The following is a 230,686-nucleotide window of genomic DNA, read 5'->3' as shown; positions in this document are numbered from 1 at the left end:
CAGCTCCGGGGAACGGACCTTGCCGCTGCCCTCCTGGGCAGTGGAGATGCTTCGACAGCGCAAAGCTGAGCGAGGCACTTCCGGCGAGCCCGTTTTCCCGGACAGCTTGGGCGGCTTACGTGACCCCTCGAACACTCGTCGGGACCTTCGGAAAGCACGTGGTTCCGAGGAGTTCGGCTGGGTAACCTCGCACGTGTTCCGCAAGACCGCGGCCACGATCCTGGACGAGGCGGGCTTGTCGGCGCGAGTGGTCGCTGATCAGCTCGGTCACTCGCGGCCCTCGCTGACACAGGACGTGTACATGGGCCGTAAGGCGGTCACCGAGGATGCGGCCACGGCGCTGGAAACGGTCTTCGATAGAAAGTCAGAGTAGTTTTGTGTGGGTAAAGTGTGGCTGTGATCTTGGAGAGATCACCCTGCAACCCTCTGACCAGGTATTTCGGTGGGCCGCCAGGGACTCGAACCCTGAACCCGTGGATTAAAAGTCCACTGCTCTGCCCGTTGAGCTAACGGCCCGCGTGTTACAGCCTACAACCCGACTCCGATCTTGTGCATCGCCGGGCGGGACGTCGCCCGCCCGGCGATCCCCTCAATCTCGCACGACCACCGGCTCGGTCCCGACGGCCTTGCTGGTGCCGCTGCGCTCGTTCCAGCCCAACGCGCTGATCATCGCAACGATCAGCGCGAAGCCGATCCACTGCGTGACGGTGAGCGTCTCGCCCAGCACCCCCACCCCGACCACGGCGGCCGTGGCGGGGAAGGACAGCTCGGCCACGGTGGCCCGCGCCGCGGCGGTGGTGCGCATCCCGAGGTAGTACAGGCTCAGCGCCAGCAGTCCCGGGATCAGGGCGAGCAGCAACAGCCCACCGATGTTCCCCCACCCGACGGCCAGGGCGTCACCGATGTTCGACGGCCCCCGCACCGGGGAACCGTCCCGGAAGAAGACCACCAGCGCGGCGGTGGGCAGACCGACCGAGTACCGCAGGGTCGTGACTTCCATGGCGCTGAGCTCCCGGCTGAGCATCCGCCCGAACACGGTCCCCGCCGCCCAGAGGATCGCCGCCCCCAGCGCCAGCAACGCGGGCATCATGCGCGAAACGCTGACCTGGAGCGGGTCCGGGAAGGCCAGCATCCAGGCTCCCAACACCGCGGGCACCGCGAAGAACGGATATCCGCCGCCCATGCGCTCCCGCAGCAGCAGGAACGAGGCCAGCCCGGCGAAGACGGGCTGCAGCTTCTGCAGCACAACCGGGGTCACCGGGTCGCCGTAGGTGAACGCGGCCGTGAACAGCAGGGTGGCCAGCGCGGACGTCCCCGCTCCCACCACCAGCACGCCGAGACGTTCCCGCAGGTCGCAGTCCCGGAAAGCTCGCCAGGCGCGCGGCAGCAGCGGCACGAGCAGCAGGGTCACGATCAGGTGCTCGCACAGCACCACCGTCGTCGTCGGCAGGCTGGTGGCCAGCGGCATCCGCCACAGCGCGTCGGTCCCCCACATGGCGGTGGCGATCGCGACCAGCCACGTTCGGTCACGTCCCGAATCGGTCATCCGATCAACCTAGCGCGCCGCCCCCGGCGCACGCCGCCGCACGACCACGGGATCCTGCTCACAGTCCTCGCTCCGGAGCGGTCGAGCACCGGGACACGCCGACCCCACCCGTTCCGGTGAAAGTCCAGCACCGCGCGGAACCTCTCGGGTACGAATTGGACATATGCGACGCATCTCGACACTGAGCGCCCTGGTGCTCGCCGTGCTGACCGCGGCCGCTCCGACCGCGGCCGCTGCCCAACCGGCGGAAAAGACCGACCTGCCCGCTTCCGCGCACTCGTACGGCTCCTTCGACCACTACGAGAGCGGAACCACCGCGGTCACCTACGACCCCTCCGCGGTGCCCGTCGGGGCCACCGCCGGATTCCTCTCCCGCGAGCTCCCCGGTGAGCACACCGGGGTCACGGCCGCCCTGCGGGGGCTGCGTCCGGACCGGGACTACGGTGCGCACGTGCACACCGAACCCTGCGGGAGGACGGGGTCCGCCGCCGGACCGCACTTCCAGCAGGAGGAGGCCCCCGAAGGTGTTTCCGGCGATCCCGCCTACGCGAACCCGCACAACGAGGTGTGGCTGGACTTCCACACCGACGAGGCGGGCAACGCGGTCACCGCGTCCTTCGGCGACTGGAACCTGGAGCGGGCAGGCAAGGCCTCGATGGTGATCCACGAGCACCACACCCGCACCGCCCCCGGGGAGGCCGGTGAGGCCGGGGACAGGCTGGGCTGCCTGACCGTCGAGTTCTGATCCGCGCCCCCGGCGAGGCGGCCCGCGAATTCCGGGCGGCGGGTCGAGCACGCGCACGGGTGGAACACGGCACCGGCACTCCGGTGCCCGGTGCCGACACCGCTCGAAGGTCCTCGATAATGGAGGTATGTCGCTCGCACCCGCCACCGCACCGCTGCGGATCGGCCCGTACGAGGTCGACCCGCCAGTGGTGCTCGCCCCGATGGCCGGGATCACCAACGTCGCCTTCCGCAGGCTGTGCCGCGAATACGGCGCAGGCCTCTACGTCTGCGAGATGATCACCTCGCGCGCGTTGGTGGAACGGCACCCGACCACGCTGCAGATGGTTTCCTTCGACGCGGACGAGTCACCGCGGTCCATGCAGCTGTACGGCGTCGACCCGGCGACCATGTACGACGCGGTCCGCATGGTCGTCGACGAGAACCTCGCCGACCACGTCGACATGAACTTCGGCTGCCCCGTCCCGAAGGTCACTCGCAAGGGCGGCGGCTCGGCGCTGCCCTACAAGCGCAGGCTTTTCGGCCGGATAGTGCAGGCGGCCGTGCGCGCGGCCGAACCGGCAGGCATCCCGGTCACGGTCAAGTTCCGAGTCGGCATCGACGACGAGCACGTCACTCATCTGGACGCGGGCCGCATCGCCGAGGACACGGGAGCGGCCGCAGTGGCGCTGCACGGACGCACCGCCGCGCAGCGCTACTCCGGCACGGCGGACTGGGACCAGATCGCCCGGCTGAAGGAAACCGTGCGCAGCATCCCCGTGCTCGGCAACGGGGACATCTTCAGCGCCGACGACGCGCTGAAGATGATGTCTTCCACCGGTTGTGACGGCGTGGTCGTCGGAAGGGGCTGCCTGGGGCGCCCCTGGCTCTTCCGGGATCTGCAGGCCGCCTTCGCCGGGGAGCCCGTACCGGAGGGCCCCAGCCTCGGGGAGGTCTCACGCGTGCTGCGCAGGCACGCGGAGCTGCTGACCGAGCACATGGGCGAGGACAAGGGCGTGCGCGACCTGCGCAAGCACATGGCCCAGTACCTGCGCGGGTTCCCCGTCGGACCCGAGCTCAGGAAGCGGTTCGGCCTGGTCTCCACCCTGGCCGAACTGGACGACCTGCTGGCCGGTCTGGACCCGGACGTCCCGTTCCCGGCCGAGGCCGAGGGCCCGCGGGGCAGGCAGGGCTCGGCGGGCAAGGTGGTGTTGCCGGAAGGTTGGCTGGACGACCCGGAGGACTCCTCCGTTCCGGAGGGCGCGGAACTGGACCACAACGGGGGGTGAGCATCCCCGCGCTCGGACGTTGGAGTGCCCGCTGGCTGTTGCTGCTCGGCATGCCGATCTGCCTGCTCTCGGGTGGTTCGGCTCCTCCGGAGGAGGGGGCCTTCCCCACTGATCCGCGGAACGCGGTCAACGACTACTTCGCGGCCAACAACGCGGCGGCGCGCCACGGCCCGGACGCCCAGCGGGCGTTCCTCCGGCGCACCCAGCACCCGGATTTCCGGGAGAACACCTGCTCGCTGGCGGGGCGAACCGTCACCATCGACCCGGCGCCCCGCACTCTCCGCCGGGACCCCGGCTTCACGGTGCGCGGCCTGCGCCCCTCGGGAAGCGTCTGGGTGGTCGCGGTGGAGGTCACCGTCCGCCGCTCCGGTGAGGTCGTCGGCAGGCAGATCGGCTCGAAGCACCTGGTCTCGCTGGACGGGAGGATCTACGGGTTCGCCCCGTGCCCGACCTGACTCCACCCCACCGCGCGGAGCAGGCACGTCCCCCCAACCGGTGAAAACGCAGCGAATTCGAAATCGAACGCTGCGTAATCGCGCGCAAGCCTGTTCAATGAGCGGCACGCGGGGTTCGGTCGGCCGTGCACTTCCCTCCCGCTCGCGCTCGGGACGAGTACGCCGGTTGAGCGAATTCACGCGCAGCTGAGCGCAACCGGCTCAAGCCGAGCACACCGTTCGACGAAACCAGGATGGGAGGTGAGTGCGATGTCCGGACTTCGCGATGGCATTGCCAGGTCGGGCACCTGGCAGGACGAGGCCGCTCGGGCACGCCTGCACGACCTTCCGTGTACCGAACATTCGACGGGCAGGCACTACGCCACCGACCCGACCACGGCGGTCGGCCTCGCCCAGCTGCACGAGGCCATAGCCGAGCTGCTCGCTACGCGTGAAAGGTGGCAACAGGCGTACCGGCACTTGCGCGCTGCCCTGGACCTGCGGGACAGCGAGCTGACTCCGCGCGTTCCCGAGCAGCTGCGTCACGAGGTGAACTGGCTGCGCAGGGAGCACGCCAGAGCGCGGGAGCAGAGCCTGCGCGACACGCTGACCAGCAGCTACAACCGTCGTTACCTGGATGAACGCCTCAGAAGGCTGACCGAGGAGACCATCGGGGGGATCGGCATAGCTCTGGTGGACCTGGACTGGTTCAAGCAGATCAACGACACCCACGGTCACGTGCTCGGCGACCGCGTGCTCCAGAACGTGGTGGAGTTACTGCAGGAAGAACTTCCCTCACGGGGATTCTGCGCCAGATACGGAGGCGAGGAATTCGTACTGGTACTGCCCGAAGTGGACGTGGGCACCGCTGTCGCCGTGTGCGAACGCGCACGCGCCCGAATCGAGAGTTTTCCGTGGATGCGAATGGCCAGCGGGCTGCGCATAACGGTCAGCATCGGATTGAGTTACGACACCGGGCACACCAGCGCACCGACCCCGACGACCACGGAGCAAAAAATACTCGGCGCCGATGTGTTGCTGTACGCGGCCAAACAATCCGGGCGCAATAAGGTGGCATACCGCACCGACGGGGAAGTGCAATTGACCGGAACGGACGAACATTCCGAATAGTCACCGGAATACTACCGAGCGCGGCCGCGCTCCGGTGTGGACACAACGTCCACCACTCCCCCACACGGGGGAGCACAGCTTGTGATTTGCCCGACAGCACCCCGCGCTGCAGTGCACATATTGTGAAGAATCCGGTGCCACTGTCGTCAGTCCGAACGATCGGCCGTAGCATCTTGGCCGAGTATGGCGATACAGCATCGGGGGTGGGGATCGCCAAACATCGGGATGAACGCCAATGGCTGTAAGGTGGGAGGGAACACGGGTGCCGGAAAAACCCCGCGAAGGCAGTTCGGGGCACCAGAGTTCCCACTCGGAGTGGGCTTCCTCCGCCGCGGAGGAGGCAGGGAACGAAACCGGCGAGCGGTCCAAGTCACGTAGGCGCAGGCGCGCACTGGGGGACGACGGCACCGGGGGAACGCGAGTCGGGGACCTGCTGTCCAAGCACGGCAAACGTCAGACGCAGTCCACCGGGTCACACCGCAGGATCGAGGAGAACGAGCAGGACGCGTCTCAGGATCCACCGCAGTCACCTCAGCCCCCGGCCGAGGGCCGTCGAGCAGCCGAGCACGCCGAGCAGCCCGCTCCCCGGGCCGACGCGGCGGAGACCTCCGCCCGACAACCGGCCCCGGAGACACCGAACGCGCGCCCCGGGCGCTCCCGTCGCGCGCGGCGACGTGCCCGACACTCCTCCGAGCAGGAGGACGCAACACCTCCGCAGAACCAGCCGCAGAACCCGCCGCAGGGACCCCCGCAGAACCCACCGCGGAGTTCGGCGCAGAGTCCACCTCAGGGTCCCCCTTCCGGGCAGTGGCGGGCTCCGACGGGTGAGGAGCAGCAGCCCCCCGCTCCGGGGCCGCAGGCGTCCGCCCCGCCCAACGAGGCCGACGACACCACGCAGATCCCGCCGTTCCGGGGAGCGCCGCGGAGGCCGAACGGCCCGCGCAACCGCCCCAACGAACAGCGCCCCAACGAACAGCGCCCCAACGAGCAGCGCCCCAACGAACAGCGCTCCGCGTCCGAAGGACGACCGCGCTCCTCCGCCTCCGGGGCAGCTGCTCCGGAGGAGGCGCCCACGGGTGTGAATCCCGCCCCCGGGGCCGGGGCTCCACCTGCCTTCACACCACCCGCTCCGGCTGCGCCGCAGCAGCAGTTCCCCTCGACCGGGGGACCGCAGCACCAGGAGAGCGGACAGCTCGGCGAACCAGCCGACGAGGACGCCACGCTCCAGCACCCGCCCGTGCGGGAACCGCAGTCACCCGATGCGCGGCAGGTGCCCGGCCCCGGAACGCCTCCCGGCGGTCCCGCTGCTTCCGGAGCTCCCCCCGCGGCGGGGCAGGCAGCTCCCGGATCGGTCCCCCCGGCACCGCCCCCACCCGCGAATCCCGGGCGGGCAGCGGTCGGTCCACGACCGGGCGGCCAGGTTCCCGCTGCTCCGAACCAGCACCCCCCGCACGCGAACGCCTCCGCCCCCGAGGTGGCTCCGGAGGAGGCGCCCACTCGGTACGAGCCTCTTCCCTCCGCCCCCGGAACGGGTGAGGACACCCGGGCGGACCCCGCGGGTCGGCAGGACTCCTCCGGAGAGGACCTCCTCTCCGGGAACGAGTCCTCGGCAGCGCATCCGACCGCTCAGGCGCCGGAGCACCGCGGTTTCGAACCGGACTCCGACGCGGAGGACTCCGACGAGGACGCGGGGGAGGACGAGAGCGATTCCGTCGACGACGAGGACGACGCGAACGCGGACAGCGCCGCTGACGACATCGACGCCACCCTGGCCAGGTTCTCCGCCGTCCACGACGAGATAGCCGCGGAGGAGGCCAAGCGGCGCAAGCGCTTCGCGTGGTTATTCGGCAATCGCAAGGAGCCCGAACCCGGCCAGGACATGCCGTTCGACTTCTCCGACGACCGCGGAGGCAGCGCGTCCCGCGTGGAGTGGCGCAGGGACAAACGGCGCCAGCGCCTTCAGCGGCTGGGCAAGTCGCTCGCGCTCGCCGCAGCCGTGCTCGTGTTCGTGAGCACGGGAATCGGCTGGGGGAGCATGACCTGGTGGGACTCCAAGTTCAAGGAGGTCTCCGCGCTCAGTCGGAACTCGGACTCGATCCAGAACCCCGAGATGCAGGAAGGCGATCTGAACTTCCTGCTCATCGGGTCCGACACCAGGGAAGGGGCCCAGGCCGAGGACAACGTCGGCACCAGCAAGGGGGTCGCGGGAGCGCGCTCGGACACCACCATGATCGCCCACATCCCGGCCGACCGCAGTCGCGTGGTGATCGTGTCCATCCCCCGGGACCTGGAAATCGATATCCCGGCCGACACCTGCGAGTCCTGGAACCCCCAAACCGGCGAGTACTCCGACGAGGCGGTTCCGGCCAGGAACAACGTCAAGTTCAACGTGGCCTACGCCAGCGGTGGTCCGCAGTGCGTGACCGAGAAGGTGCAGTCCCTCTCCGGGCTGAAGATCACGAACTTCCTCGGGATCAACTTCCAGGGGTTCAAGTCGATGGTCAACGCGGTGGACGGTGTGCGGATCTGCTCCAACAAACCGATGGTCGACCGCGAGCTCGGCACGGTGCTCGAGACCGCGGGCTGGCACAAGCTCCGGGGCGAGCGGGCCCTGCAGTACGTGCGGGCGCGCAAGGTCGTGGGGGACCAGACGTCCGACTACGGCCGGATGGAGCGTCAGCAGATGTTCCTGTCCGCGCTGCTGCGCAAGATGACCTCGAGCGACGTGCTGCTGAACATGAACAAGCTGGGTGACCTGGCCAACGCGGTCATCGCCAACACCTTCGGCGAGAACGTCAACAGCAACAAGCTCATCGCGCTCGGCAAGTCCCTGGAAGGGTTGGATCCCGAGAAGGTCACCTTCGTGACCATCCCGACCACGGGGGAGAACAACGAGCGCGGCAACGAGGAGCTGCGCGAGTCGGCCACGAGCTCACTCTTCCGGGCCGTCATCGAGGACAAGCCCATAACTCCCTCCTCCGAGGAGTCGGGGCAGCAGCGGAGCCAGGGGGGCTCCTCCGCCACGTCCAACTCCTCCATGGGCGGTACGCAGCGCGAGCCCGCGCAGACCACCCCGAGTCAGGCCTCCACCGGCCCCAGCCCCTCCGAAACGAGCGTGGCGGTGTTCAACGCCACCGAGCGCAGCGGGCTGGCGGGCAACACCGCCCAGAAGTTGCGGGAGTACGACTACTCGGTCGACGAGATCGGTGATCTGGACTCCCCCAGCGACCGGACCGTCATCAGGTACTCGGAGGGCGACAAGCAGCGGGCCCAGCTGCTCGCCTCGTCCGTGCCCGCCGCGGAGTTGATGAAGGACGCCTCCGCCGGTGACACCATCAGGTTGGAGCTCGGCAGCGACTACGAGAACCGAATCCTGCAGCCCGACACCGGAAAGGTGGAGGTCCCGGAGGGACTGTCGACCGTCAACGCGGGCAAGGACGTCTGCGGCGGGGTGAACTGAAACCACCACCCCCGAGGGGTGAAGTCCCTGCGAACCGGAGTCCCTGCGAACCGGAGTCCCTGCGAACCGGAGTCCCCGCGAATCGAAGTCCTTGCGAACCGGTGCCGACGTGGTTCGTCGACCGCTTGCCCGGCCCGGCCGAAGGCCGGGCGAGCGGCGAAGCCGCCGGGACTCTCACTGCTCAAGTCGTGTTAACCGGTGGTTAACCGACGGGAACCCTGCGCTATTCCCATACGAAGTAGGCTGGACCCATGCGTGAGGCCTACCAGGAACAGCTCGACAAGCTCGCCGAGGAGCTCGCCGCGATGTCGACGATGGTCGGCAACGCGATGGAGCAGGCAACCACCGCGCTGTTGGGAGCGGACCTGTCGTTGGCCGAACAAGTCATCGACGACGACATGAAGGTGGACGAGGCCCGGGCTCGCTGCGAGGAGCACGCCTTCGGGCTGTTGGCGCTGCAGGCACCGGTGGCCGGTGACCTGCGCACGGTGATCTCCACGATTCACGCGGCCGAGAGCCTGGAGCGCATGGGGGATCTCGCGCTGCACGTGGCCAAGGCGGCCCGACGCAGGCATCCGCAGCCGGTGCTGCCCGAGGACGTCAAGACGTACTTCTCCCAGATGGGGCAGGTCGCGGTCCAGCTGGCCAATCGCCTGAACCAGATCCTGCGCACCCAGGACGTCCAGCAGGCGCGCGACCTGGAGGTCGACGACGACGAGATGGACGACCTGCACCGGTACCTGTTCAGCGTGGTGATGGGGTCCGAGTGGTCGCACGGGGTCTCCGCCGCCGTGGACATCACGCTGCTCGGCCGGTTCTACGAACGCTACGCCGACCACGCCGTTTCGGTCGCCCGTCGGATCGTCTACGTCGTCACCGGGACCATGCCGACCAGCGAACGTCCGTGACGCGGGGTGGGGCGGTGCGGGCCGGCCACTCGACTCGTTCGCGCGTTGCCGCTCCCCGCCCCACCACTCGATCGGGTGAACAGTATTAATACTCGGCGTTGATACCGGGCCCGCGTCCAGCGGTTGTGCGAGGCTGCCGCACGTGAACCAGAGCCCGACCGTCCATCGCCGACGCCTCGGCGGCGAACTCCGCAGGCTGCGCGAAGCGGCCCAGCGGACACATCGCGAGGTCGCCGCCCACCTGGATTGTTCACAGGGCAAGATAAGCCAGATCGAGCTCGGGCGAGTACCAGTGCGTACTGCCGACGTCCGGTTGATGGCCGAGTTCTACGGCTCGAGCTCCGAACAGGTCTCGGAGCTGCTCGAACTGGCCGAGGCCTCCAAGCAACGCGGCTGGTGGCAGGAGCATCCGAGCACGGCCCGTCGCAGCGGGTTCGACACCTACCTCGGTCTGGAGACCGCCGCGACGGCGCTGAGCGTCTTCGAACCGGACCCGCTTCCCGAACTGCTCCAAACCGCCGAGTACAGCGCCACGCTGCTGCGTTCGAGCAGGGAGGGGTTCACGGCCCCCGAGATATCGGACCGGGTGGCCGTGACCTCGAAGCGCCAGCAGCGGCTGCTCGGTACGGATCCGCTGGAGCTGTGGGCGGTGCTGGACGAGGCAGCGCTGCGCCGCCGCGTGGGCGGCAGCAGGCTCATGCGCGGGCAGCTGGAGCACCTCGTGCTGATGAGCTACCGGCGCAACGTCACCGTCCAGGTGTTGCCGTTCGACGTCGGGGCGCATCCGTTCCTGGGCGAGCGGGTCACGGTGTTCTCGTTCCGCGAGAACACCGATCAGCAGGTGGTGCACACCGGAGGTCCGCCGAATTCGCGCTTCCTGGACAAGAGCGGCGAGACCGAGCCGTACCTGACCGCCTTCGAGCAGGTTTGCTCCATGGCGCTGCCGCCCAAGGAATCGACGATGCTGATCTCCAGGATCGCCGATGAGCAACCCTGCCGGCCGTTGCGCCGCCGCGCTACTCGGCCAGAAGTGGTCGGCGGCCCGGCTCCCGGCAAGTGAGCCGACACCGGACTGCTCCGCCCGCAGCACGCCCGGCCGAGCCACATGATCGGAACGTTTCGCGCGAAACTGCGCACCCCGAGGCGCCGGGGAACGGCACTCCGCCCCACCACGCGAACCGACCCGCCCGCCGAGCAAACCGAGCGGCCGAGCATCACCTCAGCCGAAGCGGCCGGAAATGTAGTCCTCGGTGGCCTTCTGACTGGGATTGGAGAAGATCTTGCCCGTCTCACCGATCTCGACCAGCTGGCCGGGCTCGCCGACGGCGGGCAGGTTGAAGAAGGCCGTCTGGTCGCTGACCCGTGCCGCCTGCTGCATGTTGTGCGTCACGATCACGATCGTGTAGTCCTTCTTCAGCTCGGCGATGAGATCCTCGATCGCCAGCGTCGAGATCGGGTCGAGCGCGGAGCACGGCTCGTCCATCAGCAGGACGTCGGGCTGCACTGCCGTGGCGCGTGCGATGCACAACCGCTGCTGCTGTCCCCCGGACAGGCCTCCGCCCGGCTTGTTGAGCCGGTCCTTGACCTCCTCCCAGAGATTGGCCCCGCGCAGCGCGCGCTCGGTGATCTCGTCCAGCTTCTTCTTGTCCTTGTCCCCGGCCAGTTTCAGCCCGGCGACGACGTTGTCCTTGATCGACATGGTGGGGAAGGGATTGGCCTTCTGGAACACCATTCCGATGGTGCGCCGCACCTGCACCGGGTCGACCCCGGGCGCGTAGACGTTCTCGCCGTCGAGCAGCACCTTGCCCTCGACCCGGGACCCCGGCACCACCTCGTGCATGCGGTTCAACGAGCGCAGCACGGTCGACTTCCCGCAGCCGGAGGGGCCGATGAAGGAGGTCACGCTGCGCGCGTGCACCTGCAACGTGACGTCCTGGACGGCGTGGAACTTGTTGTAGTACAGGTTGAGGTTCTCGATGTCGAGCCGCTTTGCCATGGTTCGGCTACCGCCCTACTTGGTCTTTACAGCGAAAAGCTTGGACAACAACGTCGCGATCAGGTTGATGAGCATGATCAGCAGCACGAGGGTGAGCGCTGCCCCCCACATCCGGTACTCGCCCGCCTCGGTCGAGGTCTTGCGCGCCGTGTAGACCGTCAACGGCAAGGAGGCCATGGGACCGTCGAACAGGTTGAAGTTGATCGCCCGGGAGTACCCGACGAGGATCAGCAGCGGAGCCGTTTCACCCATGACTCTGGCCAGCCCGAGGATGATCCCGGTCAGGATCCCGGACAGCGAGGTCGGCAGCACCACTTTCAGGATCGTCTTCCACTTGGGCACGCCGAGCGCGTACGAGGCCTCCCGCAGCTCGTCGGGAACGATCATCAGCATCGTCTCGGTCACCCGGACCACCACCGGCAGCATCAGCAGCACCAGGGACAGCGAGACGGCGAACCCGCTGCGGTCGAACCCGAAGGTGGTGATCCAGAGCGCGTAGATGAACAGCCCGGCGACGATCGAGGGGAGCCCGCTGAGGATGTCCACCATGAAGGTGGTGGTGCTGGCCAGCTTGGAGTTCCGCCCGTACTCGATGAGGAAGATCCCGACGCACACGCCGAGCGGAACCGCGATCAGCGCGCAGACCAGCGTCTGTTCCAGCGTCCCGACCAGGGCGTGGTAAATGCCGCCGCCGAAGTCGTTCGGCAGCAGGCCGTAGAAAGAGTGCGTCCACCACTCCGCGTTCAGCATGGGAACCAGCCCACGCCGGAAGAGGGTGAACAGCACCCACAGCAGGGGGATGACGGCCACCACGAAGGCCAGGGCGAACAGCGTGGTGGCGATGTGGTTCTTGGCTTTGCGTCCCGGGCTCAGCTGCTGGAAGGCCGGGGTTTTCGCGGGCCGCTCGATATCGGCGGTGTCCGTCCTCATTCCTTCCCCTTACCGCTGCTGCTCTCGATCCAGCGGGCCAGCGCGTTGACGGCGAAAGTGCTGATGAACAGCACCAGCCCCGCCGCGATGTAGGCACCGACGGTCAGGTTGTTGTTGAACTCCGCCGAGCCGAGAGCGATCCGCGACGCGAAGGTCGCCCCGGCGTCGAAGATGCTGTAGTGCGGACCTTCGTAGGTGTAGCTGAGGATGACCGTCAGGGCCACCGTCTCGCCGAGGGCGCGTCCCAGCCCGAGCATCGACCCACCGACGAACCCGCTGCGGCCGAACGGCCACACGGTGGTGCGCACGACTTCCCACTTGGTCGCGCCGAGCGCCAGGGCACCCTCGATCTGGGCCTTCGGGGTGCGGGCGAAGACCTCGCGGGCCACGCCGGTGATGATGGGCAGGATCATCACGGCCAGCACGATTCCGGCGGTGAAGACGTTGGAGCCGCTGTCGGCGGGCACGTTCCCGTCGCCGAAGATGGGGATCCAGCCGAGGTTGGTGTTCAGCCACACGGCGACGGGTTTGATCACCGGAGCCAGCACCAGCGCTCCCCACAGCCCGTAGATCACCGAGGGGACCGCGGCCAGCAGGTCGACGATGTAGGCGAACGGCCTGGCCAGCACGCTCGGCGCGTACTGGGTGAGGAACAGCGCGATCCCGCCCGCGATCGGCATCGCCAGGACGAGCGCGAAGAGCGAGCTCGCCACGGTGATCCAGGCGAGGTCGACTATGCCGAAAGCCAGCTCGTCCGGGTCGCCGGTCTCCCACTTGCCGGACAGCAGGAAGTTGGCCTCGTTGGCCTGCAGGGCGGGGATCGCCCGTATCAGCAGGAAGAGCCCGATGGCTCCTATGATCGCCACGACGAACACGCCGGACCCGGTGGCGATGCCCCGGAATATCCGGTCCCCGATGCGCACCACCCGGTCGGTGGGCGTGCTCGGCGGGGTGACCGGGGCATCGAGGACGGGGGCTTCCGTGGTGTGCACGGGAGCATCGCCCACCTCGCCCGGTGGTTCCGGCCTCCGCTCGGAGTTCCTCGACTCGCTCACTGCCGCTCGCAGCCTCTCAGTTGCTCGGCTCGCTTTCCGCGCGGGTGCTTCGCCGGGTCGCGAAGCACTCGGCCCGGTCTTCCGGTCGGAGTGTCACCGACCCTCGCGGACCGCCGCACGGGTTCGGACGGGGTGTGCCGTTGGTCGCGCCGGCGCGATTCATTCTTCGATCGCCCGGACGGCACCGAGGACCTTGCTCTTGAACTTGGGGGGCAGCGGGACGTAGCCCGCCTGCTCCAGGTTCTCCTTGCCCGCGTGGGCCGCGACCTTCAGCGCGGCTTTCACGGACTTGGCTGTCTGCGGGTCGTACCCACCGGAGCACACGACCTCGTAGGTCGCGAGCACGATCGGGTAGACGCCGGGCGCGTCGTTGCCGTAGATGGATTCGAGGTTCAGCTTGAGGTCGTTGCCCTCGCCGGCGATCTCGGCCGATTCGATCGCCTTGCCCGCGGACTCGCTGTTCAGCTCGACCGGCCCGTTTCCGCTGTCGATCGAGGCGATGCCCAGCCCCGCGTTCTTGGGGAACGCCCACGCCGCGTAGGTGATTCCACCTTCGGTCTGCTCCACCGAGGACGTCACACCGTCGGTGCCGGAGCGCCCCTGGCCGACTCCGCTCTTCGGGCGGAAGGTCTTGCCCTCGCCCTTCCAGAGCCCGTCGGTGGCCGTGGACAGGTACTCCTGGAAGTTGGCCGAGGTCCCCGACTCGTCCGAGCGGTAGAAGGGGACCACGGGGATGTCCGGGAGATCGGTCCCGCTGTTCAGCCGCTGGATCTCCGGGTCGTTCCAGCGCTTGATCTCGCCCTGGTAGATCTTGCTGATCACCTCGGGGCTGAGCACGAGGTCGCTGACCCCGGGGATGTTGTAGGTGATGGCCAGCGGGCCGAAGACCATGGGGATGTTCCAGGCGGGGTTGTCCGAGCAACGCTGCCTGGCCGCCTCGGCCTCCTCGGCGGTGAGCGCCTCGTCGGACCCGGCGAAGTCGACCTGGCCCGCGGTGAAGGCCGAGATTCCCTTCCCGGAACCGGAGGCGGTGTAGTTGAGCTTCTTGCCGGGGCACTTGACTCCGAAGTCCCTGGCGAAGACGTCCATCGCGTTCTTCTGCGCCGACGACCCCTCGGCCACCACGGAGGCGTCCCCGCAGGCGACCTTCAAGTTCCGCAGCTCGGGATTGAGCTCGGCGTTGGTCACGTTCTGGTCGGTTCCGCAAGCGGAAAGTGCCAGCACCCCCACGACAAGGGCTCCCAGCACGGCCTTGTGCCGCCCGATGTGCACGTCGTTCCTCCAAGACCGGAAGTCAACGGCGTGTGCCGTCCACGCCCTGCAACCTTAGGTCTATCGGGTAGACATCTACCGCCATTCAGGTGAACAAAGAGTTAACTAAGTACTCTAAGTAAGCAATCCCACATCTCACCGGGTGAGCGGGCAACGAACCCGCTCACCCGAAAGCCCCAAATGGGCACATTTCGTGAACCAACCGGGTTACCGGCCGAACTGCACGTCGACGTCCCAGCGCTCGAAACCGAGACGGTGGTAAACCGCCACGGCGGGCCCGTTGTCCCCCTCCACGTACAGCATCACCCGCGAGCATCCGACATCCCGCAGATAACGCAACCCGGCCAGCGTCAGCGCACGCCCGAGGCCGCTACCCTGCGTATCCGGGTCCACGCCGACCACGTAGACCTCGCCGCTCCCGTCCGGGTGAATCTTGGTCCAGTGAAAGCCGAGCAGGGTCCCCGAACCGTCGACCGCCAGCAGGAATCCGGCCGGATCGAACCAGTCGAGCTCCTCCTTCTCACGCAGTTCCCGCTCGGTCATGCCGCCCTGCTCCGGATGCCAGGAGAAGGCGCGCTGGTTCACCCGGACGACTTCCCGCTCGTCCTCGTCCGCCCGGAAGCCACGTATCGACACGCCCTCCGGCAGCACCGGCTCCGCGAGTTCGGCGCCGTCGAGTCCGCGCCCCATCCGCCACAGCTCGCGGACCCGCCCCGCACCGAACCGCTCGGCGAGCGCCACTGCTCCGGGCAACAGCCCGTGCGACCACACCCGCAGCCGTCCGGCGTCCTCCGGCGGGTCCTCCTCCGCGGGGACCTCGGCGCGCTGGGCGAGAGCGCGGACGAGCTCGCCGCCCACTCCCCTGCCGCGGAAACTCGGGTGAACGGCCAACTCCGCCACCAGGGGCTCTCCCGAAGCAGCACCCTCGGTGTCCAGATGGGCGTACCCGGCCAACTCCCCCTGCTCGGCCCGGACCACGAAGTGCTCCGAACCACCGGTATCCGCTCGAACCGGTTCGATCTGCTCGGTCACGCCCCGGTGCGCACGCAGTCGCAGGAGCACGTGCTCCCCCGCGGGGGCCACCCCGTCGCTTCGCTCGGTCTCCGCCAGCAGGTTCTCCACCTCGGCGGTCTCGGCGTCGTCCAGTCCGTTTCGCCACGTCAGCTGCACCACATCGACCGAGATTACCCACATTCGGCCGCCGGTGGGCGCTGCCAGCCCTCCGAGTGGCGAGTCTCGCCACCGCCCGAAGGCGAGCCGAGCGGAAGTTCCCCGAACGTTGCGCGAACCGACTTCCCTGAAGCGCTCCGCCCTGGCATCACTCGGCCGGGTCGTACTCGAACTCGGCCCGCCGAGCCTGGTTTCGCTCGTCCGGGGCCGAAAGCTCCGCCTCCGCCCCGTTCATCCGGGAGGTGAACTCGGCCTGCTCCGCGTCGTGCGCGGCCGAGTCCGCGCGGCGTGACCCGCTGGAGTCCCTGCTCGTGCGGGACGGGCGCACGAACTTGTACCCGACGCTGCGAACCGTGCCGATCATGGCCTCGTGCTCGGGGCCCAGCTTGGACCGCAGCCGACGGATGTGCACGTCGACCGTGCGCGTCCCCCCGAAGAAGTCGTAGCCCCAGACCTCCTGGAGCAGCTGCACCCTGGTGAACACCCTGCCCGCGTGGGTGGCCAGGTGTTTGAGCAGCTCGAACTCCTTGTAGGTGAGCTCGAGGGCGCGCCCCTTCAACCTGGCGGTGTAGGTCTCCTCCTCGATGACGAGGTCGCCCACGGTGACCGGTCCGCCCGCCGTGGAGCTGCCGCCGCGCTGGGCAGTACGCAGCCTGATCCGCGCGTCCACCTCGGCCGGGCCGGTGGTGGGCAGCAGCACGTCGTCCACGCCCCACTCTGCGTTGACCACGACGAGTCCGCCCTCGTTGACCACGGCGAGCACGGGAACGCCCTCGTCACCGGAGGAAAGCATCCGGCACAGATTGCGCGCTGCGGCCAGGTTGTCCCGCGCGTCGACCAGAACCAGCTCGTAACCGGTGGTGGTCACCATCGCCGAGGAGTTCGGCGGAACGATCCGCACCCGGTGCGGCAACAGCGAGAGCGCGGGCAGCACGGAATCGCAGTCGGACTCGTTGGTCAGCAGCAGCAGCTCGGAGCTCATCTATGCCTCCGTAAACCGGCTCTCACCGGCATGGACGGTACGGCGGGGGAAACCGCGCGGACGGCGAGGCTCCGTTGCCTCCGATGACGGAAAGAATACACACAATGTCACGGACAAGCACAGGTAACGCAGCGCACATCACACGACCGCGAGAGCGATGGCGTCGAATCTTTCGGCGACGAAGTCACGAACGGAATTTTTCCTCCCCGCCAAGGGCCCGCCCCGGAATCCTCCCTGCGGGGTTGCCCGGCCCCTCGGGAACGCGCTCGACTCGCGCCCCGGAGCACGGCCCGGCGTGTGCGATCCTGAGCCACGGAAGCGGCCCTCGAGCACACTCCGGACGGAGGTGCCGCTGCCCTGCCCGCGAACGAGTCCGGCCCACCGGCTCCGCGATCCGACCCGAACACGGGGCCCGGCCGGTAGGTCCCCTCAGACAAGGAAGGTCGCGTTGAAACGTGCCTTACCCGGAAAAAAGCTGGTCATAACACTGCTCGTGCTCATCGGCCTGCTGGTTGCCGCCGACTTCGGCGCGGCGGCCGTGGCCGAGAACCAGGTTTCGAAGAAGATGGGCGACAAGCTCGGGCTCGCGAAGGACCCCGAGGTGCGGATCAACGGTTTCCCGTTCCTGACCCAGGCGATCCGCGGCGACTTCAGGGACGTGCAGCTGCGCGCTCCCGGAGTGGACATGGGTCCGGTCGAGGACGTGGGCCTGCAGGCCGATCTGCACCACGCGCGGGTGTCCACCTTCGCGATGCTGCGCGGCAACTCGAGCAGAATCGACGTCGACGAGGTGGTCGGCCGCGTCCGGCTCGACGACTCCTCCCTCGGAAAGGTTCTTCCCGTAAACGACCTCCACATCTCCCCCGCCGGGGATTCCGCGGGGCCCACCGCCGACTCCACCTCCACCGGGGTCCGGATGGAGGGCACGGTGGACATCGCGGGCAGCACCAACAAGGTCGCCGTGACCGGTCGACTCGTGCTGAACGACGAGGGCGGCATCCGGATCGAGCCACGCGAGCTCGACCTGGACAACAGCAAGGTCGGCTCCGTGGACCTGGCGAGCCGCTTCGAGCAGGCGATCCTGCGCCGGTTCACGACTACACTCGATCCGGGGATGCTGCCCTTCACCGTGCGCCCGACCGCGCTCCACGTCGAGCGGGGAGCGCTCGTGGCCGAGGGAACGGCCCGGGACGTGACCATCAACGGCGACGGAACCGTGAACTGATGTCGCCGGGCTGGCCGGCGCTGGTCGTGGCGGTGGCGGCCGGGCTCGTGCTCGGGGCGCTGCTGCGAAGCCGGGAGGGCAGGGTCAACCGGACCAGGCTCGACCGGAGCGGGGGCGCCCGGGGCCGAATCCCCCGGACCAGGGCCGCCACGAACGGCACCGACCGCGAAGACGAGATTGGACGGGAACCAGCAGTGTTCGACCAGCTTCCCCCCGAGATAGCCGATGCGCTGCGCGGCGCTCTTCGCGGGTCCGGGCGGGGCGCGCAGGCCGGCGGTTCCGCGGCGGACGGACCTCCCGAGTCGGAGGTGACCCTGCTGCAGCTGTCCACCACCTTCTGCGCCCCCTGCAGGCACACTCGCGTCCTGCTCTCCACGCTGGTCGAGCGGACCGCGGGGTTGCGGCACGTCGAGTTCGACCTCACCCACCATCCGGAGTGGTCGAAGCCGTTGCGGGTGCACACCACGCCGACCACGCTCGCGCTCGACTCGGCGGGGCGCGAGCTCTTCCGGGTGTCCGGGGTTCCGCGCCGGGACGGACTGGACACCGCGCTGCGCCCGCACCTCGCCCGCTGACCCCCTCCCCGGAGCAGTTCTCCGGGGACGCGGCCACGGGACTTCCCCTCGTCCGGAACCACGGTCATCCGCGTTCCCCGCCGTGATCACCGAACGTGCTCGGCCGCATCGACAGATCCGTCCCACAGGGTGAACAATCTTTCCGAGCAACGGTCGTGGCGGGTAATCTCCGAACCGTGCACGTACTGCTGACCTCCAGGCGCGCGGTGGACCTGTGTCGCGTTGGGAGCAGCCTGTGTTGCAGGCGATGACCGGGCGGTGACGACACCGGAGGCGAGCGGACCACACGTCCGTGCCCGGCGCGCTTCGTTGCCACCCCGACGGACCCGACAGCACCGTCCACCGGCCAGGAGGTCCCATGTCCACCGATGCCCGTGTCGATCCACGCGGTGTTCGATTCACGGCATGGGTCACCAGCGGCATCCTCGCCGTCGGGCTGGTAACGGGTAGCTGGCGCGTGCTCGCGGCGCAGACCGCGTTGTTCGCGCTCTGCGCGTTCGTCGGACTGCGCACGAACCCCTGGGGCCACCTGTACCGGCGGACGCTCCGACCTCGCTTGGGTGAAGTCCCCGAGGCGGAGCACGAGGACCCCCGACCGGTCCGCTTCTCCCAGGGGATCGGGTTCGCCTTCGCCCTGCTGGCCACTGTGGGGTACGCGGCGGGGTGGACCTCCCTCGGCGTCGTCGCGAACGCGCTGGCCCTGGTGGCCGCACTGCTCAACGCAGCCTTCGGCTACTGCCTCGGATGCCAGCTGTATCCGGTGGTCAGGCGGCTGGTACCCGCCGGATCACCCACCGAGACCCGCTGAGATCTCACTTTGCCGATACGAGCGAGAAGGAGCCACTCCAATGAGTCGTGAACAGGTCCTGGTCACAACCGACTGGGCCGAGCAGAACCTGGACACCGACGGGGTCGTGTTCGCCGAGGTCGACGAGGACACCACGGCCTACGACAACGGACACATCAGGGGAGCGGTCAAGCTCGACTGGCGCAACGAGCTGCAGGACCACGTCCGGCGCGACTTCGTCGGCCGCGACGACTTCGGCGCGCTGCTCTCCTCCAAGGGAATCTCGAACGACGACACCGTGATCCTCTACGGCGGCAACAACAACTGGTTCGCCGCCTACGCCTACTGGTACTTCAAGCTCTACGGCCACAACGACGTCCGGCTGCTCGACGGCGGCCGCAAGAAGTGGGAGCTGGACGGCCGCGAGCTGACCAAGGACGTACCGGAGCGCCCGCGCACCAACTACGTCGCCGCCGACCCCGACAACTCCATCCGCGCGTTCCGCGACGAGGTCGTCGAGGCGATCAACAACCGCAACCTCGTCGACGTCCGCTCGCCCGACGAGTTCTCCGGCAAGCTGCTCGCCCCCGCCCACCTTCCGCAGGAGGCGGCCCAGCGCGGCGGGCACATCCCCTCCGCCATCAACGTCCCGTGGAGCCGCGCGGCCAACGAGGACGGCACCTTCAAGTCGGAGGAGGAGCTGCGCAAGGTCTACAACGAGGCGGGCCTGGACGAGTCCAAGAACACCATCGCCTACTGCCGGATCGGCGAGCGCTCCTCGCACACCTGGTTCGTGCTCCACGAGCTGCTCGGACACCAGGACGTGAAGAACTACGACGGCTCCTGGACCGAGTACGGCTCGCTGGTCGGCGTGCCGATCGAGAACCCGAGCGAGCAGGAGGGGTGAACGTGACCAGCGGATGCGGAGCACCGGACCAGTCCGGTGCCGTGAGCACGGACACCGGGGACCAGACGGTCCTCGCGGGCAAGGTCCGTTCGGCCGGGCAGCCGGTCGGCGGTGCCTTCGTCCGCCTGCTGAACCCCTCCGGTGACTTCACCGCCGAGGTGGTCACCTCGGACGAGGGGGATTTCCGGTTCTACGCCGCAGAGGGGACCTGGACCGTGCGGGCCCTGCACCGGGACGGCAGCGGCGAATCCACGGTCTCGCCCGAAGGACCCGGGCTGCATCAGGTGGACATCGCGGTGGCTTGACGCGAAAGCCGCGGCGGCGCGGGTGGTGTCGCGACACCGGAGGACACCACCCCGCCCCGCGCAGCGACTCCGTCGCGAGCTCTAGTTGCTCGTCCCGCTCCGGACGGCCGGTCCGAGCGGGACTGAGTCACCTGACGCCCCGGGATCGTCAGCGCTCCTGGGCCCACCTGGAGCGCAGCAGGGCGAACGCCCGTTCGTCGCGGTCCTGCGCCGCGGGATCGGAATCGGTCCGGCATCCGACCGTGGTGAAGTCGAGCACCTCCCAGCCGGTGCGGTCGAAGAGCCTGCGCAGCCCGGCTTCCGAGAAGATCCAGAAGTTCGTGGGGTCGTTGTTGGCCTCGTTCGGGTGCAGCAGGTAGGCCACGGGCTGCTCGGCCAGTCGGGTTCCGTGGTCCGGGCTGAGTTGCGCTATCCGCGTGGAGACGAAGCAGAGGTCGCTGCGCCGGGCGAGCGTCTCCAGCACGTAGAACGGGTTCCTGAGGTGGTACAGCAGCCCGAGGAACAGCACGGCCCCGTAGTGCTCCGCGGGCAGGGAGAACTGGCTGTCCAGGTCCACGTCGTGGATCTCGGCGGAGGACCCGAGGCTCTCGGCCAGCAGCCGCGCACCGCGCAGCCGGTTGTAGTTCGGGGCCGCCGTGTCCACCAGGTCGATGTGGCACCCCAGCTCCGCCTCCAGGAAGAACCCCAGGTCCCCGTCGGCCGCGCCGATGTCGGCGATCCGGCGTCCGGCCAGCTCTCCGAACACGTTCCTGTTCTCCGCGGAGAGCAGCCCGTCCAGGTGCAGCACGTTGGCCAGCGTGTCGAAGGGGTACCAGTCGAAACCGGCGTCGATCTCCTGCTTGCGCGCCAGCAGCCACTCCCGGTAGGAAAGCGCCCTGTCGCGCAGCGTGCCGAACTCCATGTGATCCCTGTCTCTCCCGCGTGAGCACCGGTGCCGCTGAGCACCGCAACGCGTTCCCCTGAGTCGTTGTCGGCACAGATCATGCCTCAGCCCACACCCCACGACGCGCGGGTGGTGGTTATGCTCTCGGGCATGACCCTCATCGACTTTCTGCACTACGGTCTGGTCAGCCTGGTGGCGATCGCCGCCATCGCCACTGTGTGGTTCGCCTTCTACGTGGTGTATCGGCTGCACAGCGACTGACTCCCGCGCGGGGAACCGGGGGTCAGGCTACGACTGCCGCGAAGAGACGCGGTAGTCTCGACAGCGATGTCTGCCACCCCCAACCAGCCGTCCGAACAGCCCGGCCCGTCCAGCAGTCAGCCGCAGCCCGGCAGCGGTGACGCGGCGGTGCGCGCCCAGGCCGAGCGCGCCGAGAAGACCCGCGGGCGCAACATTCCCGAGTTCGACGACCTCCCCGGTGTCGGGGACACCGCGAACCTGCGCATGGGGCCCGACCTCAACGGCGCCTGCCTCGGGCTGCTTCCGCTGATCGGTGTCTGGCGCGGTGAGGGCGAGGCGAACCACCCCTCGCTGGAGGAGAAGTACCGCTTCCTCCAGCAGGTCACGTTCGCCCACGACGGCAGGCCCTTCCTCTACTACGAGAGCCGTGCCTGGAAGCTGGACGGTGAAGGCGGCAACATCGTGGAGCCCGCCTTCCGCGAGCTCGGTTGGTGGCGGCCCCAGCCGGACGACAGCATCGAGCTGCTGATCGTGCACTCCTCCGGGGTCGCGGAGATGTTCTTCGGCAAGCCCCGCAACCAGACCAGCTGGGAGCTCTCCACCGACGCGGTGCTGCGCACCCCGACGGCCGAGGACGTGACCGCGGCGAGTCGCCTGTACGGGGTCGTCGAGGGCTCGCTGGCCTACGTCGAGGAGCGGGCCACCTCCGAGCACGAGCTCCAGCCCCGGCTCTCGGCCAAGCTGGAGCGGATCGCAGGCTGAGCGGTTCGGCTCGTCTGAACCCGCTGAGCGGCGAGGTCGCCGGAAGGGCTGTCGCTCCAACGCGAGCGCTTACGAGCCTGCGCAGTCGGCACCGCCGCGGGTTCTCTCGTGGTGCTCTCGCGAGGAAGGCCCGACGTTGTGTAGGTCGCTACCCGATGTCGGGCCTCGCCGCAGCGAGAGCCCGCGAGAGGTTCCGCCACGCAACCACCCAAGCAAAAGGCCCTACCGAACTCCCTGATCAGTAGAGGGATTCGTAGAGCTTGCGCACCCGCTCATCCAGCTCTCGATCCGCCCTGATCGCCGCCCCGTCCACGGTGTGCACCTGGACGATCCTGCGGATGCTGGAGGCCAGCCACACCCCGTCGGCCCGGTGGAGGCGTTCGACCGAGACGGGTTCGACAGCGGTGTTCCACCCCGCTTCGGAGGCCGCCGCGAACAGGGCTCCCTGGGTGGTGCCGCGCAGGATCCCCGCGCTCGGAGGCGGTGTGACCAGGGTGTCTCCCTCGACCAGCACCACGTTCGAGGTGGGGCCTTCCAGCACCGAGTCGTCGGTGGCCGTGAACACGACCTCGTCCGCCCCGCGACGTTCGGCTTCCCGCAGGGCGGCCATGTTCACCGCGTAGGACAGCGTCTTGGCCGAGAGGAGCAGCCAGGGGGCGCGCTCCATCATCCCCGGGTCGATCCCGCGCTCCAGCGTCACGACCGAAATCCCCTCGGCCCTCTTGCGCAGCAGTTCCGCGGAAATCGACTGCCCGGAGGCGAAGGCGGTCGGGGTTCCGTCACCACCGTCGACCCCGCGGGTGCAGACCAGTTTCAGCGCCATCTCGGATTCCGCGTCCCACGGCCACTGGTCCGTCACCGCGCGCACGGCGCGCTCCCAGTCGGCGCGTTCCGGAAGCGTCATCTCCAACAGCCGCGCGGAGCGTTCGAGCCGGTCCAGGTGGGCTTCCAGCTCCCGCGGACGGCCGTCGACCACCAGGATCGTCTCGAAAACGCCGTCACCGCGCTGGACGCCGAGGTCGTCGGCCCGCAGCAGCGGACTCTCCGGATCGGCGACGCTGCCGTCGAGCAAAGCCAGAACACGCATAGCAGCAGCCTAGTAGGGCTCCGTCGAGTCGTCGTCGCAGGCTCACCGGCGGAATGGCACCCACTGCCCCGGGAGAGGGGCGCTCGATCCGGTGGCGACGAGTCGCACACGCCCGAACGGGTCGTACCGGGCAACGCGGTCGTACGATCGTGGGGAGCAGCACAGGGACACGACCACAACGGGAGCATGCCGTGACCGACCGGGGAGCTCGCACGGCTCGGGACGACGAGCGAGCCGCGAACGACACGCCAGCCGACGGCGGCACCGGAGGCGGCGAAGCGCTCGAGGGCAAACCAGCGCTCCGCAGCACGCTGCACCGGCGCGGCATGCGCATGACCCCCCAGCGGCAGCTGGTGCTCGACTCCGTGCGCGAACTCGCCCACGCCACCCCGGAGCAGGTGTGCAAGCACATCCAGCGGACGGCTCCCACGGTCAACATCACCACCGTCTACCGGGCGCTCGACCTGCTGGAGGAGCTCGGACTGGTCCGGCACACTCACCTGGGGCACGGTGCGCCCACCTACTCGGTCGAGGAGCACGAGCACGTGCACCTGGTCTGCCACCGTTGCGGTGACATAGACGAGGTGCCGTGCGAGCTGCTCGACGAGCTGGGCAAATCGCTCGACCGGGAGCGCGGGTTCGCCCTGGACGCCACCCATCTCGCCCTGTCCGGCACTTGCGGCAAGTGCCGCACCGCCGGGGAGGAGGATCGGAGCACCTCCGAGGACCGTCCCCCTCGGGACACGTGAACCGTCGTCTGCGTCCCGTTCGGTTCGGACACCGAGCGGACCCCTCGCAACAACCGCCGAGGAGCGGAATTGAACTCACCTTTGCTCGAACTGCCGGGCGCGGTCCCCGCGCCGGAGGACTCGCTCGATTCGGGAGTGCCGTGGCACTTCGGCGACCCGTTCGGCGAGCAGCGCGCGGCCGTCCGCAACGCCGTCGTGGTGGACCGCTCGCACCGCCAGGTCATCGCCGTACCCGGTGAGGAACGTCTGAGCTGGCTGCACCTGGTGCTGTCCCAGCACCTCACCGAGCTGGCCGACGACCGGGGCACCGAGGCGCTCGTGCTGGACAGCCAGGGGCGGGTGGACAGCCACATGATGGTGGCGCACCACGACGAGGTCGTCTACCTGGACTGCGAAGCGGGCTCCACCGCCACCAGCGCGCTGCCCACCATGGGCACGGACGGCACTCAGTCGCTCTTCGAGTACCTGGAGGCGATGCGGTTCTGGTCCGCGGTCGAACCGCGCGACGCGACCGGGGAGTTCGCCGTGTTCACGGTCATCGGGCCCGGGGCGACCAACGTGCTCGAAGAGGCCGGAGTGACCGAACCGCCCACCGAGCCCTACGGAGTCGCCGCGCTGCCGGGTGGCGGGCTGGTTCGGCAGGTCCCGTTCCGGCAGGTCTACACCGCCGACCTGCTGGTGCCGCGGGACTCGATGGTCGACTGGTGGATGCGGCTGACCGGAGCCGGAGCCCGCAAGGCCGGAACCATGGCCTACGAGGCGCTGCGGGTCGAGGCGCTGCGCCCCCGGGTGGGGGTGGACACCGACGATCGGGCCATCCCGCACGAGCTGGGGTGGATCCACACGGCCGCACACGTGGCCAAGGGCTGCTACCGCGGCCAGGAGACGGTGGCCAAGGTGCACAACGTGGGCAAGCCTCCGCGCCGGATGCTGCTGCTGCACCTCGACGGCTCGCTGGAGATCCGCCCCGAGACCGGGGATCCGGTGCACCGCGGGGAACGTTCCGTGGGCCGGGTGGGCAGCGTCGTGCTGCACCACGAGCTCGGCCCGGTCGCGCTGGCGCTGATAAAGCGCTCGGCCCCGGTCGACGAGCAGTTCACGGCCGGTGATTCCGAGCAGGAGCGGGCCATCGCGGCCACGGTCGACCCCGACTCGGTGCCTCCGGACACCGGGGAACCGCCGGGGCGGATCGCCATGCAGGGGCTGCGCGGACAGTGAGAGCGTCCGGTCCGGTCCGCTCGGGTGGTTCGCGAGCGGGCCGCGCCGCTTGCTCGACTTGCCCGGCAGCAGGCACGACCGAACGAGTGCTCGCCCGATCCCCGGACCGTCCGGCAGCCGGGCCGCGGGGATCGGCGGAGCCGTCCGCTGTGCCAAGATCGGAGTATGACAGCGTCGTCAGCCGAGACCGGCGGATCTCCGGCCCAAGCGGGAACGATCATCACGGTGGCCGCCACGGGGGCCCATGCGAAGGCCGACGTTCCCACCCTGCCGGTCGGGAGCGAGGAGGTGGCCGCCGCTGCCGCCGCCTGCGAGCGAGTGGGGGCTTCGGTGGTGGACCTGGAGCCCCGGCACGACACCGCCGTCCCGGACGTGGTCAGCGCTGTCCGCGGTCGGACCGATCTGCTGGTGCGGGTCGCCGCCTACGCGCGTTCGGAAACCCTGGCCACCCTGCTGGATTCGGGGGCCCAGGTGCTCACGTGTCCGGTGGACGCCCCGGAGGAGTTCGTCTCCGACCTGCGTGCCGGGGCGAGTGAGCGGGGACTGGCCGTGCACTACGAGGTGCGGGAGCTGGACGACCTGCCGAAGCTGCGCCAGCTGTGCGCCGGGGACTCGTTGCCCGTGCACGTCGTTCTCGTCTTCGGCGCGGGGATGCCCGGCGACATCGGCACACTCAGCGCGGCCGTCGAGGGGCTCCCGGCCGGAGCGGAGTTCACGGCGACGGGGCTGGGTGCGGCCGCGCTGCCCGTGATGCTGGGTGCGCTGGCCGCGGGTGGACACCTCCGCGTGGGGATGGCCGACACGCTGGAGTACTCCAGCGGAGTTCCGGTACGGGACAACGCCCAGCTGGTCGCTCGGGCGTCCGGCTTGGCCAAGATCGCACAGCGAATGCCGCTTTCGGTATCCCACGTTCGTGGGTTGTTCGGGCTGATCGAGTGACTCGATCGGCGGCACACCTGTTACTCCCCCAAGCACGCCACACCGCTGGCCTAGGATGTGGGAAGCAGCGCCGAAGCGCCGGCTCCGGCGAACTCAGCGCCAGGATGCAGAGGTTGTAGCCGTGATCGAAGTGCGCCCCGGAGGCCGCCGACGCATCGACCGGGTTCTCTCCCCGGACTACGTCGGCGATGTCGAACAACGCGGTCTGGACGAAGTGCGCGAACTGCGCGACGAAGCAGCACAGGAGGAGACCGACCTGTCCTACCTGCGGAGAATGCTGCACGCGCGGATCGACATCGTCCGGGCCGAGCAACGCAGACGCGACGAGGACGGCTCGGCCACCGTTGTCGAGGAGCTGGTCGGGATCCTCTCGGACAACGCCGTGGGACCGGCCTCCGGCTCCGGTCGGTACCAGACCATGGAGCCCTCCAGGGCGGAGTCGCACCGCAGACACGTGGAGGCCCTGGTCTCCGATGTGGACCTGTCCGACGTGATGTCGCTGTCGAGCGAGAAGCTGGACGCCACCCTGCGCGCCTTCGAGTCCGAGGAGGAGTCGGTCTCCACCCGGCGCAAGCAGGTCCAGACGGTGGTGGACCAGCTGAACGAGGAGATCGCGCGCCGATACCGCGAAGGGGTCGCCTCGGTGGACGAATTACTGGCAGCGGAAAGGGACGGACATTGAACGAGCACGGTAGCCCGGTACCGCTGGTCGAAATGGTTCGCGGGGACATCGTGGAGGGCCTGCACCACGGTTCGGTCGTCGTCCTCGCCCCGGACGGCCGGGTGAAGCACTCGCGCGGCGGGGCCGACCAGCCCATGTACCCCCGCTCGGCGAACAAACCGGCCCAGGCCGTCGGCATGATCCGCTCCGGACTGGAGCTGACCGAGGACGCCGACGTCGCGCTGGCGGCCTCCTCGCACAGCGGCGAGCCGGAGCACCTGCTGCGAACGCGTGAGCTGCTCAACCGACACGACCTGACCGAGGACGCCCTGCGGTGCCCGACGGACTGGCCGCTGCGGGAGGCGGAGCGGGACCAGCGCGCCTCCGAGGGGTTCGGCAAGCAGCGCATCACGATGAACTGCTCGGGCAAGCACGCCGCGATGCTGGCGACCTGCGCGCAGCGGGGCTGGGCGCTGGAGGACTACCTCGACACCAAGCACCCGCTGCAGGTGGACCTGCACGAGACCGTTTCCGAGCTGGCGGGCGAGCCGGTCGCCGCCACCTCGGTGGACGGGTGCGGCGCCCCCTTGTTCGCCGTCTCGCTGACCGGTCTGGCGCGCACGTTCCGGACGATGGTCACCGCACAACCGGGGACTCCGCAGCGCAGGGTGGCCGACGCCATGCGCGCGCACCCCTGGCTGGTCGCGGGCACCGACCGGGAGGACACGCTGCTCATGCGCGCGGTCGACGGTCTGCTCAGCAAATCGGGCGTCGAGGGGGTGCTGGCCCTGGCGTTGCCGGACGGTCACGCGGTGGCGGTCAAGATCGCGGACGGTTCGGCGCGGGCGAGGCTGCCCGTGGCAGTGGCCGCGCTGCGCTCGGTCGGGGTCGTCAGCGAGGAGCTGGACGCACTGGCCGAGGAGCCCGTGCTCGGCGGTGGGCGCACCGTGGGGAAGGTTCGCCCAACGGCCGACCTCTTCGACTGAGAGTGCGCGGGACGCTCTGCTCGGATGGTCCCGTGGCGGAACCTCAGTCGGGGTCTCGCTGCGGGATCCTCGACATCGGGTAGCGACCACTGAGTGCGCGTAGCAGAGCTTTGCGTAGGCGGTTGCTTAGCCGGCACGTGAGTCGGCGCCTTGGGAGTGTTGGGCCGCTCTTGAGTAGCCACCTACGCGGCGAGCGGCCCGGCCGTGCAATGCATCCGACTCACGCACCGGATCTCCTCGTTCTGCGTGGGCTCAAAGCGCTCGCGCGGAATGGAACCTTCCATCTGAAGTGCGCAGAGGTCACGGGCAGGAGGTTCCGGTCAAGGAGTCCGCTCCAACGAAAGCGCTCTGAGCCCGAGCCACCGGCACCGCCGCGGGTTCTCAGTCGAGTGCCCGGCGAGGACGGCCCCGACGTTGTGTGGCCGCTACCCGATGTCGGGGCACCCGCAGCCGGGCGCCGACTGAGGTTCCGCCAAGCGACCCGCCGAGCAGAGGGCCCACTCGAGCAGACCGGTCAGTTGTAGCGTTCGTGCGCTGCCAGTTCCGCCCAGAACTCGCGCAGCGCCTCGTAGCGCTCCGCCACCTCGTTGGTGTGCCCGAGCTCCATGGCGTCGACGATCGCGTGCACGTCCTCGGCCGAGGTGTCGGCGCGCAGGTCCTCGTCCCGCATCATGCGCACCAGGCCGCCGTAGTCGAGTTCGACCGCCGAGTGCGGGTGGAACCGCTCCAGCCAGCGCCCGGTCTCCCGCAGGATCTTCGGCGGCCCCTCGTCGCCCAGCGTGTTCCTGGTGACGGTGTGCGCCCGCGAGACCCTGCGCCTGGCCTCCGCCATCGGCGTGCGCCAGTAGACCCGTTCGAGCCCGCCGTGCGAGTCCTCGACGAGCACGCGCTGCTCCGGGTCGACCACGGCGAACCACGGCAGCGGGATCGTCCAGGTGGACGAGATCACGTGCACCGCGCTGTCGGACATCTCGTTGACCACGGCCGTGGCCTTGGACTTGGCGGTGTCCTCGGGCATCGTCAACGCCGCCGTGCGCAGCGGCGGGTCGGCGGCTCCGATGAAACCGACCAGCGCGGCTGCCGCGCGTCCCCGGATGTCGAGCGGGCAGACCAGCGGTCCCGGACCGACGGTGTCGGCGGACTCGGCGGGAACGTCCTCGGGGTCAAGGGCGAGCACCTCCTCCTGCCCCTGCGGTGTTCCGTCGATTCCCTCCCCGGGGAGAAGACGCGGTCGGATGGACAGTTGGCTACGCAGCCACCTGTTCTGCTCGCGAGCACCGACCCCGACCGGATCCACGGCACCCTGATCCAGCGCTTCGGCGAGTTGTTCCTGTCGGGGCGACTCGAACGATGACAGGGGCTCGTACACCCTCATGTAGGCGACGAACGGCTCCGGCACAGCGTGTATGTTGCCATGTCCGCGCACCGCTTCCGGCGGCGCCCGCCCCCACCCCGCACCGACCGGTTCCACGTCCGCGTCCGGTGCGGCTCACGTCACCGTTGCGGAGGCGGCTCGCTGGGCGCACCACGTCGCGAAGAACCGCATCGGCACGGTACGGTAGTTACAGGAAAAGGTTGTTGAGATTCATGCGGGGCCGCCGTTCCCCTGGCCGCCCCGCAAACCCTGCGCGAGGGGGTCGAGCCATGGGGCGCGGCCGTGCCAAGGCCAAGCAGACAAAAGTGGCCCGCGAGCTGAAGTACAACTCCCCCAGTGTTGACCTCAAGGCGTTGGAGCGTGAGCTTTCCGCTGACTACACCCCAGAGTGGTATGAAGAGGACGACTACTACTACGACGGGGAAGACGACTACCGAAGGTGAACGTTCACCCGCGAGTCGCGGGAACCGCTCCCGCGGGTGATCGTGCTGTCGAGGTCCGGTTAGCGGTTGGGTCGAGTGCCGGTACAGCTGTCCGGCCACTCTGACGCGCCGGGGACACGACCGAATGTTCGGACACCACCGCGGGTGGGCGGCGGCTCCTGTCGAGCGCACCCACCCGACGGTCCCCGAACTGTGCCCTGCTGAGGGGCGCGCGAGTCGCACGGCGGCGGCGCAGCGCGCAGGCCGCGGTGCCCGATTCCGCCAGGCTTTCCGAAAAGCGCAGCAGGGTGCCGACCGACGTGCCGGCACCCGGTCTCCTGCGCGCCGTCGCGGACCGCCGCTTCCCCGTCGTGCTGCGGATCAGCGCGCTGCTTGCGGCGCGGGCGACGCCGAAACGATCACCCGATCGATCGGCGCCGCCGCGAAAGCGGCCACGACGAGCTCAGCGCGAGACTCCAACAGCTCCTTCAGAACCTCGGGTGATTGCCGCGCAGCACCACGCGCTGCTCGCCCTCCAGGTCCGGAACGGCCGACTCCTTGGCCACCTCGCCGAGCACCCAGGCCGGCGAGTGCCGCGCGGTGAGCACGGCCAGCGCCCGGTCCACGTCCTCCGCGGCCACCACGGCGACCATGCCGACCCCCATGTTGAAGGTGCGCTCCATCTCGGCGGTGTCGATCCGCCCGCGCTGGGCGATCAGCCCGAAAACGGGCTCGGGGGTCCAGCTGCCCCTGTCGACCACCGCGCCGAGTCCCTGCGGCAGCACCCGCTCCAGATTGGCCGCGAGGCCACCTCCGGTGACGTGCGCGAAAGTGCGCACCTCGGCCTCGGCAGCCAGTGACAGGCACTCCTTCGCGTAGATGCGGGTCGGTTCGAGCAGCTCCTCGCCCAGGGTCCGCCCGAACTCCTCGACGTGCCCGGAAAGCGGCATCCTCGCCTGCTCGAGCAGCACCCGCCGCGCCAGCGAGTAACCATTGGAGTGCAGCCCGGAGGAACCCATTGCGATCAACACGTCCCCGGGGCGCACCCGATCCGGCCCGAGCACGTCGTCGGCCTCGACGACACCCACGCCGGTGGCCGATATGTCGTACTCACCCGGCGACATCATCCCCGGGTGCTCGGCGGTCTCCCCACCGAGCAGCGCGCAGCCGGCCTGCACGCAGCCCTCGGAGACCCCCTTGACCAGGCTGCCGATCCGGTCCGGGTCCACCGCCCCCGTGGCGATGTAGTCCTGGAGGAACATCGGTTCCGCCCCGCAGACCACGAGGTCGTCCACCACCATCGCGACCAGGTCGATGCCCACGGTGTCGTGGATGTCCATGGCCTGGGCCACGGCCAGCTTCGTCCCGACCCCGTCGGTGGACGAGGCCAGCACCGGCTCGTTCCACCGGTCCAACTTGAGCTGGAACAGCCCCGCGAAACCGCCGAGCGAGCCGAGCACTTCCGGACGGGTGGCGCGCTGTGCCCACGGGCGCATCCGGTCCACTGCCTCGTCGCCCGCTTCGATGCTGACTCCGGCCTCGGCATAGGTGGCCGCGGGCCCGTCCGGATCGGCGGTACCGGAATTCGACCCTGTCATCAGGTCTTCGGACACGTCTTGCTCCAGATCTGGTGCGCGATTTGACGATCGAGTGTGCGCGTTCGTGCGGCTGACCCCACGCTACGCGTGATCATGGACGACTCGGGTAACGAGCACGGAACCGCCGAGTTGCGGGCCGGCTCACCGCGAAGCGCGGCAGCGGGGCGGAACGCCCCGGCGCCCACCGGTCTCACGGCCGGCCCACCGCGTCCTCGGCCCCGTAACCACTGGGGAAAACGGGGTCGGCCGCTCCGGAGGATTCCTCGCTCCGCGCACCATCGGAATCCTCCAACATGTGCTTGCCGAGCCGGTCCTCCTCCGGGATCGGAATCGGGTACTGCCCGTCGAAGCAGGCCGCGCACAACCGGTTGCGCGGTTGCTCGGAGGCCGCCACCAACCCGTCCAGGGAGATGTAGCCGAGCGAGTCGGCTCCGATCGAGCGACGCACCCCGTCCAGGTCGAGCCCGTTCGCCACGAGCTCGGCGCGGGAGGCGAAGTCGATGCCGTAGTAGCACGGCCAGCGCACCGGCGGTGAGGCGATGCGCACGTGCACTTCGAGAGCTCCGGCCTCGCGCAGCATCCGGACCAGGGCTCGCTGGGTGTTTCCGCGCACGATCGAGTCGTCGACGACCACCAGCCGCTTGCCCCGGATCACCTCGCGCAGCGGGTTGAGCTTGAGGCGGATGCCGAGCTGGCGAATGGTCTGCGACGGCTCGATGAACGTGCGGCCGACGTAGGCGTTCTTGACCAGACCGTTGCCGTACGGGATGCCGGACTCCTCGGCGTAGCCCACGGCCGCGGGGGTTCCGGACTCGGGGACCGGCATCACCAGGTCCGCCTCCACCGGGTTCTCCCGAGCCAGCTTGCGACCGATGTCCACCCTGGTGCTGTGCACCGACCGTCCCGCGATCGTGGTGTCGGGGCGGGCCAGGTAGACGTACTCGAACACGCAGCCCTTCGGCTCCGGCGCGGCGAAGCGCTGGGAACGCAGCCCCTCGGAGTCGATCGCCAGCAGCTCTCCCGGTTCGACCTCCCGCACGAAGGAGGCCCCCACTATGTCCAGGCCCGCCGTCTCGCTGGCCACCACCCAGCCGCGTTCCAGCCTGCCGAGCACCAGCGGGCGCACGCCGTGGCCGTCCCTGGCCGCGTAGAGCGTCGACTCGTCGGAGAAGACCATGCTGAACGCGCCGCGCACCGTCGGCAGCAGCTCCATCGCCGCCTGCTCGACCCCCTTGTCGGCCGCGTTCGCCGCCAGCAGCCCGCACACCAGGTCGGTGTCGGTCGTGGCCCGCTGGGAGCCCGTGGCCGCGGAGGCGTTGGGTGTGGAGGCGTCGGCCCCCTCGGCCACCGCGCGCTCGAACAGCTCCGCGGTGTTCACGAGATTTCCGTTGTGCCCGAGAGCGAGCCCGCTGCCGGCCACGGTGGTCCGGAAGGTCGGCTGCGCGTTCTCCCAGCTGCCACCGCCCGTGGTGGAGTAGCGGGCGTGGCCGACGGCCACGTGCCCCCGCAGCGAGGCGAGCACCTGCTCGTCGAACACCTGGCTCACCAGGCCGAGGTCCTTGTAGACCAGCATCTGGGAACCGTCTCCGACGGAGATCCCCGCGGCTTCCTGACCTCGATGTTGCAGCGCGAAAAGTCCGTAGAAGGCCAGCTTGGAGACTTCCTCGCCAGGGGCCCACACGCCGAAGACGCCACACTCCTCACGTGGGACGTCCTGCTCGGTCGACTCGGCTCTTCCCGGATATGGCAGGTCGGTGACCACCGAAAACTCCCTGATGACGGAGTCGGAGTTACACCTCAGTATAAACTGCGTGTCATCCTCCGGTGTTCACCTCCCGAACGTGTGCCCGGTCACTTCTCCGCTGGCTCGTCACCGGCGGAGTCGAAGCGCAGCAGCGGAAGCCAGTGCGACAGGTCGGCTCGGGACCCCGAGGCCGAGACGAGCCCGTCGGCCACGGCCCCCTGCCAGGAGAACCTCCCCGTGACCAGTGACAACCACGTGTGCGGGTCGGTCTCGACCACGTTCGGCGGGGTTCCTCTGGTGTGCTCGGGTCCCGGCACGCACTGCACCGCCCCGAACGGCGGCACCCGCACCTCGACGCTCCGCCCCGGAGCGACCCCCTCGAGAGCGCGCAGCGTCATCCGAACGGCCCCGGCGAGCTCGCTCCGCTCCGGACGGGACTCGTGCCCGCTCAGCCAACCGAGCGTGCCGGCCACGGTCTCGCGAAGGTGGGTCGGGTCAGGCGAACCTCTACTCACTCCTCCGAGGTTAATAAGGGTCACCGGCGCCGGTTGCGTGGCGGGTTGCGTGGCGGAACCCCGGTCGGGGGCCCGCTGGTGCTCAGAGCCAGCCGAGCTTCACCGCGCGCACTCCGGCCTGGAAACGGGTCTGCACTCCCAGCCGCCAGATCAGCTCGCGAACCCTGCGGTGCGCGGTGCGCGAGCTGAACCCCATGTGGCGCCCGATCGCCTCGTCGGTGGCTCCCGCAGCCAGCAGGGACAGGATCCAGCGCTCCTCCTCCGAGGGAGCGTCGGTGACCTCGTCCCCGCCGTTCGCGCACAGCGGCGCGGCCAGCCGCCAGAGATCGTCGAAAACGCTGCTCATCGCGGAGAGCATGGTGGAACCGCGCAGCAGCACGGCACTGTCGATGGTCTGGGAGGTGCTCGTGAGCGGCAGCAGCCCGATCTCGTCGTCGACGAGCAGCACCTTCACCGGAGCCAGGTGAACGACCCGAGCCTGCTCGCCCAGCTGCAGCATCCGCGAGGTCCTGTCCAGCTGTGAGCGGTGGGACAGCGCGGAGCGATCGTAGAGAACCTGGTAGTCGACGCCCTCGGAGAGCTTGTGGCACTCCAGCGCGTCCAGGGAGTCGGTCGCCACGTAGGGGGGTTTCACCACGCCGCGCACGACGCGCGTGGCGTCGCGCTGCAAGCGGTGGGCCACGCTTCCGATGCACTCGGCACCGTGAACGATACGCAGCACGCCCTCCCGCGAGGTCCGGGCGCTTCGCGCGACGGAATCGACGGTGCGGCCGGCGTTCGTGCGGATCTCGCGTTCACTCGGGGACTGCTTCGCGGTTCTCGGCTGTGCGGGTCGCAGCATTTCGGCTTGAGTGCTCGGCACGACGGCCCCTCTCGGTGGATGCACGGCCCGGTCTCGGGTTTCGGGTGGTCACCCGGCCCCGAACGGCAACTTATCCGAACCGGACACCTTCAGGAACCCACTTTCGGAGGAGGCGATCCAACCGCACGGCTTAGTCCCCGCGGAGTGATCCGCCGTGATCGCCCGAGCTGCGCTCCGCCGCGGCACCGGCGGGACCCCGGGTGCGAAGTGCCGCCGGATGGGCCCGGCCAGCTTCCACGCGAGACCGCGGCCACACCGACGACAGCGCCCGCACGGCATCCCGACTCAGGGGGATGCGACCAGGCGGCGCAACCGCGAGCTGACAGCTCGCACGTAGCTCACCACGGCCTCGGCCGAGTTCGTGGTGTTGCCGACCGCGGGTTCCGGAGCACGCGGCCGTCTCCCGTCCTCCATGCCGTAGTGCAGGTAGAGCTCCCTCTCCCGCTCCGCTTCGAGATCACCTTCCTGAAGCGGCACGCACGGCGCGTTCCGCACGGAGTCCCTGGCAACGGCGACGGTCAACGTGTCACCGTCGAACGCCGCCCCCTCCAGGGGGACGAGACTCTCGTTGGTTCCGAACAAACCGGTCTGCACCGTCGCCCACACGGGCTGTTCGGTGTCGGCGTCCACCAGGATCCGACCCACGACCCCGAGCCGATGGCCTCTCGGGTCGAACGTGTCACATCCGGCCAGTCGCAACGCCTCCCGCTGTCCGATCATGAGCAAACCACCTCCCACCCACCTGCTCGCCCCGACACGAGCATCGGTGGTTAAGTCTGCACGTCTGGGCCGCGGGAGGCATCCCGCTCACCCACGCGGACTGTGTCCGTTGTCACATCGAGACCGAACGCGGGTCCCTCTCACACGTCTGACACCGTCTACGAGGTCGACGCGGAGTACTCACCCCACGGCGTGAAACGTCGGGAGGGACCGCGCGAAGCGCCCAGCACAGTATCCGAAAGGACCGTCACGAGATGACCGAAGAACCGGCACAGCCCTACGTCCCCCAGATCACCGACGAGATGCGGGAGCAGGCGAAGCAGACCCCGGACAGCTGGCTCTACATAGTCGACCCCTCCTACGAGAGCTCCGGTGAGGACGTGCCACCCGAGGGCGTGGTCGGCGCCTTCCGAATCGATTCGGACGGCGAGATCGAGCAGGAGTTCCACCCGAACGAGGAGTACGAGCCCAGGGTCGGCACGATCGAACCGGTCAACGAGCTCGAGCGAGTTCTCGAGCGCATCTCCACCGGGCAGGCCCCCGAGTCCGAACTGCCCCCTGCCGTGCTGGCCGCCGAGCTGGTGCTCTACGCCGAGAACTCCGAGGACGAGTCCCTCTACGAGGCGGAGCTGGACGACGGCAGCAGGCTCGTGCCCGCCTGCACCTCGGCGGAGCGGGTGCCCGAGGACTGGCCGAGCCACCGCGTCGTCCCGGGTGAGCAGCTGCCCAAGCTGCTCGCCGGAATGGACCTGGGACTCAACCTCGACGACCCGATACGCGCGGTGATCCCGTACGACATGCTGGTCGAGTCGTCCACGGAACAGTGATCAGGAGTTTCAACCGGGCCCGTCGCGGATAATCTGCACCGTGTGGCAGACGATCAACAACGCACTGGTCCGAGCCTGATCGAGCACTACGCGCTGCTCTCCGACCTCCGCACGTCCGCGCTCGTCGGCAGGGACGGCTCCATCGACTGGCTGTGCCTGCCCCGATTCGACTCGCCGTCCTGCTTCACGAGGCTGCTCGGCGACGACCAGCACGGTCACTGGCTGATCGAGCCCACCTGTCCCGTGCAGCGGGTGCAGCGACGCTACCGGGACAACTCGTTGGTGCTGGAAACCGACTTCCACACCGATTACGGCACCGTGCGGCTGATCGACAGCATGCCCCCGCACGAGAAGAACCAGAACGACCAGCCGTGCGTCGTGCGGACGGTCGAGGGCGTCACGGGCGAGGTCGACGTCCGAGTGCGGTGGGTGGTGCGTTTCGCCTACGGCCACTCGAAGCCCTGGGTGCGGACCATCCGCGAGCGGGAGCCGCTGCTGGACGAGTACCTGCTCGCGCTCGCGGGTCCGCACACCGTCGTGCTGCGCGGGGACAAGCTGCCCCGGCGCAAGGACGACGAGCGGGCGCACGAGACCACGCTCACCGTGCGAGCCGGTGAGCAACACTCCTGGGTGATGCAGTGGTCCCAGGACCCGGACCGCCTCCCGCCACCGGTGGATCCGGTCCAGCAGGTGCGCGAGAACGAGGAGTTCTGGCGGGAGTGGTCCCAGCGGATCACCTACAACGGCCCGCACAAGGAGGCCGTCTACCGCTCGCTGGCCACCCTCAAGGCGCTGACCTACGCGCCGTCCGGAGGGATGGTGGCGGCCCCGACCACCTCGCTGCCGGAGGCCCTCGACGGCAACCGCAACTGGGACTACAGGTACTGCTGGCTGCGCGACGCCACCCTCGTGCTGCTGGCCCTGGACAACTACGGCTGCTCCGCCGAGGCCGCGGCCTGGCGGCGCTGGCTGCTGCGCAGCGTCGCGGGCGATCCGGCTGACGTGCAGGTCATGTACGGGGTCGGCGGGGAGCGGCACCTGCTGGAGTGGCAGCCCGACTGGCTGCCCGGCTACGAGGACACCTCCCCGGTGCGCATCGGCAACGCCGCGTACGGGCAGCTCCAGCTCGACGTGTTCGGCGAGGTCATGGACGCGCTGCAACTGGCGCGGGAGCGCGGGGTGACCGAGACCCCCGATTCCTGGGCGCTGCAGCGCGGCATGATCAAGCACCTGGAGACGATCTGGCAGCGGCCGGACAAGGGGCTCTGGGAGGTGCGCGGTCCGGACAGGTACTTCACGCACTCCCGCGTGATGATCTGGGTGGCGTTCGACCGCGCGGTTCGCGCCGTGGAGGAGGACGGGCTGCCCGGTCCGGTGGAACGGTGGCGGGAGATACGCGACACCGTCCACCAGGAGGTGCTCGAGCACGGCTTCAACTCCGACCTGGGGGCGTTCACCCAGTACTACGGCGGGACCACGCTGGACGCGGCGACCCTGCTGATCCCGGAGCTGGGGTTCCTGCCCGCCGACGACGAGCGCGTGCTCGGCACGCTCCGGGCGGTGGAGCGCCAGCTGCGGCACGGTGTGCTGGTGGACCGCTACAGCACCCACGAGGGGACCAGCTCGGTGGACGCCCTCACCGGCAGGGAGGGCTCCTTCCTGGCCTGCTCGTTCTGGCTGGTCGACGCGCTGGCCATGTGCGGCAGGCGGGACGAGGCCGAGCGCGTCTTCGAGGAGCTGCTGGGCATGGCCAACGACGTGGGGCTGCTGGCCGAGGAGTACGACGTGCGCTCCAGCCGGTTCACCGGCAACTTCCCGCAGGCGTTCAGCCACCTGGCCCTGGTCAACTCGGCGGCTGTGCTCTACGGCGGGCACACTCGCAACGAGCCCAGTCGTCGCGACGGAAGGAGAAGGCGTTGAGGGCGGCGACCGTGATTCCGGGAAAACCGGATTCCTCGGCCGTCAACGAGCTGCCGGATCCGGATCCGGAACCGGGTGAGTTGCTGGTCGAGGGACTGCTGGCAGGAGTGTGCGGAACCGACGAGGAGGTCGTCGGGGCCGCGCACGGATCAGCGCCCGCGGGCAAGGACCGGCTGGTGCTCTTCCACGAGTCGCTCGGGCGGGTGCGCTACGCCCCCGCGATCAGCGGGTTCCACGAGGGCGACCACCTGGTGGGGGTGGTCCGCAGACCGGACCCGCAGCCGTGCGCGGCCTGCGCGGCGGGCCAGTGGGACTTCTGCCGCAACAACGGCTACACCGAGTGCGGGATCAAGGAACTGGACGGTTTCGGTGCGCAGCTCTGGACGGTGGAGCCGCGGTTCGCCGTTCCCGTGGCGCACCGGCTCGGTGATCTGGGGGTGCTCACCGAACCGGCCTCCGTGGTGGCCAAGGCGTGGGAGCAGGCCGAGAAGGTCGGGAAGCGGTCCTACTTCGCCCCGCGCCGGGTGCTGGTGACCGGGGCCGGGCCCGTCGGCCTGCTCGCCGCGCTGATGGGGGTGCAGCGCGAGCTGGATGTCCACGTCATGGACCGGGTGAGCGACGGGGTCAAGCCGGACCTCGTCCGGGACCTGGGCGCCAGCTACCACACCTCGCTGGACGAGCTCGGTTTCGAGCCGGAGATGGTGTTCGAGGCGACCGGTTCCGGGGAGGTGGTGTTCGACGTGCTGCGCCGCACCTCCCGCAACGCGATCACCGTGCTGCTCGGGATCTCGGGCAGCGACCGCACGGTGCGGGTGCCGACCGGTGCGCTCAACGACGAGCTGGTGCTGGACAACGACGTGGTGCTCGGCAGCGTGAGCGCGAACCTGCGGCACTACCGCAACGCGGTCCAGGCGCTGGACAACGCCGACCGCGCGTGGCTCGGCCGGTTGATCTCGCGACGGGTGCCGCTCGACCGCTGGCAGGAGGCGCTCAGCTCGGAGAGCGACGACGTGAAGGTGGTCGTGGACCTGCGGGACTGAAGGCCGCGGGGCGGAACACTATCCTGAACGGACACTCCCGGGTGGACCCTTCCGGGAGGACTGCCCGGGTGTGCCGCGCGAGCGCGTTCACGGCACCGGAGCGTTCTGGACACCGGGGCGTTGGCTATACATTGGCGGGACCATGACACGACGCTACTTACGCTCCGGCACCGTGCGCGCGACCGTCACCTCGCTGGCCGCGATCGGCCTGCTGACGATCGCGGCCTGCGGTGGCGAGTCCGCGGAGTCGGCGGACCCGCCGCAGGAGACCTCCTCCGCCGCGTCCACTGCGACCTCCGAGCGGTCTCCCGAGGTCACCAGTTCCACGTCCACCACCTCCGAGTCCTCCGAAACGGCCCCGCTGCCCTCCTGGGACTTCAGCAGCACGAGATCCGTGCCCGAGTCGGTCAGCGCGGTCGAGCCCCCGCCGCCGAAGGTCTCCCTCACGGGAACGGACCCGTGCGCACTGCTCACCGAGCCCCAGCGGAAGGAAGTCGGACTCACCGGCCCCACCAGCAGTGAGCAAGGCGACGGCTCGCGCAGCTGCGAGTTCGGTCCGCCCGAGGACAGCGGTGCCGGAACCAGCGCCCAGCTCGAGATCCACGAGAACAGCGGGTTGGACGAGTTCACCGGCGTCAACGGTGATCCGCAGGACACCACCATCGCCGAGCACCGCGCCAAGATCCAGTGCGAGTACGGGAACTGCCTGATCGGCATCGCCGTCGCCGACAGCTCCCGCGTGGACGTCCAGTCCACTGTGCGCGGCGACGACGCGGCCACGGAGCAGCTGGGCAGGAGGATCGCGGAAATGGTGATCGGGAACCTGTCGAACGTCTAGGGGTGATCCCGCCGGACAACACGTCGTCAGCCACGTACGCCCCGGAGGCCCGGAGCGGACGAAGCAGCCGTGGCCGGAGGACTGCCCGGTCACGGCACTCCCGCACCCCCACCCCGGCACGTCTCCGCCGCGAACGCGCACGGCCGCGCCCCGCGCGTCGAAGCGGGCGGGGCGCGGCCGTGAACCCGCGCGTCGGGGCGGTCCCGCGAACCGGCTCCGCGGCTCAGGCGCGGCCGGAGATGAAGTCCTCGACCGCCTGGTAGGCCTCCGAGTCGGAGTACTGCTCCGGCGGCGACTTCATGAAGTAGGAGGCGGCCGACAGCACCGGCCCCCCGATGTTCCGGTCGGCGGCGATCTTCGCCGCGCGGATCGCGTCGATGATGATGCCCGCCGAGTTCGGCGAGTCCCACACCTCGAGCTTGTACTCCAGGTTGACCGGGGCGTCACCGAAGGCGCGGCCCTCCAGCCGGATGTAGGCCCACTTGCGGTCGTCCAGCCACGGCACGTAGTCCGAAGGACCGATGTGCACGTTGCGGTCGCCCATCTCGCGCTCGACCTGCGAAGTCACCGAGTTGGTCTTCGAGGTCTTCTTGGACTCGAGCCTGCCGAGCTCCTTCATGTTCAGAAAGTCCATGTTGCCGCCGACGTTGAGCTGCATCGTGCGGTCCACGTGCACCCCGCGCTCCTCGAACAGCTTGGTGAGCACGCGGTGGGTGATGGTCGCCCCCACCTGGGACTTGATGTCGTCCCCGATGATCGGCACTCCCGCCTCGGTGAACTCCCGCGCCCACTCCGGGTCGGAGGCGATGAACACGGGCAGCGCGTTGACGAAGGCCACTCCCGCGTCCAGGGCGGCGCGCGCGTAGAACTTGTCGGCGTCCTCGGAACCGACCGGCAGGTAGGAAACCAGCACGTCGGCCTCGGCCTCGCGCAGCGCAGCGGCGACGTCGACCGGCTGCTCCTCGGACTCGGAGATGGTCTCCGCGTAGAACTGGCCGAGCCCGTCCAGGGTGTGACCGCGCTGGACCGGCACCCCGAGCGGCGGAACGTCGGCGATCTTCATCGTGTTGTTCTCGCTGGCCACGACCGCCTCGGACAGGTCGCGCCCCACCTTCTTCGCGTCCACGTCGAACGCGGCGACGAATTCGAGATCACCGACGTGGTACCCGCCGAAGTCGACGTGCATCAGCCCGGGTACCCGCCCGGAGGGGTCCATCTCCCCGTAGTAATGCACGCCCTGCACCAGCGACGCGGCGCAGTTGCCCGCACCAACGATCGCCACCCGGACCTTGCTTCGCGTCGCCTCGTCGTGACGATCTCCGCCCATGGTCGCCGGCCTCCTTCTAGGTCATGTCCCGTTCGTCTACCTGTCCAAGTTCCGCCCGACGTTCCCGCGCTCACGCCGGGTCCGCGTCCTGCTCGGCCCGTTCGTGTGCGATCAGCTCGTCGAGCCAGCGAACCTCGAGCTCGCTGTGGTCCAGCCCCAGGCGGTGCAGCTGCGCCGTGTACCGGTCGCACTGCTCGTCGGCTCTGGCCAGGATCGCGCGCTGGCCCTCCCGGCGTTGCTCCAGACGCCGGCGACGGCTCTCCAGGATCCGCATCCGGATCGGCGCGGGGGTCCGCGCGAAGAACGCCAGCCGCACGTCGAACGTCTCGTCCTGGCACGCCCGCGGCCCGCAGTCCTCGGCAAGCTCCACGAAGCGGTCCCGCCCCGCCCCGGTGAGCCGATACACGCGCCGGGGACGTCGCGATCCCTGTTGTGCGCCCTGCTCGTCCGGCTCCTCCTCGATCAGTCCGGCCCGCAGCATCCGCCGCAGCGTCGGATAGACCGTCCCACAGGAAAACGCGCGGATCTCCTGAAGCCGCTTGCGCAACTCGTAGCCGTGCATCGGCGTTTCGTGCAGCAAACCGAGCACCGCGAACTCGAGCATCGGCACCCCTCCTGCGAGTGAAGCTCCGAACGAGCAACACTCCGATCGGATTATATCGCCTCGATATATCACTTCGGAAACCAGACCGGCAGGTGTGTCCCGTGCTACAGCCCGACCGCGCGCAGGCGTGGAGCGCCCCGCTCCGCCGGGGGCGAGAGCCGGGTTCGGGTGTCACACACCACTCCTCCGGAGGGCGTTCCCTGAACGGCCCATGGAGATCGGGCGCACGACACGTACGCTGTGGGCGTGCGGACCCAACGGCAAGTGGTGGATTACGCGTTGCGGCGACGGTCGCTGCTCGCGCAGCTCCATGCTGGCCGCGTCGGGGTGATGGAGGTCTGCGACGCCGGCCCGTACCTGCTACAGGCCGCCAAGTTCCATGGTGAGTCCAGCGACGTGGTCTGTCCGGTATGCCGCAAGGAACGACTGACCTACGTATCCTGGGTCTTCGGTGACCAGCTCAAGCACGCCGACAACTCGGCGCGGAGCAACGCCGAGCTGGCCCGGATGGCCACCATGTTCGAAGAGTTCAACGTGTTCGTCGTCGAGGTTTGTCGTACATGTAACTGGAACCACCTGGTGCAGTCGTACGTCCTTGGAACCGGGGGCCGGCACGGCCGCGGTGGAGGACGAAGAACTGCCGCCGAGTGAGCACGCAACCTCTCCGGCAGCACCCCCGGCTGCCGGGTCGACGTGAACGCACCGAACGGCGTCTGCCGACGCCTGTCCCGGAGGACGACTACTCGTGACTGACGAGCGTGACGACCGGTCCGACGGCCGCCACCCGAGGCATCCCGCCGCCGGAGACCGGGAGCCGGAACACGGGCAACACCCCGGACCGCCCCCGCACGCGGGGCAGCGCAGACAGGACGGCCGGAGCGAGGACCCCCAGCGCGATCCCCGCAACGATCCACAGCGGCCGCCCGAACAAGGTGGGCAACCGCCGGGTCCGCCGGGGCATCCCCCGCAACCTCCACGTGGACAGGCTCCGCAGCACCCCGGGCAGCAGCCCGCTCCGGGGCAGCAGGGACCTCCGCAGCGCCCCGGTCAGGAGCGTCCGGACGGACGACAGTTACCGCCGGAGCAGCAACACCCCCCGCAGCAGCCTCCGCAATCTCCGCAACCCCCGCAGGGGCCACCGCGCGGCGCTCACCCCCCCAATCCGCAGGGCCCGCCTCCCCCACCTGGCCCCGGAGGCCCGCCCGGCGCTGCCCAGGGGCGCCAGCAGGCGCACCCGGACGGGGAACCCGCCTGGCCCGGGGAGGAAGCGACACCGCAGTGGCCCGGGGAACAACCCCCCGGCGACCAGGTCCCGCCCCGGGGAGGCCCTCCCGGACAACCACCCCGCGGCGAGGACCCGGACGCGACCGTCCAGCAGCCGGCCGTGCCCTCCGGGCAGGACCCGCGCGGTCCCGCGAACTCCGCGGCAACGCCTCCCGAGCACCCCGGCCGCACCGGTGACGAGACGCTGAACGCTTCCGCGCAGGGCCCCGCACAGGGACCACCGCCGGACGATGCGCCCACCCGGAAGACCCCGCCGGTGGTTCCCGGTGGGCAGCCGCCGACCGCCCGAACTCCGCACACCGGGCGATCGGACGACCCGGGCGAACAGCCGACCGAGCACATCGCGTCGGTGCCCTCCCCGGAGAACGAGCAGCAGGACAGGACGCGTCGCCACCCCGGCCCCTCCGCGGGCGCGGGAGGTGTCGCCGCGGCTCTGGGCGGAGCCGCGGGAGCCGCCGGTGCTGCTGGTGCTGCCGGTGCTGCTGGTGCTGCCGGCGGAGCCGCGGGCGCGGCGGGAGCAGCCGGTTCCGGGAGCTCCGGGAACCGCGACTCCACCGAATCCACCTCCCTGCTCGGCGCCGAGAGCGGGCAGCCGCCGTCCGCCTCCGAGCCCACCCGGGTGGGGGACGAGGATTCCGACAGCGATCCCGGGTTGATCACCCACCGCGCGGCTCAGGGCGGGTACAACTACTACACGGACGACGATCCGTACGAGGACGACTTCGACAGCGGTTACCACTCCGCCCCCGAGAGCTACGCCGACGAGCGCGGGCACGACGAGGACTTCGACTTCGACGACGACTTCGACCCACCCGAGGACCCGGATGACGACATGAACGCCGCCCGCAAGAAACACGGACGCCGAAAGCTCTGGCGCAGACTCCGCCGCACCTGCTACGTGGCAGCGGCGCTGATGATCGTGACCCCGGCGGCGGTGTTCGCCTGGTGCTACTTCACCTTCGACATCACCTCCCCCCAGGAGACCGCCGCGAACTACAACACCAGCCTGGTGGTCAACTACTCGGACGGAAGCCTGCTGAACAAGTTCTCGCCGGCCGAGGGCGAGAACCGAGTGCTGATCGACAGCCTCGACGAGGTCTCCCCCGAGATGCGCCACGCCACCATGGCCGCCGAGGACGCGGACTTCTACAGCAACCCGGGCTTCTCGGTCAGCGGCATCGCCCGGGCCGTGTACAACCAGCTCTCCGGTGGCCAGGGCGGTGGGTCGACCATCACCCAGCAGTACGTCAAGCTCAGCACCGGCAAGGACAGCCACTCGGTGAAGCGCAAGTTCACCGAGGTCGTGCGGGCGTTCAAGATGACCAACCAGTACGACAAGAACACGATCCTGAAGGCCTACCTCAACACCGCCTACTACGGCCGGGGCGCCTACGGGATCTCCAACGCGGCGGACGCCTACTTCGACAAGAAGCCCAGCGAGCTCAACGCAGGCGAGTCCGCCGTGCTCGCCGGGATGGTGCAGCTCCCGAAGGGCAACGACCCCAGGGTCGATCCGCAGCGGGCTCAGGATCGCTGGAACTACGTCATCGGCCAGATGGCCGACGAGGGCTGGCTCGGCTCCAAGGACCCGCAGAGCATGAGCATGCCCAAGACCGAGCCGATGTGGGCCTGGACCACTTCCACCACGCCCGTCCAGCTGCACATCAAGCAGCGCGTCATCAGCGAGCTGGAGGAGCACGGCTACACCCAGGGTGAGATGACCAGCCAGGGACTGCGCGTGGTGACCACTCTGGACAAGACGGCCCAGCAGGCGGCTGAGAGCACCGTCAAGCAGGTGATGCAGGACCAGCCGGACAGACTCATCCCGGCTCTGTCCGCCGTGGACCCCGAGACGGGGGCCGTGCGGGCCTACTACGGCGGAAACTCGGTCGGCCGGGACTGGGCGAGCTACCCGCAGCCGGCGGGGTCCTCGTTCAAGCCGTTCGTCACGGCGGCGGGCCTGAAGCAGGGCTACGGCATCGGCGAGGTCTACGACGGTTCCGACAACCAGACCATCTGGGGGACCGAGTACGCCAACGCGGCCGGGGTCGATTGCGAGCACCCCAAGCACTGCGGGGTGCGCGAGGCGACCACGAACTCGGTGAACACCGCCTTCGTGAACATGGCCGCCAAGTTCGGGCCCGAGAAGGTCGCCGCGGCCGCGCACCAGGCGGGCATCCCGGAGGAGCGCACCGCGAACGGTGAGACGACCGAGACGCTGGTCAGCCACAAGACCGGTCGGACGAACCTCGGCATCGCGCTGGGTGCCTACCCGGTGACCACGACCAACATGGCCAATGCCTACGGGGCCTTCGCCGACGGGAAGCGGGCCGAACCCAACTTCGTCAAGAAGGTCGTCACCAGCGACGGCGAACTCGTCGAGAACTTCAACGACAACCCGGAGAACGCGTTCTCGACGAGCTCGTCCGAGAGCCGCAACATCGCGGCCAACGTGACCCAGAGCATGCTCGACGTGGCCGAGCACTCCCACCTGACCCTGGACGGCAACCGGCCGGTGGCTTCCAAGAGCGGAACGCACCAACTCAAGGGAACTCAGCACAACGAGCGGGCCTGGTACGTGGGCTACACCCCGCAGCTGTCCACGGCGGTGTCCATGAACGCCGAGACCAGAACAGAACCCAAGGCGCTGCTGAACAAGAACAACGGGGACATCTACGGGGCCGGTCTGCCCGGGGACATCTGGCAGCAGTTCATGAACGCCTACCACGAGGGCAAGTCGGTCGAGCAGCTGCCCAAGCCGAGCAAGAAGATCGGGCAGTACACCACCCCACCGATGTCGACCTCGGAGACCTCGGAGTCGGCGAGCGAGAGCAGTGAGCCGCCCTCCTCGAGCAGTGAGCCGCCCTCCTCGAGCAGCAACCCGCCGAGCTCCACGAGCAGTGAGCCGCCCTCCTCGAGCAGCAACCCGCCGACCTCCGAGTGCAGCATCTGGGACTCCGACTGCCAAACGGACGACTATGATCAGGGCAACGGCAACGGCAACAGCGAGGACGAAGAGGGACCGAACGCTCAGGGGAGACCGGAGGAGAACCGTCGTGACCCCAGCTACGGTTAGCCCGTGGGCTCGACCGGAACACGAGGCGTCGTGACTTCCGGAGTCGGCACACCCGAACAGAGCGCGTGACCAGGAGCGCGGCCGGTTCCGACCGGCCGCGCTCCTCTCATGTACGAAGGCAGATCCCGCCTCGCACTAGATCCTTCGGGACAGTCCTCGTGGATCTACTCCGTCCGGAGAACCGCAGACTCACGCGGAGCGGAGAGCGCAGACTCACGCGGAGCGGAGAGCGCGACTGTGTACGGCAATCACGACACACCGTTCATCTGGTTCTCAATCGATATCCCGCGAGAACCCGAGAAAATCTCCCTCAGTACCACCCGGTGCAGTACCAGGGAGTCCACCCATACGCAGTATCTATGCGAGCACAAACCCTCGTAGAATCGATCCCCGCCCCCATAGCTGTCCAGAAGTTTTCATACCCCGGATCATACTGCGTCTCAGCCACGGCCGAGAATGTATACGAAGAGTATTCCGAATCAGGAGGGTTTCCATCCAGATTGGTTTGCCACCTGTTAGCCATACCTAATTTTCCAATACGTCCCCAGCTCGCATCACAAGCCGGCGAGTAACGAATTTCAAATGCAGTCCCATTGATGTATACCTGTTCCAAAGTACGCGCATCGGCTCCGCACCCCATCGCCTCTGGATTTTCACCGGTACAACTTGGTCCATAACAACCGACGGCAGCACGCTGCGGTGACGATGCTCCACCACTGGCAGAAGCCGGGGCAACCAACATGCCCATACTCGTCAGAGCCAGAGCAGCAACCGCCAGAAATCGACCAAATCTACGCATTCCTGCCTCTCATTCAGATCACCAAAAGCAATCGATACCACCACAACCGACAACACTCAGATAAGTCAATAGTGATAGACAACACAGGATACATTTTTGCGTGTCACACGACAAAAGACAATAGCGAACACTATCGAAGATATAACGAAAAAAACACGCTCACAACATTGGGGGCTGTGCACTGAACTGTTTACCAGGACTCTTGGAGCCGTCGGAGTCCGGTGATGATGTAGAGTGCTCGTTGAAGATGAACGAGTGGGCGGCGGTATCGGGTGGCCAGGATGTTTCAGTTTTTCAGGTGGGCGATGGTGCGTTCGATCGGGTAGAGTAGGAAAGCTACCGTCGTGTTGGATTTTTCCCTGTCGGGGTCGAGTGTTCCGTTTTTCGGTGTTTTGTGGGGCTTCGTGATGGCGCTTCCCAGGTAGTCGAGATCGCCGATGGTGTTGGCATGGTTCAGCGTCTCGTGCAGTGATGAGTTCCGGAATACCGTGAGATCGTGTGTGGCGCCGGGAAAGATCTCCGAACATGCGATAAGGCTCCCGTTGAGATCGGTGGTCAGCTGCAGGCGCACGCCGTAGCGTCGGTGCTTTCCCGAGTACAGTCTCTCCTGGTCACGACGGTTTCCCGTGGGGATGAGTACACCATCGACAAGAGCGACTCGCCCGTGGAATTCCTCAAGCGGGGCGTGTATCTCGTCCACGACCTCGGCCAGAGCGGGCTCGATCCGACGCAGCACCCGCGAGACCGTCGACTGACTCGTGTTCCGAAAGGCCGCCAGTTGTTTCTGGGTCAGATTCGTCCGGTAGGACTCCAGTGTCACCACCAGGGCCATGAACACCGACAATGTGTTCCTCGAATTCCACCGAATCACCTCACTGATCCGCTCAGTCAACCAGCACAGTTGGTCCTCACTCAACCCTGTGGTGTCCTCGTAACGCAACGGTCTTTCCTTGAGTGAATGGGCTTTTTGGTCGAATTCCATAGATACCTGGAAAGACTGTTTCTTTTATTGCCACCCTCGTCTTCGGCTCACCTTCATAGCCTCCCTGTTGAGCAGGAAAGGTGCTCGTGGGCCATCCCAGTACTCAACCCAGTATTCGCTGTCCACTGGACAGAGTCCTCCTCATCACAACCCGAAGACCGCAAGCGACATGTGCCACATTTTCAGTTTTCCGGCACGTGGTTCTCATTCCGTTTGCACGCGTCGTGGAACCGCATCAGAGCTATAAGAGCTCCAGGAGAGAGTATCAGCCACCAGAACTCATGTTTCGCCGGAAGAAAAAAGGGGGCCAACACGGTCACCACTACTTGCAAGAGAAGAAGTGCGATCCGAAGCCCTCTCGGCTTCCAGGGAATAAGGGGTATCCCTATCCAGACCAGAACAACCGGAAAAACGATGAACAGAACAAAGCTAATCAACATCAGACCTGTCCTCCATTTAGCTTTTAATAATGCGGACCAGGGTAGCACCCGAGGTGCACCCCTTGCGCCTCGGAGGGGCGCACCTCGGCAGGAAAATTAGTTCAGTCCCGGACTACTGTACCTGGCATCCGGCTTTAAATCGGGATCGGAACAGAACTTCATCGAGGAAGGATTAAATCCCGGCCCGTGAGTAGGGTTGACTCCCCAAGGATTTCCATTCCTGTCCCACATGGACTGCTCGACGTACTCATTGCAACCCCAGTACGGCATAAATTCGTGCAGGATCTCATTCTGTGATTTGCTGAAATTCTTGAAGTCACCTTTCAGCAGCGGCCCACTGCTCTCCCGATTGTTACCGGACAGGTCCATCGCAACATCGTTGTGATACAGGTAGTGATCAGGCATCCAACTCGCCCGCAAAACGGGCCTGCCATTTGTCTGCTTTATGGTCCCGTCAGCACAGGCGCGGAAGCTCAGATCCTGCCATATCGGAGGAGCGACATTGTATATACTGGACTCCGCTCCCACTATGGGCCCGCGGTCGAAGAACATTTCCCTGATGTTTTCCACGAGTTCCCAGACGCTTTGTGCGACCTCTGGAGTGTTCTGCAACTTCTCACTGAAGTCGTACATGGCATCGGTCGGCCCCTTCTTGCTGAGCAGGGGCCGGTACCCGATGATGCCGCCGGCAGTAGTACGGGCAGCGACGCAGGTTGCTCCCCGCTGGTCTCCAGTTCCTTTGTAGCTGGTCAGTTTTGGTGCCTTTCCTGCGTAGGCGTAGGCGCGTCCGGGTATTATGCCGTTTTGCAGTGGTCGCACGGTAGTGTACTCACCGTTGTGCTCGTTGAGGTCCTCGGCCCGATAGCTGAGGTCGGGAAGAGAAACTCCGTACAAACCGTAGTCCTCGGCTACAGCCCTGATCAGTTGGAGCGCGAAATGCGGCATGTGCGTGTCCGCGGTCCGGTGGCTGTAATCAGCGTGCTCACTTCCGGCTATTATTTTCCCGTTTTCTCCGGTGACGAAAGTTACTGTGGCCTTCGTTTTTATCTTGTACCGGCTGTCGTCGTCGAAACTGTCGGGTCTCCGATTGGAGTCCGGCCGGTCCTTGTAGGAGTTTGCGAATCCGATCCAGCTCGCGATGCTGTTACCAGGAGGATGGTTGTCCGGGTCCGTTCCGGCCGCTTTCACCTCGGAACGCCAGTTCGCGACCACCTCTCCGACGTTCGGTGTCAAGCAGTCCCCGACCTCAGAGTCGCAGTTCTTCATCGACAGGATCTTGTCGGACATGTTCATGGCCCAGTCATGGAGCCTTCCCATTCCTTGTAACGGTCCCTGGTTTATCCACGAGTCCGGGGCAGCCGTGTTGATGTTTTGGTCCTCGTCGAAGAGTGCGTCGGCTTCGACGGTCTCCTCGTGGTACTGGCCGTCTATGGGGATGAAGGCCATCGCGTCGAACGCGATGTCGTTCTCCCCGGTGCCGTGCGGTGTCTCGGAGCTGAGTGTGACTTTCGGGACCACTCCGTCGAACATGTATGTCCCGATGGAGACCCATCTGACTCCATCACCAGGCTGTCTGGTCACCTGCCCACCGGGACCACGGGTGGCGTTGACTCGATAGTCGGCGATCCGGGTGTGGGCACCGTGATCGGGTAGTGCCGCCATGATCTTCATCGGCCCGGTGCGTTCTCGATCGAGTGTCCAGGTTCCGGTGACCTTCATCTTGCCACCCAGTGCCCCCGGCTTGCGGGTGTGTGCGAACCAGAAGTGGCCGCCGAATCCCGCACCGATCTGATGGAAGTCTATCTTCGACGGGTAGTTGCCACTCGTGTCGCTGGCGAACTTCAACCCGAACTCGCCCGCATTGTTCCACGGGCGCCCGCAATTCGGTCTGATCGAATCAACGGAGTCGGCGACGTCATCGACGACAAGGGCATTGTCCGGAAGTCCACCCAGATCGCACACGGGTGGGTAGTTGGTTCCGTCCGGCTGTTCCGGATAGCTGGTGTCGAACCTGATGAACCCGTTACCACAGGTCGTATCGCAGTCGGTCTTCCAGCTGGTCGACTCATGGTACCAGCAACGGTAGTCGTCTCGCTGACACGGTTTTTCGAGATCGGCCGGATCACACGAGTTGCTCGAGTTGCAGAACAACCGAATGGGCGGCTTGGACTCGTAGCGGTACTGTTTGCTGTTCCACCACGCGGCGCGGTAACCGGCCCCGTCCTCGTTCGCCAACGGATGTCCGGCCCAACCGATCACCTTTTCAGGATAGGGCCAGTCCTGCGGATGGGAAGCGTCGTGGTACGTCTCCTCGAGGAACGGGTCCCTGTCCGCCGGATAGCGCGGGTTGATCGGGTTGTTGAACCACCCGACCCCCCATTGGCCGCTCGCGTGCTGGCCCTTCGGATAGAATCCGCTGTTGTAGGCCCACAGCGCGTAGAACCAGTTCTCGATCTTCGAGGAATCCCCGTTGTTGAGTGTCATCCCCGCACGCCGCGTAGCGTTCCACTTCTTCTGCAGTATCTGCATACCGGCGACGAGGTTGGTCGCGTAGTCCAGGGCGACCGCACGCTGCTTCCGCATCGGCCATGCGTCCAGACCGTCCGGCTTCTCGTGGCCCTCCAGCCGCATGTGGTCGGTAACCTGCGACATCCCGTAGCCGCAGTCCGCCTCGGCGAAGTTGATATCCCAATCATTGCTGGGGTCCTCGTCGTAGACATCGCGGCCGTAGTAATTGCCTATCAGCGGATTCCCCGTTACCCCGGGCTTCACATGCCAGCTGGCCTGCGACATGTTCGACTCCTGGGTCAGAACCCCCAGCATGATCTGTGCAGGAACCTCTCCCCCGCCTTCCAGTGGGATCGGTGGAAACATCTCCTGCGGGTCCCACGCCTGCAGTCCGGACCCCTTCCAGTCGTCCGGACGCGAAGGATGCAAATCGTGCTGCACAGCCTGGTTGACCGCCCACTCCACCTGACGTGGTGTCGGTTGATACACCTGCGTCTCGGGGTCGTTGCGGGGCACGGAGCAGGTTCGTCCCTGATCAACGGGGTCGGTGGCTGCCCCGCCTGCCTTGGGCGAGACGGAATCCCCCGGTTTGGCCAGCCCCGCATTCGGATGCGGCGCACTTGCTTCCGTGTCCGAGGCTGCCTGACTCTCGGGGGTTACCTTGAAGTCCAGCTCGGCTCCGGTCCGAAGGACCTTCGCATGCACGTTCACGGCCTCCGTCCGGCCGGGCCGTGGCCGCGTAGGACCTTTCTTCGAAGTGCTGTTGCTCAATTCGGTACCGGTAACCACGACTTCGCCTGTCGTGGACGGCTGCGCGTTCGCGGGCACCGACAGCATCCTCACAGGCCCCGGCACGCTCCTGACCGACTTCACCGACTGGCCGGTCACGAAAACGGACCCGCCTTTACCCGACCGAACGCGGACTTCGCCCAGCTTTCCACTGGCCACAGGCTGCAGGACGTCACCGTTCCAGCGTCGCACCCGGACACGTTCGTCGTCCTGCGAACGTTCCTGGAACACCACGCCACCCGCGGAGTCGGAACGCATGCGGAAGGGAGTGCTCGCTGCCCGAGCGAGCTCGTGCTGTTTCCCCGAACCGCCGACCCTTATCAGTCGGGAACCCCGCGCGGCCACGATCCCGTGCCGCGTAGGTACCGCTGAGGTCACCTGACCATCGGTGACGACGGGAGAGAGCTCACCGCTGGCAGCATCCAGCCGGACCAGACGTGTTTTACCGGTCTTCTCGTGCCCTTCCTGGGTAAGCACCGCCTGTTCCCCCGTGCCGCAAGCCGGATTGAAGTAGGCCATGCTCGAACGCAACGGTATCTTGTCCACCTCACCGGTGACCAGATTCACCACCGCTGTGAAAGCACCCCGCTCCACGAGGGGCTGCTCATTGGTGAACGTGCGCGGAGCGTAAACCGCCACAGCACGATGACCGGACCCAGTCACACAGACATTGCCGATCCAGCGATCCGAAACGATCCCCGGCTCGGACAAAGTCGCCACCGTTCGCCACGAATACCCAGAATCGGATTCCGCAGTCAGAATATGAAATCCGGCCGAATCCCCGGAAGTGGTCCAGGACAAGTCATCGGACTGCTGCCAGCCCTTCGGTAACACCTCATCGCGCTTCTTGGGCTCAACGGTGTCGTTCACCTGATTAACTCGCGCTGTATCCTCGCCCCCCGCGACGGGCATCGCCGAACTCGGAGCCGCCTGCGTCGGCACGGTCAACAGCCCCACCGCCGTCAGAGCAGCAGCAGCGACCGTGCCAAATCTTCGCAACCTCAAAACATCCCCAAAAAAGCGCAAAATTTCTACGTGATCAATCGAGAGTCACACGACAGGAAAACAAAATATCCACAAAAATTCCAGTGCAAAACTGAAACAGAAAACCACACCCGTTTGTCAATCAAGCGATTTTCCAAATAGGGCGAGCACATCTTCGGCACAGCACGAAGACCTTCTTGACCGCAGTACACCCCTCCCTCCTGATCGACAGAACCGAAACAACACTATTGCCTGAAAAAGTCGACAAAAAGACCCATCAAGAGCACAAACGCTACCCCGTTCAGAGCAGAAAAACACGCAGTCAGGTCAGTGTCACCATCGAGCAACAATTAGAAACCACCAAGATAAACAACTCTTGGACACCGAACCCCCGAACGAAACCCCCGAATCGATTCGCACCACTTTCGATGCGATCTTCACACAAGGAGTGATAAACCGCACAAAAACCCACACTCACCAGGATCCCTGTCTTCACGACCCCAGCAAGCAATCCGCGAAACACCGAAAAGACCGAACACGAGTAGTTCGGAAAGCCGCTCTACCACCCCGGCAGGCCCCGCCAGCGACGCGTAACGATTCGACCGACGACGCCTCCCGCCACCGGACAGCCGAGAGCTGACCTCCCCTCAGTCTCCACGCACGCCGGGGACACGTGGAAACGCGAACAGCACGACGCCCGCACGTGACCGCCTGTCCGGGGGCTTCTCAGATCCCGGTGAAGTCCACCGCTCGCAGGAGCTCTCCGGCCGCTCCGTAACATGCGGACCGTGTCCGAGCCGGATCAACCCGAGCAACCACCGAACGAGCGGCCCACGGCGGACTCCGGGAGCCAGCGGCGAACCAGAGCGGAAACCGCCGAGAACCGGCGGCCGCGGCAATCCGCTCCCGTGGACAACGACTCGCTCGGCCCGGCCCAACGGGTGGCTCCTACCTGGACGGAGCCGCTCGCCGCCGAGCTCAGCAAACCCTTCGGCGGCGGGCTCGGCAGACACGCCCAGATCGGCAGGCAGTGGTTCTGGACACCACTGCGAGTGATCCTGCTGCTCGCGGTGCTGCTGCTCGCCTCGGGTTGGTTGCTCAAGGCTCCCTGCACGCAGACCTACGAGACCGGGCAGGGTCACCAGTCGGTCGACTGGCGCCAGCACCGCCAGTACACCGCGCTGTGCTACACCGACCTCATCCCCCGCTACGAAAAAGGCGACCTGGCCTCCGACGACGCCTTCCCGTACAAGACCTCCTGGGTGGAGAACCGGGGGACACCGCAGCAGCAGGTCCGCTACATGGAGTACCCGGTGCTGACCGGGTTGTTCCAGTGGGTCAACGCCAAGTTCACCGACGGCTGGACGAGCCTGGCGCAGTACGGACTGCTGCCCACCTCGGCGTCCAGTGTGGTCTACTTCGACATCAGCGCGTTCTGGCTGGCCTGCGCCTGGCTGGTCACGGTGTGGGCGCTGACCCGGCTGTGCCGGTTCCGGATCTGGGACGCCGCGCTGGCGGCCATCTCACCGCTGGTGTTCGTGCACGCCTTCACCAACTTCGACGCGCTGGCCACCGCACTGGCCACCACGGGACTGCTCGCCTGGGCGCGCAGACGCGTGGGGCTGGCGGGAGTGCTGCTCGGCCTCGGCGCGGCCACCAAGCTCTACCCCCTGCTGCTGCTCGGCCCGGTGCTCGTGCTCTCCCTGCGGGCGGGAAGAATCCGCGAAGGGCTGCGCTGCCTGATCGCCGCGCTCGGTTCGTGGCTGGTCGTGAACCTGCCGATCATGGTGCTGTTCCCACGTGGCTGGTGGGAGTTCTTCCGGCTCAACAACACTCGTCCGGCCGATCCGGACTCGCTGTACAACGCGTTGATGCACTACACCGGCTGGGCAGGTTTCGACGGCCCGCTCTCCCACGGCGAGGTTCCCGCGGTGTTGAACGCGGTCAGCTTCGCGCTGCTGCTGACCGGCTGCGCGCTGATCGCCTGGCTGGGGCTGTCCGCACCGGTGCGCCCCAGACTGGCCCAGCTGTGCTTCCTCGTCGTCGCGGTTTTCCTGCTGACCAACAAGGTGTGGAGTCCGCAGTACTCGCTGTGGCTGGTGCCGCTGGCAGTGCTGGCCATACCGCGCTGGAGGCTGCTGATCAGCTGGATGCTCGTCGACGCCGCCGTCTGGGCTCCCCGGATGTACTACTTCCTGGGGACCTCGAACAAGGGACTGCCCGAGGGCTGGTTCCTCGGGGCGGTACTGGTGCGCGACGCGATGGTCGTGGTGATCTGCGCGCTCATCGTCGGGGAGATCCTGCGCCCGGGCAAGGACAAGGTGCGCCGGACGCTCACGGCCGACCCGCACGGCGGGTTCCTCGACGGCACGCGGGACCGGTTCGTGCTGCCCGCGCCGTCCATGCGTGGCAGTTCAGCATTGGGTCTCGCCCGTCCTCTCACTGCTTACACTTCGAAGGTAGATCGATGATACGAAAGTAGCAACGTTCTGCATTGTTCGCCATGAGACTGTACCCCATTTAGAGCACAGCAGGGCACAACTGACCTTATTTCCACCATCTCGAGTCAGCAAGCACTTCACAACTGGTTAATACAAGTGTCGTAAATCACTCAGCATTCCCCCTTGGTTTCAACTTGAGATAGGATACGCCCAGCAAAAAACAAAGATAAACACAGGAGGCAAACATGAAAAAAATTTCGTCGCGCGCCTTGAGGGTCATACTTACTTTTGCAGTTATCGCCCCGATGCAAATACTTATGTTCGCTCCCGCTGCTAGTGCCCAAGGAATCAAATGCACAGATATCGGAAACGGATTACTCTGCACAAACGCCTACGGCGACAAAGTTGACGTCTGGTATGACAAAAACTCTGGAGCACCAGTGAAGGTGGCTCTGCAATATCTGTACAACACCACATACAACGGTCCTAACTATGACGGACCACAGGTTCAGTGGGCTGGAGACATCAGACACTCTCCACATTTACCAAAAGTCATCGCCGCAGGCGAACGAAAGTTCGACAGTTACACCAGAATTGATAGCGATGGACATTGCTATGCCCCACGGATGTTTGTCTACGAAGGCGAAAACCTTCAGGACTCCTATCCAATTACAGGAGAATGGAATTGTGGATAGAAACGCTTCAGACGTTTGATCCATAAAAATTATTCTACGAAGCATGGCGCCGAACGCGCTCTTCCAGAACGCGCACTGCACCAAAGAGCGCGTTCGGCGCCATGCGATGTGCAGCGTAACGCGCACACAGAGCCCCAGCAACACTTAGAAAGGGGATAGGCGATCTCTGTCAGTCGCCTATTCCTAGCAGACAAAAAGATGGATTTCCCTGATGTGGATCCGAGCGCCCTCGGCCGCGTTCCTCACGCGCGGTCGCAGCCGCCGTCCTTGAGCCGCCCCACGAAGGCCGCCCACGTCTCCGGCGCGAGCACCAGAGTGCCGCCGCTCCGGTTCTTGGTGTCCCGCACGCCGACCGCCTCGGCGGTCAACGCGACCTCGACGCAGTGTCCGGTGTCGTTGGTCCGGCTGGAAGTGCGCCATAAGGAGGCGGGGAAAGCAGTCATTGCAGTTCCTTTCTCTTTTCGTCGATCAGAGTACGTGACTGTTCCGGGGTGAGTGCCAGAGTTCGCAGGTGGTCCATGATCTCCGTGTACTGGTCCACTTCGGCCTGCTTGTCGAACCAGATCGTTCTGACACGGGTCTCGAAGCAGACCAAGCCTGGATCGTCGGGGATCGGCACGTGGATGATCGTGAACGGCGCGGTCAACGCCGGATGAGCTCCCAACGATGTGGGACAGACCTGCAGCTGCACGTTGTCGAGATCGCCCAGTTCCAGCAGATGACCGAGCTGTCCGGCCATGACTTCAGCCGATCCGACGGGGCGGTCCAGGACTTGCTCCTCGAAGATCAACCACATCCGAACGGGGTTCTCGGCCCGAGTCAAGATGTCCTGACGTTGGGTCCGTAGCTCGATCTTCTGCTCCAGGTTGCTGTCCGAGCGTTGCCTTCCTCGGATCACGTGACGAGCGTAGTCGTAGGTCTGCAGCAACCCAGGAACCAACCGCGACTCGTATCCTTCGATCTTGGAAGCCCCGCGCTCCAACCCCAGGTAATCCTCGTAGCCGATGGGATCAGCAGTAAGGTCGATGTGTTCCCAGCCTGCCTTGCTGCCCTTCGCTTCCTCCAGCAACGCGAGGTACTGCTCGGTCTCCTCCTCGCGCCCGTAGACACGGAGGAGCTTCTCCAGGAATTCGGGCTTGGGGAGATTGCGCTGTCCCTCGATGTTGGCTACGCGCCCTTCCGAAGAGGACATGAGTCGCGCCACGTACGCCTGTGACCAACCAAGCTCCAGACGTATCCGCGTGAGTCCGAAGGCGATCCGCCTTTTCGACACTCGCGGACTTCCGGTAAACCCCATAGCTCCTCCTTGCCACCCTTGCCGATCAGCAGCGTACGCAACGCTCGATCAGGTGAAGAAGCTTGTATTCCTCACAAACTAGGGATCATGCTTACTTGTGAAGTTCACAAAATATGGCTCACAAGAGGAGCGGTGATCACCATGCTTGAGGTGCCGTTGGACGGGTTCGAGTGGCCGGGGCCGGTGGTGTGGTGGAACCCGGTCGACGGGTTCCGGCACGCCTTCGACGCCGGGCAGCGCCCTCGCCCAGACCAGCACCGCGAAACCCTGTGCGGCAGCAACGTCGTCCTGATCGACCCGAGCGACCTGGACTGGCTGCTGCCCACCTGCGACATCTGCATGAGCGCGGCGGTCGAACGCGGCCGCGCCAAGGAGGCGCGCCTGGACGAGACCCGCCGCAGACTGCGGGAACGCTTCGGACACACCGGGGAGGCGTTCTGATGCACCCGCCACCTCTGCTCAACGAACCCACCGGGCTGCTGCTCGTCCTCGGCACCGTGCTGGCCCTGGCACTGGGCAGCGCGCTGGCCCCGCTGCGCGGCGGGCACGGTCAACACTCCGATGCAGGCCCCGGCGCGCTGACCGTGCACACCCTGACCGCCGCACCCACCAGCACGAGCCCACCACCCCGAACCGCACCACGAACCCCGGCACCACACCGCACCCCCGAGCCCGCCAACTGGCCGACCACCGACCCGGACCGGCCGCACCGGCCCGACTCCGCGAGCACCACCGCCCCGTTACGCCACACCCGCCCCCGCGTCCCCAGCCTCGCCGAACAGGACCTCGCCGCCCTGCTCGGCATCGCCGCCCACCCGGACAGCTACGCCCCGGAACCCGGACACATCGGCCGCCACCGCCTCGGTTGGTGAACGACCGCCGGAAGCTCGGCTGTCGCGGCGGTCGCGGCGGTCGCGGCGGTCGCGGCGGTCGAGCGGCGATCGAGTGACGGTCGAGTGGCGGTGCGAGAGCACCCGGGCACTCTCGAACGTTTCGCGCGAAACTGCACGAGCCCCGGGTCGCTACCCGATGTCGGGGCACCCGCAGCCGGGCGCCGACTGAGGTTCCGCCAAGCGACCACCCACGCAACCGGCCCCGACCCGTCGGCCCTCTAAGGCCAACGCCCCAACCAGGCCGCCAACCTCCGGGCCGCCGGTGCTTCCGGCTCGACGGGCCGCACCGGTTCGAACGGTGTCGGCTTCCCCCGCCGCTCGGCGGGCATGATCTCCCGCGCCACCTCCAGGGTCTTCTCGGCCAGTTCCTCGTCCAGCCGGTCGTCCTCGATCCCCAGCGCCCGGGCGAGGTCCCAGCTGTGGGTCGCGGTGTCCAGCAGGCATCCGAGCAGCGCTTCCCGCCCAGGCAGCTCTCCCCAGGGCAGCGACATCTTCCTGTCGAGCGCGGCTCCGTCGGCCCAGGCCTCGTTCAACCGCGCGGCCTCCGCGGCGTAGACCTCGGCCCACTCCTGGTCACCCGCGTTCCGCGGCGGCGGGGTGGCGGCCGCGGCATCGGTCTCGCCCGCTCCGAGGTTCGCGTAGCACCCGGTCATCACGACCACGTGATCCAGCAGCGCCCGAACGTCGAACTCCGTGCAGGGCGTCGGCGCCTCCAACTGGGCGGGCCGCACTTCGGCCACCAGTGTGGACAGCTGTTCCGTGGCCCCGCTCAACCAGGGGCGCGGGTCCGCCATGGTGCTCATCCGGTCCTCCTCTCCGATCGTGTCGCGGCCGAGTCTCGCGCGGAAACCGGACAGGAACTGTCGTGTTTCCTCCGGCATTCTGGTGCGGACCGGACGCGACGAGCGGAGGCCGGAGCCGTGAAATCAGATCGACTGCTGGCGATCCTGCTGATCCTGCAGGTTGAGAGGAGAGCGCGCGCCACCGAGCTGGCCGGGCGGCTCGAGGTCTCCCCGCGCACGATCCACCGCGACGTGGAGGCGCTGTCCGCCGCGGGCGTGCCGGTCTACACCGAGCGCGGCCGGAACGGCGGCGTTCGCCTGCTGTCGGGGTTTCGCACCGACGTCAGCGGGCTCACCCCCGACGAGGCACGAGCGCTCTTCGTGCCCGCCACCGGCAACGTCCACGGCGCCCTCGGGTTGAGCGGGGCGCTGGGCTCGGCGCTGCGCAAAGTGCTCAGCGCTCTTCCGGAAACCCACCGGCCCACCGCGGAACGCACCAGCGGGCGCGTGCTCGTCGACCCGGACCGCTGGATGAGCGACGCGCGACCGCCGGCCGAGCTCGACCTGCTGCACTCGGCCGTGCTCTCCGACAGCGGAGTCCGCATCGAGTACCGGCACAGCGGGGAGACCACCACCCGCGAGTACGCGGTGGACCCGTACGGGCTGGTCTGCAAAGCGGGCGTGTGGTACCTGGTCGCCGACCACCGGCGCTCGCCGCGACTGTTCCGGGCCGACCGGATAGCGCGCACCGAGCTCACCGGGCGAGCGGCGCGTCACCGGGACGTGTCACTGGCCGAGGTCTGGGAGAAGTTGCGGCGCGACGTGCAGGAGCGGCCCGAGCTGGTCCGCGTGCGGGCCCGGATGCGCACTCACCGGCTGGACATGGCGGGCAGGATCATCGGATCGCGCATGAGCGTGCGCCCGGCGGGCGAGCACAGCACCGGGGAGTGGACGGAGATCGAGCTGCACTGCCCCGCCCTGGGAGCGGTGCGCCAGCTGCTCCAGTTCGGCGCCGACGCCGAAGTGCTCGAACCGCCCGAGGCCAGGGCCGAGGCGGCCCGGGGCGCCCGCGAGCTCGCCGAGCTGTACGCGGACGGCTGACCGCGGAAGGCGGGAATCGGCTCCCGAGGCGACCGGGTCGCCGTGAGCAGCGCGCGGAGGAGTTCTACGAGGCGGCTCGCCGGTGCTCGACGGTAGTCAGCACCTGATCGACCCCTTCGTCGTGCTCGTGCACGAAACCGTGCCTCTCGTAGAGCCGTCGCGCGGCGCTGCCGCGGACCACCAGCAGCCGGAACGGGCGGTGGTCGCGGTGCAGCTCCAGCACGCTGCTCAACACCCGACCGCCTATCCCCCGTCCCCGCGCCCACGGGTGCAGGTAGAAGTGCTCGACCCACTGCGCGTCCGGTTCGGGACGCACCGCGATCATGCCCGCGGCCGAGTCGTCCAGCAGCACCACGCGGCTGTTGGCCGGGACGAACTCGTCGAAGAAGCGCTGCCGCACCCGCTCGCGGTCCCACACCCCCAGACGTTCCAGATCGGGGCGCATGGCCTGCTCCTTCAACTCGACCAGCCACTCGGCGTCCTCGGGCCTCGCCGGACGGAACGACCAGAAACCGCACATGAGCCGAGTATCCAACGGCTCGCCGCGGGCAGGTCGCCAACCCCCGCCGGGCCTGCGTCACCGACCGAGGGCCCAGGAGCGCGAGTCAGGAGTTCACCGCGGGAGCACCTGATCCCACCGCGGCGGGCTCCCGCGGTGTCTCGGGGGCTCGCAGGAACGCGACGAAGAGCCCCACCAGCAACGCCGCCCGGCCCCACACCCCGATGACGACGGCCTGCGCGGCCAGCGACTGGTAGATGCTGTACGGCTCCTCGGCGTTGATCAGGTACATCCAGCGGAAGAAGCCGATCCCCATGGCCGCGTCGGCCAGCAGGTAGGCCACCACCCAGCCCGCAGGCACGCGCAGCAGCACGAAGAACGGCAGCAACCAGAGCACGAACTGCGGCGAGTGCACCTTGTGGAACAGCAGGAACCCGCACAGCATCGCCGCGGACACGGCGATCCACGGGAACGTCCCCGTCAGCGCTCGCCTGCGCATGCCGAGCGAGCAGGCCAGCGCGAAGGAGAGCAGGATCAGCGCCGGGGAAAGCACCCCAACCAGGGACTCGAACCGGTCCTCCTCCACCAGCGGACGCAGCCCCCAGTACCAGATCGAGTTGGTGCTGACGTCCACCGCGCGCTGCAGCTGGAAGCGGAACGAGGCCAGCCACCCCTGGAAGCCCAGCACGGCGAAGGGGAGGTTCACCAGCACGAAGGTCCCCGCGGTCACGGCGAGCACGCGCAGCGCGCCGCGCACGTCGAAGCGCCGCGCCCGCTCCGGCGGGGAGTCCCCCCGCGGGCCTCCGGTGAGCACGTACAGCGCCAGCGGAACCGCGAAAATCCCGGGGTAGAACTTCACGGCCGCGCCCAGCCCCAGCAGGACCGCCGCGAACGCGGCAGCTCTTCGCGGGGGACCGCTGCCCGCTCTGTGCACCGTGTACACCGCCGCGACCGCGCACGCCGCGGCGGCCAGGTCCCAGTTGTGGAAGGAGTACAGCACCAGCGGCGGCCCCAAGGCCCAGATCAGGGCTCGCCACCTGCTCAACCGGCCGAGCCACCACGCGGTGAGCAGTCCGAACGGCGCCAGCAGCAGGGCCGAGGCGGCGAGGAAGCCCGCGTCGGTGGACACGAGCAGCGAACCGAGCCAGATGAGCACGCCGATCAGCACCGGGTACTCGACCACGCCGCCGTACAGCTGCCCGCTGTCGGTGATCCCGCCGTTCACGTACGGCACGACCATCTCGTCGAGGTTCCGCGAGCCCCACAGCTGCTGCAGGTCCGAGTAGCACACCACCCCGTAGGAGCGCTTCCACAGCTCCGGTCCGGAGCTGCCCGACTCGTCGAAGGTGGGGCCCGTGCAGCGGGCCTTGTGCGCGTAGCCGAGCAGCATCGTCAGCCCGGCCAGCACGCACAGCACCGTCAGAGCCAGCGCGGACAGCCCCCGGCCCCGACGCGTGGACGTCACCGAACCGTCCCGTGACGGCGTTCTCCTCGTGGTCTCGATACCGCGCTACCTTCGAACCGGATGGTCACTGCCCCCGAGAGGCGATCTCGGGGCCTTGCTTTTCGAGAGTCCGCAACAGAGCTTTGCTCGCGTGGTCGGGTAACCGGCACGTGAGTCGGCGCCCTGCATCGGAAGTGCGCAGAATTCCCCTCCAGCGCGCCAACGCCCCGGACAGGAGCTCCCGATCAAGAGCCCCACGCCGACGAGAGCGCTGTGAGCCTACGCAGTCGGCACCGCCGCGGGTTCTCTCGTGGTGCTCTCGCGAGGAAGGCCCGACGTGGTGTAGGTGGCTACTCGATGTCGGGCACCCGGAGCGAGAGCCCGCGAGAGGTTCCGCCACCCGCACCGCCAAGCAAACCGACCGGCCGACCCTCCTACCTCCGAAGGAAGGAGATATCGGCCGCCTGCCCCTCCGCGGGCGTCTCCACGACCACCGGCGCCCCGGCGCTGGAGCACACCTCGCGCAGCACCTCCGGGTCCACAGTTCCGGAGCCGATGTTGGTGTGCCGGTCGCGCCAGGAGCCGAACTCGTCCCGCGAGTCGTTGAGGTGGACCAGGTCCAGCCGTCCCGTGATCGAACGTACCCGCTCCACGATCCCGACCAGGTCCTCGCCCGCGGCGTGCGCGTGGCAGGTGTCCAGGCAGAAGCCGGCCCCGAACTCGCCGACCGCGTCCCAGAGCCTGGCCAGGTCGTCGAATCCGCGCGCCATGGCGTTGGCACCCCCGGCGGTGTTCTCGATCAGCACCGGGACCTCGAAGCCGCCCTCCGCCTCCTGGCGCTCGAACACCTTGCGCCAGTTCGCGACGCCCTCGGCCGGATCGTCGTTCTTGGTGACGTGTCCACCGTGGACCACCACCCCGGACGCACCGACCTCGGCGGCGGCCCGCGCCTGCTGCACCACCGCCTTGCGGGAGGGTATCCGCACGCGGTTGTTCAGCGAGGCGACGTTGATGACGTACGGCGAGTGGACGAACACCTCCAGCTCGGACTCCCTCAGGCGCTCGGCCTGCGGATGTGGTTGCGGTGCCTTCCAGCCCTGCGGGTCGGAGAGGAAGAACTGCACGACATCGGCATCGCGCTCGGCCGCGGCCTCCAGCGGATCCTCGTCGCGGACGTGGGCCCCGATCTGCATGGGCCCGAGTCTAGAGTGCGCCTGGGAGCCGCCGCGCGTGGTCGCCGGATCACCCCGGCGTCGCCGCCCCGCTTCGGCGGCGGGAGGCTCGCCCGGCGGGAGCGTGCCGGACCGTGCCCGGCGCGGAAATCCGATCACCAACCGGTAACGACACCGTCCCGCCGCGTCACCGCACGGCAACTCGCGCGTTGGTCCGGGCAACGGCTTCGTCAGGACTTCGTCTCGAGTCGCGGGAGGTTTCCGCTCCGCCGAGCCGGCACGACCGAACCGGAAAAGCTCTGCAGGGGTGCGTGTATGAGCAGCGAACACGACCGCGAACGCGCGGCGAGCCACCGTTCCCGCGGACCGGCCGCAGGACTGCGCGGCGCCGCGCTCCCCGTGGTGAGCGCGGTGCTGCTCGCAGGCGGCCTCGCCGCTGCGGGAGCGGCCGAGGCGTCGTCGAGTCCCGTCGCGATCGGCACCTGCACCGAGGACGTGAGCAGCGACGCCCCCGGGCAGCGAATCGTGGCCGCACCGACCGCGCTCGACGCGAAGGTCGAGCAGGCCGCGCTGCTCGTCTTCCCGTTCCAGTTCGAACGCGCCGAGCGGATCAGGAAGCAGTTCCTCGAGTCGGAGCCGGTCGAGCTCGGCTCCGTCACCGGGCAGGAGCAGGAGTTCTCCGGTCGCGACCTGGCCGAGGCGCTCGCCCCCGAGGTCACCGCGCTCCCCGCGGTGGGGGACGCGGGCGAGGCGATGAACTTCCACGTGGGCAATCTCGCGGCCGTGGGCTGCCTCGGCGGGGTTTCCGTGCCCGGGCAGGAGCAGCCGGGCACCTCGCAGCCCTCCACCTCACCGTCCGAGCCCCCGCCGTCCTCGGCTCCGGAACCCACCGAAACCGACGCCCCCTCCGGAGAGGAACGCTCCGGGGACGGGCGTTCCGGAGAGCAGCCCTCCGGGCAGCAGCGGTCGAGCTCGCCTGCTCCGCGGACGGACGACTCGACACCGGGCGGCACCACTCCGAACCACCCCCCAGGGCCCGCCGAGCACGTGAACCCCTCGGACTACGCTTATGTCCCGGGGTCGTTACCGCCGTGGTCGGACACCCGGTTCGGGGAGGCTCCCGGCGGAAGAGCCGAGACGGGTGATCTGCGAAGCGACGAGAAGCACGACCAGCAGGACCGCGTGCGTGAGGCGGGCAGCGCCGAAGCACTGCCTTCCGAGACGGGCAAGAGGGTGGCCCTGCCGGTGTTGCTCGCCGCGATCTCGCTGGCCGGGGTGACCTCGGCGCTCATCAGGACTTGGGTGCTGCGCCGAACCTGACCGAGCTGCCGCCCTCGAGTGCGCACCACCCGGGGCGGGGCGAAACAACACCCAGGTCACCGGAGTTTTCCACCGGGTTGCTAGACTGGTCCGGCTCGCCCACGCGGCGACCCTCCTGCCACGGAGAGTCCGTGGCCGTGAGTCCACAGGAGGTGAGTGGTCTTCATGCGTCATTACGAGGTCATGATCATTCTTGACCCGAGTCTGGACGAGCGCAACGTGTCCTCGTCCCTGGAGAATTACCTCAAGGTCGTCCGTAACGACGGCGGCAGCATCGAGAAGATGGATGTCTGGGGCCGTCGCAGGCTCGCCTACGAAATCAACAAGCGTGCCGAGGGCATCTACGTTGTGCTGGACCTGAACTGCGAGTCCTCGACCGTGAACGAGCTCGACAGGCAGCTCAACATCAGCGAGAACGTGCTGCGCACCAAGATGCTGCGCAAGATCGTCCAGCCGCGCAAGGAAGCCCGCCTCGCCCGGGCCAGCGCCAAGGCCGCCAAGGCGGCCCAGCAGCAGGCCCAGAGCGCGGTCGGCACCTCCGCCTGATCCGCTTCGAAGGCGACCGGCAATGATGCCCGACCGCAGCACAGAGACGGAGTTTCCAGGCGATGGCCGGTGAAACGGTAACCACGGTGGTCGGCAACCTGACGGCCGACCCGGAACTGCGCTTCACGCCCTCCGGCGCCGCGGTGGCGAACTTCACCGTCGCCTCGACGCCGCGGTTCTACGATCGCCAGGCGGGCGAGTGGAAGGACGGCGAGGCGCTGTTCCTGCGCTGCAACATCTGGCGACAGGCCGCGGAGAACGTCGCCGAGACCCTCGCACGCGGAATGCGCGTGGTGGTGCAGGGGCGGTTGCGCCAGCGCTCCTTCGAGACGAAGGAGGGCGAGAAGCGCACCGTCGTCGAGATGGAGGTCGACGAGGTCGGCCCCTCGCTGCGCTACGCCACGGCCAAGGTCAACAAGATCAGCCGCGGCAGTGGTTCGGGAGGCGGTTCCGGTGGATCCGGCGGATTCGGCGGGGACGACCCCTGGAGCTCCGCTCCACCGGCCGGTTCGGGTAGCGGTTTCAGCGACGAACCGCCCTTCTAGCCAGGGTGGAACACCACGGTCCGGCGGTTCTTCCGTCCGGGGTGTGGCCATACCGTTCCGCGAATGCCCGGCCGCGACCGGTGCACGGAAACGACACCGGTGTCGCGGCCGAACGAAAGCCCTCTACGGAGTTCTCGCTCTCTTCAAAGGAGCAAGCACATGGCCAAGGCGCCCGTGCGCAAGCCGAAGAAGAAGGTCTGCGCCTTCTGCGACGACCAGAACGTCCTGAGCATCGACTACAAGGACACCACGCTGCTGCGCAAGTACATCTCCGACCGCGGCAAGATCCGCGCGCGTCGTGTGACGGGTAACTGCAGCCAGCACCAGCGGGATGTCGCCATCGCGGTCAAGAACGCCCGCGAGATGGCGCTGCTGCCGTACACCTCGACCGCCCGGTAAACCGAGACTTCCGACCACGGCCCCGGGAATTCGCGCGCGGAACGCGCTCCGGCCCGCTCCGGGCCGGTCGGGCGCGGGCTCGTCGCCCCGGTCCGGCGTCCGCGGTATCCGCACGACAACACCGACCGACTGCTCACCGACTGCTCGGTGCACTTCCGCTTCGGTCGTTTACGGGGCCGGGGTTTGACCTCGGTTCGGCTTTGAAAGGAGACACGCCGTGAAGATCATCCTGACCTCGGACGTGAGCGGTCTCGGCGCCTCGGGTGACTCCGTCGAGGTACGTGACGGCTACGCCCGCAACTACCTGCTGCCGCAGGGCATGGCCATCGTGGCCACCAAGGGCGCGGAGAAGCAGGTCGAGTCGATCCGCCGCTCCCAGGAGAACCGCCGCGTTCGCGATCTGGAGCACGCCAGGGAGCTTCAGCAGCAGCTGCAGAACATGGGGATGGTGCAGCTGTCCAAGAAGGTCTCCAAGAAGGGCAAGCTGTTCGGCTCGATCACCGAGTCCGACGTGACTTCCGCCGTCCGCCAGGCCGGCGGCCCCAGCCTGGACAAGCGTTCCATCGAGCTGAAGGGCAACGTGAAGTCGCTCGGCAAGATGGCCGTCGGTGTCCGGCTGCACCCGGACGTCTACGCCTCGATGTACGTCGAGGTCAACCCGGCGGGCAGCTGACTTCGCCAGTGAGTTCCGCGCGGTGTGCGCCGCGTTCGCCCACCGCGCGGAACCACTCGAGAAGCCGCTCGCGCTCGCGGCGGTGTTGATTTCCGTCGTGGCGGGGCGGTTCCACTGCTCCGTCGTTCGGACCGACAGGTCCGGGACACCGGTGGACGAACAGTTGTCCCCATGAGCTGTCCACAAGCTATCCACAGGCGCTTACCTGGGATTGCTTCCTGTGACGGTCAAGTTTTCCCCAACTTGTCCACAGCGCGCGTCTTCAGGTCGACGCGGTTTCCACAGGGGACAAAATTTGTCCACAAGCTGTTCGTGGGGGCGGCCGTCCGCGCGAGGGCCGCCCGAGCACGCGCGTGCGGCGGCCCCGCCCGTGCGCCCAGCGCGACCTCACCGGAACCGGTGACTTCGTCACGACCACCCGCTCGAACGAGTCCGATGTCGGTCGTTGCCTCGACGGACGCGGGTGGCGAGTATGGCCGGACTACAGCTCGCAGCTCTGCGTCCAGGAGGTGGCAGTAACCCGTGTCGTTGTCCGACGAACGCGGAGCCGATCCGTCCTCCAACGGCAAGGCCGGTTCCGGACCGGACGGAAGCGTCGACCGCCAGCCCCCGCAGGACGTCGCCGCCGAGCAGTCCGTGCTCGGCGGGATGATGCTGAGCAAGGACGCCATCGCCAACGTCATCGAGATGCTCCGTCCGCAGGACTTCTACCGTCCTGCCCACCACGCGATATACGACTGCGTCCTCGACCTGTACGGACGCGGCGAACCCGCCGACCCCATCACCGTCTCGGCGGAGCTGGAACGACGCGGCGAGCTGGGGCGCGTGGGCGGCGCGCCGTACCTGCACACGCTGATCCAGACGGTGCCCACGGCGGCCAACGCCAACTACTACGCCGAGATCGTCTCCGAGAAGGCGATACTCCGCAGGCTCGTGGAGGCCGGGACCAGGGTCGTCCAGTACGGCTACAACGGCGCCGAGGGCGCCGCCATCGAGGAGGTCGTGGACCGGGCGCAGGCCGCCATCTACGACGTGACCGAAAGCCGCACCTCCGAGGACTACGCGGCCCTGGAAGACCTGCTGCAGCCCACGATGGACGAGATCGACGCCATCGCCTCGCGCGGCGGGGAGTCGCAGGGGCTGCCCACCGGCTTCGTCGACCTCGACGGCGTGACCAACGGACTGCACCCCGGGCAGATGGTGATCGTCGCGGCACGACCCGGCGTCGGCAAGGCGCTGGCCCTGGACACCCCACTGCCCACACCGGACGGTTGGACCACCATGGGGGCGGTCTCCGTCGGGGACGAGCTGCTCGGTGCGAACGGCGCCCCGGTGCGGGTCGTCAACGCCACCGAGGTCATGAACGGGCACACCTGCTACGAGATCGAGTTCTCGGACGGGACCACCGTCGTGGCCGACGCCCAGCACCAGTGGACCCTGCGCGACGGCAACGTGCGCACCACGGCGATGCTGCACGACGAGCAGCGCGGGGAGCTGCCCGAGCACGCCGCTCTCGAGCTGGAGCAGCGCGATCTGCCCGTTCCGCCCTACTCGCTGGGCGTGTGGCTGGCCGCGGGCGATCCGGAGACCGGCGAACTCGCGGGAGTTCCCGCCGAGGTGCTGGCCGACCTCGAACCGGAGGGGGTCGACAGCGCCGGTGAGCGTCCCGTCGTCGACGAGGACACCGCCGCCGAGCTCGCCGAGCTGGGCGCCCGGCGGCAACCGGAGGTTCCCGTCGAGTACCTCCGCGCCAGCCAACGGCAGCGCCGCGACCTGCTGGCCGGGCTCGCCGACGCCGCGGGCGACGTGGGCGAGGACGGACGGGTGCGGCTGCGGGTGCGCGAGTCCCTCTCCGTGCGGGTGCGCGAGCTGGTGCTCACCCTGGGGTACCCGTGCACGGCCACAGTGGACTCCACGGCGGGGGAGACGGCACCGACCACCCTGCTCGTCTTCGACAGCGGGCAGGACCAGGTGTTCCGGCTTCCCGAGAAGGTCGAGCAGCACAAGCTGAACCGCGCGGCGGGATCGTCGACCAGGCACGTCGTCGCCGTCCGCGCCACCCGCAGCGTTCCGGTGCGCTGCGTCGAGGTGGACTCCTCCGATCGGCTCTACCTGGCCAGCCGCTCCTTCCTGCCCACCCACAACTCGACCCTGGGACTGGACTTCGCCCGCGCCGCCTCCATCAAGGGCGGCGCGGCCAGCGTCATCTTCTCGCTGGAGATGGGGCGCACCGAGATCGTGATGCGGATGCTCTCGGCCGAGGCCCGCATCCGGCTCGGTGACATGCGCGGCGGGCGGATGACCGACGAGGACTGGACGCGGCTGGCGCGGCGCATGAGCGAGATCAACGAGGCGCCGCTGTTCATCGACGACTCGCCGAACCTGACGATGATGGAGATCCGGGCCAAGGCCCGGCGGCTCAAGCAGCGCAACGACATCAGCCTGATCGTGGTCGACTACATGCAGCTGATGACCTCGGGCAAGCGCGTCGAGTCCCGCCAGCAGGAGGTCTCCGAGTTCTCCAGGAACCTCAAGCTGCTGGCCAAGGAGCTCGAAGTGCCGGTGGTGGCGATCTCCCAGCTCAACCGTGGTCCCGAGCAGCGCAACGACCGGCGTCCCCAGCTGTCGGACCTGCGCGAGTCGGGCAGCCTGGAGCAGGACGCCGACGTGGTGATCCTGATTCACCGCCCGGACGCCTTCGAACGCGACGACCCCCGCATGGGCGAGGCCGATCTGATCCTGGCCAAGCACCGTGCCGGCCCCACCGAGACGGTCACGGTCGCCCACCAGCTGCACTACAGCCGTTTCGTGGACATGGCCCAGGAGTAGCGCTCGGCGGTGCGGGACCCGTCGGCTGCCGCACGGGGGCGGACCGGCCGGGAGGCGACCTGCCCGGAAGTCGCCCGCTTCAGAGCCCGCGGTGCATGATGTGCAGCCCGACGAGCCCCTTCTCCGGGTGCTCGAAGGCCTCGGGAACGGTGGTCAGTATCTCGAAGCCCAGGGACAGCCACAGCTCGACGGCACCGGTGTTGGTCTCCACCACCGCGTTGAACTGCATCGCGCGGTAGCCGTCGGAACGCGCCTGCTCCAGTACGTGCTCGCCGAGCGCGCGTCCGACCCCCTTGCCCGCGTGCTCCGGGTCGACCATGAACCCGGCGTTGGCCACGTGCGCCCCGGGCCCCGCGTTGTTCGGGTGCGTTTCCGCGGTGCCCAGCACGGTCCCCCGCTCGTCGACGGCGACGAAGGTGCGCCCGGGCGACTGCCGCATCCAGGAGGCGCGGGCCGCCGGTTCGGCGATGTCGCGCGGCCAGCAGAAGGTCTCCCCGGCCGAGACGACGTGACGCAGGAACTTCCAGATCGCGGGCCAGTCATCGGCCACTGCTTCTCGGACGCGCACCACACCAGGGTCCCGCATCCTCGACTCCCCGAACAACGCCCGGGGGGGGGGGGGCGCCGCTCGAGGCGTCCCGCAGCACCGCCGAAACGGCGAAGCTCCGAACCAGTGACGGCCCCGCCCCGGTCGGACGGGGTTCCGCCCCGAGCTAGCTCTCGGACAGCTCGGCGAGGGCGCGGGGAAGTTCCCCGATCCCCGCCAACCTGGCCGCGGCGAGTTCCAGGGCGTCCTCCGCGGGCGGGAAGTGCGGGTTCGGGACGGCGACGACGGTGGCCCCGGAGGCCGCCGCGGCGCGCAGCCCGTTGCTCGAGTCCTCCACCGCCACGCACTCCTCCGCGGGCACCTCCAGCCCCTCGGCCGCACGCAGGTAGACGTCCGGGGCGGGTTTGCCTGCTCGCGTCTGCTCGCTGGAGACGGTGTGGCGCACCACGTCGCCCAGCTCGGTCGCGTCGAGGAAGGCTCGGATTATGCGCGGCGGGGCGGAACTCGCGATCGCCGTGGGGAACCGCCCGCCGACCTCGCGGACCGTTTCCGCCGCTCCGGGGATCACCGGGGGCTCGGTTTCGTAGCGCCGGCTCATCCGGTCGATGACCGTTTCGGCGACCCGTTCCGGGGACAGCTGCACTCCCAGCTCCGTGACCAGGTACTCGGACCACTCCGGGGTGCTCATCCCCATCATGGCCTCGGTCGCGCCCTCGGCCCATCGCCCGCCGAACTCGTGGGTGACCTCGCGGCGGATCCGGTCCCAGAGGTGCTCGGAGTCGGCGAGCACGCCGTCGAGGTCGAAAAGGATCGCGCGCGGTTCTCCGCTACTGACTGCCACGGTCCGATGCTATTTCGCGCGCACCGGAGGGGCCACCACCACGGGATCCCCGGTGAGCTTGCTCAAACCGACTGGCCGCGAAACCCCCAGAAAGTTAGCATTTCAAACGAAATACTTTTGTCTAGTCGAGGAGCACGTCGCCGATGAGCGCGTCATCAGACGTCCGGTTGCTCGAAGTCTTCAAGGGACAACCCAAAGCGGTCTGGATCACAGCCTTCGCCGCCGTGATCGCCTTCATGGGCATCGGCCTGGTCGACCCGATCCTGCGCTCCATCGCGGAAGCGCTCGACGCCGGGCCCGAGCAGGTGACGCTGCTGTTCTCCTCCTACCTCGGCGTCCAGGTGCTGGCCATGCTGGTCACGGGTGCCTTCAGCGCCCGCTTCGGGGCGAAGCGAACCGTGGTCACCGGGCTGGTGCTGATCGTGCTCGCCACGCTGGCCTGCGCCCTGGCCGGTTCCGTCGTGCAGCTCGTGGCGCTGCGCGCGGTCTGGGGGCTCGGCAACGCCCTGTTCATCGCCACGGCCCTCTCGGTGATCGTCGGGGCGGCCAGCGGCGGTCAGCAGGCCGCGATCCTGCTCTACGAGGCGGCGCTGGGCATCGGCCTGTCCACGGGACCGCTGCTCGGGGCGCTGCTCGGACACCTGTCCTGGCGCGGTCCCTTCGCCGGGACCGCGGTGCTGATGGCCATCGCGCTCATCCTCGCCGTGGGCTTCCTGCCCTCCGACGGCGGGAGGAGCAAGGACCCGGTCAAGCTGCTGGACCCGCTGCGCGCCCTGCGCCACGGAGCGCTGCTGCGCACCTCGATCGGCTCCGCGCTGTACACCGCGGCGTTCTTCACCGTGCTCGCCTGGTCCCCCTTCGTGCTCGAGTTCGGCGCCATAGCCGTCGGGCTGGTGTTCTTCGGCTGGGGGATCTGCGTGGCCGTGGCGGGCGTGACCCTGGCCCCGCGGCTGGCCAACCGGCTCGGCGAGCTCGGGGGAACGGTGCTGGCCGTGCTCATGTACGCCGCCCTGATGGCGATCATGACCATCGACAACAAGGCGGTGCTCATCGCGGCCATCGTGGTGAGCGGGCTGGCCTCGGGACTGCTCAACACGCTGTTCACCGGAAGCGCCATGAGCGTGAGCAAGGCACCCCGCCCCGTGGCCAGCGCGGGATACAACTTCTGCCGCTGGCTGGGCGGCGCGCTGGCAGCGACGCTGGTCAGCCACATCGCGACCTGGTTCGGCTGGCAGCAGGCGCCGTTCGCCGTGGGCGCAGTCGCCTGCCTGGTGGCCGCGGGCCTGCTCGCCGTCGGGCTGCGCTCCGGCCGGACCGATCCGCACAAGGTGCCGCAGGAAGCCGCTGTCGTGGGCGAGGAGTTCTGACTCCGGGCCGGACCGCGCAGCACCCTCGACACGCCCGGAACCGGCCGGATCCGAAACGTCCCCCGCACGGGTCCTGGTTCGAAAAGGGGCGCGAGCGAGCTCGCTGCGCCCCTTCGGGCCGCGGCAACGCAATCACTCTCGGTGTTCGATCCTGCTTCCGCTCGCCCGGCAAAACAGCAGGAGCTCATCCGTGCGAATGATTCGTTGCCGACCACGAGTAACGAATTCGCTCGCCGTTCACCTCCAAGAAGTCGCGACATCGCCTGATCCACATAGCCTCGATTCGTTCCCGATCGATGCCGTGGAAAGGCAGGAGATGTCCACCAACTCAGCCGACCAGCGCATGATCCCGCTGCCGCTGGCCACGCACCACACCGCAAGTCGCTCGGCGACCACCTGCGAATACCGCTGCGGCAACGCCTGCGCCCACGACGCGCCGAACACCTCGGCCAACACGTACTTCGGTGACATCGTCCGGCGCGCTCTCGACAGACGCGGTGTCCTGCGGGCCGGAGCGGTGCTGTCCCTGACCGCCGGGGTGACGGCAGCCACCGGAATCCCGGCCGCGGCACGTGGGAAGAAGCACGGCCACACCCCCGCCCCCGCGGGCATCGACTTCGACCCGGTCCCCCCGAACACCCGGGACGGGGTGGTCATCCCGGAGGGCTACGACCAGGAAGTCGTCATCCGCTGGGGCGACCCGGTGCTGCCCGGAGCCCCCGAGTTCGACTTCGACAACCAGAGCGAGGCCGCCCAGCGGGCCCAGTTCGGTTACAACAACGACTTCGCCGGGCTGGTCCCGCTGGACAACGCGGGCATCCACAGCCTGCTGGTGGTCAACCACGAGTACACCAGCGAAACCTACATGTTCAGCGGCTACGACCCGCAGAACCCGACCGAGGAGCAGGTCCGGATCGCCTGGGCCGCGCACGGGCTGACGGTCGTGCAGGTCAAGCGTGACCCCGCTCGGGGCGGACTCGTCCCGCTCCCCGGCTGGCACAGCAGGCGCATCACGGCCAACACCGAATTCGCCGCCCGCGGCCCCGCCGCCGGAAGCGAACTGCTGCGCACCTCCGCCGATCCGGAGGGGACCAGCATCGCCGGAACCATCGCCAACTGCGCGGGCGGCGTCACCCCCTGGGGGACGATCCTCTCCGGCGAGGAGAACTTCCACCAGTACTTCGCCCACGCCGACCAGGTCAACGACCCGGTCGCCAAGCAGCGGATGCAGCGCTACGGGATCAACACGGGGTCCAGCACCCGCAAGTGGGAGCGCTTCGACCAGCGCTGGGACGCCAGCGCCGAGCCGAACGAGACGAACCGGTTCGGCTGGGTCGTCGAGATCGACCCCAACGACCCGAACTCCACACCGGTCAAGCACACCGCGCTCGGGCGGTTCAAGCACGAGGGAGCGACCGTCCGCGTCGCCGAAGACGGCCACGTGGTCGTCTACATGGGTGACGACGAGCGGTTCGAGTACATCTACAAGTTCGTCTCCAGCGGCAGGGTGAAGAACGGGCGCAGCTCCCACGCCCGGCGGCACAACATGTCGCTGCTGGACGAGGGCACGCTCTACGTGGCCAGGTTCTCGGGCAACAGCCCCGAGTCCGAGATCGACGGCAGCGGCGAGCTGCCCTCCGACGGCGAGTTCGACGGCGCGGGCGAGTGGCTCCCGCTGGCCACCGGCGACACCTCGCACGTGCCCGGCTTCACGGCCGAGGAGGTCTACGTCTTCACCAGGCTCGCGGCCGACGAGGTCGCACCGACGAAGATGGATCGGCCGGAGGACATCGAGCCCAACCCGGTCAACGGGCGGGTCTACGGCGCCCTGACCAACAACTCCAACCGGGGGACACCGGAGCACGCTCCCGCCGACGAGCCCAACCCGCGTGCGGAGAACAAGCACGGCCACGTGCTGGAACTCGCCGAGAAGTTCGACGACCCCACCGCGACGAAGATGGCGTGGCGGCTGCTGCTGGTCTGCGGTGACCCGCAGCAGGGCGACACCTACTTCGGAGGGTTCGACAAGGACCAGGTCAGCCCCATCTCGTGCCCGGACAACGTGGCCTTCGACCGGCACGGGAACCTGTGGATCGCCACCGACGGCAACGGGCTCGGCTCGCACGACGGCCTGTTCGCGGTCCCCGTGGACGGTCCCGCGCGGGGACACGTCAAGCAGTTCCTCACCGTGCCCAGCGGTGCCGAGACGTGCGGGCCGATCATCACCGACGAACTCGTGACCGTCTGCGTCCAGCACCCCGGTGAGAACGGTTCCGGAGCGGAGAACCCCGGTTCGCACTGGCCGGACGGCGGCCGGGCGCACCCCCGCCCCTCGATGGTGGCCGTCTGGCGCACCGACGGGCACCACGTCGGGGAGATCGGCAAGCGCTGACACCGGCGCAGGCAGGTCGCGTGGCCCGGCTCCCGTAGCTCCCATAGCTACCGGGGGGCGGGGACTCCCGCAGTCCCCGCCCCCGGGGGTCCGGTCCCCGCGACCTGCCGGGCATCCCCGGAACCTCGCACGTCACCGCCGGGGGACGCGGCCGTTCCGTCGTGGCGAGCGCTACTGTATCGATGATGACTTCACGACCGACAGCACTGGTCACGGGCGCTTCGCGCGGAGTGGGCGCGGCAGTGGCACGCTCCTTGTCCGACACGCACGACGTACTGCTCGGTGGCCGGGACGAACAGGCGCTGCACAAGATGGCGCAGGACATCCCCGGTTCCCGGCCGTGGCCTGCCGAGCTCACCGACTACGACGGAATCGCCGAGGCGGCCGCGGGCATCGACCACCTCGACGTGCTGGTGCACAGCGCGGGAATGGTCGAGATCGGCTCCGTTTCCGAAGCGGGCGTGGACTCGTGGCGGCGCACCTTCGAGTTGAACCTCTTCGCGGTCACCGAGTTGACCAGAACCCTGCTTCCCGCACTGCGTGCCGCCTCCGGGCACGTCGTGCTGATCAACTCGGGCGCGGGCCTGACCGCGAAGCCGAACTGGGGTTCCTACGCGGCCAGCAAGTTCGCCCTGCGGGCCTACGCCGACGTGCTGCGCGGTGAGGAATCCGCCAACGGGCTCCGAGTCACCTCCGTGTTCCCCGGACGCGTGGCCACCGACATGCAGCGCGAGGTGCGCGAGTCCGAGGGCGGTTCCTTCGAACCGGAGCGCTACCTGCGGCCGGAGTCGGTGGCCGACTCCGTCGTGTCCACGGTCCGGGCCGGTTCGGACGCCCACATGACGGAGATCGTGCTGCGTCCGAACGACTGAGTCCCCGCACCGCGGATCTCCGCGTACGTGCTCGGCCAGCCGACACGTGAATCGGCGCCCTGGCAGCGTTGGGCCGCTGGTCAGCAGCGGCCTCGGTCAACCTTCGATCCGTTTGGCGGCCGAGCGCGCGGTCTCCTGCACCTCGGCCCGCTCGACGGTGGTGGGCTCCCCGTCCCGCAGCACCGGCTCGCCGGCCACCCACACGTCGCGGACGCACTCCGCCCCCGCTGCCCAGACCAGATTGGACAGAATCCGCTCGTCCGTGGTGTCCACGCCGCACACGAAGGCCGGATTGTCCGTGTCCACGTGCACCACATCGGCCCAGCGCCCGCTCTCCAGCGCACCGATGTCGTCCCGGTGCAGAGCTCGGGCCCCACCGCGCGTCGCGGCCAACAACGCGGCAGCCGAACCGAGCGCGGTGGCGTCCCCCGTGCGCAACCTGGCGAACATCCCCGCGAGCTGGATCTCCTCCCACAGGTCGAGGTCGTCGTTGCTGGACGGCCCGTCGGTACCGAGCCCCACCGGCACACCGGCTTCGAGCAGTTCGGTGAGCCCGGCCGTTCCGGAGGCCAGCTTCGCGTTGGAGCCGGGGCAGTGCGCCACACCGGCACCGCTCTCGGCCAGGACGCGGACGTCCTCCTCGTCCAGGTGCACTCCGTGGGCGGCCAGCACCCTTCCGTCCAGCACGCCCAGTTCGGCAAGCATCCTGGGCACTGACCCGTAGGCGCGGCGTTGTTCCACGTCCTCCTCGGCCGTCTCGGCCACATGGGTGTGCACGAGAGCGCCGCGTTCGCGGGCCTGCTCCCCGATCGCGCGCAGGGCTTCCGGTGGCAGGGTGTAGGCGGAATGGGGGCCGTAGGCCAGCTCTATCCGCTCCCCCGGACCGAACCGCAGCCCGTCCGCGTCGATCCAGCTGCTGATGTCGGCGACCATCCGCCGCCAACCACCCAGCTCGCCCAGATCGGGAGCCGCGATCACCGCCGGAGCGATCACGGCGCGCGAACCGACTTCGAGCACAGCCTCGGCGACCGACTCCCCGGAGAAGTACATCTCGCTGCTCGTGGTGACCCCCGAGCGCAGCATTTCCAGACTTCCGAGCCTCATCCCCGCCCGGATGTCCTCCGGGGTGAGCTCCGACTCCGCGGGCCAAACCACCTCGCGCAGCCACCTGAGCAGCGGCAGGTCCCCACCCATCCCCCGCAGCAGCGTCATCGGGCTGTGCGCGTGCGCGTTGACCAGGCCGGGCAACAACATGCCCGCGCAGTCCAGCACCACCGTGTCCGAGCCGACCTCGGGGGCTTGCGCGCGCGAGCCGCAGTGGGCGATCCGCCCCCGTTCGTCGATGTCCACGACGGCGTCGCGCAGCACCGAGCACTGCGGATCACAGGGAAGTACCAGGGGAGCACGTAGGCGTCGAGCGATCGGCATACCGACATTCTCACGGTTCACGGACCGATCGTGTTCATCGCCTGGAACATCGCCACTCCCGCGGTGAGCACGCCGACGACGAGCAGTACGCAAACGATGTTGTCCCAGCTCAACCACGCCCTCGAGCGCGCAGCCCGCGCGCTCCGGAGCGAGGAGGCCGCGGGGCGCAGGAGCCGCTCCTGCACCGCATCGCTCGAAAGTGAAGGTCCGATGGACAGCTGTTGTGCCATGACCTCAGCATGCTCCCGGCGGAGCTCGCCGCACCTCGGCTCATCGGCCGGGTGAACTCCTACTATCGGCCGGAAAACGCGGCGGGGAACTCGTCCTCGCGGCCGAGCCCGTCACCGGTCCACCTCCGCCCCGGCGAGCACGCGCCGCTCCCCGCCCGGGACCGAGCCGCTCCGGCAGCGGGATCACTCGGCCATCAGACCGGTCCGCCACGCCCAGGCTGCGGTCTCGACGCGATTGCGCGCACCGATCTTGCCCTGCACCGCGGCCAGGTGGGACTTCACCGTGGACAGCGACATGTACAACCGCCCGCTGACCTCGGTGTTGGTCAGTCCGTTGGCGACTTCGCGGACCACGTCCCGCTCCCGCTCGGTGAGCTCCTCGCTCGGCCGGTCCGACTCGCGCGCTACCCCGGAAGCGGCCCCTCCGTTGAAGTGCTTGAGCAACCGGACGGTGATCTGGGGCGAGACCATCGCGTCGCCGCGCTCCGCCGCGTGAACGGCCTCGACCAGCAGCGCGGGGCCGGCGTCCTTGAGCAGGAAACCGCTGGCCCCGTTGGCGAGCGCGCTGGCGACGTACTCGTCGAGGTCGAAGGTCGTCACGACCACGACCCGCACCGGATCGCTCACCCCGGGCCCGGCCAGCCTGCGGGTGGCCTCCAACCCGTCGGTGCCCGGCATCCGGATGTCCATCAGGCACACGTCCGGGCGCAGCTCCCGCGCGAGCCGGAGGGCGTCGTCCCCGTTTCCGACGTCGCCGACGACCTCGATGTCCTCCTCGCCGTCCAGGATCATGCGGAAACCGGCACGCACCATTTCCTGGTCATCGGCTATCAGGACCCGAATCATGCCCGTCCTTTCCCCGCGTCCGAGTCTGTCAACGGCAGCCGGGCCTCGACCTGCCAACCGCCCCGCGGAGCGGGCCCCGCGGTCAACGTGCCGCCGAGCAGCTCGATGCGCTCCCGCATGCCGACGAGACCGTATCCCCCGGATCCACCCGCTGGACTCCCACCACCGGACGAACCGTCGTCCTCCACCCGGACAAGCAGCTCCCGGGAGACGGTGTGCACGGTGACGTCGATCACCGACACGTCGTGGCCGTGCTTGTCGGAGTTGGTGATCGACTCCTGCACCAGCCGGAGGGCCGAGCGGGCCACTTCCTGCGGCACCTCGGTGTCCAGCACCACGTCGAGCCGCGTCTCGGCTCCCGCCTCCCCCGTTCCGTGGTGCTCGAGCAGTTCGCGCAGGTCCGCCCGCAGGTCGGTGCTGGCTATCTCCCCGGAGGCCGAAGCCTCGCCATCGCGCATGCTGCCCACCAGCCGCCTCATCGCGGTGAGCGCCTCGGTGCCGCTGGCCGAGATCCGCTCCAGCGACTCGCGTGCCGCCCGCGGATTCCGCTCGGCGACCGTGAAGCCTGCCTGGGCCTGCACCACGATCCCGGTGACGTGGTGGGCGACCACGTCGTGCAGCTCGCGGGCCAGCGCCATCCGCTCGGCGTGCTGCGCCTCGGCCACGGCGGCGCTCACTCCCCGGGCCCGCTCCTCGTCGCGGGCGCGGAAGTACATCCCCGTGCCCACCGACAGCACCAGCAGCACACCGCCGAGGAACAGCGGCTGGAACAGCGCAGTCGGAGGCATGGTGCCGTACCCGTGCAGATTCCGCGGCATGAGGAACACGCCCGCGACGGCGGCCGAAGTCAGCGCGGCCGTGGCCGCGGCCGCCTCCCGCAGCGGGCGGAGGCGCACCGCGAAGGCGACCAGCAACATCCCGGAGGCGACGGTGCCCGGTGGCAGGGGACCGAGCAGGTAGGTCGAGCCCTCGATCCTGAGCAGCACGGTCGCGGCCACGGTGAGAAACAGGGTGGCGGCGCCGAACAGGGCGGCCTGCAGCGGTCGCAGCGGGGCGAACACGGCCAGCACCGCCATGATCGCACTGCTGGTGAACAGGAACACCCTGTCGAACGGCTGCACGCCGAACCCGTCGTTGAACAGCTGGTAGAACAGCAGCACGGACAGCACGGCGATCACCGGCCAGTGCTTGCGCAGCAGAACCGCCGTGGGGTGCTGCGTGGTCGGTCGCCGGCTTCCACGCAGGTAGAGCCCCGTGCCCACCGCGAGCACCAGCTGCAGTCCCCCGACCTCGAGCACGCGGGACAGCGAGAGATCGAAGATGCCGCCCTGCGGGCCGTGGGGGAGCACTCCGAGGGGTGAGCGGGCGAAGACCGCGAGCAGGCACGCCGCTACCAGGCACGCGGTCACCGAGGCGGCCTTGATCCTGGACAGCGCCCGGAAGGCGTGGAGCACGAGCAGCATCCCCGCGAAGTTCTCGGTAAACGAGACCCCGCGCAGAATGCCCGGCCCCGATTCGATGCCCGCGAACCTGGTCAGCGCGGTGGCCAGCACCAGAAAACCGGCCCCGAGCACCCCGCAGGCAGCGGGACGGCGCGGGGCCGCCAGGGCGAGCAGCAACAGCACCGTGGGCACGGCGAGTCCAAGTCCAACCGCGCTGCCCCGCGCGAGGACGAGCAACACCTCACCGCACCAGGTGATCCCCAGCAGCGCGGCGAAGATCCACTGACTGCGGACGGCGTCGGCGCAACGACGCGCGCAGCCCGGTAGTCGCTCCCGCAGCGTGGGCGAGCCCGCGGTGTCGGAATCCGTCTGATAGCGCACCGGGCGCACTCTAGTAGCGCACCGTCGGGTGCGTCCGCGCGCTGCTCGCCCCTGACCACCCCGGAGAGCAACCGGATGACACCCGTGCTGACCAGCTAATCCGCTGCGGAATCACCCGCGTGAACCGGTCCTGCGAGCCCGGCTGAGAACTGTTGTCCGATCGGCCGATTTTGACAACCACATGGCCGATGCGTCCCACGCCTCGGAGAGGCCAAGCTCGGTGCGGCAGTTCAGGAAAACGACGACCGCCCGACTCCGCGCGGCAAGCTCGTACCGCGGCCCGCGCAGCCTCGTACGCGCAGCCCCGTCCACGCACTTACGGCACCGCGAAAACGGCACTACGAAAGGAGCCGCACGTGCTTACGACCGTACTGACCGTTCTGGGAACGGCCGTGGCTTTAACGGTACTGGTGCTGATGGCACTCAGCTCGGCCCTGCCCGACATCTGGGAAGCGTTCCAGAGCCGCTGAGGCGAGTGAGGCCACTCGCTACGCCTGTCCCCAGCGAGAGACCACGACCGGAAGGCGTCCCATCCGCACTCCGGGCAGACCGATCCCGTCCACGAGACTTCCCGATCCCGGTTCTCGGAAGAGATCGGGCACGGGAGACGACGTCAGTGACGTTCGAATATCAGATCGTGCACCGCTCGCCCCTCGGAATGAGCACGTTCCTCGAACTTGGTGACCGGTCGCCACTCCGGACGCGGCGCCCAGCCACCAGGATGATCGGCGTAGCTGTTGCGCAGCTCGGGCCGGGCGGTGCAGACCTCCATCATCTGCTCGGCGTAGTCCTGCCAGTCGGTCGCCAGGTGCAGCACTCCCCCTTCCCGCAGCCTCGAGGCCACCAGTTCGACGAACTCGGGCTGTATCAGCCGCCGCTTGTGGTGACGCTTCTTGGGCCAGGGGTCCGGGAAGAAGATCCGCACCTCAGCCAGTGACCCCGGCGCCACGTGCTCGCGCAGCAACACGGTCGCGTCACCGCGCAGCAGGCGGAGATTGTCGATTCCCATTTTCTCGGCACGCAGCAGCAGCTGCGCCAGCCCAGGCTTGTACACCTCGACCGCCAGGTGGTCGAGATCCGGTCGGGCCGCGGCCAGTTCCGCTGTCGTCTCCCCCATCCCGGAGCCGATCTCCAGAACCAACGGCGCGGAGCGGCCGAACCAACCGGTCGTGTCCAGTGACCCTTCGGGGAGTTCGGAGATGTCACGGCCGAACTCCGCCCAATACCGGTCCCAGGCACGTTGCTGCCCGGCTGTCATCCGCTCACCGCGCCGCACGTAGCTGACAACCGTGCGCCGCTGGGGAACCTGCTGGTCGGAAGCACTCACGGGAGGTCAGTATCGCAAACTCGACTCCGGTTCCCGAGTTCGACCAGTGCTGTCGGGCTTTCACGCGCCCTTCGCACAACCCGGTCGAACTCGCCGTCCGTACCGGATCACCAGGACTCGATGCGCGGGAGGAGCTCGGACAGTCCGTCGAGCCCCGGTTCGGGAACCGGGATCGTTCTACCGCTGTCCACCTGGGCGGGGAGGATGTTGAGCCAGCCGGGGTGCTGGTCCGTCAACGTGACGGTGGTCGGGACGGTCATCGGAGGCCGGTCGGAAGGAGTGTACTCCCAGTAACCTATCTCACCCGCCGTCGACCAGGGGACGAAGATCCACCCCCGCCGCTTGCTCAGCAGTGAGTGCACTGCGTCCTCGAACTCGAAACCCTCCGCCCGCGTGGCGATCTCACCCCGTTCCAGGGCACGCAACCACCACGGGACCGGCAGCCGCCCCGCCGAACCGTCGAGCCGGCGGAACAGTTCGAGCACGTGCCCCTCCGGTGCGGTGTGCACCCAGCCGCACCGCACCGATGCGGGAGAGGTGGCCTCCTCCGCGGAGGGGACCGGCTCGGTGGCCAGGGACCACTCCAGACGAGGTATCGGGATCAGCCGTACATCGTTTTCCTCGTCCCCGTTCGTCTCCGCTTTTTGCTCATGCGACGAAAACTCACTCGAAAGAACCACAACTCACCTTCCTCCGCGAGCACCGCGAGAGGGGTCGGATAGGCACTCGCGGCAAGCACCCCCAGGGGATGCGCCCCGGAAACGGCGTTGGTTCGGGATCGCACCGCTCACTTTACGAATTACCACGAACACGAGGGGTCAACACACCCTCTCGAATCGTGACCCCGTGCTCACGTACGGGGGCCATCGATAGTAGCGCAGAATCAATCGAACCGTAATCGAAGCAGCTCGCACAGTGCTCGTCGAGTTGCGTGCGCTCGAAGTCCGGAGTAAAAGCTCGCAAGCTCGCGAGGACCGGGCGCGGGAGACAGCCGTGGAAGGCAGTCGAAGAAGGCAGCCGTGGAAAGCGGGGCCGCGTGGTGACGCGACCCCACCGGAAGTGATCAGGGCCAGGGCCGTCCCCCGAATGACAGCCCTGGCCCTCCCCCGTCCCGACCGTTAGGCACCCCCGAAGCGCCCGTACAGCCGGTCGATCCGGTTGTGCTAGAACTCACCCCGACAGAGTGCACAGCGGATCGTTAGGCCTACAGCGGTCCCTATCGGACCAACTGCGGTGATCTTATCGGCAGGGGTGAGCAGTCTCTCCCCCGGGATGGGTAACAGCGTGAAATCACACGAGGGGCTTTGATTCCCCTTCGCATGAATAACTCACCCGGATGGATGAGTGTCATCTCTGCTCAAGCAACTGCCTGATGATGAACAGATCGATTTTCGGATATCGCTCACCCGAAGGGAGGAAAAACAGACGGTGGTGCTCATGCGTCACGCTTGCGAACCGTGACCAACGCCACCACGAGCAGCACCACCGCGATGGCGAGGAAGTAGACCAGGGAGGCCCACGGTCCGATCGGCATCTCGGAGACGGGCTGGCCCACAGTGGAGCCCCCTCCCCCGCGCATGAACCTGAAGGCCGCGGCGAACGGCAACCACTCGTAGATGTCGTCCCCGATGGTGGGCAGCAGCTGGATCAACGACTCGGCCAACAGCACCCAGATCATCACCAGCGTCACCGCACCGGCCGTCTGGCGCACCAGCGCACCCACGGAAAGGGCGAAGATCGCGGCCCCCGCGAAGACCAGTCCCACTCCGGCGACCTGTCGCCATTCCGTCGCCGTGTCCAGCACCAGAGCCTGGTCCGAGGTGAGCAGCCACCCCGCGGCCCACGAGCCGAAGGCGGCCAGCTCGCCGATCAGGAAGGCCAGCACCGCGACCACGGAGGTCTTGGCCAGCATGACGGCCACCCTGTTGGGCATCGCCTGGAAGGTCGCCCGGATGGTTCCGAACCGGTACTCGGTGGTCACGGCCAACGTCGCCATCACCATGACCACGATGAGACCGAACTGGGCCCCCTGCTGGGTCATCCCGACGCTCATCGGAACCATTTCCTGCATCTGGGAGGCGAACATCGCGGCGAACCCGATGGTCAGCACCAGTGCCGTGACGATGCACCACCACGGGGACCGGGTGGAGAAGAGCTTCATGCGTTCGACTGAGATCAATGTCATAGGAGAATCCCGTTGAAAAGGTGCGGGCCAGCAGTTCGCTGAGTGAATCAGAACCGCCGTCGCCGCACACGTGTGGACTGTGGATCGAGGAGGTCAACACCGGTGGCGACCGGCCACCGGCTCAGCTCGGCTTCACTTCTCGGCCGTCGCGAGCGACCCGTTCCCGGGGAGAGCGGATTCCGGTTCACCGGTGCGGTACTCCACGTCCTGCCCGGTCATCTGCATGAACGCGTCCTCGAGCGAACCGCGCTGGGCGGACAGCTCGTGCAGCACGAAACCGTGCTCCGCGGCGAGCTCGCCGATCTGCTCGGTGCTCGACTCGGAGACGACCAGGCTGTCGGGCTCCCGGGAGTCCGGGGGAGCCACCGCCATCCCCTGCGCGGTCAGCACCTCGCGGAGCTGTTCCGCCCGGGGAGCGCGGACCTTGACCGAGGAGCTGCTGGTGCTGTTCACGAACTCCTCGGTGGTGCACTGGGTGATCAGCCTTCCGCGGCCGACCACCACCAGTTCCTCGGCCGTCTGGGCCATCTCGGAGAGCAGATGACTGGAGACCAGAACGGTGCGTCCCTCCGCGGCCAGCCGCTGCATGAACCGGCGAATCCAGTTGATGCCCTCCGGGTCCAAACCGTTCACCGGCTCGTCGAACATCAGGATGTCCGGGTCGCCGAGCAGGGCCGTCGCGATCCCGAGGCGCTGGGACATGCCGAGCGAGAAGCTGCCCGCCCTGCGGCGCGCCACTTCGGTGAGCCCGACGGTGTCCAACACCTCGTCCACCCGCTTCACGGGGATCTCGTTGGACCGCGCCATCCACTTCAGGTGCGCGTACGCCGAACGATTCGGGTGAACCCACTTCGCATCCACCAGGGCGCCGACCGTGCGCAGCGGATTCGTCAGCTCGGTGTAGCGCTTGCCGTCGAAGAGGACCTTGCCCGCCGTCGGCTGGTCCAGTCCGAGCATCATGCGCATGGTGGTCGACTTGCCCGCGCCGTTCGGACCGAGAAAACCGGTCACCTTGCCGGGTTTGACGGTGAACGACAGATCGTTCACCGCGACCGTCGAACCGTAGCGTTTGGTGAGGCCCACAGCCTCGATCATCTTCACTCCTGGGAGGACTCGGTGACGGCCGGAACGAACGATCCGAGTTCCGGCCCATGCCACACCCCAGGTTGCCCGCTGATCGGGTGCGCGCGCGTCAGCCTTCGGTCTAAAACCGAGTAGTCTTCAAGTCGTACTTCCTCCCCCAGGACGTCCCAGTCCTTCCCGAAGACCTCCCCGGAGTCCCGGGGAAGGACCACCGGTGGAGATCAATCGAGCGGGAACCAGCGCTCCAGCGCACCGACCAGACCGTCCTCGGCGACCGCACCGGTCACCTCGTCGGCGGACAACCGCACGGTGGCGGGCGCCTGCCCCATGGCCACCCCGTGCCGGGCCCAGCTCAACATCTGGATGTCGTTGTCCCCGTCACCGACCGCCAGCGTGTCCTCGGAGGCAACCCCGAGCTCGACCCGCAACTTCTCCAGGGAAGCGGCCTTGGTCACTCCGTCGGGGACGACCGTCACCCACGGTTCGTAGTGGTCGATCGTGTAAATGCAGCCGGGCAGCTCCACCCCCTCCAGCTTCCCCCAGACCTCGGCCGGGGAGTGCCCGGCCCAGTTCGCGATGAGCCTGGGGACGGGCTTGGCGACCAGTTCGGGGACCCCGCTGGGCCACTGGGGCCCGTGCAGCTCCCCCGCGGGGAACGGCTCGGTGACCAGACTCCCCTTGCCGAGCTGTTCGGCCGCGAACAACGCACCCGGCAGCAGCAGGTTCAACCGCTCGTGAACGGGCTGCGGATCGAAGGTCTCCACCGAGACGGCCTCGCCCGTGGCGACGTCCACCCGGACGGCCCCGTTGGAGCACAGGGCCTCCCCCGAGTCCATCCCCAGCTCGTCGAGCACGGGCAGTGCGCCGAGCATGCTCCTGCCGGTGGCGATGACCACCTGGGCCTGCGCGGCCACGCGGGACACGGCGGCGCGCACCGGCGCCGATATCGTCTGCGTGTCCGGATCGAGCACGGTTCCGTCCACGTCGAGCGCGACCAGACGTGGTTTCCAACTGGATGTTGCGGTCACACCGGAAGCCTATCCACCACACGCACCGCCGCAGCCGGAACGTGCGCCGTCTCGCACGAAACGTGCCGAACGAGCTCCCCGCGGGAAGCCGGACGAGCTCCGCCGGGCGCGGAGCTACTCCGCACCCGGACGCACCAGACCGGTCTCGTAGGCCAGCACCACGGCCTGCACCCGATCACGCAGCTCGAGCTTGGACAGCACCCGCCCGACGTGGGTCTTCACGGTGGCCTCGGAGAGGAACATGCGCTCGGCGATCTCGCCGTTGGACAGCCCACGGGCCGTGTTGACCAGGACCTCGCGCTCGCGGTCGGTGAGCACTTCCAGCACGGAGTCGTCCCGCAGCTCGCCCCCGGAGGCCCCGAGGAAGCGGTCCAGCAACCGCTTGGTCACGCTGGGCGAGACGACGGCGTCGCCCTCGTGCACGGAGCGCACGGCCGAGACCAGGTCGTCGGGCGGAGTGTCCTTGAGCAGGAACCCGGCGGCCCCGGCCCGCAACGCGGACAGGGCGTAGTCGTCGAGGTCGAAGGTGGTCATCACCAGCACCTTGGCCAGGTCCTCACCCACGATGAGCTCGGTGGCGCGCACCCCGTCCGTCCCCGGCATCCGGACGTCCATGAGCACCACGTCCGGAGCGTGTTCGCGCGCCTTCGCCACGGCGGAGTCCCCGTCCTCCGCTTCGTCGACCACCTGCACGTCCTGCTGGGAGTCCAGCACCATGCGCAGGCCGACCCTCATGAGTTCCTGATCGTCGACCAGTACCACGCGAACCATGCCGGTCAGCCTATAGCAGCTCCCCGCCTCCGGGGTCGCTCGACGGCGCGGGGACGGAACCTCGCGCGCCGTCTCCGCGGCTTCCGGCGGGAGCGGCGGGCCTGCGCTGCCCGCGGGGATCCCGGTTCCGGGGGGCAGGCTACGGGTCCCGGCTACGAGGCCCCGGCCACGGCTCGCTCGCCCTCCAGCGGGAGCTCGGTGCGCACGCACCAACCGCCCTCGGCGTTCGGGCCCGCTTCGAGGCTCCCGCCGTAGACGGTGGCCCGTTCCCGCATCCCGATGACGCCGTTGCCCCCGGAGGGTTGCGGAGTCCGCGGAGCCAGCACGCCGCGCGCCCCGCTGTCGGACACCTCGATGCGCATGCCGGCGCCCGTCTCCTCCAGCGACACCGTCGCCGTCGCGTTCCACCCCGCGTGCTTGAGCACGTTGGTCAGCGATTCCTGGACGATGCGGTAGATGGCCAGCCCCGGCCCGGTCGGCACCCGGTCCAGCTCCCCGTCTATCCGCAGGGTGACCGGCAGTCCCAGCGCACGAACGCGTTCCACGAGGTCGTGAACACCGTTCGCACCGGGCTGGGGGGAACGGTCCCCGGCGTCGTCCCGCTCCTCCGGGTGACGCAGCACGTGGAGCAGGCTCCGCAGCTCGCTCAGGGCGTCCCTGCCGGTGCTGCCTATGGTCGCCAAGGCCTGCTCGGCCAGCTCCGGTTTCCGCCGCACCGCGTAGGCGGCTCCGTCGGCGTGGGTGACCATCACGTTCACCGAGTGCGCGAGCACGTCGTGCAGTTCCCTGGCTATGCGGTTGCGCTCCTCGGCCACCGCGATCCTGGCCTGCTGGTCCTGTTCGAACTCCAGGCTGCGCAGCCTGCTCTCCGTGGCCTCCTGGTACGCCCTGCGCGCACCGACGTACTCGCCGAGCACCCAGCAGAACCCGAGTCCGAGCCCCAGCTGGACCGCGAAGAGCACGAGGGGCGTCCACCCGTGGGGGTTGTCGAACAGCGCCACCGGGACCAACCACGTCACCACGGCTCCGCAGGCGTAGCACGCCGCCGCGCTCCTGCCCACGTAGGCGACCAGGGTGTACAGCATGACCAGCACCGCGCAGGCCCCCGGACGGGTGATCATGTCCTGCTGCGTGACCAGCTGAACCAGCAGGCCGAGCAGCACCAGGTAGGCCACCGGAACCGGCAGGTTCCTCCGCAGCACCAGCGGCAGGACCAGCAGCACCCCGGCGAGCACGTCCCAGTGCGGGGCCGGGGAGCCTGCGACGGATTCGCCGAACGTGCCGCGCAGAACCTCGGCCAGCAGCACCACCAGCATCAGCGCGCTGTCCCCGGCGCTCGGGTGGGCGCGCATCCACAGACTCAGTCTCCGCACGTCCGCCAACGGTAGCCCGTCGCGCTGCTCGGACGCGTCGTTCCGCGGTCGCAAGACCCGTCACACCCAGGTGGGAGGGATCATGCGTCCGCCCCGGGTAGCCGTGTCCGGTCCGGGACGCTTCCGCCGCTCGGCTTCAGCGCCCCGAGCGGGTCCGCGCAGCGCCACCGCTCACTCGCGCTCACTCGGGCCGGTGAGTTTTCGCTTCCGGTCGACGACGTGCGGCCGTTCAGCCCCGCGGCACTGCTCCCGGCGGAGCATTCTCGCCCGGTGATGTTGACGCGAGTTGTGTTCTACGACACCAATGTTCGTTGATGGTGACTGCCGTCCGGTTGTGTTGCTCTTTGTTGCCGAATGTGCCACCGGTACTTGCGCGGCGGAGAACCTCGCACCCGGGGCGGAGTCACCTGATGTCGTGTGAGGAGGATCGATGGAATCACGACGGCCCGCCCGCAGACGGCTCTTCGGCACCCTCGGCGGACTCGTGCTCGCGAGCACCCTCGCCCTGAGCGCCGTGCCGGCCGGGGCAGCCACCCCCCTGAAGCAGTGGACCCCGAAGGAGCCGCCGCTGAGCACCCCGTGGACCGAACAGGTCGGTCCGAACAACGCCCTGCCGGAGTACCCGCGCCCCCAGATGAAGCGGAAGCACTGGAAGAACCTCAACGGCGAGTGGCGCTACGCGGGCGGAGCCACCCCACCCGACGGGAACGGGAACCTCGACGAGCGAGTGCTCGTCCCCTACCCCGTCGAGTCCGGGCTGTCCGGCATCCAGCGCCACGACGACCACATGCTCTACCAGCGCGATTTCAAGGTCCCCCACTCGTGGCGCGGTGGGAAACTGCTGCTGCACTTCGGAGCGGTCGACCAGCAGGCCACCGTTTGGGTGAACGGTGAGCGGGTCGGTTCGCACCGGGGCGGGTTCACCTCGTTCACGCTCGACGTCAGCGACGCGCTGCGCCCCGGGAAGCAGCAGCGGGTCACCGTGGCAGCGACCGACACCAACGAGGACAGCTCCTACCCGGTGGGCAAGCAGAGCAACCAGCCCGGCGGGATCTTCTACACCGGCTCCTCGGGGATCTGGCAGACCGTCTGGCTCGAACCGGTCTCGAACACCCACCTGAGCGAGCTGAACATCACCCCACAACTCGACTCGCGAAGCTTCCGGCTCGAACCGGAGATCAGCGGCTCCGAAGCCGCCAGCGTCGAGACCGTGGTCTCCCGCGAGAACGGCGAGGTCGTCTCGCGAACCAGCACGCGGGCCGGATCGACGGTGGAGGCCCCGGTGCCGGACCCCAGGCTGTGGAGCCCCGACGATCCCTACCTCTACGACCTGACAGTGCGCCTGCTGGACGCCTCCGGACGCGAGCTGGACCGGGTCGACAGCTACGCGGGCATGCGCTCGATCGGCCTGACCACCGACGCGCAGGGCCGACAGCGGATGGCGCTCAACGGCGAGATCCTGTTCCAGCAGGGAATGCTCGACCAGGGGTTCTGGCCGGACGGGCTGCACACCCCACCCACCGACGAGGCCATGCGCCACGACATCGCCCAGGCCAAGCGGATGGGCTTCAACATGCTGCGCAAGCACATCAAGGTCGCCCCGAAGCGCTGGTACTACTGGGCCGACCGGATGGGGATGCTGGTCTGGCAGGACATGCCCGCCCTGTCCGCGAACGTGGGCGGCACCCACGGACCCCCTGACGAGCAGTCCCGGGCCAACTTCGAGGCCGAGACCGCGGCGGTCGTCGACCAGCTCGACAGCGTGACCTCGCTGGTGACCTGGGTGCCGTTCAACGAGGGCTGGGGCGAGTTCGACACCGCCCGCATCACGCGCGAGATCCAGCGACAGGACCCCGACCGGCTGGTCGACGCCTCCAGCGGGGTCAACTGCTGCAACTCGCTGCCCGACACCGGGGCGGGCGACATCTACGACGATCACACCTACGTCGGCCCGGGAACCCCGACGGCCACGGCCGAGCGCGCCGCCGTGGACGGCGAGTACGGCGGCCTCGGGCTCGTCGAGCAGGGCCACCTCTGGCCCGGTGACCCGCACGCCTACGAGATGACCGACAACAGCTCCGAGCTCACCGAGCGCTACGGCCAGCTCTCCGAGGACCTGATCGGAGCCATCGAGCGGAACGGGATCTCCGCGGCGGTCTACACCCAGGTGTCTGACGTGGAGAACGAGGTCAACGGCCTGATGACCTACGACAGGAAGATCACCAAGCCCGACGTGGAATCCATCCGCAGGAGCAACCGGGCGATCATCGACGCGGGAACGCCCTGACCCGCCCGCTCTCCGGGCCGGGCGGCAGCGCTGCCGCCCGGCCCGGTCCCACCGGTCCGGTGACGTCGAGACCTCCCGCAGCTCGCCGGGCGAGCCCGCTCGGCCCCCCGCGGGGGACTCCCCCGCGGAACGGGGCCGCACCGGACCGCACCGATCCACGACACGAACGGTTCGACCGGAAAGGACGTTCATGAGCGATTCCGCCACCGAGGGGCGCGGCTGGAGCAGGCGCAGCGCGCTGACCACCCTCACCGCGAGCACGGCAGCAACGGCCCTCGGGGCCGGGGCCGCCGCCGCGCAGCCGGCGCCCGGACATCGCGGGCCGGGGCGCGGCCGGTACGAGCAGACCGCCAACGGCAGGCTCTACGAGATCCGCTCGGGCCGCAACCGCGTCGTCGTCGCGGGAGTGGCCGCGACCCTGCTGTCCTGGCGGCTGGACGGCGCGGAGATGCTGCTGACCCACGCCCCCGACGACCCGGGTGAGGGCTACCAGGGGAAAACCATCCTGCCCTGGCCCAATCGGATCGACCAGGGGTCCTACGAGTTCAGCGGCGAGCAGCTCCAGGTCCCGATCAACGAGCCGTCCAGGCAGGCGGCGCTGCACGGCCTGATGAACTTCGTCGAGTGGGAGCCGGTGCACCACGGGGCGGACAGCGTGCGGCTGCGGTACCTGCTGCACCCGCAGTACGGCTACCCCTTCTCCGTGGAGTTCTCGATCGAGTACACCGTGGACCACCACGGCGTGCGGTGCACGCTCACCGCCGAGAACCGGGGAAGCAGCGCGGCACCCGTCGGCTGGGCCAACCACACCTACCTGGCGGCAGGCCCCGGCGGCACCGACCGGATGAGACTGCGGCTGCCCGCCGAGACGTACTACCGCACCGACGACCGGCTCATCCCGACCGGAACCGCCGCGGTCTCCGGCACGGAGTACGACTTCCGCGAGGGCCGCGAGATCGGCTCCACCGAGATGGACACCGCGTTCAAGGATCTCGCGCGGGACGAGCACGGCAACGCGGTCGTGCGGTTCGGGCTCGAGGACGGCGGGCAGGTGCTGCTCTGGATGGACGAGGCCTACGGCTACCTGCAGGTCTACACCGACGACGCCCCGAGTGAGAGCCGCGAGCAACCGGCCCGGTCGGGCATCACCGTCGAGCCGAACACCTGCCCGCCGAACGCGTTCGTCACCGGCGAGGCCGTACGCGTGCTGCAACCGGGCGAGCGGCACGCGGCCACGTGGGGGCTGCGCTCGGCGAACTGAGGCGCTCGGCGGGCTGAGGCGCTGGCCGAGCTCGTGCTCCGCGGGCCCCGGTGGGACTTCTCGCGCGAAACGTTCCACCGGGGCCGTCGTCGAGCGGTGCCGCGCAGTTGCGCTCCTGGCCGCACACGAGTCCGCGCGCTCCCCCTAGACTTCTCCGCGCCGCTTCGTCCACCGGGGACCGCCCTCCTGCTCGGGGCACCGGCGGGTGACGGGAGCGGCCCTGGGGACACGTGAGATCGGCGAAGGTGGCTGGGTTTGACCACTCATCAGCGCGTGCGCGGCCCGCTCTCCGCCGCCGTGGCGCGGCTGTGCGCGGAGGTGCGCCCGCGCGTCGGGCAGCGAGCCGCCACCGGCCTGGGCGAGGTGCTCGACCGGCTGAGCGCTCCGCTGCAGCTCGCCGTGGTGGGGCGAATCAAGTCGGGGAAGTCCACACTGGTCAACGCCCTGATCGGACGTCGGGTCGCGCCCACCGACGTGGGCGAGTGCACGAAGTTGGTCACCCGGTTCCAGTACGGGACGGTCGACCGGATCGAGGTCGTCCTGCTCGACGGGAACAAGTACTCCCTGCCGTTCACCGCCGAGGGGGCCATCCCCACCGACCTGGGGGTGCGCCCGGAGCGGGTGTCACACGTCGAGGCGTACCTGACCAACGCCGTGCTGCGCGACCTGACCGTGATCGATACCCCCGGACTGGGCTCCCTGGACGACGACTCGGTCGCCCGCACCGAAGCCGTGCTCGGCAACGGGGGGCAGGACGGCGCGGACTCCGAACGGCTCGACCCCGTTTCGCACGCGGCCGTGGCGGGAGCCGAAGCGGTGCTCCACGTGATCACCCGGTCGGTGCGGGCCGACGACCGGCAGGCCCTGTCCACGTTCAAGGCGGCCACGGGCAGCCGCCCCTCCGGCCCGGTCAACGCGCTCGGCGTGCTGAACAAGGCGGACACGATCGACCCGGACTCGGTCAGCGGCGGCGCGGGCGAGCCGTGGACGGCGGCACGGGCGCTGGCGGTCGAGCAGGAACGGCAGCTCAAACCACGCGTCGCCGAGGTGCTGCCGCTGATCGGGCTGCTCGCCGAGACCTCCGAGTCCGGCGAGTTCACCTCCTCCGACGCCGAAGCGCTGCACCGGCTGGCCGCGCTGGACGGGGCGACGCGCGAGACCATGCTGATCTCGGCGGACCTGTTCACCGAGTGGGAGTGCGAAGTTCCCGCCGACACGCGGGCACGGCTGCTGGAACTGCTGGACCTGCACGGCGTCCGGTGCGCCCTGGAGGAGATCGACGCCGATCCGCACATCACCGCGGGGCGGCTGCGGAGCAGGCTGCACGAGGCCTCCGGGCTGTCCGCGCTGCTGAGTCGGCTCAACTCGGTGTTCCGCGGCCGCGCGGACGGCATCAAGGCCGCGGCGGGACTCGCCTCGGTCGCCGCCGTGGCGCAGTCCTGCGCGGACCCGACCGAGCGCGAGCGGCTGCACGCCGCGCTGGAGGGCCTGCTGACCCAGCCGCAGGCGCACCAGCTCAGGCTGCTCGAGGCGCTGACCATGATCTCGTCCGGAGCGGTCGCGCTGCCGCCCGACCTGCTCGACGAGGTCCTGCGACTCGGCGGTTCCGAGGACTTCTCCGAGCGGTTGGGGATGCCCGGAGCCCCCGTCGAGCGGCTGACCGAGTTCGCGCTGGAGCGGGCGAAGTGGTGGCGCTCGTTCGCCTCGCTGGGGGCCACCCCGGCCCAGAGCCGGGTGGCGCACGTGGTGCACCGCGCGTACTTCCTGATCTGGCGCCAGCTGCGCTGACACCCGGCCGCGCCCCGGGCGGACCGGCCCGCGGGCAGGGCGCCGAGCTCGGGATTTTCACCCGGAGGTGGAACCGGGGCGAGGCGCGTTCGCGTCGAAGGCGACCAGGCACGCACGACGTCGCCGACAGCCCGCGCAGATCGTCCCGCCGTGATCACGGTGCGAGACGACGACACCGAATTCGGAAAGCACATGGCCGCTTTGAGCAACGAACCACTCGTCGATCCGCTGGACCGGGCCCTGGCCGAGCGGGAGACGCTGATCCACCTGTGCATGTACGCCTACGACAGGGCGCGCAGCACCGGGGTGACCGAGCGCCTGGAAGAAGGCATGAACTCGATCGGGGTGACGGCGTTGCGCCCGCGGGGAGAGCCCTTCGACCCGGCCCGGCACGAAGCGGGCGGCACGGTCCACACCGCGGACCACACGCTGGACGGGCTCATAGCCGAGACCGAGACCCTCGGGTTCGCCGATCGCGGCCGCATGTTGCGCCCGCCGGTGGTGGTGGTGTACCAGCTGCCCCCGGGGACGGCGCGCTCTCCGCGCGACTGATCACTCCCCGAACGAGCACCCCCGTCCGCGTCCTCCTCCACAGCGGAAGCCCATGCCGTCGAACTCACCGAACTCCCCGATCGATCAGCTGCCCGGCGCCGACGTGGCGGCAGCCGCCCAGCTGCCCACCCAGGTCAAGCAGACCCGCGAGTCCCTGTCCGCGCTGCTGCGCGAGGTCGATCCGGATGCGGCCGAGTGGGTGGAGCGGATCCGCGCGGAGCGACCGCGCACGCCGAGCGTGGTCGTGATCGGGGAGGCCAACCGCGGCAAGAGCTCGCTGGTCAACGCGCTGCTGGGCGAGCCTGGGCTGTCCCCTGTGGACGCGAGCGCGACCACCTCGACCTACCTGTGGTTCCAGCACGGCTCCGAGCGGGCCGGGTACGCGTGCCACCCGGCGCGCGACGGACCGCTCCGGTTCGGGCTGGACGAGCTGGAGCAGCGGGTCGCGGGCACCGGGCAGCCCCCGCACGGGGAGCTTCCGACCCGCTACATCAGGGTCGACGCCCCGATCGAGCTGCTCGAGGAGCTGACGGTGGTCGACACGCCCGGTGTGGGCGGGCTCGAGTCGGTCCACGACGAGCTGGCCGCCGAGGCCGCCTCCTCGGCGACGGCGCTGCTGTTCGTCGTGGACGCCTCGGCTCCGCTGGGACGTGGCGAGCTGGACTTCCTGCGCGGGGTCAGCGACCGGGTCGAGACCGTGCTGTTCGCGCTGACCAGGACCGATCAGCACCGCGGGTGGCGACGCGTCCTGGAGGAGAACAGGAAGCTGCTCGCCGAGCACGCCCCCCGCTTCGCCGAGGCCCCCTTCCACCCGGTTTCGGCGCGCATGGCCGAACTGGCCGGGCGGGCACCGGACGCGCGGAAGGTCGAAGAGCTGTGGCAGCGCTCCGGGATCGCGGAGCTGCGCTCCGCGCTGCGCCGGTTGCTCGCGGACCACTCGGCGATGCTCGGCGAGGCCAACACCATGCGCGGGTTGTCCACGGTGCTGGACGAGCTCGTGTCCAGACTGGAGGCCGAGAGGCGCGCGCTGAGCTCGGGCGAGCAGGAGGCCGAGTCGCTGCGCAGCAGGCGCGACGAGCTGACCGCCGAGCGCAAGTCCTCCACGCGCGGCTGGCAGGTGCGGCTCAGGGGGCAGATCCAGCGCACGCGGGTGGAGGTCAACCACGAGGTCTCCGACCGGGTGCGCGAGGTGCAGAGCCGGTTCCGGCGCGAGATCGACGCCGCCGACCGGACCAGGTTGGAACAGCTCCCCCAGCAGGTCGACTCGGCCCTGCAGCTGGTGTCCGGGCGGATCGCCGAGCTGTTGTCCACCCGGTTGGACGAAGTGGCCGGGTCCTGCCTGGCCGAGCTGTTCTCCGCCGAGGAGCTGAACGTGATCCGCTCCCAGCTCGCCAGGGGTGACAGGGCTCCGGTCACGTTGCGCCGCCCGGACAAGCGCCCGCCGACGGCCGAGGACAAGCTGCTGGTCTTCATGGGCGTCTCCGGTGGGCTCGGGGTGGGCCGTGCCGCCGCGCTGCCGCTGGCCGGCGTCGGGGTGGGCGCGCTGAACCCGGTGGTGCTGCCGGTGACGATCGCGCTGGGACTGGGCGCGGGGTGGTGGATGGCCCGCACGCGCAGGCACGCGGCGGACAAGCAGCACGTGAAGCAGTGGTTGACCGAGGTCGTCGCCGAGGCTCGCTCCACGCTGGAGCAGCTGGTCTCGGAGCAGCTCATCGAGGCCGAGCAGCAGTTGTCCCTGGCCCTGGACGAAGCGCTGGCCAAGCGGGTCGAGGCGATCGAGGGCGAGCTGCGTGAGATCGACCGCACGTTGCGGTTGGACTCGGCCGAGCGGAACCGGCAGCTGCGCACCGTGGACCGGAGGTTGGAGGAGCTGACCACCGGCAGGCAGCGGGTGGACAAGCTGCTGGAGCGGATCCGCGCGCTGCGCGACAGCTCCCGCTGACCTGCGCGTCCCGGCGACGCGGGGCTGACATCCCGCGAGTTCCTCCCGTTCACCCCCGCTCGACTCTCCGGCTCAGCCCACCTCCTCGGCCCAGCACGAGCGGCACCGCTCGGGCAATCCGTCGACCGGGTTCGGCGCTGATCGCGAACGTGAACGTTGTCACGCCACAGCGAGCGCGATATAGGTTAGCCTAAGTTCTCGGAAAGTTAGGCTAACCTTGCTCAGGAGGTCGTGCCACGAACCGCCCGACACCGAACAGCAGCACGGGACGCCGTCCGTCCGGAGTGCCGAGCGGCGCGCGCCGCTCGCGCTCACCACAGCTCGAACACCCCCTCGCCCCCACCACAGGCCCCGAAACGATCAGCGCAACACCGAGCACCGAGGAGGACGGGTCATGAGTTTCCTCGCCCACCAGCACGAGGAACCGTCCGGAACACCAGCACAGCGGGACGATCCGCGCGAGAACCTGCTGGACGAGCACAACACCGCCGCCTACCACTCATCGGTCCTGCAGGGCGTCGAACGCGTGATCGGTGAGCTCACCGGACGCGACAGGCCCACCACCGGAATCCGACCGGAACAGCTCGAACAGGAAACCAAGCGGATCGACCTGGACTCCCCGCTGCGCGACACGAACGAGGCGCTGGACGAACTGGAGAAGGTCTACCTCCGCGACGCGGTCCACTTCCACCACCCGCGCTACCTGGCCCACCTCAACTGCCCGGTCGTCATCCCGGCGCTGCTCGCCGAGGCCATCGGCTCGGCGATCAACTCCTCACTGGACACCTGGGACCAGAGCGCGGGCGGCACGTTCATCGAACAACAGCTGATCGACTGGACCACCGGTCGCGTCGGACTGGGCGAGCAGGCCGACGGGGTGTTCACCAGCGGAGGGACCCAGTCCAACCTGCAGGCCCTGCTGCTGGCCCGCGAGCAGGCCTTGACCGCGCAGGAGGACACCGCCGACACCGGCGAGCGGCTCTCCAGGATGCGGATCCTGACCTCCCGCGACAGCCACTTCAGCATCGTCAAGGCGGCCAAGCTGCTCGGGCTCGGCTCCGAATCGGTGATCCCGGTGGACTGCGACGAGCAGCGGCGGATGGTCCCGTCCGCGCTGGACGCAGCGCTGGACGACTGCCGCGACCGGGGGCTGACCCCGATGGCCGTGGTCGCCACCGCGGGCACCACGGACTTCGGCAGCATCGACCCGCTCCTGGAGATAGCGGGCAGCTGCGCCCGAGCCGGGGTCTGGATGCACGTGGACGCCGCCTACGGCTGCGGGCTGCTGATCTCCGGCAAGGGCCCGTCCCTGACCGGGATCGAGCACGCCGACTCGGTGGTGGTCGACTACCACAAGTCCTTCTTCCAGCCGGTCAGCTCCAGCGCCGTGCTGGTGCGGGACCGGGAGACGCTGCGCCACGTCACCTACCACGCCGACTACCTCAACCCGGAGCGCCACGCGCAGCAGCTGATCCCGAACCAGGTGGACAAGAGCATCCAGACCACGCGGAGGTTCGACGCGCTCAAGCTCTGGCTCACGCTGCGCACGATGGGGCCGGACGCCCTCGGCGAGCTCTTCGACGACGTGCTGGACCTGGCCCAGCAGGCCTGGGAGGCGCTGAACGCCGACCCCCGCTTCGAAGTGGTCACCCGCCCCGAGCTCAGCACGCTGGTGTTCCGCTACGTCCCGCGCGCCGACATCGACCCCGAGCTCTGCGACCGGGCGAACCTGCACGCCCGCGGCGCGCTCTACGACTCGGCGGAGGCTGCGATCGCGGAGACGGTCGTGGACGGGCGCAACCACCTGAAGTTCACCCTGCTCAACCCGAGGGCCACGCGCGCCGACATCACCGCGGTGCTCGAGCTCGTGGCCGAGCACGCCGGACAGTACCTGGAGGAGCACGGAACCGCCCGGGAACTCGAACAGCGCCGAGCCAGCTGATCGAAGTTCGGCTCGAACAGCGCCGAACCAGCCGAGAACACGACGAACCGGAGCACGGATGCAACCCACGCACGACTTCATCGCCATCGGAGTCGGGCCGTTCAACCTGGGACTGGCCTGCCTGACCGAGCCGATCGGCGAGCTCAACGGGCTCTTCCTGGAGCGGAAACCCGACTTCGACTGGCACAGCGGGATGATGCTGGAAAACAGCACCCTGCAGACGCCGTTCCTGGCCGACCTGGTGAGCATGGCCGACCCGACCTCGCCGTTCTCCTTCCTGAACTACCTCAAGGAGGTCGGCAGGCTGTACTCCTTCTACATCCGCGCGGACTGGTTCCCGCCCCGGCTCGAGTACAACGACTACTGCCGCTGGGCGGCGCGCAAGCTCGACAACGTCCGGTTCGGCACCGAGGTGACCTCGGTCGAGTACGACGAGCGCTCCGCGACCTACCTGGTGCGCGCCACCGAGCTGTCCAGCGGACGCGTCGACACGCACCGGGCCCGCCGCCTGGTGCTCGGGACCGGGACGCCGCCGCACGTCCCCGAGGCGTGCCGGGGGATCGGAGGCGACGCCTTCCACAACTCCGAGTACCTGGAGCGCAGGGACTCGCTGTTGAGCAAGGACAGCGTCACCGTCGTCGGCAGCGGGCAGAGCGCGGCCGAGATCTACTACGACCTGCTCGGCGAGATCGACAAGCACGGCTACACGCTCAACTGGGTGACGCGCTCGCCCAGGTTCTTCCCGCTGGAGTACACGAAGCTGACGCTGGAGATGACCTCTCCCGAGTACACCGACTACTTCCACTCGCTGCCGGAGCGCACCAGGGAGTCGCTGCTGGCCGAGCAGCACGGCCTGTACAAGGGGATCAGCGCCGAGCTGGTCGACAACATCTTCGACCTGCTCTACGTGAAGAACCTGTCGGCGCGCTGCTCGACCAGGCTGATGACCAACACCGCGCTCACCGCGGCGCACCACGACCCGGACAGCGGGAAGTACACGCTGAGCCTGCGCCAGCAGGAGCAGGGCGCTGACTTCACCCTGGACACCGATGGCCTGGTGCTGGCGACCGGGTACCGCTACGAGGTCCCCGAACTGCTCGAGCCCGTGACCGACCGGATCAGCTGGGACGAGGCCGGGCGCTTCGACGTCGGGCGGAACTACAGCATCGACCCGAAGGGCTCCGAGATCTTCGTGCAGAACGCCGAGCTGCACACGCACGGATTCGTCGCCCCGGATCTCGGCATGGCCGCCTACCGCAACTCCTGCATCATCCGGGAGATGCTCGGCGAGGAGTACTACCCGATCGAGCGCTCGATCGCCTTCCAGCAGTTCGCCGCTCCCGAGCAGCGGAGTCGAGCGGGAGAGGAGCCGGTGGCATGAGCGACGTCGTTTTCACCCGCACCGACCCGCGCCTCGGGGAGTTCGCGGTCCGCCACGTCGACCCGGCCGCGGACGTCGACCTGCTGCACAGCTGGCTCACCCACCCCAAGTCCGCGTTCTGGCTGATGAACGAGGCCACGCGGGACGACGTGGCGCGGCAGTTCACCGACGTAGCGGCCACCCCAGGGCACGACGCGCTGCTGGGCACGCACGACGGGACGCCCGCCTTCGTGATGGAGCGCTACGACCCGGCCGGCAGCGAACTGGCCGATGCGTACCGGGTGCTGCCGGGCGACGTGGGCATGCACTTCCTGGTCGCCCCGACCACGACGCCCCTGCGCGGATTCACCCTCGGAGTGCTGCGCACCGTCATGGAACTGCTGCTGTCCGATCCGGACAACCAGCGCGTGGTCGTCGAGCCCGACGTGCGCAACACCTCCGTGCACCGGCTCAACAGCACCGTCGGTTTCGAGGTGGTCGGAACCGTGTCCCTTCCGGGCAAGACAGCCCTTCTCAGCACCTGTACCCGCGCCCAGTACCAGGCGACGGTGCCCGCCGAGCACGACCAGGAGGCATCCCGTTGAGCAGCGCATCCGCACCGCGCGAGGTCGCGGCCCATCTGACCCCGCACCACTGGGAGACCGCCAACCGATTACTGGTGCGCAAGGCACTGGCCGAGTTCTCCCACGAACGCCTGCTGGAGCCCGCGGAGACCGCACCGGGGCACTACCGGGTGAGCAGCGACGACGGGCTGGTGGAGTACCGCTTCGCCGCCGAGATCGGGAGCCTGCGGCACTGGCGGGTCGACGCCGACAGCATCACCAGGCGCTCCGCGGGCAGCGAGCAACCGCTCGACGTGCTCGCGCTGTTCCTGGAGTTCCGCGAGACCCTGGGGCTGCGCACGGAGATGCTGCCCGTCTACCTGGAGGAGATCAGCAGCACGCTGTCCAGCAGCGCGTTCAAGCTGGCCATGCCCGCCACGCGCTCGGCGGAACTGCTCGACGCCGGTTTCCAGGCGGTGGAGGCGGGGCTCACCGAGGGGCACCCGTGCTTCGTGGCCAACAGCGGGCGCATCGGGTTCGACAGCACCGAGTTCACCGAGTACGCGCCGGAGGCAGGGCAGTCCGTCTCCCTGGTCTGGATGGCCGCGCACCGCGACCGGTCCACGTTCACCGTGTCCTCCGAGACGAGCTACGCGGAACTGATCTCGTCCGAACTGGACGAGGCGGAGCGGGAGGCGTTCGCCGCCGGGCTGCGCGAGCGCGGGCTCGACCCGGAGGAGTACCACCTCTTCCCGGTGCACCCGTGGCAGTGGGAGAACAAGCTCTCGGTGACCTTCGCCGCCGAGGTGGCGCGGAACAACCTCGTCCACCTCGGACGCGGCTCCGACTCCTACCGCCCGCAGCAGTCCGTGCGCACCATGTTCAACGAGAGCTCGCCGTCGAAGCACTACGTGAAAACGGCGCTGTCGGTGCGCAACATGGGGTTCCTGCGCGGGTTGTCCGCCGAGTACATGAAGGCGACCCCGGCCATCAACGACTGGCTGTCCGGGCTGATCGCGCGTGATCGGCAGCTCGCCGACTCGGGGTTCGACATCCTGCGCGAGCGGGCGGCGATCGGCTACCACAACGAGTACTACGAGGCAGCGGGCTCGAAGAGCTCCCCCTACCGCAAGATGCTGGCCGCGCTCTGGCGGGAGAGCCCCGTGCCGAAGATCCGCTCCGGGCAGCGGCTGGTGAGCATGGCCGCGCTGCTGCACGTGGACCGCTTCGGGGACTCGGTGCTCGGCGAGCTCGTGTCCCGCTCGGGGCTGGAGCCCGCGGTCTGGCTGCGCCGCTACCTGGACGTCTACCTGCGGCCGCTGCTGCACCTGTTCTACGCCCACGACCTGGTGGCCATGCCGCACGGCGAGAACATCATCCTCGTGCTCGAGGACGGGGTTCCCGAGGGCGCCCTGCTCAAGGACGTCGCCGAGGAGATCGCAGTGCTCGACGCCGATGTGCAGCTTCCGCCCGAGGTCGAGCGGATCCGCTCGGTGGTTCCGGAGCACCTGCGCGAGCTGTCCCTGCTCACCGACGTGTTCGACTGCTTCTTCCGCTTCCTGTGCTCGATCGCCCACACCGAGGGCCTGCTCAGTGAGGAGGCCTTCTGGAGGACCGTGGCCGAGTGCGTGGCCGACCACCAGCGGGACAACCCCGAGCTGCGGGACAAGTTCCGGCGGCACGACCTGTTCACCGAGTGGTTCTCGCTGTCCTGCCTGAACAGGCTGCAGCTCGGGGACAACGAGCAGATGGTCGACCTGCAGGACCCGAGCAGCGCGCTCGCCTTCGCCGGGACCCTGTCCAACCCGATCGCGCCCCACGCGCCGGAGCTCGTGCAGCGGTGATTCCCGCCCGCCGGTGGGATGTTTCGCGTGAAACGTCCCACCGGCAGCGGGCGGGGTTGGGTCGTGGCACGCGACTAAGGACTCCGCTCGGAGATTTCGAACCGCGCGAACAGCGTGATAGGTACGGACATGTCGGACACACTCCTTTCACAGTGTTCGAATATTTCTGTTTTCTGCCCCTGACCAGGAAGGATCAGGGCCAGAAGATCACGACACGGGTGTGGTTCCTGTCGAGCACGAACCCGTGATTCACCCGCTCATCGGGGGTGTGGGCGGGGTGGACCTCGATGACGGCGCCGGGGCCGTGACGGTGTTGCCGGTCCCACTGGCGCATCAGGTCGACGTACTGCTCGGCGAGTTCGGCGCCGCGAGGGCCGTGGCCGTGTACGCCGAGTTCATGCCGTTCGTCCTCGGCGGCGCGCACCGCGGCGCGGTAGGCGAAGCTGTCCCCGTCAACCGCTGCCGGAACTCCCCGGCGTGCGGGGCGGCCCACGAGCCCGCGATCGATGGCGGCTTGTTTCGCGGTCAACATGCCGCAGCCGGGCAGCGTGGTCGTCAACCACAGAGTCAGGTCGTCGATCATTTCCCGGGAACCGATGGTGACTCCCGACCACCGCTCTTCAGGGGGTGTGGCCAACGCCTCGCTGAGCCCGGCGGTGTCGAGATGCTGCTGCTCGTCGAACCGCAGCCCCACGTCCGCGTCGAGTAGCGCCACGTGCTCCTCGCGGGCACCCGCGCCCTGCACCGGCACGAACCCGCACGGGTGCACGCTCCGGCTGGTCAGCCGGTCGTCCGCGCGTTCCAGCGCGATCGACCGCATTACCCCCTGCAACCGAAGAGGGACGATCAGCCTGCCGCCCTCGACGAGCTGATCCAACCAGGCGGGCGGGATGTCCCACACCCCGACGGTGACCAGGATCCGGTCGTAGGGCGCCTGGTCGGCCACGCCGTGTTCAGCGTCGGCGCAGACCACCCGCACTTGGTCGTATCCGGACTCGGCCAGTCCGCGCCGGGCGCGCTCGGTCACGTCCGCGTCGATGTCGACCGTGGTCACGTGGCCCTCCGCGCCAACGAGTTCGGCGAGCATCGCGGCGTTGACCCCACCGGATCCGATCTCCAGCACGCGCATACCGGGCTGGACCTCGGTCTGCTCCAGCATGTTGGCCTGCATACTGGGAGCCGAGACGGTCGACAGCGCCATCCCGTCGTCGTCCCGTTTGACCACCACCGACCGGTTGACCCCGTAGGCCTCCATCAGCGGTGCCTCCGGGGAGAACAGATGCCGGGGCACCACCCGGAAAGCCCGCTCGACCGGATCGCTGCGCAGTGCGCCCATCTGGCGCAATTCCTCGACCATGGCCGCACGCAGAGCACCGGGCTGCGCGCTGTCCTCCGCAGCACCCTCATCAGCCATGTCACGTTCTACATCCATGTGGATACCTCTTTCACGTCTTTGCAGCACCGAACCCGGTCGGCCATCGTTAATCCCCTTCTATTTCCTTTCGGACAAAGCTCGGAGGGTTCTGGAGGACCGCCCGGTACGTCGCTGGACCGAGCGGGCACGGGTACACGCCGCTCGTCGGAGATTCACGACGTGTTCCCGGGTTCGCGGGGCTGGTCAGGTCGCCCGGCGGGGTGGTCTGTAGCGCTACGCCGCGGGCTGGAGCTCCGCCGGGTGAGTGCGGGCCGGGTGGGAACCGGCGGGTTCCGCCCGCGCGTGCAGCGCGGTCGCCGTGGCCGGTTGTCCGGTGTCCGGGTCGGTGCCCGGCCACCGGGGATCGGGGGCAGCAGTCACTCGGGGGAGTCGCCTGCGCAGCACCGCGCGCGGCGGGAGGTAGCCGATCGCGTGCAGGCACGGCCCGCACACCGACCGGTGCCGCTGCTCCGGCGGGTCGTAACCGGTGCTGCGCTCGCGCAAGCCGCGCACGGTGCGCCCGCAGGCACCATGCGCGGACGTGGCAGCGAGGCCGACCACGACCTCGCAGGCGTGCCACTGGGCCTCGCCCTCGCCCGCGATCCACGTTCGGTCGGCCACCAGCCCGCGTGGTCGCGGGATCTCCGCCGTGACAGCGGCGGCTTCGCAGGCCGCTCCGACCCCGCTGCCAGCAGCGGAATCCACACAGGACCCAGGGGCGACTCGGACGGCACCGCTGTCGGCCCGTATCCGTCGGAGAAAAGCAATCAAGATGGACAGAATCAGAGTGATCATGCGTTCCGGTCCGGATCGTTGAGCGGGGAACCGACCGTCGCGCGGAGCGTGGCGAGCCGCTCTCTCAGCTCGTCACGAGCCACGACGGGTACGGCTCCCTGAGATCGTTGCGCAGGTCAGCGATGCCGGCGCGCGTCATCAGGCACGGCCCGCAGTAGCCGTGCCAGGAGAAATCCAGCAGCACGGGCGGATGCGGCGCGAGAGCGATCCACGCGCCGCACAGGCACAGCACCCAGCCGTGTCGGAAATCAGCGGCCAGGTGGGAACTCGTGGCATGGATCCAGCCGGAGTCCCACCCCAGCACGAAACGCGCCTGCCGGTCGGCGCGCGAGCTCACCCGGATTCCAGCAGCACGCGGCGGTAGCCGCGCTCGCGGACCACCGCGGCGCAGTGCTCGCAGTCGACCACCGTCTCCGCGGTGCTCACTGCGGCCGCACCCTGCTGGGGGACGGTCGGAAACGGCACGATCACCGACGTGCCGCACACCGCGCGAAGCTGCGTGCGCACCTGATGCCTGCTGGGGTGCTCCCGCAGCGCGTGCCGCCGCCCGTCCGGCGGCCACTGCTGCGGCACCACCACCAGAAACACCACGTCCGCGTCTTGCTCGGGTCCCCGGAACGTGTCATCACGGGTTGTCCCGCAGAACTCAGGCGGTAGCATGACCTTGCTCCTCACTCAGTCATTAACGCTGGATGGAGCCGTCCCCGCGTGGTGCTTGCCGGCTTACGCGGGAAGGGCTACTCGTCCGGTGGTCGCCACCACCGGACGAGTGGTCAGAAATCGAAGAACGCGCTTCTTGCGCAGTCGGGAACCGCACGAACACAGTCCGAGCAGCACCGGTGCACGTGCCTGCTCAACGGCACCTGGTCGTTCGGCGTCGGAACCGAGACTCGTCCCTGACACCCTCGACGAACGTGACCACGTTCCCGGAGCGGGGCAGGTTCGGTGAGTCGTATGTGTCCTGCCGCAGCTCTGCTCCCAGATGGATAGGGGCAGTAGAGAGTCTTCCCTGCGAAAATGCCAGGACTCTCCGTAAGGTTCATCACTTCAACCTCCTGACGTGTATCCATGCTGGAGTGAAATTCTCACTTGTGCAACCCTGATCAACAGAATCTCTCACTGATACACCCGATTGGAGTAACCGAATGAACACATCGGCAGATAACCTCTACGCAGACCGCGCACAGGAGGTAGCGGTGAACGAACGCATCAGCCCTACAGTCCGGCTCCGCAAGCTAGTACGACGCCTGCGCAGCTGGCGAGAACACGCGCAGATGCGGCAGGAAGACGTAGCCGACGTGCTCGGTTGGTCGAAGGCCAAGGTCAGTAGATACGAAAACGCTGAACAGATCCCAGGAACCGCCGAGATCATCGCTCTGGCGACCATCTACGGCATATCCGAGCAGGAACGCGATCAGTACATGGCCCTCGCTGTCCAAGCGCGCCAACGAGGCTGGTGGCAAAGCTACGGTACGGATGCACTGAAACAAGACTTCGATGAGTACGTAGGGCTGGAGTCGGAAGCATCCTCGCTCAAGGAGTACTGCTTCGAACTAATCCCCGGCCTGCTCCAAACCGAGTCCTACGCCACTGAGCTCATGCGGGCATGGCTACCAAGCGTGGAACCTTCGGTCACTGAAGAGCGAGCCGCACTACGTGCCCAGCGCCAAGCCAACCTCTACGGCGAATGCCCTCTGGCCCTGCATGCGGTGGTGCACGAGTGCGCTCTTCGCCAGCAGGTAGGTGGCCCCGAAACAATGCGGACTCAACTCGAACACCTGCTGTCCATGGCCGAACTTCAGCACGTGACCATCCAAGTCCTGCCGTTCACAGCAGGGGCACACCCAGCTATGGACTCGCCGTTCATCATCCTGTCGTTCCCTGACCCTGAATTCACGGATGTCGGCTTCGCCGAGTACCTCACCGGATGCGTCTACGTCGAAGCCCCGAAGGAAGTCGAATCATATAGCCTGAACTTCACCGCCATAGCCGATCAGGCGTTGACACCGACAGCGTCCATCGACCTCGTCCGTACGCTTGTCGATGAAGTATGAGCACGGCAAGGGAGCATGTCATGACCACCGCGGACTTCACGCATGCGCGCTGGCGCAAGTCCAGCCGTAGCAACGGAGGCGGTGGAGCGTGTGTCATGGTGGCGCACGTGCCCACCGCCACCGGCGTCGCCGACAGCAAACTCGGCGACGACAGCCCCGTCCTGCCGTTCGGCAAAACCGCGTGGACACAGTTCCTCGACGCGATCAAAAGCGACCGCCTCGACGGCTGATCCCGCTTCGCGAAGTCCCGCTCGATGTGCCGTCGGGCGGGACTTCTTCCTGATAGGCCGCTGTGCTCAACGGTCCGAAGTTCGGTTGAGTAGCTCGATCACGACATCACGCCGCATGTGATCTCAGCTCATGTTCCGGAAGGTTTCTGGGCCGTGATCCCAGCACCGAACTGCGACAGCGCCGGACACAAAAACAGCCCCACACTCGGTCGTCCTCAGCGAAGGTACGTTGAAACGCCGAATCGGCGGCACAGCAGTCATGACCGAACAGCTGGAACTTCTCTGCGACTTGGCGGAACTCCAGCACGTAGCGGTGCAGGTGCTGCCGTTCAGTGCCGGTAGCCACGCTTCGCTGGGCACTTCCTTCACGATCCTGCGGCTGCGCAACAACCACAAGCGCACGGTGTATGCCGGAGACATCACAAGCGCGGACTACCTGGATCGACCGCACCACCTCGACACGTATAACCTGGTCTGCGAGCGGCTACGGATGGATGCGCTCGGCTTGCACGAGTCCCACTCCATGCTGAAGCAAACCATAGAAGAGCTTGACGCTGGAAGGTGACGGGATGTCGGCCCCCGACCTCACTGAAGCGCGGTGGCGTAAGAGCAGCCGAAGCAGTGGTAACGGCGGTGCCTGCGTTGAAGTGGGGATTGCGCCTTCCGCTGCCGGAGTACGCGACACGAAACTCGGCGACAACAGCCCCACCCTCGCGTTCACCCGTTCGCAGTGGAACACGTTTCTCGACACGCTCCGAGAGGGCTCACTCGACTGATAACCCGGATGCGAGGCCACAGATGTCCACGGTCGAACAGCGTCTCCCCTGGCAGACGTCGAGCTACAGCGGCAACACCGGCAACTGTGTCGAGGTCGCCGGACTGAACGGTTCCCACTTCATCCGAGACACCAAGGACCGCGACGGTGGAACCCTCACGGTGAGCAACACCGCGTGGTCCGCGCTCATGTCCTCGATCAAGAACAACCGCTTCGCGGACTGACCAGCGAAACTTCGGAAGCAGTCCTGGCCGCGAACAGGCCACGTAGCCGCGGCCGAGAACTATGATCGAGCACAGTGCACGCGCGGTCCAGCGTCCCGCCCCTTGCCGACGGCGGGACGTTTTCCCCTGACGGACGTCCACTGTCACCGGATCGGCCCTCGCACAGCGCTCCTCGCGACCGGTACTTCCGGGGATAGCCGCCGAGACTTCCGAACCGAGGAGCACGAGCCATGCAACAGCCGGACCTGGGACAGGCGCGCTGGCGCAAGTCCAGCCACAGCAACGGTGGAGGAGAATGCGTCGAGATCGCCCAGAACCTGCCGGGGACCGCTCTCCTACGAGACAGCAAACTCGGCGAGGACAGCCCCACCCTCGCGTTCACACGTTCGCAGTGGGGCTCCTTCCTCGACGCGCTCAAGAGCGACCGCCTCGACGACTGACCTCGCTTCGCGCAGTCCCGCTCGGCGCACCACCGGGCGGGACCTAGCGCGTCGCGGACCTCCGCGTCCCCTGGTCGATATCTACCGCGCGAGCAGCACCGGTCGCTAACCTCGCACTCGAGGAGATCGATCCGATGCTGTGGAGGTCGAGCATGGGCAGGCGCGACTCGGACCGGGACGGCCAAGGCACTCCCCAACCCGACAAGTGGGAGAACTGGGAAACCAAGGACGACGGGGACAAGCACGAGGACAAGTAGCGACGGCACGGCGGATGACTCACTCGCGTGCTCGGCTCCCGGTACCGCGCGACCGGTTCGTTCCGTCCGTGGTCTGGCTGGAAAACCCCGCTGGTGACGGATTCACCCCCGTCTCCCGCACCGACGACGAAGCCGGGTGGCGTGCCCTGGTCGAGGCGGACGAACCGATCGTCACCCAGGTCGACGACGGCAGGGCACCACCGAGCGGCGTGGGACTTCGCCCGTCCAGTTCGTGCAGCCAACCGTCCCTGGTCACCGCCATGCTCGAGGAGCTCGACGTGCGCGCGGGCCACCGCGTGCTGGAGATCGGCACGGGAACCGGCTGGAACGCCGCCCTGCTCACCGAGCGGGTCGGCCCGCGCGGACGCGTCGTGTCGGTCGAAGTGGACAGCGAGGTCGCCGACCGGGCCCGCACCCACCTGCTCAGCGCAGGCTACTCCCCGCTGGTCGTGACCGCGGACGGCCTCGCCGGGCACCCTCCCGCAGCCCCGTACGACCGGGTGGTCTGCACCGCCTCCGCCCGGCGGATCCCGCGCGCGTGGATCGCGCAGACCCGGCCCGGTGGAAAGATCGTCACCCCGTGGGGAACCGACTACGGCGACGACGCGCTCACGCGGTGGGAGGTGCACGAGGACGGCTCGGCCTCCGGCCGATGTGGAACCGATCTGGCGTTCATGCGGCTCAGGGACCAGCGCCGCGACTTCCTCGAACCGAGCGAAGACGAGATCGAAGCGGCGGACAGCACGGTGACCCGACGCGGCGGCCGGGAGCTGTTCGAGATGGTCACCTTCGCGCACGCCTCCTTCACGATCGGACTGCGCGTGCCGAACTGCTACGTCACCGTGGAGGACCTCGACGCCGACCACCGCAACGTGGAACTGCACGATGCCCGCTCGACCTCGTGGGCACGGGTGGAGCTCGTCCGTGGCCTGCATCCGTGGACCGTGCGCCAACTCGGCCCGCGCCGCCTGTGGAACGAGGTGGACACCGCCCACCGCTGGTGGCTGTCCGCGGGCAAACCGACACCGCAGCAGTACGAACTGACCGTGTCCCCGGACGGGACGCACGCGGTCCGGCTCGACACCCCGACCGGACCGCACCGGTGGTCGGTGGCCGCGTGAGACCGGACTCCGCACGCGCACCGCGGCGCGCGGACCGACCCGTCAGTGACGGCCCTCGCGCCAGTACCCCATGAAGGCCACCGAGGTGCGCGGAACCCCGTACTGGTTGACCGTCATCCTGCGCAGGCGCTTGATCACCCCGGCCTCACCGGCGAGCCAGCCGTAGAGCTCCCCGCTTTCCACGTCGACGTACTCCCGGGCGGGAGCCTCCGGGACCTCCCAGAGCGGGCAGCTGTCCACGTCCACGTCCTCCAGGGACGCGGAAGGGGACGAGGTGAGCTGCTCCGGCTCCGCGTTCCCGCCGCACAGCTCCCGCAACGCCTCGGACAGGGCGCCCTCCAGCAGCGAACCGTGGTGCTGCCGCACGGTCCCCACCTTCCTCGGCAGCCACCGGACCTCCATCCCGCTCGGGACCTTCCAGTCCTGGACGTCGTCCTCTGTCGGGATCTCCAGGCAGGCGATGCCGCAAGCGCTCGCGGGCAGCGATTCGAGGATGGCCCCCACCGCGGGGATGGCGGTCTCGTCCCCGGCCAGCAGCAGCCGCCGGGCCGTGGCGGGCGGGCACCACTCGCACCCCCACATGCGCCCGGTCCCGGGGCGGTCCGGCCCGAGCAGCGCCACCCGATCCCCCGGTTGAGCGGAAGCGGCCCAGTTGGACGCGGGACCTCCCGAGTCCACTTCGGACCCGTGCAGCACGAAGTCGATGTCGATCTCCGCCCGGGACGGCCGGAAGGCGCGCACCGTGTAGGTCCGCATCGTGGGCCGCGTCTCCTCCGGCATCGCCTGCCACTCGGCGTACCAGTCCCGCCCCTGCGGAACGTCGGCGACGGTCCGCCCCGGTTGGGGCAGCATCAGCTTGATGCGCTGGTCGGCCCCGCCCGCGCCGAAGGAGCGCAGGCACTCGCCCGCCACCGTCACGCGCACGAAGCTCGGGCTCAACCGCTTCCGAGCGACCACCTCGACGGTGTAAACCCGGTACTCGGGTTTCTGCTCGTTACGACGAGCCGTGTGTTCGAGCGCAGCGGTCATGGGGTCTCCCCTTCTCGCACGAGCGGGCTTGCGAAGATTCGCGGTCCGGTTGTCGCGAGGGCCCGCTCCGCGGCCCCGCCGCGGCACGACCGAACAACCGGACGAACCACCCGATCGAGTCCTGCCGACCCGATCCGCGGGTAAGGTTAGCCTATACTTAAGGCCCTTGGCGATAGTAGTACAGGGGGCGGCACGTCACAGTCCGAAGAGACTGCCCCGGGCAAGCCCACCCGGCCCCGCGGCCGAGCCGCCGCACGGAGCAGCCCTCCGCCCGAGCACGCCTCGGGAACCGCGCGCCGGCGCGCCGCGTCCCAGGTGCGAACGAGCAACGACGGCTACGACGGGAGTGCTCACCTCATGTACGTGGAGGACACCGGTTCCGGAGACGGCGACATCCGCATCAACGTGGACGGCGCGGAGTACACCGCCGAGGCCAACCACGACCTGGACCAGAACGGAGTGGACGAGACCGTGGCCGTGCTCACCGACGACGGCTACCTCGCCTACACCGACTCGGACTCCGACGGCGCGGCCGACGTCATGCGCACCGTCGACGAGCAGGGCAACGTCGTGGAGCGCGCCCGCTTCGACGAGGTCTCCGGGGAGTGGGTGCCCGAGCAGCCGGACGGATCGCCCCGGCAGGACCCGCGGGACGACGCCGGAGGACAAGCGATGGTGGTCGACACTCCCCGGGGCGACCGGGAGGTGGGCCCTCCGACCGAGGACACCAACAACGACGGCAGGCCGGACACGGCGGTGGTCGACACCGACGGCGGGCAGATGCTGGTCACCGATGTGAACGGGGACGGAGCCGCCGACCAGATGGTCCGGATCAACGACTCCGGCGAGGTGACCGTGGCCAAGCACACCGGCGACGGCGAGTGGACCGTGGTCGACCAGGGGAGCTTCGACGGCAGCGGGCAGTACGCCTCCGGGCAGACGAAGAGCCCGGTCACCGGTGCCGAGGACTGGCTGTGGGAGTCCGGCGAGCAGGCCGATCCGGCCCCGTCTCCGCACCGCACCCCGGACCCCGGCGAAACCGACCCGGCCAGCGACGCCTTCTGGGGCTGAACGCGCGGGAGGACCGGAAATGCGCGCTCATCCGCTTGCCGTCCGCCCGACATCACCAAACCCCCAAAACAAAAATGTGACCCGGAACACACGCAAAATCGGTTGAACCATTTTCCCCGAAGAAGACGACGAACCCGCGACACCCCCACTCGGGCAGGAAAACATGGCGCGAAGCGGGCAACGACACGCTAATTTTCGTGTATCCCGCCCAACTGAATCGATTCCCTTATCGTTCCTGTGAGGGAAGCGACAACGCTGATCTCCGTAAACGCAGGGCCATCCGGTTAGTCTCGGTGCATCCACTTCGCAGCTCCGCCCGGAATTTCCGGGCGGAGCGATGCATTCCTTGAAAGCCCCGTCGGCCGGTGCGTCGACGGAACGAAGAATCCGGGCTGAGGCGCCCAGTCAGGAGACACGACGCGATGACCGCTCTGACCATCCCCGGTCTCGACCAGGCACCCGTGAATCACGAACGCCTGCTGTCATGGGTACGCGAGGTCGCGGAACTGACCACGCCCGAACAGGTCGTGTGGTGCGACGGGTCCCAGGAGGAATGGCAGCGTCTGACGGACCGACTGGTCGAGGCCGGCACCTTCAAGCGACTGGACGAGTCGAAGAAACCCAACTCGTTCTGGACGGCCTCCGACCCCAGCGACGTCGCCCGCGTCGAGGAGCGCACGTTCATCTGCTCGCGCGACAAGGCCGACGCGGGCGTGACGAACAACTGGATGGACCCGGACCGGATGAAGGCCACCATGACCGAGCTCTACCGGGGCTGCATGCGTGGCCGGACGATGTACGTGGTCCCGTTCTGCATGGGCCCGGTCGAGGCGGACCCGCCGCGCCTGGGCGTGGAGATCACCGACTCCGAGTACGTGGTGGTCTCCATGCACATCATGACGCGGATGGGTGACCGGGTGCTGGAACGGTTCGCCGAGGACAGCGACGCCGAGTTCGTGCCCGCGCTGCACTCGGTCGGTGCCCCGCTCGAACCCGGCCAGCAGGACGTCCCGTGGCCGTGCAACGAGACCAAGTACATCACGCACTTCCCCGAGGAGCGGCTGATCTGGAGCTTCGGCTCCGGCTACGGCGGCAACGCGCTGCTCGGCAAGAAGTGCTACTCCCTGCGGATCGCCTCGGCTATGGCCCGTGACGAGGGCTGGCTGGCCGAGCACATGCTGATCCTTAAGCTGATCTCGCCGGAGAACAGGGTCTACTACGTGGCGGCCGCCTTCCCGTCGGCCTGCGGCAAGACCAACCTGGCGATGCTCGAGCCGACCATCCCCGGCTGGCGGGTCGAGACCCTCGGCGACGACATCGCGTGGATGCGCTTCGGCGAGGACGGCAGGCTCTACGCCGTCAACCCCGAGGCCGGTTTCTTCGGCGTCGCCCCGGGGACCAACTGGAACACCAACCCCAACGCGATGCGCACCGTCGAGAAGGGCAACTCCATCTTCACCAACGTCGCGCTCACCGACGACGACGACGTGTGGTGGGAGGAGATGGAGGGCGAGCCCGCGCACCTGACCGACTGGAAGGGGCGGGACTGGACGCCCGACTCCGACGAGAAGGCCGCCCACCCCAACTCGCGCTACTGCACCCCGATGTCGCAGTGCCCGATCCTGGCGCCGGAGTGGGACGACCCGCAGGGCGTGCCGATCTCGGCCATCCTGTTCGGCGGGCGCCGCAAGACCACGATCCCGCTGGTCAACGAGGCCTTCGACTGGCAGCACGGCGTGTTCATGGGGGCCACGCTGTCCTCCGAGAAGACCGCGGCAGCCGCGGGCAAGGTCGGCGAGGTCCGGCGCGACCCGATGGCCATGCTGCCGTTCATCGGCTACAACGTCGGGGACTACTTCCAGCACTGGGTCAACATGGGCAAGGAGGCCGACGCCTCCAAGATGCCGAGCATCTACTACGTGAACTGGTTCCGCAGGGACCCCTCCGGCGAGAAGATCGTCTGGCCCGGTTTCGGCGAGAACTGCCGCGTGCTCAAGTGGATCGTGGACCGGCTCGAGGGCAACGCGGCCGCGGAGGAGACCGCTATCGGCCGGGTTCCCACCGCCGACCAGCTCGACCTGAGCAACCTCGACGCCACCCGCGAGGAGATCGAGCAGTCGCTGGAGGTGGACCGCTCCGAGTGGCGCGCGGAGCTCCCGCTGATCGAGGAGTGGTTCGACACCATCGGCGACGCCCTGCCCACCTCGATGCGTGACGAGCTGGAGGCCCTCAAGCAGCGCGTCGGCGAGTGAGGCGCTCCGTCCAGCGCTCCGCCGGGGCGAACCGCCCCGTTGCTCGTGCGGGGTAGTCGTGCGGGCATTCCGCGGACTTCGCGGAATGCCCGCACGACTTATCACGGAGCGTATTTTTGTTTGAAGTCAATCTCCGCAACTCACTCCGTCGAGTGGAAGCTTGATCGACACTTCGGCAAGCGGAATCACCCGATCCGAGGTTTCGCGCGGATATTTCCGCGAACTCGCCGGATTGCCTGCCGATCCGCCCCGGAATGCGCGGGGAAGAACTCCTCAGCACCGGATCCCGACCGTTCGGACGACGTAAGAATACTCAGCGTCAACGAGTGAGATTGGGTTGGCCGGGTCAGCGAGCCACGGGGCACACTCAACGCGTCCGAGAAACCGGAAAGGCTGCGCAACACACCCGAGGAGGTGTGTGATGGTTGATCTGGCCACGGTCGCACTCGCCCTGATCGCGCTCCTGGCGATCTGGTTGTTCCTGCGCGGAGCGGACGACGGCAGGTTCTCCCGGAAGAAGAAGGGCCCGCCCCCCGGAGAGGGCGAGCAGGCCGCTCCCCTGAGGCGAACCGACTCCCGCGAATCACGCGGGCCGGGGCTGTACCGCGCCATGCTGCTGCTGTCCCAGCGCCGGTCCGAGCAGGAGGGCGGAGCGGACGAACGGCGCGGCACCACCGGCCGCTCGCCCTGACTCGACACCCCGGCTCGAACGAGACCGCCCGGTCACCCCGGGCCCGGGGCACCCGCGAACGAGCAGCCCGCGCACGGGCCCAGCACGGACCCGCACGAGGCGCGCGACGAGCCGCGCGAGCAGAACCTCAGTCCTCCGGCTCGGCGTGCGTCGGATCCAGCACCCTGGCGAGGAACCCGCGAGTGCGCTCCTGCTGCGGCGCCCCGATGACGTCGGCCGGTGCGCCCTGCTCGACGATGACTCCGCCGTCCATGAACAGCACGCGGTCGGCCACCTCCCGCGCGAACTGCATCTCGTGGGTGACCACCAGCATCGTCATGCCCTCGTCGGCCAGCCTGCGCATCACCCCAAGCACGTCCCCGACCAGCTCGGGGTCCAGCGCCGAGGTGGGCTCGTCGAACAGCATCACGTCCGGGTCCATCGCCAGGGCGCGAGCTATCCCGACGCGCTGCTGCTGCCCGCCCGACAACCGCCCCGGCATGGAACCGGCCTTGTCCTCCAGCCCGACCTTGCGCAGGTTCTCCCTGGCCACGGACTCGGCCTTGGTCCGGTCCCGCCCGAGCACCTTGCGCTGGGCCACGGTGAGGTTGTCCAGCACCGACAGGTGCGTGAACAGGTTGAACTGCTGGAAGACCATCCCGATGCGCGCCCGGGCCACGTCGATGTCCGTGTCCGGGTCGGTCAGCTCCATCCCGTCCACGACGATCCTGCCCGCGGTGGGCTGCTCCAGCAGGTTGACGCAGCGCAGGAAAGTGGACTTACCCGAGCCGGAGGGCCCGATCACGCAGACCACCTCGCCGGACTCGACCCGCTGGTCGACCCCGCCGAGCACTTCCAGCTGCCCGAAGGACTTGCGCAGCCCCGATATGTCGATCTTGACGTCGCTCATGACTTGCTCCCCTGTCCGCCGTCGGGGCCGAACCTGCGCTCCAGGCGCTGCTGCAGGATCCCCAGCGGGATCGTGATCACCAAATAGCACAGCCCGACGACCAGGATCGAGGTCATGCCCGGATAGGTGGTCAGCGCCGACCTGCCGAACTGGGTCAGCTCCTGCTGCTCCAGCTGCGCGCCCAGCACGAAGGCCAGCGAGGAGTCCTTGGTCAGCAGGATCAGCTCGTTGGTCAGCGGCGGCAGGATGATCCGGAAGGCCTGCGGGATGACGATGGTCATCGTCGCGCGGGCGTGCGACATCCCCAGGGAGCGCGCCGCCTCGAGCTGTCCGCTCGGCACCGCCTTGATCCCCGCGCGGATCGTCTCGGCCATGTAGGCCGAACCGACGATCCCCAGCGAGAGCATGATGGTGATGTTGCGGTTGAGGTCGACGTCCTCGAAGGCCGTGGGGACGCCGACACCCACGGACAGGAACACCAGCATCGCGGGCAGTCCGCGGAAGAACTCGATGTAGGCACCCGCGATCCAGCGGTACGGGCCCACCGAGGACATCCGCATCAGGGCCAGCAGGAGCGCCAGCCCGAGACCGAAGGCGAAGCCCAGCGCGGTGTAGATCGCCGTGTTCACCAGTGCCGTGGTGACCACGGTGGGGAACATGGACTGCGCGACCCCGACGTTGAAGAAGGTCTCCTGGATCTTGCCCCAGTCGGCCAGCAGGGCGGCCACGACCACGATCAGGATCAGGACCACGTACTGCGCGCCGCGCCCCAGTTTGGCGCGCTTGCGCTTGCTCATCCCGCTCTTGACGGGGCGAGATTCTACTGCCATCGAGACTCCAGGGCAGTCGTGGCGGGCCGGGCGCGGTTCACGCCCGGCCCGTCGTACACGGGCTCAGCGAGTACGGCCGGTTCCGCAGCGGCGGAACCGCGAGCTCACTTCTCCGAGGGTGCGAAGCCGAACCACTTCTCGTGCAGCCGGTCGTAGGTTCCGTCCTGCTTGGCCCGCGCGAGCACCTCGTTGATCTTCTTGCGGAGCTTGTCGCTGCCGCTCTCCACCCCGAAGCCGTAGGACTCGCTGGTGTCGAACTTCTTGGACATCTCGTAGTCCGGGTTCTGCTGCACGAAGTCGCGGAGCACGAAGTCGTCGGCGATCACCGCGTCGATCTGCCCGTTCTTCAGCGCCGGGTAAAGCAGCCCCAGGTCCGCGTACTGCTTGATCGTGATGCCCTTCGGCTTGGCGTGCTCCTTGGCGTACTTCTCTCCGGTGGTGCCCTTCTGGTAGCCCACCGTCTTGCCCTCGAGCTGGTCCAGGCTGTTCACCCCGGAGCTCTTCGGCACGAGCAGCGCCTGGCTGGCCTGGAAGTACGGCTCGGAGAAGTCGAAGTTCTCCTTGCGCACATCGGTGACCGTTATCGCCGAGGCGGCGATGTCGCAGTTGCCGACGTTGAGCGCCTGGCCGGACTGGATGGTCTCGAACGGAGCGGTGGTGACTTCCTGGGGAACGCCGAGGTCCTCGGCCACCAGGTCGATCAGCGCCATGTCGAAGCCGACGATCTCGCCGTTCTTCCTGGACTCGAACGGCTCGTACGGCGGGTTGGTGCAGGTGGTCAGCTGGCCCTGCTGCACCAGCGGAATGCCCTTGGCCTCGCCACCGCCGCTGCCGCAGCCCGCCACTGCCGCGACCAGTGCGAGCGCGGGCAGCACAGCCGCCGCTCTCCACATCGTCCGACGCGCCACAGTGTCACTCCTCCTCGACGGGAATCCGGATGCTGGGATACTGCCATCCGCCGGGGCCATCGGAAATGGCCTCACGTGTTTCGATCACGTCAACTTCACTCGGAAGCATGACAACCACACAACGAGTGAACACGCAGCGCTTTCCCGATTGGTTTGGTCACTCAACCGACGCCGCACGAGATCGAGTTCAGCGGCCGCGATAGCGGCCAATACGATACCCCTCCTCCGAACAGGTGAAGCGACTAGGGGTTGGAGGCCATCACCAAGAGTGACCAGGCACATTCGCGGAAACCGGTCCTCCCGCTCCGGGAGGCCGCCGTCCGCGGGCCAGCCGTCCGGGAGGCCGCACGCCGGCCCGCGGGCGCCCCGAGGAGCCCGCGAGCCCGCCGGCTCACTTCCGGGCGTGCGCGTCGAGCACGTAGGCCACGGCGCTGGTCACCTTGGCCGCGTAGTCCAGATCCAGGGACTCGTCCGGCACGTGGGCGTTGCTGCGCGGCCCAAGCGCGCCGGTGACCACGAACTGCGCCTCCGGGTAGCGCTCGTGCAGCAGCCCCATGAACGGGATCGAACCACCCAGCCCCATGGAACGCCAGCCCGCGCCGAACACCTCGGCACTGGCCCGGTCCAGCGCCTCGTTCAACCAGGGAGCCGTCTCGGGCGCGTTGAACCCCCGGCCTGCCTCCTCGTGGCCGAACTCGACCTCGGCCCCGTAGGGAACGTCCCGCTCCAGCGTCGAGCGCACGGCGCGCAGCGCCGCGTCCGGATCGGCGGTGGGCGGCAGCCGGAAGCTCAGGTCGAGCGTGGTCCGGGAGCGCAGCACGTTGCCCGCCTCCTCCGGGCGCGGCAGACCGTCCGCACCGATCACGGTCAGCGTGGGGCGCCACCAGTTGTTCAGGGCCAGCTCGGCCTCGTCCTCGTGCACCATCCGCATCCCCCGCGGCAGCTCCACCGAACCGCGCACCAGCCCCGGCGCCGCCTCGACACCCGCACGCGCCTCCGCGGCGCGGCTGTCCGGGATCCGCACGTTCAGCTCCGGCAGCAGGATCTCCCCCGTCTCCGGGTCCTCCAGCCGGTCCAGCAGTCGCCGGGCGATCCGGAAGGAGTCCGGGACCAGCCCGCTCGCCGCGCCCGAGTGCTGCCCGGAGTCGAGCACCTTGACGGTCAGGTTCACCTGCACCAGACCGCGCAGCGAGGTGGTCAACCAGAGCCGCTCGTAGTCCCCGCCGCCGGAGTCCAGGCAGACCACCAGACCGATCCGCCCCAGTCGTTCGGAGAGGTGGTCCAGGTAGGCGGGCAGATCGGGGCTGCCCGACTCCTCGCCGGTCTCCAGCAGCAGCACGCAGCGCGGATGCCGACCGCCCTGCGCGCGCAGCGCCTCGATCGCCGTCACGGCCGCGTAGCCGGAGTAGCCGTCGTCCACCGAGCCGCGCCCGTAGAGCCTGCCCTCGTGCACCACCGGGTCCCACGGGCCGAACCCGGCGGACCAGCCCTCCATCGGGGGCTGCTTGTCCAGGTGCCCGTACAGCAGCGCTGTCTCGGCCGAGCCGTCCGCAGCACCGTCCGTGCCCGGGACGTCCACCAGCAGCAGCGGGCTGCGCCCGGGCAGCCGCACTACCTCGGTGGCGACCCCGGCGATGCCCCTTGCCTCGATCCACTCCCGCACGTGGCCGATGGCCGCATCCAGCCGACCGTTGGCCTCCCAGTCGGGATCGAACCCGGGGGACACGGCCGGTATCTCGACCAACCGGGAGAGGCTGGACACCACGGAGGAGTCCCACTGCTGACGGACGAAGGTGTTAACTGCTGCGTGGTCCACGCCTCGATCGTATTCCCACTTTCCGGAACGGACAGCTCCCCGTGGGGCAGACCTCAACCTCCTCCGCCGTCACCACCGTCCCCACCGTCGCCGTCCCCGCCGGTGGCCACCGCTCCGCCCGCCACGACGGCCACCTGCGCCGTCACCACGGTCGTGTCGACGGCCTCCCCAAGCTTCTCGCCCCGGGCGATCGAGCCCAGCCGCTCCCGCAGGGACTGCTCGACGGAGAGGGCCAGCGACAGCCCGCTGAAGTAGCTCAGCGCCACGAACAGCAGCGTCCGGTCGTCGACGTGACTCTCCCCGCGGGCGACGCGGAGAAGCTTCTCCAACCGCGCTCCGCGCTCCCGTTCCGACGGGACGTAGCGCTCGTGCGACCACAACCCGAGCACTCTGTCCCTGCGGTGCTCGAAGTGGCCCGCCGCGTGCAAGCGGCTGCGGTGCTCGGTGAAGGCCAGCCGCCGCAGCGAGAACCAGGTGCGCAGGGAAATCGAGGCCGAGCGCGAGCTCATCCAGAAGACCAGCAGTTCCAGGTCCCGGTCCAGCCAGTCCACCCCCGTCGGGCTCCGGTCCAGCAACACGACCCGCGAACTTCTGGGTCTCCGTCCGCGCAGCTCGACCCGGCCGCGCAGCACGAGCTCGGCCACCTCGGCCACGGCCACGACGGTGTGGGCATCCACGCTGGCGAACGGCCTGCCGTTCGTCTTGTGCAGCAGCAGCACGAGCTCGGCTGGCAGCGACAGGTCCGAAACACCGGGTGATCGTTCACTCACCCGGCGAAGTCTAGGAGGTGGCAGCGCGGTGGTGGGGCGCTTTGCGTGAAACCGAAAAGCACTCGACGGCCGCGGGTCAGCCTCCTCCGCCGTCCCCGCCACCGGTGGCGGCAGCCGCCCCGGCGACCACGATGGCCGCCCGCGCCGCCCCCACGGTCGCGTCGACGGCCTCCCCGAGCTTCTCGCCCCGGGCCAGCGACTTGATCACCCGCCGTTCGGAGCGATCCATCCCGAGCTCGCTCAGCAGACCGGTGCCGTGGACGATCGCGGCGAGCAGGGCCAGCCTGTTGTCGACGGCCCGCTCCTGCCTGGCCACCTCCCCGAGCTCCTGGACCAGCGCACCCCTGATCTCCGAGTCGGGGAAGTACTTGGAGTACTCCACGCCGAACACCTTGCGCCGCTCCGCCCACAGCGGCCCGTCCCGGGCCATCCGGTCCCGGTACCTCTTGAACACACCGTTCCTGGAGTGGAACCAGGAACCGAGGGCAACCGCACCGGTGGAGCGCCGCACCTTGCGACGCAGCTGGTCCAGCGCGTCGTCCAGCCACTCGAGCCCGCCGGGCTCCACGTCGTCCAGCCGCATCCCGGAGCCGGACAGTCCGAGGTCGGTGATCGTGGCATGACCCCGAAGCACCAGCTCGGCCACCTCGGCCGCGGCCACTGCCACATCCGGATGGGCCGAGTGGTGCCCGCCGTGCGGCTTGTGCAGCAGCAGCACGAGCTCGCCCGGGAGTCCGAAAGCGGTACGTGATCGATCATTCACCCGACGCATTGTATGGCGCGCGGGGCTGCACACGAAGGGCTTTCGCCGATTCGTGAGCAAAACCCGAAAAGATTGGTTATACAACTGTCACAACCCCGTCAATCGGAGCTCCACCCCTTTGATGACCTGCGAATACGTGCTTCACGAGCAAGCACTACGGTGCCGGGGAACAGGTTTGCAGGCGGGATCGATCTTTGTGGCGGGACTCACGAAAGTGGCGGGTGTCATGCCAGGATGGCCACTACAGCGATCCAAAGGCTGCGCCCGGCGCACCGGGGCCCACCAGGCCGAACGGCACCGGGCGGAGCAACCGGACCCGTCGTCACAAGCGATCGGGCCGGGTGAGACGAGGAGATCCACATGTCCCCCGAACACTGGACGCGACCGAGCCGATCCGAGGATCGTGGTCACGCGGACGAGACGGCCCCTGCCGCAACCTCAGCAGTACCAACGAGGGAGCAGGTGATCGCCGGATTGCGCGCGACCAGCGAAGGCGGAGCTGACCTCGTGCAGCTTCTGACACCGGAGGGTCAGCGGGTATCGCACCCGGATTTCGACATCGACGTCTCGGAGCAGCAGTTGCGCGGGATGTACCGCGACATGGTGCTGATCCGCCGGGCCGACCGCGAGGGCAACTCACTTCAGCGCCAGGGGCAGCTCGGCATCTGGGTGCCGCTGCTCGGCCAGGAAGCGGCGCAGATCGGCGCCGGAAGAGCGCTGCGGCCCCAGGACATGGCCTTCCCGAGCTACCGCGAGCACGGAGTGGCCTGGTGCCGGGGCATCGACCCCACCGAGCTGCTCGGCATATTCCGCGGAACGGACCACGGCAGCTGGGACCCGAACCGGACCGGGATGGGGCTGTACACCATCGTCATCGGCAACCAGTGCGTGAACGCCACCGGTTACGCGATGGGGCAGAAGTTCGAGGGCGGGGTCGGCAACCCCGACCCCGACGCGAACGAAGCCACGATGACGTTCTTCGGCGACGGCGCCACCAGCCAGGGCGACGTGCACGAGGGCATGGTCTGGGCCTCCGTCTACGACTCCCCCGTGGTCTTCTTCTGCCAGAACAACCAGTGGGCGATCTCCGAGCCGACCGAGCGCCAGAGCCGCGTTCCGCTCTACGAGCGCGCCAGGGGGTACGGCTTCCCCGGCATCCGAGTGGACGGCAACGACGTGCTCGCCAGCCTCGCCGTCTCCAAGTGGGCGCTGGACGAGGCGCGCAACGGGAACGGCCCGGTGCTGATCGAGGCCTTCACCTACCGCATGGACGCGCACACCACCTCCGACGACGCCACGCGCTACCGGATGGACGACGACCTCCAGGCGTGGAAGCTCAAGGACCCGATCGAACGGCTGCGGGTGCACCTGCTCCGGGAGCAGATCGCCGACCAGGGGTTCATCGACGAGGTGGACGACGAGGGCGAGGAACTGGCCACGCGGTTCCGCGACTTCTGCCTCAACATGCCCGACCCCCCGCCGGAACGGATGTTCTCCGCCGTCTACGCGGAGGAGAGCCCCGTGGTGGCCGCACAGCGGGACGAGTACTTCGAATACCTTTCCGGCTTCGCCGATGCGGGCAACGACACCGAGGGGAGTGTTCGCTGATGGCCGCGCCCACCGTTGAAACCACCGGTTCAGACACCGCGCAGCCCCGGACGATCACCATGGCCAAGGGCCTGAACATGGCCATGCGCGCCGCCATGGAACGCGACCCGAAGGTGCTCGTCATGGGCGAGGACATCGGCAAGCTCGGCGGCGTCTTCCGGGTGACCGACGGGCTGCAGAAGGACTTCGGGGAGCACCGCGTGCTGGACACCCCGCTCGCGGAGTCCGGGATCATCGGAGCGGCCATCGGGCTCGCGATGCGCGGGTTCCGCCCGGTCTGCGAGATCCAGTTCGACGGCTTCATCTTCCCCGGCTTCGACCAGATCGTCTCGCAGCTGTCCAAGCTGCACTTCCGCAGCCAGGGCAAGCTCAAGGCCCCGGTGGTCATCCGCGTCCCCTTCGGCGGGGGCATCGGAGCGGTCGAGCACCACTCCGAGTCGCCGGAGTCGCTGTTCGCGCACGTCGCGGGCCTGAAGGTCGTGGCCTGTTCGAACCCGGTGGACGCCTACTGGATGCTGCAGCAGGCCATCGACAGCGACGACCCGGTCCTGTTCTTCGAACCGAAGCGGCGCTACTGGGAGAAGGCCGAGCTCGACCCCGCGGCCGAGCACCTGCCCATGGGCAGTTCGGCGCTGCTGCGCAGGGGGAGCTCCGCCACGCTCGCCGCGTACGGCCCCATGGTCAAAACCTGTCTGGACGCGGCCAACGCGGCCACCGAGGACGGCAACGAGCTCGAGGTCGTGGACCTGCGCTCCTTGTCACCGCTGGACCTCGGCCCCGTGGCCGAGTCGGTGCGCCGGACCGGACGTCTGATCGTGGTGAGCGAGTCCCCTCCGGAGTCCTCGGTCACCTCGGAGGTCGCCGCGCGGATCCAGCAGGAGTGCTTCTACTCCCTCGAGGCCCCCGTCATGCGGGTGAACGGATTCGACACGCCGTACCCACCGAGCAAGTTGGAGGACGGGTACCTGCCCGACCTCGATCGGGTGCTCGACGCCGTCGACCATTCGCTGGCGTACTGAAGGGGGCTGCCATGTCGCAACTCAAGAATTTCCCGCTTCCGGACGTCGGCGAAGGCCTGACCGAGGCGGAAATCCTGAACTGGCGGGTCGGCCCCGGGGATCAGGTCGAGCTCAACCAGACCATCGTGGAGATCGAGACCGCCAAGGCGTCCGTCGAGCTCCCCTCCCCCTACGCGGGCAGGGTCGGCGAGCTGCTGGCCCAGCCGGGGCAGACCGTCGAGGTCGGCACCCCGATACTGGCCATCGAGCTGGACGACCAGCGGGCCGGGGCGGAGACCTCCCCGGAGACCTCCCCGGAGACCAGCGGTGGGAGCGGCGAGCAGGGCGGCGAGGAGCAGGTCGCGAATCTGGTCGGATACGGGCCCCGCTCCTCCAACGCCAAACGCCGTCCCCGCAAGAGGGGCGCCGCCCCCGCGGCCACGGCACAACCGGCCCCCGACGCCCCATCTGGCGGGGGCGCGGTGGAGAGCGGATCCACCGCGAAGCGGAACGGGACCAACGGCACGCCGCGGAGCGCTCCTGCCGGCGGCACCGCCGTGAACGGCTCCGCTCCGTTCCGGCAGGGCTCCTCGGCACCTTCCGGTGACCGCGTTCCCCCGGCCAAACCTCCGGTGCGCAAGCTGGCCAAGGACCGCGGCGTGGACCTGCGCTCCCTGACCGGATCCGGTTCCGAGGGCGTCATCACCCGCGAGGACGTCGAGCGGGCCGCGGCCGGTGCGGAGTCCCCCGCCCCCGCTCCGGCCGCCGACTCCGGGGCACGGGAGCACCGCGTCCCGGTCAAGGGCGTGCGCAAGGCCACGGCCCAGGCGATGGTGGACAGCGCGTTCACCGCACCGCACGTCACCGAGTTCCTCACCGTCGACGTCACGCCGATGATGGAGTTCCGGCAGCGGCTCAGGACGCACCCGGACTTCCGGGACGTGAAGGTGACACCGCTGGCCGTCGCCGCGAAGGCCATGTGCCTGGCGGTGGCCAGGACGCCGGACGTGAACGCGACCTGGGACGGCGAGGCCGGCGAGATCGTCTACAAGGACTACGTGCACCTGGGGGTGGCCGCGGCCACCGACCGGGGGCTGGTCGTCCCCAAGGTGCGTGACGCCGAGGCGATGTCGCTGCGGGAGCTCGCGGTGGCCCTGGACGAGCTCACCAACACCGCGCGGGAGGGCAGGACCCCGCCCGAGGCGATGACCAACGGCACCATCACGATCACCAACGTCGGCGTGTTCGGTGTGGACACCGGGACTCCCATCCTGAATCCCGGCGAGTCGGCCATCCTGGCCTTCGGCGCGATCCGCGAGATGCCCTGGGTGGTGGACGGCCAGGTGGTGCCGCGTCAGGTCTGCCAGCTCGCGCTGAGCTTCGACCACCGCGTGGTCGACGGGCAGCAGGGATCCCGCTTCCTCGCCGACGTCGGGGCGATCCTCTCCGACCCGGGCATGGCGCTGACCTTCTGACCGAACGGCCCCGCTCCGGGGCCGGCGCCCCGCGCGGGTGCCGGCCCCGGTCGCGGGAGCTTCCCGTGGCGACCGCCACGGGCCGAGGCGTGGCCGCCTTCCGGGGATCCCGGTGCCGAAACGACCGTCCGAGCAGCTCGCACCGCCGCGAGGCCTCCGCCGCGCTCCGGCCGAGGAGCGCTTCGCGATCCCCCGCAGCGTCTCCCCGAATCGGACGGAAACGAGCTCTGGTTAGCATGGGGCCATGCTGAGGGCACTCACTCGCAGGCGCGGGCGCACCGCGCTTGTCGCGCTGGTTGCTCTCGCGGGCTTTCTGATGTGCGTTCTCCCGCCCCACCAGTCGCAGGCTCCGACGGGGCGGATCTCCGAGACGGTGAGCGCCTCCGCGACCGCCGGTCACTCCTCAGCGGCTTCGCGGTCCGGGCGCGCTGCTCGTGCGCCGAGTTCCGCGACGGGGCAGGAGGAGATCGCCCGGTCGCCCGGCGTCCACGACCACCACCCCGCACCGGTGCCGGTGTGCCAGGCCACCATCGCGCACACGATGGAAGCGGTGAAACCGCTCCGGGGTGCTGCCCTCCTGATCGGGGCGCTGCTGGTCGCCGCGGTCGGCCCGGCACCTCGCGACACCCGGGTGCGCGCTCCGGGGTGGGCCACGCGGCCGCCCCGCCTCCTCTCCGGTTTTCCCCTGCTGATCACGCTCGGCGTGTCACGAACCTGATTCGCGTCCACGGGACGACGTCTTCCCGGGTCCCGACCGGACGATTCCCGGGAGACGTCACGTCCCGCTTCCGATTCCTCCGACTTCGCCGCGGAAGCACCACTGCGCGACGACGCGGCCCTCGTCGGACTCTTCCCCTTTTCGCGCCGATCCGCCGCCGTGGCGGTCGGTCCCGTTGACGTGAACGCGGCTCGTCCCGACGCGCGTGTCGCGGCGGGCTGCCGGGAGGTTGGTTGTGACGTACGAATCCGTGCTGGACACCGTCGGATCGACGCCGCTGGTGCGGCTGCGGCGGTGCTTTCCCCGCACCGACGTAGAGGTGCTGGCCAAGCTGGAGATGCTCAACCCGTGCGGGAGCATGAAGGACCGCCCCGCGCGCTACATCGTGGAGCGGGGCGTACGCGAGGGCGCGCTGCGGCCCGGGATGCGGCTGGTGGAGAGCACCTCGGGCAATCTCGGGATCGCGTTGGCGGTGGCCGCCCGCATGCACGGGTTGTCGTTCACCGCGATCGTGGACCCGAACACCTCGCGGACGAACCTGCGGCTGTTGAAGCTGTTCGGTGCCGACGTGGACATGGTGACCGAACCCGACGAGGCCGGTGGGTACCTGCACACCCGCGTGCGCCGAGCCCAGGACCGCGCCGAGGCCGATGCCGGGGTCGTCTGGATCAACCAGTACGCCAACGAGCGCAACTGGCAGGCGTACTACGACACGGTCGGCACCGAGATCCTGCGACAGGTGCGCGGCCCGGTCGACTACCTGATCGGGCCGGTGTCCACGACCGGATCGCTGCAGGGCACCGCGCGGAGGCTGCGCGAGTCGCACCCCGACCTGCGGGTGCTGGCCGTCGACGCCGTGGGCTCGGTGATCTTCGGGAGCGCTCCCCGGCAGCGCCGCATCCCCGGCTTCGGCGCCAGCCGCGTTCCGGAGATCTTCGCCCCGGACGAGTTCGACGAGGCCGTCCACGTCGCGGAGGAGGAGTCCGCGGCCGGGTGCCGGAAGCTGGTCGAAACCGAGGGGATCCTGGCCGGCGGTTCGTCCGGTGCGGTGATCCACGCGCTCGACCAGCTCGTGGAACGGCTCCCCGCTCCGGCGCGGGTGGTGACGCTGCTGCCCGACCGGGGCGAGCGCTACCTCGACACCGTCTACGACGACGCCTGGACCGAGGGCCTGCGGCAGGAGGCGTCCCGGAACGATCTGGCGGAGACCCCGTGAGCGCCCGGGAGCGCGTCCACCGCCGCAACCTGGTGCTGCTGTGGGCCGGCCAGTTCACCAACACCGCCGGGCTGATGATGCTGGTTCCGATCATGCCCTTCTACGTCCGTGACATGGGTGTTCGGGGCACGGCCGAGATCCAGGCGTGGGCGGGTGTGGCCATCGCCGCTCCCGCCCTGGTGCTGACCGTGGCGACCCCGCTGTGGGGGCGGCTCGGCGACCGCGTGGGGCGGCACTGGATGGTCGTGCGCGCCCTGGCCGGGTTGGCCGCGTCGATGCTGGTCATGGCCGTCGCGACCAATCCGCTCACGCTGGTCGCGGGACGGTTGCTGCAGGGCGGCCTCGGTGGGGTCGTGGAAGCCGCCCAGGCCTTCGCCGGGGCCGCCGCGCCGGGAGGCAGGCGCGGTTCGGCGCTGGGCAAGTCGTTCAGCGCCACCGCTGCGGGCTCGCTGGCCGGCCCGGTGCTCGGCGGCGCCCTCGTCGGCGCCGGGCAGCTCGCCGTGCTCATGGTCGTCATCGCCGTTGTCGCCGCGCTGCTCGCCGGCGCCTGCGCGCTGGGACTGCGCGACCCCCGCACCGCCCCACCCGAGCCGACGGCCCGGCCCGGTCCGGCCGCCCGGCAGGACCGCTCCCGCCGGGCGGGCTTCTGGCGCGTCCCGGGAGCCCTGCCGCTGGCGGCGGCCGCGGTGGCTGCCTACCTGGGCGTCTACGGGCTGATCCCCGTCTTCGCCGAGCACGTGCAGCAAGGCTTCCCGTCCGGCCGGGCCGGCCTGTGGGTGGGGATCTTCCAGTCCCTGACGTGGGGGGCCACGTTGGTTGCCTCGTTCTGGTGGGGGCGGCACAACGACCGGGCACAACGCCCGGTGCGGACCTTGGCCGTCGCCACGACGGTCTGCGCGGCGAGCATCACCGCCCAGGCGCTGCCGCTCGGCGTCGCCGGGCTCGTGGTGCTGCGAGCGGCGCAGGGGATCGGGTTCGCCGCGCTGGCCCAGTCGCTGTTCTTCCACTTCGGCGGGCACGCGCTCGAGGAGCAGCGGAGCGGCTACGTGGGCACGGCCAACAGCTTCCTGCTCGTCGGCCAGTCAGCGGGCCCGCTGCTCGCCGGCCCCCTGGCCCTCGTCCTGCCCACCCCCGCCTCGATCGTGCTGCTGGGAGCGGCGTGCGGCGTGGCCGGTGCGTGCTGCGCGTGCGCGGCCCGCTCCGAGCGCGCGCGGGGCAGCGCCGCCGAGCGGTCCGCTGATCGGGGAACGGACGCACCGGTGCTCCGCAGGATGAGCGGGAACCTCGATCCCCCCTCCGAGGAGTCCGGGGCCGGTCCCGCCCCGCGCTCCGCTGCGGAGCGGCTTTCGCAGCACTCCGGAACCGGCGGGCAACGCCCCTCCCGCTGACGCACTGACCACCGGGACAGGCCGTGCGCCTGTCCACGCGGAAAGGACATTCGTGTCGAGCAACCACCAACCCTCCTCCCACGTGTCACGACGTCGGTTCCTGCAGCTCGGTACTGGCCTGGTCGTCGGAGGCCCGGCCGCCGCGTGCGGCGGTCCCGAGCAGGCGCCGACGGTGCTCGGTCCCGGCTCGACCGCCGTGCAGGAGTTCGCCCGGGATCAACGACGGCGCTTCCCCGGGGGGCGCACCGTCTCCCGGACCGTGACCGCTGCTCCCACGACCGTTGACCTCGCGGGAAAAACCGCGGACGCGTGGGCCTACGACGACGCGATGCCCGGGCCGCTCCTGCGCGCGACCGCGGGTGACCGCGTCCGAGTGCGCGTGCGGAACCAGCTGCCCGAACCGACGACCGTGCACTGGCACGGACTGGCGATCCGCAACGACATGGACGGCGTGCCGGAGGTGACCCAACCACCGATCCCCGCCGGTGAGGAGTTCACCTACGAGTTCGTCCCGCCCGACCCGGGGACGTACTGGTACCACTCGCACGGCGAGCTGCAGCGCGGGCGGGGCCTGTTCGGCGCGCTGATCGTCGACGACCCGCGCGATCCGGGTGATCACGACGTCGAGTTCCTCGTCGTGCTCTCCGACCGGCTCGGCCGGCGCACACCGCGGCAGGTCCTCGACCAGCTGCGCGGCGGGGAGGAGGACTCGCGGCACGACGGGCACGCGGAGCGGTCCGGCTCGGCAGTGCTCGGCGCCGACGCCGGGGACGTGCGCTACCCGCTCTACCTGGTCAACGGCCGCCCCCCTGGGGATACGGAGACCTTCCGCGCCCGTGCCGGCCAGCGTGCCCGCATCCGCGTCATCAACGCCGCCGAGGACACCACGTTCCGCGTGGCCCTGGGCGGGCACGCGCTGACCGTGACCCACACCGACGGTCAACCGGTCACGCCCCGCAGCACCCGGTCGGTCCTCGTGGGCATGGCCGAACGCTACGACTGCGTCGTCACCCTGGACGACGGGGTGTTCCCGCTGGTCGCCTCGGCCGAGGGCAAGGGCGACCGGGCCTTCGCCCTGGTACGCACCGGATCCGGAAGCGCTCCGCCCCCGGACGCCCGCGTGCGCGAGCTGGAACCGCGCCCGCTGCTGGCCACGGACCTGAGCGCCGCCGAATCGGCTCGGCTCGCGCCCCGGCAGCCGGACCGCACGCTGACCGCCGAGCTCGGCGGAAACATGCAGCAGTACGTGTGGAGGATCAACGGGCGCAGCTACCCGGAGCACGAACCGCTGGTGGTCTCCCCGAACCAGCGGGTGCGGTTGGTCTTCGCCAACACCACGATGATGCCCCACCCGATGCACCTGCACGGGCACTTCTTCACGGTGGGCACCGCCGACGGGACCGGCCCGCGCAAGGACACCGTGACCGTCCTGCCGCACCAGCGGCTGGAGGTGGACTTCGACACCGACAACCCCGGCCAGTGGTTCACGCACTGCCACAACGAGTACCACCAGGCGGCCGGGATGGCCTCGGTCCTGTCCTACCGGAGGTAACCCGCCGGGCGGTTCGCGGCGTTGGCCCTGCTGCCCCGCCGAACCGAGAAGTGGTTCGGCGGGGCAGCCGCTCACGGGTCCGCTGGAGGTTCGGTCGCCGCATCCCTCGGCGGACCGAGCAGCCGAGCTCCGCTCAGGACCGGTGGAACAGGGTCACACCGGCGTCGGGACGCCACAGCCGCACCGCCAGCCGCTGCCCCTCCACCGCGGTGAGCACCACCTCCCGCAGGTCCAGCCGGAACAGGTGCAGCGAGCCCGGTGGGGGCTGCGTCTCCGCCCGGTAGTGGTCCAGTTCGTCCTCGGCCGTCACCTCCACGGCCTGCGCGGTGATCTTGGCGTCCCCACCTTCCATGTTCTGGTCCGAGGGGTGTGCGTGCAGCGCGCAACGCGGGTCGCGCTGCAGGTCGCGCGCCTTGACCGCACCCCACATGGAACCGAACGTGAGATCGGCGTCGTGGAACTGGACCTCGGTCCCGCTCACCCGCGGCGAACCGTCACCGCGCAGGGTCGCCAGCACGTGGTGGGTCCCGGCTTCGAAACGCGCCCGGACTGCCGAGGCGAGTTCCGGGGCCTCGGTGGTGAAACGCTGCCATGTGGTCATGGCGCGAACATCGCACGAACCCCCGACACTCGGTCCCCGTTCGGAAGCGCTCCGCACTCGGTTCCTCCGCCGAACGCGGGGCCCGACCGGTGCGGACTACGGGTTCCGCGGGTCCGGGTTCCCGGCGGGGACGATCCACATCGCGTGTCCGCTGCCGTTGGTCATCTCGGCTCGCACCGTGGTGGTGGCGTCCACGCGTTCGCTGGTCACGGCCACCGCGTTGGGGTTGTCCTCCAGATCGGTGTCCGGCGTGTCCGCGTAGCAGTGCGCCACGTAGCTGCCCGGACCCAGGAAGGCCAGCGGCACCTCCACGGTGCGGGCCTGCTCGTCGGTCAGGGTGCCGACGAACCACTGCTCGCCGCTGCGCCGGGCCACGCTGATGTAGTCGCCGACCGCGCCGTCGACCACCCGCGTGTCGTCCCACGTGGCCGGGACCGCGCGCAGGAACTCGAACTCCGGGGCTCCCCGGTAGTTCTCCGGGACGTCGGCCAGCATCTGCACTCCGCTGAGCAGCACCGGGTACAGCGCGATCTGGTGCGCCCTGGTGGTGTGCACGCGCGTGCCGTCGTTGTCCGCGCCGTGCGGGTCCTCCGGGGACTGCTCCGGGAACCAAGTGATGTCGAAGATCCCCGGTGTGTAGTCCAGCGGTCCCGCGAGCATCCGGGTGAAGGGCAAGGTCACGGTGTGCTCCGGCGGATTGCCCTTGGACCAGGCCTCGTACTCCTGCCCCTTGACTCCTTCGCGGGAGACGAAGTTCGGCCAGGTCCGCTCGATACCGGTGCCCTTGATCGGCTCGTGCGCGTTGATCATCAGCCGGTGCTCGGCCGCCTTCTCGATGACCCGCTGGTAGTGCCGCACCATCGTCTGGTCGTGGTGGTAGTGCTTGTCGATCACCCCGGCGTAGCCGGTTTTGACACCGGGAATCCCGAGTCGTTCGTACTTGGCGAACACCTCGTCGAGCTGCTTCTCGTAGTTGTCGATCCCACCGCCGGTCTCGTTGTGCGCGAGGAACCGGACACCCCGCCTGCGCCCGTACTCCACCACGCGTTCCAGGTCGAACTGCGGGTTCGGAGTGCTGAAGTCCTGCGCGTTGGCGAAGTCCTCGCCCTCGCCGGTCTGCCAGCCCTCGTTCCAGCCCTCCGCCAGCACGTAGGGGATCCCGTTCTCGGCGGCGAAGTCCATGTAGCGCATGACGTTGTCGGTGGTGGCACCGAGATCCGGCCCGGGGGCCCAGCTGTTCCGCCCCTTGTGGATGCTCCACCACACGCCGACGTAGGTGGCGGGCTCGATCCAGGAGGTGTCCCGGATGGCGCACGGCTCGTTGAGGTTGAGCACCAGGTGCGACTCGACCAGCTCCCCGGGACTCCGCCCCAGGATGAACGTGCGCCAGGGAGTCGAGAAGGGCCCGGTGAGCCGGGCCTTGAGCCGTCCCTGCCCCTTCAGCGGTGCCAGGGCCGTGCGCAGTGACGGGCCGCCCTCGATCTTGTCGAGCGTGGCCTCCGGATAGTCGTAGAGCGCGGCCTCGTGCAGCGCCAGGTACAGATCGTCGGCGATCCGCACGGTCAACGGCGTGGCTGCCGACCCGATCCGCTGTCCGGGATCGTCACGTGGTTCCTGCCAGTCGGCCAGCCCACCGACGCCGGACAGCGGCGTCTCGGTGTGCAGGTACTCGTAGGAGTCGTAGTTGGCCGGGATGGACCAGGCCGTGTGGTTGCCGGTGAACCGGAACTCCGTGTGCTCGTCGAGCACCTCGAAGTCCTGCCACCTCTTCCCGAACAGGTAGCGAAAGCCCACGCCGTCGTCGAACACGCGGAACTCGACCCCGAGCTCCGCACCACGCTGGTGGGGAGTGCGCAGCCCGGCCACCACCCGGTTGCAGTGGCTGCGCACTTCGGAACGCGCTCCCCAGGTCGGCTGCCACGTCTCGTCGAGCTCGTCGCGATGGACGGCGGTCAGCACCATCCGCTCGCTCAGCAGGGAGCCGTCGCCGAGTTCGAAGCCCATTCCCGACCAGGTCAGCACGGTGCGCCCCGCTCGAGCGACCGAGTACTGCGGCCGCCCCTGGGCCACGCGGAAGCGGAGTTCGACGTTTCCGTCCGGTGAGGTCACCACGACGGGTTCGCCTCTGGACTCGGCCGCCGAAACCGGCCCCGCGCCGAGGATCGAGCTCGCGACCCACCCCGCCGCGGCCAGTCCGCTTCCAGCGACGAACGCGCGGCGATCGATACGGCGATCCGACATGTTCGGACACCTCCAACGGCTAGGCCTTCGTTGGCGCGAAAGCCAAACACGCGGAAGTGGACCAGTCAAGAATTCGCGAACACGCACACCGACACGGCCGAACACCTCGCGTGGCGGGAAATTCGGCCACGGGCGCGCTGCGGGGAACGACGCAGCGGACTCAGGACGAGTCGCCGCGCGGGATTCGGCGTCGGGATCGCTGGGTCAGCTGACCGGGGGACGGTCAGCTGACCGGGGGACGTGAGAACTCCTCCTCCGGCACGTGCCGTTCGGGGGTCGACACGTGACTCGGGACGAACCGGGGGGTGGGCGAGCCGTTCGCGGATCGGACGCCCCGCCGCGAGCCTCTCGGGGCTCAGTCCTCCTTGCGCCTGCGGCCTCCACGCTGCGCCGCCGCGGCACCGGCGACCGCCTCGGCCGCCGCGTTGCTGCTCTGCCCGCCGTGCTGGGGTTCCGCGCTCTCGGAGCCCTGGTCCGCCTCGGCGCTCTCGGCCTTGGCGCGCCTGCCGGACCGTTCCTCCGAACGCGTGGTCGAGCGCGACGCGCTCTCATCGGCGGGGGCTTCGGTCCACTGCCGGGAGGCTTCCTCGGTGGCCTCGTTCCGGGTTCCCTGCGCGCCGGCGGACTGCTCGGACTCACCGACGCCGTCCTGACCCCGGAGCGCGTCCTGCTCGGACACCTCGTCAGCCGACTCGCCCGGCGCCGCGGCCCGGCCCAACTCGCCGTCGTCGACCTCCGGCGGACGAGTGGCCGCAGGTCCCTCGGGGAAGTCGACCTCGTGCCACTCGAAGTCGTGCACGTCGATCTCCGGTAGTTCGAGCTCGCTGTACACCTCCCCGAAGATCGGAGTTCCGGGGTCGGATGTCGCCTTGCTCACCGCTTCGCCCTCCCAATCACTCTCGAAGCGAAGCCGAAGCCTCGAGATCGTCGTCCGCCCGAGGTTCCGGCACGGTGCCCCACGTCTTCGGGGCTCCCCTCTCCGGGGACGGCGCGCTCCGCGGCAGGACCGCGGGGCGCCCACGCCCATGAAACGTGGAGCACACGGCTGCCACGGGAGAAGTCGTTCGTTCTCCCCCGTTCGGGTGAAGATTCGAACCTCTTAACCGCGTCGCAACCAAACACCATCCCAGAGCAACGGAGTCAAAACAGGCGAGAATTCCGAACCGTGGCGAACACCACGAACCGCTCGGGAATTCCCACTTCGGACAAAGCAGAAAGCGCTGCGCAGCGCGCTGAACAGTACAGTTCCGCACTGTCAACGAACAGTGATGCGCACCATCCCCCGCCGCAACGAGCGTTCCACCGAGTGAGCGCCGCTCAGCGAACCCAGCCGCCAAACACCCGTCAGGAACTTCCAGCAGAAAGCTCCACTCCAACGCAGGCGCTTACGCGCCCACGCAGCCACCCGAGCAAAGGGACCGACCGACCTCCGATCAAGGAATGTGGCGCCCGGAAACGGCCCTGGCCACCACCAGCTGCTGGATCTGCTCGGTGCCCTCGAAGATGTCGTAGATCTTGGCGTCGCGGTGCATCCGTTCCACCGGGTACTCCCTGGTGTAGCCGCTGCCTCCCAGAACCTGGATGGCGCGCTCGGTGGCCCAGGTGGCCACTCGGCCCGCCTTCAGCTTCGACATCGACCCTTCTCCGGAGGTGAACGGGACCTCGTTGCGCCCCATCCAGGCGGCCCGCCAGACGAGCAGGCGCGCGGCGTCGATCTCGGTGCGCATGTCGGCGAGCGTGAACGCGATCCCCTGGTTGTCGACGATGGGGCGGCCGAAGGTCTCCCGCTGTCCGGCGTACTCCAGCGCATGCTCGTAGGCGGCTCTGGCGATGCCGAGCGCCTGGGCCCCGACGGTCGGGCGGGAGAGCTCGAAGGTGCGCATGGCCTGCGAGCTCGACTTGCCGCCTTCGCGAGCTCGGGCGAGCCGCTCGTCCAGCTTCTCCTTGCCCCCGAGCAGGCACCTTCCGGGAACGCGCACGTCGTCGAGGAAGACGTCGGCGGTGTGCGAGGCCCGCAGACCGTGCTTGCGGATCTTGCCGGGCGAGGTCAGCCCGGGGGTGCCCGGTGGAACCACGAAAGCGGCCTGCCCGCGCGGTCCCAGCTCGGGGTCGACCACGGCCTGGACCACGTGGACGTTGGCGATCCCGCCGTTGGTCGCCCAGGCCTTGTGCCCGTTGAGCACCCACTCGTCCGCGGCCTCGTCGTAGACCGCGCGGGTGCGCATGGCGGCCACGTCCGACCCCGCGTCGGGTTCCGAGGAGCAGAACGCCGCGACCTGCGGTTCTTCCACGTCCCCGTAGCACTGGGGCACCCACTCGGCCAGCTGGTCGGGGGTGCCCGCGGAGAAGATCCCGGCCACGGCCAACGTGGTCCCGAAGATCGCCATCCCGATTCCGCCGTCGCCCCAGAACAGCTCCTCGTTGGCGATCGGCAGCGACAGCCCGGTCTCGTCCGCCCAGAAGGTCGCCAGCGTCTCGAACCCGTACAGGCCGACCTTGGCCGCTTCGGAGATGACGGGCCACGGGGTTTCCTCGCGCTCGTCCCACTCCGCGGCTGCGGGGCGTATCTCCCGCTCGGCGAATCCGCGCAGCCAGTCGCGCAGTTCCCGGTGCTCTTCGGTCAGTTCCAGCGAGAAGCTCATAACGTCCTCGGCGGTTCGGGGGTACGGCTCGGGGAGGGGTGCTCGTGTTCCGTCAGCGGGCGGACAGCCCGGTCACGCCTTCGGGATCTGGAACAGCTTGGTCAGGCCCGCGGCGAATCCCACGTCACCGGCGACCTTCAGCTTGCCCTTCATGAACAGCATCGGAGCCGATGCGTTGCTGGAGGCGAGCTTGAGCAGCTCGACCGGCCCGAGCATGACCGTGACCCGCGGTTCCCGCTCCGGGGTCTTGCTCACGGTGCAGGTGCCTTCCGAGAGCACGCACTCGTAGCGCAGCACACCGGGTTCGTCCTGCTCGTCCGCGGAGGGGTCCTCCGGTGTGGCGGAGCCGTCCAGGTTGATGCGCCAGCGCACCACGGCTTCGGTGCTTCCCGCCTTGTCGGAGCGGTAGTGCTCGCCCATGCGCCGGAACACCTCGTCCAGGATCCGCTCCGCCAGCTCCGGGCGCGCCATGACCGCTTTGAGCTGCTCGTCCGAGGCTCGCGAGATGAGCCTGGCGAACTGCTGCGGTTCCAGGGAGCTGAGATCGACCTCGGCTCCCGCGGCGGCCCGCTCGGAGGCCGCTTCCAGCAGCGCGACGAATTCCTCGCTGCCGAGCTCCTTCGGGTCCGTGGAGCCGAGGGCGGCGATCGGATCGGATTCTGTCATGTGAAACCCCTCCATTAACTACTCACGAGTAAGACTACTCTCGAGTAGGTAATGCGGCAAGGCAGCTCCGATCAACTCCGCCCCACTGTACTCGGGCGCACCCGCCGTCCGGGCCCTCCGCGGCACCGAACCGAGTCGACGAACAGCACCCGCGACCTTGCAGAATGGTGTGCCGGCTTGGGTGCCCGGCCTGACCAGCGTGCGAAGCTCCGGCGCGCGAGCCGGACGGAACGCGAGGCCGGGTCGTCCGCCGCGCGGTGCCCGCGCGAACGACCCGACTCGGCAGGGGCGCCGGCTCACGCACCGGCACCCGAGCACGGACTCAAGCCGCCGCGAAAGGACTCCTCAGGGTGCAGGACGCGAGACGACCCCGGGCCGAGCGGTCCGAAACCCCCGCCAAACCACGTTCCCGCAGGCTGCCCCGGCAAGTGCGCGAACGCCAGATCCTGGACGCCGCCGTGGAGGTCTTCGCCCGGCACGGCTACCACGAGGCGGCGATGGACGAGATCTCCGACGCGGCCGAGATCTCCAAACCCATGATCTACACCTACCTCGGTTCCAAGGAGGAGCTCTTCGTCGCCTGCATTCGACGGGAGGCGAACCGGTTGATCGACTCGATCGGCCAGGCCGTCGAAGCGAACCTCAGCCCGGACGAACAGCTCTGGCGGGGCCTGCGCGCCTTCTTCGAGTACGCCAACGAGAACCGCGCCAGCTGGACGGTCCTGCACCGCCAGGCCAGGACCCAGGGACAACCCTTCACCGCCGAGCTCTCCGAGTGGAGACAACGCGCGCTGGACCTGGTCACAGGCCTGCTGGCCCGCGCGAGCGGCACCGAGCAGCAGCCGGTTCCGCACGAGCAGGTGCAACCCTTCGCCGCCGCGCTCGTGGGCGCGGGCGAGTCCATGCTCGACTGGTGGTTCGACCACCCCGAGTACACGGCCGACGCGCTGTCCATGCGACTGATGAACCTGGTCTGGATGGGGTTCGGTGACATGGTGCAAGGGCGGCGGTGGAAGCCTGGGGGAGATTGAGGGAATTCTCGGGGGCTCGGTTTGCTTGGCGGTGTGGGTGGCGGAACCTCAGTCGGCGCCCGGCTGCGGGTGCCCCGACATCGGGTAGCGGCCTACACAACGTCGGGGCCGTCCTCGCCGGGCACTCGACTGAGAACCCGCGGCGGTGCCGACTGCTCGGGCTCAAAGCGCTCGCGTTGGGGTGGCGCCCTGCTCGGGAACTTCTGTTCGGGGACTTCCGACGACTCGGGGGGTCGCGGCGGTGCAGGCTGCGTGGGGGCAACGGCCGACGCGCCGAAGTCTCCGAGAGTTGCCGCGACAACTTCGGGACGCTTCGCAGGAAGCTCCCCGCCCGGCTGATTGGGTGGGGTGATCCGGTGTCACCGCGAAGCGCACCGACGCGACGGCACAGTCGAACGAGAACACGGAGGTAACTCTTGAGGCTGACCCACTACGGTCACTCCTGCGTACTGGTCGAGATGTCCACGGCCCGGCTGCTGATCGACCCGGGCACCTTCTCCGAGGGCTTCGACGCGCTCCGCGACCTGGACGCGGTGCTGATCACCCACAAGCACCCCGATCACCTGGACACCGAACGCCTGCCCGCGGTGCTGCGCAACAACCCGAACGCCCGGCTGGTGGCCGACACCGACTCGGCGGCGGCGCTGTCCGAACTGGGCACCACGGCCGAGGTCGCCCGCGCCGGGGACGCCTTCGAGCTCGCCGGGGTACCGGTCGAGGTGGTCGGTGGTCAGCACGCGGTCATCCACCGGGACATCCCCGTCATCGCCAACATCGGATACTTCTTCGACGGCGGCGCCTTCTACCACCCGGGCGACTCCTTCCACGTGCCCGAGCAGCGGGTCGACGTGCTCGGTCTGCCCACGGGAGCGCCGTGGCTGAAGCTCTCCGAGGCCGTGGACTTCCTGCGCGAGGTGAACCCGCGCATCACGGTGCCGATCCACGAGGCCGTGCTCTCCGTGCCGGAGATGCACTACGGCAAGTTCGAGCAGCTCGGCCCGGAGGGCACCACCCTCCACCGCCTCAACAGGGGCGAGCCCACCGAGATCCCCCAGCCCCAGCAGGCGTGACGGTCCCGCCGATCAGCTGGTCAACGGGTCCGGGTTGGGAATCCCGCCCCGCGTTCCGGGCACCGGACGCGGGGCGCGCTCCCGCGGAACCAGCTGGTCGTAAGTCACCGGCACGGCCCCGCGCGCCAACGCGCCGTCCACGGCATCAGCCACGGCCAACCTTCTCCGCGGGGCCAGCAGGTCCGCCGCCGAGACCGCCAACCGCGTCAACCACCTGCCCGCCAGCACCGACCGCTCGGTGCCCAGGCGCAGGGCTCGGCAGCGCCCCACCTCACCACGCGGACCGGTGAAAACCCGCGCATCCACCCGGTGCGTCGCCTCGGCGCGGAGGTCGTGGAGCACCGCGGGGCCCGCGCAGAGCCCGAACCCCGACTCGCGCAGCGCGCGCAGCGTGCCGTCCGAAACGCGGTTCGCCCGCACCGCGAAGACCTCGGTCGAGAGCCCGCGGGCCTCGAGCACGGCGTTCGCCGCGGCCAGCCACAACCCCGCCTCGTGCCTCGGCAGGAAGCGCGGGGCGTCGAAGGCGCTCTCCGCGTGGTGGAAGACCCCACCCACCCCGTGCAGCACCGGGAAGTCACCCCGCGCACGACGCCGGAGCAGCCAGTCCGACACGGCCGGGTCCGTCAGCTCGGCCGGTGCCACCAGCAGCGAGAGCGCGACGCCCCGGGCCTGCATGTCGGCGGCGAAGCGTTCGCAGCGGTCCAGCGCTTCCGCGCCGCCGATGCCGTGCAACGAGACCACGAGCCGTGTACCCACGGACATCATGGGGCCATCCCGCGCTGAAGACGACGTGACCGGAGGACGAAGCACCGGTGGCCGCCGGAGGAAGGAAGGGTGACCCGCCCGCGAGGTGCGCCCGCCGGAGGCACCCGCGACGCGGCAGGACCCGGCCGAGCCCTGCCCCGCGGTCAACCGTCCAGGCGGGAGGAGCTCACTCCGCGGAGTCCACGGGCCAGTCGGCCAGGTCGCGCCCGGTGATCCGCTCGTAGGCCTCGACGTAGCGCTGCCTCGTGGCCGCCACCACCTCCGGGGGAAGCGGCGGGGGCGGCGCGTCGGCGGAACGGTCCCAACCGGACTCGGAGGAGGTCAGCCAGTCCCGCACGTACTGCTTGTCGAAGGAGGGCTGCGCCCTGCCCGGCTCGTACCCGTCGGCGGGCCAGTAGCGCGAGGAGTCCGGGGTGAGCACCTCGTCGGCGAGGACCAGTCCGCCGTCCTGCGCGACGCCGAACTCGAACTTGGTGTCCGCCAGGATCACGCCCCTGCCACGCGCGTGCTCGGCGGCCCGCTCGTAGATGCCCAGGGTGAGCTCGCGCAGCTGCTCCGCGCGGCGCTCGCCCACGGCGTCGACCACGGCGGCGAAGCTGACGTTCTCGTCGTGATCGCCCAGCTCGGCCTTGGTGGCCGGGGTGAAGATCGGCTCCGGGAGTCGCGAGGACTCGGTGAGACCGTCGGGCAGCGCCACCCCGCAGACCGCGCCGGTCCGCCGGTACTCGGCCAGACCGGAACCGCTGAGGTAACCGCGCGCCACGCACTCCACCGGCAGCATGTCCAGCTTGCGCACCAGCAGCGCCCTCCCGCGCACCTCGGTGGGGATGCGCGGGTCGTCGCCCGCGGCGACCAGGTGATTGCCGACCAGGTCCCCGAGCAGCTCGAACCAGAACACGCTCATCGCGGTGAGCACCCGACCCTTGTCCGGGATCGGGGTCCGCAGCACGTGGTCGTAGGCGGAGATGCGGTCCGAGGCGACCAGCAGCAGGTGGTCCTCGTCCACTTCGTAGAGTTCACGGACCTTGCCCGCCGCGACCGGGCGGTATTCGGAAAGCGCGACCACGAGCCGCATTCTGCCTCACCCGTCCGGGCGGAGGAGCGCCGGGCCCGCGCGGCTCGGGCGCACTCCCCGAGCCGCCGCCAACTCTCGAACAGGAACTCCTGACCGGGAGCTCCACGCCAAAGCAGGTGCTTGCGAGCCTGCGCAGCCCGACCGACCGCGGGGCCCGCCGAGTGAGTGACTGCGCAGCCCGAGTCGCCGACTCTCCCCCGTTCAGAGGATCGGGGCCGGGGAGTAGGCCGCCGCGTCGGGGTGGCGCTCCACCACGGAGTTGATCTCGGAGAGCACCTCGCTCACCTGAGTCGAAGCCGCCCCGGTGAACTCCAGCGGATCGGACAGCAGCTCGCCGAGCCGCTCGCGGTCCAGCGGCAGCCGCTCGTCAGCGGCCAACCGGTCGAGCAGGTCGTTGCGCTCCAGCCCCCGCTCGCGCATGTCCAGGGCCACCGCCACGGCGTTCTCCTTGATCGCCTCGTGCGCGGTCTCCCTGCCCACCCCGGACCGCACCGCGGCCATCAGCACCTTGGTGGTGGCCAGGAACGGCAGGTACCGGTCCAGCTCCCGCCCGATCACGGCCGGGAAGGCACCGAACTCGTCCAGCACGGTCAGCATGGTCTCCAGCAGCCCGTCGAAGGCGAAGAACGCGTCGGGCAGCGCCACGCGCCGCACCACCGAGCAGGAGACGTCCCCCTCGTTCCACTGGTCGCCGGCGAGCTCGCCGGACATCGAGACGTAACCGCGCAGCACCACGGCGAGCCCGTTGACCCGCTCGCAGGAGCGCGTGTTCATCTTGTGCGGCATCGCGCTGGAACCGACCTGCCCCGGCTTGAAGCCCTCGGTGACCAGCTCCTGGCCCGCCATCAGCCGGATGGTCTTGGCCAGGCTGGCGGGTGCCGCGGCCAGCTGCGAGAGCGCGGTCAGCACCTCGAAGTCGAGGGACCTGGGGTAGACCTGCCCGACGCTGCCGAGCACCTTGCCGAAGCCCAGGTGCCCGGCGACCCTGCGCTCCAGCTCGGTCAACTTGTCCAGGTCGCCGTCGAACAGGTCCAGCGCGTCCTGGGAAGTGCCCACGGGCCCCTTGATGCCGCGCAGCGGGTAGCGCGCGAGCAGCTCCTCCAACCTGCGGTAGGCCACGAGCAGTTCGTCGGCGGCGGTGGCGAACCGCTTTCCGAGCGTGGTGGCCTGGGCCGCCACGTTGTGCGAACGCCCCGCCATGACCAGTTCACCGTGCTCACCGGCCAGCTGCCCCAGCCTGGCCAGCACCGCGACGGTGCGGTCGCGCGCGTGCTCCAGACTGCGCCGCACCTGCAGCTGCTCCACGTTCTCGGTCAGGTCGCGCGAGGTCATGCCCTTGTGCACGTGCTCGTGCCCGGCGAGTTCGTTGAACTCCTCGATGCGCGCCTTGACGTCGTGCCTGGTGACGCGCTCCCGCTCGGCGATCGACTCCAGGTCCACCCGCTCCAGGACCCGCTCGTAGTCCGCGACGGCCTCGGCGGGGACCTCGACGCCGAGCTCGGACTGCGCCCGCAGCACCGCGAGCCACAGCTTTCGCTCCAGGACGATCTTGTGCTCCGGGGACCAGAGCCTCACCAGCTCCGGTGAGGCGTACCTGCTGGCCAGTGCGTCGGGAATGCTGGGCTTGTCCGTCACGTCCGGCAAGGATACCGGCGGCCCGGATCGCACGACGCCGGAGCTCCAATTTTGCCTGTAATCGGGAGTTTTCCCCGACAGCAGCAGCACGATCTCGCTGCCGCCGGGTGAGGTCCGGGTGGCGCCACCCGGACCTCACCCGGACGAGCACCCCGGCACTCAGCGGTCGAGCCGGAACTTCGAGTCGGAGGCGAACCGGGCCAGTTGCCAGCGGGGCATCACCGGGCTCTCCCGCATCCGCTGCTCCCGCGAGGCGTCCGCGGGCGCACCCGCAGCGACGTAAACCACCGATCCGTCCGCACGCTCCCTGGTCAGCTGCCTCACCGACGGGTTCGGTGACAGCTCGCCGGTCTTCGAAGCGCTCGAATCGCCCTCCGAACCCTGCGGTCCCTTCGAAGCGTCCCCGTCTCCGGATCCCGCTCCGTCGCGCTTCCCGCCCCGGAGCTGGAAGCTGTCCCCCTCGCCGAGGTTCACCCCGCCGGGAACGCCGTCGGGGAACACGTCGATCTCGATCGCGGCGGGCCCCTGGGAGTCGACGAACGCGACGGTGATCGACAGGTGGGCGGGGAGCTTCTCGCCTCCGCCGACGTACTTCGCCTCGCTCGCCCGGACGTCGCGAGCTTGCGGACGGAGCTCGGAGACCTTCTCGACCGCGTGTCGGGCGAGCTGGTCGATCCGTTGCTGACCGGGGTGGGGCCGAGCGCTCTCCGCTCCTCCCGAAGTGGAGGAGGACGCGGCCGGGGCGAGCTGCTGGCCGCCCCCTGAGCCCGCCACCCCCGGCAGCACGGCCACCGCGCCGACCACGGCCACGGTGGCCACCCCGCTCCCGATCGTGGCCCTGCGCCGCTTGCTGCGCCGGATGGCCTCGTCGGCCGCCCGCTCCGGATCGAGCCCCAGCGGCGGCTCCCCGTCGACGGCCGCTGTCATGCGTTCCCGCAACAGCTGTTCGTCCATCACACTGTCCCTTCGGCCACGACCCCGGCCTGCTCGGGATCGCGTTCCACGATTTCGGTCCGGAGACTGCGCAACCCCTTGGACGCCTGACTCTTGACGGTCCCCTCGGAGCACCGCATGATCGCGGCGGTCTCGGAGACGGGCAGGTCCTCCCAGTAGCGCAGCACCAGCACGGCCCGCTGCCTGGCAGGCAACCCGGACAGCGCCTCCAGCACCAGGTCCCTGGTGCAACCGCGCTGCCCGAGCACGGCGGGGTCGCTCTCGACGTGCGCCTGCTCGGGAACGGCGCCGTAGCCGCGTTCGACCCGCCGCCACGGTCGGCGCCGCTCGTCGAGCCAGACCCGCATCAGGGTCTTGCGCGCGTAGCGCACGGCGGTGTTCTCGTTGATCCGCCACCACGCCCGGTAGAGCTTGACGAGCGTGTTCTGCACCAGGTCCTCGGCCAGGTGCCAGTCACCGCACAGCAGATAGGCCGAGCGCCGCAACTGTGTCGTGTGAGTACGTGCGAAGGCCCGGAACGACTCTTCGCTCTCCCGCATTGGCCACACCCCTCTTCCGTGCCGCACCCCCTGATACGCGCGGGTCCGGGAGGAGGTTGCACGCGGGACGGGACTCGTCGTGGTTCACCGGGTCGAACCGGTCGACCGTCCGGAGCGGGCGGGGTCAGAGCAGCTGGGCGCGCAGCATCCGCCGGGCCGCGCCCCTGGGATCCGGGTCGCTCTCGATCAGCGCGTTGACCACGGCACCGTCCACCAGGGCGATCAGCTCGAACATCCGGTCCCCGCTGATCTCCACGCCCGACCTGGTGAAGATCTCGCCGAGCAGCTCGTGCAACCGCGCGGCCAACTCGCGCATCAGCTCGGCCAGGGCGGGTCTGCGCGGTGAACCGACCAGCCGCTCGTAGCGCAGCAGCACCGACTCCGTGCCGCCCTCCCGCGACGCGGTCCCCAGCAGCAGGTCCAGGACCAGCTCGATGACGTCCGCCGTGCCGTGCGGCTGTTCCGAGAGCAGTTCGAGCCGTCGCCGCCCCTCGGCCAGCTCCCCCTCGGCCTCGTGCCGCACAGCGGCGCCGATCAGCTCGTCGAGCGAACCGAAGTAGTAGGTCGTCGAGGCCAGCGGCAGCCCGGCGCGCTCGGCGACAGCGCGGTGCCTCACAGCCGCGAAGCCCCCTTCGGTCAGCAGTTCGGCCGCGGCCACCACCAGCAGGTTCCGCCGTCGTTCGCCCTTCGGAGTGCTCGCCGCCGTCATCGTGCCGATCCTAGGCAAAGACGCTCGTCCGGAAGAGGCCGCACGCGCACCGCCCGCGCGAGCGGGTCCGCGGCGGGCGGGCGGCTCAGTGCCCACCTCCGGCCAGGTTCAACCCGAGCACACCGGCCACGATCAGCACGATCGAGACCACCTTGACCGCGGAGACGGCGTCGCCGAGCCAGACCATGCCGATCACGGCGGTCAGCGCGGCGCCCACGCCGGTCCAGACCGCGTAGGCCGGGCCGACCGGCAGCGCGCGCATCGCCCAGGCGAGCCCGGCGAAGCTGCCCGCCGCGAACACGAGGAAGGCCGCGCTCGGCACGAGCCTGCTGAACCCCTCCGAGAGCTTCAGGGAAACGGCCCACCCGGCCTCGAGGAGACCGGAGAGGAGCAACACCAGCCAGGCCATGACAGCTCGCCTTTCCACGGGAGGGTGGTCAACCTCTTCCGCGGACCACCCTACCCAAAAAATGGCACGCCCGTACCACTCTGGTGGGCGAAACCACCACGAGCACCGCCCCCGGCGGGCTCACGAGCGGCTGGATCACAACTCGCCGGCCAGTCGCTCGGCGATGTCGCGCAGCTGCCCGGCGTAAGGGGCGGGCCCACCGCTGTCCGGGCTGCTGCGCAGCGTCAGCTCCCGGCCGCTGCTCGCGCGGACGGTCACCTCCACCCCGCCGTCGTCCTTGCGTTCCAGCTCGGCGTCGCCCCCGTCGGGGGCAGCGGCCGCCGGGCTGAGGACCACGGCCACGTTACCGCTGGCCTGACCCCGGCTCAGCTGGAAGGAGGCCGTCTTCGCCTCGGGCGGACAGTCCGCAGCCGCCACGGGCGCGCTCGCCTCGGAGACCTCGGGCAGCTCCTCCGAGAGCTCACCCGCCAGCCGCTGGTCCGGCGGACCGCACTCGCTCGACGTGCCCCCGCCCGGGACGGAGAGCATCGTGGGAGCCTCGTCCGCGCCCCCCGAACGCGGCTCCGGGCCTTCCGGAGCCGAAGCGCTCGGCGGCGGATCGGCCCTGGTGCTGACCTCCGGCTCGAACCAGCCCGCGCCGAAGCCGACACCGGTGACCAGCACGGCCAGCACCGCCGTGGACCCCCCGACGGCACCGATCCGCCTGCGAGCCGTCACCCGGCGGGAAGCCCTGGCCACGTCGTTCTCGTCGAACGTGGCCTCGGGTGCGGCCTCGGCCGCCTCCCGGAACAGCTCGGTTAGATCACGCTCCTGCACTGTCCGACCTCCTCACGACATCGACCGCAGATCGCCGAGCGAGTCCCCCAGAGCGGTTCGGAGCGCTTCCAGCCCCCGCGCCGTCTGGCTCTTCACATTGCCCTCGCTGCACTTCATGATCTCGGCGACTCCGGCCACGTCGAGTCCTTCCAGATAGCGCAGCACCAGCACGGCCCGCTGCTTGGGCGGCACCATGCGCAATCCGGCGAGCAGGGTGCGGCGCGTGGCCACGGAGTCGTCCACGTCCGGGTTCCCGGCGGGCCGCTCGGGGAGCTGCTCCACCGTCCGTTCCCGGCGCCACGGTTTCCGCGACTCGTCGATCACCGCACGCGTGAGGGTCCTCCGGACGTAGGCGTCCAGCGCGTCCTTGTCGCGTATCTTGCGCCACTTGCGGTGTACCGCGATGAAAGCGCTCTGGGCGAGGTCGTCCGCGCGATGCCAATCGCCGCACATCATGTACGCCATCCGACGCACGGCCTCCCGCCGAGCCGCGAAGTACTCCGCGAACTCCTGCTCCTCGCGTTGGTCCACGCGGAAGCCTCCGCTCGTTGCGTGCCGACACGTACCAGGACGGAACGTCCGCCCTTCACGGTTGCACGTCCACCGGGGGCGATCACCACACCCCCGCCGGAAGCGGGACCGCCCCGCCTGCGAACACCCGATTCCCCGCCGACGCACCCGTATGGTGTGATCCGTTCGTGACCAATTTGATGCCGATCGATCTCCGTTCCGACACGGTGACACGTCCCGACGAGCGGATGACGGCGGCCATGGCCGCCGCGGAACTCGGCGACGACGTGCTGGACCGCGACCCGACCATGCGGAAGCTGGAAGCCAGAATCGCGGAACTGCTCGGCACCGAGGAGGCGCTGTGGGTCCCCAGCGGCACCATGGGGAACCTGATCGCGCTCTCCGTGCACCTGCAGCGCGGGGACCGTTTCCTCGCGCCGCGCAAAGCGCACGTGCTCACCCACGAGCTCGGTTCGGCCGCCTGGCTCGCCTCCGGAATGCCCGAACCGCTGAGCTGGGACGCGGGCCCGGGGCGCCCCACCCCCCGGCTGATCCGCTCCGAAGCGGCCGACAGCGGGCGCTACGACGCGCTGCGCACCAACCTGCTCTGCCTCGAGAACACGCACAACGGGGCGGGGGGCACGGTCATCCCGCCCGACGAGCACGCGCAGCTGGTGGCCGCGGCCAAGGACAACGGGCTCCGGGTTCACGTGGACGGCGCACGCATCTTCAACGCCGCGACAGCGCTGGGAGTCCCGGCCGCCGCCCTGACCGTGGGCGCGGACACGGTGCAGACCTGCCTCAGCAAGGGGCTCGGCGCTCCGGTCGGCTCCGCGGTGGCGGGCAGCTCCGAGTTCGTCGAGCAGGCCCGCCGCATGCGCAAGATGCTCGGCGGCGGCGTCCGCCAGGGCGGTGTGCTGGCCGCGGCCGGTCTGGTGGCGCTGGACCGCACCGAGAGGCTGCGCACCGACCACGACAACGCGAAGAAGCTGGCCGAGGGACTCGTCGAGCGCGGCTGGAACATCACCTCGCCGCAGACGAACATCGTGCTGGCCTCCGTGCCGGACGTGCAGCACGGCCTCGAGTGGCTGCGCGGGCTCGGCGTGCTCGCCGTACCGATGGGCGGCAGACTGCGGTTCGTCACGCACGGTGACGTGAGCTCGGCCGACATCGACGAGGTGCTGCGCCGGGTGGACCAGGGCGCCTGAGCACCGGCGAGTGCTGCGCCGCAGCGGGCGGTTGCCACCCGTGCCGACGGGTTGGCAACCTTTCCGAACGGGTCCGCGCTCGCCCTCGGCTCCGAGACGCACCACCCGGGCCGCTCGCACCGCCAAGCGAACCAACTCGAGAGCAGTTCCCAGGAGGTCGCCGGACGTGTCCGACTCGCTCGAACCCCCGCGCTGGTTGGTCTTCGACTACGGTGGCGTCATAAGCAGGCCCACCGAGGCGCTGCCGCGGATCGCGGCCGAGCTGGGACTCGACGATTCGGGCCTCGCCGAGGTGACGACCGCGTACTTCGCCGAGCGCGACGCCTACGACCGGGGGCTCGCCGACCACGAGTACTGGAAGGCCGTGGCCGGACGGCTGGACCGGAGCGTGGACGCGGCGCAGGCCGAGAAGCTGACCCGGATCGACGTCGCCGGGTGGTCGGAGTTCGATCCGGGCACCCTCGCCCTGCTCCGGGAGCTCGGCTCGCGGTCGTCCGAGCTGGCCCTGCTGTCCAACGCCCCGGTCACGTTCGCGCGAACCGTGGAACGGATGCCCTGGACGCGGCACTTCCGGCGGCTGCTCTTCTCCGGTGACCTGGGAACGGCGAAACCCGACGAGGGAATCTGGCGCATACTGCTGGACCGGCTCGGGGCCGCACCGGGGCAGTGCCTGTTCTTCGACGACGGGCCCGCCAACGTCGAGGCGGCCCGTCGGGCGGGGCTCGCCGCCGAGCTCTGGCAGGGTCCCGAGCACGCGCGCGAGGTGCTGCGCTCACGCGGGCTGTCCACTCCCGCGGAGGGCCGCTGACCCGCCACGGAGTCCGGCACCGGTTTCCCGGCGCCGGTTTCCCTCCGGCGCGTGCCCGGGCAGGACCGGTGCACACGCCGGACCACGGTTCACCGCGAACGGTTCCTCAGCTGCTTGTCGTCCTTCTTCGCCCAACCGACCGCGGCCGTGGCCAGGAACAGCGCGCCGCCGAGCACGGCGATCCAGAACAGTCCCTTGACCACGAACCCGATGATCGCCCCGCCGACCGAGATCACCAGCCAGAGCGCGAGCAGTCCGAGAACGACCTTCCACCACATCTTCAGCTCACCTCACCACGGGAGAGGCTCCGCGGAGCGCGGCGGGCGAGCACGGGCACGACCCACCGCGTGGAGCCATCACCGCCAGCGTCCCACAACTCGCCCGGGCTGAGGTCCCACGCGCTCGAGAAATCTCGAGGGACGTCGGGCAACCGGCGCAACCGGACGGGTCGAGCCGCTGGTTCGCCGGAGGAGTCGCTCAGGAGTTGCGGACCGAGTCGGCCACGCGGGGCATCTCGATCTCGCCACGGGCCGCGCGGGCCGCGATGTCGGTGCGGTAGTGCGCACCCGGCAGGTGGACCGCATCGACCCGGCGGTAGACCTCCTCCCGCGCGGACTCCAGGTCCGCTCCGGTGCCCACCACCGACAGCACCCGACCGCCCGCGGAGACCACGCTCCCGTCCGGACGGGTCCGGGTTCCGGAGTGCAGCACCCCGGGCCCGTCGGAACCGCCGATCGGCTCGTCGACGCGCGGCCGCCCTGGGTAGCCCTCCGCGGCGAGGACCACCGTCACGGCGGCGCCCGGCAACCACTCCAGCCCGGGCTGCTCGGCCAGCTCACCCCGGGCAACCGCGTCGAGCAGGCCCGCCAACGGGGTGCGCAGCATCGCCAGCACAGCCTGGGTCTCCGGGTCGCCGAACCGGCAGTTGAACTCGACGACCTGCGGGCCGGAGGAGGTCAGCGCCAGCCCCGCGTAGAGCAGCCCCGAGAAAGGGGTCCCGCGGTTGGCCAGCTCGTCCACGGTGGGTTGGACGACGGTGCGCACCACCTCGTCGACCAGTCCCTCGTCCGCCCACGGCAGCGGGGCGTAGGCGCCCATTCCACCGGTGTTCGGGCCGACGTCCCCGTCGCCGACCCGCTTGAAGTCCTGCGCGGGCAGCAGCGGGCGCACCGTCGAACCGTCGACCAGGCACAGCAGGGACGCCTCGGGGCCGTCCAGGAACGATTCGAGCAGCACCGGGTGCCCGTCCTCCAGCAGCTTCAGCGCGTGGGCGCGTGCCGCGTCGAAGTCCTCGGTGACCAGCACGCCCTTGCCACCGGCCAGCCCGTCGTCCTTGACCACCCAGGTGGGGCCGAAGTTGACCAGCGCCGCGTCCAGCTTGGCCGGGTTGTCCACCGTTTCGCTGTGCGCCGTCGGCACCCCGGCCGAGAGCATCACGTCCTTGGCGAAGGCCTTGGAACCCTCGATGCGAGCGGCGGCTCTGGAAGGGCCGAAGCAGGCGATTCCCTCGGCGCGGAGCGCGTCGGCCACACCCGCGACCAACGGGGTCTCCGGGCCGAGCACCACCAGATCGGCTCGCCACCCGACGGCGAGCTCGGTCACCGAGGCCGGATCGGACACGTCGACCGGGTAGGACTCGGCGAGTACCGAGGTTCCCGCGTTGCCCGGGGCACACGCCAGAGCGGTCACTGCGGGATCGCGGGAAAGCGCCAACACGATCGCGTGTTCCCTGCCACCTGCACCAATCACGAGGATGCGCACGCCCCGCAGCGTAAAGCTTCGGGTGGGGGCGACGACCGCCCACCCCCGCCGAACGGGCGACGCGAGTCGCAAAGAATTCATCGCGGCCTAGCAGCGCGTAAGTTCTCGTTTGATCGAGCGGTGGCGAAGCGTGCGGGATACTTCCCCTCCGTTGGACACCGGTCGCATCACGAGGAGGGCCCCGGCCGTGCGACGCAGAACCCGACCAAGCGCGCGAGCGCTGCTGTGCGCCCTGACACTGTCCGTGCTCTCCGTCGGCGCTCTGGCACCCTCGGCGGGTGCCGCGCAGAGCGCACCACGGCATCCCGAACGTTCCGAGCAGGGGGAGTCCATCGAGGTCTTCGGACACAGGGGAGCGCCCGGCTACCGGCCGGAGCACACCCTGGCTTCCTACGAACTGGCCGCCCGGATGGGGGCCGACCACATCGAGCCCGACCTCGTGCCCACCAAGGACGGCGCGCTCGTCGCCAGGCACGAGAACGAGATCAGCGGCACCACCGACGTGGAGCAGCACCCCGAGTTCGCCGACCGCAGAATCACCAAGGTCGTCGACGGCGAATCGGTGACGGGCTGGTTCACCGAGGACTTCACCTTGGCCGAGCTGAAGACGCTGCGCGCCACCGAACGACTCCCCGAGATCCGGCAGCGGAACACGATCTACGACGGCCGCTTCGAGATACCGACCCTGCGGGAGATCATCGAGCTGAAGCGGGAGCTGTCCCACGAGCTCGGCAGGCGGATCGGGATCGCACCGGAGATCAAGCACCCGAGCTACTTCCGCTCGGTCGGGCTGCCCGTGGAACCCCGCCTGGTGGACGCGCTCGAGCGGAACGGGCTCAACACTCCGCACGCCGAGGTCGCGGTGCAGTCCTTCGAGGTCGGCAACCTGCGCAGGCTGGACCGGCGGCTGCGGGTCGACCTGGTGCAGCTGGTCTCGAGCAGCGGAGCCCCGTACGACTTCACGGCGAGCGGGGACCCGCGCACCTACGCCGACATGGTCACCCCGGAGGGACTGCGGGACGTCGCCGAGTACGCGGACTGGGTGGCCCCGGTGACCACCATGATCCTGCCCAGGGACGACCAGGGCTACCTGGAGGAACCGACCCGGCTGGTGGAGCACGCCCACCGGGCGGGGCTGAAAGTGGTGCCCTACACCGTCCGGGCCGAGAACACCTTCCTGCCCGCCGACTTCCGCGGTGCGGGCGGGGCGAGCGCCTACGGGGACGTGTTCGGCTTCCTCCGCGCCCTCCTGGCCACGGGGGTCGATGCCGTATTCGCCGATCAGCCCGACACAGCCGTCCACGCCCTTGAGTGAAGGGTCGACGGTGCCGGTTGCTCGGTTGGTTGCTTGGCCGGCACGTGAGTCGGCGCCTTGCCGCGTTGGGCCGCTCTTGAGTAGCCACCTACGCGGCGAGCGGCCCGGCCTTGCAATGCATCCGACTCACGCACCGGAGCTTCTCGTCCTGGTCAGGCTGAAGCACTCGCGTGGAACGGAACCTTCTCCCGGAAGTGCGCAGAGCACCCGGACAGGCACTCCCACTCAAGGGGTCCACCCCAACGCGAGCGCTGTGAGCCCGAGCCACCGGCACCGCCGCGGGTTCTCTCGTGGTGCTCTCGCGAGGACGGCCCCGACGTTGTGTAGGCCGCTACCCGATGTCGGGGCACCCGCAGCGAGAGCCCGCGAGAGGTTCCGCCACCGGCACCGCCACGCAACCTGCACCGCGTGCCCAGAGAAGATCAAACAATCTCGTGGCGCACGATGGTCTGCTCCCTTCCGGGCCCAACCCCGATCGCCGAGATCCGCGCCTGCGCCAGCTCCTCGAGCCGCTCGATGTAGGCCCGGGCGTTGGGCGGCAGGTCCTCGAAGGTCCGGGCGCCGCTGATGTCCTCGCGCCAGCCGGGGATCTCCTCGTAGACCGGCACCGCGTGGTGCACCCCGGTCTGGGTCATCGGCATCTCGGAGGTGCGCATCCCGTCCACGTCGTAGGCGACGCAGACCGGGATGGTCTCCAGCCCGGACAGCACGTCGAGCTTGGTGAGAAAGTAGTCGGTGATGCCGTTCACCCTGGTCGCGTAGCGGGCGATCACCGCGTCGAACCAGCCGGTGCGCCGGTCCCTGCCGGTGTTCACGCCGACCTCGCCGCCGACCTTGCGCAGGTTCTCCCCGGCGGCGTCGTTCAGCTCGGTCGGGAACGGACCGGCTCCGACCCGCGTGGTGTAGGCCTTGAGGATGCCGACCACCGAGTCGATCCTGCTGGGGCCGATCCCCGCGCCCGCGCACGCGCCCCCGGAGGTGGGGTTGGAGGAGGTCACGAACGGGTAAGTCCCGTGGTCCACGTCCAGCAGCGTGCCCTGCGAGCCCTCCAGCAGCACCGTCTCGTCGCGGTTGAGCGCTTGGTCCAGCATCAGCTTCGTCTCGGCGACCCGACCGGCGAACCGCTCGGCCTGCGCGAGCACGGTGTCGACCACCTCGTCGGGGTCCATGGCGCGCCGGTTGTACACCTTGACCAGCACCTGGTTCTTGTACTCCAGCGCGGCCTCGACCTTCTGGCGCAGGATCTTCTCGTCCAGCACGTCCTGGACGCGAACACCGACGCGGGCCACCTTGTCCTGGTAGCAGGGCCCGATGCCGCGCCCGGTGGTCCCGATGCGCTTCTTGCCGAGGTAGCGCTCGGTGACCCTGTCCATGGCCACGTGGTACGGCATGACCAGGTGCGCGTCCGCCGACAGCGAGAGCTTGGAGGTGTCGACCCCCCGCGACTCCAGACCGTCCAGCTCCTCGAGCAGCGCCTCCGGGTTGACGACCACGCCGTTGCCGATGACGTTGTGCACCTCGGGGCTGAGGATCCCGGAGGGGATCAGCTTCAGCGCGAAGTCCTGCCCGTCCGGCAACACCACGGTGTGCCCGGCGTTGTTCCCCCCTTGGTAGCGCACAACCCACTGCGCCTGCTCGCCGAGCAGGTCGGTCGCCTTACCCTTTCCCTCGTCGCCCCACTGGGCGCCGATCAACACGATTGCCGGCATGTGAAACTCCAACCTGTCACTGGAGGCGGTCTGTGCAACTGGTGACGGCGGGTCATCGCTGTCGGTGGCCACGTCTGCGCCGCCACTCCAAGGAAGGCCCGGCACCTGCCAATGCCGGTCGATCAGGGTAAACCAGGAGCGTAACGTGACTACCACCGCACTATCCTGCGGAAACGTCGATACCGAAGCACGTCCGACGCACGCGGGGCTGCGATGGTTCGACCTCCCCGCCCAGCCGTCACGCACCGAAGTCGACCCGATACTCGCCGATTCCGCGGGGCGCGTCATCGTGCACGGAACGGACGCGGACCTCGCCGCGGTGGTGCTGCGCCTGCTCCGCAAGGGACTGCTGGACGAGCTGGCCGTCGGCTACGTTCCGGTGGAGAAGTCACCCGCCGGTGAGCTGTGGTCGATACCGGCGGGCCGGTTCGACCAGGCGTTGGACGGCCGAGCTCGCCCCACCCCGCTCATCAGGGACGACTCCGGCGGAGTGCTGCTCGGTCTGGGCACGATCGAACCGATCACCGGGCAGATCTACTGCGACGACCAGCGCGTGCTGCACGGGCCCGCACGCTCGGTGGAGGTGTTCCCCGATCCCGACGCCTCCGCGCTGCCCGAACCGACCGACGACCCGCTGGCCACCCAGCCCGCCCCGATCATGGACGGCCTGGTGACCAGGGTCACGCACCGCGGTCTGCTGCGACGTCGCCGGGAGACGGCGCGCGGGCGAGCCGTGCAGGCCAGTTTCGAGCAGGCCACCGTCCACCGGGACGGGGTGGCCCACCCCAGGCCGCTGACCCGCTGCGCCTGGTACCGGCACACCAGGGACCTGCTGCTGGTCCGGCCCTGAGCGACTCCGCTGCACGACCGAACGGGTGGCGACACGAATCACCGATCATCGTATTGCGGCAGGCACCGCGGAAAACGGATGATCAACAGTGCGTCGTCGAGCATCAGCCACCAACGCCGAACAGAGAGCACCAGTGAGGAACGCGACCAAGCTCCTGCTCACCCTGCCGCTGCTGGCCACGCTGTCCTGCGGTGGACCGTCGACCGGAGCCGAGTACGAGTCGGCTCCGCCGGGCACGCCGAGCGCGGCGGAGGCCGCCGACCTGCTCGACGAGCTGCGGGTCGCCCCGAAGGGGTCGATGGACGGTTACGACAGGGACGAGTTCCCGCACTGGGCCGAGGCCGAGGGGCGGAACTGCAACGTGCGCGAGCGCGTGCTCATCCGGGAGGGCACGGGTGTGGACACCGGCCGGGACTGCTACCCGACCTCGGGCGAGTGGGAGAGCTGGTACGACGGTGAAACCTGGACGGATCCATCCGACATGGACATAGACCACATCGTTCCGCTGGGCGAGGCCTGGCGTTCGGGGGCCTCGGAGTGGACCGTCGACAAGCGCGAGAAGTTCGCCAACGACCTGGACGGGCCGCAGCTCGTGGCGGTCACCGACAGCGTGAACCGGTCCAAGGGGGACGATGCCCCGGACGAGTGGCTTCCCCCGGACCGGAGCACCCACTGCGGCTACGCGGCCGCCTGGACCGGAACCAAGCACAAGTGGGAGCTGTCCGTGACCACCGCGGAGAAGAAGACCCTCCGGGACGTCCTTCAGGGCTGCTGACCAGCCGAACCGCGCTGCTGCGGCACCGCCGCCCGCACCGGCCTCCGGGAGGTTCCGGTCACTGCTGGTCCGACTCCGGGTGCAGGGGAGGCAGCTCGGCCAGCGCCTCGGAACGCCCCATCCCGGTGGCCTGCAGCAGGTCCACCGCGATGGAACGGACCTGCAGCACCACCACCTGCATGGAGAAGTCCGTCTCGGACAGCAGCCGGACGGTGGTCCTCCGCGCGACGGCGCGTGCGGCCTCGCGCGTGCGCAGCGGCTCCGCCCCGTCGGCGAGCTCGTCGCGCAGCAGGACCACCGCACCCGCCAGTTCTTCCAGCATCCCGGGCAGCGGGCGCGGAACCCGCTCGTCGTCCCGCAGCGCGGCGAGCGCGCGCCGCGTCAGCACCCTGGTGTTGCGCAGCGCGCGGTCCACGGGGGTGGCTGCGGTCTGGTAGCGCTCCAGATCGGCGCGGTGGTGCCAGCGGAGCGGCGCGAAACGGGCGATCTCACTTCCGGTGGTCAGGGCCGAGCGCAGCTCCTCCACCGAGCGCTGGCTCTTGCGCGCCCCGGCCAGCACCTCCGAGGCCGCAGCGACGTCCTCGCTGGCCATGGCGGCGGAGATCCCGCGCAACGCCTCGGTCAGCTCCCCGAGGACCACGCGCCCGTGCCGATGGGCGACGGCCAGCGGGTTCTGCGGCAGCAGCGCGGCCACCACCAGCCCCACCAGACCACCGATAGCGGCGTCGACCATGCGGTTGAGCCCGCCCATCGTGGCCGGAGGCAGCAGGGTCGCGACCAGCACCGAGGACGAAGCGGCCTGCATGACGATGACCCCGCCCGCGTCCAGCAGGACGGCCGTGCCCATGGCCAGCGCCACCACCAGGGCGATCTGCCACGGACCGGTCCCGATCACCGATATCAGCACGTCGCCCACGCCCACGCCCACGCTGACGCCCACGACCAGCTCGGCGGCGCGGCGCAACCGCTGCCCCAGGGAGACGCCGAGGGCGATCACTCCGGCTATGGGGGCGAAGAACGGCTGGGGGTGCCCGACCACGTGCCGGGCCAGCAGCCAGGCCAGCCCGGCGGCCACTGCGCACTGCACGATGGGGATGCCCGTTCGCAGCAGGCGACGCCCCCGCCTGCTGAGTTCCTGGCGCAATCGCTGCACGTCGCCATTCTCCGTCAAGCACGCCGAGTAACCCCGCCCAGGCGGGTGAACGCCCAGTGAGCGGGCCGGACCGTCACCGCTTCCGAAGTTCCCGGGGCCGGCCTGCGACGTGCCTGCGCCGAAACCTCACCCGAACGATCGAGCGGACCGCGCCGAAAACCTCGATCAGCTCAGGCCGTTGGGCTCCAGCGACTCCGGGTCGCTGTCGGCCAGCAGCTGGCGGCAGCGCTCGTACTCCTCGTCCTCGCCGATGGCCCGCGCCGCCTTGGCCAGGGCCGCCACGGAACGCAGCACCCCCTGGTTCGGACGATGGCTCCACGGGACGGGGCCGAAGCCCTTCCACCCCGCCTTCCGCAGCGAGTCCAGCCCACGGTGGTAACCGGTGCGGGCGTAGGCGTAAGCGGCCACGGACTCCCCCGACTCCAGAGCCAGCTCGGCGAGCTGGGCCCAGGCAGCGCTGCAGGTGGGGTGGCGCGCCGCGACCTCGTTGGCAGCCTTGCCCTCGTCGAGTTCGGTCTGCGCGGCGGTGTCCTCCGGCAGGAAGGTCTCCGGAGGTTCCAGCAGATTTCCTTGCGTCGTCATGGCCACATCCTCCCAGCAAGACACCCGAACGCGCCGTTCCCCGCAGGACACCGCCCGCCGCACCGAACTCGGCACGTTCGGGGGAACCACACCGGTCCGGCGGTTGTGGGAGTCCGACTCCGGTGAACCACTGGCGCCGGTGGTGTTCGGTGCCGACCACGACCCGCCGCGTCCCACCTGTCCGACGACCGTTCCGCCCGGGCACGTTCCTGGCCGGAGGCGGCCCGGCCCGGGGTGTGTCCGAGGAGGTCGTCGCCCAGACCGAGTGGAGGGCTCGTCCTCGGCGACTCGACCGTCCGGCCCGGAGCACCTCGCGACCAGCGGCTGTATCGAGGTCTTCCGCCGTCGCGGGCGGGATGACCTCGACACCTTCCACACAATCCCTACCGGGACGGGTTGTCGTACAACGGTGTCCGCCAGCCCAAGATGTAGAGCACCAGCTTGCACGCCAGATAGCAGAACAACAGCACTACCACAGGTGTGCTGCCCACTCCCGTGAAAAGGGCGACCAACCCGGCGATCGCCGCTGCCAATGCCAGCACCAGCGAAACCACGAAACCGGTCCAGCGAAAGGTCGACGATTCTTTGAGTCCATCCGTCTTCAATGGCATAGTCACTCGATCACCCGAAGGGATTGCAAACAGGAGTGGGAATTCCACCCGTGACAGGTGCGGTCACTCCGATAAAGTACATGTACGTATAGCCGTCCTCGTGCGCGCACGCGTTGGCCTCGGCAACGATGACACCGGACGCTGCCTCAATAACGACAGCCCACGGGCCCGTAGCGATGGCTCCGACCAAGGCACCGACCCCGCCGGTCGCGTTGATCTTGTTCCGCACCCAGGAATCGAAGGCGACCTCCAGTCCGTACCAGTGCGCTTTCACGTAACCATGCCCTGTCGGCGCCCGAAGAAGTTCGCTATTCCCCCTTCAGCAGAATCGGACGGGACAATGGTTCCATCCGGCCGAACTTCCGCTGCACCGTCAGCGATCAACTGGTTGATCTGACTCTGGTACTCCCGGAGCTGCTCCATTTCCTCCCGAGGAAGGTTCTTCTCGACCTCCTCGGGGACAGTCATCGTCACACCGTTTGAGTCGACGGACACGTATGGTTTGACTTGATTGAGCGTATCACTGGAAACAAGCTGGCGTTGCTCCTGGCTGTCGCCTGCTCGAACAACCGCCCGAGCGGAAACACCTGAATTCACACCACTCGAGCGATCATCAGCGCAAGCGACCGCACCAGAACCCACGAAAGCCACAATCCCTAAAGTTGCCGCGCCGATGTAGCGCGATGCCCCGATCGAGAACACCACAGCACACATCCTTTCCCCCGGAAAAAATTTAACCGAAACTCGATTCGGTCAAATCAAAAATTACCCATGCACACTTCTTTCGGTCAACCGTCACACCAGCGACAAAAGACACAAGACAATCAACCCAGGAAAAATCCAGCAATTTGGATAACATTTTTATTATTCGCGGCAATTCGTGTTCTCGCGACACAGCCAATCTTTGTTCACGTAGTGACAGAAAACGAACACTGACCCAATGACCTCACCTATGGTCGCCCCACGGGGACGGTCGCCGCAGGGTTCCAGGATGGAGTCGGCGGCGGGTCGCCCCGACCGTCGATAACGGGATCGTCAGATGCAACGACATCCGGGGGCGTGCTCCACCACTGATCCCGAAGTCGTCTGATGAGCTAGACCAGTTCAGTACGGTTGGAATGCGACTACCGATATGACATCGACCGGCGATCAGCCAGCACGGCATCGTCCTCATAGCAGCCACGTGTACACGCGCCGTTGGAATACACCACCGAGTTCGAACGCATTCGGTCACGGTGAACTCACCGACATCAACGTGTGAGAGCTGGACACAACGGCGCAACGGTGTCCACGGGATGTTAGCGGAGAGCTGTATCCAGAGCTCCTGGCTACAGCGGAGGTAGCCTCCCCATCCTCAGCGAGCCCCGCGGGCCCTCTGAACGACTCTCCCGGTAACTACGGCTAGCAGCCGCAGCCCTCGCGCTGGTCCGCTTCCTGCAACAGGAGCACGATCCACCAAGGGCTGCTTCCACGAGCCCCGGCGCAACAACAGCAACAGCGGCCGAATGAGCAGCCGAGAGGCTGTGCGAGATCTCGTGCTCCGGTCTCGGCCCGTTCGGTCCGAATCATCGGTGTCGTTCGACGCGTCCGACGTCGAAGCGGCCTCGTACTCGCCCCGGCCGCCCCGAGAGGCCTACCGGCTTCCGGGGACAACCGACCTGCCGAGCTCCCGTACGCCTCAGCCGAGCCAGCTGCCGGTCACGGGACTCCACTCCCGCACGGTGGTCTCGGCCAGCACGCCCTCCGTGGTGTAGGGGTCCTCGGCGAGCAGCTCGTCGAGCGCCGCCCTGTCGGCCACGTCGTAGACCAGCATCGCGCCGCTGTCGTCGGCGAACGGGCCCGCTGCCACCAGGTATCCCCGCTCCGACAGCGATTTCGAGTACTCGCGGTGGGCGGGGCGGGTCCGCTCGAGCAGATCCCGATCGCTGCCGTAGCGGATCTCGACGACGAATGTGGTCATGCGGGGACTCCTCGCGCGAGCGATTGTAACGAGTTCCTTGCGGACATTACCGGGTTAGCAGACGCACCCCCTTCGCGGACGGTACCTTGCGGAGTCGTGATCGGGGACGGAACCAGCGGAATCGAGCGCTCGGTCGAGCGCACTCTCGGCCACCTACGCACCCTGGACGGCTCGGGGGAGCAGGAGGAGACCCAGGACGCACCGCTGAGGCTGGAGGACCTCTACCGCCAGCAGCAGATGCGCATGGTGCGGCTCGCGATCCTGCTGGTGGACGATCCGGCCACCGCCGAGGACGTGGTCCAGGAGGCCTTCACCGGGCTGTACCGCAACTGGTCCCAGCTGCGCGACTCCAAGGCCGCGGTCGGCTACCTGCGCACGGCCGTGGTCAACGGCAGCCGCTCGGTGCTGCGCCGTCGCAAGACCGCGCGGGAGTACCAGCCCCCGCACCAGCCGGACGCGCGCTCCGCGGAGTCCCTGGCGATGCTGTCGACCGAGCACCAGGCGATCGTCACGGCTCTCGGGCACCTGCCACGGCGCCAGCGCGAGGTCCTCGTGCTGCGTTACTACGGGAACATGTCCGAGGGCGAGATCGCCGAGGCCACCGGCGTGTCCAAGGGGACGGTGAAGTCGACGGCCAGTCGGGCCCTGGAGGCCTTGCAGAAGCACCTCGGCACTTCCGGGTGAAGTGTTCGCGGCTCGCGCAGGTGGTTGCTTAGCCGGCACGTGAGTCGGCGCCTTGCTGTGTTGGGCACGCTCTTGAGTAGCGACCTACGCGGCGAGCGGCCCGGCCTTGCAATGCATCCAACTCACGCACCGGATGTTCTCGTTCTGCGTGGGCTCAAAGCGCTCGCGTGGAACGGAGCCTTCCATCTGAAGTGCGCAGAGCACCCGGACCCTCCCGACCAGCAGGCTCACGCCATCTCAGGCGCTTTGAGCCTGAGCAACCACCCACGCAGCAGGCACCGCCGATTCGTTCACCACAGCTGGTGTAGACCAAAGTAGAATCGGGGGGACGCACTCGCAACACCCGCCCGACAGCACGGGGCGCCCGGTTCGATGTCGCACGCCGCACTCCGGTCCCGTGCGCACTGCCGCCTCCCTGGAAGGAACGCCGACACCGTGAGCACCGAACCAACCGCGCCGACCACGATCGGCGGTCGGATCGTCACCGACGAAGGAGTCCTGGAAAACGGCTGGGTCCGCATCGCGGACGGCAGGATCGCCGAGGTCGGTGAGGGCCCAGCTCCGGGGGACCGACCCGCGGACCTCACGGGGAGTTGGATCGTGCCCGGATTCGTGGACATGCACTGCCACGGCGGCGGCGGTGGCTCACTGACCAGCCAGGACCCCGAACAGATCGAGCGGACGGTGGCCACGCACCGCTCCCACGGCACCACCACGCTGGTGGCCAGCCTGGTCACGGCTTCCATCCCCCGGCTGCGTGAGCAGGTACGGGCACTGCTCGGGCCCGTCTCGAACGGGGACCTGGCGGGCATCCACCTGGAAGGCCCCTTCCTCTCCTCCGTGCGCTGCGGCGCGCACGACACGTCGATGCTGCGCTCGCCCGACCGGGAGTCCGTCGACGAGCTGCTCGACGCCGGTGAAGGGGCGATCCGGATGGTCACGCTGGCCCCCGAACTGGACGGGGCGGTGGAAGCGATCCGCCAGCTCACCGCCTCGGGGGTCACGGTCGCCATCGGCCACACGGACGCGCTCGCCGAGCAGGTCGAGCCCGCCGTCGACGCGGGAGCCACCGTGGCCACCCACCTCTTCAACGGGATGCGGCCGCTGCACCACCGCGAACCGGGACCGGTCGGCACGCTGCTCGACGACGAGCGGGTCACCGTCGAGCTGATCTGCGACATGGTGCACCTGCACCCGACCGTGGCCCGGCTGGTCGCCCGCCACGCGGGAACTGCCCGAACCGTCGCGGTCACGGACGCGATCAGCGCCACCGACGCGGGCGACGGCCGGTACGAACTCGGCGAGCTGCCGCTGACCGTCTCCGGTGGGGAACCGCGCCTGGAGGACGGTTCCCTGGCGGGCAGCACGTTGACCATGGACACCGCGCTGCGCAACCTGGTCCTGCGCTGCGGGCTCGACGTGACCGAGGCGGTGGCGGCCTGCTCCACCAGGCCGGCCGAGCAGCTCGGGCTGTCCGGGCGGGTCGGTTCGATCCGCTCCGGGCTGGCCGCCGACCTGGTGGTGCTGGACGAGCAGCTGCGCCCCACCGAGGTGCTCAAGGACGGCGGCCGCCGCGCCGCGTCCGGCTGAGCTGCGCCCGGGCGGGGAAGGCGCGTCCGGCTGGGAGGGCGCGTCCGGTTCCGGGGCACTCGGCCCCGCACCGGGCGGGAGTCCGCCGGCGACGCACCACGGCCCGCGGACCTACAGTGGAAGTATGAACGCCTCGACGAGCGGCGGCAGCGGCGAGAACCAGCCTCCCGAGCGGATGCTGTCGGCGGCCCTGCAGGCGCAGGCCGCGGGCAACGCTCAACCGACGAGTCCGCCGCCCGCTCCACCGCGGAGTCCGAGGCGGCGGAAGCTGCCCGTGCTGTCCGTGCTGCTGTTCGCGCTGCTGCTCGGTGTCGCGGCGGGGGCGGTGGCAGGAGTGCTCACGCTGCACTGAACCACCGCGCGACCGCCCCCGCGGATCGGCGGACCGAGCCCCGCCCCTCCCCGAACTTCCGACGAGGGCTTCGCCCGGGGCCGCCTGCCCGAGAGCCGGACGCGGCTTCAGCTCACCCGGGTGATCTGCTCCGTCGGTGACTCGGCCGTCGTCCTGCTGCGCAGCACCAGGCGCTCGACGAGCAGCACGGCGGTGACCAGGGCCACTCCGAGCAGGAAGAACAGGGCGATCACGCCCGCGTCGCCCGAGGGGGCCTGCAGGGCGCGCCCCTCGGTCTGCCACGGCCACAGCGCCCGCAGGCAACCGGCCATCACACCGGTCATAACCACCAGGGTGATCCGCCTGCGGTGTTCGAGCAGCCACTGCAGCAGCTTGACGAACAGCCCCAGGCCGATGACCGCCCCGAGCGCGAAGGTGGCGATGTAGCCCAGGTCCCGGTCGTTGAGCGCCGAGATCGTCGTCTCGTACAGCCCGAACGAGAGCAGGAAGAAGGAGCCGGAAACCCCGGGCAGCACCAGGGCGCACACCGCGACGGCCGCGGCCAGCGCCACGACCACCGGATTCGGCGCTATCGAGGTCGGGGGCAGGCTCGTGAGCACGAAGGCGATCGCGGCCACCACGACCGCGGTCAGCACGTCCGAGGCCCGCCACGGGCGCCCGACCATCGAGATCGGAACCCACAGCGAGGCCAGCACCAGGCCGAAGAACACCGCGTTCGAGGCGACCGGGTGGTCGTGCAGCACCGGTTCGAGCAGCTTGGCCGCGATCAGCGCGGCGCAGACCAGGCCGATCAGCGCCGGAAGCACCACGTCCCAGCGCACCCGCCGCAGCTCGGCGGAAGCCCTGGAGAGCCCCGCCCCGCGCGGAACGTCGGCCACCGCCATCCTGAGCCCGCTGAGCAGATGACCGGCCGAGCCGATGAGGGCTTCGTAGATACCGGTGACCAGGGCGATCGTTCCGCCGCTTACGCCGGGAACGATCTCGGCGGTGCCGATCAGTCCCCCTCGGACCAGATTAGCCAGATACGAGCGTGCTGATTTGACCATGACCTGCTTTTCGTTGTGGGACGTCGGCTGACACCGGCTTCCTTCAGCGGTCACCGGAAGAATCCACCCGCGGAGGGCTCCACGTGGATCGACCGGAACGCGTGGATGTCACGCGGTGGAGATGTCCTCATGATGCCACCGGCTCGTGAACGGTCCGCTATCAGGGCGACACGCCCCGGCCCCGCCGCGCGGAGGTCCTGCGCTCCGGTCACCGGTGGGCACGACGCCCGTGGAATCGGTCACCAGGAGTTGGTGAGGTCGGCGTGCTGCCGCACCCAGGTGTGCATCACTATCCCCGCGGCCACCCCCGCGTTGATCGAGCGGGTGGAGCCGAACTGGGCTATGGAGACCACCTGGTCGGCGATCCGCCGCGAGTCGTCCCCCAGTCCGGGTCCCTCCTGGCCAAACAGCAGCACGCAGTCACGCGGCAGCGTCGCCCGCTCGAGGGGCTCGGCCCCCGGGGTGTTGTCCACCGCGACGATCCGCAGCCCGTTCCCGTCGGCGTAGTCGCGCAGCTCGTCGAGATCGGGGTGGTGGCTGACGTGCTGGTAGCGGTCGGTGACCATCGCCCCGCGCCTGTTCCACCTCCTGCGGCCCACGATGTGCACGGCCCGCGCGGCGAAAGCGTTCGCCGTGCGCACGACCGTTCCGATGTTGTGGTCGTGCTGGAAGTTCTCGATGGCCACGTGGAAACCGTGCCTGCGGCGGTCGAGGTCGGCCACGATGGCCGAGCGGTGCCAGTACCGGTACTGGTCCACGACGTTGCGCCGGTCCCCGTGCTCGAGCAGTTCGGGGTCGTAGCGCTCGTCGTCCGGCCACTCCCCCTCCCAGGGGCCGACCCCGACCGGAGCCGTCCCCCACTCGGTGGGTCCCGGCTCGGCCGTGGCCCGCTCCGGGCTCACTCGTTCGGCTGAATTTCGCTCTTCGTTCTCGGTTCCGCCGTCCACGGCGGGGACACTCTCCGGAGTCACCGCACCTCCCCGCGAACGCGTGGCGCGCTCCGGCGCGTCCGCCGCCGGATCACCGCCGTCATGCCAGCCCAAGGTCGGAGAGCCCCAGCAGGGAGCGGTACGGGAGCCCGGCCTCTTCGATGGCCTCGCGCGCGCCGGTGTCCCGGTCCACCACGGTGGCCACGCCCACGATCTCCGCGTCGGCCTCGCGCAGGGCCTCGACGGCCGTGAGCACGCTGTCGCCGGTGGTGGAGGTGTCCTCGACGGCGAGAACCCTGCGGCCGGTCACGTCCGGCCCCTCGATGCGGCGCTGCATGCCGTGCTGCTTGGTGTCCTTGCGCACCACGAAGGCGTCGAGCGGCTGCCCGCTCGCGTGCAGCACGGCGGCGGCGACGGGGTCCGCGCCCAGGGTGAGCCCGCCGACGGCGGCGTAGTCCCAGTCCGACGTGAGCCGGCGCAGCAGGGAACCGATCAGCGGTGCCGCGTCGTGGTGCAGCGTGGCCCTGCGCAGGTCCACGTAGTAGTCCGCCCGCCTACCCGAGGACAGGGTGACCGGCTCGTGCACGACCGTCAGGTCCCGAACGAGCCCGGCGAGCCTGTCGCGGCTCTGTCGATCCACAGCAGTGTGTGCGGCTTGTTCCTCCACAGCGGGGAAGCATACCGCCCGCTCGCACGATCTTTATCGCTACACCCCCGGAAGAGTGAGAAAAAGAGCAACAGAACGGATCCATTTTTCCGACAGATTAGAAATGGATCACTCGAAAGTGTGCCCACCCGGGAGAGGCGAACAAAACAATCCCCGCCGGTTACTATTCCCGCCATGACATCAATCGCTGACATACGCCCCATGACGTCCGAGGACGTACCCGAAGTGCTCAAAACGGGCAACGATGTTTTCGACACCGATGAATTCCCGTACTCCACCTGGTCGCTGAGCGCCATCGCCAAGCACCTGGACCAGCAGCCGGAGGCCTGCCACGTGGCCCACTCCGAAGGTGCCGTGGTCGGGTTCATCCTGGCGTCCATGCCCTTCCTGACCCACCAGCACTGGGGGCACGTCGAGTGGATCGCGCTGCGGCCCGGTTTCCAGGGCAGAGCACTGGCCAGCAAACTCGCCGACGCGAGCCTCCGGGCGCTCTACGGCGCGGGAGCCACCAGGGTGGTCGCCGACATCGCCACCGCGAACCGGCAGTCCAAGCTGCTCGCGCGCTCGCTCGGCTTCACCGAACTGACCACCGTGAGCCTGTTCGCCGCTCCCAGCCTCGAGTGGATCAAGACACCCGACCGGGCCGTGGAAGTCGCCGCGAGCGAAGCGTGAGGACCGACCCGACGTGCAGACCACGCGGGTTCGTGGCCTCCTCCCCGTGCTTTCCCCGGGGCCACGAACCCGCGAGCACGCCTCGTGCGCCCCGGTCGAGTCGTCGATCGGTGCGCCCCTCCCCGGCGCCCCGACGGGCCGAAGCGCACCTAATTCCCCGCGGACGGGGAACGCGGAGCACACCGCTCAGCCCGCCTCGGAATCACGTTCCCGGCGGCGCAGCGTCATGACCATGAACCCGATCTCCGGAACGGCGCGCCAGTCGTCGACCACCCGCACGGCGCGCTCGGCGACCTCGGAGCCGAGCACCCGCTCGATCTCGGACCAGTTCTCCCGCAGCCGCTCCAGAGCACGCGGCCACGTCTGCGCCGTGTTCTCGGTGATGTCGAGGAACTCCACCGGTTCCAGCCCGACAGCGCCCGCGACCTCGAGATGACATGGCAGGGTGTCCAGGGACACCGCCTGGATCATCTCGTAGTACTCGGCGGTGCGCTGCCGCATCCGCTCGTTCATCGGCACTTTCGCGTAGGGCGTCTCCAGCACCAGCCGCCCCGCGGGACGCAGCATTCCGGCGAGGCTCGGGAGGAGTTCGTCCAGTTCGAAGTGCAGCGAGGACTCGATCAGCAGCGCGGCGTCGAAGCTTCCCGGCCGGAACGGGAGGTCGAGCGCGTCCGCGCACTCGAAGGCGACCCGGTCGCCGAGCCCGTTGGCGGCGGCGTGCTCGGACGCCGCGGCCAGTGCGCTCCTGTTGACGTCCACCCCGGTGACCTGGGCACCGGTGCCGGTGCCCACCGAGACGGCGGGCCTGCCGTTTCCGCAGCCGACGTCCAGCACCCGGTCGCCCGGGCCGACGCGGAGCCGGTCGGCGACTAACTCGGTCAGTCGCCGCGAAGCCTCCTCCAGCGAGGTGTCGTCCTGCTCGCCGTACCAGTAGCCGTTGTGCAGATCGGGGCCCCAGTACTTCTCCGCCAGCGGCGCGAAGAGCTCGTAGGCGCTCTCGACATCGGTGGAGGGTATCGCGGAACCCACTTCGGTCGGGTTCGACATGAGCATTCTCCGATTCCTCGCGGACAATCGTGGTGAAACGGGACGGCCGGACGCTGCGGACACCGCCACGTCGCTTTCGCTCTACCGCCGTCACCTTTTCCGAAAAACTAGCAGCGATCCCGGAACCGGCTTTTCCCACCCCGAAAGGAAAAGTGACCAAATTTCACTTTCGACTGTGGCCGGCGCCCTCCGAGAGAACCTCCCCGGCTGCCCCAGCAGCCCGACGCGGTCGAGGCCGTGCAGCATCAGCCGCGTGGCCTCGATCGCGCTACCGAACACCACCGAGCGGGGAACCGATCAGGTGCGCCCGGGGGCGGCCCTGGTCACGATGAGCCGCTGCAACCAGTTCGGCACCAGCCGCCCCAGGAACACGAGCGCCTTGTACTGCGCTCCGGGAACGGAGACCGTCCTGCCCTTCCGGAGGTCGTCCATCGCCCCGTGCACCAGATCGTCCGCGTCCAGCCAGAAGGCACGCGGCAGCCCGCTCATCTCCAGCTGGGCCCGCTGGTGGAACTCGGTGCGGGTGAAACCGGGGCACAGCGCCATCACGCGCACCCCGCTGCCCGCCAACGAGGCGGAAAGCCCCTCGGAGAAGGTGGTGACCCAGGACTTCGTGGCCGAGTACGTCGACCCGGACATCGGGAAGAAACCGGCCACGCTGGACACGTTGATCACGTCGCCGCGCCCCAGCCCGCGCATCACCGGAACGGCGGCGCGGGTCAGCCGCAGCACTGCCGTCACGTTCAGCTCGACCTGCGTGCGCAGGGTTTCCGGGTCGGTGTCCCAGAAGGCCCCCGAGGTCCCGAAGCCCGCGTTGTTCACCAACAGGTCGATCGGCCGGGTGGGGTCCTCGAGGCGCTGCTCGACCTCGCGGAGGGCGTCCTGGTCGGTCAGATCGGCCGGGATCGGCTCGCAGGCCGTCCCGTAGCGCTCGCGCAGCTGCTCCGCCAGCGAGCGCAGCCGTTCCGAGTCGCGGGCAACCAGCACCAGATCATGGCCTTCTGCGGCTAGCCGGCGGGCGAAAGCCCGTCCGATCCCAGCCGTCGCACCGGTCACGAGAGCGGTAGACATGTCCCGCAGCCTACCCGCGCACGCGACCGGGACCACCCCGCGGAGCCGCCCCGCGGCGCCCGGGAGAAGCCCCTCCGCTCGGTGCTCGCCCCCGCGGGACGAGCACACCGGTGGGCGGACGGATCCGCGGGGAGCCGTCCGCCCACCGAGAACTCCTCTCACGCGGGACCGCTGCCGCACCGGGGGTCAGGCGGTTCCGTCCTCGACCGACCTGCTCCGCCCGACCTCGGTGTCGACCTCGGCGACCGCGTCGTCGGCGGACTCCTCCACTGCTTCCTCCACTGCTTCGTCCGGCGCGGAGTGCTCGGAAGGCCGGTCCTCGTTGGGGTCCACTTCGAACGGATCGACCAGGTCGGCCAGCTGTCCGAGGGCGCGCAGGACGCTCTCCAGCTGCGCGGGATCGGTGGCACCGGGCTCGAGCGCGGCCAGCACCCAGTCGCTCTCTGCCCAGACCACGGTGACGTCGTCACCGAACTCCTCGACGGCGTCCACCACGTCGGGGGTGACGTTCGGACGTGCCGTGGCCACATCGCCCACGAACGCGTAGCGCGACCCGACCGGACCGAGCAGGTCCAGTTCGGACTCGTGCGGCACGGGCACCTCCGGCAGCCACAACTCCAGCGTGGTCGCGATCGGCCTGCGGCACCGCAACCCGACCAGCACCGCCACGGTCCTGCCACCGACCACCAGGTCGAGCACCGAGACCTGGCGCCGACCGTCGGCGGTGAAAGTGGACCCCGCGACGATGTCGGTGGCCACGGCACCGCTGTACTGCGGCAGCAAACCGCGTTGCCACTTGGTCGGCAGCACCTGGTCGTACTCGGCGAACTGCCAGCCGCGCAGCGCCGCCCAACGTCGTCTTTCCCGGTTTTTTGCCGTCCGCCGCGCGCGGTCGGTGATCAGCAGCGCGACGCCTGCCGCGATCGCGACGGCCGCCACGACGAACCAGACCCATGCAGGTATGCCCACACGCGCAGGGTAGTCCGCCGGTGAAACACTGCGAAGATCACCTGCCTTACGATTCCGCCGCTAACCGCGGATTCCGCGGCGGCGCGGACCGCCCACCCGGGACCGACTCACCCTTCCGAGTGAGTAGAGTCCGCTCCGGTCTCGCACATCCGCCGCAGCTCGTCCCAGTCCGGAGCCGCTCCCGGGAGCGGGATCGAGCCGTCCCGCAGGCCGGGCAGCACCAGGGTCAGGTAACGCGCCCGCAGCTCGGCGCGCCGCGGCTCGTCGGTGGAAAGCGGGGGGTTGAGGTGCTTGAACAGCACGAACACGTCCGCGGCCCGCAGGTCACCGCGCAGTTCCCCGGCGCGCTGCGCCGCCGCTACGAGCTCCTCCACCCGCGAGATCATCCGCTCCCGGGAGGTGAGCAGCTCCTCCGAGAAACCCCCGCAGTCCGCGTGGGGCGGCAGCACGACACCGATTCCGGTGTGCTCCCGCAGGCACCCGTACATGAACCGCTCGAAGGCCTTCCAGGGATCGGACTCCGCTTCCCGTGCTGACTCAGCCTCGGCGACGATGCGCCTGGTGGCCGCGATCCGGACGCGCTCGGCCAGCTCCCGCTTGTTCGGGTAGCGCCGGTAGATGCTGGCGACCCCCACTCCGGCGAGTTCGGCCACCTCGGAGATGGGAGCGGCGAACCCCTGCTGCGCGAACACCTCACGAGCCGCGTCGATCACCCGTTCGTCGTAGTCCGTCGCCTGCTGGGCTGTGGTCATGACCACAGCATACCTCGGAGCGGAATGATCCGTTCCGAGGACGTCCGCAAGCGGTGCGGCCCAACTCGCCCCGACGGGAGGATCGTGCCGGATCAGGTCCGTCGGTGCTCCGCCCCGGCGGAGGAACCACGAGGCCCCTGGCGGAGCCACTCGCCCGTGCTTCCGGAGAGGGTGCACACGAGGGTGAGGGCCGGGCCGAGCAGGCCGGCGCACAGGAAGAGGAGCCCCATCGTCAGGAAGGCCTCGGTGTCACCGTCCTCCAGGTGCGCGATCCGCACCAGGAGCCGCGCGATCTCGACGAGGAACGCCACCACCGCCCCGCTCGCGCCCGCGACCACCATCCACCGTCCCAGCGGTCGGCGCAGCAGCAGCACGACGGTCCCCGCCGCCAGCACCGCCGCGATCAGCGCGTTGCTCACGCCCCCGAGCAGCGCGACCGGCCTGATCCCGTGGCCGTGCGCCCACCCCTCGAACGACGCGAACACCCAGGATCCGTGCGCCAGCAGCCCCGGAACCACGAGCAGCGTCGTGAGGAAGGCGAGGAAGGCCCCGGTGTTGCGGGCATCCGAACTTCGATCCTCCGACACGCTTCTCCCCGATCGACGACTGCCACACCGCCGGAAGCTCCCGGCGGCGAAACGGTCCCCGACCGTATCCACCCCGACCGCTTTCGAAGCCACGGCCGGGGCGGCTCCCCACCGCTCCTCCGCGCCCTCCGCGAGCAGCGCTGACCCCCGTTCGGTGCAGCCCCTCCGGGATGCGCTGTGGGAAGCACCACAGCGCACTCCGGAGCGGAATGATCCGTTCCGGAACCGTGTTGAGCGGCGCGGAATAACTCGTTCCGGTGAGGAGAATCATGCCGCCCGAGCCCAGCGCCACGACAGCCCCACCAGTCACGGAGCCAGCACGTGGTCGCCGACCGCGGTCCGGCGCAGCGTTCACCCTCGCGGCAGCGATCCTCGCGGTGTTCCTGATGGCCTCCACCGCGCCGTCGCCCATGTACGCGATCTACCAGCGCGAATGGCACTTCTCCAGCACCGTGCTGACGGTGGTCTTCGCCGTGTACATGATCGGGATACTCGCCGCGCTGCTGCTGTTCGGCTCGCTGTCCGATCACCTGGGCCGCCGCCCGGTGCTGCTCGGCGCGACAGCGCTGGAAGCGGTCTCGCTGCTCGTGCTGGCCTTCGCCCCAGGAGTCTGGTGGCTGTGCCTGGGACGCGTGCTGCAGGGGCTGGCCACCGGTGCCGTGACCAGCGCGGTCAGCGCCACGCTGATGGACTTCCAACCGCGGGGAAGCGGACGCGGGCCACTGGTGAACGGGGTGGCGGCCGCGGGCGGCATGGCCGTGGGATCGGTGCTGGCCGGGGCACTGGTCCAGTTCGCCCCCGCCCCCACCGTGCTCAGCTATCTCGTGCTGATCGCCGCGCTGGTGCTCCTGTTCCTCGGGGTGCTGGCGATGCCCGAGCCGGTGACCGGGAGGCGGGCCGAGCTGAAGCGGGTGCTGCGCCCGCAGCGGCCGACCGTTCCGGAAGGGCAGGGGCGGACGTTCGCGCTGCTGGCCACCACGATGCTGTCGGCCTGGACCATCGGCGGGATGTTCATGTCGCTGGGGCCGTCGGTGGCCAGCGGGCTGGTCGAGAGCAACTCCCACTTCGTCGGCGGGCTGACCGTCACGGTGCTGGCGGGCGTCGGCAGCATCGCGCAGGTGCTGGCATCGGGTTGGCACGGCACGCGCGCGGTGCGGCTGGCCGTCCCGCTGCTGCTGGTCGGGCTGGCCGCTGTGGCCGTGGCCGTGGTCCTCGGCAGCGCCGCGCTGCTGTTCGCCGGGTCCGTGGTGCTGGGTGCAGGCTGGGGTCTGATGTTCGCGGGCGGTTTCCGGATGCTCAGCGCGCTGGCCACGCCCGAGCAGCGCGCGGGCACCTCGGCGACGATCTACGTGGTCGCCTACCTGTCCGCCGGAGGGTCCAGCATCCTGCTCGGCTACCTGACCACGCTGTTCGGGCTGCACAGCGCCACGATCGTCTTCGCCGTGGCCGCGGGGGTCTTCGCCGTGCTGGCCGGGATCGGCAGCGGCGGGCAGCGCAGCTGACCTCCTCGAACGGGGAAGCGTCCGGCTCGACACGACCACGGGCGGTCAGCGGTCGAGCCGGTGCAGCGAGTCCAGCACCGCGGCCACGACCGCTTCGGGCGCGTCGTCGGGAACGAGGTTCCCCGCTGCAGGCACGGCCGAGGGCGAGTACCTGCTGAACCGTCCCGGAGCATCCCCACGCGAAGCGGACGAAGCACTCCGCGGCGCGGGCGGCCCGCACCGGGGCCGCACCGCACGTCCCCCGTGCCCGGCAACCAGCGGTCGCCGGGCCGCACGCCGCACCCAGCGCACGGCACAGACGACCTCCCGCCTCCGCCGCGGGCTCACTCAGCGGACACGGTCAGCGCGGACCCGTCGGAACCGACGTCCACGGCCACCTTGTCCCCGTCCTTGATGTCACCGGCCAGCAGCTTGCGGGACAGCTGGTCCCCGATGGCCGACTCGACCAGCCGCCGCAGCGGCCGGGCCCCGAACACCGGGTCGAACCCGTTGACGGCCAGCCACTCCTTCGCGGCCGGGCTCACGTCCAGCGTGAGCCTCCGCTTGGCCAGCCTGCGCGCCAACCGGTCCACCTGGATGTCCACGATCGAGGTCAGCTGCTCGGTGGACAGCGCGTGGAACACCAGCGTGTCGTCCAGGCGGTTCAGGAACTCCGGCTTGAACTGGTTGCGCACCACCGTCATCACGGCCTCGTCCCGTTCGGACTCGGAGAGGTTCCGGTCCGCGACGGCCTGCGAGCCCAGGTTCGAGGTCAGCACCAGGATGGTGTTGCGGAAGTCCACCGTGCGCCCCTGTCCGTCGGTGAGCCTGCCGTCGTCGAGCACCTGCAGCAGCACGTCGAAGACGTCCTGGTGGGCCTTCTCGACCTCGTCGAGCAGCACCACGGAGTACGGGCGCCTGCGGATGGTCTCGGTGAGCTGACCACCCTGGTCGTAGCCCACGTACCCCGGCGGTGCACCCACCAGGCGCGCGACCGAGTGCTTCTCGGAGTACTCGCTCATGTCGATGCGCACCATCGCGCGCTCGTCGTCGAAGAGGAACTCGGCCAGGGCCTTGGCCAGCTCGGTCTTGCCCACCCCGGTGGGCCCGAGGAACAGGAAGGACCCCATCGGCCTGTCCGGATCGGCCACCCCGGCACGGGAGCGGCGCACCGAGTCCGAGACCGCCCGCACCGCTTCGGACTGCCCGATCACGCGGGAACCGAGCGCCTCCTCCATCCGGAGCAGCTTGGCCGTCTCGCCCTCCAGCAGGCGTCCCGCGGGGATGCCGGTCCAGGAGCTGACCACCTCGGCCACGTCGTCCGGGGAGACCTCCTCCTGGAGCATCGCCTTGGAGCGGTTCTGCGCCTCGGTGGCCTCCTCCAGCTCCTTCTCCAGCTCCGGGAGGCGACCGTAGCGCAGCTCGGCCGCCTTGCCGAGGTCACCGTCGCGCTCGGCGCGCTCCGACTCGCCGCGCACCGATTCGAGCTGACCCTTGAGGTCCCGCACCCGGTCGATGGACTCCTTCTCCTGCTGCCAGCGCGCGGTCAGCTCGGACAGCCGCTCGCGCTGGTCGGCCAGCTCCTGGCGCAGGGTCTCGAGCCGCTCCCGCGAGTCCTGGTCCTGCTCGGCCGACAGCGCCATCTCCTCGATCTCGAGCCTGCGGACGGCGCGCTCCACCTCGTCGATCTCCACCGGACGCGAGTCGATCTCCATCCGCAACCGCGAGGCCGCCTCGTCGACCAGGTCGATGGCCTTGTCCGGCAGGTAGCGGTCCGTGATGTAGCGGTCCGACAGCGTCGCGGCAGCCACCAGCGCACCGTCGGTGATGCGCACACCGTGGTGCACCTCGTAGCGCTCCTTGAGCCCGCGCAGGATCGCCACCGCGTCGTCCGGGCTCGGTTCCCCGGTCATGACCTGCTGGAACCTGCGCTCCAGCGCGGCGTCCGTCTCGACGTGCTTGCGGTACTCGTCGAGCGTGGTCGCGCCGACCATGCGGAGCTCACCGCGGGCCAGCATGGGTTTGATCATGTTGCCCGCGTCCATGGCGCCCTCGCCGCCTGCCCCGGCGCCCACGATGGTGTGCAGCTCGTCGATGAAGGTGATCACCTGCCCCTCGGACTCGGTGATCTCCTTGAGCACCGCCTTGAGGCGCTCCTCGAACTCGCCGCGGTACTTGGCCCCGGCCACCATGGATCCCACGTCCAGCGCGACCACGCGCTTGTCGCGCAGCGACTCGGGCACGTCACCGGCGATGATGCGCTGGGCCAGCCCTTCCACGATCGCGGTCTTGCCCACGCCGGGCTCACCGATCAGCACGGGGTTGTTCTTGGTGCGCCGGGACAGCACCTGCACCACCCGGCGGATCTCGGTGTCCCTGCCGATGACCGGGTCCAGGTCACCGCTGCGGGCGCGTTCGGTCAGGTCGAGGCCGTACTTCTCCAGCGCGTTGTAGGTGCCCTCCGGGTCGGGGCTGGTGACCCGCGCCGAACCGCGCACCCTGGTGAACGCCTCCCGGAGCGCGTCCGGGGTGGCTCCGCTGTTCCGGAGCAGCTCGGCCACCTGTCCACCCTCCGTGGCCAGCCCCACCAGCAGGTGCTCGACCGAGACGTACTCGTCGCCCAGCTCCGTGGCCAGCTGCTGCGCGTGGGTGAGGGCCTTGACCGACTCCCGCGAGAGCTGCGGGCTGGAGACCGTGGACCCCGAGGCCGCGGGCAGCCCGTTGGCGATCTGCTCGCACTCGGAACGCACCCGCGCCGGGTCGGCGCCGGCCTCGGACAGCAGCGGTGAGGCCAGCCCGTCGCTCTGCGCCAGCAGCGCCCCGAGCAGGTGCGCGGGGGTCACGTCGGGGTTGCCCGCCATGGTGGCGGCCTGGGCGGCGGAGGAGATCGCCTGCTGGGTCTTGGTCGTCGGGTTGAAAGCGTCCATTCCTCACCTCGTCGTGATCGGGAACTCGTCCCCTTCGTCCGCGTCCGCCGGGTACCCCTTCCGACTCCGATACCCGTGGGCGGCCACCGGTGACGGCTGCTTCGCATCAGCAGCAGAAGCAAACTTGAGTCCGTTTGACTCAAGTATAACGACACGACTATACGCGCGTCACCCACGATCACCCTGTCGCGTAGCGCACGTTCCGGACGACGGCCCCGTCACGACATCGGGGCCGCTACCCGCGACCGGTGCCACCCGAGCAGCTGCGCGGCCGCAGGCGCGTCCCCGGGGACGCGCACGACCCGGTGGCGCACTGGTGGCGCGCCCGAAAGCTCCTCAGAATTCCCGGCCGACTTCCCCACCGGCTCGACCGCGGAGGCCTCCCCGCTCACCTCCCGTCGAGCCTGCCGTTGGCCTCACCCCAGACCCACTCGGGCAGCCCGCCCAGGAAGTCACCGGGAAAGCCTCGCGAGAACCGCGTCGACTCGTCGAGCCGCCGGACGTGCTCCGCCGCGAGATCGACTTCCGGCGCATCCAGGTTGCTCGCGAGCTGCTCGGCACGGCTCGCCCCCAGAATCGGGTGCACGATCCCGGAACGCTTCCGGAGCCAGGCCAGGGCCACCTGACCGGGAGCGGCCCCGAGCTCATCCGCGACGGCGCGGAGTTCCTCCAGCACGGCGCGCTCGCGTTCCTGCTCCGGCTCGGAGGAGGAACCGCTGCCCCCCTTGCCCGCCAGCTTCCCGTGCGCCAACGGCGACCACGCGGCCAGCGTCAACCCCATGTCCTCGGCCATCGGCAGCAGCTCGCGCTCGACGTCACGGTTCAGCAGGTTGTACGGGACCTGCAGACCGGCGAACGGCGTCCACCCCTTCCACTCGGCGAGGGTGTTGGCCCGGGCCACCACCCAGGCCGGGGTGTCGGAGATCCCGACGTAGAGCACCTTTCCGGAGCGCACGACGTCGTCGAGCGCCCGCATCGTCTCCTCCAGCGGCGTGTTCCGGTCCCACAGGTGAACCCAGTACAGATCGATGTGGTCGGTGCGCAGCTTCCGCAGGCTGCTCTCCAGGGAGCGGACGAGGTTCTTGCGATGACTGCCCGCGGCGTTGGGATCGGTCCCGTCCCGTGACATGCCGTACTTGGTCGACAGCACGAACCGATCCCGGCGCCCCTCGAGGATCTCCCCGACGAGCTCCTCGCTGTGCCCCTCGCCGTAGGTCACGGCGGTGTCCACGACGTTGCCGCCGGCTTCCGCGTAGGTGTCGACGACGCGCTCGGCCTCTTCCCGGGAGACTCCCCCGTCCCCTCCGGAAAAGTGCATGGCCCCCAGGAAGAACTCCGAAACGCGAAGCCCGGTTCGGCCCAGAAGGCGGTAACGCATTCACACTGTCCTCTCCGAGCGCGACCCTCGGGACGGGAGGCCGCGCTATCCAGATCTTCTCCGCTCACCGGAAGAGGTGAGCGTTCTCCGCGGCCCACTGCCCGAAGCTCCGGGCCGGGCTACCGGTGACCCGCTCCACGGTGTCGGTCACCCCGGGGCTCCGCAGGGAGCAGACCCCGGGGACCATCAAACCGGCCGTGGCCTCGTCCGGCGCCTGCTCGGAGATCCGCTCCAGTTCCCGCTGGTCCGGCCGCTCCTCGTAGACGAGTTCGCGTCCGAGGGCCTCGCCCAGGGCACGCACCTTGTCCCGCGGTGTCAGCTCCTCGGGCCCGGTCAAGGGGTAGGTCTGCCCACCGTGCCCCTCCTCCGTCAACGCGTGCGCCGCCAGCGAGGCAATGTCGGCGGGGTGAACGGCGGGGGACGGTAGTCCCGCCGTCGGAGGGCGCACCGCCCCCTCCGCACGTATCCCCTCGGCCCACGCCGTCACGTTCGAGGTGTACTCCCAGGGGCGCAGCACGGTCTCCTCGAGATCGCTCTCCCGAACGAGCCGTTCCGCCTCCAGCGATCCCCCTCCGATGGCGGACTCCGGGTGAGTCCGGGCCAGGAACGAGGACACCAGCACGACCCGCTTCACGCCTGCGGCCGAGGCCGTGCCGAGCACGCCGGGAAGGTCCCCCGTGCTCCCCAGGACGAAGAAACCGGTAATCCCGTCGAAAACCTCCCCGAGCGATTCCGGAGCCTCGAGATCCCCTTCCACGACCTCCACCCCGGCAGGCACGCCGGCCCGGCTCGAGTCCCGGGTCATCGCCCGCACCGCGAAACCGGACTCGTGCAGCTGGCGAACCAGGTGGCCACCCACGTTCCCGGTCGCCGACGTCACCAGAATCATCGAACTACCCCCATCAGTCTCAGTGAACGGTCCCAGCAGCACTCGACATCGTGAAACTTCCAGCCAACTGGAAGTCAACGAGCGCTGCGCTGGGACGCGAACAAAATTTCCCGGTCACCCGGGGTTCGATTGGGTGAAATTCCCCTCCGGAAAACAGCAGTGTCGTGGGAACGCCCGCACGAGAACCGGACCGGTGCTCACCGGAAGGAATCGGCGTGGTCGTTGACCCACTGCTCGAACGTTCGCGGTGGAATCCCGGTCAGGTCCTCCACGGTGGTCCGGATTCCGGGGTCCTGCTGACCGCCGCCGGAATCGACGTCGGCCACCAAGTCGGCCGCTTCCTCCGGCATGAACTGCTTCAGCCTTTCGCGCTCCTCCTCCGCGGTCAGCTCCTCGAAGACGAGGTCACGCCCCAGCGCCCGCCCGATGCTGCGAACCCGCTCGCGCGGAGTGATCTCGACGGGCCCGGTGAGCGGGTAGATCCGCTCCCCGTGTCCCCGCTCGGTGAGCACCCGGCCCGCCACCGAGGCGATGTCGGCGGGGTCGATCACCGGCGACCCCACGTCACCACCGGCGGTGCGCACCACACCGTGCTCGCGAATCTCCCACGCCCACCACAGCGCGTTCGAGGCGAACTCCCAGGGCCGCAGAATCGTCCAGGACATCCCGCTGTCCCGCACCACCTGCTCGCCCTGCAGCGCTCCACCGCCGATCGGGGAGCCCGGATGGGTCTCCGCGAGCAGCGACGAGACCATCACCACGTGCTCGACACCCGCCTGCCGGGCTGACCGCAGAACGGCCTCGGTGTCCTCGTTGCCCGTGCGCAGCAGGAAGAGCGATTCCACGCCCTCCCAGACCGGACGCAGCGATTCGGGCCGCCCCAGATCGCCCTCGACCACCTCGACCCCGGACGGAACGACCGCCCGCGTCGCGTCCCGCGTCAGCGCGCGCAGCGCGCCCCGCTCTCCGCGAGCTGCCGCACCAGCACACTGCCGATGTTGCCGGTGGCGCCGGTCACCACAATCATTCGGTACTCCTTCGTGGATCGGTCGGACTCGTGGATCGGTCGGAAAACGTGCCCACGACCTGGATCGCGGGAAGTCCAGGAATCGAACGGCGAGAACGAGCCCTCGGGCGCCGGATCGGCGCTCGCCACCCGCCCCTCAGGCGTTCTCCCTGCGGAAGGTCAGCGCGCCGACCGTGAGCGAGACCGCGGTGAACACGAACGTCACGAGCAGCCCGACCAGCATGGCCGGCGAACCGTAGTCGCCCGCGAAGGCGTCCCGCAGCCCGTTCACGACGTACAGGAACGGGCTCAGGTGCGCCAGTGCGTTCAGCCAGCCCGGTGCCAGCGACATCGGCAGCAGGATGCCCGACAGCAGCACCAGCGGCAGCAGCACGGCGTTCAGCAGCGGGGCGAAGGAGTTCTCCTCGCGGGTCAGCAGCGCCACGGCGTAGGACAGCGAGGCGATGCACCCGCTGATCATCCCGAGGATCCCGAGCGAGATGAGGATCCCGAGCACCGGAGCGCGCAGCCCGAACCCGAAGGCGGCCAGCAACAGCAGCACCGCCTGCAGCTCGACCCGGAGCACGTCCGTGCCCACGCGCCCCATGAGCAGCGCCAGTCTGCTGGCCGGTGTCACGCGCATCCGCTCCACGACGCCCAGGCGCAGCTCGCCGATGAGGCCGAAGCCCGCGAATGCCGAACCGAACAGCCCCAGCATGACCAGCATCCCCGGCACGAAGCCCTGCCAGACGCCCTGGCCGTCGTAGAGCGCTCCGGACCCCGGCATCCGGGTCAGCAGCGGCCCGAAGAATCCGAGGTAGAGCAGGGGTTGCAGCACTCCGAACAGCAGGGCTGTCTTGTTGCGCATCAGCTGCCGCAGGTAACGGCCGAAAATCAGGCGGGTGTCCAGCAGCAGTTCCAATGGAAAAGCCCTCCTCGCTCAGGTCGTGGCGCCGGGGTCGTCGGACAGCGAGCGGCCCGTGAAGGCCAGGAAGACCTGGTCGAGCGAGGGGCGGGCCAGGTTGATGGCGGTCGGCCGGAGTTCGGCACCGTCCAGCACGCGCAGCATGTCCAGCACCGCCTGCTCGCCGCGCTCCACCGTGAGCCGCAGCGTCGAACCCGCCGCGGCGAGCTCGCGGACGTCGTCCCGTGACCCGAGAAGCGCCTTCGCCCGGTCCACCAGCTCCCCGCTCGGCAGCTCGATGGTGATCAGGTCGCCGGCTGCCCGGCTCTTGAGCTCCTCCGGCTTCCCCTCGGTCACGATCCGGCCCTGATCGATGATCAGCAGCCGGTCGCAGAGCGCGTCCGCCTCCTCCAGGTAGTGCGTGGTCAAAAAGATCGTGGTTCCGAGCTCTTCGCGCAGCCGCCGGATGTGCTCCCACAGCGCGCTGCGGGCCTGCGGGTCGAGCCCGCTGGTGGGTTCGTCCAGGAACACCAGCGGCGGCCGGTGGATGAGTCCCAGCGCGATGTCCAACCTGCGGCGCTGCCCTCCGGACAGCGCCCCGGCCTCCCGGTCCAGCAGGTCGTGCAGGTCGAGCTGGTGGCTCACCCGCCGCACCCGTTCCGGGACCTCGGAGGCCGGAACCCGGTAGAGCCTGGCCTGCAGCGCGAGCTCCTCCCGCACCGAGGTCCGCGGGTCGGTCCCGCCCGCCTGGGCGACGTAGCCGATGCGCTTGCGCACCTCGATCGGCTCACTGCGCAGGTCGTGCCCAGCGACGGTGGCCGTCCCCGAGCTGGGGCCGAGCAGGGTGGTCAACATCCGGAGGGTGGTCGTCTTCCCGGCGCCGTTGGCCCCCAGGAAACCGACCGTCTCGCCCTCGGCCACCTCGAAGTCGACCCCGCGGACCGCCTCGACCGTGCCCTGCTTCGTGCTGAACTTCCGGGTCAGTTGGCTGACTTCGATCATCTGGAGTCCTCGTCCGCTCGGTCCGTGGTGGACTGCTTGACCGGCCCGGGATGCTGCGTCAAGCACGGGTGCCCCCGCGGGCTCACTCCGCGGTCCTCGGCGACGCGCCGCAGCAATGAGATCAGCTGTGGGCGCTCGGACTCCTCCACGGTGGACAGCAGGTCCGCGTCGTGCTCGTCCGCCGCGCGATATCCGCGCTCGACCAGCTCGCGGGCGCGCTCGGTGAGGTGCAGCGCCTTGGCCCTGCGGTCGTCGGGATGGGGATGGCGCTGCACCAGTCCCCGCTTCTCGAGCTCGTCGACGAGTCCGACCATCGCGTTGCGATGCACCCCGAGGGCCTCCGCCAGGGCTTGCTGGGAGCTCCCCTCCGCGGACTCCAGGTGCGCGAGCAGGGCGAACTCGATCGGCTCCAGCCCGAGCGGTCGCAGTCGCTCGGTGAATTCGTTGGCCACTTGCACCCCCAGGGAGGACAGCAGGAACGCAGGCCGGTCCATGGCCGGTGCCCCCGCCTCCGGGGAAGTTTGCTGATCACTCACACTTGAATGCTACGATGCATTATTGTCATGTCAAGTGACAATGTTGGTCCGATACAGTACTTGATCATGGCTTTTGGATCAGGCTGCCGGACTCCTGCCCCGGGGACAACCAGCCAAGCAACCGCGCCATCCCGCCCGCGAGCACTGATGACGCCGGAGGCGAACCGCGCGGCGAACCCGGCACGACCGCGCTCTCCGGCCCACGCACCCGCTCCGGAGGGATGATCAGTCGTAACCGCGCACGAGGTGGTCCTCGTCCGTCGCGACCTCCCCCTCCGCGGGCGGACTCGAGTCCTGCTCGGCCACGCGGTCCGCGGGTCGCGCGCCCTCACGGCGAACGCGCTCGCCGTTCCGCCCGCGCCTTCGCACGGGCGGAACGGCACCGTCCACTCGCACGCCTCGGCCCTCGTCCCACGCTCTTCTTCCGGAAACACGCGAATCCACGAGAAATCCCACCAGAAAAACACGAACCACGACGAAAAACGAAAACAAACCAGCTCGTCCACTCCGAACCGGGCAACTGGCCGCGCGCCCCGGGAAAACGGGAGAACGCGTGCGCGGGCCTCCGCCTCCGGGACTGACTACCACCCGGAAACCGCACAGCCCGCCAATCGCGCGCCCCCTCCGCACATGCCTTCCCGAGCGGGCGAACTCCCGCTTCACGCGGCACGTCCGCTGTGGTCATCCCCTGTAGACAGCGGAATCCAGGTTGTCACCAATATTCTTCGCCCACCCCCCGCACGGTCAACCGCTCCCGGTTCAAGTTTCCTACAACACTGCGTCCGAAGTTCGTCAAACGAAAACCAAAGGTAAATTCGTGATCAATTCCGCGAACGAAGCCGAAAGCAGGTGTTGCCACGCATCCACGGAGTTTCTAGCCTCTATCCGGCCCGCGCACTCCGGAGTGCGCGGAACGATCCTCAACGGCTCGCTCTGGGGGAGCAAAAGATGTGGCAGAACACGGGCTCAGAAAAATCGTCGAGGAATCCGTGCGCCGGCCCGGGATGCCGCCGGCGAGCCGACTCGGGGGACGACGCCCGGACCGCCCCGGCAGGGGCGGAACTCTGCGACGGGTGCCGGGACGAGCTGCTCCACGGACTTCGCGTGCTGCCCGACCTCCACAGGGCGTGCGGCCACGCCCTCGGAGGGACCACCGTCAGCCCGAGCCGGCTCCGCGAGCGGGTCACGGGCACTTCCGAACCGTCCCTGCCCTTCAACGCGGGGGCATCCGACGCCCGCACCTCCGTGCTCCACGTTCTCGGTTCGTGGACGGGCATGGTCGTGGAGCAGCGGAGAGTGGCGGCCCCGCGAAGGGCCGTCGCGGACATGGCGGCGTTTCTGGTGAAGCACTCCGACTGGTTGGTCTCGCACAGTGCCGCGACGGAACTTGTCTCCGAGATCGCGCAGCTCGTGCGGAAGACCCGTGCCGTGCTCCACTCCGACCCCACCCGCAGATTGCACGTCGGTTCTTGCGTGGAGCAGGGCTGCGCCGGGAAGCTCGTCGCGCTGCTGCATCCGGCGGAGAACCACACTCCGCTCGAGATAACCTGCCAGGACGACTCCGCGCACAGCTGGCCCGGCCACCAGTGGCTCAAGCTGAGCAGGAGGCTCGGAACGGCAGGCGCGAGCGACAGCGGGGGAAGCACCACCCGCCCCCGCTGGTTGAGCGTCGAAGCGGTCTCCCGGCTGTGGAACACCTCGCACGGCACCGTGTACCGCCTCGCGAGTGAGCGGAAGTGGCGGAGGGTCAAACGAGCGGGACGAACCTACTATCACGGTTCGGACGTCGAGTTGACCTTCGAACATCGGAGCTGACCTCACTCCACGGCAGCTCCGCACGAGCCGCGGGCCGCGCCCCACGACCTCGCGCGGGGCGCGGCCCGCGGCGCGATCAGCCGTTCCCGGCTGCCTCGGTCAGCACGGCCTGCACGTCGATGTCGATCCGCAGCGTGGTCCCGATAGCGGCTATCCCGGTGCTCAACGACTGGTTGAAGGTCATCGCGAAGTCCTCCCTGCGCAGCAGGGTCGTGGCCGCGGCGGAGGCACGCGTGCCGCCCCAGGGGTCCGGGCCGGTCCCGGCGAAGCGGGTCTCCAGGCGCACGTCACGCGTCACCCCGCACAGCGTGAGCCTGCCGTCCAGGTCCCAGTTCGCGTCCTGCCGCCGGCTGATGCCGGTCACCTCGAAGAGGATCTCGGGATGGTTGGCCACGTCGAGGAAGTCCGCGCTGCGCAGGTGCTGGTCGCGCTGCTCGTTGCCCGTGTCCACGCTCGAGGCGTCGATCCGCACCGCCACCCGGGAGGACTCCACCGGGCGCGCCATCCTGATCTCGCCGCCGAACTCGTTGAACCGGCCGTGGATGCTGCTTATCCCGAGGTGCTGCGCGGTGGCCCGGATCGAGGAGTGCTCCGGATCGATGCGCCACACCCCCGGTTCGGGCAGCTCACCCCCGCTGACCGGGGAGAGCTCGACGGTTCCTAGCGCCGCCTCCTGCCCGGGACGAGCCATCGCCGTCCGCGCGGTGGGCTGGTGCCCCAGAGCGGTGACGATCGCCGTGTACCGCCCCTCGGCGAGACCGTCCACCCGCGCGTGCCCCTCCGCGTCCGCGTGGACCCGCCCGCGCTGGGTCCCCGATCCGTCGGTGACGGTCAGCACCGCGTCCGATATCGGCCAACCACCGAGCGAACGGACCTGTACCGTGACCGCGCCGCCTTCCCGGCTCCCGCGCGCTCCTGCTGCGTCCTGCCCGGAATCCATCCGGCCTTCCTCTCGTGCGATCAGGTGGGACGCGGAACCGGACCGCGTCCCGCTGCGTGCGGCGATTCCGTTCGCGGGCTACTCCAGCCCGAGCGCTATGTCGTAGCCGATCTGCTCCTCCCGAACCTGCACCGTGTTCGCCGTGGGCGGGTAGCCGGTGGCGATCACGGTGTACTCGCCGTGCGAGAGATCGGTGAACTCGTAGGTCCCGTCCACATCGGTGACCGTGGACGCGACCACCCCGCCCGTGGAGTCCAGCAGGGTCACCTGCGCCTCGGGGACGGCGTGTCCCATCCGGGCGGAGCGGATCACCCCGCTGACCCGAGCCCCGGCCTCGAGAGCCACGTCGAGCGTGGACTGCTTGCCCTCGGAGATGGTCACCTCGGTGCTCACCGGCTGGTAGCCGTCGGCGGTGACGGTGAGGGCGTAGGAACCCCCGATCAGGTCGGAGAGCTCGTAGCCCCCTCCGCTGCCGGTCCTGGTCGCGGCGACGACGCTGCCGCGCACGTCGGTCAGCACGACGGTCGCCTCCGGCACGGGGACCGGACCGCTGCGCACCATCCCCGTCAGTCCGGCCCCGCCGGACAGCTCCACGTCGTGCCGCACCGCGCGGCCGGACACGGCGATCATGGAGGCGGACGGCTGGTAGTCCCCGGCCGCGGCGATCAGCACGTAGGTCCCGCCGCCGGTCGGTGTCACGCGGTAGTGTCCCTGCTCGTCCGAGCGGGCGCGGTCTATCTGGTTGCCCAGCGAGTCGGTCAGGGTGAGCACCGCCTCCGCGAGCGGGGAGCCACCCGGACCGCGGACCACTCCGTACACGGTCACGCCACCGTCGCCCGGGTAGAGGGAACCGGTGAGGCTCGTGCCGTTCACACCGGGCGCGTGCTTCGCGGAACCACCATCGGATGACGTCGATGACCAGCTGTCAAACGAGTTCTCCCCAAGGTTGTCCCCAGACCTGTCCACAGAGTTGTCCACAAGCTTCTCCGTTGTGTGCACAGTGCGGCCCGCTGCCTCCAAAACGTCCCCTTCACGCCTGATCGGCTGCGCCGAAGCGGAAGCACCGGCCGTCGCCCCGGCACCACCGCTCGACGAGTTGTCCACAAGCTCTCCAGAATTTTCCACAGGCCGGTGCTCGTCTTCCGGCTCCTGCTTCTCGACGGTGGTGCGCAGTGGGACCTCGCGGATCACCAGCACGGCGAGCAGGGTCACCACCGAGATGCAGGCGGTGATGAAGAACAGGTCCCCGATGGCCATGCCGTAGGCGTCGTGCACGATCGCCTCGATCGGCGCGGGAAGGCTGTTGATGTCCAGGGAGACGCTTCCCGAACCACCGATGTTCGAAGCCGCCGAAGCGCCCCCGGGCAGCTCGGACATCCCGTCGCTGACGTAGTCGGACACCCGCGTCCCCAGCACCGCGCCCAGCACGGACACCCCGGCCGAACCGCCGAGCGTGCGGAAGAAGGTGACCACCGAGGTCACCGACCCCATGTCCCTGGTGCCGACGCTGTTCTGGACCGCGAGCACGAGGTTCTGCATCAGCGCACCCACGCCGATCCCCATCAGCGCGAGGTAGACGTCCACGATCGGCAGCGGCGTGTCCGAGTCGATCGTGCTCAACAGCCCCATCCCCACGGTGAGCACCACGCTCCCGCCGATGAGGAACGGCTTGATCTTGCCGGTGATCCTGGAGATGATCTGCCCGGAGATCGTCGAGGAGACGAACAGGCCGAGCACCATCGGCAGGGTCATCAGCCCGGCTTCCGTCGGGGTGTAGCCGCGCCCCAGCTGGAAGTACTGGGCCAGGAAGACCGAACCGCCGAACATGGCGGTACCGACCGCCACCATGGCGATGATCGCCAGCGTGACCGTGGGGTTGCGGAACATGCCCAGCGGCACGATCGGTTCGCGCACCTTCGTCTCGATGACCACGGCCACGATCAGGGCCACCAGCCCGCCCGCGACGAAGCCGAGCGTCGGCCAGGAGACCCAGTCGAACTGCTTGCCCGCCAGGGAGACCCAGGCCAGCAGCAGGCTCACTCCCCCGACCAGGAACAGCGCGCCGAACCAGTCGATCGAGACGTCCCGCTTGATCACGGGCAGCCGCAGGGTGCGCCCCAGCACGAGGAAGGCGATGACCGCGATCGGGGCAGTCACCCAGAAGCACCAACGCCAGCCCAGTGGCGAGTCCACGATGAGACCGCCCACCAGCGGCCCGCTCGTGGTGGCGACCGCGAAGGTCGCCCCGATGTAGCCGGTGTAGCGACCGCGGTCGCGCGGGGCGACCATGGCCGCGATCACCACCTGGATCAGGGCCTGCATCCCGCCCATGCCGATCCCCTGGATCGCGCGGAAGCCGATGAGCATCCCCATCGACTGGGAGAACCCGCCGAGTATCGATCCGAGGGTGAAGACGGCGATGGCCAGCTGGTAGAGCAGTTTCTTGCTGAACAGGTCGGACAGCTTGCCCCACAGCGGGGTGGTCGCCGTCGAGGTCAGCAGCATCGCCGTGACCACCCAGGTGTACTGACCCTGGGTTCCGTTGAGCTCGGCGGTGATCCGGGGAAGCGCGTTGGACACGATGGTGGAGCTGAGGATGGCCACCAGCAGAGCCAGCATCAGGCCCACGAACGCCTTGAGCACCTGCCGGTGCGTCATCGCGTCGCCGCCCGCGGCCCGCTCCCCGCTCCCGGAGGCCCCGTCGCGCTGTTCGGCTCCCCGCGCGGCGTTCGGCGGTGCCGGGCCGTCCTTGGTTTCCGCGAGGCTCGATGTCGTCATCGGTTCCCTTCCTCGATCGCTTCGTCCGGAGCGGCCAGCGCCTCGCGCGAGGCTTCGAGCAGGTCGCAGGAGAACTCCCGCAGCAGTTCGGCGAGCTCGGCGAGTTCCGCGCCGTCCCAGTCGCGCAGCGCGTGGCTGAGCCAGCGCGCCTTCTGCTCCTCGCGCTCGGCCAGCACCTCCCGCCCCCGGTCGGTGGCCCGCAGCAGCGAGACCCTGCGGTCCTCCGGATCGGGCCTGCGCTCGATCAGCCCCTCCTGCTCGAGGTGACCCAACTGCCTGCTCACCACGGAGGCGTCCACCACGCGGTCGTGGGCGAGATCGGAAGCCCGCGACTCGCCGCCGTGCACGAGTTCGGCCAGCAGTCCGGTTCCGGAAACGGTCAGATCGTTGCTCTGCTGCGCCCGCTGCAGCGCCGTCTGCCTGAACCCCAGGAGATTCCGAAGCGGCCCCAGCAACTGCCCGCAGGCTTCGGTGTGCGACGTCATCGCCCATTCCTTTGGTTGGTACAAGCAACTATAAAGATACTTAGTTTCACCAAGCAACTTGTTTTCCGGGGGAGGAGACCGAGGTCACATCGAAGTCTCCGGAAGTCCTCGAAAGAGGCCGGAAGGGGCCGCGAATCACGGGCCAGTGCCCGCTCGGCCGACCCGGTTCCGTCGAGCGACGCGGCCGCCCGCGCCCGCTCCCGCGGTCGGCACCCCGAGCGACCACCTGCAGAGCCGAGTCGCCGGCCTCCCGGCCCGATCACTCCATGGAGTTGAGCTTGCCCAGCAACCGCGCGAACTGGTGCAGGTCCGCGGTGGACCACTGGGCGAAGTCCGCCCGCAGCCGGCGGGAACGACGTTCCCTGGCCTCGTCCAGCCGCGCCCTGCCCGAGTCGGACAGCTGGACCAACCGCGCCCTGCCGTCCTCCGGGTCGGGGACGCGCCGCAGCAGCCCCAGCCGCACGAGGTTCGCGATCTGCCTGCTCACCGTGGACTTGTCCAGACCGATGCGCTCGGCCATGTCCATGGCGCGCAGCGGTCCGGAATCGGCCACCATCAGCAGCAGGCTGTAGGAAGCCGGGTCGAGCTCGGGGTGCACCTCGGTGGCGACGCTCGACGACATCTTGCGCGCGCGGCGAAACATCATCGCCAGTTCCTGCTCGACCTCGGCCGTCGCGCTGTCGCGCTCCTCGTCGGAGGAGCCAGCGCCCGTTTCCCCGGTCGAAACGTCCTCCGGACGGGCTTCGCTCACCACCGGGGCCTCCCTCCGTTCACCGACGCTTCCAGTGTGACGGCAACGGCGGGATCACGGACATCCGGCCCGTCACCCGCGCTGGGGCTGGGGATCGTGCCAGGGCCGGGGAGTCCCCTTGGCCGCGAAGTAGTCCCCGCCCTTGCGCTTGACGTCGTCGGTCCCCCAGGAGCGGTTCCGCGCGACCGGTTCCATGCGCGGTATGTGCTTGCGGCAGTGGATGTAGGCCTCCTCCACCTGCACCACCACCCAGCGCTCCGGTTTGCGGCCGCGTTCGAACTCGGCGGGCAGGTGGGGGTGGATCGCCCTGAGGTCGGCGTCCTCGAGGATGCGGGCCTTGCCGTTGACGTGCAGCCCGATCAGCTCGGTCACGAAGTCGACCAGCAGCATGCCCACGTGCGGGTTCTCGCTGATGTTTCCCAGGCTGGCCATCACCCCGTTGCCCCGGTACTCGGGGTAGGCGAGGTGCCGGTCGCCGAGCACCTCGATGAACCCGGCAGGCCCCGCCCGCAGGCTCGAGTCGCACTCGCCGTGACTGTCGGCCGTGGCGATGAAGGCCAGATCCGTGCCGGAGACGAACTCCTTCATGCGCGGGTTGAGGTGGTCGAGAACCTGGTCGTCGTAGAAGCGGCGAGCCCGCTTCTCGGTGTCGTAGGCCCGCTGCAGCAGGTGCTCGCCCGCGGAGCCGGGCAGCTGCGTCTCCCCACCGGTCGTGGCGAAGGGGTCCTCCGGGTGCTCGCCCGCGGCGGATTTCTCCACAGCGGACCCAGGAGGGGTGACCGCTCTCAGGGTGGGGCGCGTCGCATCGTCCCCGGATGGAGCGTCGGAACCGCCCACCGAGCCGGAGCGGACGGCTCCCGCGGTCGCGTCCGCGCTCTGCGAGCTCGCAGGCAACGTGGACTCCGCGAGCTCCAGTTCCAGGAGTTCGGCCGTCGCCGTACCCGTGGGGCGACGAGCCTCGGTAGAGGTCAACCAGTCCGCGATCACGCGCCTCACCGTGTCACGCCTCGGAGAACATGCAAGCACTGGAATGCGAAATCAACTCAACTGTGTGAGCACACACTGACGGTGTGTATTAAACATCCACTCGAAGGTGGCATCAAGGGTCACACAACCCGAAAAACGGGTTAGAGTTCCTGGCAGTCGGGGGACATGTACACGGATGCCTTGCCTGAACAGGTAGGCCCGCCAATGTGGAGAGACTCGCCCGAGCGATGACAGCCAACGCCGCCTTACAACCGGAACAGCCCAACGACGAGCGGAACCGCGAACACCTCGCCAACGCCGCGAACATGGTCCAGCTCATCCGCGAGAGCTGGGCCGAGGTCGAGCCCTACTCGGAAGAAGTGTCCCGCTTCTTCTACGGCATGCTGTTCAGCCTCGCACCAGCTACGCGCGAGCTCTTCCCCGTCAACATGGAAGTGCAGCGCAGCAGACTGCTGCGTGCCCTGGTCCACGTGGTTCAGATGGTGGACCGCCCGGACGAGCTCACGCCCTTCCTCCAACAACTGGGGCGGGACCACCGCAAGTTCGGCGTGGTCTCGGAGCACTACGAAGCGGTCGGAACCGCACTGCTGGCCGCCATAAAGAAGTACGCGGGAAACAGCTGGACGGAAGCCGTCGAACGAGCCTGGGCCGAGGCGTACACGATCATGGCCACGACCATGACCAACGCAGCGGCCGCGGACGAAGGTCCCGCCTGGTACAACGGCGAGGTCGTGCACCACGAGCGGCTGAGCTGGGACATGGCGGTGGTGCACATCCGCCCCGACTACCCCGTTCCATATCACGCCGGTCAGTACGTCAGCGTGGAAGTTCCCCAACGTCCCAGGTTGTGGCGCTACCTCTCCCCCGCCAACCCGCCCTCCGAGGACGGGACCATGGAGTTCCACATCCGCTCGGTGGAAGGCGGCTGGGTCAGCCGAGCCATCGTGGGACACGCCCAACTCGGCGACCAGTGGCGCATGGGAGCCCCCATGGGGCGGATGTCGGTCGACCGGAACTCCGAACGCGACGTGGTCATGATCGCGGGAGGCACCGGGCTGGCCCCGCTGCGGGCGATCATCGAGGAACTGGCCCAGTACGGCGACAACCCCCGGGTTCACCTGTTCTACGGAGGGCGCACCAGGGACGACCTGTACGAGCTGCGGAACCTGCAGCAGGCCGCGATGAGCAATCCCTGGCTCAAGGTCATCCCGGTCCTCGAGGACGACCCCACCGCACAAGGTGCCGAGCACGGCACCCTGGCCGACGCGGTGACGCGGCACGGAGCCTGGGAGGAGCACGACGTGCTGGTCAGCGGTTCACCGGAGATGATCCGCACCACGGTTTCACGGATGCTCGTGGCCGGGACTCCGTTGGAGCGGATTCACTACGATCCGTTCACCCTTGATTGAGGGGGAACCTTCGGCGGTGCCGGTTGCTCGGGTGGTTGCGTGGCGGAACCTCAGTCGGCGCCCGGCTGCGGGTGCCCCGACATCGGGGAGCGACCTACACAACGTCGGGGCCGTCCTCGCCGGGCACTCGACTGAGAACCCGCGGCGGTGCCGACTGCTCAGGCTCACAGCGCCTGCGTCGGAATGGGGGATTTTCCGCGGACTCGGTTCGCGCAGCGGGTCGCTCGGCGGACCCCGCGGCGGACCTCCCGCTCGCGGAAACGGGAGGTCCGACACCGGAAGTCTCAGCAAACCGCCGAAGCCGGGAGACGCGCGGTCAGCTCCTGCGGCGCTCCGGCCGCCACACGACCAAGGCCGTTTCCTGCCGCACGGGCACGAGGTCACGCCGGTAGGAGGCGTGCACCCGTGCCGCCGCCTCCTCGGCGGCCAGATGGGCCGTGGCCAGCTCCTCGGTCAGCTCCTTGATCTTGCTGCGCAACGCGTCGACCTGGTTCTCCAGCTCGATGATGCGCTTGATCCCCGCGAGGTTCACGCCCTCCTCCTGGGAGAGGCGCTGCACCTCGCGGAGGACCGCGATGTCGCGAGCCGAGTAACGACGGCCTCCCGCGGGAGTGCGTCCCGGGGAGACGAGACCGAGCCGGTCGTAGCTGCGCAGCGTCTGGGCGTGCAGCCCGGACAGCTCCGCGGCCACGGAGATCACGAAAACCGGGGTGTCCTCTGACGCGCCCGGAGGAAACCAGGCTGCCAGACCGGGTTCCGAGGACCCTTCACTCGCGGTCATTCCGACCTCCGGAGCAGCTCGTTCAGCTCGGCACGTGGATCGTGCTGAGCCGTCGCCGCCGCGTAGGCCTCCAACGCCTCGGTGGCCTTGCCGTCCAGCCTGGACGGAACAGCCACTTGCAGCGTCACCAGCAGATCCCCGTTGCCGCCGTCCTTCTTACCGATTCCCTTGCCACGCACCCGGAGAGTACGGCCGCTGTCGGTCCCCGGGGGGACCTTCACCGAAACCTTGCTCTCCAGTGTCGGCACGGTCAACGTAGCGCCCAACGCCAGTTCGGGGAAGGTCACCGGAACGGTGATGGTCAGGTTGTTCCCCGACCTTCCGAACACCTGGTGCGGATTGACGTGCACGACCACGTACAGATCGCCGGCGGAGGCACCGTTGCGCCCCGGCTCGCCCTGGTGGGCCAACCGGATCCGCTGTCCCTCCGACACGCCCTGCGGGATCCGCACCGTCAACGTCCTCGTCTTGGTGCTGACCCCCTCACCGCGGCACTCGGAGCAGGGCTGGTCGACGACCCTGCCCCGTCCCCGGCAGTCCGGGCAGGGCTCGCTGAACGCGAAGGCCCCCTGGTTGCGGGTGACCGCGCCCTGGCCGGAGCAGGTCGAGCACCTCCGCGGGCTCGTGCCCGGACGTGCTCCGGAGCCGTGGCAGGTCGTGCAGGTGGTCGGGCTGGAAAGACGCAGCGGAACCGTCGCGCCCTTCACCGCCTCGGTGAAGTCGATGCGGACCTCGGTCTCCACATCGGACCCCCGGGTGGGGCGGTTCACGGTGCTCGCACCGCCCCCGCGGCGGTTGCCGAACACCCCGCCGAAGAGATCACCGAATCCGCCGGACTGACCGCCCATGCCGCCGAACAGGTCGCCGAGGTCGAACCCGGCGCCCCCGCCCCCGGGCGGTGCTCCGAAACCGCCACCGAAGCCGCCGACACCGCCCTGGCCGGCGCCACCACCGGAGGCGAACAACCTGCGGGCCTCGTCGTACTGCTTGCGTTTCTCCGGATCGGACAGCACCCCGTAGGCCTCGGAGACGGCTTTGAACTTGTTCTCCGCCTTGGTGTCGCCCGGATTGGCGTCGGGATGGTTCTCCCTGGCCAGCTTCCGGTACGCCTTCTTGATCTCGTCGGCCGAGGCGTCGGAGGAGACGCCCAGTTCGGCGTAGAAATCCTTGTCCAGCCATTCCCTGGCACTCACCGGACGTCCCTCCTTTCGTCACGATCAGTTCGCGGGGGCGCCGAGCGGCGCCCCCACGCGAACGACCGGCCTCGCGGAAACCCGCGGACGAGTCCGCTCGAGCAGTTACTGAACACGGCAGTTCCTCAGCAGTCTAGTGACTCAGCCTTGTTCGGAAGTCTCATCCGGAGAATCCGCCGCGACAGTGTTGTCGTCGCCGCCCGCGGCGGGCTCGTGATCGGTGACCCCGACCATCGCCGGGCGCAGCACCCGATCACCGAAGCGGTAGCCACGACGCAGCACCGTGGTCACGGTCGGCCCGTCGACCTCGGGAGAGGTGTCGTGCTGAACGGCCTCGTGCACGCTCGGGTCGAACTCCTCGCCCTCCTGGCCGAAGCCTTCCAGCCCGGCCTCGGTCAGCGCGGAGGTGAGCTTGTCCGAAACCGCCTTGAACGGCCCGGTCAGATCACCGTGCGAATCGGCCCGCTCCAGGTCGTCCAACACCGTGAGCAGGGACTCCGCGATCGAGGCCTTCGCGTTGTTGATGACGGAGTCCCGATCCCGCTCGACCCGCTTGCGGTAGTTGGCGTACTCGGCCTGGACCCGCTTCACGTCCGCGGTCAGCTCGTCGACCTGGCGACGCAGCTGCGTCTCGGTGTCCGAGCCGGACTCCTCGTCCGCGGCCTCGGCGGCGTTCTCCACCGCCTCGGCCTCGGCCGCGACCTGGGCCAGTTCGTCGTCCAACGTTCCGGACATGCTGTCGGTCACCTCATCGGTCCGACCTTCGGTGTCCGCGGGCTCGTCGCCCTCGGCGGGCCGACGCTCCCCCGTCTCCGGGTCGATCCTGCGCCGGTCCCGCACGACGACGGGCTCCTGTTCACCTTCGTCCTGTGCTCCGGAGGCCTGCGGGCCCCGGTCCTCTTCTGGCTTGTTCGGAGTCACTTCTTCTTCTCGTCCTCGTCGTCGACGACCTCGGCGTCCACCACATCGTCAGCACCGGAGGACTCGGAAGAGCCCGAGGCCTGACCGTCGTCCGCGGCACCGGCAGCGCCCGCGGCACCGGCAGCGCCCGCGGCACCGGCAGCGGCCGACTCGTCACCGCCGCCCTCGGAGTACAGCGCCTGGCCCAGCGACTGCGACTCGGTGGCCAGCTTCTCCACCGCCGACTTGATGGCGTCGGAGTCCTCGCCCTTCAGCGCCTCGTTGACCTCGTCGATGGCGCTGCGCACCTTCTGCTTGGTCTCGTCCGGCAGCTTGTCGTCGTTGTCGGACAGGACCTTCTCGGTCTGGTGGACCATCGACTCCGCCTGGTTGCGGGTCTCGGCCTCCTCGCGCTTCTTCTTGTCCTCCTCGGCGTGGGCCTCGGCGTCCTTGACCATCTGGTCGATGTCCTCCTTCGGCAGCGCCGAGCCGCCGGTGATGGTCATCGACTGTTCCTTGCCGGTGCCCTGGTCCTTGGCGTTGACGTGCACGATGCCGTTGGCGTCGATGTCGAAGGTGACCTCGATCTGCGGCACACCGCGCGGCGCGGGCGGCAGCCCGGTCAGCTCGAACATGCCGAGCTTCTTGTTCTCCGAGGCCATCTCGCGCTCGCCCTGGAAGACCTGGATCTGCACCGACGGCTGGTTGTCATCGGCCGTGGTGAAGGTCTCCGAACGCTTGGTCGGGATCGTGGTGTTGCGCTCGATCAGCTTGGTCATGATGCCGCCCTTGGTCTCGATGCCCAGGGACAGCGGCGTGACGTCGAGCAGCAGCACGTCCTTGACGTCACCGCGCAGCACACCGGCCTGCAGACCGGCACCGACCGCGACGACCTCGTCCGGGTTGACGCCCTTGTTCGGCTCCTTGCCGCCGGTGAGCTCCTTGACCAGGTCGGTCACGGCGGGCATGCGGGTCGAGCCGCCGACCAGCACCACGTGGTTGATGTCGCCCACGCCGACGCCGCCGTCGCGCAGCACCGACTCGAAGGGCTTGCGCGTGCGCTCGAGCAGGTCCGAGGTGATCCGCTGGAACTCGGCCCTGGTCAGGGTCTCTTCCAGGAAGAGCGGGTTCTTGTCCGCGTCGACGGTGATGTAGGGCAGGTTGATGTTGCTCTGCGCGGAGCTGGAGAGCTCGATCTTGGCCTTCTCGGCCGCCTCCTTGATCCGCTGCAGCGCCATCTTGTCCTTGGTCAGGTCGATGCCGTTGGCGGACTTGAACTTCTCGACCAGCCACTCGACGATGCGCTCGTCCCAGTCGTCACCACCGAGGTGGTTGTCACCGCTGGTGGCGCGGACCTCGACGACGCCCTCGCCGATCTCGAGCAGGGAGACGTCGAACGTCCCGCCACCGAGGTCGAAGACCAGGATGCGCTGCTCGTTCTCGCCCTTGTCCAGCCCGTAGGCCAGCGCGGCCGCCGTCGGCTCGTTGACGATGCGCAGCACGTCGAGCCCGGCGATCTGGCCGGCTTCCTTGGTGGCCTGGCGCTGGGCGTCCTCGAAGTAGGCGGGGACGGTGATGACGGCCTCGGTGACGTCCTCACCCAGGTAGGCCTCGGCGTCCCGCTTGAGCTTCATCAGCACCCGCGCGCTGATCTCCTGCGGGGTGTAGTCCTTCTCGTCGATCGTGGTCTTCCAGTCGGTGCCCATGTGGCGCTTGACCGACCTGATGGTCCGATCGACGTTGGTCACGGCCTGGTTCTTGGCCGGCTGACCGGTGAGCACCTCACCGTTCTTCGCGAAAGCGACGACGGACGGTGTCGTCCGCGCACCCTCGGAGTTGGCGATGACCGTGGACTCACCGCCTTCCAGGACGGAAACGACGGAGTTTGTCGTCCCCAGGTCGATACCGACCGCTCGCCCCATTGGAAGCATCCTCCAGTAATGTTGGTTCCGTAGCCAGGACTTACGACTCCTGAGCCTGCCTGACTCAAGTTTTACCGAAACAGCGTCCGATCCGTCAAACCGGGTTTGAGTCCAGCAAGCTCAAGGTTCCTGCCCGTGGAACGCATGACCTTCCACGAGCATTCCGGACGCACTTCCAACAACCCTGTGACCTGCGCGAATATTCCGAGCCAGCTCCGGTCGGCACTCGGTCGGCACCCCGCGAGCTCCCCGCCGACCTGCCGAGCGGCTCCAGCCGCACCGCGCTCCCGGAGGGCGCGGGAGGAACTCCCGCGAGGGGATCAGGCCGGAACGCCCGCACGTGAGCCCCGGCACTCCGCAGGGCTCCCGCGCGCACCGGAGACGTGCGAGCACCCGCGCTGCGCGAGTGGCGCACGAGCGGGGCCGAGCAGCGGAACGCCGGGGAGCCGAGCCCTCCCCGGCCGATCAGCCGAACGAACGCGCCCCGCAGCGCACTACTAGGATTGGCACTCCAGGGCACAGCAGTGCTTTGTCAGGTGTGTCCGTCCGGTTGCCCGAGCTCGTCCTTCGGCGCGGGCCGCGTCGAAGCGCACCACCCGAGCAGTCGGCACCGCCGCGGGTTCTCCCGTGCGTGCCCTCGCGAGGACGACTCCGACGTGGCGCAGGCCGCCATCCGCGTCGGGGCTCGGCGCAGCGAGAGCCCACGAGGGGTTCCGCTCGGCGACCAACTACGACAATCGAGCCGACGAAGTCCCGACAGGCTGTATTTGAGGATGCTGATGTTGCGCGTCGCCGTCCCGAACAAGGGATCGCTACACGGCCCGACCACCCAACTGCTGGACGAAGCGGGATACCGGCTGCACCGCGAGCATCGGGCCCTGTTCGCCGAGGACCGGGCGAACAACGTGCGGTTCATCTTCTGGCGAGCCGGCGACATCGCCCGCAACGTGGGCGCAGGCGTGCTCGACGTCGGCATCACCGGCCAGGACCTGCTGGCCGGGGCGGGAACGGCCTCCAGCACGGAGGAGCTGCTGCCGCTCGGTTTCGGCAACTCCGAGTTCTACTTCGCCGCCGCCGCCGACGGCCCGATCAGCTCGGTGGCGGACCTGGACGGCAAGCGGGTCGCGACCTCGTTCCCCCGCCTGGTCGAGCAGGCCGCGCAGCGCTACGGCATCGAGGTCCGCACCGTGGAGTTGGACGGGGCCGTGGAGACCGCGGTCGAGCTGGGGCTGGCCGAGGCCATCGCCGATGTGGTCGAAACCGGTTCCTCCCTGCGCGCGGCAGGCCTGGTGACCCTGGGCGAGCCGATCCTGCGCTCGCAGGCCGTGCTGGTGCGCGGTTCGGAGACGGCGCTGACCGAGGAGCGGGAGCAGGCGGTGCAGGTGCTGCTGCAGCGCCTGCGCGGTGTGCTCGACGCGCGCAGCTTCGTGGTCATGGACTACAACTGCCCCGAGTCCGCGCTCGAGACGGCCACCGCGATCACGCCGGGCAAGGAGTCGCCGACCGTGTCCAACCTCGCCGAGCCCGGCCTGGTCGCGGTCCGGAGCATGGTCCCGCGCGCCGACGTCCAGAACGTGATGGACCGGCTGGCCGAGGTGGGAGCCACCGAGATACTGGTCACGCGCCTGGAGGCCTGCCGCCTCTGACCGGGGCGGAGTTCCCCGCCGGGTTTCCCCGTCGCCGGGCGGTCCGCGGAGCCTCCCGGGCGCGGACCGCTCACTCCCGCGGGCGCAGCAGAGCCGCCAGCGCCGGGCGGAACGCCTCGGGTCCCGGGGGCTGCTCGGCGATCAGCGCCTGCATCAGCAGACCGTCGAGGGCGGCGAGCATCGCCTGCACGGCACCGGAGTCCCCGTCCCCGATGCCGTGGACGTAGCCCGCCGTGACCTCCATCCAGCGCCGTGCGGCGGGCCGCAGCGCCGGACGACGGGCCGCCAGCAGGTAGAGCTCGTACTCGGCCAGCGTCCGCCCCCGGTGGTTCCGCACCATTCCGGACAGCATCTCGGCCGTGGCGGCCACCCAGCGCTCCGGGTCGTCGGCGGCGTCCTCGGTCGACCGGCGCAGCTCGGAGATCATCGTTTCGCAGCTCTCCAGCAGGGTGGCCACCAGCACGCCGTCGATGCTGTCGAAGTAGTAGGTGATCGAGGCGGGTGGGATCTCCGCCTCGCGTGCGATGTTGCGGTGACTCACTCCCGCGATCCCGTCCCGTTCGACCACGCGCAGCGTGGCGTCGATGATCGCGCGACGTCTGCGCTCGCCCTTGGCGCGGCGTCCGTCGGACTGCTCGCCCGGAGCGTCGGTGTCGGTCAATGTGCTCCTCCGGCCTCCAGTGCGACCACACCACCGATGATCAGCACTATTCCCAGTAGTTGGACGAGGGTCATGGTCTCGTTCAGGAAGAACGCGCCGATGAGCACCACGAGGGCGACACCGACACCGGACCAGATCGCGTAGGCGGCCCCGACGGGGATGCCCATCTTGAGGACTCTGGACAGCGCGATGAAAGCGGAGCCGTAGCCGAGCACCACCAGGAGCAGCGGCAGGGGCTTGCTCAGCCCTTCGACGAACCGCAGCGAGATGGTCCCGAGCACCTCCGACAGTATCGCCAGCGCCAGCACGATGTAGACCACGAAGCCTCCGAGCACGGTCACGTCGCCGCGCAGGCGACGGAACAACCAAAAATTGAACAAATGTTCCAGATTTGGAATGTACTCCTCCCCCAGCAGCCGTGTCGAACACCTCGCGCACCACCGCGCGAGCCGAGCCAAGCCCCTCGATGCCCCGAACGGCACGATCAACGACGGGAGGCGCCGCCGAAGGGCCCCTCGTCGTCGGGGTCGCCGTCCTCGGCGGCGTCCGCCCCGCCGAAGCCGAAGAGCATCCCGGACAGCAGGACCAGCGCCCAGATCCCCACCGGGATGGCGGGCCAGAAGTACTGCAGTTCGCCGGAAGCCAGGGAGGTCACGGCCCAGATGCCGATCAGGACGAAGGAAGTGCCCGCCCAGTCGCGCCACTCCTTGCCGAGTTTTCGGTTCTTGCCGGCCGGGGCGGGCGCGGAGTCGGACTCGGCCGCCGCGGGCACTGCGGGCAGGTCCTCCGTCAGCGGCCGGAGCTCCCCCCAGGTCGCGGCCGCGTAGGCGCGCCGAACGCGCTCGTCGAACTCGGCGAGGTCCAACCTGCCCTCGTCCAGGGCGCCACGCAGCCTCCCCACCACCGCTTCGCGGTCGGCATCGGAAGCCCGCATGATCGAATCGTCTGGTTCGGCCATCGCTCCCCCAAACCGGAAACGGCGGCGAGACCGCCGGAGAAACCGGGCCCCGCGAAGTCACCACGCGGGGTTGGACCCACCATACCGAGCCGCTTCCCCCGACGGCACCGCCCGCGAACCGACGGGCAGCATCCCGCCACTTCCCCCGAACAGGTGGCGGGTGATTCAACGTGGTGAAAATCGCACCTGGCTCGCCCGGATCCGCCCGGCGGCGTCCGCGGAAAGACCTTCCCCGCGGGCTGAACCGCACTCACGAGCAGGAACGACAGCGGTGTCCGACCGCCCGCACCATCGGCGGAGACCGTCCGCTCCGCCCCGACTCGGGAGCGTCGAACTGTTGCCCGACCGGTTTTTCGCGATAGCGTTCCGCACAATCACCGGCTGTTTCCACCACGGGCGGAAACCCCAATGGTTACCGACCAGTAACATGGGTTACGCTCGGCGCTCAAACCCGCGAACAGGAGGCCACGAGCATGGTAGCCCTACAGCTCGTCCTGGGCCTGATCTGTATTGCCGTGACCGTCGTCGCGGTGGTCATGGTGGTCAGGACGGTTCGCCGGATGATCTCCTCCATCCGGCTCGGACAACCGGACCCGAACCGCAAGGGGCCGTTCGGCGCCCGGTTCAGCAACATGATCAAGGAAGTCCTCGGGCACACCAAGATGCTCAAGAAGAGCCACGTGGGCATCGCCCACTGGTTCGTCATGGTGGGCTTCGGCGGACTCAGCCTGAGCGTGCTCGTCGCCTATGGCGAAGTCTTCCACGCGCCCTTCGAGATCCCCTGGCTCGGGTCGTTCGGCCCGTGGAACCTGCTGATCGAGATCCTCGGCGTGACCACGATCCTCGGCGGTATCTGGCTGAGCGCGGTGCGCCAGCTCAACCACCCCCGCCGCGCCGGGCGCGTCTCCCGGTTCGCCGGATCCAACTTCTGGCAGGCCTACTTCGTCGAGGCCGTCGTCGTCCTGGAGGGCGTCGGCATCATGGGCCTGCGCTCCTTCAAGGTCTCCTCCGACCTCTTCCACGCCCCGGTCTGGTCGGCACCGATCAGCTTCGCGCTCGGCAGCGTCCTGCCCGCGAGCGCGCTCGCTGTGTCGCTGTTCGCCGCGTTCAAGATCCTCTCGGCGATGATCTGGGTCATCGTCATCGCCTCGAACATCACCATGGGCGTGGCCTGGCACCGGTTCACCGCCTTCTTCAACATCTACTTCAAGCGGGATCCGGAGCGCACCGCGCTCGGCGCGCTGAAGCCGATGATGAGCAACGGCGAACCGATCGACTTCGAGCAGGCCGACCCGGACAACGACACCTTCGGGGCGGGCAGCATCGAGGACTTCTCCTGGAAGGGCTGGCTGGACTTCACCACCTGCACCGAGTGCGGGCGGTGCCAGGACCAGTGCCCTGCCTGGAACACGGCCAAGCCGCTCTCGCCGAAGATGCTGGTCACCAGCCTGCGCGAGCACGCCTACGCCAAGGCTCCGTACCTGCTGGAGGGCGGCAAGAAGGACATGGCCGGCGACGAGGTCGGCCTCACCGGCGACGACGCCGAGCAGCGCAAGGAGAAGATCGACGCGCTGGCCCTCGCCGAGTCGGAACGTCCGCTGGTCGGCACCCCCGAGGAAGCGGGCATCATCGACCCCGAGGTGCTGTGGGCCTGCACCAGCTGCGGCGCCTGCGTCGAGCAGTGCCCGGTGGACATCGAGCACGTCGACCACATCGTCGACATGCGGCGCTACCAGGTGATGATCGAGTCGAACTTCCCCACCGAGCTCGGCGGGATGTTCAAGAACTTGGAGAACAAGGGCAACCCGTGGGGCCAGAACAACTCGGACCGGCTGGCCTGGACCAAGGACCTGGACTTCGAGGTTCCGGTCTTCGACGGTGAGCTGGACGAGGACGTCGAGTACCTGTTCTGGGTCGGCTGCGCCGGCGCGTTCGAGGACCGCGCGAAGAAGACCACCCAGGCCGTCGCCGAGCTGCTGCACATCGCGGGCGTGAAGTACACCGTGCTCGGCCCGGAGGAGGGCTGCACCGGCGACCCGGCACGGCGCGCGGGCAACGAGTTCCTCTTCCAGATGCTGGCCGAGCAGAACGTGGAGACGCTGAACTCCGTGTTCGAGGGGCGCGAGCCCGGCAAGCGCAAGATCGTCGCCACCTGCGCGCACTGCTTCAACAGCCTGGCCAACGAGTACGGGCAGCTCGGCGGCAACTACGAGGTCGTGCACCACACCCAGCTGCTCAACAGGCTGGTGCGGGAGAAGCGACTGGTCCCGGTCGCCCCGGTCACCGAGGACGTCACCTACCACGACCCGTGCTACATCGGCAGGCACAACAAGGTCTACGAGCCCCCGCGCGACCTGGTCAACGCCTCCGGCGCCTCGTTCCGCGAGATGCCCAGGCACGCGGACCGCGCGATGTGCTGCGGGGCCGGCGGCGCCCGGATGTGGATGGAGGAGCGCACCGGCAAGCGGATCAACCTCGACCGCGTGGACGAGGCGCTGGGCACGGCGCCGTCGAAGGTGGCAACCGGGTGCCCGTTCTGCAAGGTCATGCTCACCGACGGGATGACCACGCGGCAGAACGAGCAGACCGCCTCGGAGGACGTCGAGGTCGTCGACGTGGCGCAGCTGCTGCTCCAGTCCGTCAAGCGCGGTGACAGTGGCTCCGGAGCGGACGGTGCGGGAACCGACGGGTCCGGAGGCGACGGTCAGGGCTCGGACGGAGTCACCGCAGGCGCGGGCTCCGGCGGCTGACCGGCTGACGCACCGAGCGGCCGCGGCGGTGCCGCGCCGCCCGCTCGGGGACAACCGCGGTTCGACGATCGGGGCCGGACTCCCGCACGGGGGTCCGGCCCCGTTTCGCGCGCGGTCCGTCTCGTGCGCTCCTGCCGGTCACAGCGCACCACCGAAACGACGACTTCGCGGGGAAACCGGCCTACATCGACGACCCGCGCGCACGGATCGCCCCACCCAGCGAAAGTCGTCCCCGCCTCGATCCCGCTCGAACGTCCGTCGCAGGGCGCCACCTCGCACGTTCGCCCGGCGCTGCGCACGTTTCGCGCGAAACCGACAACAGGCACCGACAACGTCGGTAACCTCTCCTATCGTGGCGCCGTGTGGCCGCTCCCCGAGGCGGTTCCAGCGCCCCGGGAAGGGAGGTGACGTGCAGCCACTGCGTGTTCCGGCCGAGATGTTCAGGTTCACCACCGGTGACCGTTCCGAGCTGTACACAGCGATCCTGCACGCCTTCGGCGAAGCCAACGAGCGGTTGGAAACCGCGCTGGGCATCGATGAGGTGCGCGACAGGCTGCGCTCGGTGGGATGGTTCAACGCCCTTTCCGACGAGGACCTGCACGCCGCGCTGAAGCAGCTGGGCGACTGGGGGCTGTTGGACAACGTCCAGAACCACGCGGAGAACTACCGCACCGCCGCCGAGTACGAACGCCGTAACCTGCAGTACTCGTTGACCAAGTTCGGTGAGGCCGCCTTCGCCGGAGTGCAGCACGCGATGGCCACGCTCGCCTCCAGCGGCGCACTGCAGACCGCGGTGCTCGACGCCATAGCCGACCGGCTCGGCGAGCTGAACGAGCTGCTGCACGACCCCGCCGCCGCCGACCGCAGGATCTTCAGCAGCCTGCAGGAGCTGGAGGGACATCTGGAGGCCCTGCGCAACAACACCAAGCAGTTCAACGGGGAACTGCAACGGCTGCTGCGCACCGAGGGCGTGGACCTGACCACGTTCCACGAGGTCAAATCGGCCACGGTCGCCTACCTGCAGGAGTTCTGCGACCAGCTCGAACAGCGCTGCCACGCCATCGCCTCCGGCATAGCCGAAGTGGAGGACCGCGGTGTGGCGGAGCTGCACCGGCGTGCGCTGCACGGCGCGGAACTACCGCCGGCGGCAGGTGACGAGCGACGCGCCGAGTGGCTGAGTCATCGCGCCACCCGCTGGCAGGGACTGCGGATCTGGTTCCACCCGGAGGACGACTCGGCCCCACGCGCCGAGCAGCTGCTGACCGTGGCGCGGCAGGCGATCGTCACCCTGCTGCAGGTGTTGGAGCGCATCGACGACTCGCGGAAACGTTCCTCCAGCGTGGCCTCCGACTTCCGGGAACTGGCCCGCTGGTTCACCAGGGCGCCCGACGAGGCCGAGCTGCACCGCCTGTTCGCCGCCGCGTTCGGCCTGGGATCCGCGCGCCACGCCCAGCTGATCCACGAGGACCCCGAGGTCATCTCCCCCTCCACATCATGGTCCGAGGCACCGGCGGTGGAGATTTCGGCGACGCTGCGCACCGGGGGCCGCAAGGAGACCTTCGCCCGCACCGGCAGGGTCCGGGACGTCGCCGAACTCAAGCGGCAACGCGCCGAGCGGGCGCGTGCCGAGCGCGCCCAGCTCGAGGCCGCCTGGCAGCGGTTGGCCACCGACGGGCGGGTACGACTGTCCGACTTCGCCGAGCTGGACCACGCGGTGTTCCAACGACTCCTCGAACTGCTGGGCAGAGCGCTGTCCGCCGAGCGGGACACGTCCGGGGCTCGCCGGGCGAGCACCCCGGACGGCCGTGCCGAGATCGAACTGCGCGATCCCGACGAGCGAGCGGAAACAGTGCTGCGCACCCCACACGGCACGTTCGCCGGACCCGACTTCGCGGTCGACATCCGCATCGTGGGACGTGATCTCGACGAGTCCGACCGGGAGGCGAGTTGAGCAATCTCAACAATCAGCTCGTGGCCACCGAGCGCGAAGAACTGGCGCGCTGCATCAGGGTGCTGCTGGCGCATCCGCTGCTGCTCAAAAAGGACGCCCCGAAGGACTTCGATACGGCCAGGCGTCGTCACGAGACGCTGCGCTCCTGGTTCGACTACTACTGTGGCTGGACGCTGACCGTCATGCCCCGTGCCGGATACGCCCGGTTGCACAAGAGCCGCGGCGATGTGGACGCGAGCAGGCCGGCCCGCAGGCTTCGCTCGGGCAAAGCACCGTTCGACCGGCGCCGTTACGCGCTGCTGTGCGTGGTGGCGGCCGAACTGCTGGCCACCCCGACGACCCACATCGCGATGCTCGCCGAGCGGGTCCGCCACAGCACCGGCAACGATCCCGTGGTGCCCACCTTCGACACCTCGATCCGCTCCGAACGAATGGCCTATGTGGATGTGCTCCGGCTGCTGGAGTCGTACGCGGTGCTGGACGCAGTGGATGGAACCACCGAGAGCTTCGTCGATTCCGAGCGAGCGCAGGTGCTCTACCGGGTGGATTCGACCCTGCTGATGCGGCTGCTCAGCACCGCGACCGGCCCCTCCCGGCTCGTCGGGGAAGGAACCGACCACACCGACACCACCGAACTGATCGACGCGCTCTCGACCGATCCGCGCTACGGGACCACCGCCGAGCACGCCTCCCCGAACCAGCGCAACCTCTGGGCGCGGCACTCCGTGATGCGCAAGCTGTTCGACGATCCGGTGGTGTACTGGCAGGACCTGACCGAACAGCAGCACAACTACGCCACCTCGCTGACCGGTCTCCAGCTGATCCGCAAGGCAGCCGAAGAAGCGGGATTCGCCCTGGAGGAGCGGAAGGAGGGTGTGCTGCTGGTGGACCGGGAGGAGATCGCCACCGACAGCACCTTCCCGGACGACTCGGGCAACGCCAAGATCGCCGCGCTGCGGCTGCTGGACGAGCTCAACGCTCACCCGGAGGGCGTGACGACGCAGCGGCTGCACGAGGCCACCGCGGAGATGCTGGCCGGCGAACCCCGCTGGGCCAAGTCCTACCGCTCCGAGGACGGCACCGCACGCCTGGTCGACGACGCGCTGCGGATACTGACCGACTTCGACCTGGCCATTCGGCACGACGAGCGGGTCGTTCCCCGACCGGCCGCCGCCCGCTACCGCCTCGCCGGGATGAAGATCTCGGCCCCCGCGGAAGGGACCCGCGAATGAGCGTCACCGAGCTGCCGACACGGAACAGCGCAGACACCGCGCGGAGCCGCTGGCAACCGAACCGTGCGGGCATCGTCAACGTCTGGCGCTACTACCAGGAGACCTTCCGGTTCCACCGCGGCAGGCTGCTGCTGCGCGGGCCCAACGGAACGGGCAAGTCCAAGGCGCTCGAACTGCTGCTGCCGTTCCTGTTCGACGCGCGACTCACCCCGAAACGACTGTCCACATTCGGCTCCGATCGGGGCATGCACTGGAACCTGATGGGCGAGGGGACCCACGGAACCACGCGGGTCGGCTACGTCTGGATGGAGTTCACCCGCGAGACTCCGGAAGGAGCGGAGTGGTTCTGCTGCGGCGCCCGGCTGCAGGCCAGCAGTCGCACCAGCAACGTGACCACCGCCTACTTCACCACCACTCGTCGGATACACCTCCCCGACTCCCCGGTGCACGACACGGCGGAAATCCTGCCGCTGCTCAACGACTCCGGCCAACCGCTGTCCCAGGCCGCGCTGGGCGAGGCCCTCGGCGGTTCCGGGCAGGTGCACCAGAGCCCGAGCGACTACCGCACCGAGCTGCGCAGCAGGCTCTTCGGCAACATCGGGCAACAGCGCTACGAGTCGCTGATCAGCGCTTTGCTGCAACTGCGCACCCCGAAGCTGTCCGAGCGGCTCGACCCGAAGTTCCTGTCCGATCTGCTGTCCAGCGCGCTGCCGCCGCTCGGTGACGCAGAGATCAGCGAGCTCGCGGACGGCTTCGAACGGCTGGACCGGCAACGCGAACGGGTCGGCAGGCTCGCGGAGGAAGTCGAGGCGGCCGAGAAACTCGCCGAGCGGCAGCAGCAGTACGCGCGGCGGGTGCTCTACAGCGCTGCCGCCGAGCTGACCTCGGCCAACACCGAGGTGGACAGGACGAGCGGAATAGCCCGCGAAACCCAGCGGGACTACGACGACTCGCTCGCCGAACGCGAGCGGCTGCGCAGGAGCAGGAGCGAGACCGAGGGAACGATCACGAACCTGCGGGAGGAGTTCGACGGGCTCAACAACCGCAACAGCGAGCTGAGCGAGCTCGCCACCGACAGCGAGAACGCGCACAACGACGCGAGCGAACTGCGCAGCAAGGCCACCGAAGCGCGGGCGCTGGCCGAAGAGCACGAGCGGAACTCGACGGAGGCTGCCGAGCACGCTCTCCGGGCGGAGACCGAACGGCAGGAAGCCGCCGACACGGCCGGGCAGTCGGCGTGGCGGATCGGGATGTCGACCACCCACCGGGAGATGGCCGCATCCGAACACGACTCGAAACACGCGCGGAACCTGCTGCGCGCGGCCGTCGGCGGCAAGCGGAAAGCACTCGACGAGCTGTACACCGCACTGCACACCCACGAAACGGCGCTGCGGGACCACGAGCAGGCCGAGCAGCGGACCGAACAGGAACGAACCGAGCTGGCCGCGGCCACCGAACGCCGCGAGGCGGCCGAGCACGAGCACGCCACGGCAGTGCTGCGGCAGGCTCAACGACTGCGGGACTGGGCCGGCGGCAACACCGAGCTGCGGATCGACGACGTCGAGGAGCTCGCGGAAGCGGCGGAGGATCACTCGACGGTGCAACGGTTGGTGCGGGACGCCGCCGAACCCGCCGCCGAGGTGCTCACCACCGAACGAACCCGGACGCGGGCGCGCCGCGACGACCTGGCCGAAAGTCGCGCCGCGCACGTGGCCGAGATCGAACGGCTCCGACACGAGACCGACCTGCCACCGGCAGCGCCGACCACCCGCGACGCGGACCGCACGGCACTGCCCGGTGCGCCGCTGTGGAAGCTGGTGGACTTCGCCGAGCGCACCGACGAGGCCACCCGGACCGGTGTCGAGGCGGCACTGCAGGCGAGCGGCCTGCTGGACGCCTGGGTCACCCCGGACGGTAAGCTCACCCCGGACGGCCACGACACGTTCCTGACAACCGACTCCCCCGTATCGGCAGGCGGGCGAACGCTCGCCGAGGTGCTGCGTCCGGAGCCCGAGCACGCGGTTCCCGCGCGGCGGCTGGAGCGGATACTCGCCGCGATCGCCTTCGACGAGCGACTACCCGCCGAGCACCCGGTGGCGATCGGGGCTGACGGGCACTGGCGACTCGGCCCGGCCACCGGGAGCTGGGCGAAACCCGCGGTGGCCCACATCGGCACGACGGCACGCGAGCGAGCCCGCCAACAGCGGATGGCGGAGCTGTCGGAGCTGATCACAGAGCTGGACCATTCGCTGGCCGCGACGGACGAAGCCCTGGCCGAGCTGGAACGGCGCCGCGAACGGCTGCGCACCGAGCGGGACTCGCTGCCCTCCGCCGAGGAGATCGAGACCGCCCGCGGCGAGCTTGACACCGCCACCGCGGCGGTGGCCGCGCGCCAGGACGCCGTGACTCGCGGCGAGCGTCAGGTCGCCGAGTACGCCGCGGCGGTCGAACGGACCCGGAACTCGCTGGCGGCCAAGGCCGACGAGCACGGACTGCCGAGGGACCGAGCCGCGCTGCAGGAGTTCGGCAACGCGCTGGAAGGGTTCGAACGCTGCGGGGAGAGCTGGATCGACGCGATGCGCGAGGCCACCACGGCGGAGCACACCGCACGGGACAAGGCAGCGCAGGCCGAACGCTCGCTCACCATCGCGCAACAGCGCGAGAACGAGGCAGAGCGTGCCGAGCAGCGCGCGGCGACGCTGGCCACGAAGCTGCGCGCCCGGGAACGCGCACTCGGAGCGGAGCAGGGCGAGATTCTGCGTGAGCTGGAGAACGTCCGGGGCAGGCTGCGGCAGGCCGAGTCCGAATCCGAGTCGCTGAACCAGCAGCTGGAGGAACTGTCGCTCCGCATCGGCTCGCTGGAGAGCTCGCGGGTGTCCACCGCGCAGGACCACGAACGCGCGGTGGGGCTGCGCAACGACAGGCTCGAACGCTTCCGGCGGATCGCCGCGACGAGCATTCCGGGCGACGCCGGAATCGAGTTGGACGCGAGTTCCAACGCGATCCGGACGAACCTGGAATCGGCCCGCTCGGTCACCGATAAGTGGCCGAACACGCCGCACACGACCAAGAACATCAACGACTCACTGGACCGGCTCAACGAGACCGTGCACGGCTACCGGGAGGTGCTGGCCGAGCACGCCGCCGTGGCGCTGGAACTGGACGAGGACGTTCACGTGTTCGTGGCGACGATGAACGGCGTCCGACTGGGCGCGACGCAGCTGCTGGAGTCGCTGCGCGCGGAACACGAGCGACAGCGCACCGACATCACCGAACACGAGCACGAGCTGTTCGACAAGACGCTGACCGGTGACGTGCGCAGGCACCTGGCGGAGCGGATCAGGAGCGCCAACGAGCTGGTGGACGCGATGAACGACCGCCTGGAACGGGTGCGCACCGCCTCCGACGTGGCGGTGCGGCTGGTGTGGCAGGTGGGGCGGGACCTTCCCGCGGGCACGCAGGCGGCCCGGGACCTGCTGCTCAAGGACCCGGTGCGGCTGTCGGAACAGGACCGCGAGTCGCTGCACCGGTTCTTCCGGGAACGCATCGAGGACGCCAAGGCCAACAACACCGCCACGTCCTGGGAGGAGCAGCTGCGCGAGGTCTTCGACTACACCCGGTGGCACCGGTTCGACGTCAAGATCGACCGCGGGCGGGACCGCGGCTGGGAACTGCTGACCAGGAAGCTGCACGGGGCGCTCTCCGGCGGAGAGAAGGCCATCGCGCTGCATCTGCCGCTGTTCGCCGCAGTCGCGGCGCATTACGAGTCGATGACCGGAGCACCCCGGATGATCCTGCTCGACGAGGTCTTCGTCGGTGTGGACAGCGCCAACCGGGGGCAGGTGTTCGAACTGCTGAACTCCCTGGAGCTGGACCTGATGCTGACCTCGGACCACGAGTGGGGGACCTACCGGGAACTGGACGGCATCGCGATTCACGCGTTGACCACCGGCGACGGCGACGAAGCGGTCACCACGACACGGTTCGTGTGGGACGGTGAGGGGTGGAGCGAATGAGCCTGCCGGATTCGCTGCGCGACACCGAGCTGCGACCGCTCTGGCGCGCGGTGCACGAACGGCTGTCCTCCGGCCGCACCGTCCGCGGCGTCCGGGTGGGACCGCTGGACGAGACGCAGCGCTCCCGACTGGCCGACCTGCTGGGCAGGACCCGACTGCCGGGGGAGTACGAGCGGATCGCGCTGGCCGAGCTGGACACGGCCCTGCTGGAGGTGTGCGGCCGGGACAGCCGGGCAGTGGTCTCCGAGCTGGTCGGCCCGCTGGACGACCAGGCAGCACGACGGAAGCGGCACACCGACGAGGCGACCGAGCTGTGGCGGTGGCTGGCCGAGCACGAAGTGGTGGCGGCCCGCCCGGAGCTCGCCGACTGGGTCGCGCAGGTCCGACGCAACGGGCTCGTGGACGGTTCGGTCTCCCGCACCCGCGAACTTCTGGGCGAGGCGCTGCGGGTGCTGGCCGGGCTTCCCGGGGCCGGGATTCCGCTGCCGGTGCTGGCGGAGCGCGAGCTGGGCGATCCGCACGCGCTGGACGACGGCACGCGAGTGGCGGGGCTCGTGCTGCGTGCACTGGCCGTGCTGCACGGCGTCCCGGTGCCGGAGTACGCAGAACAACGTCGGGAGCTGTGGGAACGCGCCGGGGTGGCCGAGGACGAGCTCTCCGCCACGGTGCTGGTGGCGGGCCCGGTGCTCGGTGGGCACGGGACCGCCGCGCGAATGCTGCGGGTGGCTGGCGAGGACGGTTGTGCCGTCGCCCTGACACCGGCGCAGTTGCGTGGCGGGACCCAGCACGGCGGGATCGTCCCGGCCGAGGGCGTGACCGAGGTGTACGTAGTGGAGAACCCGGCGGTGCTGACGCTGGCGCTGCGGCGGTTCGGCGCGTGTTGCCCGCCGATGATCTGCGTGTCGGGGTGGCCGAACAGCGCGGCGATCCCGCTGCTGCGGGAACTCGCCGCGCACGGGGTGCTTGCCCGCTACCACGGGGATTTCGACGGCGAGGGGCTGCGGATCACCGGGCACCTCGTGGAGCGGGTGGGTGTGCGGCCGTGGCGGATGACCACGGCCGATTACCTGGCTGCCCTGGCGGGCTCGGGCGAGGGTGAATCGCGGCGCGGCGGGCCGGCCGCCGGCTCCGTGCCGGACACCCCGTGGGATCCCGAGCTCGCGGGAGCCGTGCGGGAGCACGGGGTGTCCGTCCCCGAGGAGCGGGTGGCGGAGACGCTGCTGGACGAGTTGGGACGAGCAGTCGTGCAACCGTTCCCCTCGATGGGGTGAAAGATCGGCGTGCTGAACCACGCGGTCGATCGCTCGCGGCAGTCTCGGGGCATGAGTACCGTGGTGGCCGAACGGTGATACCTGTGGCCGCACCTGCCTACGACACCGGAGCGTTCGACCCACTCGTCGAGCTGAACGGTGTGTGGACCCCCGATCTCGCCGACCGGTACCTGCCGATACCCGGAATGCCTCCGGTGAAGTACGAGTGCCAGGACGGACACCTGGTCGTGAGTCCCTACGGGGGTTCTGCCGACATCCACGCGGCCGATGAACTGCGTGACCGGCTGAAACCCCACGCGAAATCCATCGACGGCGGCGCTTACACCACGCTGAACATCCAGCTGACCCCGGACAGCTGGATCCAGCCCGATTTCGCGGTGCTGCGCGAACCGGCACGAGGCCGGGTGTGGATACCCGCCACCCAGGCCTTGCTCGTGGGGGAGTGCGTCTCGCCGTCCAGCCGCGTGGCCGACCGGATCGACAAACCCGCCATGTGCGCCGCGGCGGGCATCGCGTACTTCATGCGGGTCGAGGTCTCCTGCACCAAGAACCACGCCGAGATCACACTGCTGCGGCTCGCCGAGCACGGCACCTACGAGGTGCACGCCAAGGCCCTGGCGGGCTCGACGTTCGGAACGCGGGAGCCCTTCCCGCTCTCCTTCGACCCGGCCGAACTGCTCGAGGACTGAACCGAGGAACCAGGCTCGTTGCCCGCGCACGTGCGAACGAGTCGCAATCGGGGCGCTCACGCACGGGGGACGTCGATTGTCGATTCACGTACGTCCGGGGAACTGATCGCCACCACTGAGTTGCTCAGCGCTGGGCTTCCGAAATCACTGCCGGGCGGCCCCCCGACGAGGCGAGGGGGCGCCGCTGCGGGCGACGCCCCTCCCGATGTGCGCTGCCACAGGTGACGAGGCCCCGACTCGGGGCCGGGCCTCGTAGCCTCTCGGCAGCACGCCTCCCGCTGTGAACCCGGCGGGAGGTTCCGCCGGAGGAGCGCTCCGGCGGAAATGAGCGGACAGCTTCGTTCAGCTGCCCATCTCCTCCAGCGAGCGTCCCTTGGTCTCCTTAAGGTAGCGCAGCACGAAGAACAGCGAGATCAACGCGAACGCCGCGTAGATGAAGTAGGTCGCCGGGAGGTTCCAGGCGTTCATGGTCGGGAACGTCACGGTGACCAACCAGTTCGCCACCCAGTTCGTGGCAGTGCCCAGGGCGAGCGCAGCGGCACGGATGCGGGGCGGGAACATCTCGCCGAGCAGCACCCACATGACGACACCCCAGGAGGCCGCGAAGCAGAACACGAAGGCGCTGGCGGAGAGCAGTGCCACCACGCCCCAGGCGAACGGGAGGTTGGCCTGGTCGCCGCTGACCTCGGCGTAGCTGAACGCCCAGCCGGTGAGCGCCAGCGCGATCGTCATACCGATCGAGCCCATCACGAGCAGCGGCTTGCGGCCGATCTTGTCGACCAGCATGATCGCGACGATCGTACCGATGATGTTGACGATGGAGGTGAACAGGCTCAGCAGCAGCGAATTGCTCTCCTCCACACCGACGGACTGCCACAGCGAGGAGGAGTAGTAGAAGATGACGTTGATGCCGACGAACTGCTGCAGCGCGGCGATGGCCATGCCGACCCACACGATGGGGAGCAGACCGGCCCTTCCGCGCAGGTCGCTGAGCCTCGGCTTCTTTTCGCCCCCGAGGGCTTCCCGGATCTCCTTGATCTTCTCGTCCGCGTCGGCCGACTCGATGCGATGCAACACCTTGCGGGCCAGTTCGGTCTTGCCCGCGGAGACGAGGTAGCGGGGGGATTCGGGGATGATGGTGGCGAGGATCAAGTAGATCAACGCGGGGACGGCCTCAACCGCCAACATCCACTGCCAGGTGTCCAACGGCCCGAGCTGGGCCGAGGCACTGCCGCCCGCCGCGGAGGCGAGGGCGTAGTTGACCAGCTGGGAAACCGCGATTCCCAGCACGATCGCGAGCTGCTGCAACGACCCGAGCCGTCCGCGGTACTCGGCCGGGGCGACCTCGGCGATGTAGGCCGGACCGATCATGGAGGCGATACCGACGGCGACACCGCCGACTATTCGCCACCAGGCGAGGTCCCAGACGGTGAACGGCAACGCCGAACCGATCGCGCTGATGATGAACAGCACGGCCGCCACCTGCATGACTCGGGTGCGGCCGAGTCTGTCCGCTATGCCACCTGCTATGGCCGCTCCCACAGCCGAACCCAGCAGAGCCGCGGCGACGGTGACGCCGGTAAGCGCCGCGCCGACGGCGAAGTTGTCCTGGATGGCCTGCACCGCACCGTTGATGACCGAAGTGTCATAACCGAACAGAAAGCCACCCAGGGCAGCCGCCCCGGCGATCATCACCACGTGTGCCAGGTGATCGGTGGAACGACCTCTCGTCTGATCTACCGACATCGAAGTTCTCCTGTGCCCCCGTTCGCCGGTATGCCATTTCGCACACCGCTCGTTAACGACGGGTTACGCGACAACGTAAGTCACATCCATCCCGCTTGACTTCCACGATTCAGTGTGACTCTGAACACTACTACACCTTCAGACACCATACGTTGCTGAATCGACGCGAGCTGCTTCTGAACGACTAACGACTCGGTCTCGATCGTGTTCACCTGCTGGTGTCAACCCGCACGAAGTTGAGATATGCGCGGGAGGGCGTGGGACCGCGCTGTCCCTGATAGCGGGAGCCCGCGGCCTTGCTGCCGTACGGGTGCTCGGCCGGGCTGGACAGGCGGAACAGGCACAGCTGGCCTATCTTCATGCCCGGCCAAAGGGTGATGGGCAGGTTCGCGACATTGGACAGTTCGAGGGTTATGTGCCCGCCGAACCCCGGATCGATGAAACCGGCCGTCGAGTGGGTCAGCAGACCGAGCCGCCCCAGGGAGGACTTGCCCTCGAGCCTGCCCGCCAGGTCCTCGGGCAGGCGCACCGTCTCGAAGGTGGAGCCGAGGACGAACTCGCCGGGGTGGAGCACGAACGCGTCGTCGTCGGAGTGCTCGACGAGCGAGGTCAGGTCGTCCTGCTGCCGCGAGGGGTCGATGTGGGTGTACTTGGAGTTGTCGAAGACGCGGAAGAAACGGTCCAGCCGAACGTCGACGCTCGAGGGTTGTATCAGCGCGTCGTCGAACGGATCGAGTTCCAAACGCCCGTCATCGAGCTCTTTACGCAGGTCACGGTCACTGAGCAGCACCCGCACAGCGTATCGGGTGGGGGGTGAACACCGGACGATGGTGGCCGTGCTAGCGTTGTGAACAGCACAGCGAGGCAGTGCGGGTGTAGTTCAATGGTAAGAACATCAGCTTCCCAAGCTGAGAATGCGGGTTCGATTCCCGTCACCCGCTCCAAGGATGAAGGCCCAGGTCAGGAACCCACTGGTTCCGCCTGGGCCTTTTTCGTGCCGGGGCCGGGAGTGGGCCCCACTACCTCATCCGGACACTGACTCGACCACGTCGAGGATCTTGTCCCAGGGAAGGTCCTTGCCGGCAGGTGCGCCGCGCGGTTCGTGCAGCGGCCAGTACTCGTCGCCGGTCAGCAGGTGCGCCCCGGCTTCGCGCAGTGCGGCCAGGTGCGCGTTCCAGGCCGGGTGGCGAACGTGCGCGGCGTTGACCAGGGGGAACACCACGATCGGCACCGACTGGACACCGATCGCCTCGCACACGGTCGTCAACGCCTGGTTGTCGGCCAGCCCGAGCGCGAGCTTGGCGACCGTGTTCGCACTCGCGGGGCAGACGAGCAAGCAGTCGATCGGCGGGTGCGGACTCGCCTCGCGCGGCATCCGCGGAGCCACCCGGCACGGCAGTCCCGTCGCGTCCTCGATCCGGGCCCGCTCCCCGGTGTCCTCCAGCCATGTTCCGGCCGTGGGCGTGAGTGTGACCGCCACCTGCCACCCGCGCGCGATCGCTGGCTCGACCAGGGCAGTGCGAATGTTCTCCAGACCGTCGGTGGCGGAACCGATCAGCCCGAGCGTGTGCGTACTCATCGACCAACCAGCGTCTCACCAGCGGCCCGTTGATGTTTGCCGTTCCCCTCCCGCAGGGGCACCTCGGGTGTCTCCCGCGAACTTCTCCCCTTGCCGCGGATGCGTCTACTTCGGACCAAGGCAGGTCCGTTGCGGACTGCCTACCAGAGCAGCTGAAGACGTCCGGAGCTTCTGGAGCGCCGCAACCCGGCCGAACACAGCTCATCGGTTCGCCGAGTTCGCCACCCCCGCCGGGCGAGGCATCGCTGCCGTAGCCGATCGGTTCAGCGCTGACCGCGCCTTCGGGTGGCCCACAACCACAGCACTGAATAACCGACGGCCAGCGCCGTGGCCAGCGCGGCGGCGAGAACCAGCGGGGGCAGCAGCCCGTACCTGAACACGAGGTAGCCGCCGAGCAGTGCCCCGCCGAAGATGGACATCACGGCTCCGAACCTGCGGTTCAGCCGCGAATTGCGCCGCCCCGCCAGGAAGCAGTCCGCCGCTATGTCGGCCAGGGTGAGCGTGATGAGCGTCGTGGTCAGGTCCGGGACCGCGAGCTTGCGCACGGTGGCGTTGCGCAGCCCCATGGCCAGGGCCAGCAGTACGACCAGGAGGAAGATCTCCAGGTCGGTCAGTTCGGGACCGTCGGAGCCGGCCACGGCTGCGGCTCCGACAGCGGCGATCAACAGGACCGCCTCGATCGTCAACGCCGAGCTCACCCACCAGGGTTTGGTGTGCCCGAGAGCGGTTCTCAGCCGCCCGCCCAGCACAGCTCCCAGCAGGAAGGCAGTCAGCGCCGCTACGGGGACGGTCATCGAGAGCCCGGGCACCTGAGCGGTGGAGAGCCCGAGTACGACCACGTTGCCGGTCATCTTGCCCAGGAACAGACGTCCGAGTCCGAGGTAACTGACCGCGTCGATGATGCCGCTGAGCACGGTCAACCCCATGAGAACCGTAGGGAGTCCACTGTCGGGAGACAGTTCCCTGGACGGTGACGCGTCGGTGTCCGCACCTGCTGCCGAAATACTCATGCTGGCCGTTCCCAACAAAATCGACACGGAAAGGAAGCTCGACGGCGTTGACGAGCACAAGGACACGAGTGAGAATTACTGCACTCATCAGGGCACTGACCACTCTATCGACAACACCGCGAACCAACAAAGAAAAACGAGCGAATACACACGATCGCGTGGCACTAGATTAATTTCGTGCCACTCGAATGAATTCTTCATGAAATCTATATAATGGAGCGCTTCTCACTCCCGAAGGAATGGTATAATTTCGCCGTTTCAGCTCGCTGGCTCCCCCACGGGGCGTGTACGCCGCTCGGTCGGGATCGAACAGCGCTCGACACGCGGCTGCCGCGGTAAGCAGGCGAGAGGAATTCATCCGATCCGGAGCGACGCGAGCGAATCAGGGCTTTACCCGTCCTGCTCGACCAGGTTCGACGAACACGAACGGTACTCATCCGCCCGTTCCACGCTGAGCGGCAGTGCACGGCAGGCGACTTCACGAGACCGCTGTCGCCCCGGGCGGACACTCCTCGGGAGTGCGGCGTTGGCCGGAGGACCCGCGTGGTTCTCCCGAAGCCTGACCACCGGCCTCGCCACCTGCCGAATCAGCTTCGGAATCCCCAGGGCTGCGGCTCATCTGCTACCCACGATCAGCGATGAGCGTCCCCATCGCGGTCTCGGCGAAACGACGCGCCGTGTCACAAGTCGGTGGATCCTCCTCATCGGAAGTCATACCAACCTGGACCCGCAGCGACTGACCACCGGCAACGTCGACGTAAATTCTGCACTGGTGATTCGGATCCGGACGCTCGCTGTCGTGCCACACCTTCACCGTACGATAACCCTGAATCCGGGAAACCTCCTCGGAATGTGAACTCTCGAACGGAGGATCCATCCACCGATCAATCCCGTGATTCGTGATCGTACTGACATACACGCTGTTGCCGGTATTCGTACGATAGGCACAGGTACTGCCCTCCGTATCAATCCCCTCAACAGAGTCGAGTTTCTGCGTCTCCACGGCTATCCGCAACCGCTGATGAGCGGACTGAGGAATCAGCTCGCACGGCTTCACCTCGTCCACCGACAACTCAGCGGGCCGATCCGAACCACACCCCGACACCAGCACGAACCCTGCCAACAACACGACAGCGCCCCGCAACGCACGCCCGATCATCCGCACAACACCGGCACCCCGCCCGACGAACTCACACACTCCTCCCCACGAAAACATCAGCAGACCTCAGCCGAAGACGGGCAGGTCACGACACACGAGCACAACTCTCGACTACCCACGATCAGCGACGAGCGTCTTCATCGCCAACTCGGCATAACGGCGAGCCGTAGTGCAAGTCGGTGGATCCTCCTTCTCAGAAGACTCATCGACCTTGACACGCAGCGACTGACCACCGGCAACGTCGACGTAAATTCTGCACTGGTGATTCGGATCCGGACGCTCGCTGTCGAGCCACACCTTCATCGTGCGATAACCCTGGATCCGGGAAACCTCCTCGGAATGTGCATGATCGAACGGAGGATCCACCCACCGATCAATCCCATGGTTCGTGATCGCACTGACCCAAACATTGCTTCTCTCATGAGGAGAGTAGTAGCAAGTGTCTCCTTCTGTATCGACCTCCGGGACAGAATCAACAGACTGCGGGGCCAGACGCACTTGGAGTTGCTGATGAGCGGACTGAGGAATCAGCTCGCACGGCTTCACCTCGTCCACCGACAACTCAGCGGGCCGATCCGAACCACACCCCGACACCAGCACGAACCCTGCCAACAACACGACAGCGCCCCGCAACGCACGCCCGATCATCCGCACAACACCGGCACCCCGCCCGACGAACTCACACACTCCTCCCCACGAAAACATCAGCAGACCTCAGCCGAAGACGGGCAGGTCACGACACACGAGCACAACTCTCGACTACCCACGATCAGCGACGAGCGTCCCCATCGCGGTCTCGGCGAAACGACGCGCCGTGTCACAAGTCGGCGGATCCTCCTCATCGGAAGTCATACCAACCTGGACCCGCAGCGACTGACCACCGGCAACATCAACATAGACCTTGCACTTGCTGTCCGGATCCGGACGCTCACTGTCACGCCACACCTTCACCGTACGATAACCCTGAATCCGGGGGGCCTCCTCGGAACGCACATGCTCGAACGAAGGATCCACCCATCGCCCAATCCCGTGATTCGTGATCGTACTGACATACACGCTGTTTCCGGTGTTCGTGGTGTGGGCACAGGTTCTTCCCTCCGTGCCGACCCCCGAGACAGTGTCAAGACTCTGCGGTTCCACGGCTATCCGCAACCGCTGATGAGCGGACTGAGGAATCAGCTCACACGGCTTCACCTCGTCCACCGACAACTCAGCGGGCCGATCCGAACCACACCCCGCCACCAGCACGAACCCTGCCAACAACACGACAGCGCCCCGCAACGCACGCCCGATCATCCGTAGTACCTTATCTTCAACTCGGTCGTCTTGGCCTGATAATCCGCGACCAGCAGACTCGCCGCCTCGGACACCCGCGCGGCAAACTCGTTCTCGCTCAGTTTCCGCAGGGTCCCGCTCTTGATCCGCGCGGAGAATTCGTCCATGCCCACGGCGGACAGGGCGACACAGCCGTCGGCGGACTCGCCGTACGACTCCACCGCCCGGCACTCCTCCTGGAAGTCGAAGTCGTGACGATCCTCCGGATCGATGATCAGTCCCGTCTCTTCGATCGCCTCCCGGTACTGCCGCTGCCACCCCGCGTACAGCAGTCGAGCCATGCTCGCCAACGCCCGCTCCAGAGCTCGCTCGTCGACGAACTCGTACACGCTCTCCCCGAACGAGAGCGTGAACTCGGTGCGGTTGTGCAATTCGGCTCGGATGTCCATCCCGGGGGCGTTCGCCCGCACCCGGATGCCGTCCAGCCGTTCGGCCAGTTCACCCACTGCTCCCACTCCTCCTAGTCGTGGCCGCCGACGCCCATGCCGCTGGTCAGCCTCTCACCCTCCATACCGGCGAGCTTCGGGCGCGGTGAGACGAAGTGCGACTTGCCCTGGGTGATGGCGCCGGCGCAGTCGTTCAGCGACTTGGTGATCCTGCCCCGCTCCTTGCTGATGTGCTCGGTGAGCTTGCCGATCGCGTCCTCCATCGAGCTCACGACCTGCTCCGCCGAGCCACCACTCGCCTTCACCGCTTCCACACCTTTCTGGGCCGCACCGCCCACCGCCGAGGCGGCCCCCACCGCCGCGAAGGTGACCGCCGAGGCACCGCCGGTGAACGGTATGGCCCCGATCGCTGCCACCGCACTGGCTACCGACAGCATGAACTCGAAGTCGCTCTTGCCGCAGCTGCCCACGTTTTCCAGCGCATGGATCGCCTGGTCAGCGATATGGTCGATATCTTTCTGCGCTTTATCCCACAGCTCCTGTTCCGCCTGCATCGCACCTTTCATCCCGCCGAGAGCGATGAACTGGTTGCTCGCCTTGGCGGGGAACGGATCGAGGAAATTGGCCTTGAATGCGTAGGCGGCCTCACCGCTCCAGCCCTGCAGATCGCCGGCAGCCGTCTCGATCGCCTTCAGGTCCTCGTTCGCGCCGATGGAATCCTCGTTGACCGGGTCGTTCATGTGCGCCCCGTACGAGAGCTTGCCCATGGCGCTGTGCAGGTCGTTGATCGGCCCGTCGTACGCGCTCGGATCCGGGATCCGGGCAAACGGCTCGAACAAGGGCTGCGCACGGCCCTGGTACTTCTGCTCCAGGTCCTCCTTGTTGATGCCCGGCCCGGCCCTGGGCAAGCTAAGCAACTGGCGGTACTCCGTCTCAGCGGCTTTCGTCTCGATCTCCTTGGCCTTCTGCATCAGATCGGCCTGGCTCATGAGCTCACCTCCGGCTTCGGTGTTCCCCGCTGCTGCATCAGCTGATCGAGGTTGTCCGATACCCCCTGATCGGCCTCCGCGTACATCCTCACCGTTTCGTGCAGCGCGCTCGCCGTCTCGTCCAAGCTGGTCTTGGTGGACTTCAGCACCTCGGTGACCGCGCTGTGCACCTGGCCGTAGGCCTGCGAGATCGAGCCACTCTCACCCTGGAACTGTTCCGGAATACCGGACATGAAACCCAATCCGGACTCCGCGTCCTGGCACAACCCGACCGCGTTTTCGTAAACGGTGGCCACGGTCGGCAGGTAGTCCTTGGCCACCTTCTCCAAGCGATAGAGATCGACAGCGAATCCCGTTCCGCTGTTTGCCATCCTTCGCTCCTCGCATCGATTGCGGCGGGCAAAGTTATCAGCCCGCCGGAAAACGGCGAGGCCATTCGCGAAGTTCGCCACAACCCGCCGACGACGAGAAAACAACCCCGGCACTGAGAGGGTCCGCAGTGGACACCGGGATCGTGCGCTCAGGGCTCTCCGCCGTGACCGCTCGTCCCCACCAGAACACGCAGAAACCTGCCGCCCCGTGTGGTCGACACCGAACGAAGCAGCGCGGCGGGAGACCTCGTGACGATCAGCGCAGCTCCGTCATCGCTGACCGGGCTCCGGAACGCCTCCTGGTGACGTTCGGAGCAGCAGGCCTCAGCTCAACTCCCCCGGCAGCAGGCCGTACATCACGGTGTCGCGCCGCCCGCCCCGGAACGGCAGGTGGGAACGCAGCAGCCCCTCCCTGGTGAAACCGCACCGCTCGGCGACCCGTTGAGAAGCGGTGTTGTCCGGCCCGCAGGTGAGCTCCAGGCGGGCGAGCGCGAGCCGTTCGAAGCCCCACCGGGCCAGCAGCCGCACCACGCGCGTGGCGACGCCACGCCCCCGCGCGTGCGGGGCGAGCCAGTAACCGACCGCCGCGCACGAGCGAGAACCGTCCACATCGTAGAGTTCGGCACCGCCGAGCACGTGCTCCCGCGCCGCCACGTCCACCACGGCGAAGTTGATCCCCTTCCCTTCGAGGCGCTCCCGTTCCTGCACCTCGAGTTTTCGCCGGACGTGCACCTCGGTGAACCGCTCGGTCGACGCCCAGGAGAACCGCAGGCACAACGGATCGGACAGCCCCGCGAACTTCTGCGGAATGTCCGCGCGTCGCCACGGGCGCAGCGCGACGACCTCGTCGACCAGCGGCGGTCGAGGAAAGGACAACGTCGCCATGCCCGAAAATTACGGGCTGCGCGACGTCGCCTCATCCACCGAACGTGCCAACATGGCCCACTCCTGCCGTGCTCGCCCGGCACCGGACAACGAACGACCACACGGGGTGCACAATTCGCGGCAGACTGGCGGGTGATGACCGCGTACGTGATATCCGAAGTGGAGATACTCGACGAGCAGCTCGCCGACCGGTACCGCCAGTTGGCCCGCCACTCGATCGAACAGTACGACGGGCGCTACGTGGTCCGCGGCGCTGCGCCGGACGTGGTCGAGGGCAGCTGGCCGGTGGAGCAGCGCGTCGTCATCGTCGAGTTCCCGAGCATGCAGCGCGCCCGGGAGTGGTACGACTCGCCCGAGTACGCGCGGGCGCTCGAGGTGCGGGGATCGGCGCTCGAACGGCGCCTGTTCTTCGTCGAGGGAACCGACTGAACCCGGCCGCGCGGCCGGGTGGCCGAGTGGAAATCTCCGCCGAATCCCCGCCCCTCACCCGCTCCGCACGACACGGCGCGGCGGCCGAGCAACAGCACGGCTTCGTCACCGGGACGGCGTGTCCGTGGAGTGCCCCGCGGGACTTCCCGTCCACAGCGCGACGACCACTGCAGCTCCTGCGACGCAGGGCAGCAACGTGAGCACTCCGTACGCGGTGGGCATCTCCCGACCGGCCACCATCGGTGGAAGGAAGGAAACGAAACCGGCCACGAGGAAGACGACCGTGGCCGCGACGCGTGCCCGGCTCCTCCCCGTCTCGAAGAACCGCGCCGTCCACGACCACACGACGATCGCCACCACCCCCATCGTGACCGGATAAATCACGATTGCGGACTTCTCCCGGCGCCCCTCTTCAGCGGTGAAAGCCGGATATGCGGCGCGTATTCGGTCGGCGAGGGCGTCGAGGAGCGGAACGAGTGTGCCGATCAGCGTCAGCAGCAGCCCGAGACGGACGAACACCAGTACTCGCCTCACGACGGGACCCTGTTCGGCGCCTCCGGTGAGTGATCACTGCCTGCTCTCGGGGTGATCGGGGTCTTTATGACCTACCTCGAACCGGATCCGGACATCGATTCGACCGGGCAGGGATCAACCAGCTCCGCGAGCTGCTCGAGACGGCCGAGGACCTCTTCGACGCCCCGAACCGGCGCGCTCCGAGCACCACGAGCCGGACGCGGCTCGGCCTGCGGAGTGACCTCACCACGCCGCCGTGGCCGCTGCCGAGCGCTCCGCTTCTCGCAGCGTGGACAACGACCGCACGGGTTTTCCGCCCCGCGGGGGCCGGGTACTCCCCATCGGAAAGCACGAACACCGACAGGTGAGGAGTCGTGCCTTGAACACACCGCTGAGACTTCCCGCCTCGGCGCCCGGTGACTTCTCCGAGGGCAGCGTGTACTTCATCGGCAACGCGACCACGCTGATCCGCTACGGCGGTTTCACGATCCTGACTGATCCGACCTTCCTGCACCGGGGCGAGCACGTGCACCTCGGTCACGGCATGTACGCCCGGCGCGAGGTGGAGCCCGCCTGTCAGATCGCCGACCTGCCACCGCTGGACCTCATCGTGCTCTCCCATCACCACGGGGACCACTTCGACGACGTGGCCGCCGAACAGCTGGGCAAGGACGTTCCCATCATCACCACCGAGCACGCGGTGGGGCTGCTGTCCGAGCAGGGGTTCACCGGGGGACGCGCGCTGGACACCTGGCAGTGCCAAACAGTGATCAAGGGCGACGACGAGGTGAGCATCACCGCGATGCCGGCCAAGCACGACCCCGACCCGGTCGCGGGCATGCTGCCACCGACCATGGGCAGCCTGCTGGACTTCGGCAACGGCGGGGACCGGGCCTTCCGGCTCTACATCAGCGGGGACACGCTGCTGCACGACCGGCTCCACGACATCCCGCGGCGCCATCCCGGCATCGACCTGGCCCTGGTCCACGCGGGCGGAACGACACTGCTGGGCACGGTGGTCACCATGACCGGAGAGCAGGCCGTCCGGGCCGTGGAGGTAGTCGACCCGCGCACGGCGGTTCCCATCCACTACAACGACTACTCGGTCTTCCGGTCCGGGCTGGACGAGCTCAAGGAAGCCGCGGCCGCGTCATCGACGTCGGCGCGGTTCCACTACCTCACCCACGGCGAGACCCACCGGTTCCGCCCCGTCGAGCAGCGGTGAGTTGCCCCGGCGGGGTGGGAACGCAGATGCCCCACCCGACCAAGGTCAGGGCGAGTGCGACGAACGGCTTCCGGCCGGATTCCGATAACCTCGCCTCATGCCGGACCTCTCCGAATGGTGGATCTTCCTGGGGACCGCGACGCTGATAGCCGTCGCCCCCGGTCCCGGAATCCTGTACGTGCTCGCCCGGAGCCTGCACGGCGGCAGGGCCGAGGGGGTCCGCTCGGCCCTCGGCACCTTCCTCGGAGCAGCGGTGCACGTGCTCGCCGCCACGATCGGCCTGTCCGCGCTGCTGGCCACCTCGGCCCTGGCGTTCACCGTGGTCAAGTTCCTCGGAGCCGCCTACCTGATCTACCTGGGCGCGCGCACCCTGTGGGAGCTGCGCGGAGCCCCCGCGGAACAGGCGGAACAGCGGGCCGCCGCTCCGAAGCAGCGCGGTTCCGCGGTGACCCAGGGCCTGGTCACCGAAGTGCTCAACCCGAAGACCGCGATGTTCTTCCTGGCCTTCATACCGCAGTTCGTCCACCCCGAACGGGGCTCGCAGAGCATCGCCTTCCTCGCCCTCGGGCTGGCCTTCGTCGTGCTCGCCTCCACCGCCGACCTGCTCGTGGCCGTCTTCGCCGGCTCGCTCGGCACCTGGATCGCCAACAACCCGCGCTGGCAACGCCGCCAGCACGCCGCCAGCGGCACCACCCTCATCGGCCTCGGCGGCGCACTCGCCCTGTCGCAGCAGTGAAATCCCGAGAGAACCCGGTGAGCCGAGCTCAATTCACCGAGCACTCGTCACCCAGGACAGGACATTCGAAAGCGTCGTAGGGCTCGGTGCAGGAATCCAGCAGCTGCCGGTGGTCCGACCAATCGTGTCGACACCACCTGGCCACGCACAGCGCCGTGACCTGCTCAGCACCAGCGTCGCTGAGCGCCACGGCCGCTGACTGCATCTTCGCTCCCGAAGTCCACGTGTCGTCCACCAGCAGCACGTGCCTGCCCGTCACACGTTCCCGATACCGGTCCGGTACGACGAACTGATCAGCACGGACGACGCGTTCGGAATCGCCGAACCCCGGGCCGATCTCCAGGGTCAGCCGGTCCTCATCCTGATCGTGAAAAGCCACGTGGCGTGCCAGCTCGGCAACGGGATGTTTCGCTATCGGCCTGTTCCTGGAGGGCACGAAAGTCACCGAATCCCAGATTCGCCCCGCTGCTTCGACAACGCACCGAGCGTGGATACGGGTAGCGGCCAAAACCATCAGCCGTAGATCGTTGAGGCATCTCTCCACCGGCGACCAGGGCCACTTGTACGCCCGCACGGTGTGCGCCGACTGGTGTTGCTTCCGCGGCTGATGACCACGAACATACGTCAGCAGCAGCACCCGATCCGCCAGTCGGTCACCGAACTCCGCACGATGCCGGGCACACCTGGAACAGACCACCTCGTTGGAGGACACAGGTCCAGCGCACACCACGCAGGTCACTCCGGGGAGCTTCCTCGTGTTGTGGAAGAACCCACCCACCCGACGGGTCAGTTGCCGCCGTAGATCAGCACGGATGTCCTCGTGAGTCACGACGTGGCCAAGGCGAGCAGGCGGGAGACCTCCCGTTCACCGCTGGCCAAGCGCTCCGCGACCTCGACGGCCTCCTCCGGGGTGTCGACGACGAAGACACCGGGCTGGACGCTCAGCTGCGCCCCCCAGTCGGTACCTCGGGCCACAGGCTTCATCAGAATAACCGGGCGCCCGTGTTCAACAGCCAGGCGCGCCTGAATCCGTGCTCCGCTATGCTCGCCCGCCTCCACAACGACCGTGGCGACGCCGTAGGCACTCATCGTCGCGTTCCTCATCGGGAAGCTCTGCTTGGTCGGAGGCGAGTCGGGCCAGAACTGGGACAGTACGAGCCCTTCCCGAGCGATCCGCTCCTGCAACTCCCGATTCTCCGCGGGGTAGACCCGCCGAACACCGTTTCCGAGTATCGCCACCGTTCGGCCACCGCTGTCGAGAGCGGCCGTGTGCGCTGCGGCATCGATTCCGTTCGCCAGCCCCGAAAGCACTGTGAACCCCGCGTCCGAGAGTCCGCGAGCGACATCGGCGGCAACCGCACGAGCATGTTCCGAAGCCGCACGGGACCCCACCACCGAAACCGCGCTCTCATCGGGAACGAGCTTTCCGCGGGCGAAGACGAACGGGGGGACCTGATTCACCTCGAGGAGACGGCGCGGGTAGTACTCGTCCCGGAAAGTGAGGAACTCGAAGTCCTCGCCACGCCAGGAGGCGAGGTCCTCCAGCGCCTGCTCGATCTCTCCGCCCGGAGGAATGGCCTGCGCGGTCACCTCGAACAGAGTGGTTTCCCCGGAAGAGGGCCTCCCGAAACGTTCCCGAACAGCGCACGCACTACCGGCCTCGGCCACCTCGGAAGTGATCGTCGACCACGACATTCCCTCCGGGCGGGCCCGCAGCAGGGCCACCAGTGCCGCTCGTTCCTCGTCGTCCCAGGAGCTCATACCCGAAAGCCTAGGAGATGAGAGCGCACGCGGCCCTTCCCAGGGGTACACCGAATCGGATGAAGCACTGAGCACGGACACCTCTCGAGCCTTCGGAGACGAACCTCGACCACCCGAGGACAGGGTATCGAACACGGGTTCGACGAACCAGGTGAGAGGACGCCGTGCCTGCAAAGGCAGCATCGCCTCTCCCCGCTGGGGATCACCCACCAAGCCCCGGAGCAAGCCTCTCCCGGAAAAGCACCGGACAACGCCGGCAGGCACCTGGATCGCCAACAACCCGCGCTGGCAACGCCGCCAGCACGCCGCCAGCGGCACCACCCTCATCGGCCTCGGCGGCGCACTCGCCCTTTCGCAGCAGTGAAGCCGTCACGACCTCGGCCTCACGCTTCTCGGAAGTCAGTTGAGTGACAGGACCTTCGACTGCTCGTCCGGGAAACCGCCCCACGCGCGGCCGACCACGAGGTCGACTTCGCCACCGGCCCGGACATGCACCCGACGCTGCGGGAAGCGGGGTTCGAACCGCTCACCGCGGGCACCTCGATCCACGAAGCCGGGGCGCGGACCGCCCGCGAACTCTTCGACACCGCACCGGACGACCCCGGGCTCACCGGGGAGCAGCTCGCCCGCCTCGGCGCGGAGACCTTCGGCAGAACCCTGCCCCGCCGCTTCCTCACCGACCTCGCCCCACTGCTGGACCGAACCGCACCGGACGTGGTCGTCCACGACAGCGCCAACAGCGGGGCGGAGCTCGCCGCGCGGCTCGCCGGCATCCCCGCGCTGTCCCACGGGCTCGGCCCGGACACCCCCGCCGGGTTCGCGGAGCACGAGCGGCTGCTGGCCGAGTTCAGCGCCGAACTCGGTCTGCCCGCACCGGAACCGGGACGCGCGGCCCCCTATCTGGACATCTACCCGCCCTCGCTGCGCACCGCGGAAACGCGGAACCAGCACCGCCGCTTCGCGCTGCGCCCGGCCCCGCAGCCGGGGAGCGCACCACCACCCCGAGGGCTGCTGCACCACGAGCCCGGGCGCGGACTGGCGTACCTGACCTTCGGGACCGGCTTCGGCACCGCCGAGCTGCTGCGCGAGGCAGCGGCGGCGCTCGCCCGACTGCCCCTGCGGCTGCTGGTCGCCACCGGTCCCGTCTCCCCCGCCGAGCTGGGCGAGCAACCGGACAACGTCACCGTGGAAAGCTGGCTGCCGCAGGCTGAGCTGCTGCCCCACCTGGACCTGATCGTGCACCACGGTGGCAGCGGCACCACCCTCGGCGCGCTGAACGCTGCACTGCCCCAGCTGCTGCTGCCCAGGGGAGCCGACCAGTTCACCAACGCCGAGGCGATCAGCGCCTCCGGTGCGGGGGAGAGCCTGCCGCCCGAGCGGTTCGAGGCCGCGGCCGTCACCGCCGCGGCACGACGACTGCTGACCGACCCGGCCCCGCGGGAAGTGGCGGCCCGGATCGCCTCCGAGATCTCCGCCATGCCCGCCCCGGAGGAAGTGGTCGCCCGCCTGCCGGAGCTCGTCGAGCTCGCCGAGTGATCCCCGCGCGGGCGGAGCCCGGGGCCGAGTTCCCGCGGCACCCCGCGACCCGGCGCCACGTCACCCGGAAGCGCTGAGCTGGAGCCGACCGAGGTCAACGTGCTCGCGTTGCCCCCGACCACGGCCGCCACCGCACGTCGGACCAGTCCACGATCGGGGAAGCCGACACCCCTGGACGCTCCACTTCTCCGACCTCTCCACCGAGGGCGAGTACGTGCTGCGGGCGGGCGCGGGCAACAGTCGGCACGGCGAGTCCGCGCCCTTCACCATCACCGCGTTCGCGCTGGAACGCGGCATCCTCTCCCGCGTGGCGCACTGGTTCAAGGCCACCCGCTGCTCCGGGAGGTTCGACCGGCAGGACCGCTCCCTGCCCGTGGACGAGAACGGCTCGGGCGGAATCAACGCGCACGGCGGCTGGTACGCCGCCACCGAGACTTCGGCAAGCACTTCACCCAGCTGCGCACCTGACTGTGCGACGAGGGACTGTACGGCGCCGACTACCTCACCAGGGTGAAACGTCCGGAGGTGACGTTCTGCCACTCGGTCATGCAGCCCGGACCACCCAGGAATCCGGCGCTGCGCCACCTGAAAGCCGTCGAGCGGGACGGCCGAGAGCTGGTCCGCCAGGTCAACCACCGCGAGGGGCAGACGTGGCGATCGCGGCGCTGGCGCTGGCGCTGGACGGAGCAGTGGCCGCCGCACGCCACCTGGTACCTGTACGCCGTGAGTGTCGGAGGCTGACCCGAATCCGGGCTCCCGGAGAACCCGATCCGCGGTTTCCCCGGGAGTCCGCGCCGATGGTCAGCCCTCCACCGGATCAGCCAACCGCTCCACCAACCAGTCGTGCACCGCGTTGGCCTCGGTGAAGAAGTTGGGCCCCGCGGTTCCGCAGGGCTCGCCCGCCGTTTCCATGCCGAAGCTGAACACCCCGATCAGCTCGGGCCTGCCGGACCGGTACCCCACCAGCGGCCCTCCGCTGTCACCCAAGCAGGCCTCGGCCCGCCAACCGCGTCCGCACATCATCGACTCCCCGTCGACCACGGCCGGGGTGGCCTCCGCGCACTCCTCGGTCGGGCGCACCCGGTACGTCCCGCGCCGGAGCACGTCACCCCGGGAGGAAGGGCCGGTCAAGCCGTGCCCGTAGAGAACGGCGGGATCGTTCACCCGCGCCGCCTCGTCCGCGACGGGCAGGGTGGGCACCTCGCGCACCGCGCGGTCCAGGGTGAGCACCGCGATGTCGTGGGTCGCGCTGGACATGGTCCCCGAATCAGGGTTCTCCGGGGAGGGGACGAGACGGTACCGGGGATGCGCCCGCACGCCGGTCAGCTGGGCAGTCCTTCCCGGATCTCCCGAGAGCTCCCGCGCTCCCACGTGGACCTCGATCCGGCGCTTCAGCTCGTCCAGCGGCATTCCGGAAACGCAGTGCGCGGCGGTGACGACCCTGCGGGGGGTAACCAGCGCACCGCCGCAGGTCACCCGCTCCTGCAACGGCCCGTCGCCCTTGATGATCAAGGTGCTGTTCCACGGCGCCTCCGCTCGGGAGCGCACTTCGGTCCCGTCGGACACGGCACGCGCGGCTCCGGCTCCGAACACGGCCGAGACCGTGATCAGCACGGCCAGGGCCAGCGGGGCGAGAACGGCACTCGAGCAGATTCCTGCTGGTGCCCCGTGCTTGGCGAAGCGAATCACGTGATTCCTCCTCGATCGGCTCCGCCCCAGAGTTCCCCGCTCGAGGGGAGCTCGAGTCCGGGAAGCCCCCCGAAAAACCCAGAAATCCGGCGCCACGTCACCCGGAAGCGCTGAGCTGGAGTCCAGCGGGGGAGTCAGCTCCGCGCGGAGCTGACCGCCTCGGTGGAGTCCTGCTCCCCGGCTGGCCGCCGCGACCAGAACGAGGCCACGACCGCGCCGGACAGGTTGTGCCACACCGAGAACAGCGCCGCGGGCAGCGCGGCGAGCGGGGTGAAGTGCGTGGTGGCCAGGCTCGCCGCGAGGCCGGAGTTCTGCATCCCCACCTCCACGCTGATCGCGCGCCTGCCCGGTTCCGGCACGCCGGCCAACCTGGCCGCGCCGTAGCCGAGCAGCAGGCCGCAGGCGTTGTGCAGCACCACGGCCAACAGCAGCAGCGCGCCGACCGAGGTCAACGTGCTCGCGTTGCCCCCGACCACGGCCGCCACCACGACCACGATCCCGGTCACCGAGACCAGCGGCAGCAGCGGCAGCACACGTTCGACCCAGCGGGTCAGCAACGCGCGGACCACGATCCCGAGCACCACGGGAACCAGCACGACCTTGACGATGCTGGAGAACAGCCCCACCGCGTCCACGGGCAGGGCCGATCCGGCGAGCCACAGCACCAGCAGCGGGGTGAGCAGCGGAGCCAGCAGAGTGGAGACCGAGGTCATGGCCACGGACAGGGCCACGTGCCCCCGCGAGAGGTAGACGACCACATTGGAGGCCGTGCCTCCCGGTGTCGCCCCGACCAGCACCATCCCCGCCAGCAGCGCGGCGGAGAAGCCGAACAGGGTTCCGATTCCCCACCCCAGCAACGGCATCAGCACGTACTGGGCGGCCAGTCCGGCCAGCACCGCCTGCGGGTGCCGCAGCACCAGCGCGAAATCGGCGGTGCGCAGGGTCAACCCCATGCCGAACATGATCACCCCGAGCAGGGGAGTGATGGCAGGGGAAAGCGCGCCCGTCGCCGTCGGGAACAACAGGCCCACGAGTCCGCCCAGCAGCACCAGCAGCGCGAACCAGCGGCCGATGAGATCCGCGGCTCGACGTAACGCGCCCATGCGGTCGAAACCTCCTCGAATGAGTCGCGCCCCGGGAAGAAGACGCACCGGGGCACTTCCGGTCGTACTCGAACGTTCCTAACAGGGGTTTCCCAGGATGTAAACGCGATTCCTGGAATGCGGACTCAACTGCGAGCTTCGACACCCCTGGCGCTCACGCACCGCGCGAACAGCACCACACGGCGCCACGAACCCGCCCGAGGGAACCGCCGTCACTCCGGTGACCGGCGGTAGTGATAGCGGTGGGACAGGCCGAAACCACACCTCCGGTACAGCGCCAGGGCCACCGGGTTCGACTCCTCGACCTGCAACCACGCGGTGTGCGCGCCCTGCCGCCTTCCCCAGTCGAGCAACCTGTTCAGCACGGCCGAGGCAATCCCGCCACCACGGCGCCCCGGCGCCGTCCACATGCCGAAAACACCCATCAAGCCGCCGTCGAGCACGGCAGCACCGAACCCGAGCGGTTCCTCGGGCTCGCCGGCCCTGGCGAAAACCGTCGGGGGCTCGATCCGGTCAACGGTACGCTGCACGGCGGCGACCTCACCTCGCGCCGCCGTGCACTCGGCCCACAGCGGATCACGCGCGTTCAGCACCACCCGGCACTCCGCTTCCCGGGAGGAATCGCGCCGCACCTCTCCGGACAGCTCGGCGCACAGCACCAGCGTGGGAGCCTCCGCTCCGTACCCGCGAAGGGCCAGCTCGGAATCCAACCCGCAGTGCCGATGCGCGGGTGAGACCTGCACCAGCACCGGAGCGCCACGGCAGCGGTAGAACTCCTCCACCGCCGAGATGCCGCGAACGGCCCCGCCATCGAGCGGTGGCACGGCGCTGCTACCACGCCGCCGGGAGCAGTGCTCCGTGGCGCGCAGCAGCCACCCCGAATCGGACCGGACGGTCTCCGCGGCGGGCCACGCGCGCGCAGCGCAGCGCTCGATCAGACGTTCCCGCTCCACCGGCACCGATTCCGTGGGCCCCATGCCCACATCCAAGCACGACGACCACCGGAACTCCTTCCTCCGGACGTACGAACACCGGACGAACACGCGGAGCGAGGATCGCTGCACGTTCGGTGAAACCGACCGGTCACAATGGGCACATGTCCGAAAAAGCACGAGGATGGTCCGACGACGGGGAGAACGGGCAGCACGAGCCGGAAGTGCGTCCGCCGGGCAACGGGGAAGGCAGTGTCCGCGGGGGCGAGGAAGCGCGGAAGGGGCAGAGCCACACCCGAACCGCGGGAACCTGGGCCGCCGTCGTCGTCGCGACGATCGCCCTCATAATCCTGCTGATCTTCATCCTGCAGAACCTGCAGGCCGTGACGGTCACCTTCCTCGGGGTGCGCGGAGAGCTGCCCCTCGGAGTGGCCCTGCTGTTCGCGGCGGCCATCGGCGGACTGCTCGTCGCGCTGGTGGGAGCCGCCCGGATCATGCAACTGCGCAGGAGCGGCAAGCGCAAGAAACGCGGAAAGGTGTCGTGATGACCGGTCCGAACAGCGGGTCGACCTTCGGGCAGCTGCACTGGCTCACCATCGTCGTGCTCGCCGTGGTGGGACTCGTCCAACCCGCGCTGGGCATGCTCGGGGTCTACACGACGCTCGGCAGGCCGTGGACCCCGTTGATAGTGGCGGCGCTGATAGCGGTGTTCTGGGTGGCGACCGTGGTGGTCCGCCACGTCCCGCATCCGCTGCTCACGCTGGTGATCATCGGAGGTGGTTACGGAGTTCTCGCGGTGGTCCTCAACCGCGTGGTGTGGAGCCTCGCCGGGCTGGGCCAGGTCTCGATGCCCGCGGGGAACATGGTCAGCATCGTGCTGAGCAACATCATCTGGGGAGCTCTGCTCGGGCTGATCGCGGTGGGCATCCTGCGGATCAACAGGACCCGCGACCGGGGCTGACCCCGGTGCGCGGACCACGGCTCCCCGGCCCGGCCGTCCGAGGACGGTCGGGCCGGGGAGGAGACGTCCGGAGCCGAATCAGCCCTGCTTGGCCGCGCCTGCCCCGTTACCGGGCAGCAGCGGGTAGGCGACCCGCACCCCTTCGGCGTCGAAGCGGCTCTTGAGCCGGCCACGCAGCGCACGTCCCAGCGCCCACTGCTCGCCCGGCTTGACCTTGACGATGATGCGCACAGTCACCGAACCGTTCCCGATGCCGATCACTCCGCTCAGATCGGGCTTTTCCAGAATCTTGGACTTGAACTCGTCCTCGGCCGCGAAATCGTCGATGGCCGATTCGATCACGCGTTCGGCGTGGGCGATGTCGACGCTGTAATCCAGCGGAATCTCCACGACCGCGTTCGCCCAGTCCTGGTTCATGTTGCACACGCGCATGATCTCGCCGTTACGGACGTACCACAGCCCGCCGTTGAGATCGCGGATCTTCGTGATCCGCAGGGTGACCGATTCCACGGTTCCGACCGCGTCACCGGTGTCGACCACGTCCCCCACGCCGTACTGGTCCTCGATCATCATGAAGATGCCGGCCAGGAAATCCTGGACCAGGCTCTGCGCGCCGAAACCGATCGCCAATCCGAGCACACCGGCGCTGGCCAGGATCGGACCGAGGTTGATCCCGAACTCGCCGAGGATCATCACGAAGGCGACACCGAAGATGACCGAGGAGGCCACGCTGCGCAGCACCGAACCGATGGTCTGCGCGCGCTGCTGCTGGCGCTGGCCCGCGTTCTCGGAACTGTTCGACTGGCGGGTCACCAGGTTCCCCGCCTTCGACGTGGCCTGGTTGATCCGCTGGTGCGAGCTCACCATCCGCCGGACGCCGTGGGTGATCACCCGACCGGTCACGGCGCGGAACACCAGGGCGACGAGCAGGATGATGAGAATGTTGATGATTCCGGACACGAAGGCGCCCGAGTTCTCGGTGAACCAGTTCACCACTGGGTCGGCCACACCCGCGGCGGAAGCCTCGGCGAGATGTGTCGTGGAATTCACGGCGGTTTGCAACGAGTTTACCTTTCTCGAAGGGTACGACCGGCTCCGATCGCCTGTGGCGGACACGCTCCGCACGCACCGCGTATTGAACGACTTTCACGATCGAGCGGCATTCATCCTGTCAAGGACACCCAGAAAGTCGCAAAGCACTCCCCGAAACGGAGCAGTCGAAGTCTGCGGGGTTTCCGTTTCCGGCCGGGACGACGGCCGTATCACGGACGGGAAATCCTTACCATCCCCGGGACAGTAGGGCCGCACCGAGCCCGACACCTGCGGCCAGAAGTCCCCCCAGCACCGTGACCAGCACGTTCAACACCGCCGAGAAGCGCGCTCCCCGCACGTAGAGCCGGACCGTGTCCACTCCGAAAGTGCTGAAGGTGGTCAACGCCCCGCACAGCCCCGCGACCAGCAGCGTGCGCACCCAGGAGGGAGCGTTCCCACCGAAGGCGGCCCACCCCGTCACCAGGGCGATCAGGAAGGAGCCGAGGAGGTTGACCACCAGCGTGGCCCACGGAAAGGCGCCCCGACCGAAGCGGCGCACCGCGCTGTCGATCCCGTAACGGGACAGCGCCCCGCACGCTCCCCCCAGCGCGACCAGCAGCGGCGTCAAGACCGTTCGCCCCCTCGCGCCCTCGAGGCCGCCCGACCCGCCAGCGCCCGGACCGAGACCGCTCCGCACACCACGGACACCACACCGAGCGCGACGGTGCCGAAGAGGTAGACCGTCGCCTGAACGGGACGCTGCGCGGCCAGCAGATCACCCACGTCGGCGACGTAGGTGGAAAACGTGGTGAAACCGCCCAGCACGCCGACCCCCACGAACGGGCGCACCAGCCGGTGCGGGTTGCCGAACTCCTCGAGCAGCACCGTGACCGCCCCGATGATCAGACAGCCCACCACGTTGACCGCGAGGGTGCCCCAGGGGAATCCAGCACTGCCTCGCCCGATCCACAGCGACACGCCGTAGCGGGCCACGGACCCCAGCGCACCGCCCAGGGCCACGGCGAGAACCACCGCCCACGGGAAGGGCCGCCGCGCCCGAACTCGAACAACGCCGAACAACAGTCCTCCCCACCCGGAACCTCTCGTACGGGTAGGGACCGTTGGCGAACGACTTCGCGGTTTTCCCGGCGAGCCCCACCGCCGGAGTTCGTCACGCACGAACCGCGGCCAGGATAACGCACCACTTCAGCGGCGATCAGCCCAGCGAGCCGGAGCGAGGGACTCCGGCCTGCCTGCGGCGCAGGAAGACGCGCACCACGACCACCAGGCAGCACGCGAGCACCAGGCTGGTGAGCAGACCGCCCTCCAACCCGAAGTCACCCCCGGTGAGCAGTGTCGATCCGCTCGGCGCCGACTCCGTCCGGAACAGGGTCGTGGTCAGCGTCATGCCCGAGACCTCGACACCGTAGAGGTTGCCCTGGCACCAGTTCCACACCGCGTGAAAAGCGCACACTCCCCACAGACCGCCCTCGATCAACGCCCAGAAAACCAGCACCAGCGAGATCAGCAGCAGGTTGACCAGCGGGAGCAGCCCGAACCCCGTGTTGAGCCCGTGCAGCAGGGCGAACACCACCGCCTGCGCGCAGACAGCCGCGCCCAGCCCCCACTTCCGCCAGGTGACCTGAAGCAGGTATCCGCGCACGAGGATCTCCTCGCTGCTCGCCTGCACGACGAACCCCAGCAGTGCCGGAAGCACCAGCACCGCTGTCAGCGCGTGGGAGGAGTCCCGTTCCAGAACGAGTCGGCCGGTGACCACACCGAGGAGCACGAGCAGCGTCACCGCGGCCAGCGCCACGACCACACCGAGCAGCAGGGACCGGAGCACTCCCCGCACCGGTGGAAAGCCCACTGTGGAGAAGGGCCTGCGCTCCTTGAGGATCAACCAGGCACCGAGAGCCAGCACCCCGACCAGCAGGCCACCGGTCAGCGCGAGCTGGGCCGGCAGGTCCAACCGGACGAAACCGCTCCGGAATCCCTCGCCCGAGCCGAACAGCACCGCGAGGAGCGCGAAAGCACTGCCCAACTGTCCAATCAGGAAACACAGCAGCAGGACGGCAGTTCCCGTTATCGGCCCGGTCGGGGCACTCGCCCGGAGAATCCCGCGCGGCAACGGGGAACGGGGCTCATCGACCCCGTGTTCCACATGCTGTTCGATCATCACGCACCGATCCGTGTCGCACCGAAACGCGGGACATCGTACCCAGCGGGGGTCGGAAGCGAGCTCCACCGGGGACGGATTCCGGACCCTTCGCTCCCCGAGCGCGCCTCCCGACACGCTTCGCGAATCACGGCGAACCGCGACTCGGGAACATACATCCCGGAATGGTCGTGGTGCGTTTTCGGGGGATGGTCGTGCCACCGTCGGGTGATCAGTGCACTGCTGCGCGAAGCCCCCCGGGGGGTGTGGTATGTAAAGTGCCCGGCCCCCCGCGTTGGGGGGCCGGGCTAGTTTGGGGGGTTGGGTCGGCGGTGTCCGAGTCTCCCACACCCGTGGGGGTGCAGTACCTTAGGCGCTGGAGGGCTTAGCTTCCGGGTTCGGGATGGGCACCGGGCGTGTCCCCTCCGCTGTAGCCACCGACCCAAACACAGTGGGGGAATTACACCCGCATGTGTTGGGCAGTCTGTCTGTCCAGTTGTGGAACGGTGTGGTGGTGGTGGGTGTGGTGGCGGGCATCGTTGTGTGCTGACCCGTGCCCCCCCCCCTTTGTGGGGGTGTGCGTGGGTGTGTGGGGGGTTCGTCGTTCGGCCGGTTAGTACCCGTCCACTGAACACATTGCTGTGCGTGCATGTCGGGCCTATCAACCCAGTCATCTGCTGGGGGCC

General features: G+C 68.9%; 214 protein-coding genes, 2 tRNA genes, 2 rRNA genes and 2 pseudogenes (1 of these 220 cut by a window edge). 97 read left to right on the top strand and 123 right to left on the bottom strand.

Going from position 1 to position 230,686, the window contains the following annotated elements; all coding sequences use genetic code 11:
* On the top strand, nt 1–373 hold the 3' end of the coding sequence (locus G9Q41_RS04840) for a site-specific integrase (RefSeq protein WP_242687133.1). The gene continues 392 nt to the left of window position 1, outside the view; the window shows 373 of its 765 coding nt (coding positions 393–765); the start codon falls outside the window, past its left edge; the stop codon is at nt 371–373.
* Between the two features lie 70 nt (nt 374–443).
* Here G9Q41_RS04840 and G9Q41_RS04835 read toward each other — a convergent pair.
* Both G9Q41_RS04835 and G9Q41_RS04830 read right to left on the bottom strand, forming a co-directional pair.
* Nucleotides 444–516 (bottom strand) — tRNA-Lys (locus tag G9Q41_RS04835).
* Between the two features lie 73 nt (nt 517–589).
* On the bottom strand, nt 590–1,546 hold the full coding sequence (locus tag G9Q41_RS04830; RefSeq protein WP_165631976.1) for an EamA family transporter: 957 nt from the start codon (nt 1,544–1,546) through the stop codon (nt 590–592).
* A gap of 163 nt (nt 1,547–1,709) precedes the next feature.
* On the opposite strand from G9Q41_RS04830, the gene G9Q41_RS04825 reads away from it, so the two are divergent.
* The 7 genes from G9Q41_RS04825 (at nt 1,710) to G9Q41_RS04795 (ending at nt 10,551) form a co-directional block, all read left to right on the top strand.
* Nucleotides 1,710–2,291 carry a superoxide dismutase family protein gene (locus tag G9Q41_RS04825; RefSeq protein WP_165631977.1) on the top strand — a complete coding sequence of 194 codons (582 nt, stop codon included), beginning with the start codon at nt 1,710–1,712 and terminating at the stop codon, nt 2,289–2,291.
* A gap of 127 nt (nt 2,292–2,418) precedes the next feature.
* On the top strand, nt 2,419–3,558 hold the full coding sequence (gene dusB / locus G9Q41_RS04820; protein ID WP_165631978.1) for a tRNA dihydrouridine synthase DusB: 1,140 nt from the start codon (nt 2,419–2,421) through the stop codon (nt 3,556–3,558).
* Nucleotides 3,555–4,013 carry a hypothetical protein gene (locus G9Q41_RS04815; RefSeq protein WP_347567466.1) on the top strand — a complete coding sequence of 153 codons (459 nt, stop codon included), beginning with the start codon at nt 3,555–3,557 and terminating at the stop codon, nt 4,011–4,013. Before dusB ends, G9Q41_RS04815 begins: the two co-directional genes overlap by 4 nt.
* 249 nt (nt 4,014–4,262) lie before the next feature.
* Complete coding sequence (locus tag G9Q41_RS04810) at nt 4,263–5,123, top strand: GGDEF domain-containing protein (RefSeq protein WP_092525576.1); 861 nt, start codon at nt 4,263–4,265, stop codon at nt 5,121–5,123.
* Between the two features lie 262 nt (nt 5,124–5,385).
* A complete protein-coding gene (locus tag G9Q41_RS22585; RefSeq protein WP_165631979.1) occupies nt 5,386–8,583 on the top strand; it encodes an LCP family protein in 3,198 nt (1,065 codons plus the stop codon).
* Nucleotides 8,584–8,834: 251 nt separating this feature from the next.
* Nucleotides 8,835–9,491 carry a phosphate signaling complex protein PhoU gene (gene phoU, locus G9Q41_RS04800; protein ID WP_165631980.1) on the top strand — a complete coding sequence of 219 codons (657 nt, stop codon included), beginning with the start codon at nt 8,835–8,837 and terminating at the stop codon, nt 9,489–9,491.
* A gap of 142 nt (nt 9,492–9,633) precedes the next feature.
* Nucleotides 9,634–10,551, top strand: a complete 918-nt coding sequence (locus G9Q41_RS04795; RefSeq protein ID WP_165631981.1) for a Scr1 family TA system antitoxin-like transcriptional regulator — start codon at nt 9,634–9,636, stop codon at nt 10,549–10,551.
* A 159-nt stretch (nt 10,552–10,710) separates the two neighbouring features.
* Here the strand turns inward: G9Q41_RS04795 and pstB are convergent, their stop codons facing one another.
* The 6 genes from pstB to G9Q41_RS04765 form a co-directional block, all read right to left on the bottom strand.
* Nucleotides 10,711–11,487 carry a phosphate ABC transporter ATP-binding protein PstB gene (pstB, locus tag G9Q41_RS04790; protein WP_092525568.1) on the bottom strand — a complete coding sequence of 259 codons (777 nt, stop codon included), beginning with the start codon at nt 11,485–11,487 and terminating at the stop codon, nt 10,711–10,713.
* A gap of 15 nt (nt 11,488–11,502) precedes the next feature.
* Nucleotides 11,503–12,417, bottom strand: a complete 915-nt coding sequence (pstA, locus tag G9Q41_RS04785) for a phosphate ABC transporter permease PstA (protein ID WP_092525565.1) — start codon at nt 12,415–12,417, stop codon at nt 11,503–11,505.
* On the bottom strand, nt 12,414–13,472 hold the full coding sequence (pstC, locus tag G9Q41_RS04780) for a phosphate ABC transporter permease subunit PstC (RefSeq protein ID WP_347567467.1): 1,059 nt from the start codon (nt 13,470–13,472) through the stop codon (nt 12,414–12,416). The genes pstA and pstC overlap by 4 nt, the downstream gene beginning before the upstream one ends.
* Nucleotides 13,473–13,631: 159 nt before the next feature.
* The gene (gene pstS, locus G9Q41_RS04775; RefSeq protein ID WP_165631982.1) at nt 13,632–14,744 is read right to left on the bottom strand and encodes a phosphate ABC transporter substrate-binding protein PstS; all 1,113 of its coding nucleotides are present in this window, start codon (nt 14,742–14,744) and stop codon (nt 13,632–13,634) included.
* A 207-nt stretch (nt 14,745–14,951) separates the two neighbouring features.
* On the bottom strand, nt 14,952–15,938 hold the full coding sequence (gene mshD, locus G9Q41_RS04770; protein ID WP_207630574.1) for a mycothiol synthase: 987 nt from the start codon (nt 15,936–15,938) through the stop codon (nt 14,952–14,954).
* Nucleotides 15,939–16,062: 124 nt separating this feature from the next.
* Nucleotides 16,063–16,896 carry a response regulator transcription factor gene (locus G9Q41_RS04765; protein ID WP_092525556.1) on the bottom strand — a complete coding sequence of 278 codons (834 nt, stop codon included), beginning with the start codon at nt 16,894–16,896 and terminating at the stop codon, nt 16,063–16,065.
* 448 nt (nt 16,897–17,344) lie between these two features.
* Here G9Q41_RS04765 and G9Q41_RS04760 point away from each other — a divergent pair, with 448 nt between their 5' ends.
* From G9Q41_RS04760 to G9Q41_RS04740, 5 genes are all read left to right on the top strand, one after another.
* On the top strand, nt 17,345–18,121 hold the full coding sequence (locus G9Q41_RS04760; protein ID WP_092525554.1) for a DUF2993 domain-containing protein: 777 nt from the start codon (nt 17,345–17,347) through the stop codon (nt 18,119–18,121).
* Complete coding sequence (locus G9Q41_RS04755; protein ID WP_165631983.1) at nt 18,121–18,696, top strand: thioredoxin family protein; 576 nt, start codon at nt 18,121–18,123, stop codon at nt 18,694–18,696. Before G9Q41_RS04760 ends, G9Q41_RS04755 begins: the two co-directional genes overlap by 1 nt.
* Nucleotides 18,697–19,054: 358 nt before the next feature.
* Nucleotides 19,055–19,504: a DUF4395 domain-containing protein gene (locus G9Q41_RS04750; RefSeq protein WP_165631984.1), complete on the top strand. Its 450-nt coding sequence runs from the start codon at nt 19,055–19,057 to the stop codon at nt 19,502–19,504.
* 40 nt (nt 19,505–19,544) lie between these two features.
* Nucleotides 19,545–20,390 (top strand): sulfurtransferase, encoded by an 846-nt coding sequence (locus tag G9Q41_RS04745; RefSeq protein WP_092525548.1) that lies wholly within the window; start codon nt 19,545–19,547, stop codon nt 20,388–20,390.
* On the top strand, nt 20,387–20,695 hold the full coding sequence (locus tag G9Q41_RS04740) for a DUF1416 domain-containing protein (RefSeq protein WP_092525546.1): 309 nt from the start codon (nt 20,387–20,389) through the stop codon (nt 20,693–20,695). Before G9Q41_RS04745 ends, G9Q41_RS04740 begins: the two co-directional genes overlap by 4 nt.
* Nucleotides 20,696–20,843: 148 nt before the next feature.
* Here G9Q41_RS04740 and G9Q41_RS04735 read toward each other — a convergent pair whose 3' ends face one another.
* Complete coding sequence (locus G9Q41_RS04735) at nt 20,844–21,596, bottom strand: methyltransferase domain-containing protein (RefSeq protein WP_092525544.1); 753 nt, start codon at nt 21,594–21,596, stop codon at nt 20,844–20,846.
* Between the two features lie 309 nt (nt 21,597–21,905).
* Here G9Q41_RS04735 and G9Q41_RS04730 point away from each other — a divergent pair, with 309 nt between their 5' ends.
* The gene (locus G9Q41_RS04730; RefSeq protein ID WP_092525540.1) at nt 21,906–22,580 is read left to right on the top strand and encodes an FABP family protein; all 675 of its coding nucleotides are present in this window, start codon (nt 21,906–21,908) and stop codon (nt 22,578–22,580) included.
* Nucleotides 22,581–22,818: 238 nt separating this feature from the next.
* On the opposite strand, the gene G9Q41_RS04725 is transcribed toward G9Q41_RS04730, so the two are convergent.
* Entirely contained in the window at nt 22,819–23,667 is an 849-nt protein-coding gene (locus G9Q41_RS04725) for an aminodeoxychorismate lyase (protein ID WP_165631985.1), read from the bottom strand.
* 326 nt (nt 23,668–23,993) lie between these two features.
* On the opposite strand from G9Q41_RS04725, the gene G9Q41_RS04720 reads away from it, so the two are divergent.
* The 5 genes from G9Q41_RS04720 (at nt 23,994) to G9Q41_RS04700 (ending at nt 28,220) form a co-directional block, all read left to right on the top strand.
* Nucleotides 23,994–24,416: a transcriptional repressor gene (locus G9Q41_RS04720; protein WP_165632128.1), complete on the top strand. Its 423-nt coding sequence runs from the start codon at nt 23,994–23,996 to the stop codon at nt 24,414–24,416.
* Nucleotides 24,417–24,485: 69 nt separating this feature from the next.
* Nucleotides 24,486–25,634 (top strand): folate-binding protein YgfZ, encoded by a 1,149-nt coding sequence (locus G9Q41_RS04715; protein WP_207630575.1) that lies wholly within the window; start codon nt 24,486–24,488, stop codon nt 25,632–25,634.
* Between the two features lie 165 nt (nt 25,635–25,799).
* Nucleotides 25,800–26,573 (top strand): 3-keto-5-aminohexanoate cleavage protein, encoded by a 774-nt coding sequence (locus G9Q41_RS04710; RefSeq protein WP_165631986.1) that lies wholly within the window; start codon nt 25,800–25,802, stop codon nt 26,571–26,573.
* Between the two features lie 121 nt (nt 26,574–26,694).
* Complete coding sequence (locus tag G9Q41_RS04705) at nt 26,695–27,255, top strand: aerial mycelium formation protein (RefSeq protein ID WP_092525530.1); 561 nt, start codon at nt 26,695–26,697, stop codon at nt 27,253–27,255.
* A complete protein-coding gene (locus tag G9Q41_RS04700; RefSeq protein WP_165631987.1) occupies nt 27,252–28,220 on the top strand; it encodes an asparaginase in 969 nt (322 codons plus the stop codon). The genes G9Q41_RS04705 and G9Q41_RS04700 overlap by 4 nt, the downstream gene beginning before the upstream one ends.
* Nucleotides 28,221–28,734: 514 nt before the next feature.
* Here the strand turns inward: G9Q41_RS04700 and G9Q41_RS04695 are convergent.
* Entirely contained in the window at nt 28,735–29,619 is an 885-nt protein-coding gene (locus G9Q41_RS04695; protein WP_165631988.1) for a hypothetical protein, read from the bottom strand.
* Between the two features lie 245 nt (nt 29,620–29,864).
* Between G9Q41_RS04695 and G9Q41_RS04690 the strand changes: the two genes are divergently transcribed.
* Nucleotides 29,865–30,038: a DUF3073 domain-containing protein gene (locus G9Q41_RS04690; RefSeq protein ID WP_092525526.1), complete on the top strand. Its 174-nt coding sequence runs from the start codon at nt 29,865–29,867 to the stop codon at nt 30,036–30,038.
* A gap of 467 nt (nt 30,039–30,505) precedes the next feature.
* On the opposite strand, the gene purM is transcribed toward G9Q41_RS04690, so the two are convergent.
* The 5 genes from purM to G9Q41_RS04665 form a co-directional block, all read right to left on the bottom strand.
* Nucleotides 30,506–31,615: a phosphoribosylformylglycinamidine cyclo-ligase gene (gene purM / locus G9Q41_RS04685; RefSeq protein WP_207630691.1), complete on the bottom strand. Its 1,110-nt coding sequence runs from the start codon at nt 31,613–31,615 to the stop codon at nt 30,506–30,508.
* A 190-nt stretch (nt 31,616–31,805) separates the two neighbouring features.
* Nucleotides 31,806–33,377, bottom strand: a complete 1,572-nt coding sequence (gene purF, locus G9Q41_RS04680) for an amidophosphoribosyltransferase (protein WP_092525522.1) — start codon at nt 33,375–33,377, stop codon at nt 31,806–31,808.
* Nucleotides 33,378–33,466: 89 nt separating this feature from the next.
* Nucleotides 33,467–33,874 carry a sterol carrier family protein gene (locus tag G9Q41_RS04675; RefSeq protein WP_217637900.1) on the bottom strand — a complete coding sequence of 136 codons (408 nt, stop codon included), beginning with the start codon at nt 33,872–33,874 and terminating at the stop codon, nt 33,467–33,469.
* Between the two features lie 82 nt (nt 33,875–33,956).
* Nucleotides 33,957–34,595: a DNA-binding response regulator gene (locus tag G9Q41_RS04670; protein ID WP_245695884.1), complete on the bottom strand. Its 639-nt coding sequence runs from the start codon at nt 34,593–34,595 to the stop codon at nt 33,957–33,959.
* 426 nt (nt 34,596–35,021) lie between these two features.
* Nucleotides 35,022–35,456, bottom strand: coding sequence for a PRC-barrel domain-containing protein (locus G9Q41_RS04665; RefSeq protein ID WP_165631990.1), 435 nt, complete (start codon nt 35,454–35,456; stop codon nt 35,022–35,024).
* Between the two features lie 254 nt (nt 35,457–35,710).
* Here G9Q41_RS04665 and G9Q41_RS04660 point away from each other — a divergent pair, with 254 nt between their 5' ends.
* From G9Q41_RS04660 to G9Q41_RS04645, 4 genes are all read left to right on the top strand, one after another.
* Nucleotides 35,711–36,283, top strand: a complete 573-nt coding sequence (locus G9Q41_RS04660; protein WP_165631991.1) for a type VII secretion system-associated protein — start codon at nt 35,711–35,713, stop codon at nt 36,281–36,283.
* 42 nt (nt 36,284–36,325) lie between these two features.
* Complete coding sequence (locus tag G9Q41_RS04655) at nt 36,326–38,203, top strand: glycoside hydrolase family 15 protein (RefSeq protein WP_165631992.1); 1,878 nt, start codon at nt 36,326–36,328, stop codon at nt 38,201–38,203.
* Complete coding sequence (locus tag G9Q41_RS04650) at nt 38,200–39,243, top strand: glucose 1-dehydrogenase (protein WP_165631993.1); 1,044 nt, start codon at nt 38,200–38,202, stop codon at nt 39,241–39,243. Before G9Q41_RS04655 ends, G9Q41_RS04650 begins: the two co-directional genes overlap by 4 nt.
* A gap of 142 nt (nt 39,244–39,385) precedes the next feature.
* Nucleotides 39,386–40,081 (top strand): DUF3558 family protein, encoded by a 696-nt coding sequence (locus tag G9Q41_RS04645; protein WP_092525508.1) that lies wholly within the window; start codon nt 39,386–39,388, stop codon nt 40,079–40,081.
* Nucleotides 40,082–40,304: 223 nt separating this feature from the next.
* On the opposite strand, the gene G9Q41_RS04640 is transcribed toward G9Q41_RS04645, so the two are convergent.
* Nucleotides 40,305–41,408 carry an inositol-3-phosphate synthase gene (locus G9Q41_RS04640; RefSeq protein ID WP_165631994.1) on the bottom strand — a complete coding sequence of 368 codons (1,104 nt, stop codon included), beginning with the start codon at nt 41,406–41,408 and terminating at the stop codon, nt 40,305–40,307.
* A gap of 70 nt (nt 41,409–41,478) precedes the next feature.
* Complete coding sequence (locus tag G9Q41_RS04635; protein WP_092525504.1) at nt 41,479–42,012, bottom strand: PadR family transcriptional regulator; 534 nt, start codon at nt 42,010–42,012, stop codon at nt 41,479–41,481.
* Nucleotides 42,013–42,252: 240 nt separating this feature from the next.
* Here G9Q41_RS04635 and G9Q41_RS04630 point away from each other — a divergent pair, with 240 nt between their 5' ends.
* Nucleotides 42,253–42,663 carry a DUF5318 family protein gene (locus G9Q41_RS04630; RefSeq protein WP_092525502.1) on the top strand — a complete coding sequence of 137 codons (411 nt, stop codon included), beginning with the start codon at nt 42,253–42,255 and terminating at the stop codon, nt 42,661–42,663.
* 417 nt (nt 42,664–43,080) lie between these two features.
* On the opposite strand, the pseudogene G9Q41_RS22580 reads toward G9Q41_RS04630, so the two are convergent.
* Nucleotides 43,081–43,143 (bottom strand): annotated as a pseudogene (locus G9Q41_RS22580) (heterocycloanthracin/sonorensin family bacteriocin); the annotation flags it as partial.
* Between the two features lie 253 nt (nt 43,144–43,396).
* Here G9Q41_RS22580 and G9Q41_RS04625 point away from each other — a divergent pair.
* Nucleotides 43,397–46,372, top strand: a complete 2,976-nt coding sequence (locus tag G9Q41_RS04625) for a transglycosylase domain-containing protein (RefSeq protein WP_165632129.1) — start codon at nt 43,397–43,399, stop codon at nt 46,370–46,372.
* Nucleotides 46,373–47,457: 1,085 nt separating this feature from the next.
* Here the strand turns inward: G9Q41_RS04625 and G9Q41_RS04615 are convergent.
* Nucleotides 47,458–48,111, bottom strand: a complete 654-nt coding sequence (locus G9Q41_RS04615; RefSeq protein WP_165631996.1) for a transposase family protein — start codon at nt 48,109–48,111, stop codon at nt 47,458–47,460.
* 578 nt (nt 48,112–48,689) lie between these two features.
* Complete coding sequence (locus G9Q41_RS04610) at nt 48,690–52,847, bottom strand: hypothetical protein (protein WP_165631997.1); 4,158 nt, start codon at nt 52,845–52,847, stop codon at nt 48,690–48,692.
* 806 nt (nt 52,848–53,653) lie between these two features.
* Between G9Q41_RS04610 and G9Q41_RS04605 the strand changes: the two genes are divergently transcribed.
* A complete protein-coding gene (locus G9Q41_RS04605; protein WP_242687132.1) occupies nt 53,654–55,345 on the top strand; it encodes a glycosyltransferase 87 family protein in 1,692 nt (563 codons plus the stop codon).
* Between the two features lie 215 nt (nt 55,346–55,560).
* Nucleotides 55,561–56,010 (top strand): hypothetical protein, encoded by a 450-nt coding sequence (locus tag G9Q41_RS04600; protein WP_165631998.1) that lies wholly within the window; start codon nt 55,561–55,563, stop codon nt 56,008–56,010.
* A gap of 242 nt (nt 56,011–56,252) precedes the next feature.
* On the opposite strand, the gene G9Q41_RS04595 is transcribed toward G9Q41_RS04600, so the two are convergent.
* Both G9Q41_RS04595 and G9Q41_RS04590 read right to left on the bottom strand, forming a co-directional pair.
* Nucleotides 56,253–56,453, bottom strand: coding sequence for a DUF397 domain-containing protein (locus G9Q41_RS04595; protein ID WP_165631999.1), 201 nt, complete (start codon nt 56,451–56,453; stop codon nt 56,253–56,255).
* Nucleotides 56,450–57,307: a helix-turn-helix transcriptional regulator gene (locus tag G9Q41_RS04590; protein ID WP_165632000.1), complete on the bottom strand. Its 858-nt coding sequence runs from the start codon at nt 57,305–57,307 to the stop codon at nt 56,450–56,452. Before G9Q41_RS04590 ends, G9Q41_RS04595 begins: the two co-directional genes overlap by 4 nt.
* 141 nt (nt 57,308–57,448) lie before the next feature.
* Between G9Q41_RS04590 and G9Q41_RS04585 the strand changes: the two genes are divergently transcribed.
* Together G9Q41_RS04585 and G9Q41_RS04580 are read left to right on the top strand one after the other, a co-directional pair.
* Nucleotides 57,449–57,748, top strand: a complete 300-nt coding sequence (locus G9Q41_RS04585) for a zinc finger protein (RefSeq protein ID WP_165632130.1) — start codon at nt 57,449–57,451, stop codon at nt 57,746–57,748.
* Nucleotides 57,748–58,179: a hypothetical protein gene (locus tag G9Q41_RS04580; RefSeq protein WP_165632001.1), complete on the top strand. Its 432-nt coding sequence runs from the start codon at nt 57,748–57,750 to the stop codon at nt 58,177–58,179. Before G9Q41_RS04585 ends, G9Q41_RS04580 begins: the two co-directional genes overlap by 1 nt.
* Before the next feature lie 239 nt (nt 58,180–58,418).
* Here the strand turns inward: G9Q41_RS04580 and G9Q41_RS04575 are convergent, their stop codons facing one another.
* Nucleotides 58,419–59,003, bottom strand: a complete 585-nt coding sequence (locus G9Q41_RS04575) for a TIGR03086 family metal-binding protein (protein WP_165632002.1) — start codon at nt 59,001–59,003, stop codon at nt 58,419–58,421.
* A gap of 117 nt (nt 59,004–59,120) precedes the next feature.
* Here G9Q41_RS04575 and G9Q41_RS04570 point away from each other — a divergent pair, with 117 nt between their 5' ends.
* The gene (locus G9Q41_RS04570) at nt 59,121–60,083 is read left to right on the top strand and encodes a YafY family protein (RefSeq protein ID WP_165632003.1); all 963 of its coding nucleotides are present in this window, start codon (nt 59,121–59,123) and stop codon (nt 60,081–60,083) included.
* 64 nt (nt 60,084–60,147) lie between these two features.
* Here G9Q41_RS04570 and G9Q41_RS04565 read toward each other — a convergent pair whose 3' ends face one another.
* The 3 genes from G9Q41_RS04565 to G9Q41_RS04555 form a co-directional block, all read right to left on the bottom strand.
* The gene (locus tag G9Q41_RS04565) at nt 60,148–60,603 is read right to left on the bottom strand and encodes a GNAT family N-acetyltransferase (protein ID WP_092525486.1); all 456 of its coding nucleotides are present in this window, start codon (nt 60,601–60,603) and stop codon (nt 60,148–60,150) included.
* A gap of 85 nt (nt 60,604–60,688) precedes the next feature.
* Nucleotides 60,689–62,047 (bottom strand): hypothetical protein, encoded by a 1,359-nt coding sequence (locus G9Q41_RS04560; RefSeq protein WP_347567468.1) that lies wholly within the window; start codon nt 62,045–62,047, stop codon nt 60,689–60,691.
* Between the two features lie 413 nt (nt 62,048–62,460).
* Complete coding sequence (locus G9Q41_RS04555) at nt 62,461–63,219, bottom strand: deoxyribonuclease IV (RefSeq protein WP_165632004.1); 759 nt, start codon at nt 63,217–63,219, stop codon at nt 62,461–62,463.
* A gap of 294 nt (nt 63,220–63,513) precedes the next feature.
* Between G9Q41_RS04555 and G9Q41_RS04550 the strand changes: the two genes are divergently transcribed.
* The 6 genes from G9Q41_RS04550 to dnaB all read left to right on the top strand — a co-directional run bounded on the left by G9Q41_RS04550 (nt 63,514) and on the right by dnaB (nt 69,510).
* Nucleotides 63,514–64,518, top strand: a complete 1,005-nt coding sequence (locus G9Q41_RS04550; RefSeq protein WP_165632005.1) for a hypothetical protein — start codon at nt 63,514–63,516, stop codon at nt 64,516–64,518.
* Between the two features lie 165 nt (nt 64,519–64,683).
* Nucleotides 64,684–65,064, top strand: coding sequence for a 30S ribosomal protein S6 (gene rpsF, locus G9Q41_RS04545; RefSeq protein ID WP_092527887.1), 381 nt, complete (start codon nt 64,684–64,686; stop codon nt 65,062–65,064).
* Nucleotides 65,065–65,126: 62 nt separating this feature from the next.
* Nucleotides 65,127–65,609 carry a single-stranded DNA-binding protein gene (locus G9Q41_RS04540; RefSeq protein WP_092525480.1) on the top strand — a complete coding sequence of 161 codons (483 nt, stop codon included), beginning with the start codon at nt 65,127–65,129 and terminating at the stop codon, nt 65,607–65,609.
* A 159-nt stretch (nt 65,610–65,768) separates the two neighbouring features.
* Entirely contained in the window at nt 65,769–66,008 is a 240-nt protein-coding gene (gene rpsR, locus G9Q41_RS04535; RefSeq protein ID WP_017977085.1) for a 30S ribosomal protein S18, read from the top strand.
* Nucleotides 66,009–66,225: 217 nt separating this feature from the next.
* Nucleotides 66,226–66,681 (top strand): 50S ribosomal protein L9, encoded by a 456-nt coding sequence (gene rplI / locus G9Q41_RS04530; protein ID WP_092525478.1) that lies wholly within the window; start codon nt 66,226–66,228, stop codon nt 66,679–66,681.
* A 522-nt stretch (nt 66,682–67,203) separates the two neighbouring features.
* A complete protein-coding gene (dnaB, locus tag G9Q41_RS04525; protein WP_092525476.1) occupies nt 67,204–69,510 on the top strand; it encodes a replicative DNA helicase in 2,307 nt (768 codons plus the stop codon).
* 79 nt (nt 69,511–69,589) lie between these two features.
* Here the strand turns inward: dnaB and G9Q41_RS04520 are convergent, their stop codons facing one another.
* Together G9Q41_RS04520 and G9Q41_RS04515 are read right to left on the bottom strand one after the other, a co-directional pair.
* Complete coding sequence (locus G9Q41_RS04520) at nt 69,590–70,096, bottom strand: GNAT family N-acetyltransferase (protein WP_092527884.1); 507 nt, start codon at nt 70,094–70,096, stop codon at nt 69,590–69,592.
* Between the two features lie 127 nt (nt 70,097–70,223).
* Nucleotides 70,224–70,898 carry an HAD family phosphatase gene (locus G9Q41_RS04515; protein ID WP_165632006.1) on the bottom strand — a complete coding sequence of 225 codons (675 nt, stop codon included), beginning with the start codon at nt 70,896–70,898 and terminating at the stop codon, nt 70,224–70,226.
* A gap of 143 nt (nt 70,899–71,041) precedes the next feature.
* Here G9Q41_RS04515 and G9Q41_RS04510 point away from each other — a divergent pair, with 143 nt between their 5' ends.
* The 3 genes from G9Q41_RS04510 to G9Q41_RS04500 all read left to right on the top strand — a co-directional run bounded on the left by G9Q41_RS04510 (nt 71,042) and on the right by G9Q41_RS04500 (nt 75,529).
* Entirely contained in the window at nt 71,042–72,265 is a 1,224-nt protein-coding gene (locus G9Q41_RS04510; protein WP_165632007.1) for an MFS transporter, read from the top strand.
* A 316-nt stretch (nt 72,266–72,581) separates the two neighbouring features.
* The gene (locus G9Q41_RS04505; RefSeq protein ID WP_165632008.1) at nt 72,582–74,657 is read left to right on the top strand and encodes a PhoX family phosphatase; all 2,076 of its coding nucleotides are present in this window, start codon (nt 72,582–72,584) and stop codon (nt 74,655–74,657) included.
* A 185-nt stretch (nt 74,658–74,842) separates the two neighbouring features.
* Nucleotides 74,843–75,529 (top strand): SDR family oxidoreductase, encoded by a 687-nt coding sequence (locus tag G9Q41_RS04500; RefSeq protein ID WP_092527882.1) that lies wholly within the window; start codon nt 74,843–74,845, stop codon nt 75,527–75,529.
* 96 nt (nt 75,530–75,625) lie between these two features.
* Here G9Q41_RS04500 and G9Q41_RS04495 read toward each other — a convergent pair whose 3' ends face one another.
* From G9Q41_RS04495 to G9Q41_RS04445, 11 genes are all read right to left on the bottom strand, one after another.
* Nucleotides 75,626–76,951 (bottom strand): amidohydrolase, encoded by a 1,326-nt coding sequence (locus G9Q41_RS04495; protein WP_165632132.1) that lies wholly within the window; start codon nt 76,949–76,951, stop codon nt 75,626–75,628.
* 23 nt (nt 76,952–76,974) lie between these two features.
* Nucleotides 76,975–77,187, bottom strand: coding sequence for a hypothetical protein (locus tag G9Q41_RS04490; protein WP_165632009.1), 213 nt, complete (start codon nt 77,185–77,187; stop codon nt 76,975–76,977).
* Between the two features lie 183 nt (nt 77,188–77,370).
* Nucleotides 77,371–78,033: a response regulator transcription factor gene (locus G9Q41_RS04485; RefSeq protein ID WP_165632010.1), complete on the bottom strand. Its 663-nt coding sequence runs from the start codon at nt 78,031–78,033 to the stop codon at nt 77,371–77,373.
* Nucleotides 78,030–79,856 (bottom strand): histidine kinase, encoded by a 1,827-nt coding sequence (locus G9Q41_RS04480; protein WP_347567469.1) that lies wholly within the window; start codon nt 79,854–79,856, stop codon nt 78,030–78,032. Before G9Q41_RS04480 ends, G9Q41_RS04485 begins: the two co-directional genes overlap by 4 nt.
* 613 nt (nt 79,857–80,469) lie before the next feature.
* Nucleotides 80,470–81,183 carry a tRNA (guanosine(46)-N7)-methyltransferase TrmB gene (gene trmB, locus G9Q41_RS04475; protein ID WP_165632012.1) on the bottom strand — a complete coding sequence of 238 codons (714 nt, stop codon included), beginning with the start codon at nt 81,181–81,183 and terminating at the stop codon, nt 80,470–80,472.
* A 107-nt stretch (nt 81,184–81,290) separates the two neighbouring features.
* Complete coding sequence (locus tag G9Q41_RS04470) at nt 81,291–81,863, bottom strand: hypothetical protein (protein ID WP_347567470.1); 573 nt, start codon at nt 81,861–81,863, stop codon at nt 81,291–81,293.
* Nucleotides 81,864–82,618: 755 nt separating this feature from the next.
* On the bottom strand, nt 82,619–83,368 hold the full coding sequence (locus G9Q41_RS04465) for a hypothetical protein (RefSeq protein WP_165632013.1): 750 nt from the start codon (nt 83,366–83,368) through the stop codon (nt 82,619–82,621).
* A 132-nt stretch (nt 83,369–83,500) separates the two neighbouring features.
* Nucleotides 83,501–84,463: an ABC transporter ATP-binding protein gene (locus G9Q41_RS04460; protein ID WP_092525457.1), complete on the bottom strand. Its 963-nt coding sequence runs from the start codon at nt 84,461–84,463 to the stop codon at nt 83,501–83,503.
* Nucleotides 84,464–84,672: 209 nt separating this feature from the next.
* Complete coding sequence (locus G9Q41_RS04455; protein ID WP_092525454.1) at nt 84,673–85,479, bottom strand: HAD family hydrolase; 807 nt, start codon at nt 85,477–85,479, stop codon at nt 84,673–84,675.
* 114 nt (nt 85,480–85,593) lie between these two features.
* Nucleotides 85,594–86,250 (bottom strand): response regulator transcription factor, encoded by a 657-nt coding sequence (locus G9Q41_RS04450; protein ID WP_092525452.1) that lies wholly within the window; start codon nt 86,248–86,250, stop codon nt 85,594–85,596.
* Nucleotides 86,251–86,402: 152 nt separating this feature from the next.
* A complete protein-coding gene (locus G9Q41_RS04445; RefSeq protein ID WP_165632014.1) occupies nt 86,403–87,623 on the bottom strand; it encodes a histidine kinase in 1,221 nt (406 codons plus the stop codon).
* Between the two features lie 430 nt (nt 87,624–88,053).
* On the opposite strand from G9Q41_RS04445, the gene G9Q41_RS04440 reads away from it, so the two are divergent.
* The 9 genes from G9Q41_RS04440 (at nt 88,054) to G9Q41_RS04400 (ending at nt 101,162) form a co-directional block, all read left to right on the top strand.
* On the top strand, nt 88,054–89,910 hold the full coding sequence (locus tag G9Q41_RS04440; protein ID WP_165632015.1) for a sugar-binding domain-containing protein: 1,857 nt from the start codon (nt 88,054–88,056) through the stop codon (nt 89,908–89,910).
* 190 nt (nt 89,911–90,100) lie between these two features.
* Nucleotides 90,101–91,171, top strand: a complete 1,071-nt coding sequence (locus G9Q41_RS04435; RefSeq protein ID WP_165632016.1) for an aldose 1-epimerase family protein — start codon at nt 90,101–90,103, stop codon at nt 91,169–91,171.
* Nucleotides 91,172–91,426: 255 nt separating this feature from the next.
* Nucleotides 91,427–92,959: a dynamin family protein gene (locus tag G9Q41_RS04430; protein ID WP_207630579.1), complete on the top strand. Its 1,533-nt coding sequence runs from the start codon at nt 91,427–91,429 to the stop codon at nt 92,957–92,959.
* Nucleotides 92,960–93,151: 192 nt separating this feature from the next.
* Entirely contained in the window at nt 93,152–93,511 is a 360-nt protein-coding gene (gene grpE / locus G9Q41_RS21765; protein WP_092527873.1) for a nucleotide exchange factor GrpE, read from the top strand.
* 52 nt (nt 93,512–93,563) lie between these two features.
* The gene (locus G9Q41_RS04420) at nt 93,564–95,453 is read left to right on the top strand and encodes a dynamin family protein (RefSeq protein WP_207630580.1); all 1,890 of its coding nucleotides are present in this window, start codon (nt 93,564–93,566) and stop codon (nt 95,451–95,453) included.
* 394 nt (nt 95,454–95,847) lie between these two features.
* A complete protein-coding gene (locus G9Q41_RS04415; RefSeq protein WP_165632017.1) occupies nt 95,848–97,395 on the top strand; it encodes an aspartate aminotransferase family protein in 1,548 nt (515 codons plus the stop codon).
* A 58-nt stretch (nt 97,396–97,453) separates the two neighbouring features.
* Nucleotides 97,454–98,776 (top strand): lysine N(6)-hydroxylase/L-ornithine N(5)-oxygenase family protein, encoded by a 1,323-nt coding sequence (locus G9Q41_RS04410; protein ID WP_165632018.1) that lies wholly within the window; start codon nt 97,454–97,456, stop codon nt 98,774–98,776.
* Nucleotides 98,773–99,360, top strand: a complete 588-nt coding sequence (locus tag G9Q41_RS04405; protein ID WP_165632019.1) for a GNAT family N-acetyltransferase — start codon at nt 98,773–98,775, stop codon at nt 99,358–99,360. The genes G9Q41_RS04410 and G9Q41_RS04405 overlap by 4 nt, the downstream gene beginning before the upstream one ends.
* Nucleotides 99,357–101,162: an IucA/IucC family siderophore biosynthesis protein gene (locus tag G9Q41_RS04400; protein WP_092525436.1), complete on the top strand. Its 1,806-nt coding sequence runs from the start codon at nt 99,357–99,359 to the stop codon at nt 101,160–101,162. The genes G9Q41_RS04405 and G9Q41_RS04400 overlap by 4 nt, the downstream gene beginning before the upstream one ends.
* Nucleotides 101,163–101,355: 193 nt before the next feature.
* Here G9Q41_RS04400 and fxlM read toward each other — a convergent pair whose 3' ends face one another.
* The 4 genes from fxlM to G9Q41_RS04380 form a co-directional block, all read right to left on the bottom strand.
* Entirely contained in the window at nt 101,356–102,594 is a 1,239-nt protein-coding gene (gene fxlM / locus G9Q41_RS04395) for a methyltransferase, FxLD system (protein WP_242687130.1), read from the bottom strand.
* A gap of 216 nt (nt 102,595–102,810) precedes the next feature.
* Nucleotides 102,811–103,281, bottom strand: coding sequence for a hypothetical protein (locus G9Q41_RS04390; protein ID WP_165632020.1), 471 nt, complete (start codon nt 103,279–103,281; stop codon nt 102,811–102,813).
* Between the two features lie 154 nt (nt 103,282–103,435).
* A complete protein-coding gene (locus tag G9Q41_RS04385; RefSeq protein WP_092525430.1) occupies nt 103,436–103,708 on the bottom strand; it encodes a hypothetical protein in 273 nt (90 codons plus the stop codon).
* Nucleotides 103,705–104,031, bottom strand: a complete 327-nt coding sequence (locus G9Q41_RS04380) for a hypothetical protein (RefSeq protein ID WP_139186575.1) — start codon at nt 104,029–104,031, stop codon at nt 103,705–103,707. Before G9Q41_RS04380 ends, G9Q41_RS04385 begins: the two co-directional genes overlap by 4 nt.
* A gap of 536 nt (nt 104,032–104,567) precedes the next feature.
* Here G9Q41_RS04380 and G9Q41_RS04375 point away from each other — a divergent pair.
* From G9Q41_RS04375 to G9Q41_RS04345, 8 genes and pseudogenes are all read left to right on the top strand, one after another.
* Nucleotides 104,568–105,425 carry a helix-turn-helix transcriptional regulator gene (locus G9Q41_RS04375; RefSeq protein ID WP_347567471.1) on the top strand — a complete coding sequence of 286 codons (858 nt, stop codon included), beginning with the start codon at nt 104,568–104,570 and terminating at the stop codon, nt 105,423–105,425.
* A gap of 20 nt (nt 105,426–105,445) precedes the next feature.
* Entirely contained in the window at nt 105,446–105,655 is a 210-nt protein-coding gene (locus G9Q41_RS04370) for a DUF397 domain-containing protein (RefSeq protein WP_165632021.1), read from the top strand.
* Nucleotides 105,656–105,827: 172 nt separating this feature from the next.
* Nucleotides 105,828–106,220: pseudogene (locus tag G9Q41_RS04365) on the top strand (Scr1 family TA system antitoxin-like transcriptional regulator); the annotation flags it as partial.
* 4 nt (nt 106,221–106,224) lie between these two features.
* Nucleotides 106,225–106,431 carry a DUF397 domain-containing protein gene (locus G9Q41_RS04360; protein WP_165632138.1) on the top strand — a complete coding sequence of 69 codons (207 nt, stop codon included), beginning with the start codon at nt 106,225–106,227 and terminating at the stop codon, nt 106,429–106,431.
* Nucleotides 106,432–106,453: 22 nt separating this feature from the next.
* Nucleotides 106,454–106,654, top strand: a complete 201-nt coding sequence (locus tag G9Q41_RS04355; protein ID WP_165632023.1) for a DUF397 domain-containing protein — start codon at nt 106,454–106,456, stop codon at nt 106,652–106,654.
* A 230-nt stretch (nt 106,655–106,884) separates the two neighbouring features.
* Nucleotides 106,885–107,094: a DUF397 domain-containing protein gene (locus G9Q41_RS04350; RefSeq protein ID WP_165632024.1), complete on the top strand. Its 210-nt coding sequence runs from the start codon at nt 106,885–106,887 to the stop codon at nt 107,092–107,094.
* A 134-nt stretch (nt 107,095–107,228) separates the two neighbouring features.
* Nucleotides 107,229–107,351: a hypothetical protein gene (locus G9Q41_RS22230; RefSeq protein ID WP_278250797.1), complete on the top strand. Its 123-nt coding sequence runs from the start codon at nt 107,229–107,231 to the stop codon at nt 107,349–107,351.
* Between the two features lie 68 nt (nt 107,352–107,419).
* On the top strand, nt 107,420–108,472 hold the full coding sequence (locus G9Q41_RS04345; RefSeq protein WP_165632025.1) for a methyltransferase domain-containing protein: 1,053 nt from the start codon (nt 107,420–107,422) through the stop codon (nt 108,470–108,472).
* 42 nt (nt 108,473–108,514) lie between these two features.
* Here G9Q41_RS04345 and G9Q41_RS04340 read toward each other — a convergent pair whose 3' ends face one another.
* Nucleotides 108,515–109,501, bottom strand: a complete 987-nt coding sequence (locus G9Q41_RS04340) for a siderophore-interacting protein (protein ID WP_165632026.1) — start codon at nt 109,499–109,501, stop codon at nt 108,515–108,517.
* 357 nt (nt 109,502–109,858) lie between these two features.
* On the opposite strand from G9Q41_RS04340, the gene G9Q41_RS04335 reads away from it, so the two are divergent.
* The 3 genes from G9Q41_RS04335 to G9Q41_RS04325 all read left to right on the top strand — a co-directional run bounded on the left by G9Q41_RS04335 (nt 109,859) and on the right by G9Q41_RS04325 (nt 113,515).
* The gene (locus G9Q41_RS04335; protein ID WP_092525418.1) at nt 109,859–110,572 is read left to right on the top strand and encodes a DUF6802 family protein; all 714 of its coding nucleotides are present in this window, start codon (nt 109,859–109,861) and stop codon (nt 110,570–110,572) included.
* A gap of 422 nt (nt 110,573–110,994) precedes the next feature.
* Nucleotides 110,995–112,824, top strand: a complete 1,830-nt coding sequence (locus G9Q41_RS04330; RefSeq protein ID WP_165632027.1) for a phosphoenolpyruvate carboxykinase (GTP) — start codon at nt 110,995–110,997, stop codon at nt 112,822–112,824.
* Nucleotides 112,825–113,245: 421 nt separating this feature from the next.
* Nucleotides 113,246–113,515, top strand: a complete 270-nt coding sequence (locus tag G9Q41_RS04325; RefSeq protein WP_165632028.1) for a hypothetical protein — start codon at nt 113,246–113,248, stop codon at nt 113,513–113,515.
* A gap of 127 nt (nt 113,516–113,642) precedes the next feature.
* On the opposite strand, the gene G9Q41_RS04320 is transcribed toward G9Q41_RS04325, so the two are convergent.
* The 6 genes from G9Q41_RS04320 to G9Q41_RS04295 all read right to left on the bottom strand — a co-directional run bounded on the left by G9Q41_RS04320 (nt 113,643) and on the right by G9Q41_RS04295 (nt 119,500).
* Complete coding sequence (locus tag G9Q41_RS04320; RefSeq protein ID WP_165632029.1) at nt 113,643–114,404, bottom strand: amino acid ABC transporter ATP-binding protein; 762 nt, start codon at nt 114,402–114,404, stop codon at nt 113,643–113,645.
* On the bottom strand, nt 114,401–115,201 hold the full coding sequence (locus G9Q41_RS04315; RefSeq protein WP_165632139.1) for an amino acid ABC transporter permease: 801 nt from the start codon (nt 115,199–115,201) through the stop codon (nt 114,401–114,403). The genes G9Q41_RS04320 and G9Q41_RS04315 overlap by 4 nt, the downstream gene beginning before the upstream one ends.
* A 137-nt stretch (nt 115,202–115,338) precedes the next feature.
* The gene (locus G9Q41_RS04310; protein ID WP_207630701.1) at nt 115,339–116,127 is read right to left on the bottom strand and encodes a transporter substrate-binding domain-containing protein; all 789 of its coding nucleotides are present in this window, start codon (nt 116,125–116,127) and stop codon (nt 115,339–115,341) included.
* A gap of 406 nt (nt 116,128–116,533) precedes the next feature.
* The gene (locus G9Q41_RS04305; RefSeq protein ID WP_092525406.1) at nt 116,534–117,958 is read right to left on the bottom strand and encodes a M20/M25/M40 family metallo-hydrolase; all 1,425 of its coding nucleotides are present in this window, start codon (nt 117,956–117,958) and stop codon (nt 116,534–116,536) included.
* Between the two features lie 53 nt (nt 117,959–118,011).
* Nucleotides 118,012–118,728: a GPP34 family phosphoprotein gene (locus G9Q41_RS04300; RefSeq protein WP_165632031.1), complete on the bottom strand. Its 717-nt coding sequence runs from the start codon at nt 118,726–118,728 to the stop codon at nt 118,012–118,014.
* Between the two features lie 76 nt (nt 118,729–118,804).
* A complete protein-coding gene (locus G9Q41_RS04295; protein WP_092525402.1) occupies nt 118,805–119,500 on the bottom strand; it encodes a GPP34 family phosphoprotein in 696 nt (231 codons plus the stop codon).
* A gap of 453 nt (nt 119,501–119,953) precedes the next feature.
* Between G9Q41_RS04295 and pdhA the strand changes: the two genes are divergently transcribed.
* The 7 genes from pdhA to G9Q41_RS04260 all read left to right on the top strand — a co-directional run bounded on the left by pdhA (nt 119,954) and on the right by G9Q41_RS04260 (nt 128,446).
* Nucleotides 119,954–121,099: a pyruvate dehydrogenase (acetyl-transferring) E1 component subunit alpha gene (pdhA, locus tag G9Q41_RS04290; protein WP_092525400.1), complete on the top strand. Its 1,146-nt coding sequence runs from the start codon at nt 119,954–119,956 to the stop codon at nt 121,097–121,099.
* The gene (locus tag G9Q41_RS04285; protein WP_165632033.1) at nt 121,099–122,118 is read left to right on the top strand and encodes an alpha-ketoacid dehydrogenase subunit beta; all 1,020 of its coding nucleotides are present in this window, start codon (nt 121,099–121,101) and stop codon (nt 122,116–122,118) included. The genes pdhA and G9Q41_RS04285 overlap by 1 nt, the downstream gene beginning before the upstream one ends.
* 11 nt (nt 122,119–122,129) lie before the next feature.
* Nucleotides 122,130–123,572: a dihydrolipoamide acetyltransferase family protein gene (locus G9Q41_RS04280; RefSeq protein WP_165632034.1), complete on the top strand. Its 1,443-nt coding sequence runs from the start codon at nt 122,130–122,132 to the stop codon at nt 123,570–123,572.
* A 244-nt stretch (nt 123,573–123,816) separates the two neighbouring features.
* Nucleotides 123,817–124,290, top strand: coding sequence for a hypothetical protein (locus G9Q41_RS04275; protein ID WP_165632035.1), 474 nt, complete (start codon nt 123,817–123,819; stop codon nt 124,288–124,290).
* Nucleotides 124,291–124,525: 235 nt separating this feature from the next.
* Entirely contained in the window at nt 124,526–125,506 is a 981-nt protein-coding gene (sbnA, locus tag G9Q41_RS04270; RefSeq protein WP_165632036.1) for a 2,3-diaminopropionate biosynthesis protein SbnA, read from the top strand.
* Nucleotides 125,503–126,894 (top strand): MFS transporter, encoded by a 1,392-nt coding sequence (locus tag G9Q41_RS04265; RefSeq protein WP_165632037.1) that lies wholly within the window; start codon nt 125,503–125,505, stop codon nt 126,892–126,894. Before sbnA ends, G9Q41_RS04265 begins: the two co-directional genes overlap by 4 nt.
* A 118-nt stretch (nt 126,895–127,012) precedes the next feature.
* Complete coding sequence (locus G9Q41_RS04260; protein ID WP_242688333.1) at nt 127,013–128,446, top strand: multicopper oxidase family protein; 1,434 nt, start codon at nt 127,013–127,015, stop codon at nt 128,444–128,446.
* Between the two features lie 133 nt (nt 128,447–128,579).
* Here G9Q41_RS04260 and G9Q41_RS04255 read toward each other — a convergent pair whose 3' ends face one another.
* The 5 genes from G9Q41_RS04255 to G9Q41_RS04235 all read right to left on the bottom strand — a co-directional run bounded on the left by G9Q41_RS04255 (nt 128,580) and on the right by G9Q41_RS04235 (nt 134,596).
* Nucleotides 128,580–129,047, bottom strand: coding sequence for a pyridoxamine 5'-phosphate oxidase family protein (locus tag G9Q41_RS04255; protein ID WP_092525395.1), 468 nt, complete (start codon nt 129,045–129,047; stop codon nt 128,580–128,582).
* A 96-nt stretch (nt 129,048–129,143) separates the two neighbouring features.
* Complete coding sequence (locus tag G9Q41_RS04250) at nt 129,144–131,288, bottom strand: glycoside hydrolase family 97 protein (protein WP_165632039.1); 2,145 nt, start codon at nt 131,286–131,288, stop codon at nt 129,144–129,146.
* Between the two features lie 355 nt (nt 131,289–131,643).
* On the bottom strand, nt 131,644–132,165 hold the full coding sequence (locus G9Q41_RS04245; protein WP_165631745.1) for a hypothetical protein: 522 nt from the start codon (nt 132,163–132,165) through the stop codon (nt 131,644–131,646).
* Between the two features lie 556 nt (nt 132,166–132,721).
* Complete coding sequence (locus tag G9Q41_RS04240) at nt 132,722–133,930, bottom strand: acyl-CoA dehydrogenase family protein (protein ID WP_165632040.1); 1,209 nt, start codon at nt 133,928–133,930, stop codon at nt 132,722–132,724.
* Between the two features lie 72 nt (nt 133,931–134,002).
* Nucleotides 134,003–134,596 (bottom strand): SCP2 sterol-binding domain-containing protein, encoded by a 594-nt coding sequence (locus G9Q41_RS04235; RefSeq protein ID WP_165632041.1) that lies wholly within the window; start codon nt 134,594–134,596, stop codon nt 134,003–134,005.
* Nucleotides 134,597–134,946: 350 nt separating this feature from the next.
* Here G9Q41_RS04235 and G9Q41_RS04230 point away from each other — a divergent pair, with 350 nt between their 5' ends.
* Complete coding sequence (locus G9Q41_RS04230) at nt 134,947–135,627, top strand: TetR/AcrR family transcriptional regulator (RefSeq protein ID WP_092525385.1); 681 nt, start codon at nt 134,947–134,949, stop codon at nt 135,625–135,627.
* A 416-nt stretch (nt 135,628–136,043) separates the two neighbouring features.
* Entirely contained in the window at nt 136,044–136,697 is a 654-nt protein-coding gene (locus G9Q41_RS04225; protein ID WP_165632042.1) for an MBL fold metallo-hydrolase, read from the top strand.
* 12 nt (nt 136,698–136,709) lie between these two features.
* Here the strand turns inward: G9Q41_RS04225 and G9Q41_RS04220 are convergent, their stop codons facing one another.
* From G9Q41_RS04220 to G9Q41_RS04180, 9 genes are all read right to left on the bottom strand, one after another.
* Entirely contained in the window at nt 136,710–137,462 is a 753-nt protein-coding gene (locus G9Q41_RS04220) for a hypothetical protein (RefSeq protein ID WP_207630582.1), read from the bottom strand.
* 166 nt (nt 137,463–137,628) lie between these two features.
* Entirely contained in the window at nt 137,629–138,528 is a 900-nt protein-coding gene (locus G9Q41_RS04215; protein ID WP_165632043.1) for a phosphoribosylaminoimidazolesuccinocarboxamide synthase, read from the bottom strand.
* Between the two features lie 210 nt (nt 138,529–138,738).
* The gene (gene purB, locus G9Q41_RS04210; RefSeq protein WP_165632044.1) at nt 138,739–140,172 is read right to left on the bottom strand and encodes an adenylosuccinate lyase; all 1,434 of its coding nucleotides are present in this window, start codon (nt 140,170–140,172) and stop codon (nt 138,739–138,741) included.
* Nucleotides 140,173–140,331: 159 nt separating this feature from the next.
* Nucleotides 140,332–141,126 carry a hypothetical protein gene (locus tag G9Q41_RS04205; protein ID WP_165632045.1) on the bottom strand — a complete coding sequence of 265 codons (795 nt, stop codon included), beginning with the start codon at nt 141,124–141,126 and terminating at the stop codon, nt 140,332–140,334.
* Nucleotides 141,126–141,665 carry a SigE family RNA polymerase sigma factor gene (locus tag G9Q41_RS04200; protein WP_165632046.1) on the bottom strand — a complete coding sequence of 180 codons (540 nt, stop codon included), beginning with the start codon at nt 141,663–141,665 and terminating at the stop codon, nt 141,126–141,128. Before G9Q41_RS04200 ends, G9Q41_RS04205 begins: the two co-directional genes overlap by 1 nt.
* 124 nt (nt 141,666–141,789) lie before the next feature.
* The gene (locus tag G9Q41_RS04195) at nt 141,790–142,374 is read right to left on the bottom strand and encodes a TetR family transcriptional regulator C-terminal domain-containing protein (protein ID WP_092525376.1); all 585 of its coding nucleotides are present in this window, start codon (nt 142,372–142,374) and stop codon (nt 141,790–141,792) included.
* 85 nt (nt 142,375–142,459) lie between these two features.
* Nucleotides 142,460–142,783, bottom strand: a complete 324-nt coding sequence (locus G9Q41_RS04190; RefSeq protein ID WP_092525374.1) for a multidrug efflux SMR transporter — start codon at nt 142,781–142,783, stop codon at nt 142,460–142,462.
* A gap of 135 nt (nt 142,784–142,918) precedes the next feature.
* Complete coding sequence (locus G9Q41_RS04185; protein WP_092525372.1) at nt 142,919–143,599, bottom strand: hypothetical protein; 681 nt, start codon at nt 143,597–143,599, stop codon at nt 142,919–142,921.
* 12 nt (nt 143,600–143,611) lie between these two features.
* Complete coding sequence (locus G9Q41_RS04180) at nt 143,612–144,130, bottom strand: SigE family RNA polymerase sigma factor (RefSeq protein ID WP_092525370.1); 519 nt, start codon at nt 144,128–144,130, stop codon at nt 143,612–143,614.
* Between the two features lie 179 nt (nt 144,131–144,309).
* Between G9Q41_RS04180 and G9Q41_RS04175 the strand changes: the two genes are divergently transcribed.
* A complete protein-coding gene (locus tag G9Q41_RS04175; protein WP_165632140.1) occupies nt 144,310–145,317 on the top strand; it encodes a GntG family PLP-dependent aldolase in 1,008 nt (335 codons plus the stop codon).
* 166 nt (nt 145,318–145,483) lie between these two features.
* Nucleotides 145,484–146,125, top strand: coding sequence for an HAD family phosphatase (locus tag G9Q41_RS04170; protein ID WP_092525366.1), 642 nt, complete (start codon nt 145,484–145,486; stop codon nt 146,123–146,125).
* Nucleotides 146,126–146,214: 89 nt separating this feature from the next.
* Here the strand turns inward: G9Q41_RS04170 and G9Q41_RS04165 are convergent, their stop codons facing one another.
* Together G9Q41_RS04165 and purD are read right to left on the bottom strand one after the other, a co-directional pair.
* Complete coding sequence (locus tag G9Q41_RS04165; protein WP_092525364.1) at nt 146,215–146,403, bottom strand: hypothetical protein; 189 nt, start codon at nt 146,401–146,403, stop codon at nt 146,215–146,217.
* Between the two features lie 199 nt (nt 146,404–146,602).
* Nucleotides 146,603–147,886: a phosphoribosylamine--glycine ligase gene (gene purD, locus G9Q41_RS04160; RefSeq protein WP_165632047.1), complete on the bottom strand. Its 1,284-nt coding sequence runs from the start codon at nt 147,884–147,886 to the stop codon at nt 146,603–146,605.
* Nucleotides 147,887–148,073: 187 nt separating this feature from the next.
* Between purD and G9Q41_RS04155 the strand changes: the two genes are divergently transcribed.
* Nucleotides 148,074–149,201, top strand: coding sequence for a glycerophosphodiester phosphodiesterase (locus tag G9Q41_RS04155; protein ID WP_165632048.1), 1,128 nt, complete (start codon nt 148,074–148,076; stop codon nt 149,199–149,201).
* 422 nt (nt 149,202–149,623) lie between these two features.
* Here G9Q41_RS04155 and G9Q41_RS04150 read toward each other — a convergent pair whose 3' ends face one another.
* On the bottom strand, nt 149,624–150,910 hold the full coding sequence (locus G9Q41_RS04150) for an adenylosuccinate synthase (protein ID WP_092525358.1): 1,287 nt from the start codon (nt 150,908–150,910) through the stop codon (nt 149,624–149,626).
* Between the two features lie 145 nt (nt 150,911–151,055).
* On the opposite strand from G9Q41_RS04150, the gene G9Q41_RS04145 reads away from it, so the two are divergent.
* Together G9Q41_RS04145 and G9Q41_RS04140 are read left to right on the top strand one after the other, a co-directional pair.
* Nucleotides 151,056–151,760, top strand: a complete 705-nt coding sequence (locus G9Q41_RS04145; protein WP_175455130.1) for a hypothetical protein — start codon at nt 151,056–151,058, stop codon at nt 151,758–151,760.
* A gap of 133 nt (nt 151,761–151,893) precedes the next feature.
* Nucleotides 151,894–152,535, top strand: coding sequence for an HNH endonuclease family protein (locus G9Q41_RS04140; RefSeq protein ID WP_165632049.1), 642 nt, complete (start codon nt 151,894–151,896; stop codon nt 152,533–152,535).
* A 58-nt stretch (nt 152,536–152,593) separates the two neighbouring features.
* Here G9Q41_RS04140 and G9Q41_RS04135 read toward each other — a convergent pair whose 3' ends face one another.
* The 5 genes from G9Q41_RS04135 to G9Q41_RS04115 form a co-directional block, all read right to left on the bottom strand.
* Entirely contained in the window at nt 152,594–153,688 is a 1,095-nt protein-coding gene (locus tag G9Q41_RS04135; protein ID WP_165632050.1) for an FUSC family protein, read from the bottom strand.
* Between the two features lie 165 nt (nt 153,689–153,853).
* Nucleotides 153,854–154,270, bottom strand: a complete 417-nt coding sequence (locus G9Q41_RS04130) for a DUF3151 domain-containing protein (protein WP_165632051.1) — start codon at nt 154,268–154,270, stop codon at nt 153,854–153,856.
* Between the two features lie 383 nt (nt 154,271–154,653).
* The gene (locus tag G9Q41_RS04125; RefSeq protein WP_139186573.1) at nt 154,654–154,881 is read right to left on the bottom strand and encodes a hypothetical protein; all 228 of its coding nucleotides are present in this window, start codon (nt 154,879–154,881) and stop codon (nt 154,654–154,656) included.
* Between the two features lie 270 nt (nt 154,882–155,151).
* Nucleotides 155,152–155,586 (bottom strand): hypothetical protein, encoded by a 435-nt coding sequence (locus G9Q41_RS04120; protein ID WP_165632053.1) that lies wholly within the window; start codon nt 155,584–155,586, stop codon nt 155,152–155,154.
* A 973-nt stretch (nt 155,587–156,559) separates the two neighbouring features.
* On the bottom strand, nt 156,560–156,841 hold the full coding sequence (locus G9Q41_RS04115; protein WP_092525350.1) for a muconolactone Delta-isomerase family protein: 282 nt from the start codon (nt 156,839–156,841) through the stop codon (nt 156,560–156,562).
* Nucleotides 156,842–156,937: 96 nt separating this feature from the next.
* On the opposite strand from G9Q41_RS04115, the gene G9Q41_RS04110 reads away from it, so the two are divergent.
* The 3 genes from G9Q41_RS04110 (at nt 156,938) to G9Q41_RS04100 (ending at nt 159,467) form a co-directional block, all read left to right on the top strand.
* The gene (locus G9Q41_RS04110; RefSeq protein WP_165632054.1) at nt 156,938–157,525 is read left to right on the top strand and encodes a SigE family RNA polymerase sigma factor; all 588 of its coding nucleotides are present in this window, start codon (nt 156,938–156,940) and stop codon (nt 157,523–157,525) included.
* 435 nt (nt 157,526–157,960) lie between these two features.
* Nucleotides 157,961–159,115, top strand: coding sequence for an N-acetylglucosamine-6-phosphate deacetylase (gene nagA, locus G9Q41_RS04105; protein ID WP_092525346.1), 1,155 nt, complete (start codon nt 157,961–157,963; stop codon nt 159,113–159,115).
* Between the two features lie 124 nt (nt 159,116–159,239).
* Entirely contained in the window at nt 159,240–159,467 is a 228-nt protein-coding gene (locus tag G9Q41_RS04100) for a hypothetical protein (protein ID WP_092525344.1), read from the top strand.
* A 107-nt stretch (nt 159,468–159,574) separates the two neighbouring features.
* On the opposite strand, the gene G9Q41_RS04095 is transcribed toward G9Q41_RS04100, so the two are convergent.
* The 3 genes from G9Q41_RS04095 to pyrE form a co-directional block, all read right to left on the bottom strand.
* On the bottom strand, nt 159,575–160,513 hold the full coding sequence (locus G9Q41_RS04095) for a DUF368 domain-containing protein (RefSeq protein ID WP_092525342.1): 939 nt from the start codon (nt 160,511–160,513) through the stop codon (nt 159,575–159,577).
* 239 nt (nt 160,514–160,752) lie between these two features.
* Nucleotides 160,753–161,415 carry an RNA methyltransferase gene (locus G9Q41_RS04090; protein ID WP_092527860.1) on the bottom strand — a complete coding sequence of 221 codons (663 nt, stop codon included), beginning with the start codon at nt 161,413–161,415 and terminating at the stop codon, nt 160,753–160,755.
* Between the two features lie 127 nt (nt 161,416–161,542).
* On the bottom strand, nt 161,543–162,082 hold the full coding sequence (gene pyrE, locus G9Q41_RS04085) for an orotate phosphoribosyltransferase (RefSeq protein ID WP_092525340.1): 540 nt from the start codon (nt 162,080–162,082) through the stop codon (nt 161,543–161,545).
* Nucleotides 162,083–162,283: 201 nt separating this feature from the next.
* Here pyrE and G9Q41_RS04080 point away from each other — a divergent pair, with 201 nt between their 5' ends.
* Entirely contained in the window at nt 162,284–162,781 is a 498-nt protein-coding gene (locus G9Q41_RS04080) for an N-acetyltransferase (protein ID WP_242687127.1), read from the top strand.
* 186 nt (nt 162,782–162,967) lie between these two features.
* Here the strand turns inward: G9Q41_RS04080 and G9Q41_RS04075 are convergent, their stop codons facing one another.
* The 5 genes from G9Q41_RS04075 to G9Q41_RS04055 all read right to left on the bottom strand — a co-directional run bounded on the left by G9Q41_RS04075 (nt 162,968) and on the right by G9Q41_RS04055 (nt 167,207).
* Nucleotides 162,968–163,828 (bottom strand): class I SAM-dependent methyltransferase, encoded by an 861-nt coding sequence (locus G9Q41_RS04075; RefSeq protein WP_165632055.1) that lies wholly within the window; start codon nt 163,826–163,828, stop codon nt 162,968–162,970.
* Between the two features lie 297 nt (nt 163,829–164,125).
* Complete coding sequence (locus G9Q41_RS04070; RefSeq protein WP_165632056.1) at nt 164,126–164,899, bottom strand: SDR family oxidoreductase; 774 nt, start codon at nt 164,897–164,899, stop codon at nt 164,126–164,128.
* A gap of 186 nt (nt 164,900–165,085) precedes the next feature.
* Complete coding sequence (locus G9Q41_RS04065) at nt 165,086–165,868, bottom strand: hypothetical protein (protein ID WP_207630588.1); 783 nt, start codon at nt 165,866–165,868, stop codon at nt 165,086–165,088.
* 107 nt (nt 165,869–165,975) lie between these two features.
* Complete coding sequence (locus tag G9Q41_RS04060; protein ID WP_092527857.1) at nt 165,976–166,620, bottom strand: TetR/AcrR family transcriptional regulator; 645 nt, start codon at nt 166,618–166,620, stop codon at nt 165,976–165,978.
* 92 nt (nt 166,621–166,712) lie between these two features.
* A complete protein-coding gene (locus tag G9Q41_RS04055) occupies nt 166,713–167,207 on the bottom strand; it encodes a hypothetical protein (protein ID WP_165632057.1) in 495 nt (164 codons plus the stop codon).
* A gap of 269 nt (nt 167,208–167,476) precedes the next feature.
* Here G9Q41_RS04055 and G9Q41_RS04050 point away from each other — a divergent pair, with 269 nt between their 5' ends.
* Nucleotides 167,477–168,709, top strand: a complete 1,233-nt coding sequence (locus G9Q41_RS04050; protein ID WP_165632058.1) for an MFS transporter — start codon at nt 167,477–167,479, stop codon at nt 168,707–168,709.
* Between the two features lie 323 nt (nt 168,710–169,032).
* Here G9Q41_RS04050 and clpB read toward each other — a convergent pair whose 3' ends face one another.
* From clpB to G9Q41_RS04015, 7 genes are all read right to left on the bottom strand, one after another.
* Complete coding sequence (clpB, locus tag G9Q41_RS04045; protein WP_165632059.1) at nt 169,033–171,615, bottom strand: ATP-dependent chaperone ClpB; 2,583 nt, start codon at nt 171,613–171,615, stop codon at nt 169,033–169,035.
* Nucleotides 171,616–172,003: 388 nt separating this feature from the next.
* Entirely contained in the window at nt 172,004–172,993 is a 990-nt protein-coding gene (locus G9Q41_RS04040) for an aldo/keto reductase (protein ID WP_165632060.1), read from the bottom strand.
* Nucleotides 172,994–173,057: 64 nt separating this feature from the next.
* Nucleotides 173,058–173,882: an NAD(P)H-binding protein gene (locus G9Q41_RS04035; RefSeq protein WP_165632061.1), complete on the bottom strand. Its 825-nt coding sequence runs from the start codon at nt 173,880–173,882 to the stop codon at nt 173,058–173,060.
* A gap of 197 nt (nt 173,883–174,079) precedes the next feature.
* Complete coding sequence (locus G9Q41_RS04030; RefSeq protein ID WP_242687151.1) at nt 174,080–174,826, bottom strand: NAD(P)H-binding protein; 747 nt, start codon at nt 174,824–174,826, stop codon at nt 174,080–174,082.
* 219 nt (nt 174,827–175,045) lie between these two features.
* Nucleotides 175,046–175,810 carry an ABC transporter permease gene (locus G9Q41_RS04025; RefSeq protein ID WP_165632062.1) on the bottom strand — a complete coding sequence of 255 codons (765 nt, stop codon included), beginning with the start codon at nt 175,808–175,810 and terminating at the stop codon, nt 175,046–175,048.
* A gap of 18 nt (nt 175,811–175,828) precedes the next feature.
* Nucleotides 175,829–176,794: an ATP-binding cassette domain-containing protein gene (locus G9Q41_RS04020; RefSeq protein WP_165632063.1), complete on the bottom strand. Its 966-nt coding sequence runs from the start codon at nt 176,792–176,794 to the stop codon at nt 175,829–175,831.
* Nucleotides 176,791–177,330 (bottom strand): MarR family transcriptional regulator, encoded by a 540-nt coding sequence (locus tag G9Q41_RS04015; protein WP_347567473.1) that lies wholly within the window; start codon nt 177,328–177,330, stop codon nt 176,791–176,793. The genes G9Q41_RS04020 and G9Q41_RS04015 overlap by 4 nt, the downstream gene beginning before the upstream one ends.
* A gap of 1,104 nt (nt 177,331–178,434) precedes the next feature.
* On the opposite strand from G9Q41_RS04015, the gene G9Q41_RS21465 reads away from it, so the two are divergent.
* Nucleotides 178,435–179,145 (top strand): helix-turn-helix domain-containing protein, encoded by a 711-nt coding sequence (locus G9Q41_RS21465; protein ID WP_207630589.1) that lies wholly within the window; start codon nt 178,435–178,437, stop codon nt 179,143–179,145.
* Between the two features lie 76 nt (nt 179,146–179,221).
* Here the strand turns inward: G9Q41_RS21465 and G9Q41_RS04005 are convergent, their stop codons facing one another.
* The 5 genes from G9Q41_RS04005 to G9Q41_RS03985 form a co-directional block, all read right to left on the bottom strand.
* Nucleotides 179,222–180,085 (bottom strand): YceI family protein, encoded by an 864-nt coding sequence (locus G9Q41_RS04005; protein ID WP_165632064.1) that lies wholly within the window; start codon nt 180,083–180,085, stop codon nt 179,222–179,224.
* A 78-nt stretch (nt 180,086–180,163) separates the two neighbouring features.
* Nucleotides 180,164–182,863: an MFS transporter gene (locus G9Q41_RS04000; RefSeq protein WP_165632065.1), complete on the bottom strand. Its 2,700-nt coding sequence runs from the start codon at nt 182,861–182,863 to the stop codon at nt 180,164–180,166.
* The gene (locus G9Q41_RS03995; RefSeq protein ID WP_092525309.1) at nt 182,860–183,348 is read right to left on the bottom strand and encodes a MarR family transcriptional regulator; all 489 of its coding nucleotides are present in this window, start codon (nt 183,346–183,348) and stop codon (nt 182,860–182,862) included. The genes G9Q41_RS04000 and G9Q41_RS03995 overlap by 4 nt, the downstream gene beginning before the upstream one ends.
* Nucleotides 183,349–183,607: 259 nt before the next feature.
* Nucleotides 183,608–184,099, bottom strand: a complete 492-nt coding sequence (locus G9Q41_RS21760) for a MarR family transcriptional regulator (RefSeq protein WP_347567474.1) — start codon at nt 184,097–184,099, stop codon at nt 183,608–183,610.
* 72 nt (nt 184,100–184,171) lie between these two features.
* Nucleotides 184,172–184,792 (bottom strand): pyridoxamine 5'-phosphate oxidase family protein, encoded by a 621-nt coding sequence (locus tag G9Q41_RS03985; RefSeq protein ID WP_347567480.1) that lies wholly within the window; start codon nt 184,790–184,792, stop codon nt 184,172–184,174.
* Between the two features lie 599 nt (nt 184,793–185,391).
* On the opposite strand from G9Q41_RS03985, the gene G9Q41_RS03980 reads away from it, so the two are divergent.
* Nucleotides 185,392–186,495 carry an FAD-binding oxidoreductase gene (locus G9Q41_RS03980; RefSeq protein ID WP_165632144.1) on the top strand — a complete coding sequence of 368 codons (1,104 nt, stop codon included), beginning with the start codon at nt 185,392–185,394 and terminating at the stop codon, nt 186,493–186,495.
* Nucleotides 186,496–186,811: 316 nt separating this feature from the next.
* Here G9Q41_RS03980 and G9Q41_RS03975 read toward each other — a convergent pair whose 3' ends face one another.
* From G9Q41_RS03975 to dnaK, 4 genes are all read right to left on the bottom strand, one after another.
* Entirely contained in the window at nt 186,812–187,276 is a 465-nt protein-coding gene (locus tag G9Q41_RS03975) for a helix-turn-helix transcriptional regulator (RefSeq protein WP_092525305.1), read from the bottom strand.
* Nucleotides 187,273–188,469 carry a molecular chaperone DnaJ gene (dnaJ, locus tag G9Q41_RS03970; protein WP_165632067.1) on the bottom strand — a complete coding sequence of 399 codons (1,197 nt, stop codon included), beginning with the start codon at nt 188,467–188,469 and terminating at the stop codon, nt 187,273–187,275. Before dnaJ ends, G9Q41_RS03975 begins: the two co-directional genes overlap by 4 nt.
* A gap of 141 nt (nt 188,470–188,610) precedes the next feature.
* On the bottom strand, nt 188,611–189,309 hold the full coding sequence (gene grpE / locus G9Q41_RS03965; protein WP_165632145.1) for a nucleotide exchange factor GrpE: 699 nt from the start codon (nt 189,307–189,309) through the stop codon (nt 188,611–188,613).
* A 77-nt stretch (nt 189,310–189,386) separates the two neighbouring features.
* Nucleotides 189,387–191,291 carry a molecular chaperone DnaK gene (dnaK, locus tag G9Q41_RS03960; protein ID WP_165632068.1) on the bottom strand — a complete coding sequence of 635 codons (1,905 nt, stop codon included), beginning with the start codon at nt 191,289–191,291 and terminating at the stop codon, nt 189,387–189,389.
* Nucleotides 191,292–192,070: 779 nt separating this feature from the next.
* Here dnaK and hisG point away from each other — a divergent pair.
* Complete coding sequence (gene hisG, locus G9Q41_RS03955; protein WP_207630591.1) at nt 192,071–192,937, top strand: ATP phosphoribosyltransferase; 867 nt, start codon at nt 192,071–192,073, stop codon at nt 192,935–192,937.
* A gap of 70 nt (nt 192,938–193,007) precedes the next feature.
* Here hisG and G9Q41_RS03950 read toward each other — a convergent pair whose 3' ends face one another.
* The 3 genes from G9Q41_RS03950 to G9Q41_RS03940 form a co-directional block, all read right to left on the bottom strand.
* Nucleotides 193,008–193,598 carry a TetR/AcrR family transcriptional regulator gene (locus G9Q41_RS03950; RefSeq protein ID WP_092525299.1) on the bottom strand — a complete coding sequence of 197 codons (591 nt, stop codon included), beginning with the start codon at nt 193,596–193,598 and terminating at the stop codon, nt 193,008–193,010.
* Entirely contained in the window at nt 193,595–193,918 is a 324-nt protein-coding gene (locus G9Q41_RS03945; RefSeq protein WP_165632146.1) for an SMR family transporter, read from the bottom strand. Before G9Q41_RS03945 ends, G9Q41_RS03950 begins: the two co-directional genes overlap by 4 nt.
* Nucleotides 193,919–194,082: 164 nt before the next feature.
* Nucleotides 194,083–194,556, bottom strand: a complete 474-nt coding sequence (locus G9Q41_RS03940) for a DUF1707 domain-containing protein (RefSeq protein ID WP_165632070.1) — start codon at nt 194,554–194,556, stop codon at nt 194,083–194,085.
* Nucleotides 194,557–195,029: 473 nt separating this feature from the next.
* On the opposite strand from G9Q41_RS03940, the gene G9Q41_RS03935 reads away from it, so the two are divergent.
* The 6 genes from G9Q41_RS03935 (at nt 195,030) to G9Q41_RS03910 (ending at nt 206,465) form a co-directional block, all read left to right on the top strand.
* Nucleotides 195,030–197,306, top strand: a complete 2,277-nt coding sequence (locus G9Q41_RS03935; protein WP_165632071.1) for a heterodisulfide reductase-related iron-sulfur binding cluster — start codon at nt 195,030–195,032, stop codon at nt 197,304–197,306.
* Nucleotides 197,307–197,742: 436 nt separating this feature from the next.
* Nucleotides 197,743–199,257: a TIGR02677 family protein gene (locus G9Q41_RS03930; protein WP_165632147.1), complete on the top strand. Its 1,515-nt coding sequence runs from the start codon at nt 197,743–197,745 to the stop codon at nt 199,255–199,257.
* Nucleotides 199,254–200,489, top strand: coding sequence for a TIGR02678 family protein (locus G9Q41_RS03925; RefSeq protein WP_165632072.1), 1,236 nt, complete (start codon nt 199,254–199,256; stop codon nt 200,487–200,489). The genes G9Q41_RS03930 and G9Q41_RS03925 overlap by 4 nt, the downstream gene beginning before the upstream one ends.
* Nucleotides 200,486–204,505, top strand: coding sequence for a TIGR02680 family protein (locus G9Q41_RS03920; protein WP_165632073.1), 4,020 nt, complete (start codon nt 200,486–200,488; stop codon nt 204,503–204,505). The genes G9Q41_RS03925 and G9Q41_RS03920 overlap by 4 nt, the downstream gene beginning before the upstream one ends.
* The gene (locus G9Q41_RS03915; RefSeq protein ID WP_165632074.1) at nt 204,502–205,776 is read left to right on the top strand and encodes a TIGR02679 family protein; all 1,275 of its coding nucleotides are present in this window, start codon (nt 204,502–204,504) and stop codon (nt 205,774–205,776) included. Before G9Q41_RS03920 ends, G9Q41_RS03915 begins: the two co-directional genes overlap by 4 nt.
* A gap of 83 nt (nt 205,777–205,859) precedes the next feature.
* Complete coding sequence (locus G9Q41_RS03910; protein WP_165632075.1) at nt 205,860–206,465, top strand: Uma2 family endonuclease; 606 nt, start codon at nt 205,860–205,862, stop codon at nt 206,463–206,465.
* Between the two features lie 342 nt (nt 206,466–206,807).
* Here the strand turns inward: G9Q41_RS03910 and G9Q41_RS03905 are convergent, their stop codons facing one another.
* Complete coding sequence (locus G9Q41_RS03905) at nt 206,808–208,211, bottom strand: sugar porter family MFS transporter (RefSeq protein WP_165632076.1); 1,404 nt, start codon at nt 208,209–208,211, stop codon at nt 206,808–206,810.
* A 208-nt stretch (nt 208,212–208,419) separates the two neighbouring features.
* Nucleotides 208,420–209,001 (bottom strand): dCTP deaminase, encoded by a 582-nt coding sequence (gene dcd, locus G9Q41_RS03900; protein ID WP_092527836.1) that lies wholly within the window; start codon nt 208,999–209,001, stop codon nt 208,420–208,422.
* Nucleotides 209,002–209,080: 79 nt separating this feature from the next.
* On the opposite strand from dcd, the gene G9Q41_RS03895 reads away from it, so the two are divergent.
* A tRNA-Gly gene (locus G9Q41_RS03895) sits at nt 209,081–209,155 on the top strand.
* Between the two features lie 80 nt (nt 209,156–209,235).
* Here the strand turns inward: G9Q41_RS03895 and G9Q41_RS03890 are convergent.
* From G9Q41_RS03890 to G9Q41_RS03850, 9 genes are all read right to left on the bottom strand, one after another.
* On the bottom strand, nt 209,236–209,790 hold the full coding sequence (locus G9Q41_RS03890; RefSeq protein ID WP_165632077.1) for a flavoprotein: 555 nt from the start codon (nt 209,788–209,790) through the stop codon (nt 209,236–209,238).
* A 263-nt stretch (nt 209,791–210,053) separates the two neighbouring features.
* Nucleotides 210,054–210,800: a YoaK family protein gene (locus G9Q41_RS03885; protein WP_165632078.1), complete on the bottom strand. Its 747-nt coding sequence runs from the start codon at nt 210,798–210,800 to the stop codon at nt 210,054–210,056.
* A 622-nt stretch (nt 210,801–211,422) separates the two neighbouring features.
* Nucleotides 211,423–211,998, bottom strand: coding sequence for a DUF3558 family protein (locus tag G9Q41_RS03880; protein WP_347567475.1), 576 nt, complete (start codon nt 211,996–211,998; stop codon nt 211,423–211,425).
* Between the two features lie 72 nt (nt 211,999–212,070).
* A complete protein-coding gene (locus G9Q41_RS03875) occupies nt 212,071–212,646 on the bottom strand; it encodes a DUF3558 family protein (protein WP_347567476.1) in 576 nt (191 codons plus the stop codon).
* 72 nt (nt 212,647–212,718) lie between these two features.
* The gene (locus tag G9Q41_RS03870) at nt 212,719–213,255 is read right to left on the bottom strand and encodes a DUF3558 family protein (RefSeq protein WP_165632079.1); all 537 of its coding nucleotides are present in this window, start codon (nt 213,253–213,255) and stop codon (nt 212,719–212,721) included.
* The gene (locus tag G9Q41_RS03865) at nt 213,252–213,740 is read right to left on the bottom strand and encodes a hypothetical protein (RefSeq protein WP_165632080.1); all 489 of its coding nucleotides are present in this window, start codon (nt 213,738–213,740) and stop codon (nt 213,252–213,254) included. Before G9Q41_RS03865 ends, G9Q41_RS03870 begins: the two co-directional genes overlap by 4 nt.
* A 14-nt stretch (nt 213,741–213,754) precedes the next feature.
* Nucleotides 213,755–214,669 (bottom strand): hypothetical protein, encoded by a 915-nt coding sequence (locus tag G9Q41_RS03860; RefSeq protein ID WP_165632081.1) that lies wholly within the window; start codon nt 214,667–214,669, stop codon nt 213,755–213,757.
* The gene (locus G9Q41_RS03855) at nt 214,666–215,040 is read right to left on the bottom strand and encodes a hypothetical protein (RefSeq protein ID WP_242687124.1); all 375 of its coding nucleotides are present in this window, start codon (nt 215,038–215,040) and stop codon (nt 214,666–214,668) included. The genes G9Q41_RS03860 and G9Q41_RS03855 overlap by 4 nt, the downstream gene beginning before the upstream one ends.
* A gap of 324 nt (nt 215,041–215,364) precedes the next feature.
* A complete protein-coding gene (locus tag G9Q41_RS03850; protein WP_092525271.1) occupies nt 215,365–215,925 on the bottom strand; it encodes a GNAT family protein in 561 nt (186 codons plus the stop codon).
* Nucleotides 215,926–216,060: 135 nt separating this feature from the next.
* On the opposite strand from G9Q41_RS03850, the gene G9Q41_RS03845 reads away from it, so the two are divergent.
* A complete protein-coding gene (locus G9Q41_RS03845) occupies nt 216,061–216,354 on the top strand; it encodes a DUF1330 domain-containing protein (protein ID WP_165632082.1) in 294 nt (97 codons plus the stop codon).
* Nucleotides 216,355–216,459: 105 nt separating this feature from the next.
* On the opposite strand, the gene G9Q41_RS03840 is transcribed toward G9Q41_RS03845, so the two are convergent.
* Complete coding sequence (locus tag G9Q41_RS03840) at nt 216,460–216,888, bottom strand: hypothetical protein (protein ID WP_165632083.1); 429 nt, start codon at nt 216,886–216,888, stop codon at nt 216,460–216,462.
* Between the two features lie 358 nt (nt 216,889–217,246).
* Between G9Q41_RS03840 and G9Q41_RS03835 the strand changes: the two genes are divergently transcribed.
* Complete coding sequence (locus tag G9Q41_RS03835; RefSeq protein WP_092525265.1) at nt 217,247–218,092, top strand: MBL fold metallo-hydrolase; 846 nt, start codon at nt 217,247–217,249, stop codon at nt 218,090–218,092.
* A 97-nt stretch (nt 218,093–218,189) separates the two neighbouring features.
* Nucleotides 218,190–218,828, top strand: a complete 639-nt coding sequence (locus tag G9Q41_RS03830; protein WP_092525261.1) for a LysE family translocator — start codon at nt 218,190–218,192, stop codon at nt 218,826–218,828.
* A gap of 28 nt (nt 218,829–218,856) precedes the next feature.
* Here the strand turns inward: G9Q41_RS03830 and G9Q41_RS03825 are convergent, their stop codons facing one another.
* Nucleotides 218,857–219,273: a phosphoribosyltransferase gene (locus G9Q41_RS03825; RefSeq protein ID WP_165632084.1), complete on the bottom strand. Its 417-nt coding sequence runs from the start codon at nt 219,271–219,273 to the stop codon at nt 218,857–218,859.
* A 380-nt stretch (nt 219,274–219,653) separates the two neighbouring features.
* Nucleotides 219,654–220,589 (bottom strand): DNA-processing protein DprA, encoded by a 936-nt coding sequence (locus G9Q41_RS03820; RefSeq protein WP_092525257.1) that lies wholly within the window; start codon nt 220,587–220,589, stop codon nt 219,654–219,656.
* A gap of 423 nt (nt 220,590–221,012) precedes the next feature.
* On the opposite strand from G9Q41_RS03820, the gene G9Q41_RS03815 reads away from it, so the two are divergent.
* The 3 genes from G9Q41_RS03815 to G9Q41_RS21455 all read left to right on the top strand — a co-directional run bounded on the left by G9Q41_RS03815 (nt 221,013) and on the right by G9Q41_RS21455 (nt 222,866).
* Nucleotides 221,013–222,125, top strand: a complete 1,113-nt coding sequence (locus tag G9Q41_RS03815) for a glycosyltransferase (RefSeq protein ID WP_347567481.1) — start codon at nt 221,013–221,015, stop codon at nt 222,123–222,125.
* 214 nt (nt 222,126–222,339) lie between these two features.
* A complete protein-coding gene (locus G9Q41_RS21460; protein ID WP_207630593.1) occupies nt 222,340–222,639 on the top strand; it encodes a hypothetical protein in 300 nt (99 codons plus the stop codon).
* Nucleotides 222,636–222,866 carry a hypothetical protein gene (locus G9Q41_RS21455; RefSeq protein WP_175455126.1) on the top strand — a complete coding sequence of 77 codons (231 nt, stop codon included), beginning with the start codon at nt 222,636–222,638 and terminating at the stop codon, nt 222,864–222,866. Before G9Q41_RS21460 ends, G9Q41_RS21455 begins: the two co-directional genes overlap by 4 nt.
* A 60-nt stretch (nt 222,867–222,926) precedes the next feature.
* On the opposite strand, the gene G9Q41_RS03805 is transcribed toward G9Q41_RS21455, so the two are convergent.
* From G9Q41_RS03805 to G9Q41_RS03795, 3 genes are all read right to left on the bottom strand, one after another.
* Nucleotides 222,927–223,814 (bottom strand): trypsin-like serine protease, encoded by an 888-nt coding sequence (locus G9Q41_RS03805; RefSeq protein ID WP_207630594.1) that lies wholly within the window; start codon nt 223,812–223,814, stop codon nt 222,927–222,929.
* Nucleotides 223,815–223,948: 134 nt separating this feature from the next.
* Complete coding sequence (locus G9Q41_RS03800; protein ID WP_165632086.1) at nt 223,949–224,917, bottom strand: bile acid:sodium symporter family protein; 969 nt, start codon at nt 224,915–224,917, stop codon at nt 223,949–223,951.
* A gap of 212 nt (nt 224,918–225,129) precedes the next feature.
* Nucleotides 225,130–225,894, bottom strand: coding sequence for a GNAT family N-acetyltransferase (locus tag G9Q41_RS03795; protein WP_165632087.1), 765 nt, complete (start codon nt 225,892–225,894; stop codon nt 225,130–225,132).
* 119 nt (nt 225,895–226,013) lie between these two features.
* Here G9Q41_RS03795 and G9Q41_RS03790 point away from each other — a divergent pair, with 119 nt between their 5' ends.
* A complete protein-coding gene (locus G9Q41_RS03790; RefSeq protein ID WP_165632088.1) occupies nt 226,014–226,394 on the top strand; it encodes a LapA family protein in 381 nt (126 codons plus the stop codon).
* Nucleotides 226,394–226,810 (top strand): hypothetical protein, encoded by a 417-nt coding sequence (locus tag G9Q41_RS03785; RefSeq protein WP_165632089.1) that lies wholly within the window; start codon nt 226,394–226,396, stop codon nt 226,808–226,810. The genes G9Q41_RS03790 and G9Q41_RS03785 overlap by 1 nt, the downstream gene beginning before the upstream one ends.
* 78 nt (nt 226,811–226,888) lie before the next feature.
* Here the strand turns inward: G9Q41_RS03785 and G9Q41_RS03780 are convergent, their stop codons facing one another.
* From G9Q41_RS03780 to G9Q41_RS03755, 6 genes are all read right to left on the bottom strand, one after another.
* Complete coding sequence (locus G9Q41_RS03780; RefSeq protein ID WP_092525245.1) at nt 226,889–227,860, bottom strand: mechanosensitive ion channel family protein; 972 nt, start codon at nt 227,858–227,860, stop codon at nt 226,889–226,891.
* A gap of 229 nt (nt 227,861–228,089) precedes the next feature.
* Entirely contained in the window at nt 228,090–228,470 is a 381-nt protein-coding gene (gene crcB / locus G9Q41_RS03775; protein ID WP_092525243.1) for a fluoride efflux transporter CrcB, read from the bottom strand.
* The gene (gene crcB / locus G9Q41_RS03770) at nt 228,467–228,922 is read right to left on the bottom strand and encodes a fluoride efflux transporter CrcB (protein WP_207630596.1); all 456 of its coding nucleotides are present in this window, start codon (nt 228,920–228,922) and stop codon (nt 228,467–228,469) included. The genes crcB (G9Q41_RS03775) and crcB (G9Q41_RS03770) overlap by 4 nt, the downstream gene beginning before the upstream one ends.
* Before the next feature lie 136 nt (nt 228,923–229,058).
* The gene (locus G9Q41_RS03765; RefSeq protein WP_165632090.1) at nt 229,059–230,021 is read right to left on the bottom strand and encodes a CPBP family intramembrane glutamic endopeptidase; all 963 of its coding nucleotides are present in this window, start codon (nt 230,019–230,021) and stop codon (nt 229,059–229,061) included.
* 303 nt (nt 230,022–230,324) lie between these two features.
* A 5S ribosomal RNA gene (gene rrf / locus G9Q41_RS03760) occupies nt 230,325–230,442 on the bottom strand.
* Between the two features lie 150 nt (nt 230,443–230,592).
* A 23S ribosomal RNA gene (locus G9Q41_RS03755) occupies nt 230,593–230,686 on the bottom strand; the annotation flags it as partial.

It is taken from the genome of Actinopolyspora sp. BKK2 (assembly GCF_011291845.1).
Lineage (GTDB): Bacteria > Actinomycetota > Actinomycetes > Mycobacteriales > Pseudonocardiaceae > Actinopolyspora > Actinopolyspora saharensis.
The sequence above is the reverse complement of the archived record's forward strand: the minus strand, read 5'-3'. Positions and strand labels throughout refer to the sequence as shown.

Coding starts and splice junctions, on each gene's coding strand:
- G9Q41_RS03890 (WP_165632077.1), bottom strand. CDS start 209,790: ATGAGTACGCACACGCTCGGGCTGATCGGTTCCGCCACCGACGGTCTG.
- G9Q41_RS03915 (WP_165632074.1), top strand. CDS start 204,502: ATGAGCCTGCCGGATTCGCTGCGCGACACCGAGCTGCGACCGCTCTGG.
- G9Q41_RS04585 (WP_165632130.1), top strand. CDS start 57,449: ATGCTTGAGGTGCCGTTGGACGGGTTCGAGTGGCCGGGGCCGGTGGTG.
- phoU (WP_165631980.1), top strand. CDS start 8,835: ATGCGTGAGGCCTACCAGGAACAGCTCGACAAGCTCGCCGAGGAGCTC.
- G9Q41_RS03930 (WP_165632147.1), top strand. CDS start 197,743: ATGTTCAGGTTCACCACCGGTGACCGTTCCGAGCTGTACACAGCGATC.
- G9Q41_RS04640 (WP_165631994.1), bottom strand. CDS start 41,408: ATGGGCGGAGATCGTCACGACGAGGCGACGCGAAGCAAGGTCCGGGTG.
- G9Q41_RS03920 (WP_165632073.1), top strand. CDS start 200,486: ATGAGCGTCACCGAGCTGCCGACACGGAACAGCGCAGACACCGCGCGG.
- G9Q41_RS04735 (WP_092525544.1), bottom strand. CDS start 21,596: ATGGAGTTCGGCACGCTGCGCGACAGGGCGCTTTCCTACCGGGAGTGG.
- hisG (WP_207630591.1), top strand. CDS start 192,071: ATGTTGCGCGTCGCCGTCCCGAACAAGGGATCGCTACACGGCCCGACC.
- G9Q41_RS04435 (WP_165632016.1), top strand. CDS start 90,101: ATGAGCGATTCCGCCACCGAGGGGCGCGGCTGGAGCAGGCGCAGCGCG.
- G9Q41_RS04235 (WP_165632041.1), bottom strand. CDS start 134,596: ATGACAGAATCCGATCCGATCGCCGCCCTCGGCTCCACGGACCCGAAG.
- G9Q41_RS04340 (WP_165632026.1), bottom strand. CDS start 109,501: ATGACCGCTGCGCTCGAACACACGGCTCGTCGTAACGAGCAGAAACCC.
- grpE (WP_092527873.1), top strand. CDS start 93,152: ATGGCCGCTTTGAGCAACGAACCACTCGTCGATCCGCTGGACCGGGCC.
- G9Q41_RS03975 (WP_092525305.1), bottom strand. CDS start 187,276: ATGACCGCGAGTGAAGGGTCCTCGGAACCCGGTCTGGCAGCCTGGTTT.
- G9Q41_RS04190 (WP_092525374.1), bottom strand. CDS start 142,783: ATGGCCTGGCTGGTGTTGCTCCTCTCCGGTCTCCTCGAGGCCGGGTGG.
- mshD (WP_207630574.1), bottom strand. CDS start 15,938: ATGTGGGTAATCTCGGTCGATGTGGTGCAGCTGACGTGGCGAAACGGA.
- G9Q41_RS03935 (WP_165632071.1), top strand. CDS start 195,030: ATGGTAGCCCTACAGCTCGTCCTGGGCCTGATCTGTATTGCCGTGACC.
- clpB (WP_165632059.1), bottom strand. CDS start 171,615: ATGGACGCTTTCAACCCGACGACCAAGACCCAGCAGGCGATCTCCTCC.
- G9Q41_RS04750 (WP_165631984.1), top strand. CDS start 19,055: ATGTCCACCGATGCCCGTGTCGATCCACGCGGTGTTCGATTCACGGCA.
- G9Q41_RS04720 (WP_165632128.1), top strand. CDS start 23,994: ATGCGCATGACCCCCCAGCGGCAGCTGGTGCTCGACTCCGTGCGCGAA.
- G9Q41_RS04710 (WP_165631986.1), top strand. CDS start 25,800: ATGACAGCGTCGTCAGCCGAGACCGGCGGATCTCCGGCCCAAGCGGGA.
- G9Q41_RS04320 (WP_165632029.1), bottom strand. CDS start 114,404: ATGAGCGACGTCAAGATCGACATATCGGGGCTGCGCAAGTCCTTCGGG.
- G9Q41_RS04360 (WP_165632138.1), top strand. CDS start 106,225: ATGTCGGCCCCCGACCTCACTGAAGCGCGGTGGCGTAAGAGCAGCCGA.
- G9Q41_RS04250 (WP_165632039.1), bottom strand. CDS start 131,288: ATGTCGGATCGCCGTATCGATCGCCGCGCGTTCGTCGCTGGAAGCGGA.
- G9Q41_RS04220 (WP_207630582.1), bottom strand. CDS start 137,462: ATGATGTCCGTGGGTACACGGCTCGTGGTCTCGTTGCACGGCATCGGC.
- G9Q41_RS04540 (WP_092525480.1), top strand. CDS start 65,127: ATGGCCGGTGAAACGGTAACCACGGTGGTCGGCAACCTGACGGCCGAC.
- G9Q41_RS04590 (WP_165632000.1), bottom strand. CDS start 57,307: ATGGGGTTTACCGGAAGTCCGCGAGTGTCGAAAAGGCGGATCGCCTTC.
- G9Q41_RS04460 (WP_092525457.1), bottom strand. CDS start 84,463: ATGATCGAGGCTGTGGGCCTCACCAAACGCTACGGTTCGACGGTCGCG.
- G9Q41_RS04555 (WP_165632004.1), bottom strand. CDS start 63,219: ATGCAGATCGGGGCCCACGTCCGCGACGAGGATCCGCTGGAGGCCGCG.
- G9Q41_RS04325 (WP_165632028.1), top strand. CDS start 113,246: ATGGTTGATCTGGCCACGGTCGCACTCGCCCTGATCGCGCTCCTGGCG.
- G9Q41_RS04095 (WP_092525342.1), bottom strand. CDS start 160,513: ATGGTCAAATCAGCACGCTCGTATCTGGCTAATCTGGTCCGAGGGGGA.
- G9Q41_RS03845 (WP_165632082.1), top strand. CDS start 216,061: ATGACCGCGTACGTGATATCCGAAGTGGAGATACTCGACGAGCAGCTC.
- G9Q41_RS03885 (WP_165632078.1), bottom strand. CDS start 210,800: ATGAGTATTTCGGCAGCAGGTGCGGACACCGACGCGTCACCGTCCAGG.
- G9Q41_RS04035 (WP_165632061.1), bottom strand. CDS start 173,882: ATGATTCTGGTGACGTCGGCGACCGGGAACGTGGGTGGCCACCTGGTT.
- G9Q41_RS04280 (WP_165632034.1), top strand. CDS start 122,130: ATGTCGCAACTCAAGAATTTCCCGCTTCCGGACGTCGGCGAAGGCCTG.
- G9Q41_RS04745 (WP_092525548.1), top strand. CDS start 19,545: ATGAGTCGTGAACAGGTCCTGGTCACAACCGACTGGGCCGAGCAGAAC.
- G9Q41_RS22230 (WP_278250797.1), top strand. CDS start 107,229: ATGCTGTGGAGGTCGAGCATGGGCAGGCGCGACTCGGACCGGGACGGC.
- G9Q41_RS03830 (WP_092525261.1), top strand. CDS start 218,190: ATGCCGGACCTCTCCGAATGGTGGATCTTCCTGGGGACCGCGACGCTG.
- G9Q41_RS03870 (WP_165632079.1), bottom strand. CDS start 213,255: ATGATCGGGCGTGCGTTGCGGGGCGCTGTCGTGTTGTTGGCAGGGTTC.
- G9Q41_RS04765 (WP_092525556.1), bottom strand. CDS start 16,896: ATGAGCTCCGAGCTGCTGCTGCTGACCAACGAGTCCGACTGCGATTCC.
- G9Q41_RS04810 (WP_092525576.1), top strand. CDS start 4,263: ATGTCCGGACTTCGCGATGGCATTGCCAGGTCGGGCACCTGGCAGGAC.
- G9Q41_RS03860 (WP_165632081.1), bottom strand. CDS start 214,669: ATGAGCCAGGCCGATCTGATGCAGAAGGCCAAGGAGATCGAGACGAAA.
- G9Q41_RS03995 (WP_092525309.1), bottom strand. CDS start 183,348: ATGACGTCGCACACCGAAGCCTGCGGGCAGTTGCTGGGGCCGCTTCGG.
- G9Q41_RS04335 (WP_092525418.1), top strand. CDS start 109,859: ATGTACGTGGAGGACACCGGTTCCGGAGACGGCGACATCCGCATCAAC.
- G9Q41_RS04380 (WP_139186575.1), bottom strand. CDS start 104,031: ATGCTACCGCCTGAGTTCTGCGGGACAACCCGTGATGACACGTTCCGG.
- G9Q41_RS04450 (WP_092525452.1), bottom strand. CDS start 86,250: ATGGTTCGCGTGGTACTGGTCGACGATCAGGAACTCATGAGGGTCGGC.
- G9Q41_RS03820 (WP_092525257.1), bottom strand. CDS start 220,589: ATGAGCTCCTGGGACGACGAGGAACGAGCGGCACTGGTGGCCCTGCTG.
- pstA (WP_092525565.1), bottom strand. CDS start 12,417: ATGAGGACGGACACCGCCGATATCGAGCGGCCCGCGAAAACCCCGGCC.
- G9Q41_RS04000 (WP_165632065.1), bottom strand. CDS start 182,863: ATGACGACATCGAGCCTCGCGGAAACCAAGGACGGCCCGGCACCGCCG.
- G9Q41_RS04580 (WP_165632001.1), top strand. CDS start 57,748: ATGCACCCGCCACCTCTGCTCAACGAACCCACCGGGCTGCTGCTCGTC.
- purM (WP_207630691.1), bottom strand. CDS start 31,615: ATGACAGGGTCGAATTCCGGTACCGCCGATCCGGACGGGCCCGCGGCC.
- G9Q41_RS04595 (WP_165631999.1), bottom strand. CDS start 56,453: ATGACTGCTTTCCCCGCCTCCTTATGGCGCACTTCCAGCCGGACCAAC.
- G9Q41_RS04125 (WP_139186573.1), bottom strand. CDS start 154,881: ATGCCATTGAAGACGGATGGACTCAAAGAATCGTCGACCTTTCGCTGG.
- G9Q41_RS03905 (WP_165632076.1), bottom strand. CDS start 208,211: ATGTCGGTAGATCAGACGAGAGGTCGTTCCACCGATCACCTGGCACAC.
- G9Q41_RS04690 (WP_092525526.1), top strand. CDS start 29,865: ATGGGGCGCGGCCGTGCCAAGGCCAAGCAGACAAAAGTGGCCCGCGAG.
- G9Q41_RS04060 (WP_092527857.1), bottom strand. CDS start 166,620: ATGACCACAGCCCAGCAGGCGACGGACTACGACGAACGGGTGATCGAC.
- G9Q41_RS04150 (WP_092525358.1), bottom strand. CDS start 150,910: ATGCCGGCAATCGTGTTGATCGGCGCCCAGTGGGGCGACGAGGGAAAG.
- G9Q41_RS04200 (WP_165632046.1), bottom strand. CDS start 141,665: ATGCGGGAGAGCGAAGAGTCGTTCCGGGCCTTCGCACGTACTCACACG.
- G9Q41_RS04830 (WP_165631976.1), bottom strand. CDS start 1,546: ATGACCGATTCGGGACGTGACCGAACGTGGCTGGTCGCGATCGCCACC.
- G9Q41_RS04370 (WP_165632021.1), top strand. CDS start 105,446: ATGACCACCGCGGACTTCACGCATGCGCGCTGGCGCAAGTCCAGCCGT.
- G9Q41_RS04510 (WP_165632007.1), top strand. CDS start 71,042: ATGAGCGCGTCATCAGACGTCCGGTTGCTCGAAGTCTTCAAGGGACAA.
- G9Q41_RS04050 (WP_165632058.1), top strand. CDS start 167,477: ATGCCGCCCGAGCCCAGCGCCACGACAGCCCCACCAGTCACGGAGCCA.
- G9Q41_RS04285 (WP_165632033.1), top strand. CDS start 121,099: ATGGCCGCGCCCACCGTTGAAACCACCGGTTCAGACACCGCGCAGCCC.
- G9Q41_RS04100 (WP_092525344.1), top strand. CDS start 159,240: ATGAACGCCTCGACGAGCGGCGGCAGCGGCGAGAACCAGCCTCCCGAG.
- G9Q41_RS04665 (WP_165631990.1), bottom strand. CDS start 35,456: ATGATCGGACAGCGGGAGGCGTTGCGACTGGCCGGATGTGACACGTTC.
- dnaK (WP_165632068.1), bottom strand. CDS start 191,291: ATGGGGCGAGCGGTCGGTATCGACCTGGGGACGACAAACTCCGTCGTT.
- G9Q41_RS04005 (WP_165632064.1), bottom strand. CDS start 180,085: ATGGATTCCGGGCAGGACGCAGCAGGAGCGCGCGGGAGCCGGGAAGGC.
- G9Q41_RS04205 (WP_165632045.1), bottom strand. CDS start 141,126: ATGGACGAACAGCTGTTGCGGGAACGCATGACAGCGGCCGTCGACGGG.
- G9Q41_RS04725 (WP_165631985.1), bottom strand. CDS start 23,667: ATGCGTGTTCTGGCTTTGCTCGACGGCAGCGTCGCCGATCCGGAGAGT.
- G9Q41_RS04660 (WP_165631991.1), top strand. CDS start 35,711: ATGACCGAAGAACCGGCACAGCCCTACGTCCCCCAGATCACCGACGAG.
- G9Q41_RS04410 (WP_165632018.1), top strand. CDS start 97,454: ATGCAACCCACGCACGACTTCATCGCCATCGGAGTCGGGCCGTTCAAC.
- G9Q41_RS04080 (WP_242687127.1), top strand. CDS start 162,284: ATGACATCAATCGCTGACATACGCCCCATGACGTCCGAGGACGTACCC.
- rpsR (WP_017977085.1), top strand. CDS start 65,769: ATGGCCAAGGCGCCCGTGCGCAAGCCGAAGAAGAAGGTCTGCGCCTTC.
- G9Q41_RS03795 (WP_165632087.1), bottom strand. CDS start 225,894: ATGGGGCCCACGGAATCGGTGCCGGTGGAGCGGGAACGTCTGATCGAG.
- G9Q41_RS04415 (WP_165632017.1), top strand. CDS start 95,848: ATGAGTTTCCTCGCCCACCAGCACGAGGAACCGTCCGGAACACCAGCA.
- G9Q41_RS04520 (WP_092527884.1), bottom strand. CDS start 70,096: ATGCGGGACCCTGGTGTGGTGCGCGTCCGAGAAGCAGTGGCCGATGAC.
- G9Q41_RS04195 (WP_092525376.1), bottom strand. CDS start 142,374: ATGACGGCGGCGAGCACTCCGAAGGGCGAACGACGGCGGAACCTGCTG.
- G9Q41_RS04315 (WP_165632139.1), bottom strand. CDS start 115,201: ATGAGCAAGCGCAAGCGCGCCAAACTGGGGCGCGGCGCGCAGTACGTG.
- G9Q41_RS04330 (WP_165632027.1), top strand. CDS start 110,995: ATGACCGCTCTGACCATCCCCGGTCTCGACCAGGCACCCGTGAATCAC.
- G9Q41_RS04730 (WP_092525540.1), top strand. CDS start 21,906: ATGTCTGCCACCCCCAACCAGCCGTCCGAACAGCCCGGCCCGTCCAGC.
- G9Q41_RS04755 (WP_165631983.1), top strand. CDS start 18,121: ATGTCGCCGGGCTGGCCGGCGCTGGTCGTGGCGGTGGCGGCCGGGCTC.
- G9Q41_RS04635 (WP_092525504.1), bottom strand. CDS start 42,012: ATGCTCGAGTTCGCGGTGCTCGGTTTGCTGCACGAAACGCCGATGCAC.
- G9Q41_RS04465 (WP_165632013.1), bottom strand. CDS start 83,368: ATGACATTGATCTCAGTCGAACGCATGAAGCTCTTCTCCACCCGGTCC.
- G9Q41_RS04350 (WP_165632024.1), top strand. CDS start 106,885: ATGCAACAGCCGGACCTGGGACAGGCGCGCTGGCGCAAGTCCAGCCAC.
- fxlM (WP_242687130.1), bottom strand. CDS start 102,594: ATGGATGTAGAACGTGACATGGCTGATGAGGGTGCTGCGGAGGACAGC.
- G9Q41_RS03785 (WP_165632089.1), top strand. CDS start 226,394: ATGACCGGTCCGAACAGCGGGTCGACCTTCGGGCAGCTGCACTGGCTC.
- G9Q41_RS03765 (WP_165632090.1), bottom strand. CDS start 230,021: ATGATCGAACAGCATGTGGAACACGGGGTCGATGAGCCCCGTTCCCCG.
- G9Q41_RS04500 (WP_092527882.1), top strand. CDS start 74,843: ATGACTTCACGACCGACAGCACTGGTCACGGGCGCTTCGCGCGGAGTG.
- G9Q41_RS04575 (WP_165632002.1), bottom strand. CDS start 59,003: ATGAGCACCATGGCGGACCCGCGCCCCTGGTTGAGCGGGGCCACGGAA.
- G9Q41_RS04295 (WP_092525402.1), bottom strand. CDS start 119,500: ATGCGTCGGGTGAATGATCGATCACGTACCGCTTTCGGACTCCCGGGC.
- G9Q41_RS03940 (WP_165632070.1), bottom strand. CDS start 194,556: ATGGCCGAACCAGACGATTCGATCATGCGGGCTTCCGATGCCGACCGC.
- G9Q41_RS04310 (WP_207630701.1), bottom strand. CDS start 116,127: ATGTGGAGAGCGGCGGCTGTGCTGCCCGCGCTCGCACTGGTCGCGGCA.
- dusB (WP_165631978.1), top strand. CDS start 2,419: ATGTCGCTCGCACCCGCCACCGCACCGCTGCGGATCGGCCCGTACGAG.
- G9Q41_RS04020 (WP_165632063.1), bottom strand. CDS start 176,794: ATGATCGAAGTCAGCCAACTGACCCGGAAGTTCAGCACGAAGCAGGGC.
- G9Q41_RS04565 (WP_092525486.1), bottom strand. CDS start 60,603: ATGTGCGGTTTCTGGTCGTTCCGTCCGGCGAGGCCCGAGGACGCCGAG.
- G9Q41_RS04825 (WP_165631977.1), top strand. CDS start 1,710: ATGCGACGCATCTCGACACTGAGCGCCCTGGTGCTCGCCGTGCTGACC.
- G9Q41_RS04405 (WP_165632019.1), top strand. CDS start 98,773: ATGAGCGACGTCGTTTTCACCCGCACCGACCCGCGCCTCGGGGAGTTC.
- G9Q41_RS03980 (WP_165632144.1), top strand. CDS start 185,392: ATGGTCCAGCTCATCCGCGAGAGCTGGGCCGAGGTCGAGCCCTACTCG.
- G9Q41_RS04355 (WP_165632023.1), top strand. CDS start 106,454: ATGTCCACGGTCGAACAGCGTCTCCCCTGGCAGACGTCGAGCTACAGC.
- G9Q41_RS03850 (WP_092525271.1), bottom strand. CDS start 215,925: ATGGCGACGTTGTCCTTTCCTCGACCGCCGCTGGTCGACGAGGTCGTC.
- G9Q41_RS04275 (WP_165632035.1), top strand. CDS start 123,817: ATGCTGAGGGCACTCACTCGCAGGCGCGGGCGCACCGCGCTTGTCGCG.
- G9Q41_RS04255 (WP_092525395.1), bottom strand. CDS start 129,047: ATGACCACATGGCAGCGTTTCACCACCGAGGCCCCGGAACTCGCCTCG.
- G9Q41_RS04040 (WP_165632060.1), bottom strand. CDS start 172,993: ATGCGTTACCGCCTTCTGGGCCGAACCGGGCTTCGCGTTTCGGAGTTC.
- G9Q41_RS03800 (WP_165632086.1), bottom strand. CDS start 224,917: ATGGGCGCGTTACGTCGAGCCGCGGATCTCATCGGCCGCTGGTTCGCG.
- G9Q41_RS04115 (WP_092525350.1), bottom strand. CDS start 156,841: ATGACCACATTCGTCGTCGAGATCCGCTACGGCAGCGATCGGGATCTG.
- G9Q41_RS04240 (WP_165632040.1), bottom strand. CDS start 133,930: ATGAGCTTCTCGCTGGAACTGACCGAAGAGCACCGGGAACTGCGCGAC.
- G9Q41_RS04485 (WP_165632010.1), bottom strand. CDS start 78,033: ATGATTCGGGTCCTGATAGCCGATGACCAGGAAATGGTGCGTGCCGGT.
- G9Q41_RS04600 (WP_165631998.1), top strand. CDS start 55,561: ATGAAAAAAATTTCGTCGCGCGCCTTGAGGGTCATACTTACTTTTGCA.
- G9Q41_RS04420 (WP_207630580.1), top strand. CDS start 93,564: ATGCCGTCGAACTCACCGAACTCCCCGATCGATCAGCTGCCCGGCGCC.
- rpsF (WP_092527887.1), top strand. CDS start 64,684: ATGCGTCATTACGAGGTCATGATCATTCTTGACCCGAGTCTGGACGAG.
- G9Q41_RS03790 (WP_165632088.1), top strand. CDS start 226,014: ATGTCCGAAAAAGCACGAGGATGGTCCGACGACGGGGAGAACGGGCAG.
- G9Q41_RS03855 (WP_242687124.1), bottom strand. CDS start 215,040: ATGGCAAACAGCGGAACGGGATTCGCTGTCGATCTCTATCGCTTGGAG.
- G9Q41_RS04645 (WP_092525508.1), top strand. CDS start 39,386: ATGACACGACGCTACTTACGCTCCGGCACCGTGCGCGCGACCGTCACC.
- G9Q41_RS04070 (WP_165632056.1), bottom strand. CDS start 164,899: ATGTCTACCGCTCTCGTGACCGGTGCGACGGCTGGGATCGGACGGGCT.
- G9Q41_RS04130 (WP_165632051.1), bottom strand. CDS start 154,270: ATGACGACGCAAGGAAATCTGCTGGAACCTCCGGAGACCTTCCTGCCG.
- G9Q41_RS04605 (WP_242687132.1), top strand. CDS start 53,654: ATGCGGACCGTGTCCGAGCCGGATCAACCCGAGCAACCACCGAACGAG.
- G9Q41_RS04550 (WP_165632005.1), top strand. CDS start 63,514: ATGAGCAGCGAACACGACCGCGAACGCGCGGCGAGCCACCGTTCCCGC.
- G9Q41_RS04165 (WP_092525364.1), bottom strand. CDS start 146,403: ATGTGGTGGAAGGTCGTTCTCGGACTGCTCGCGCTCTGGCTGGTGATC.
- G9Q41_RS04440 (WP_165632015.1), top strand. CDS start 88,054: ATGGAATCACGACGGCCCGCCCGCAGACGGCTCTTCGGCACCCTCGGC.
- G9Q41_RS04490 (WP_165632009.1), bottom strand. CDS start 77,187: ATGGCACAACAGCTGTCCATCGGACCTTCACTTTCGAGCGATGCGGTG.
- G9Q41_RS04075 (WP_165632055.1), bottom strand. CDS start 163,828: ATGTCGAACCCGACCGAAGTGGGTTCCGCGATACCCTCCACCGATGTC.
- G9Q41_RS04505 (WP_165632008.1), top strand. CDS start 72,582: ATGTCCACCAACTCAGCCGACCAGCGCATGATCCCGCTGCCGCTGGCC.
- pstB (WP_092525568.1), bottom strand. CDS start 11,487: ATGGCAAAGCGGCTCGACATCGAGAACCTCAACCTGTACTACAACAAG.
- G9Q41_RS04175 (WP_165632140.1), top strand. CDS start 144,310: ATGCCGATCGATCTCCGTTCCGACACGGTGACACGTCCCGACGAGCGG.